Raw genomic sequence first — 230,686 nt, 5'->3', positions numbered from 1 at the left:
AGGGACGATTTTTCCAACCGGTCTACCCGGTGCAAGGAAGCGAGAACGCGTCGCAGAGCCATATCGATGGAGTAGACAATAAAATCGGTTTCGCGATCTCGAGCCGCTCTTACATGGTAGAAACGAATATGGGGGGCGCCACCTCCGACATTACCCTTGTTTATCGTGCTAGCGCCGCGGTCGCTCACTATTCTCGGGTCAAGGCGGCTGAATTATACGGTCCTCATCGTCCGTATGGTTACATTTACGGAGGCAGCGGCGGCGGATTTAAAACGATCAGTTTTATGGAAAATACCACGGGAGTTTGGGACGGAGCTGTACCTTTCGTTATCGGAACGCCGATGGCCATCCCTAACGTGTTCACGGCCAGAGTTCATGCGATGCGAATTCTGTGGGATAAATTTCCCGCCATTCTTGATGCGATAGAGGCAGGAGGAAGCGGGGACATGTACGCCGGCTTGAATGAAGAAGAGCATCAAACTCTCGAAGAAGTGACCAAGATGGGCTTTCCGCCAAAGGCGTGGTTTGCGTATAAAGAAATTGGAGATGGTGCGCTTACAGTTCTTACGCCAGCCGTAATGAACATGGATCCTTCGTACTTCGAAGAGTTCTGGACAGTTCCCGGCTACCTGGGTTCCGATCCCGCAAGTTCGGCCTCCAGCGCGCGACTTCAATTTTACACGGTCATCAAGGATGTCGTTTGGCCTCGAGAGCAAGCTTCATCGGAATCGGACGGTGGATCGGCGAACATGGGGGTCGACGAAGCTTGGAAAATGCTTATGGAAGCGGAGGGATCTATTCCTTCCTTCCGATTGGCCAATGCTCCGGTAGGGGATGCCTATTTGCAAGGGGCTTTCATTCGGATTACCAGCGGCGAAGCATCCGGGCTGAAGATTCCTCTAGGAAGCATCGACGGCGATGTCGTCACGATCGGCTCGGCACTCGGATTTTATACTTCCGTCCAAAGCTTGGCTAAAGTGAAGCCAGGAGACAAAATCGTGCTGGATAACTCGGATTACATCGCGCTGCAAACCTATCACAGGCACCAGGTTCCGACTCCCGATTACTACGTGTGGGATCAGTTCCGGAATGAGAGCGGCGAACCGATGTATCCTCAGCGTGCCATCCAGGTGGGGCCTATGGTCACTTACGGAGGAGCTGGCTCGCTTCAAAGCGGCCGTTATGAAGGGAAAATGATCGTCGTTCAGACACTTATGGACGAGAGCGCGTTCCCTTGGCAAGCCGATTGGTATCGGACCAAAGTCCAAGAACATCTCGGGGAGCAATTGGATGATCGGTTCCGACTGTGGTATGTGGATCATGCCCTGCACGCCGACACCAGCTCGAACGGCGTATTGGACGCTCTCCATATCGTCACCTATGTACCGGCGCTTCATCAGGCACTGCTTGACTTGAGCGACTGGGTGGAACGAGGAGTTATTCCGCCAGCCAATACCCAATATGAAGTGATCGACGGGCAAGTAGTCGTTCCGTCAACGGCTTCCGAACGTCAAGGGATTCAGCCGGTTATTCATCTAACGGTCAACGGCAGCGATCGCACGGATGTTGCGGCGGGAGAAACTGTTAGTTTTAGGGCCGTCATCGAAGTGCCGTCGAATACCGGCAAAATCGTGTCCGCAGAGTGGGACTTCGAGGGGGAGGCGACTTTCCCGACGGAGGGCTCAATCATCTATGGGAATGAGGAAGGATCGAAAGCCGTTGTCGAAGCGACATATTCGTTCTCTAAACCCGGCACGTATTTCCCGGTGCTGCGCGCGGGATCGAGCCGGAACGGCGACCGTAATGACTTATTTACGCGAGTCGTAAATCTGAGACGCGTGCGGGTCGTTGTCGGGTAAAGCGGGAACGACGACAGCTTCTCTGCTCTCGATCTGAATACCAACATAGGGCTCATCCCGGCTACGGAGGTTATTCGTTCGGTTGGATGGTCTACATGCCTGGGGATCGGGACAGCACGTTGCCAGGGAGACGGAGTCCTCACAATTTCATAACTGAGCTTTACATGAAGAAAGACGCCCGTTGAGGCGTCTTTCGCTTTTTTTGATGATAGGGAGAACCGCTGTGTATTCCGATAATCATTGGGCATAGAATCCGATAATTATTGGGCAATAACTCCGAAAATCATTGGGCACCGATTCTGATAATTATTGGGCGCCCGCCCCACCTTTCCGCTGCCAGCCGGGGAAAAGGATCGGGTTACCGTGAAATTCGCCGCCCATCCGAATCGCAGGGACGCCAAAATATTTGGCATCCGTACCGTCACGGAAGCTTGACGCGAAGCGATAGGGGCAATGCTGCATCCGAACCTCCGGGAAACCGGAGATTTTTACACATTTCGGGGAGACGGAGACGTTAAGATAGACGCAAAAATAATGCAATTTATATAAGCGGTTCCGCGAATTTATTATTCCAGGGGGAGAGTAAAAGGAGACGAACGCTCAAAATACACAACGGCAGCCGGCCATGAAGAGCGGTTGCCGTTTTTCATTCAACTAAGGGAAGTTTAATAACAATGACAAACAGCAGGCACTCCTCGAAGTAGAGTGCCGTGCCATACTAAAGTAGAATAATTAACTTAGTTTTAGCACACCTTTGAACCATACGGATTTAATGGATAGGGTATCCGAGATATGGGTTGTCGGATCGCCATTGACCAGTACCAGGTCAGCGCGCGCGCCTTCGGCAATACGTCCACGATCATGAAGACCGAACCGACGGGCCGGCTTCGAGGTAGCCGATTGAAGCGCATCTATCGGAGTGAACCCGGCCGTAACCAGCAATTGCAATTCATGATGGACGCTGGCTCCATGAGCAAGGCCGCCAAGATTCGGAACGGGAACGGGGGCGACATCCGTCCCGACCAGAATATCCACTCCGGCATTGTGAAGATCCATCACATTTTTGAAGCTATTTTCCATTTTGCCTTGCGGGAAAGTATTGAAGCTGGAGTTCAAAATATCGATCCATTCCGGACTTAATTTGGAATAAACACGATGGTCATTCGCCAATTCCGATGCTGGGTTTCCAAGAATGGATGAGTTCAGCACCAAGCACGGTGTAACAAACGCGCCAGAATCGACGATGGATTGCACTAACTCCGACGTGTACTCGGGCCTGTCGATAAACAGGTGGCCCAATCCGTCCACTCCAAGATCGATAGCGGTTTGCGAAGAATGAGCGGTCAAGACGTGGGCGATGACGACCTTATCGAACTTATGGGCTTCTTCCACGGCTGCTTGTAGAATCTCGTCGCTTAGAACAGGCAGGCCAGGGGCACCCATGACGGTTCCTTCTTCAATCATGATTTTGATATAGTCAGCGCCATTCTCCACCTGGGTATGCACATGTTTGATCGCTTCTTCCACCGTCGTTACTTGCGGCACTTCTTCGTGATCGTGGGCGTAAGCGGCCAGCATAGCTTCCCGGTCTTCCTTCGATAGCTTCTCCAATTCCTTTAATACGAATTCTGGAATCTCATCCCCATCTGGCAGCAATTCATCCGGATGACCACCAGGAGCGGTGATCGCCGTGCCTGCAGAACGGACATCGGCGACGTCATCCACATTTTTCAATTGGATCGCGCGTCCTCTTTCTGTAAAATCACCGTTCATTTCGAGTTCTGTCGTCACGCCGAATTGTAGTGCATCTCGCAATCCGCCGATGGAAGTGTGGACATGCGCATCGATCAAGCCGGGCAATAACGTTGCACCCTCAGCATTGATGATTGTTGCATTCGCCGGAATGTCGCCGCCCACCGCAATAATGGTTTCCCCTTTGATGACAATACTCCTTGACTCGATCACTTTTTCGCCATCGAAAATACGCGCATTCGTAATAGCCGTAACTTTTTCTACAGATGAGCTTTGGTTTGAATCGCTCATTTTGCTATTCCTCCTTGGTGATGTCCTTGAATCACTTCGAAGTATAACTGTTAGACAACTAACTGTCAATGAACTAATATTCGTTTGACAGGAGATCTGGAACCCCGTATAGTTTATTTGCTTACAGTTAGCTTTCTAATAATATGGGAGGTACAATCATGAAGCCTCGCAAGGATACGCCTTATCTGGATTTGTTTCAGATCATTGGCCTTAAGTTAAAGAAAAAAGCGGACGAGAGCATAAAAGAGTTAGGTTTAAACGCTCAACAAGGAAAAATAATTGGCTATATCTACGAGAACCAAGAAACGGAATTAATTCAGAGGGATCTTGCCGATCGGTTTCATCTGCGCGGGGCAAGTATTACAAGTATGCTTCAAGGTCTTGAGCAAAGAGGGTTCATCGAGCGGAAAATCCCAGCCAATAATGAACGACAAAAAAATATTTATGTTTTACCAAAGGCCGTTGAATTAATTGAAGACTTTAATGACTCCTTCCAAAAGGTGGAGGATGAAATCGTTCAAGTTCTTTCCGAAGAGGAGAAGCAAACCTTAAAAGAATTGTTGATTAAAATTAATGAACGCTTATAATTACGCATGGAATCTACCTCTAAGCGGAGATTAACAGCTCAATAGTGACTGCGTCGATTATTTTAAAGCTCCCTCGAAATGATCCAGTTTCCTCACTCAGACTCATGCATTCGCAGGATTTCACCCTGTGAGTCAGTGTGAGAGTTGAAGATATGGAGAAGCTTGTAGCTGGGGAGAAGAAAAGGGCATGCGCAAAAAGGTGAGATGTCTCACCATATTGTTCCATTTACGCACGTCTCCACTTCGCCCTAGTGATTCTCGCTCCCATATCTCAACGGGTCAAAGCCCTTTCATTCCTTCGTCACAACTAAACTAAGGGGTGGAGGTCGGTATTTTGGGCAGGAACGAGGTATTGGGCAACATTCCTATTTGCAGAAATATCAGCTTTGATAAAAAAGACTCCCTGACAAGATGTTCGGGGATCCCGGTTGCCGACCAGTGAACGGATCCCGGAACAAAACCAAGGCGCAATATTCGGTTTTTACCCTGAAGTCAAACTACCTCTTTTGCTGAACCATAGACGATTCTTTAATTCGAAAATTCCCCGACAGATATAATCCCAAAAGCACAATTACGGTGGCGATGACAGCATACCATGTAATGGGTTCACCCAGTACGATGGCAGCCAGAATATAACCTGTGACAGGATTTAAAAGCAGCCAGTTATTTGCTCTAACGGCATCTTGTTTCAGTAAATAAAACCAGAGACCCATACTAATAATCGAGAGACCGAAGACTGACCAAAGAAGGTATTCTAGAAGATGAACGTCCACATTTATCGGTTTTTCAGACTCAAAGAAAAGAGTCGGGATTATTAAAAGAATACCCCCGATGAATACCTGCCACGCGTTAATCACAAGATTGGGCAGCTGTAGATTGGCTTTTTTGTAAACGAGACTTCCAACAGCCATGGAGATCATCGCCAATATAAGAAGCAAAATGCCGCTAAAAGTGGCATGACTGGTTGCCAATGACGGATAGATCGCAATGAATAGACCTATGACTGAAACGGCCATCCCCACCCATTCTTTCAGCCGAATGCGTTTTCCTAAGAAAGCCAGAGAAAAAAGCGCGAAAACAAATGGATTTATAGGGAGAAAGAGATTAAATATCCCGGCGGAAATGGTCCGAAGCGCCAAATTGCCAAGCCCGACAAACAACGCGGTATTTAGTAAACCCAGCAAGAGTAAAATCTTCCATTCTCTTTTGTTAGGTAAAGCGTATTTTCCTTTTTTAAATATATAAATGTATAGCAAAAGCAGCAATCCGGCGGTAATAAAACGTAATGTCGCCAATGTCAATGGAGACGCTGAATGTAAACCAATTTTCATGATAATAGCTCCAGATGAATATAAAACAGTAAAAAGTATACCTATTAGCAAGCCTTTCAAGCCCATGACTTTCACCCTTCTCTCTTCCGTATTTTTTGATTAATGTGTCCTCTTACACCCCCTTCTCCTAAAGTGCCTCTGTCATCTGACGCATGATCTAACCATCCTTCCCAAATGAAAAGCGTTGTTGTTACTGCTTTATAATATGATGTATACTTGAAATATAAAAGTACGCATAATTTTATAATATAGTATTAAAAATCAAACTATTGGAGGTGTAGGGGCTTTGGGCGATCGAAGGAACAAGAACGGCATTACTCCGAGCGTGGAAGGGTGTCCTGTAGAAACAACTTTGGATGTCATCGGAGGAAAGTGGAAAGGGATCATTCTTTATCATCTGATCGATGGTCCGAAAAGATTTAACGAATTCCGCCGCCTCTATCCGGGAATAACGCAATTCATGCTTACACTGCAGCTTCGTGAGCTTGAGCGGGACGGCATTATCCACCGCGAAGTTTATAAACAGGTACCTCCTAAGGTGGAATATTCACTGACAGAATTCGGAAGAACGTTGGAGTCGATCATTTTGTCCATGAGGAATTGGGGAGATACTTATCGAGATAGACTTCATGATATTCGAGTAGTATCGCAGCAAAGGGAAGAGGTTTGAAGTGATCTTGTAGGGTTACAGACACGAGACTAGGAATGAAGGCCACTCCTGGCGGGGTGGCCTAAGTTTGCCGTAAACAACATGTCGTACGCGACAGTGAAAAAAGCATAGGAAAACAGAGCAAATCGGAGTTGCAGACCGGAAATAATTCGTAAGCCCATCCGAATCCGGCTCCCCGTAAGGCACCCATAGACTTATGTACAAAATACTATATAATATTAATTTACAAGTTTCGTTGATGATCTTATGAATCTACTGTATTTTCATATAGTGTTACACATCATATGTGGACATCCGTTTCGGAGGAACGGAAATGTCCTTTTTTTTGTAGAAAATTATGATGAGAGGAGGGGAGGAAATGGCTTCATTTTTTCATGTATACCGTCCGGAGGGAGTGAACAGCAAAAATCGCCTTATCGTATTTGACGAATCGAAGGAGGCGTTCATTCCTCTGACGGAGTTTTACCATGATCAGGTCAAGAGGATTAGTGAGAGCTCCGTTATCGCTTATTTAAATACCCTGGAACCGTTCTTTTACTGGTTGAAGCACAAAAGCCACTACAAAGCCAGAAAAGTCTTATGGAATGATGAACCTGAGGCCGTTAAGGAAGCCGTCCGACAGTATTTGTTAGAACAGATGCATTGTAAGATTCGTGGCAGAGACGGGCATGAAGGTGTCTATCTGACGAGTAAAAGCTCCAAAACGGTTCAACTTTCCCTGTCCGCTGTTAAAGGATTTTATAAGACCATGATTCGCTAAAAAAATATTCCCATGCCAATCCACTCATCGATTTGGAATTCAAAGATAGGTTTCACCTCAAGCAAATGAACGGGAATGGCTTGAATCATTATACGATAAAAAGAGAAGTCACTCTTATGAACTTGGAGTTAAAGCAATTACAGCTCTTATAAATGAAGGTAAAACAGTTTCCTACCGAACAGTCGCACTTAAGCCTGATCTGGTTGAACTGATTGTCAGAATGGAACAGTACATTTCTCACCAAAATCAGATCTGGTTAAAACAAGAGTTTGAAAAGTTCCAATAACTGAAAATACGGTACAAGGGGAGAAAAAGTGAGGTAGCCGTGCTTCTTCGACAGCTCGTTGAACTCCCTCGGTAAAATGTAGTTTTCTCACGAATGCTCGCTTATTCGCAGGATCTCACCATGGGATAAATCCTTATCTGGACAGAAAAGGCTTTGTATCGTCAGATTCGGCAACCGAACCGCATGCGGGAACAGGAGGGGCGAGGTTTCGCTCCTCTTTTTACTACTCTGTTGCACGCTGCTCCATGTGACCTCCGGAGGCTTTCACTCCCATTTCTCGACGGGTCGATGCCCTTTCATTCCTTCGTTACGCCTATCCGGTGGTTGGAGGCCGGTCATCCTAACGGTACGGGTCTGTGCCCTTTTGTTCAACGCAATCCGGTACTCCGTGCAATCTTGAAATCCTGCGAATAAGCCAGTTTTCGTGCTAATCGAGATTCGGCTAAGCAGCTTGTTTCATAGGAAGAGCTCGATCCGGTTCGTAAGCTTCGCCGCTTTGTGCCATGGCAACCAGAAGGCGAGCCAGCTTGCCGCAAAGCTTCATCACTGAGCGCATCGGCTTCATACTTCTCGTCTTTACATTCACTTCGTGCTGTCGTTTAAACGATTCATCGTTCATGATGAGGGCCATGGTTGCCATGAATAGGGCATGACGAAGCCTCGGTCGGCCACGTTTGCTGATGGACATTTGGCCTTTCCACTTGCCTGAGCTCGCTTCAGCTAGGTTGAGGCCGGCATGCCGCAACAATGCATTGCCATGTGCATAGCCGCTAAGGTCGCCAGCTTCACCCAGAATGCCAGCGACAGACAAGGTACTCATGCCCTTCATCGCCAGCAGCGGCTTAGCCAGCGGAATCCGGGCCAGTGCAACCGCCACTTCATCCTCGATTACTTGCAACTGCTCTAAAGCCAGATCATACTCAGCCAGCAGCTGTTGCAGATGAAGCTTGTAGGCTTTCTCAGCATGCTTAGCGCCGACCGAGCGAGCTGCCAGCATCAGCAGCTCACCAGCTCTTCGTTCACCGCTGTGTCGCTTCATGACTGTTTTCCAGCCATCGACTACCTGGCGAACGGTGAGTTTTTGAAGCTCAGCAGGCGTAGGAAAGAGACGCAGTGTAGCCAGCGACCCAGAGCCCAAGAGGTGTTTGTATACCTGTCCCAGCTCTGGAAACACAATGTCGACCCAGCGGTGGATCTGGTTCTTGACGCTGACGAGACGATGGACGATGGTCTCCCGGTTCGCCATGAGCACACGCAGCTCCATGAACACTTCACTGGTTTCTTTGATGAAGGTATAGTAGCCGTTTTTCACCATGTCGGCGATAACCAAGGCATCCTTGACGTCGCTTTTGGAGGGTGTATTGTCGCGGTTTTCCTTGTTCTTTTTGACGAGATGAGGATTTACCAACACGACCTCGAGACTGCGGTCTTTGAGCCAGGCAGCGAGGCTGAGCCAGTAGTGGCCGGTTGGCTCCATGCCGATGATGGCATCGTTTAATTGGTGCGTTTCCTGCAGATCTTTCATCCACTGCAGCAGTAGGCTGAAGCCGGCGTCGTCGTTGGAGAAGTGAAGGGAAGTGCCGAGCAGGATCCCACGGAAGTTGACGGCGCGAGCAACGTGGGACTGCTGGGCGATGTCGATGCCGACGACCAGATGCTGGGTTGAAATGTGTTCGAGCAGTTGATTTTGTTTGGCTTGAGCTTTAAACTTCAAGATAGAGCGACCTCCTTAAGATGGCTAAAGGGCTATGACCCGTGACTACCCCATCGTACCGGAGTCGCTCGTTTTTGTGCAAAGATCAAAATTAACGCTCTACAGGAATCCTAACGGGCAGAATTGTTTAATTTACCATCCTTCGTTAAACAAAAGTTGTATTCGGTCGGGCCAGGACTGTGCACATTAGCAATCCATGAGAAACCGGGCATGCTGTTGGATGATAAAATGTAGACGGAAGCATATGGGACGTGTAATCCTGATGATGAATGTGCGAGAAAACCAGGGAGGAGAGTGAGTCGCATGGCAAAGATCGTTTTCGCATTGAACCAGTCTCTGGACGGGTTCGTCGACCACGACCACACGGCATTTCAGCCCGACCCCGTGCTATTCCGTCATTTCATCGACGACGTGCGCGGCATGGCGGGCAGCCTGTACGGGCGCCGTATGTACGAGACCATGCGGTATTGGGACGGAGACCATTTTGAATGGGATGCACCGGAACGGGAATACGCAGCGGCGTGGCAAAGCAAACCGAAGTGGGTGGTGTCGAGGACGTTAAAGTCCGTCGGTCCGAACGCTTCTCTGATCGAGGGCGAACTCGCAGCGGCCGTACGTGGGCTGAAGGCTCAGCATGAAGGGGAGATTGAAGTTGCCGGGCCGGAGTTGGCGCACAGTCTAACGGAGCTCGGTCTCGTTGATGAGTATCGACTCTATCTCCATCCAGTCGTGCTGGGTCACGGCAAGCCGTTCTTCGCCGGTCCGCGGCCGCCGCTACGCCTCGTGGCAAGCGATCGAATTGGCGAGCAGGTGATCAGGTTAACCTACGTTCCAGCTTAGTTGTGCGGTTGACCCAGCGGCCTAAAGGGCACGAGGGATTCTCCGGCTGCAGCGGCAGTCAGAGGATCCCTTATTCTTTGAGATTTGTTCAGTTATGTCGGAGGACAAGAATCTGTACCTATTCAAACCCGCGTAAATCGTGGTTTTTTTAATTTATAGGAACACATTCTTGTCACAAACGAATGACAAGAATCTGTACCTATTGCCGATTGAGGACAAGAATGTGTTCCTATTGCCGATTTACCTATATAATCCCAAAAGGGGATCCTAGACTACGACGGCAAGCATTTATGAGAAGCAGCAAGACCGATAAATAAAACGAAACAGCTCCGGACATTTTTGCCCGGAGCTGCCTTCGACCGATGCTTTCGGATTATATGGATTTCACCACCAATTTTTATTGTGATGTTTCATCACTCGGTTAGTTTATGGGGGAGATAAATATACGGTTAGTGCATTCACACAGACTTGTGCTTTTTCCGCTAGGACATAGAAATGATCATAAGGGTCAAATAACCCACACCTTGGTCCGCAGCAAAACATGTTGAGGTTTAAGAAAGAATAAGTTTAGAAGAACCCTCTTCCAAAGAATGGTGGTTCAAAAAATTCCTCAAATCGCTCGAATCTCCGAGACTCAAATCGCGGTTCGAATCGTTCGAATGGCTCGAATCGCTCTTCGAATCGTTCGAATCTGGGTGATTCGAATGGTGAGAAGAATGGGGAAAAAGCACTTGTGCGAACTGGTTTTGTGTTTTTAAGCTGTTTTTTCGAGTGTGTACGAACAGATTTTGTTTTCAGTTGTTTTTTTGGAACTGCCATATGTTCACCTCCTTCTTATTTGATCTAATTCGAGATAAGTGAAGAAGGGAACTTAATATCTAGTTCCAGCTCGCAAGATTATGACCAATAAGATGAAGAGGACAAGTACGAATGCAGCTGCTTGTATACCGTAATCACCAACTGTCTTTTGTGATTATTACCACTCCTATAATATGAAAGGATAAGTATACCGCCAGTGCATTCACACAGGTCCATCATTAATCCGCATTTATACAATGAAAATTAGATAAGCCGTAAGCGTAAAATAGTCCCTACCTGGCAATCACCCCATGATCGGTGTTTCACCGGAGACAGCTACCCGGAAACAATAATCGGCAGGCCCTTTGGAAAGGAAACAGACCTATCGCTTTTCCTGATATTCCATAAATGAAATGTAAGGTGATGAAAGAAAAGATTATTTGGTGCCCGTTCGTCTCTGTTCCAATAGATTTGTCGGATGACAAGAATCTGTACCTATTGCCGCGTGTAATCGAAATTTGCCAAGGCTGTCACATTCGATAATGTACGCAATCCCGAGCATCCAGGTGCAGTCCGACGGCGTACATAAGATGCGGATCCGCAAGGATTGGTTCTCGCGCTCACAGCCGTGTCTGCAGCGCTCGTCGGATGGGCAATGGCTCGTTCACGAAGTGTCGTGGATGGCCAGGAAAATTCATCTGTCGACAATGCAACGGGTGAGAGGGGTGACTCCCCGCTGCAGGACGGGATCCTATCACCGATGGATCGGTGCTTATAGCTGGCAATTATAATGAGATAACGGGATACGATAGCTAATAAAGACAAAACGGCAGCCGGCTAGAAGACCGGCTGCCGTTTTCATTGAGCTAACGGGAGGATAGCGTGATTCAAGCGAAGAAAATCCCAATTTTAATGAATACCAGAATGCAGATGTTCAGCACCGGCTCACGCTAATTTAGTTTGATTACATAATTTCGACTTCAGAAGAAATTTCTTTTTTATGGTGTTTGACTCTGACTGTTCCTTAAAATACACTGCACGACACAATTCAATCGATGGTCGAGCAAAGAACCGTACGGGTACAACGCCGGCTGATTCAATGTCGCTAAAAAAGACGATGGTCGCTCGTAACTAATTATAGCCCCAGTGGGATTACCGTTATCATAAAGACAAACCCGGAACGGCACAAACAAACTGGCTCTAATATCGATCGTGAGGATCGGTTCGGCGACGACTCCATTGCCGACGATATATAAAACGCATTTTTTTATACCGTTATGAAGAGAGACCAGCCGGCCTTGGTCGATTTTGAAGAAGATCATTAACCCGTGGGGGCCAGCCATTTGAGCGAATGCTTGCTTTACCTTTTCCCAGGAAGCATGCTCTTTAACGAGCGCGGTTTCGGCGTTCCTATCCCAATGCCCCATTTCCCGCTCGAACGCAGTCACAAGCGCCTCATAGCTCAACCCCGAAGGTATATCTTCGCGGACGGTCGTCAGCCACGAAACCGTTTTGTAAGGAAAAACAAGGCCGTTTTCCATTGTATCGGAATCCTCCCCTGTTGATCATTTCTTACCAAGATTCTATTCCTTTGCATTATTTGTAAGAATGGTGATAGAGGCAACCGCCCGGTGTTGGAGAAGGATGAAGTTACCTTAAGTCATGGTTACGAGGTTTTATTAACAAAATAAGTACGCGCAAGAAAATATGATGTTAATGCTGAATTTTGTTTCAAACAATTAAACAAGTAATTCAGCAGCTCAGGATGCTACTGGATTGCGCGTAAACCATATCACGACAGCTGAACTGCCCGAAAAAAGTTTTTCCCGCAATGAACAATCGTCCACATTCCGAAGTCTTTTTCAATATAAGGAGAGGAGAGAACCTTTTATGAAACGAATCATTGAATCAGTTATGCAACGAGCGGCAATTCTGACGATCGTCGTTTTGCTACTGCTTGCCTGGGGTGCAGTCGCAGCCTTTCAGATGCAGCGCGATTATTTGCCAGGCATCAACAATACGACGCTGATGGTATCGCTGCGGGCATCGTCCTACCAAGCGGATCAGGTTAAACGCGATATTACGAAGCCGCTAGAGGAGGTTATTCGGAAAACGGATGGCATCGTCAATCTCGAGACGACATCTTATGACGGCGGTCTGCTGATGAATCTGTATTATCCGATGAATTACAGTATGACCATGGCCGAAAGGGACATCCGGGTGGCGCTGAATGATGCTGTTCTGCCGGACGGTGTTAACCAGCCGGCCGTCACCCGATTGACGACCAACAGCTTCCCCATTCTTAGTTACAGCCTGACTGCAAACAGCGCGAAGGTGGATGAATTTACGCTGCAGTCGACAATTCAGACCGACATTGTGAATCAGTTAAAGTCTACCCCAGGCGTCGCGGATGTGCAGACCGTCGGTGGCGCAAACAACGGCTATGTCGTCTTGGTCCGCACCAAGGACCTAACGGCTGCAGGTATGACACTTGACGATTTCAACAAGTCGATTGCGAGTCAGGTACCGACTCTGCAGGGCTATATGGCGAATGTCAAATCATCCTTCCCGGTACGGGTAGAAGGCTGGGACTTAACGGAACAGGAAATGAATACCCTTACCATCAAAAATAAAGACGGGGTCAGCGTACCGCTGTCGGCGGTCGCTTCGGTGTCCCGCTCGCTGACAGACATCAAGACTGTGTCACGTACGGATGGCAGAGCCAGCGTTCTGGTTAATGTCATCAAGACGCCCGGCGCCAACATTACGGACGTCGCGGCGGACGTCAAAGCGCGTGTTGCCGAACTGCCTGCCGTGAAGAGCGGCGATGTCGCCATGACGCTCACGGCGGACCGTGCACATGACCTAAACTCATCCTTGATGGGTTTGATCCGGGAAGGGCTTCTGGGCTGCGTATTCTCCATGTTGTGCGTGCTCATCTTCTTCAGGAATGTACGTTCAACGCTGCTGATCGCAGTATCGTTGCCGATCTCACTTCTTGCGACAACCGCGATCCTGAAGGCGATGGGCGTCACGCTTAACATTCTGACCGTCTCCGGTCTAATCGTCGCCATGGGCCGGATTGTCGACGACGCCATTGTCATCCTCGATAATATGCATCGCCGAATGCAGAAGAAGCGAGAGCAGTCTGCGCTTCACGTCCTGTCGTCGTCTGTCGTCGAAATGCTGCCGGCTATTTTCGGATCCACGGCGACAACAGTTGCCGTTTACGCACCGATTGCGTTGGTCGGCGGAATTATCGGCGCTTCGTATTCTGGCTTCGCGTGGTCGGTTGTCATTGCGCTGGCCGTCTCGTTCCTCGTTGCAATGTTCGTCATCCCGGCTTTCGCTTATTTGGGCTGGCACAAGCCCAGCGGTAAGGCAGTAACACTAGAGCCGGCAATGAAGCCATTCTTGACTGCGGCGCTGAAACATCGGAAAACCGTCCTAGGCATGTCGCTGATCATATTCGTCGCCGCGGCGATATTCGCTTTCCAGCTTCCGTTTAGCCTGCTGCCAAGCACGGCGAGCGGGCAGGTTGCCGTGCAAATGGAACTGCCGAAAGGAACTCCTCTGTCCGTGGTGGATAAGGCCGTCCAAGATGTGGAGAATGTGCTAAAGCATGATCCGCAGGTCGCTTCGTTCTCGGCTACGTTCGGTTCTTCGTTCACGCCGCAAGCCGACGATGTCTTCGACCAGGGAGGCGGCTATATTCAGCAGCCGAATATTACAAACCTGTCGGTGTCCCTGAAGAATAAAAAACAGGTTAATGACTATATCCCATCCCTGCAGGCTAATTTGATAAAAATGAAAGGTCCAGCTGCCGTAACGGTTACGAACCAGAATATTGCCGGCGATGATTCCACCATTAATATCATGCTGAGCGGTACGGATGCGCCTACGTTAGAAAAGGCTGCTTCCACGGTACGCTCCAAGCTGTCTGGCATTGCTGGCCTTAACGTCGCCGGTAAAACGGACCTTACTAACGGCATTCCGAAGTTTTCGATCGCTTTGGACCGGGAAAAAGTAATAAAAGCCGGCGTAAAGACGGATGATATTAACAAGCTGCTTGCTCGCTATATGGCAAAGGGAAAAGACTTTGATATTTCGGTCTCGACCGGTACGGGTCAGATCCCGGTCGACGTGTATCTCGATCCGGTGAAGTCCGGACAAACGATCGGGAACGGCACGCTTCCGGTCTACACGCCAGATCAAGTGATGGCCTCGCTGGCAGCCGAAACAGTGAAAGGGACGGGCGGAACGATCCACCGGCTTGATCAGTTGGGGACGATCCAGCGTAGCGAAGCCGTGTCCACCATTCAGGAACGCAATGGCGAGCCATATACGGTTGTATCGGTGCGCATCGTCTCGAGCGATGTCAGCGGCGTATCCAAAACCGTGAATCACACGCTTCAGAACACGGACCTTCCGAATGGCGTCACTTATTCGCTTGGCGGCATCACTCGGCAGGTCACCCAAATGATTATAGAGATGACGATCGCGGTTGCGGTTTCGATTCTGCTCGTGCTGCTCATTACGAGTTTCGTGTTCAGGGGCTGGCGCGCACCAATCGCCGTCCTCATTAGCATTCCGTTGGCGCTCTCCGGTGTTGTGCTCGCCTTGTATGCGGTGCAGGGCCAATGGAATCTCGCCGCGCTGATCGGGGTACTCATGCTGACCGGCATTGTCGTCACGAACGGTATTGTGCTAATTGATAAAATCGAGCGGAACCGCCGCGAAGGCCTTGGCCTGAGCGAAGCGGTTATGCAGGGCAGCCTATCCCGGGTACGTCCGATCTTCATGACGGCCGCAACAACCGTACTGACCCTAATCCCACTAGCGCTGTCTGGGGATGACGGAACGGTCATCTCCCGGGTACTCGGAGTTGTCGTCATCGGCGGCATGATCACCTCAACGCTCAACAGTTTTGTCGTCATTCCTATTCTTTACGAGGCCATGAATCGAAAGATCGGCCGGATATCTAGCGCCCCCGAACACGGTGCATCGATTTAATCGATCGAATGAACATGGCGGATCGCGATCTTGGCGGAGAACCTACTCGTCAGGTGGAGTTTTCATCAAGATAGTCATTTTATCGTGGAGATGAACGAGAAGCAGGAGTTATTTTATCATCAACAGCAGAGGAGGGGGAGATATGGGATATATCAGCCACTTTCTTACCCACCTATTGGAACAGTACGGATATGGCGTTCTCTTCTCATCTCTTTTTGTCGAAATGCTTGCCCTACCGCTCCCTGGAGAATTTATCATGACCTACGCGGGGCTAATCGTATATCAAGGGAATTTAAATTGGTTAATGAGTATCCTTGTCGGCTGGATCGGAACTTCACTCGGAATGACGCTCTCATATTGGATCGGGTATCGCCTGGGTAATCCATTCTTCGAGAAATACGGAGCTCGGTTTCACTTCGGACCCGATAAATTAAATGGCGTCTCAAAGTGGTTTGGCCGTTATGGGAATAAAATGTTGATCATCGCTTATTTTATTCCGGGCGTTCGCCATATTACCGGCTACTTCTCAGGCACGACCCGAATTTCTTTTCGCAAATACGCCGTGTATGCCTTCTCGGGAGCATTCCTCTGGGTCTCCATTTTCATTACGCTAGGCAAATTGCTCGGGCCTAAATGGAATCAATACCATCATACCATCAACTTATATATGATCATCATCGGTGTGATTTCTGCAGCTGCATATCTGCTTATTTCCTTCTACAAGAAGAACCGGCTTCGTATTCAAAATCGCATCTTAACCCTGTTGGATAAGAGTTTGCAACAATATCGTTCCGTCGGCAAAGTAAAATTTATCATCTTGGCGGCAGCTACGTTATTCGTGGTGTTTTTCTCGATAGCGATCGGGTTGATCCAAGACTTCTTAGCACATGAATTCAGCCAGTTCGATGAGATTTCGGCCTATATCGTCGGGCAAGTATTCGATTCCAGTTGGGCCGATGCCATGAATCTCTGGACATATCTAGGGTCCTATACGATGATGTGGCCATTAATTATCCTGACAGCTGTATGGATTGGGTACACGGGCAAGGATCGCCTACTCGAAATTGCTTTCTATGCGATGGTTCTGTTTGGAGGGGAAGGACTCGACGAAGGCTTGAGGCGGCTGTTCCATCGAAGCGGTCCAGTAGGCCATCCATTCACTTTTCCCAGCGAGCAAGCATTAATCACGCTGACGGTCTACGGCTTCACGGCTTATTTGCTCGTTCGCCATCATGGGAAGTACAAAAATCGTATAATAGCTGTATTAGCAGTTTCCATATTAAGCCTCTTAGCAGGAATCAGCGTGATTTACTTGGGCATTGAATATCCAAGCGATGTTATTGCCGGCTATGTGTTCGGGGGACTGTGGATCAGTTTGAACGTTGTTTTGTTAGAAATCTTCCGGGTAATGAAAAGCAATCGTGCAGGGCCGAGAACCAAATTTGCCTTTTGACCCCCATGGATTTCATCGATACTTTAGGGGTTGATCTCGTTTGGACGAAGAACTAAATCGGATCATAAGCGAAGCAAAGCAAGGCAGCAAAGATGCCTTTGCAACGCTCGTTCATCGATTCAAGAATCAGGTATATCGTTACGCTTACGGCATGTTAGGGGATCGGATGGAAGCCGAAGATGCTTCCCAAGAAGTATTCATCAAATGTTACTACTCCTTGTCCCGCCTGGAAAACGAATTTTCTTTTGTCTCATGGCTGACCCGAATTGTCTCCAATGTATGTCTAGACCGTTTGAAAAAAAGGCAAAGAGAAAATGAGGTCGCGCAAGAAACGGCCGGAGAGGGCGAAGCGCAAGAGCGCCATATGTCGAATGATTTAAAAATCACGATTGAGGAAGCCATGAGACAACTGACTCCCGAACACCGAGAGATAATGATTCTGCACGACGTACAGGGATACCGTTATGAAGAGATTGCTACTCAGCTTGGGATCCCATTAGGAACAGTTAAATCACGTTTGAATGCTGCTCGGCTTGCGTTCAGAATTGAAATGAAAAGAGGTGAGGCGTAAATGGAAAATCACCCCGTCGAATGGTTGTCCGCATATCTCGATAATGAATTAGACGTTGACGATCGCAGAAAAATGGATATTCATTTAGCTGAATGCGAGTCGTGTAGGGCGCTGGTTGAAGATTTTGCGGAGTTACAAAATCAAATACACAGTACCTATCTCTCCCTCGAGGCCCCTTATGATCTTGAAAAGTCAGTCATGGATGCAATCCTCAAGAAATCTTCTTCTCCAATCTACGTAGGTATTGGGCTTACGGCTGTTCCATTGGTTGGTCTGCTCATACTCCTTACCATCATCTTCCTTTACGGCTCCGTTTTATGGAAATTTATAACCGTAGCATACAAGTTCATGGTGACAGGTGCTTATGTGTTCTCCCATATTGCGTCATCGATTCCTGTTATGTGGGGGACTATTTTCATACTTGCCGTTGGTGTATTCCTGCTATCCGGTCTATCTCTGCGACGAATCTTCCGAAGCACCGCTCAATAAGGGGGGAGCATCATTGTTGAAAAAATATCAGCTTGTCGTAACCATTATAATATGTCTGCTCTTGTTCCCCTCTTCCGCTCTGGCCAGGAGCTTGTTTGAGCATCAAAATACGACGGTTCCTTCGAACCAAACCGTGGACGACATCGTCGTCATTGGAGGAGACGCCTTCATCGCGGGAAAAGTAAACAATTCCGTTGTTGTCGTGAACGGCGATGTTCACATCCAGTCCACTGCCGAAATAAAAGGGGCCGTAGTCATCATAGGCGGTCAACTGCAACAAGAAAAAGGGGCCGTAGTCACGAACGACGTCATCAATATTTCGTTCGATAATGCGACGGCGAATAGTTTGATTATTGGCGCAGGGCTCATTGTTGGGATTGGTGCCGTAAAGCTTGCTGCAAGTCTACTCATGCTTCTCTTGCCTGTTCTCATGGTTGTTATTGGGAAACGACACACGGTTAGGTTCGTGGATCGGTATAGAACGGCCCCTCAGGGAAAATTGCTCTCCATGGGCTTTTTTACGGGGCTACTGCTCGTTGCCATCAGTGTATTGCTCATTCTTACGATCGTTGGAATCCCCATTATTCTGCTGATCGTATTGTTAGTCCTGGCTGCCACCGTCTTCGGAGTAGCATTCGTTAGTCAGTTCCTAGGAGAACAAGTCCAAGCAACGGCTGGTAAGCCAGAATGGGTGAGAATGGGTGTGGGTGCATTTATCCTAACTTCTGCGGTTAATATTCCCTTCTTAGGTCTTCTTATATTACTGGCTCTAGTCCTGTACTCATTAGGAATTTCTACGTCCTGGGTCGTTTCTATATTTACTAAACGCAGAAGATTTGCCAAATAACTGGTTAGGGGAGATCGTGTTTGAGGCAAAGGGATCTTTAAGCTGAATCCGACTATTGTCATCATGGGATTGGTGAGTTTGTTTACGGACTTATCTGGACAGATGATCGTACCGATCCTTCCTCTGTATTTGACGACCGTGTTTATATGAGTGTAGGGTGAAAATTGGTCGAGCGTTGGTGCATACCACAGAAGTGAATAGGGAGTTTTGATGAGCGACCGATTTTGCGAAAAGCCTGTTGGTGCTGGTGCAGTAGTCCCTGCATATTCATGTCACCAACATCAAAAGAAGTGATTCCAGAAAACACATTTAGACAATCAGAACAAATTTTTGACACTCGATCCGTCGTCTTCTGATGAAGTACTAAAGAAAAGGCCAACGAATCAGTCGAACCCCTCTCTCTAAGGTGATCAATCGGGTTGGGCAATTGGGTCAAGGTCAGGCTCCGCAGCCATCGGCCGTAGGATCACTGCAGTCATCAGGAATCCGGCGCTGAGGTTACGGGTGATGTCATGAATTTCGCTTCTAATGAAGCTGCATGGAACAGTGTCCTTATTGGGGGCTGTCATGTATATGTTGGATGAGGACATCGGGAATCTTGCGATGTTCTTTTTTGATTTGTTACATCATGTTTAAAATCTTGATCTTGGAAATAATAGCAATCAACTTCCCACACAAGTTAAAAATGAAACATATGTTGCATTATTTTTGTTGGGGTGATAGTCTTAATCTAATCAGCGCTTCATGAACAAAACGTATCAAAGAAAAGGAGTCCACGTCATGAACGTTAAAATCGGGGCTAATCCTGTCCACTGGCATACGATTTCCCGTGAACAAACCATTCAAACGTTAAAATCCAATGTGGATATAGGTTTATCCGATGATGAAGTGAAGAGGAGAAGGGAGATCGCTGGCCCCAACCAATTAGCCACTCCTCCCGGGAAGCCATGGTGGAAGGAAATCAAGGAAGAGCTCACCGAACCGATGATCTTACTCCTGATTCTAGTTGCTGTGGTATATGGTTTTCTTGGAGAACTCCGGGATGCCATCACGATCATCGTCATTATTATCGCTGTACTTGCCATTGAAATGGGAAATGAAAGCAGAGCAAAAGGGGCGATCAAAGCTTTATCCAAGTTTACCGCAATTCGTACACCTGTTATCCGTGATGCAAGCTTTCAGGAATGTCTTCCGTCCGAATTGGTGCCGGGGGACATTGTGGTCTTACGACCTGGTGAGCGTATTCCGGCAGATTTGCGGTTGCTGGAATCGATCAGCCTTCAGGTGGATGAATCAAGCCTTACGGGCGAATCCGTTCCGGTGTTGAAAGACGCGAAGGCCGTACTAAGCGAAGAGTCAGACTTGGGGGGCCGACGTAATCTTGCCTATTCCGGTACATTGGTCACGGCGGGGAAAGGGATTGGGGTTGTCATTCATACTGGAATGACAACCGAACTGGGGAAAATTGTCGGTTTGGTCCAAGAAGCGCGCGAACCCAGGACCCCGTTGCAGCTTCACATGAAAGAGTTGACCCGCTGGATGGTTTGGATTGCACTCGGTTTTAGTGCTTTGGTGGCGATTGTCGGATGGATCCAGGGGGCAGGATGGAGGGAAACGATCCTCACCGGGCTAACACTTGCTTTTGCTACTATCCCCGAAGAACTTCCGATTTTGATTGCAATGGTTCTCGGATTGGGGGCTTACCGGCTTTCGAGGCAGAAGGCGATTGTACGTCGATTGCGTACCGCCGAATTATTGGGCAATATAACCGTCGTTGCGACAGATAAGACCGGAACGCTTACGGAGAACCGGATGCATATCAATCGATGGGTCCTTGATGGCCAGCCATACGAAAAAGAGGAGTGGAAGCGATCGGACTGGACGGATAGGGCCATCCAAGTCGGTTGCCTCGCGAACGACGGCTTTATTTCGGAAAAACAAAAAGGAAAGTCTGTCTTTGAAGGGGATCCGACAGATACCGCATTTTTACTTGCTGCGGAAGACTTGGGGTATGATGTTGAAACGATAAGAAAACAGTATCTGGTCAAAAACCAATTTCCATTTGACGATGTGACAAGACGTATAACGGTATCCGTTGTCCATGAACATAAGCAACTTACACTGACCAAAGGGGCGCACGAGCAACTGCTGGATATTTGCAAAACGATGGTCTGGAATAACGAGATGGTGCCATTATCTTCAGAACTCCATTATAAAATCATGGAGAATGCGGAAATACTCGCAGAAGAGGGATACCGCGTCATCGGACTTGCATTCAAAGAAACGTCTCCCGATGCTCTTATGAAAACACGTGAACAGGCTGAGTCCGATCTTGTCTTTTTAGGCTTGGCTGCGTTGTATGATCCTCCGCGTGCGGATGTTGCCGCGGCAGTGGAAACGTTGAAGCAAGCAGGCGTGAGAGTGATGATGGTGACAGGGGATCACGCGGTAACGGCTGCTGCGATCGCTGCTAAAGTCGGTTTGGAATCATCCCATGTATTGCTGGGCCGCGATATTGAAACGATGTCCGACGTAGAGCTTGGGGAGCGGTTGCGTAATGTTTCCATCTGCGCAAGAACTACGCCCGAGCATAAGCTTCGCATTGTTCGCGCTTTGCAGCAGCAGGGCGAGGTGGTGGCGGTAACCGGTGATGGTGTGAATGACGGCCCTGCTTTAAAGGAAGCCGCCGTTGGGATAGCCATGGGAAAATCGGGAACCGATGTAGCCAAAGAGTCGGCAGATATGGTGCTCGCCGACGATCATTTCGCAACGGTGTCTGCGGCCATAAAAGAAGGCAGAAAACTGTTTGCCAACTTACACAAGGCCGTCCGTTATTATTTAGCAGCCAAAGTCGCTTTGATATCCAGCACCTTAATTGCCGCTGCAGCCGGACTTTCCCTTCCTTTTGCGCCGATTCAGATCATTATTATGGAGTTGTTTATGGATTTGGGGGCAGCGACCAGTTTTACGGCTGAGCGGCAGGAAGCCGATGGGATGAGACGGAGTCCAAGAAGTCAGGCCAGTCGATTTATGGATCGTGCTATGGTATTAGGCATTTTCTCGGGAGGGTTTTCGCTTGGACTCGCTGTTTTAGCAGCTTATCTCTGGGCATTATCGATAGGAGCGGACACGGTATCGGCTCAATCGGTAGCCTTTGCCGCCTGGATGATAGGGCACTTGATTCTGGCCTTAATTATGCGATCGGAAAGAGAACCTCTATTCAAACTCGGTCTATTTTCCAATCGAATCATGCTGCTCTGGATCTCATCCGCTATTGTTTTTCTCGTTGCGGCTGTATATGTGCCTTACCTGAGTGAACTGCTTCATCTTACTTCCCTGCGTTATACCGATTGGGTTGTCGTGTTGATTTGTTCATTAATAGCTCCAGCATGGATTGAAATCGGCAAATGGATCCGTTGGTGAAACTAAACGAGTGAGTCGGCGTTTCTTTGGGCAGCGCAATTAAATCGGGGTCAGGATGGATAAGTTTACGATCTCCCAAACCATTTGTTATGATAGCTCTATAAGCTTGTTGCATTGGGGGATATGTTGTGAGTCAGCATGCGTGGATCGTTTTATCCTATAAGGTCCCTTCAGAGCCATCGACCGTACGAGTCCGCATTTGGAGAAATCTAAAAGGCTTGGGCGGTGTGTATATCCAGCAATCCGTGTGCGTCGCTCCGGATACAGCTGAAATCCGTAGAAAGATTCAGCAAATTAAGAAAATCATTGATTCGAGCGGAGGAGAGACCCTACTACTCGAAGCCACCGAACTTTCTCAACATTCGGAAGAGCAACTTGTTCAATTATTCAACCAACAGCGTACCAAAGAATACGAAGAATTTCTTGATGGCTGCGGTCTTTTCCTGAAAGAAATGGAAAGTGAAACCCGGAAAAGAAACTTTACCTTTCATGAAGTGGAGGAAAATGAGGCAGACTTAGGGAAGCTGAAAAGATGGTTTAGAAAAATCTTGAAAAGAGATTTTTTCCAAAGTTCATTGGAAAACCAGGCAAAAAGTCAATTAGATCTATGCGAAGCCAAATTAGCTGAATTTACCGATCAAGTGTATCGATCAGAAGGACAGAAGGAAGGAAAGGTGTTGGACGAAGAAAGCTGATAGAATTTAAATCGTTCATTCAGAGAATTCATTGGGAAAAACTATCAACTGTTTCAACCCCACGTAAATCGTGGGTTTTTTATTTTATCAGAATACGGTAGCCTTTTTGTTATGCCACGAAGAAAACGAAGACATTTGTTGTTCAAAACGGGGTTAGAAGACAATAGGAACACATTCTTGTCATCCGACGGCACTGGCTGGGTTTTTTGTAAAAGGACAAGAACATACATTGATTCTCGATTCAGGACAAGAACTTGCACTATTTACCGCCTGCTCATCTTCGTAATTGCATTGAACTAAAGTGATCACTACACCAGTTGCTGCATTCTTCCCCGCAGCATAAGTAGGCTGAAAGCGAAAGAGATCTCCGGTAAAAAACCAGATACATTTAAGAAAAAGCGAAGTAACGCCAGACTAAGAAAAAAACGAAATACCCAATAAAAAAGGCGACATTGCTCGGATATTCCGGACGGCAGGGGAGCAGGGGACGGGACTAGCCCCATTTGTCGGAAGAAAATCGGTAATCCAGACGAGCTTGGCACCGTTTTCGCCATGAGGGAAGACTTGAAATGATGCATGATGATGCAAAAAGGGCATATGTCCTTCACCACAGCGTACGCCCTTCGGCGTTCCTCATCATCGATGGAAACGATGTACTCGCGCGTCATGCCGCCATTTGGAAGGAGGAGGGTTCTTTCGTATCCGTCCACCAGCGTGATCTCGGTATAGCCGGGAACCAGACGATATTGGACGGCGCCAATGTCGCTGACGACATCCCATACCTGTTCGGGCGAGGCCTCAATCAGAATTTCCTTGCGAATCGTTGTCAAAATAATCACGCTCCTTGAACCAAAGTTGGTTGAAGTAGTCCTCGACCTGATTGAGGAGTGCCGCTGGAAGTGTTTCGGTGCGGTGCAGGACGTTATTGCTCATTGTATTTCACAGAAGGAGTATTTGAAGAGAAGGTTTAACGGGGAGTCCGAAGTTCGAAGTGAATTTACTAAGCACAAAAGAACACGACTATGGAACTAGTTGTGTTCTCTCTGCAGTTTATATGGATTATGAATTGTTGTAATGAGGATTTGAATCGTCCTCATAATTTAATCCAAGTTGGTAAGCTTGTGTCAGTAGTCCTTCTTGAACTACTGGCGTTGAATCTAATGTGTCATACAATATTTCAACCCTGCTACTGGATATTCCACAATAACTGGCAATTGCAATGTTCAGCTGTTGGTTCATCATCTCTTCATATTGTCTCTTTGCCATATGAGCCTTCGAGTCTGCTGCGAGACCAAGCCAAAGTACCTGACTGTGATGTAGTTTATTGGCGCCATACGCGAAACCATTGTTCCACACCCGATCGATATATCCTTTCAGCATAGCAGGTACGTTGTACCACCATACTGGGAAGATGTAGGCTAGAGCATCGTGTCTCTCCATTCGTTTGATTTCGACTTCAACTTCGGGTGAGTAAATCTTCCGACCCGATGACCAGTGAGGCTCATCTGCTTCCCTCAATACGGGATCAAATCCGTTACGATACAGATCCAGTATTTCGGTTTCATGTCCAGCCTCAAAAAGTCCTTGTGCAAACCTATCAGCGACAGAAAAGGTTAATGAATTTTTTCTTGGATGTGACACAACGGTTAAAATTTTCAAAATTGGCACCTTCCTTATCTACTTTTACTTTTTAAGGTACAATATGATTATGTAATGAGATTCTAAAAAAAAGAAGTACGCACCTTTTTGTACTATAGGCACTTACAGGTAACGACGGATTTATAATATTCCTGCAGAAGCGACGTTAGAGGTGATAGGAGGGAAATGGAAACTTTTGATATTATGTCACCTAAACTGTGGATCCGGGCCATTGAGAACCGGTGAATTAAGGAGGAACATTCCCGATATTACTCAAAAGGTGTTAACTCAGCAGCTTCGAGAGTTGGAGGAAGATGGTATCATCATAAAAACGATATATAATCAAGTACCTCCTAAAGTTGTCTACGAGCTAAGTGAATTGGGAATGTCGCTGAAATCGTTACTTGACCAACTTGGGGAATGGGGCGGGCATTATATGAAACAATTTGGACGGATTTCCTCCTGCTCTGAAGGTCAAATAAATTCATTCAACTCCCTCGGTAAAATGTAGTTTTCTCACGAATACTCGCTTATTCGCAGGATCTCACCATGGGATAAATTGTTGTCTGGACAGAAGAGGCTTGGTACCGTCAAATTCGGCAACCAAAGCGTATGCGAGAACAGAAGGGGCGACGTTTCGCTCCTTTTTTACTGCTCTGCTGCACGCTGCTCCACGTAACCTCCGGAGGCTTTCACTCCCATTTCTCGACGGGTCGATGCCATTTCATTCCTTCGTTACGCCTATCCGGTGGGTGGAGGCCAGTCATCCTAACGGTACGGGTCTGGGCCCTTTTGTTCAATGCAATCCGGTACTCCGTGCAATCTTGAAATCCTGCGTATAAGCCAGTTTTCGTGCCAATTGAGAAGCGATTAAGCTGCATGTTTCATAGGAAGAGCTCGATCTGGATCGTAAGCTTCGCCTCGCTTCGTGTTGTCGTATAAATGCTTCATCGTTCATGATGAGGGCCATGGTTGCCATGAACAATGCATGACGAAGTCTCGGTCGGCACCGTTTGCTGATTGGACATCTGACCTTTCCACTTGCCTGAGCTAGCTTCCGCTAGGTTGAGGCCGGCATGTCGCAGCAATGCATGGCCATGTGCGTAGCCGCTAAGGTCTCCAGCCTCACCCAGAATGCCGGCGACAGCCAGGGTACTCATGCCTTTAATCGCCAGTATCGGCTTAGCTAGCGGAATCCGGGCCAGTGCAGCGGCCACTTCATCCTCGTGAACGAAGTATTTTTAAGCGAGAAAGTGGAGACCACTCGAACGATTGTTGTGCGAGAACGATGAAATCGCCGGGCATATGCGCTCAGCGTCTTTGGATTTATATCAGAACGTTGATGCTCTTCGTTATCCCTGACCTTCCGACGCAGTATTGTTCATGAAGTTAATCGCCCACATATGGCCGTCCAAGTCCTCGAAGGCCCATGATAAATGAACCCATAATCCTGCCTATTTATTCGGATTGAGGCTGTCCGCTTCATTGCATATAATGAAGGTACCGCCCTTCGGGGAGATCGTTAAGGGAGGCCGCGATGAACGAGACCGCATTTGACGAACCATTATTTGCAAGCTTGAAGCCGGGCTTAACCTCGTTCTGTTACCGAATGCTAGGCTCCATGGACGATGCGGACGATGCCGTTCAGGAGACGAGTATTCGGGTCTGGCAGAGCTGGAGCACGTTCAGACAGGATTCCTCGTTCAAAACTTGGGTCTATCGGATTGCCTCCAACCTGTGCTTGGACAAGCTGAGACAATCCAAACGCCGCGCGCTTCCCGTTGACCTGTTCGACCCGGCCGTCGCCATCGTCGAGCCGCGCGACACGCTGCCGGACACTGCCTGGATCTGGCCGTCTCCCGACTTTGGGGGCAATCCGGAGGATCGGCTCGTCCGCAGAGATACCCTTCAACTGTGCTTCATCGCTCTCCTGCAGACCTTGCCTCCGCGGCAGCGCGCGGTACTCATTTTGAAGGATGTATTTGAATGGTCCTCCAAGCAGATCGCGGAAACGTTGGCGATGTCGCCGGTAGCGGTGAACAGCGCCTTGCAAAGAGCCCGAGAGACGATGGACCGGGCGCAGCTTCGCTCGGATGAGCTCAGCTGCATGGACGTTCAACCGGAGCAGCAGCTGCTGTCCCGGTATGTGGAGGCCTTCGAGCAATTCGATATTGCTGCGCTCGTCGCGTTGTTCCACGAGGAAGGCTGCATGTCGATGCCGCCCTTCGAGATGTGGATCCGCGGCAAGGAAGATTTGTCCGCCTTCTATTCGCTTACTCGCTGGCATTGCGAAGGTTCGCGATTTGTGCCCATTACGGTGAATGGCGGTTATCCGGCGTTGGCCCAGTATATGCCGGGCAAAGAGGGCTCTGGCCTGGTACCCTGGGGCATCCACGTCATCGAAACCAAAGAAAATCAAATCCTGCACGTTCAAAACTTCATTCATACGCCATTATTTTCGCGATTTGGGCTGCCTGAGCGAATTGAGCAATGAATTTCGTCATTGGCTTACGTCTATATCATTGAGAATAACCAAACGACGAATATCATGAAAGAGGTGTCTATTTAAAATGGAAACGAGTCAACCGACGAAAGTAACCGTGCAAGCCGTCATTTAAGCCCCTGTCGAGAAGGTATGGCGCTATTGGACCGAGCCGGATCACATCACGAAGTGGAATCAAGCGTCCGAGGACTGGCATGCGCCGAGAGCCGAAAACGTTCTGCGGGTCGGCGACAAGTTTCTGACACGAATGGAAGCGAAGGATGGCAGCATGGGCTTTGATTTTGGCGGCGTCTACGATGTCGTGAATCGGCATGAGGCGATCGGCTACACCATGGAAGACGGAAGAAGAGTGGATATTGCTTTCGTCGATCAAGGGAATGAGACGAAGGTCATTGAAACGTTCGACGCGGAAAGCTCCAATCCCGTTGAGTTCCAGTAAGCAGGCAGGCAAGCGATCATGGACAATTTCAAAGCCTAAACCGAACAAAACTAATCATCGCGAAGAAGACGCCGGGGAAGATTCCCGGCGTCTTTCTTTTTGAACCCTAGTACGAGCGTGCTCTCCGTTAGCCTTAACCTTGTGCCGCATCCATGTTCATGTAGTTAATGGCCCACAGATGGCCGTCCAAGTCCACGAAGCCCCAATGATACATGAACCCATGATCTTCAGGTTCAGCGTGCAATTTCCCGCCCAAGGAGACCGCGGTATTCACGATTTCATCGACCTTTTCCCGGCTCTCGAAGGCCAATGCGATCGTCATCTGCGCATACTTGCTCGTATCGACGGATTCCTTCTCCGTGAGCGTATTAAAGAATGCTTGATTGATCAGCATGACCTGCAGGTTGTCGCCGATCACGATGGCTACCGAATTCTCGTTCTCGGGGAATTGCGGGTTGAGCTCGAATCCGAGTCCGGTGAAGAACGCTTTCGATTGTTCTACGTTTTTTACAGGCAGGTTGAAGCTCGTGAATGCGGACGTTAATGCCATTTTCGAAACACCTCTTCGTCAAATTAGTTTGTGTTCATTTATGCCTTCGTTTATATAGACGACAGCCGATCCGGGAATTCATCGGTCTCATGGATTCGGAAGCGTAAATTTTGAAAAATAACTTGGTATTGAGTTCGGATACCCGCCATTCCCGTAAGGTTGCTTATTCTTATTGTGCAGGGATAAAGATTGAACCTCTCTAAAAAGGAATTCGTCTGAATGTATGACAATTAAAGACAGCAGATCGGATATTCGATCTCAACTCAGTCCCTATACTTTACTTTCAAAACAGACTTTAAGCAAGAAGCGGCGGAGGCGCTGGCTGCAAAACTCGTTCAGCTGTTTAACGAAAAAGGCGAAGCGAATTCCAAGCCGTTGACGACTGAGGAAGTTATCGAGGCTATGGACATCAGAGGCAGAACGCATCTGCCATTCCAACAACGACGGATCAAATCGGGACTATCAAAAGAAGAGATCGCCTATCTTAGCGAGCACCGCGACGAGTATCCGGACATGGAGATCGTGGAGAAGCGCATCCGCCAGTACAGTCCCGACCGGGTCGCCGTTCAATTGGTCGGCTATATGAACAAGATGAAGGGAGCCAAGGAGAATCTGGACTTTTACAAAGAAATCAACGCGGCCCAGTATTTGAATTCCGAGGAGGTCGGCTACGACATTCTTATTGAATGACATATGTATAAAATACGGGTTTTGTGAAAAAGAACGCTGAAGAAAAGTTGACTTATGGTTTTGTAGTCTTATTCCGCAGCCAGCTTCAAGATCTCTTCAGCCACCAGATCGGGCCGATACTGATGAATATAATGCTCAGCGTCTTCAATGACGACTTGCTTCGCTTCCGTAGACCACGACAACAATGCCTTCTGACTTTCAAGCCACGCGGTATCGGCTTTGCCGAAACTGCCTGCAGTCATGATTGTAAAGGGAATGTTCAGCGGCTTGGGACCGCTCAGCACCATAAACGCGTTTCTTTGGCTTTGGCGCATCTCGTCGGTAATATTCCGGTTGTTGCCTTTGAGCAAGCTAGCTCTACGATCGAGATCCTTCAGATCGTCCGGCAGCAGATTTAAAGCATTTCGTTCGCTGGAGACGGATTCTGCGAATCCTGGAATTTGGTACAAAGCTCTAGCCACCCCGAATCGAATTAGGAATTTTTGGAATTCCGACACGAACGTCATCGGCCGTTGATGAGCATAGTATTCCGGACTGCCGCCATCGATCAACAAGATCCCTTTGACCTCGTCCGGATATTGCTGAGCAAAGCGGATGCTTTCAAGCGCAGCCAGAGAATGACCGACCATAATGTACGGCGGCTTTTCCCTGGCTTGCTTCAACCCCTCATGCATCTCTTCGACGATCAGATCGATATCACGTTTCCGATCCGTTAATTCGCTATAGCCGTAGCCGAAGTTATCGATGACGGCGAATCGGACCTGCCCGGCAAGCTTCTCATACAGCGGGAAAAAGTCGACATAAGGACTAGGCGTCCCCCACCCGGCGCTCAGGACGACAGTCGATTCACCATTGCCGCCGCTGTAGATATGCATCCGATGCCCGTATACCTCCACGTGTTTCCCAACGGGCTTATATTGTAGGAGATCCTGACGCACACCTTCTCGTTGATAGAAGTATCCGACGATGAACAGAAGGAGTATAGATGCGCCCCCGTAAAGCATCATGTTTCGAATGAAGCGCCGCTTTGACTTGTTCCTCATATGCCATACCCTTCCTCTGATAACACTTTCTTCATTATAACAGAGGAGCTCAGGCGAGGTTCGCCCAAGCATATTAATTCTTATGCCCAGGCATGTAAATTTTCTATTTCCAGCCTTCCAACTAGTTAGCTCCCTCACGACTGTCGGTCGCTAGACCATGATCCTCGGAGATATTTAACCAGATAAAATATAGCGATGTGATGAATATGCGTCGTTGTTTCCCGATGAGGCAAAGGGTAGGGAACAACATACTCTGCCGTTCCTACTCTGCCGTTCCGATTTGGCGTAAAACCTCGACTTCGCTGCCCCTTCTACTCCTCCCCTCGCTCGTTCCCATTCACAAGCAGCCGCAATCCGTTCAGGATGACGAGAATTGTACTGCCTTCATGGCCCACGACCCCTAGCGGAAGCGCGATTCCACTCCACAGGTTGCCGAATATCAACAGCAGGATGACGGCGATCGCAAAGGCCATGTTTTGCTTAACGACGACGCCCATCTTGCGCCCGAGCATCACGGCCTCTTTGATCTTCAACAAGTCGTCGTTCATCAAGACCAGGTCCGCCGTCTCCAGCGCCGCGTCGCTGCCGGCCACGCCCATGGCGATCCCGACGGACGAGACGGCTAACGCAGGCGCGTCGTTGACACCGTCGCCTACCATGGCCACGTGGCCATAGGTTTGTTTAAGTTGTTTAACCATGTTAACTTTGTCTTCCGGCAGCAGCTCGGAGAACACCAGATCGATTCCCGCTTCCTTGGCGATCGCGTCGGCCGTGACCCGCTGATCGCCGGTGATCATCGCGGACGCGATCCCAACCTTCCGCAATTCTTCGATGGCCCGCTTGGTTTGTTCGCGAATCCGGTCCTGAAGTCCGATGATACCGACTATACCTGCGGAATTCTGCACCATTACGACGGTTTTCCCGGCCGCTTCCAGCTGCTGTGCGCGCAGGACAACCGCGTCAAGGAGGAAGCTTGGATCCATCAAGCCTGCCTTGCCGACCTTCCATCGCTCTCCGTTTAGGCTTGCTTGGACCCCCCAACTGGTTAATGCTTCAAAGTCGTCCGGACGATCCAGAGGCACCCCTCTTTTTCTGGCTTCATCCACGACGGCCCGCGCGAGCGGATGGGTCGACAAGCATTCCAAGCTGGCCGCCGCTTGTAGCACCTCCTCTTCCGTGAAGGCACGGTAAGGCACCAGATCGGTCACCACCGGCCGCCCCTCCGTCAAGGTCCCCGTCTTGTCGAAAGCGATAACCTTCACCCGGGAGAGATTCTCCAGATGGGCTCCGCCTTTAAACAGGAGACCCTTCCGGGCGCAATTCGAGATCGCCGACAGCATTGCGGGCATAATGGACGCCACCAACGCGCACGGCGATGCTACGACCAGAAACACCATGGCGCGGTATCCCGTCTCCTGCCAACTCCATCCGAACGCATAAGGGGGCAGAACCAACAGGAGCAATGTAACTCCGATAACGATGCGGGCATAGATACGCTCGAACCGCTCTACGAACCTTTGCGATTTCGGCATTTCTTGCTGCGCTTCCTGTACGAGTTTGATGATCTTGGCGAATAAAGTGGACTCGCTGCCGCGGGTGACTTCCACATAGAGCGCCCCTTGCCCGTTTATCGTGCCGCCATAGACCTCATCTCCCTTCTGTTTGTCCATGGGAATGGATTCGCCCGTGATGGAAGCTTGATTCACAGCCGAGGCGCCCGATTGCACGACGCCGTCCGTCGGGATACGCTCCCCCGGCTTTACGATCAACAGATCTCCCACGCGCAGCTGTTCGATCGGAACGACCGTCTCCTGCCCGTTCAGGTACAACACGCCCGTCTCCGGCTTTAACTCCTTCAGCTTGGAGATATCCCGCGCGCTCTTCTCCATCGCGTAGGTCTCCATGGCCCCGCTCGCCGCGAAGATAAGAATGAGCATGGCGCCTTCGGCTCCATATCCGATGCACGCAGCTCCGATGGCAGCCACGATCATGAGGAGGTTCACATCAATCTCCTTCTCCTTGATCAGCGTCTGCAGACCTTCCTTGGCTTTGGCGTATCCGCCGACCAGCATGGCGAGCCCGTATAGGATTGTTGCTGCGCCGTGCGCGACATAACCGATCCCCCAGCCAAGCGCTAGCAAGACGCCGCATGCGGCTGCCGCCATGGCTTCCCCCTTCAACGAGACCCACTTCGACAGCGCCGTCTTTGTACCGACTTCCTTTGTTTGCATTTTCAATTGACCGACAGGGTTGTTCACGGTTCACATCTCCTTATCGCTTGAGAATGAGTATCATTTTTGTTGCCCTAAAAAGCATTCATGCCGCTCCCTTTTCGGGGAGCAGCATGAGTTGAGAACGATTTTCAATTTTTGATCTTGGCCATATCTTTTGATATCGGGCAACATTTTTATAATTATTATAATCTAAGTGCCATTCTAAAGTAAACCCCGAATTATCCCGACAGCCACCCGAACTTTCGGCAATCGATATGCAAAAGAAAAAACGCAGCCTGATGTGGCTGCGTCGTTCCGGTCCTACTCTACTCCCCGGCGGATTCTCCGTGCCCCTCTTGCGAATTGCGGCGTCACGCCCGCCCCATGAGATGCTTTCGTTATCGACTCTTGACTAAGAGCTCGATGGCTTCCTGGACCATTTTCCCGGTATCCGTGTTCCCTGCGGCTTGCTCCGCCAAGATGCACAGCTGCAGGTTCTCCGCAACGATCTGCGCGATGGCTTTGTCGGATGCGTTCCGGACGGCGGACAGCTGCGACACGACTTCCTTGCACGACTTGCCTTCATCCATCAATCGCAGCACGCCGCGGATTTGCCCTTCGATGCGGCGCAGACGCGTCTTCATCTCATCCGTATAGTTGTAGTCCAATCGCCTTCCCCCTCTTCTAGTGCGATTAGATGAACAGATTCACCTTGCCGTTCGACGCGTCGCCCAGGTAAGCGGCGACGCCGGCGTATTCCAGACCGTCGATCAGCTCCTCCTGCTGGAGGCCTAGCAGATCCATCGTCATGGTGCAAGCCACCAACTTGACGCCCTGTTCTTGGGCCAGCTCGATCAGTTGCGGCAACGACAGCGCGTTATGCTTCTTCATCACATGCTTGATCATCTGCGGCCCGAGTCCGCCGAAGTTCATCTTGGACAGACCGAGCTTCTTGGCCCCACGAGGCATCATCCAACCGAACGCCTTCTCGAGCAGCCCCTTCTTCGTCTTCACCGCATCGTCCTTGCGGAGCGTATTGAGCCCCCAGAAAGTGAAGAAGATCGTCACCTCGTGATCGTAGGCCGCAGCCCCGTTCGCGATGATAAAGGCCGCGATCGCTTTGTCCAGCTCGCCGCTGAATAACACGATAGTCGTTTGATCCTTCATGATGAGTTTATCCCTTCTTTCCGTAAATTGTCCATGCCTGCGCGTCAAAGAATGGATGACCACACTTTGATCGCCGTCATGGCGATCAGGACGACCAATCCGTATCGCAGCACCTTAACGTTGATCCGCGCGCCGAGCCAGGAACCGATCGGCGCCCCGATGAGGCTCCCGACGACCGTGAAGATCGTGGGCCACAGCGGAATCGCGCCGCCGGTCATCTTCCCCGCCACGCCGCCGATAGCGGACAGGAACACGATAGCCAACGAAGACGCGATCGTCGTGCGCGTCGGAATCTTCATCACGGTGAGCATAATAGGAATGAGGATAAACGCGCCGCCCGCTCCGACGACCCCCGACACGATCCCGACCAGGAAGGCTGCGCCGACCGCCAGCCGCTTGTCGAAGCGAAGCACCGCCCCGGACGCTTCGCTGCCGCGATTCGGGACGAGCATCAGGATCACCGCAAGAACCGCCAGCATACCGTAGATCAGATTAATGACGTCTCCGTCCAGCGAGCCCGAGACATTCCCGCCGATCAAGCTGCCCGCCAGGATGCCGCTCCCCATATAGAGCACCAGACCTTTGTGGAGTACGCCGGCGCTGAGCTTGCCATTTCTGCGATAGGCGATCACCCCGGCCAACGAGGCGAAGAACACCTGAAACATGCTGATGGTCGACACTTCATGCGCCGTGAATGCAGCAACGCCTAACAAGGCCGGGATGTACAAGAGCAGAGGGAAATTAATGATCGCTCCGCCAATCCCGAGCAAACCGGAAAAGAAGGATCCGACGAGACCGATCGCCGCCATCACCAGGAATAGCATCATATCCATCGGCCTCCTCATTCCTGTGCAAAATCTGTAATTTCTTCAAAGGTGTACTTGAGACTTCAATTGTCGTATTATAATACCAAGTAAATTCATGCGAAATGGGTGATAAATGATGTTCGCGAAGCTGATGTCTCTATTCGACGACAAATGCCCCGTATGCAGCGGCCCGCTGCTCGCCGCCAGCGACGCGGCCAGTTCCACCAAGTCGTGTCCGCATGGCCACTACAAAGAAGAAAGCTACGGCCCCCTCGGTACGCGCTTCGTGTACAAGGACTTCCCGACGGATACCGGCAAGCATTGACGCAGGCGCCACGTTCGGTCAGCTCTTCTTGACCAGGAATTTATAAACCCCGTTCTCTTCCTCATGCTTCACGAGCTCGTGCTTGGTTTGCCGGACCCATGCTTGAAAATCATTCAAGGAGCCTTTGTCTGTCGACCAGACCTCCATCAGCTGCCCGGAGACCAATCCATCAAGCGCCTTCTTCGCTTTGACGATCGGCATCGGACAAGCCATTCCCCGCGTGTCTACCAGGATATCCGTCTTCATATCCTTCTTGCCTCCTATTATTGGTCGTGGACGGCGCAGCGGTTCGGACCGATCTCCATCTCGCGCTGCTCGTCTTCATCTGGCGTTTGCTTGCCCATATTCGCTTGGCGGATCGCTTGGTAAGCGTTAGGCTGGGGCGGCAGGTTCTCCGTGACCTCGCGCCGAAACGCCTCTTCATCTGCGATATTCAGCCCCGGATTGCTGCGGTACAGATCCGATAGTCGCGCCATCACTTTGCCGCCTTCTCCAAGCTCCGACACTTGACCGAAATGCGCGGGAAGGACGATCAGATCTTGCGGCAGCCCGCGATATCGTTCGTATAACGTCTCGCGCAGATCGCCGACCCAATCCTCGGCCAAGCCGGCCAGGTCGGGACGACCGATCGATTCGACGAACAAGATGTCGCCCGAGAGCAAGTATCGTTCGTCCACGAGGAGCGACGTACTGCCGATCGTATGGCCGGGGGAGTGGATCGGATGAATCCGGATCGCGGTGTCGCCTACGACGATCTCCCGGCCTTCTTCCAAGCTGTCATAATGGAATATCACTTCGGTTGCGTCCTTGAGCGGCAGCCAGTAGGCGGCGCCTGACCGATCCGCCAGCTTGCGTCCTCCCGAGAGATGATCCGCATGGAGATGGGTGTCGATCGTATGCTTGATCTTGACGCCCAATTCCGCCGCGAAGCGCTCATAGACGTCGGTCATCCGGGCCGTATCCACGATCGCCGCCTCCTCGCCGGAGACGATCATGTAAGACAGACAGCCTTTGCCGAGCCGGACGAACTGATACAGCGCACCGCCGTCCGCCAGCTCGCCGATCTTGACGGGCGCCAGATGCTCGCTCCAGGACTTCATGCCGCCTTCCAGATAGTACACCGGGCTTCGTCCGGCTTCGACGAGCCGCTCGGCCACGAACTTGGACGAGCCTTCTTTGGCGCAGACGACCAGTACGGGTCGATCTGCCGGGATACGCGCCAATGCCGGTTCGACCCCTTCCAACAGCGTAAAGTAAGGGAGATTGATCGACTTTATACGTTCGCCTTCAATCCGCCAGTTGCGATAGTCTTCCTCGTTGCGAACGTCGAGAATGAACAACTCTTGCTGGTCTAGTACGAATCGCGCGAGTTCCTCGGCCGTCATGGCATGAAGTCCGTTCGATACTTCCATAGATCGATCCCTCCTTAGATGTTGTCTTGCTCCGTCGGGCCGTTCCAATCGGATATGCCGGGCACCACATTTTTCACTTGCTTGAATCCTTTGTCGGCGAGCAGTTGGCACGCCAGATCGCTGCGGGTCCCCGTCCGGCAAATCACATGGATCTCGGCTTCGGGATCCAGCTCGTCGAGCCGGCTCTCTAGTGCGCCGAGCGGAATCGATATCGAACCCGGTAGACGACGGAACGCGAACTCAGCCGGTTCGCGAACGTCGAGAATCGTGACTTGCCGGCCGCCGCTCTCCATTTTCTTCGCGAGCTCCTCGTTGGAGACAGTGTACGGATGTTTCTTTAGCTCCTTGGTCTCGTCTGGGCTAGCTTTGCGTAAATAATGGCGCAACAAGTTTCCTTCTTCTATAGTCCCCAAGTATAGATGGCCGGTGTTTTTCGCCCATCCTTGCATATCGGCGAGCGAGCCTCGATCCGTCGCTTGCACTTCGATGACCTGACCGGCTTGGAGCTGGTCCATCGCCTTTTTGGTCTTCACGATCGGCATGGGGCACGCCAGGCCTCTACAATCCAACGTTTGGTCTGCTTGAATATCCGGCAACGTTCCGCACCTCCTAGGATGTTTGTGCCATGTTGATAAGCACTTCGGGACATAATCGTACGTTTGGCTTATTCGCCGTCTTTCATACATATACCCCTATGGGTATAATGATAAGCGCGACGAATGCCTCTGTCAACCGCTGTTCGGGACGGATCGCGATTCCTTTTCTTTACAGCCGCCCCTGCAGACAGGCATTGTGGCAGGAATTCCACACGTCCATCAAGCCGATACTAACGAACGATCGCTTCGGGCGCATTCGTCTCCAGATCTTAAATAAGGATTAAATCGGTCCGAAACGGGTTGCCGGAATGGAAGGTTTGTCCTATACTGAGGCCGCAACACGATCTCGCTACGAAGAGAGGATGCGACTCAAGTGAACAAGCGATATCGGATGGACAGCAAATCCAAGACGAACAACCGGCTTCGAATCGCCCCCCTCCTGCTTATCCCGTTGTTACTAGGGGGTTGTCTACTCAGCACGAACCGAGGACAGGCAGCGACCGGAGGACAAGCGACGGCGAAGGCTCATCCCTACCGCCCCGACCATATCGTCATCGTCGTCGAAGAGAACCATTCGTATCAGGAGATTGCCGGCAACGCTCATGCGCCTTATATGAACGAACTAATGGCGGCCGGAGCCAACTTGACCAATCATTACGCGATCGAGCACCCTAGCCAGCCCAATTACTTGGATCTGTTCTCCGGCTCCAATCAAGGCGTGAAGAACGACAATCCCAAGATCTCTTTCAAGACGGACAACCTGGCGAATGAACTGCTCAAGCACGGACTGAGCTTCGGCGGGTATTCGGAAGGGCTGCCGAAGAAGGGATATACCGGCCTCTACGACTTGAAGACGGGCTACGCCAGAAAGCATAATCCGTGGGTCGACTTCACCAACGTGCCGAGCGCAGCGAACCTGCCCTTCAGCAGCTTCCCCGGCGACTATGACCAGCTGCCGACCGTCTCGTTCGTCATTCCGAACTTACGGCACGATATCCACGACGGCACCATTCGGGAGGCGGACGACTGGCTGAAGAAGAACCTCTCCGGCTACGTGAAATGGGCCAAAACGCACAACAGCTTATTTATTCTGACCTGGGACGAAGACGATCTCAGCGCGAAAAACAAAATCCCGACGGTACTTGTCGGCCCCATGGTCAAACAAATGACCGTAAAAGCGAAGACGAACCACTTCACGATCTTGCGGACGATCGAAGACCTATACGGACTCCCCGCCTTGGGCAAGAGCAAACAAGCGAAACCGCTGGATGTTTGGCAAACGCAATCCGAGAAATAAAGCGACAATTATGTGAATATCGCTTTTTGTTAACGGAATGTTAAGATTCGAGGGGTATCGTAGAGGAAAACAGCAGGTGGTGCTCCTTAATGAATGTTCAGCTCTTTCAATGGCTAAACGAGGCGGCCGGCCGATACGCTTGGCTGGACGATCTCATGAAGGTTTGCGCGCAGGATATCGTCTGGATCATGCTCGCCATCCTGGCCTTGATGTGGTTCACGGGCAGGGAGTCGAATCAGAAGCTCGTCGTATACGCTTGCCTCACGGCAGCCGCGGCCTTGCTGCTCGCGAGTTTGATTTCGCCCGAAGTGAACCACCCGAGACCGTTTGTCGATCATCAGGTGAACCAATTGATCCCGCATGCGCCCGACCCGTCCTTCCCCAGCGACCATGCCACTTTGGCGTTTTCGCTCGCGTTTGCCGTTCTGTTCGGCAACAGGAGGTTCGGCGTCCTCTTGCTTGGGCTTGCGACCCTCACCGGCATCGCGAGGGTGTTCGTCGGCGTGCACTACCCCGCGGATATTGCGGGCGCGGTTGTGTTGTCATTTATCGTTGGCATCGTCGTCTGGGGGCTGCGCTGGCGTCTCGAAGCCGTTCCTCTCTTCTTTATCCGGCTCTACCGCAAGATCGTGCCGGGAAGCTCGTCTTCCTCTTGATCGCAAAAAAGCCGACGCATCCTCGAGAGGATGCGTCGGCTTTTCATCGTTCCCTCTCCATTTTCATCATTCCCTCTCCAACGAGCAGCGGGCGAAACTGTGCGTTCATCTGCAGACGTGCACATGTCGTACGAACGATCCTTTGGGAATGGCGCAGCTCTCCTGGATCGCGAATCCCGCGTGAACGATCAGCGGCTCGATCGGCTCCGTCGTGAGGATCACGGCGCGTTCCGCCAAGCGCCGCAGGCTCGCGATCATCTCCAGCTGCTCCTCCGGCGGAGCTACCGAACATCGATTGTACGGCATGTCCAGCACGGCGGCGTCGTACGACCCGCTCAATGCCCTCACGTCGCCCAGGGTCACAGTTGCCGGATACCCGAAGTGCGCCAGATTCATTCTCGCGCCGCGAACGGCCAACGGATTCACGTCGTTGCCCACTATATCGATCCCCATCGAGCGCGCCTCGATGAGGACCGTGCCGATCCCGCAGCAGGGGTCGATCGCCCGGACGCCTTCCGGCGCAGGTACGGCGATATTCGCAATCGCTCGGGCAACCCGCGTGCTCAGCGCGGTGGAGTACGACCTGGGCTTGCGGTTATGGCGGAGCCAAACCGCTTCGCTCTCGACGACCTCGCCGAATACCCACCGGTCCTCCAGCTGCGTGATCCCCAGGAGTCGCTCCGGTCGCCGCATGTCGACGCGGCCCCGCAGTCTGGCGCCTACCCTGCGCTCCAATGCCAAGCGATCCTCGTAGCGGAGCTTGACGGCTGTATCGACATAGATGAGTTTGAACGAACGCTCGTCCGGCGACATCGCGTCAGCCTCGCGCTCCAGTTCCTCCAGCGAGGAGCCTTCCCATCGAATCTCGAGACGCCGCTTCATGAACGGGCTTCGGCGAGGATCGATCGATATCGGACTACAGACATATTGATCCTTCGGCGCATCCCCCCGCAGGTCGAACAAAGTGCGCCACTCGAGTTCGCATAGCTCTCTCTCGTCCTCATGGCAAGCATACGTGTAGACATACAATACTTTCCTTCTCCAATCATACCGATCGATAGTTTACATAATATATGTTATGTTCGTTCATGTTGATCCTTCAGCTTCTCCGCGACGGAATCCATCTTCTGCGCCATCGTCCCGACCTTGTCCCTGCGATCGTCGATCGTGATGGATGTCGACACGCGCTTCGCCCCTTCGCGGAACGGCACCTCGTGCATTCTGCGAATGACGGCGAGAATGTCGTCCAATTCCCCTTCGATAATCGTGCTCATCGGCGTCAGTTGATGCTTGATCGATTCAGGCGCCTCTGACAGCACCCGTTCGACCGACGCGACATAGTCGCTCACGCTCGTCGACCCCGTCCCTAGCGGAACAATCGTCACTTGTACGATCGCCATAATCGTTCTTCCTCCTTCCGTATCGTTCGTTTATAGCTTTCCGTAAGACTTCAACGTGAGCAGCCGCTCTACGGTCAAGTAACCTCGCCATTCCAATTCGACCGCCGGCGACAGCGTAGCCCAACTGATCGGCCAGCCGCCGTCTTCCCGCTGCTCCGCTTGCATATAGGCCAGATGAAGCTGAACTTCCTCGGGCGTTACGAACTTCGCCGCGTAGCTGTCTCGCCTCGGCGCCCAATCGAGCACTTTGTGCACGTAGCCTTGCGCTTCGGGATTGCGCTCGATGCTGCCGGGCTTGGCCAGCCATTCGTCCAATTTGTTCAAGTACGGCCGCGACAACGCGCGATCCGGGAACACCCGTAAGAAGCTGATCCAGTGTACCGCTTCGTGATAGCCGTCCGGCTCCGCATTCTCCATATGTTCCCACATCTGACGGACGGATAACCGGAACCAGGGCTCGTGCTCGTACCCCATCCATGCTTTCTGCTTCATCAGCAGCCCCAACAGACTCCCCGTCGGATTCACGCTGAACGCGTCGTCGCTCGATGTCTCCCACCAAGGGGCATGCGGAAACGCATTGATCGACAGATGCGCCCTCGGGAATCCGCCGTCCGGCAGTGCGATCTGCTTCAAATAACGGCCGATATGCCCGACCATGCCGGCATCGTACCGGTCGAGGTCGTCCATGTACAGGAGTGCGAGCTCGGTTGGGACCGGCTGACTGTGCGGGCACCGGATATCCGGTTCGAGCGCGTGGCCGAAGCCGCCGTCGTCGTTCTGATAGCCCTTGAGCGCGGTCAAGACCGCTTTTTTCGTCCCTTTTTCCCAGTAGTAAGCGAACCTCAATCGATCCAAGAGACGCGCATTGCGGTAAATGAACGACCTAGCCTTGTCAAGCGTGTCATTCGGCAAGCCACTGCTCATCATGAATCCATCGCCTACGCTTTCTATTATTTAATATTATTAATATTTAATTGCATGAGTTGATAGCGATCGCTGTCGGAGAGCTTCCTGATTCTGCTATAATAGGAGCATGACATCGCACGGATGGGTGAATCGGAATGAATTTGCAGAAAAAGAAAGACCGCGAGGAGCTGGAACAGCGCATCCCCCGCATGCCGTGGTACGTCGAGAAATTCGTCAACTACAAACTGCCCGACCTCTCTCCCTCTTCCCTGCTCGAATACGTGCGGGATTACGAGGCGTTCTTCGCTTGGCTCATGGCCGAAGGCCTGACCGAAGCGGACAAGATGACGGACATTCCGCTCCTCGATCTGGAGCGTCTGCACATGGACAGCGTCGACAACTTCCGGATGTTCCTGGCGACGCGCAAGGAGCAAGCCAACAGTCGGACGACGATCTCCCGCAAGCTGTCGTCCCTGCGATCCTTGTTCCATTATCTCAGCCAGATCGCCGAAGACGAGAACTTCTACCCGCTGCTCAAGCGCAACGTGATGGCGAAGGTATCGATCAAGCGCACGCACAAGCCGAAGGACACGGCCGCGAAGCTCGAAGGCAAGCTGCTTCAGGAAGAGGAGATCCTGTCCTTCATCAACTACATCCGGCAAGATTATGCGCATGATGTCGCGACGAACAAGCAAGCGCTGTATGCCCATGAGCTCAACCATACCCGCGATGCGTGCATCGTCAGCTTGGTTCTGAACTCCGGGCTCCGCGTGTCGGAGCTGGTCCACTTGAACGTCGACGACCTCGATCTGAAGAAGAAGCTCCTCTACGTCTATCGCAAAGGCAAGAACGACGATACGTTTAAGACGCCGGTCTATTTCCGACATGACGCGATCGCCGATCTGGAGTCGTATCTGCAGCAGCGCGAAACCCGTTACCGCGCGCCCAAACGCGAGAAAGCGTTGTTCCTTGCGCTCGCGAACGGCAAGACCGAAGGTTCCCGGATGACGAAGCGGGCCGTGCAAGAGATGGTGATCAAGTATGCGAAACGGTTCGGCAAGCCTTATCTGTCCGTGCATAAGCTTCGGCATTCTTTCGCGACCGATTACTACCTGCGCAACGACCTCTACAAGACGCAGGAGCAATTGGGGCACGCCTCGCCGGAGACGACCCAGATCTACGCCCATCTGACCGACAAGACGATGGAGGAAGCGATCGACCGGCAGCGCGCGGCCGAGTAATCCGGCGTCCGTATCGCCGACGCGCCGTTAACGGCGCATTCGTTCAAGCACCAGATGCGCCAGCCGCTTGGGGGCCGCCCGGCAATACCCTTCCCGTACCAAGGAAGCGGCTTCCGCCCAGTTCGTCGTTTCCGCGGCGATCAGGGAGACCCAGCCATGCTGGCCGATATAGGGTGTCTTGAAGTACGGCGCATCCGGTTGCTGAAGCAAGATCTCCTGCGTGGCCGGCGAAGTCTTGAAAGCGATGGAACAGCCGCGTTGGCGTTCTCCCATCATCACGAACGATTTGTTGCGAACATGGAATACCGTGTGGCCGAAGCCGTCGATCTTCTCCTCCGCTTCCGGCAAACCCGCGCAGATCTCCCGGATTCTCGTCACTGCTTCGAGACCGACCGCAGACAAGATCTCGTGCTCCATCGAGCGGTGCCCCCTCTCTTCGTCATCGCCTCCGCAGCCAATCCTTGGAAGCGCTTGTTCACCCAGTATAGCACAAACAAACCCCCGGGCGCGCCCGGGGGTCGTTGCGTTAGCAGAGGGGGAACGGCCCGATCGACCGCCGACGATGCCGTTGTCAGACCAAGCAAGTCAAGCAGAGCGAGCGGATGCCTTCGGCTTCGCGCGACAGCTTGTCGAGACCCGCGACGGCCTCCGGAATCCGTTCGCGCAGGACATCGGGCCCGTCTACGCCGTCGAGATATCTCCCCAGGAAATGCACGAATACGTCCAGCTTCCGCAAGCGAATGAGCGGCACGATCGCTTCCGCCTCGGCCGTCGAGAGCTTCACGACCGATCCGTACCCTTTCAGAAAAGCGGACATCGCCTCTTGCGATCCCCCTTCGCCCAGCATGCCCGACAGAACCACCGCCGGCTCCATCGCCCGCACGTCGCAGGTGCAGAACTCGAAGTCGAGGATGGCCGCCAAGCGCGTCGGATCGGCGGGTTCGCGGAGCAGATTGGAATCGTTCACGTCCCCGTGAATCAGCTGATGCGGCAGCGTCTTGAACGTCGGCAAGAGACTGCGGAGATGCCGGAGCTGCGCGTTCAGCCCGGCCAGCTCATCGCGCCATTCGGCCAAAGCGTCCGGGGGATTCGCGCAGAAGGCGTCCACCCGCTCGGGCGGGCAGGACGGATGCGCCGCATCCAACTCGTAATAGGGGGCGTAGGCGGGAGCGATGTCCGGGCGGATCTCCCGCAAAGCGATGGACAGGCGGCCCGTCGCTTCCCCGATCGCTCGCGCCGTCTGCGGGTCCAAACCGTTCGGGCGGGCGCCGTCTACGAACGCGAATAGACAAGCGTAGCGCCCGCTGCCGTCCTCCAGCCGAACGAACGTCGAGCCTTCCGTCGTCCGGCTCGGCACGGGTACGCGGAACGGCAGCGCCTGACGCGACAGCGCCAGCAACGTCTCGTGTTCGAAGCGGATCTTGTCCGGATCGCGGTGCGTCTCATAGATGCGAAGCACCCACTTGCGGCCGTCCGCTTCGACGAATCGCGTCGTATTGTTCCAGCCGCTCTCGCCTTCCGCGACGACCCATTCGCCATCCGGCCAATACGCGCGAAGGACTTGATTGTACGGCATTCGATTACCCCTTCTTCACGACCGAAGCGTTCACGGCCGCTTTCTCCGCCTCCGTGAAGATGCCCAAACGCCAGACGGCCGCGCCGGCCAATCCGTATCGCTTGGCGAGGCCGAGCTTATCGCCGACCGTCGTTTCGTTCTCCGCATCCAGATTCAAGGCGAGGAGCAGCTTGTCCTTCCGGACGCCCGAATCGAGCGTCAGCTTGATCGCCTGATCGACGAGGCCGTTCGGCTGCGGTTTCTTCCGTTCCGCGTCGGTACCGTAATCGTAGGCCATCAGCACGAGCTCGTCCGCCATTTTGGCCAATGCGGCGTAGTCGTAACCTTTGTACGCGCTGTTCGGCGGCGGCACGGCGAGGGATACCTTGATCCCGTCGGGTGCGACCGTCTCCACCAGCTGCTTCACATAAGCGTTCAGTTGGGCCTTGGCCACCTTCGGATCGTCCTGCCAGCCCAACCCCTCGAAGTCGAGCAGAATTCCGCCGAACCCGTTGTCGACAGCCAGCTCGTGCAGCTGCGCGATGGAGGAATCCCGCAGCGTTTTGTCCGTCAGCACCTTCGTGAGCTGCCGCTTCCCGTCCATCGCCAGAATCGCCAGATAGGCGCGGGAGCCTTGGGCGTTCACGTCGCCGACGATCGACTCGGGCGTGACGTCCCCGGCGGCGTCCGGCCAACGCCACTTCGACCCGTTGGCGTCCTTCAGCGTAAAGACGCCGTTGTCGTCGATTTGGCTCCAGCCGAAAGCGACTTCGTTGAAGCCGGAGAGCAGATCCCGCTGATCGTAGGAAGAGATCGCGTAGAAGCCGAGCAGACGCATCGCGCGCTGCGGCGAGACGATCGTGACGGTCTTCGTCGCCCCGTTCCAGTCGACTTGGGCGCCGAATTGACGGCTGAAGAAAGCAAGCGGAATGAGGACCGAACCGTTCTTCATGACGGGCGCGGCGCTCAGCGTCTCCTTCGCGCCGTTCACGGCGGCGAAGCTCTGGCCGACCTTCAAGCGGACGTCTTTGACCGTTCCTTGCGCATCCTTGCCGGTCGCGCGCACCGTCTTCGCGGCGGCGTCATAGGCGACGCTGATCCCGAGCGCTTCGGCGATCGTCCGGAATGGAACCATCGTCGCGCCTTGCGTCACGATCGGCGGCACGCTCGCCGTCAACGGCACGCGATCCAAGACGATCGTAACGGCGCTCCCGGCCGCCGAAGCGCCGGGCGCGGCGGCGCCGACGAAGATCGAGGCGGCCAGCGCGGTGCCGGCGAGTTTTTTGGTCCAAGATAAGGTCATAGGGGTTCTCCTATCGGCTAATGATAGATTGATAGTACTGCAAATCTTCTCAAATTATATCAAACGGAGAATGAGAGATTCAATGAAGGCGAGCCGAGACGGTCAATACGCGCAAATAGTCCCCTTCCGGCAGCGCGCGGACGGAGGGGACTAGCGTGGTCCGTAGGAGAGAAAAACGCACGGCTTAGCATGACGAGTAGATCGACGAAGCGCTATTCATTCCAGCGATTCAAGAAGGCCGACTGCCGGTACAGATAAGCGCGCACGGCTGGGTCCGAGCACAAGCCGATAGCCAGACGGTAGGCGGCCCGGGCTTCTTCGCGCCTTCGCATCCGTACGAGCAGATGGGCGCGCAGCGCCCAATACGGCTGGTAGCCTTCGACCGCCGAAGAAGGGATCGCTTCCAGGAGCCGCAATCCCGTCTCCGCCCCTCTGGCCTCTGCCACGGCGGCGGCCCTGCCGACGAGCGACCCGATCGTCGGCGCCAGGCGGACCAACCCTTCATAGAGCAGCCCGATCGCCTCCCACTCGACCCTACCGGTCCGCGCCCGCTGGGCGTGCACCGACTGAATCGCCGCTTCCAGTTGGAAGCGCCCGATGCGTCCCGCCTGCGCGGCACGATTCAGACAGCGTTCGGCTTCCTCTATATGCAGCACCGACCAGCGGGACACCTCCTGTTCGAGGAGCGGCACGTAACTCCCCGTCTCTGAACGCCTCGCCTCGCGGCGGGCTTCGCCATGCAGCATGAACGCGAGCAAGCCTTGCGCCTCCGGCTCTTCGGGCATGAACCGGACGAGGAGCCGCCCCAGCGAGATCGCTTCCTCGGTCAATCCCTTGCGGCGCGGGTCGACGCCGGCGAGGTCGTCCCACCCGCTCCCGTAGGCGGCATAGATCGCTTCCAGCACGGCGTCGATGCGCTGCGGCAGCGCTTCGGCGTCAGGCAGTTCGAACTGGATCCGATCTTCGCGGATTTTGGCTTTGACGCGGGTGAGCCGCTGTCCCATCGTAGCAGGCTTCACGATGAATGCCGACGCGATGCGGGCGGCGTCGATGCCGAGCACGGCGTTCAGCATGAGCGGCGTACGCATCGCGGGATCGATGTCGGGATGCGCACAAAGGAACAACATTTGCAGACGTTCGTCGGGAAACGCGACGTCTGCCGCACCTCCTTCCCGTTCCATTCGATCCGTCATCGCGAGAAGCGCGGGCAGCGTCTGCTGCTGCAGGCTAGCCCGACGCGCGCCGTCGATCAGTCTTCGCCGAGCGGCGGTCAGCAGCCAAGCTTCGGGTTTATCCGGCACGCCGGCGCGCGGCCAACTCTCCAGCGCAGCGACAACGGCGTCGGCCAACGCATCTTCGGCCGCCGCCACATCGCGCCAACGCACGGCCAAATAGGCGATCAGACGGCCGTAAGATTCCCGGACCGCCCGATCGATCGTATCGCGCGCATTCCTGCCCGCGCTCACTTGAGCGGCGCGAGATTCTCACGCACTTCGACGGCGCTCACGGGGCTTCGCGCCGCCCATGTCAACGCCGCGTCCAGATCCGGCACGTCGATGACGAAGACGCCCCCCAGCTGCTCCTTCGTCTCCGTGACCGGCCCGTCTTGGACCAGCGTCTCGCCGCCCCGCCGTCGCAAGGCCGTCGCCGTCTCCGGCGGGTACAGACCGGAACCGCTCACCACGACGCCGGATTCCCGCAAAGCATGGACATAGTGCGTCCAGCCTGCCAGGTAAGCCTCCTGCTGCGACGGGTCTTTCCGCTGCGCGAATTCCTCCGGACTTTCAAAAAATAAAAGGGTGTAGTGCATCGTAGTTTCTCCTCTCGGACATGGGATGTGCGATGCAAGTTGCTCGCATGATAATGTCGAACGGAAACGGCGGATTTCTACAAAGGCTCAAAAATTAAATGTTGGAAGGGCGACCGTTCCATAAGTTTACATAATATATGTTATGTTTATTTAATCTCATCAAATAAAAATTCATGATCTAGGATCGAATGATGCCTGGCGATCTCGATACGAATAGATCCACTCCGTTAAAGGGAGTGGATCTAAAGATGTCTACCATCGAATGCGCAAGTTCAAGCAACTTGCAGCGGATTGCTCAAGCCAGGGGCAGATCTCCATTGCGCCCCTCTTCCCGTTCCTGCACTCGCTCTTGCTCTTGCCCCCGCTCCCACTCTTCCCTCAACAGCCCCATCTGCACGACGTCCGCATAGCGTCCATGCCGATACAGCTTCTGCCGCAGCCGGCCTTCTTCGCGGAATCCGCACTTCAAGTAGCTGCGGATCGCCCTGGCGTTGAAGTCGTAGACTTCGAGCTCCAGCCGGTTCAGGTTCAACTCACTAAAAGCGTACGCGGAGAGCAGCTTCATCGCTTCCGTGCCGTAACCCCGTCCGAAGTTGTCCGGCGAGCCGATGACGATGCCGATCCGGCCGACGCGATTCTTCCAGTCGATGGCATCAAGGCCGATCTGGCCCAGATACAGCTCGGTTGCGGCCTCGGCGATGACGAAGCTGCGGCAGTCCGGCTTCTGATCCATCATCGCGATCAGAAACTCTTGCGTCGATTCCAACGTATGGGGATAGAGAAAGATATCCGAGAGGTTGGAGACGATCTCGGCGTCATTCACCCAGCCGCGGATCGGCACGAGATCCTCCGGCCGGTATTCGCGCAGCCGAACCCGCTCCCCTACGATATGCGGCATCGCTTATTCCTCCTTTAAGTAGCCCCGCTCCACCGATTGGCGGAGCAGGTCCATCGCGAACGTCCACAGCGGCGGAATGGCGTGCTCCAGCACGCGGAGGCGGGCGACGGCTTGCGAATGGGTTACGCCGTGTTTTTTCCAGCTGTGTCCTTCGGTATGGAAGTTGTGCAGCATCGGCTGCAGCCGGTCGAGCGCGGCCGCATAGCGGGCTTCCGGCGTGTCGCCGTCTTCGAACTCCTGCCACAGCGCGCGCCATTCGAGCGCCTGATCTTCCGGCAGCAGGCCGAAGAGCCGCGAGGCCGCGGCGGATTCCCGCGCTTCCTTGTCCTGATAGCCCCGCGTATCGTAGGCGAACGTATCGCCCGCGTCGATCTCGACGAGGTCGTGAATGAGCAGCATCCGGACGATCCGCGCGATATCCGGCTTCGGATCGGGCGCATGCTCGTGCAGGATCGCCGCGAGCATCGCCACATGCCACGAATGCTCCGCGTCGTTCTCCTGCCTGCTGCCGTCCAAGATCAAGGTGCGGCGCAGCACTTGCTTGAGTTTGTCGATCTCCAGGAGAAAAGCAAGCTGCTGCGTCAAACGCGATTCGGTTGAGGTGGTCATCTTCTGCACTCCTAACATTCCATTCATGTGCGGGCGGCGGTCAAGGCGGACACCCAGTCATCGGGCAGTCGCACCGATTCGTGCGCGATCCTGGCGAAGTCAAAGCCGGCGACGAGCTCCCCCGGCGAAGCGGGTTCGGGACGGTCCGTCAGGCCGGTCAGCCAAGCCAGATAGCCGACCAGTCGGCGGGAGCCGACGCCGAGCTCCCTCAAGCCCGACAGGGTGACGGAGCCATGCCGCTTCGACAGCCGGCCGCCGTCCGGGCCGAGCAGCAGCGGCGCGTGCGCGAATCTCGGCGGCATCGCGCCGAACGCCTCGTACAGCGCCAATTGGCGCGGCGTCGAATCGAGCAGATCCCAGCCGCGAAGGACGTCCGTCACGCCCATGGCGATATCGTCGGCGACGACGGCCAGCTGATAGCCGACGATGCCGTCCGCCCGCTTCACGACGAAGTCGCCGCCGGCGCCAGGCGGATAACGGACCGGACCGGCGATCCCGTCCTCGAAGGGAAAGGACCGATCGGCCGGCAGCGCGAAGCGCAGCGAAGGCGTCTTGACCGCCGCCCGCGCCTCGCGCTCGGCAGCCGTCAGACGGCGGCAGGCGCCGGCATAGGCCGGGCCTTCGGAGGCGAGTCCGTGCGGCGCGCTGGGCGCGGACAGCAGATCCGCGCGGCTGCAGTAACAGGGATAAAGCAGCCCCTGGCGGCCGAGGTCATCGAGCGCTCGCGCATACCGATCGAGCCGCTCGCTCTGCGCGTACGGGCCGAAGGGTCCGCCGATATCCGGCCCCTCGTCCCAATCCAGGCCGAGCCAGCGCAGCTCTTCTGCGATCGCGGCCGCCGATTCCGGCCGGCAGCGCGGCTTGTCCAGATCTTCCATGCGCAGCGCCATCGTCCCGCCCCCCGCGCGGATCTGCAGCCAGGCGAGCAGCGCGGTGGCCGCGTTGCCCAGATGGAGCCGTCCGGACGGGGTCGGGGCGAACCGGCCGCGGACGGGCGTCGTTTCCGGCAGCATCGCTTCCGTCGCTCCTTTCTTTTTTATTGTTATTGTAGCATAATTCGGTTCATATTCAGTTCACATTGATCCTGCACGATAGGATCGTACATTTCATCCGCCGGTTCCGGACAAAATTCGATATAAATGAGGGATTCGCATGTCCAAAGCTTCCGCCCCATCCCGCTCCGCAGCCAACCCCGGCGCCAGATGGCGGCCGTTCCTGAAGCTGATTCGCCAGACCCAGCCTTCCATGCCCGTCATCGTCTTCGCGCTGGCGCTCAGTCTCGCCACGGCGGCTGCGGGATTGTTCATCCCGCTCATCACCCGCAACCTCGTCGACGGCTTCTCCTTCAGCGACGTCAAACCGCTGCAGATCGCGATGATCGTCGGCGCGTTCCTCCTGCAGGCCGCCGCGAGCGGAACCGCCATCTACCTGATGAACAAGGTCGGCCAGCGCGTCGTCTACCGGCTGCGGGACAGGTTGTGGCGCAAGCTGCTGCACCTGCCCGTGTCCCAGTTCGACCGGCAGCAGACCGGCGAACTGATCAGCCGGATGACCAACGACACCGGCATCGTCAAAGCGCTCATCAGCGAGCATCTCTCCACGCTTATCTCCAGCATCCTGTCCATCGTCGGCTCCATCGTGCTGCTGTTCGTGCTCGATTGGCGGATGACGCTCCTGCTGCTCGTCGCGATACCGCTCACCGTCGGCGCGCTCATCCCGCTGGGCCGCGCGATGATCAAGATCTCCCGCGCCATGCAGGACGAGAACGCGAGCTTCACGACCGTGCTCGCCCAGGTGCTGTCGGAAGTCCGGCTCGTGAAGTCGTCCGGCGCCGAGCCGATCGAGTACGAACGCGGCAGACGCGGCATCCAGAGCCTGTTCCGGTTGGGCGTGAAGGAAGGGCTCATCTCGTCGATCACCGCCCCGCTCATGTCCATCGTCATCATGGCCCTCCTCGTCGTCGTCGTCGGCTACGGCGGCATGAGCGTCTCCTCCGGCGGCATCTCGACCGGCGAGCTCGTGGCCTTCGTGCTCTACCTGCTCCAGATCGTCTTCCCGCTCAGTCAGTTGACGACCTTCTTCACCCAATTCCAGAAGGCGGTCGGCGCGACGGAGCGTCTCATCGACCTATTGGAGCAGCCCGAGGAAGAGCATCAAGCCGGCCGTTCCGTCCCTCGCGAGGAGCGGGATATCCGCATCGATCGCGTCAGCTTCGCCTATGGCGAGGGGGAGCCGATCCTGCGGAACGTCGACTTCGCGATTCCGCAGGGCAAGGTGACGGCGCTGGTCGGACCGAGCGGCAGCGGCAAGACGACGCTCTTCTCCCTCCTGGAGCGCTATTACGAGCCTACCGAAGGCGCGATCCGGTTCGGCGGCGACGCGATCGCGGGATACCGCCTGCCCGAATGGCGGAGCTTGATCGGCTACGTCTCCCAGGAGAGCCCGCTCGTCGCCGGCACCGTCCGGGACAATATCGCGTACGGCTTGGACCGCGAGGTCGGAGAAGCGGAGCTTCGCCGCGCGGCCGCCATGGCGAATGCCGAGTCGTTCATCTCCGAGCTGCCGGAAGGCTTCCTCACGGAAGTCGGCGAACGGGGACTGAAGCTGTCCGGCGGCCAGCGCCAACGGATCAGCATCGCCCGCGCGCTGCTGCGCGATCCGCGCATCCTCATGATGGACGAGGCGACTTCGAGCCTCGACAGCCAATCCGAAGCCGCCGTTCAGGACGCGTTGCGCAAGCTCATGCGGGGGCGGACGACGATCGTCATCGCTCACCGACTGTCGACTGTCGTCGACGCGGACCAGATCGTCTTTCTCGATCGAGGCGAGATTACCGGGATCGGGACGCACGAGGAGCTGTACCGAAGTCATGCGCTGTATCGCCAGTTCGCGGACCAGCAGCTCCGAATGCCGACGTCGCAGAACGAAGAGATCCCTACTTTCCAGTGAAGGAGAATGAACCGTGACCCGATTGCTTATCGTGGACGACGACCCCCATATCCGGGAGCTCGTCCGGCTCTTCCTCGTGAACGAAGGCTTCGACGTTCGCGAGGCCTCCGACGGCGTCGAGGCGCTGAAGCTGATGGAGTCCGTACAGATCGATCTGGCGATCCTCGACGTCATGATGCCGAACATGGACGGTTGGGAGCTGTGCAAGCAGCTACGCGAGCATTACGATATCCCCCTGCTCATGCTGACGGCCAAGGGAGAGACTTCGCAGAAGGTGAAGGGCTTCCAGCTCGGCACCGACGACTATCTCGTGAAGCCGTTCGAGCCGGCGGAACTCGTCGTGCGCGTCAAAGCGCTGCTGAAGCGCTACAAGATCACCGTCTCCCAGATCGTCCAATTCGGGCAAGTGCAGATGAACCGGCAGACCTACGAACTGACGGCGGGCGGCCAATCGCACACGCTGCCGCTGAAGGAATTCGAGCTGCTGTTCAAGCTTGCCAGCTATCCGGGCAAGACCTTCTCGCGCGAGCAGCTCATCGAACAGATCTGGGGCTACGACTATGAGGGCGACGAACGTACCGTGGACGTCCATATCCGCAGGCTGCGCGAAAGGTTCCCCGAACCCGAGTTCGGATTCCGGATCACGACAATTCGCGGACTCGGCTACCGATTGGAGGGACTCGCGTGAAAGACGGACGCGGAGAGCGGCCGCGCGGAGGCGGATGGCCGTTCGGCAGAGGCCATCCCCGAGAGGGAGGGCCGGGCCGCCATGGAGGACGGCCGAACGGCGGCGAAGCGTCGCGCGGCAGAGGACTGCCTCACGGGAGGGGGCCGGTGATCCCCCCTGCTCCTGAACGAGGAAGGCCTCCGAACGGGCGGCCGTACGGCCCAGGAATGCCTGCCGAACGATCCCCGCATGACTGGAACCTGATGCATGAGCGCCAGATGCGGCAACACGGTGACGAAACGCATGGCCCGGGTCGGAAGCCGACCTGGCGGCAGCGGCTCGCGCTCAGGCGGGAGCGTCAACTGCTCGAACGGCAGCAGAGTGGCGCGCATCCTTTCGGAAGGCAGCCGCCCTTATGGCAGATCTTGTTCGGCATGGCCGCTTTTCTGGCCGGCTTCTCCATCCTGTGGGCGATCGCCCACCTGATCATGCGGGGCGTCAACCACCTCTGGACGTTGCCCGTGGCGATTCGCGAGTACGTGACGCTGCTGCTGGCTTTTTTCCTATTCGGATGGACGATTACGATCGCACGCCTCTTCTTCAGGCCGGAGAGACGGGTAATCCAGGTCATGACGACGATCATCGACGCGATGCAGCGGATGGCCAAGGGCGACTTCAATATTAACGTCGAGGCGCACCCGCGGTTCGCGGGCGAATTCTATGCGATCGTGCAGAACCTGAACCGGATGGCGGCGGAGCTCGGCCAGGTGGAGCAGATGCGCCAAGAATTCATCTCCAACGTGTCCCATGAGTTCCAGTCGCCGCTCACGTCGATCAAAGGATTCGCCCAAGCGCTCCAGCAGGACGAGATCACGACAGAGACGCGCAGATATTATTTGAAGATCATCGAGACGGAGAGCGACCGACTCTCCCGGCTCAGCGACAATCTCCTGAAGCTGACCTCGCTCGAATCGAAGCATCATCCTTTCCAGCCGAAGCCGTTCCGTCTCGACCGGCAGATCCGCCGGGTCGTGCTCTCCTGCGAACCGCAATGGGTCGACAAGCAGATCGAGATGGATATCCATCTGCCCGACGCCTCGATCGAAGCCGACGAGGAGCTGCTGAACCAAGTCTGGATCAACCTGCTGAGCAACAGCATCAAGTTCACGCCGCAGGGCGGCACGATTACCATCTCTTTGACCTTGACCGAAGAAGAGGCGGAGATCGTCTTCTCCGATACGGGCATCGGCGTCTCGCCGGAGGATCTCCCCCATCTGTTCGAGCGGTTCTACAAAGCGGACAGATCGCGGAACCGGACATCCGGCGGCAGCGGCCTCGGACTGTCGATCGTCCACAAGATCGTGCAGATGCACCAAGGCCGCATCGACGTCCGCAGCGAGCCCGGCGCAGGCACGTCGTTCGTCGTCGTCCTCCCGCAGAAGCAGACGCCCGCCGATCCCCTCTCCTAAGCAACCTCGCCATCCCGCATCAAAAAACTCCCCTCCAAAACGGAGGGGAGCGGCATACCGCATAAAAAACTCCCCTTCTAAACGGAGGGGAGCAGCATATGCATCGCATGTTTGAAGAACAAGGAAATAAGTCCGCGCGCGGAACTGGTTCCGGTCTTGCGCATCATGAACGCCAAATGATTTTTGAGCGTCTTGGGCGAGATGAACAGCATGCTCGCGATATCGTCGTTGCGCTTGCCCTCCAGCACGAGAATCTTCATGACCTGCGACTCTCGGGTCGTCAGCTTGTACCGTTTGGCAAAAGAGACGAATATCGGGCTCATCATCGTCAGCGAAGCTTCCGAAGGCTCGAACGGCAGCGTCCGGATCGGCTTGTCGATTGAGATCACGATTCACTTCCCTCCTTCCATCCGTTTCGTTCCCGCAAAAATCACAACTTGAACGTCTTCACCATCTCCTGTAGTTCTTCCGCCACTTTGGACAGCATGAGGGAGGAAGCGGCAATCTCTTCGCTCGAGGCGAGCTGCTCTTCGGTCGAAGCGGCCACTTGCTGCGACATCGAGGCGGTGCGGGTCGCCATATGCCCCATGTTCGCGACGGACGCCGCCACTTCCTCCGAGCTTGCGGCCAGTTGTTCGGCGGCCGCGGCCGCTTCTTGGACACGGGAGGAGACGTCGGCAGATGCGCCTACGATCACTTCGAACGCACGTTCCGCCTCCGTCACGGCTTCCACCCCTTCTTGGACTTCCGCAAGCCCCGACTGCATCATCTCGGCCGCATGGCCCATATGCTGCCGGATCGTGGCGATCAGATCGCCGATGCCGCGGACGGATTCGTCCGTCTGGGTGGCGAGCTTGCGTACTTCGCCGGCCACGACGGCGAAGCCGGAGCCGTGCTCGCCCGCCCGCGCGGCTTCGATCGCCGCGTTCAGCGCGAGCAGGTGCGTCTGGGCGGCGATCTCGCCGATCAAGCCCGAGATCTCGCCGATCTGATGCGATTGCGATTCGAGCTGCCGGACTTTGGCGCCGGCCTCCTCGATAGCCTGGTATAGGGACGATATCTTGCCGGACGCTTCACGGATGCGAACCGCGCCTTCCCGGGCGGACGAGGCGGCATGCGCCGACAAATCCGCGACCTCCGACGTCGTCTCGGCGATCCGCTGAACCCCGTCGGCCATCTCTTCGATGACGCGGTCGCACTCGCCCGCCGTCGTAGCCTGCCGCTCCGAATTGGCCGCCACTTCGGAGATGGCATGCGCCACCTGCTGAGCGGCGCCGGCATTCTGGTCGGAGCTGGCGTTCAACTGTTCGGCCGACGAAGCGACCATGCCCGCGCTGTCCTGCATCTGCTGGACCGAATGGCGAAGATGCTGCACCGTTCCGTTCACGGAGACGAGAAGTTCGCCGAACTCGTCTTTTCGCTTGATTTGAATCCTTTCGATCGACAGATTGCCGGCGGCGATCTGATGGAGGGCGAACGTCGCGGCCTTCAGCGGGATCGTGATATTCCGTATGAGCACCCATGCGATCGCGATCAGGAGGAGGACGAATCCGACGCCGAGATAGAACACCGCCGACATGCTCTTCTTGTACAGCGATTCGCTGTCTTGGACGCTGCGCAAGGACCCGTTATGATTGAATGCGATCATCGTGTCGGTCATCTTCTGCATCGTCGCGAACGCGTTCGCGATATCTTGATTCGCCGCCTTCGCTTCCGCCGATTGCGGTTTGTTCGTCACGATGTCGAAATCCTTGGCGAAGCGATCCCATGCGCTGCGCAATTGATTGTAATTGTTCCGGTCTTCGCTATCCGATACGGTTCGCTCATAGTTCTGCACGTTTTTTTCGATCTCCGGGATCAAAGCTTCCTTTTGATCTTCGAACTTCTTCTTCGCGGCCGCGTCGGATTGCAGCAGCGATTGATAATGATTGTTCAGGAACTCGCTGGTTCCGATCTTGACCGAATTGATCGTCTCGACGCCAAGCAGCCAATCGTTCGCGACGTCCTTGCCGTTGTCTCTCAGGGTCTTAATATTCGCTAGGCCGAGGTAGCCTAACACGGTCATCGCCACAAGCACGACGACGAACGTTCCAAGCAATTTATGCTTGACCGTCCATTTCATCCACCTATTTCCTCCCCTAGTTTAGGCCCTGATCGCTGTTGCTATCGATGCTCTTCCGTTATGATATAGGACAACCGTTAAATCTTTTACCTATGATTTTATTATCGGATTGTTAGTTTCTCTCACAATTACCAGGGAGGATTTGCATGACGCGTTCACTTCGCATTACAATGATGGCGATTCTCGTGCCCGTCACCGCCCTGCTGATATTTATGATCGGCCTGGAGGTCGGACGGCGATGCATGGAGGGCGACCCGGTGGGGAGCCTGATCGTGGCGATCGCGTTCACGCTGCTCGCGGAGGTCGGGTTGTCCTTGCTGCTTTTCTATTGGCTGAAGCGCAATACGGCTCCGTTGGAGATGAAGCTGCGCGATTTAGAGCGGACGAACGCCCGCATCGACGAGATGGTGGAGTCGGCGCAGGATCTGATCGTCTCCTTCGACAAAGGGTGCCGCATCTGCTTCATGAACCGGGCGGGAATGCGCTTGCTGGAGATTCCGGCGCTCGCGGAGCCTTACCTGAATCTGATCCGGTACATCCCCGAAGAGGACCGCGGGATGCTGTCCGAAGGGTTGCGGATCGCCGCGGATCAGGGCCATTGGACCTGCGAGATGAACCTTGTTACGGGCGAGGGACAAGCGTTCGCGGCGTCGATCGTCGTGGTCGCGCATCGTTCGGCCGATGTGCCGGGTCTGTACTACTCCGCGATCGCGCGGGACGTGACCGAGCAGCGGATGACCCAGACGGATCTTCGGCTCGCCAAGGAGCATGCGGACAAGATGCACGCGGACAAGAGCGAATTCCTCGCCTGGGCCGGTCACGAGATCCGCACGCCGCTGCATGCCGTCATCGGCTTGGCGAGGCTGGTGGACCGCGCGGAGTTGTCCCCGCTGCATCGGGAATACATCGACCAGATCGAGCAGTCCTCGAGCGGTCTGCTGCAGACCTTGAACGACATGTTGGACTTGTCCAAGCTCGAAGCGGACCGCCCCGCCGTCGAGAGCTTCCCCTTTCCGTTCGACGCATGGATGTTGAAGCTCGAACGCACCATGCGGCTGCTGCTAGGGGCGAAGCCCCTGGACTTGCGGATTCACGTCGACCCGAATATTCCCGAGCTGCTGATCGGGGACGGTCGCCTGCTGGAACAAGCGCTCGCGAACCTCGTCGGCAACGCCGTAAAATTCACCGCCAAGGGCATGATCGAGCTCACCGTCGCGCTCGAAGACAATGCCGGAGACCGGTCTATCCTCTCCTTCGAGGTCCGCGATACCGGCATCGGGATGACGGAGCAGCAGCTCATGCATCTGTACGAGCCTTACAGGCAGGCGGATCCGGCGATCAGCCGGCAGTACGGCGGCACCGGGCTCGGACTCGTCATTACGAAGAAGATCGTCGAACGGATGGGGGGAAGCATAACGGAGCGTAGCGTGCCCGGCGTCGGTACGACTTTCCGAATCGTCGTGCCGCTGATGAAGGACGAGACGTCGAGCGAGCCGTTGGCTTTTCTGCCTTGCAAAGTATTGTTTATTCATGACGAGGAGAGCTTAAGGGCGCAGACGGTCGCCTCGCTCTCCTCCTTCTGCGAAGCGGCAGGCGCCGCCGTCTGGGAAGACGCTTTCGGCGGGTACGCCGGCGATCCGGCGTACGACTTGATCCTGGTGGATATGGAAGCGAACGAGATGGCCGGGTTCGCCGCCTGGTACAAGTGGAAGCGCGCCTGCGACGAGCGCGGCATCGCGCTTGTCGCCTATACGAACCTGTTCGGCCGCCGGACGCTGCATCGTCTTCCCGAATCGCTCCAGCCCGCCGCCGTCATCGTCAAGCCCGCCGGTAAGCTCAGCCTGTACCGCGCCTTGATGAAGCTGATGAAGCCGCATTGGATGCAGGAATGGCCGGAGCGCGAAGTCTTCGCGGAAGCGCCTGCGGACATGCATCCCCTGTCGGGAAGCGTGCTGCTCGTCGAAGATCACGAGATCAACCGGGCTGTCGCGATACGCATGCTGCTGAATCAAGGATGCCATGTCGAGACGGCCGACTCCGGCTTGGAAGCGCTGGAGCGGCTGACCGAGCGCCCGTACGACTTGATCCTCATGGACCTACATATGCCCGGCCTGGACGGCGTGGCGACCGCAAGGGAGATTCGCCGCCAGCCGTCGCTCGAGACGATCCCGATCGTCGTCCTGACGGCCGATACGACGCTTGAGCAGCAGAGGCGCTGCCATGAGGCGGGTATCCAGGAAGTTATCCTCAAGCCTTACGAGCCCGCCCGCTTGCGACGCGCCCTGCGTCGCTGGCTGCCGTCCGGGGGCTTGACGGGCAGCGCGAACGCATCCCCGGCGCTTTCGCGCGCCGATGAAGGGCTGCCCGGGCTGCATGCCGCCCAAGCGATCGCCCGGATGGAGGGGAACGTCCCTTTCTATGCCCGGATGCTAGGCAAGTTCCGGGATCGCTACGAATCCGCCTACGCGGATCTCGCGGACGAACTGGGACGCGGGGACCTGAAGGCGGTCAGAAGGAGGCTTCACGCGCTGCGAGGCGCGTCGAGCCACCTTTCTCTGTATGGGGTGTACGAGGCGGCGACGGCCCTGGAGTCGCTGCTGAGCGAGGAAGAGATGTCACCCCCTCCCGATGCGCCCCTGTCCCGCCTGGCAGAGCAGCTCGCAATTGCAATAATATCGATCGGAAAGTTTGAGGAAAGTGTTAGTTTTCATCATAAATCAGGTTTAGGTGGAGAATGTCCTTGACGAAGATCCTGATCATTGAGGATGACCCGATCGTCGGAGAGATGTTAACCTTGTATTTGGCCGAAGAGGGCTTCGAGGTGAAACGCGTCGAGACGGCGCGGGCGGGATTCGCCGAGCTGGCGGCATTTGATCCGGACGTCTTGATCCTGGATCTCGTGCTGCCGGATGCCGAGGGAACTTCGCTGTGCGCCGACATCCGGCAGAAATCAGACGTGCCGATGATCGTGACGTCCATGAAGACCGCGGTTGGCGATCGGATCCAAGCGATCAGTTCGGGAGCCGACGACTATCTCTGCAAGCCGTTCAGCATGCACGAGCTCAAAGTCCGAATTCAAGCGCTGCTGCGCCGAACGGCGTATCGCCCGCCGGCGGGCGACGCGTCGATCAAGGAAGGGACGGGGCGGCGCATCACCCTCGATACGGAGCGGCGCACGATTCTGTTGAACGGCGAACCGATCGATACGACTTTCTCCGAATACGAGATGATGAAGCTGTTCTGCCAGCACCCGGGCCGGGTGTTCAGCCGCGAAGAGCTGCTTAACGCGGTGCGCGGGATCGATTCGTACGTGAGCGTGCGCGCGATGGACGTCCATATCACCCATCTCCGCCGGAAGCTCGAAGCGAACCCCAAAGAGCCCCGACACATTAAGACCGTGTGGGGCATTGGCTATAAGTTTATGATTTAGGAAATGACCGCCGACCGCCATCCGATATCCGCCATCCGCTAAACGCGGTCTCCGGACGCTCCTAGCAGCTTCTTGTTCGGCAAGTAGTGCAGCGAGCGGATGAAGCGGATCGTGCGCGTCGAGCTGCGCATAACGATCGAGTGCGTCTCCGCGCGCTGGTCGGCCATATAGCGTACGCCGCCGAGGAATTCGCCCGGCGTCACGCCGGTCGCCGCGAAGATGACGTCCCCGGTCCCGACCATATCGGCCATCGAGAGCACGCGGTACGGATCCGTGATCCCCATCTCGATGCAGCGGTTGTACTCGTTCCCGTCCGCGGGCATCAGCCTTCCCTGCAGCTCTCCGCCCAGGCACTGCAGCGCGGCCGCGGCCAGCACCCCTTCGGGCGCGCCTCCAGAACCGACGTACAGATCGATGCCCGCTTCCGGGAACGCGGGCGCCATCGCGCCGGCCACGTCGCCGTCGGAGAGGAACTTGATGCGTACGCCCGCTTTGCGCAAGCTCCGGATGATGGATTCATGACGGACGCGATCCAGGATCATGACCGTGAGGTCGTGAATCTGCTTCCCGAGCGACTCCGCCGCCTTGCGCAGCGTCGCCTCGATCGGATCGCTCAAGCTGAGCTTGCCCGCGAGCGCGGGACCTACCGCCAGCTTCTCCATATACATATCCGGCGCGTGCAGCAGATTCCCCTTGCTCGCGACGGCGATGACGGACATCGCGTTGTTGAGCCCTTTGGCCACGATCTCCGTGCCCTCCAGCGGATCGACGGCGACGTCGACTTCCGGCCCGTTGGCGCTGCCGACCGCCTCGCCGATATACAGCATCGGCGCCTCGTCCATCTCCCCTTCGCCGATGACGACCGTTCCTTGAATCGAGACGGTATCGAACATGGCCCGCATCGCCGTCGTCGCCGCGCCGTCCGCGCCGATCTTGTCTCCCCGGCCCATCCACGGCGCCGAAGCCAAGGCGGCGAGCTCCGTGACGCGCACGATCTCAAGCGCCAACTCTCTTTCCATTCCCATTCCCCTCTCTCTTCAGAACCTATATGCCGAGGACGCGAGCTTGAACGGCTTACGCCATCGATTCGACGATGAGTCCCGCGGTCTCTTCGATCGCGCGTTCCGTCACGTCGATGACCGGACACCCGAGACGGTCCATCAGCGCTTCCGCGAACTGCAGCTCTCTCTCGATCCGCTCCAGCGAGGCGTAGTGCGCGTGCACCGGCAAGCCCAGCGCGCGCAGCCGTTCGGTGCGAATCTTAAGCAGCCGCTCGGGCTTCATCGTGAGTCCGATGATCAGACGCCGCGCGGACTTCGCGAACAACTCCTCCGGCGGCTTCACCTCCGGCGTGATCGGATAATTCGCCGTTTTGATGCCCTTGTGCGCCAGGTAGATGCTGAGCGGCGTCTTGGACGTCCGCGATACGCCGACCAGCACGACTTGGGCCTGCAGCAGGCCTCGGGCGTCCTTCCCGTCGTCGTAGCGTACGGCGAACTCGACCGCTTCGATCTTGCGGAAGTAATGATCGTCCATCTCGTGCAGCAGTCCCGGCTGATACTTCGGGGAATCGTTGAACGTGTCGATGAACGCCTGCATCATCGGGCCCATCACGTCCACCGCGCGGACGCCGTAACGGATCGCGTCCTCGCGCATCGTCTCCCGGAGCTCCGGCTGTACGAGCGTATAGGCGATGAAGCCGCCGGTCGCGGCCGCTTCCTGGATGATGGCCCGGACTTCATCTTCTTGCTTCACGTTCCCGTAACGCTTGATCTTCACTTGCGCGGTGGCGAACTGGCGCATCGCCGCCTTGGCGACCGCTTCGGCCGTCTCGCCGACCGCGTCCGAGCATACGAATATCGTCTTCAGACGATCCGCGGACATGAGCATTCCCCCTGCGACTTACAAGTCCGTGGCCAATTCGACCAGCGCTTGCGTAATGTTCGTCTTCGTGATCCGTCCGACCACTTCGAGACCGCTGCTGCGGTCATCCGCCGTGCCGTCCGGCCGAATGACGGGCAGGCTGTTCACTTGATGAACCATCATGCGCCGCGCGGCCTCCGCGATGGAGTCCTCCGGCGAGATAGTTACGAGCTGGGAATGCTTCGTCATGACCATCCGGATCGGGATGGCCCCGGCGCCCGTGTTCCCGATCGCGACCTTCAGCAGATCCTTGGGCGACACCATGCCGATCAGTCTGCCTTCCTCGTTCGTCACGATCAGACTCCCGACGTTGTCGACGAACAGGCTGATGACGGCGTCGTTCACCGTCGCGTTCTCCTGGATGACGACCGGACGGCTCATCCGGTCTTTGACCTTCCAATTGCGCAGTTGATGCTGCACGGCGCTCTCGGGCCGGAGCGCGTTGCCGATGAAGTATCCGACCTTCGGCTTGGCGTCGACGAACCCGAGCATGACCAGGACGGACAAGTCCGACCGGATGGTCGGTCGGCTGACGCCGAGCAGCTCGGCGATTTGTTCTCCCGTGATCGGAGCGTGCTGCTTGACGAGCTCGACGATCTCGAGCTGGCGCGGCGTGAGTTCGATGAACGCTCCCTCCTTTTATTCGGGCGGCTGTATTTACGTCTTCGGGACGGACTCCCAATCCTTCAGGAATCGGGCAATCCCGATATCCGTAAGCGGATGCTTCCAGAGCGTCGGCAGCAGAGAACCCGGGATCGTGGCGATATGCGCGCCCGCGAGTGCAGCCAGCTCTACATGCGCGATCGAACGGATGCTCGCCGCGATGATCTCGGTCCGCAGGCCGTACTGCTGCAGCACGAGGCCAAGGTTCTTCACGAGCGCCATGCCGTCGACGCCGATATCGTCCAACCGGCCGACGAACGGACTGATGTACGTCGCTCCCGCCTTGGCGGCCATCAGTCCCTGCGCGACGCTGAACACGAGGGTCACGTTCGTCTTGATGCCTTCCTGCGCCAGCTGATAGGTCGCCTCCAGACCCGCTTCGGTCATCGGCAGCTTGACGACGACGTTGGGCGCCCATTGCGCGATGTCATGCGCCTCGCGGATCATGCCTTCCGCCTCCAGGCCGATGACTTCGGCGCTGACCGGACCGGAGACGATGCCGCAGATCTCTTGGATGACTTGCTTGAAGTCCCTTCCTTCCTTCGCGATGAGCGAAGGGTTCGTCGTGACGCCGTCGACCAGGCCCAGCTTCACGATCCGTCTGATCTCTTCTACATTCCCCGTATCCAGAAAGAACTTCATCCACGATCTCTCCTCGTTTTTACGAATGGTTGGCGAGCTATTTATGGTATACCATAAATATAATTATGACACAATATTTAAATATATAGTGTGTTATATATGTCTTTAACGGCAGCCGAACAATAGTGGCATCCGCGGATCGGGCGACGATGAACGAAAGAAGCCGGCGCCCGGTATCGAACCGGGGCCAGCTTCTTTTGATATCGCCGTTTTCTTCCCAGCAAGACCGGGGCTATGGATTCGGAGAGGATGCCGCCTCAACTTCTCCATAAGAGATCGGAATCAGATAGCTCTTTCCCGAACTTGCGATTTGGATTCCGACCCCTTTGGTTAACATCGCTTGCGTCAAAGGACGATTCGTTTTAAAGCTGCGATGGAAGACCGTCTCGTTATGCGGCGCAAGGCGAAACGGCGTTTTTCCGTTTCTGTCGTCCGTCTCCAAGGGCGTTGACTCAACCCCCGCCGCCTCTCTTGTCTCCGTCTTTAGCATCACGACGGAAGCTTCAAAGGAAACCTCTCGCTCGGTCGTATTGGCTACCGCCGCATACACCTCTAATTCGTTTTCTTGTTCGTGCCATCTCACGAGGCTTTGTCGTTCGAGCCCAATCGGATGTTCGGGAGCGCATGCGGTACAGAAAAAGACAAATAGCATGCAAACGTAAAAGACGCGCTTCCTTCCGACACCCCTCTGCAATGGCCCTCATTTCCTTTCCTATCATTATAAAGCATTATCGCCGCTTGCAGGAATGTTCTTCAATCGTTACGAATGCCCGATGACGGATGAAGCCTCCGCTGATCAGGCGCTTCGGTCCGAACGCAGCTCGGTCGTCCGGTAAGCCTTCCAGTTCAAGCTGGCGAACGCAGTCGAGGCCAGGAACAGACGCGCGGAGACGAGATAGGCGGCCTGAATGCCCAGCAGGTCGCTCACCGCGCTCATGACGAAGACGGAGATGCCGAACGTGGCGTACAGCACCGTGCCGTGCGCGGAGAACACCTTGGGAAGAAGGGCCGCGTCCACGTTTTTCTGGAACAACGTCCGCTTGGCGATGTCCTTCATCTGATACGGCGGCCCGAGCAGCAGGCTGATCGCCAGCGCATACCCCGGGACTTGCGCGAAGGCATACGCGAGCGTCAGCGCGCCGAAGATGAACGCTCCGCCGATCGCGAAGGCGCCTAGCGCGCGGTCGATTCGCCGGGAGAGGGAGAGCGCGATCAAGCCGCCCGCGATGGCGCCGATCAGATAGCTGGCGTTGAGGAAGCCCCACCACTCCTCGCCCAGGTGCAACTGCTCCTGGACGAAGACGAGCATGAGCGCGCCGGCCCAGACGCCGCCGGCGACGCCTTCGACCACTTCGGTGAAGGTGACCGTCCGCAGGAGTCGAGAACGCCAGATGACGACCCAACCCTCGCGGATCGTCTGCCATTTGGAAGCCTCCGCCTCCGCCGCGCGGTCATGCGGAATCGATGAATCCTTTTCTCGAATCCCGAACACGGCAGCCAGCAACAGCGTGAACAAGCCCGCAGACAACCAGAGGACGTTCGCCGAGCCCATGGTTGCCGCAAGCGTGCCCCCTATGGCCCAGCCCACGAACTGGGCGCTCTGATCGGTCGCGGACAGGTAGCCGTTCGCCTTGACGAGCCGATCCTCGGGCACGAGCCGGGGCAAGAGCGAATTGCGCGCCGGCGCCACGCAGCCTTCCGCGAGCGAGGCCAGCGCGATGAACAGGAAGAGCATGCCCAGCGAGACTTTGCCGGACGAAAGCGCGCAATAGATCGTCATCAGGACAAGGAAAAGCGTCTGCGTCCCTTGGGCGAAGCGCAGGATGCGCACGAGCGGATAGCGCCGGATCGCGAGCGGCGCCAGGATGCCGCTGACGAGCAGCGCGCCCACCCGCGCGATGGGAACGAGCGCCGTCAAGGTTGCCGTGCCGGTCTCGCGGTACACGAGCGTTACGAGGGCGATCACATAGAAGGCGTCGCCGAACAAGGCCAGCGATTGCGCGGCCCATAAATAACCAAATCCGCGCTGGGATTTCATGATAGTTAATCTCCCCTTTGCAAAACAATCCTTAGTTTTGCGTGATGGACATGTCGCGACTGGCTGCGCAGGGGAGGAAACTCAAATCGGGAAGCCGTTCATGCGGACTTGCTCCTTTTTTCGATTCGGACTGATTTGAACAATGTAACACAGACTTTCCTTTTCTGGGAAGTTCGAATTCCGCGTCGGCTTTCGCGCCATGGCGGCGCAGGCACTTTTTAGTGCGTCATGCACTTCAAAGTACGTACTGTTCATCTCCGCCCGGACGGTTCATAATAGCCCATGTTCGACAACGAGATCGACGATCGATCCGTTAAATGACCTATGGGAGGAATAGCAATGACTACGTCCATTCATCATACGACTGTCTTGCGCAACGGCGTACGGATGCCCCGGCTCGGTCTTGGCGTGTTCCAAGTCGAAGAAGGCGCAGAACTCGTCGAAGCGGTCAAGTCGGCTTTGAGATACGGCTATCGGAGCATCGACACGGCCGCAATCTACGGCAATGAGGGCAGCGTCGGGCTAGGCATCCGAGAAGCGCTCGCCGCCGGCGGATTGTCCAGAGCGGACCTGTTCGTCACCTCGAAGGTCTGGAATGCCGATCTGGGCTACGAAGCGACCTTGGCCGCCTACGAGACCAGCTTGCGCAAGCTCGGACTGGACTACCTGGATCTGTATCTCATTCATTGGCCGGTCGCCGGCAAATACCAAGAAGCTTGGCGGGCGCTCGAAACCTTGTACAAGGAAGGAAGCGTCAAGGCGATCGGCGTCAGCAACTTCCAAATCCATCATCTCAAGGACTTGATGCGCGAAGCGGAGATCAAGCCCATGGTGAATCAGGTTGAATTTCACCCGCTGCTGACGCAGCAAGAGCTGCTGCGATTCGCCCGAGAGGAGCAGATTCAGCTCGAAGCCTGGTCTCCCCTGATGCAGGGCCAACTGCTGGAGCATCCCGTGCTCTCGGAGATCGCGGCCGGACACGGCAAATCCGTCGCCCAGACGATTCTTCGCTGGGACCTGTAGCACGGGGTCGTGACGATTCCGAAGTCGACCAAGGCGCATCGGATCGCCGAGAACGCCTCGGTCTTCGATTTTGAGCTGACGCCGGACGAGATGGACCGTATCGACGCCCTGAATGCGAACAAGCGCGTCGGTCCCGATCCGGACAACTTCGATTTCTGACGATGCGCTGCGGCGGTTCGAGCTACGGCAAACGTAGACGAACCGCCGTTTTGCGCTTCGATAGGCATGTTTTTCGTTTTTTTATGAAAATTTGCCGAGGTTGCATCCATTTTTCGCTCCGCTTTCGTATATGATGGAAGAGACGGCGCTCGTCTGCCGATCTTTTCGGTTGAACGCTGCCTCTAACAAACCCTTACTCACGGAGCGTATGAATGATGATGAACTTGCAATTTTGGAAGCAAGCAAGACCCTTGCTCTGGATGCTCGCCATTCCAGCCCTAGGCGTGATCTATACCCTCTCCAACCGCGCCGGCCTCAACGTATACTCGCTCGCGACGACGATGGACGACAAGACCCCGTTCGTTCCGGCCTTCGTCCTCCCGTATTCGCTTTGGTACCCTTTTCTCGCGGCGGTGCTGATCGGACTGTTCCGGAAGGACCCAAGGCTCTACTTCCGGACGTTGTCCGCGCTCTGCCTCGGACTCGTGACCTGCTATGTCATCTACTTCGTCTTCCAGACGACGGTCTCCCGTCCGGAGGTGCCGCCAGGTCCGGGCTGGAGCTCTGCCCTGCTGCGGTTCGTCTATGCCAATGATATGCCGTACAACTGCTTCCCGAGCATTCACGTGCTCACGAGCTATTTGATGATCAAATCTTTCCGCCCATTCGGCAGATGGGCGCGCTGTCTGATCCTGCTGGTCGGTACGGCGATCATCGTATCGACCGTCATGATCAAGCAGCACGTCATCGCGGACGTAGCCGCCGGCATCCTGCTGGCCGAGATCGTCTATCTGATCGCGGACTGGGCGCTTCGCCAGACGTTGTTCAGATCCCAAGGCGACGCTCGGGAAGGCTATGCGTTATCCGAAGACAGATGAACGAACGCGCGCGTTATTTCACGAGGCGAAGGATCGATCGGCTCGCCTCGGAATCGAGCTGGGCGTAGGTGCCGGTCGGCTCCGAGACGACCTCCACCCGGTCGTCCTTCGGCGCGCGCCACACCTCGTACACGACCTTGTCGTACGGCGACCCCGGAATCGTGTTCATGAACGTCAACTGATAATCCGCCTCGCGCGACATCGACACGACTGCCAACCCTTTAACGGTGTCTTGCAGCAGCTTTTCGGTTTGCGCGACTTTTTCCGGTTGCCGAATTTCCTTGTACACCTTGTAACGGTCGCCGTCGGGTTTGCTGATTTGGATGATGCGATCCGTCTCGCGCAGTTCCTCTCTCGCGGCGCAAGCCGACAGGACGGTGACCAGACACATCCAGGCGACCGCGTAAGGCACCCATTTTCTCTTTTTCAACCCCCGGCTCCCCTTCCTTTAATTACCTATCCATTAGGACGCGTCCCGATGGCGGAAGGTTGCCTCTCCCCGCAAAAAAATCCGCTCGATTAGGAGCGGATCATGTCGCAAAAACGCGTATACACGCGATTCCAAGCTTCGCCTTCGACGGGCGCATAGGTCAGAACCGGGAACGAGCCGGCAGCGAGGCGCCTCGCTTCCTCCAAGTCCGCGCATCGTCCCTGCGCGATGAATTGCACGAGCAGGTTGCCGATCGCGCTCGCTTCGACCGGACCCGCCCATACCGGGCGCCCGATCGCGTCTGCCGCGAATTGGCATAGCAGCTCGTTCTGAACCCCTCCGCCAACCATATGGAGCCCGGAGAACCGCTTGCCCGTCAGGCTTTCCGCCTGTTCCAGCGCCTGACGGTACCGCAGCGCCAAGCTCTCCAGGATGCAGCGCGCGAACTCGCCTTCGCCGTCCGGCTCCGGCTGGCCGGTCTCCCGGCAGTAGCTGCGGATCTTCTCCGTCATGCCGGACGGTCCGTAGAACCGCGCGTCGTCCGGGTCGATGAGGCTGCGGAAGGGCGCAGCGCGTCGCGCTTGTTCGACCAGCTCGCCGTAACCGAGCTGCCTTCCTCCCCGCTCATCCCACTCCCTTTTGCATTCCTGCAGAATCCACAAACCCATGATGTTCTTCAGCAGCTGATAAGTGCCGCCCACGCCGCCTTCGTTGGAGAAGTCCTGCGCGAGCGTATCCAAGCTGAGCAGCGGCTCGGCCAGCTCCGTGCCAAGTAGCGACCAGGTGCCGCATACGAGGTACGCGAACGCCCCGCCGTCCGCAGGCACGGCCGCGATCGCCGACTCCGTATCGTGCGTGCCGACCGACACGGCCTCGATCGCAGGCACTTCCAGTTCATTGGCAACCTCCGGAGACAGCGGACCGACGCGCGAACCGGGCTGCACGGGGTCGAGGAACAGACGGCTCGGGATGTCAAGCTGCGCCATGAGCGCCTTGTTCCACTGCCGCACGCGCGGATCGTAGAGCTGCGTCGTCGTCGCCATCGTGAATTCGCAGGACGGGACGCCGGTGAGCAGGTAGACGAGCAGATCCGGCGTGAGCAGCAGCGTCTGCGCCGCCTCCAGCTTCGGAGATGCGGCCTTGCGCATCGCGTACAGCTGATAGATCGTATTGAACGGCATGAACTGTACGCCGCTCTGTCGGAAGAGCGCTTCCCGTCCGACGAGCGCCCCGACTTCCTCGATCAGCCCGTCGGTCTGCGCGTCCCGGTAATGATAAGGATTGCCGAGCAGCTCGCCGTTGCCGTCGATCAGACCGAAGTCCACGCCCCACGTGTCGATCCCGAAAGTCGTCGGCGCGTAGCCGGCCTGGAACGCCTTGCGGATCCCCCGCTTGATCTCGTGGAGCAGCCGCAGAATATCCCAATGCAGATGCTTGCCGACTTGGACGGGTACGTTCTCGAAGCGGTGAATCTCCGTTACGGCGAGCTTGGAGGCGCCGTCCGGCGCGCGCTTCAGTTCGCCGACGAGCGCGCGGCCGGATCCCGCGCCCATGTCGAAGGCCAGCGCCGTCGCGATCGTCACGCCCCCGTCTTCCGTTGTAGCGGGCATGTCGTCCCCTCCGAATCCGAGATTATTTCATTTTCTGCAGCAGCTGAATGCGGTAGGCTTCGCTCTCGAGCGAAGCGATCTCCCGGTACTCTGCGTCGGTCAGCGCCTTCGGCGGCTTGACGGCGCTCGCGATCAGGAAGATCTTCGCGCTCTCTTCGACCACTTCCGTGCGGTAATACGCCTCGCGGAGATTGCGGCCGGTCGTGACGAGACCGTGATTGCCGAGGAGGATCGTGCTGTGGTCGTTCACCTTGGCGACGACGGCGTCCGCCAGCTTGTCGGTCGTCGGCAGCACGTACGGCACATAAGTGGTCGTGCCGACCAGCGCCGCCTGATCGGGGAACATGACGGGCAGATTCTCCTCCACCAAGGTGAACGCGATGCAGTAAGGCGGGTGCGTATGCACGATGGCGCCGATGTTCGGGTTCGCCCGGTAGGCGAACAGATGCATCAGCACCTCGGACGACGGCCGCAGGCCGATATCCGCGATGGCGCCGCTCTCGATGTCGACCTCCACCCATTGTTCCGGCGCGATCTCGTCCAGCGCGAAGCCGCTCGGGGACAGGTACATCTTCCCTTCATAGCGGGCGCTGATATTGCCGCCGGGCCCGACGACCAATTTGTTCGCGACCGTTTTTTGCGCGTATTTGCACAGCTCGTTGCGAATGTCCATGACGCTCATGCAGCCGGTCTCCTCCCGTCAACGGGCGTCCCGCCAGCCGCGGGACGCCCGCCTTCTCTTATTTGTACAGCGGTCCGAAGTTCGTGCAGGCGCGGAAGTCCGCGCTCTCGGCGTTGTCCGTGCCGAACAGCCCCCATGCGCGCGGACGGAAGACGCGCTCCTCCGCGACGTTGTGCATGCTGACCGGGATGCGCAGGATCGAAGCAAGCGTGATCAAGTCCGCCCCGATATGACCGAAGCTGATCGAACCGTGGTTCGCGCCCCAGTTGTCCATGACGCCGTAGACCGAGCGGAAGGCGCCTTTCCCGGTGACGGTCGGCGCGAACCAGGTGGTCGGCCACGTAGGGTCCGTCCGCCGGTCCAACGTGTCGTGCACCTCTGGCGGCAGGTCGACCGAATAGCCTTCGGCGATCTGGAGGACCGGACCGATGCCCTTGACCAGGTTGAGGCGGGACATCGTCATCGGCATGCCGCCGCGGGTCAGGTAGTCGGAGGAATAGCCGCCCCCGCGGAAGTACTCGACCGAGGCGGGACGCCAGGACGTTGCGTCCAGGCACCGCTGCGCTTCGTCGGCGGAGATCTCCCAGAACGGCTTCATCGCCGGCTTGCCGTCCTGCTGCTGCTCGCCCGTACCGTCCAGAGCGGCCGGCCCGGAGTTGATCAGGTGCAGAATGCCGCCTGCGGCCGCGCCGCTCAGCTTGTGACCGGTAACCCGCTCGACGGAGTCGGGGCTCCAGAACGTCCGGACGTCGGCGAAGATCTGCGCCGTGTTCGTCAGGAGATAGCCGAACAGCATGACGATCCCGTTCAAGCTGTCGTTCTCCGTCGCGACGATATACGGCGAGCGGATGCCGTTCCAGTCGAACGAGGAGTTCAGGATCGCTTCGTGGAAGTCGCCGTTCGGGAAGTGGTCCGTCCAGGCCCGCTGCCCTTGGAAGCCGGAAACGATCGCGTGGTGGCCGTTCGCCTCTTCCTCGAAGCCCAGCTCCGCGAGCCGCGGATTGCCGATCATCAGGTCGCGGGCGATCTGCGTCATCTGGACGACGGTCTCCCAATCCTTGTCCTTGCGCTCGCGGGACATCTGCAGGTGCGGCGGATTGTTGTCCGGACCTTCCGCGCAATTTTCCTTCACCCATGCAAGCGCTTTCTCGAACTCCGCGGGATCATAGATGCCCTCGTCCATGCGGCGCACGAATTCGGACATGTCGACGTACTCGGTGCGCATGCCGAGATATTCCTGGAACAGCTGATCGTTCACGATCGAACCCGCAATGCCCATGGACACGGAGCCCATCGAGAGGTACGACTTGCCGCGCATGATCGCGACGGCGAGACCCGCGCGGGCGAAGCCGATGATCTTCTCGCGCACGTCTTCCGGAACGGTAGTGTCCCCCGCGTCCTGGACCTGCTCCCCGTAAATGCCGAATGCAGGCAGCCCCTTCTGCGCGTAGCCCGACAGGACGGCGGCCAGATAGACGGCGCCCGGGCGTTCCGTTCCGTTGAAGCCCCAGACGGCCTTCGGGATCGAGGGATCCATGTCCATCGTCTCGGTGCCGTAGCACCAGCAAGGAGTGACGGTCAGCGAGACGCCGACGCCGGCTTTGGCGAATTTGTCAGCGGATGCGGCCGCCTCGGCGACGCCGCCGATGCAGGTGTCGGAGATGACGCACTCGACCGGCTCTCCGTTCGGATAGCGCAAGGTCTCGGACAGCAGCTTGGCGACCGATTGGGCCATGTTCATCGTTTGCGCTTCCAGCGATTCGCGGACCCCTTTGCGTCTGCCGTCAATCGTCGGACGAATGCCGATCTTCGGGAAGCCGCTCTGCCAGCGGTGGGCAAAATCAGTCACATTAATCCCTCCAAATGATAAGTTTGTGTTACCGATAACTCTAAAGTAACGCTGAAACCGCTTGCTGTCAATGCCGCGTTTTTGTAAGATTACAAGTAACCCCCGGCGCCGCCCTCCGATGACGAAGAGTCGGAGACGCATCTCAGGCGGGCCGGCAAACGAACGGGCAAGCGCTTCTCTTCTCTGATTCGCGAACCCCAAGTAACGACGCGAAGGAGTCCAGCAACGTATGGTGACGATCTACGACATCGCGGAGAAAGCGAACGTCTCGGCGATGACGGTATCCAGAGTTATCAATAACACCGGCAGAATCAGCGACAAGACGCGGGCAAAGGTGAAGCGCGTCATGGAGGAGCTGGGCTACGTGCCGAACCAGATGGCGCGCAGTCTCGTGCTGCAGCAGACGAACCTGCTGTTCCTGATGATCACCGATATCACGAACCCGTTCTACACGACGCTGGCGCGCGGGGCCGAGGATGCCGCCAAGAAGCACGGCTTCCGGCTGCTCTTCGGCAATACGGACGAGAATCTCGACAAAGAGAACGATTATATCGACGCGATCCTGAAGACGCGGGCGGACGGCGTCCTGTTCGCGCCCGCGGGCGACGCCTCCCTCCCCCATCTGGAGATGCTGCGTCGGCATGGGGTGCCCTTCGTGCTGCTCGACCGGGAAGTGCCCGGGATCGAGAGCGACGTCGTGCTCGGCGACAGCAAGGAAGGCGCGCGGCAGCTCGTGAGGCAGCTCGTGTCGAACGGGCACCGGGATATCGCGCTCATTAACGGCTCGCGGACGATCTCCAGCGCGAGGGATCGGCTGGAGGGCTACCGCGAAGCGCTGAAGCTGAACGACCTGCCTTACGACGAGGCGCGGGTGCTGGAGACGAGCTTCGGTCCGCGAAGCGACCTGTCGGAGGTCGAAGCCTGGCTGGACCGGATGCGGCCGCTGCCCACGGCCATCGTCGCCGGCAACAACGTCCTCGCGATCGAAGTGATCCGCTCTCTAAAGGCCAAGGGCCTGCGCGTGCCCGAGGACGTGTCGCTCGTCTGCTTCGACGAGCTGGCTTCGTATGCCGAGATCGACCCGTTCCTCACGGTCATCTCGCAGCAGGCGTATCAGTTCGGACATCTCGGCATGCAGATGCTGTTGGACCGCATTCAAACGCGCGAGGAGCCGGGTCCTTGGCGCAAAGTGGTGCTGCCGGCGGAGATGATCGTGCGGCGATCGGTTCAGCCGATCTAAGACAAAGGGGGGCTATTCCGCTCCGGTCTACGAAGACCCGATGGAATAGCCCCTGTGTTCATATCTTCTTCCGCACGGATACGTTAGAATTCAATGACATATGCCTGCCGTAATCATTACTCGTCTCTACCGCCGATCGGCGAGCGGCGGACGATGGGAGACCGGAATGATGCCGAATAGGTTATACAGCGTCGGCTCTCCGCACTTGGCGCAATAGGCCGCCTCTCTGTCATTTACGAAGTTGCAGCCCTTTTTGAGCGGTCCGTGTTCGTCGAAGCAGCGATTGACCAGGGGCGCTCCGCAGTCCGTACAGTATTTGTCCTTTTCTTTAGGCATTTTAGAGCATCGTATACAAGGCTCGAGTTCCTTTTGTTCAGCCATAACACCTCTCCTCGCACGAGCGCGCGCTCGAACGTCCCGCCGCGCGCCTACAAAGCTTGCCCTTGAATGGCGGTTGCCGGTTCAATCTCGTTCATCGGGTTATCGAACACATCGTTATCGAATACGGTCGTGACGAAGCCCGATTCCACATTAGCGCCGAATAATTGGCCGTTCCCAAAGTTCGTCTTTCCGTTTTGATTCCACCCCGGCTGCGCGACTTCTCCAATCGCGACGACAGAACCGCGGTTTAACGTATTAATATTGATGGCCCCTGCGGCCATGGAGATAATGACGGCCAACGCTTCACCCCCGAGAGAATCGCCTATTGATTTATGGTATTCCTAATGCGGTCGGGGGTTCCTGCGACTTGAGGGTGCAAGCCTTACGGTCCGTCGTTCTCGCCCTCGCTAGTGCTTTTTTGAACGATTTGAACATTTTTAGGCGTATTCCCGGATTGATCGACCACATTTTGCTTAATGTGGAAAGTGGCATCTGTGCGATCGTCATCGAACACCACGTTCACCATTTGGCTCATCCGGTTGGCGCCATAGCTTTTCCCTTGCCCGTAATTGTTTTTCCTGGCCGTTCTCCAGCCCAGTTGTTTGATGTCCCCTATGTCTACGGCGGACGCGTTCATCAACGTGTTCACGTTCACTGATTCGAACTCGATGGCGCATTGCTGCGCCGCATGGGCCGCCTCCGCCAAGGAGATATTGGGGGCGTCGTGGATCGTGGTGTCGAACAGATCGGGATCGCTCACGATGCCGATGGCGTTCGACAGCGTCGCGTCCTTGAGGTTGCCGAATCCGGAGTTGCTCTTGCTGTATGTCGTCCATCCGCCGGCTTGATTCGTTCCGATAAAGATGCCCGACGAGTTTTCGATGCTGTTGACGAAGAGCTTATGGAACACGACGCAAGCTTTAATGTCGTTAAGGACCAAGACCCGGTCTCCCCTCTTGTACGGCACCCTGCCATGAAGCGCCTTTCAAATCGTCTTTCACTTCTCTTTCTCCCGGATGAAAATCTCGCGGAACGCTTCCATCTCGTTCGTTTTGGGCATCCGGATTTCGAGTACGCCATTCTCAAAGCTCGCCATCGTACGCGATACGTTCACTTCGCTGGGCAAGGCGACGACTTCGACGTGATCGGCGGATTCGATTTTTAATTTGGTCCTGCCGGCGTATAGCCGGATATCGCCCGGCATGACGTTTGTATGAAGCCGGCACTGAACGAAGATGGATCGTTGGGTCTCAAACAGCTCGTAGTCCAAACTTTGGCCCATAAACGGATGGATGCCCGGCTGCTGCATCATTTTGGGCATCATATTCCGGATCGATTTTTGTACCATTAGCTCGATCTCTTTCCCGTTGATCTCTTTTCCGGCGACCGGAATTTGTTTAAGCAGGTTTTTTTGGAACCTTTGCCAGTCTGCCGAATGCTGCCAGCTGTCCATGATGTCACTGCCCCTTCGCTATCCGCTTTAACCTATTTTATGTTGTTGCGCTCGGCGATGATACCGCGAAGCCACTCCGGCACTTCCGAATCGGACACGTTCAGCATGTCGAGAAAGTCGGAATCGTTGAGCAGCGAGCGAATGCCTGCCACCAAGTTGCGATCGCCGCTGATCGATCCGAAGCCCTGCGTCAGTTTCTGATGGCTCTCGAAGGCGGTCGGCCAATTGTTCCCCATATTGATGCAAGAAGCGTTCTCCACCGATCCGATTCGGATGGAGCCGATGACGAATTGCGGAGACAAAAAAGAACCCATTGCCGTCACCTCCGGTTATCGAACCGAAAGCCGGTCGGCGTTCGGTGAAGACCTGTTTGCGCGGGTTTAGAAGATTCCGCCTGGTTGGCGGCGGGTTGGCGATCGGCGCTTTGATTCGTCTTTGGCTTGGGATCGTCGGCCTGGACGCTGGGATGCGCCCCGAAGTTATTGCCCAAATTCAAGGAACCGCTAAGATGCTCGATATCCAATCCGTCCAGCCGAAATTCGAGCTTCTCCAATACGGGCTGCTGAATGACGACATGTTCGATGATGACCTGGGGATATTTGCTCGCCAGGTTGGCTAGCGTTTCTTCGATTTGGCGAAGCCTGGCGTCCCATTCTTGCATGCGCTTCTGCCGATCCGCTTCCGCGACCCGTTCATGGTCCCGCTTCCGAAAAGGATTTCTCACTTGTCGTTCTTCTTCCCGTCCCAACCCGCGTCGACCTGATCCGCGTCCTTCACTTTCGACTTCACGTCGAAAAGCAAGCTTCGCTCCCCGCTCGCGGAACCGAAAGCTTGATTCTCCTTCGTGAAGCTCTTGAAGCCATGCTGCTTGTTGCTTCCGGCAAAAACGCCCGACGAGCGCGAGACGGATCCGATACGCAGTTCGCCAAATCGGATATGCCGCATATGGCCACCTCCTTTTGAAGATACAGGTCCTTCATTATATGATCAGTATTGGATCGGAATGTTTGTTTGCGGGGCGCTTTGTTCAATCGGAAGTTCGATCACGAGCAGACCCCGCGAATATTTGGCCACGATTCCGCTCTCGGAAACGGGCCTTGGCAAAGCCAAGGATCGCTGAAATGGACCAAAATAACGCTCCTTTAAAAGGATCCGGTTATCCGTAACCGGATAGGGACAAGGAATCTCCCCTTTTAACAGCAGGTATTGCCCTTCGAGCTGAATCTCGATTTGATCCCTGGTCTGAAGGCCCGGCAATTCGGCCAGAACCACCACCGCAGATGAAGTATGATACATATCGATTCTAGGACCTGTAACCGGAATTAACTGGCCGATATCCTGCCAGAAATCCTCCCCAAGCACCTCGCTGGCTTGTTCATAATAGTCCTTTGGCAGGTTGAGTTTCTCTTTCTCCAACGAAATCCCCCCATCCGCCTATTCTTTGTTCCATAAACGCACAAGAAGTTCAACTTGCCAATGAATAAAATAAATCAATAGTCGAAAGAGGTGATATCATGCCTGCTAAATCCAGAATGTCAATCGAAGAAGCAAAAAAGTGGATGGGACAGCCCGTCTGTGTCGTTTTAAAAGACGGGAGTTATTACGTAGGCTATATTACCAAGGCTGATCACGGAAGTATTTATTTGGCTGGACAAAAAGGAAGGACAAAAATGAAACGCTCTTCGTCTAGCCGATCTCATCGAGCGCGCATAGCCGGCCTCTTCTCAGGTCTAGGAGCAACCGGAACCTCAGCCGCCTTTCCTTTCAATCAAGGCTTAGGCGGTTTGCTGGGAGGCGGAACAGGCGGCGGCGGGCTTGGCAACGTCGGGGGCGGCGGGCTAATGGGCAAGTTTGGGAAGATGTGGCCGGGAATCCGCATGGGGTTCGGAATGCTTAAAACGATCATGCCTCTACTAGGCGGATTCGGTATTTAAGAGTTATTTAAAAGGTGCCTAATCGTTGCAAGCTGTCAGCTTGCAACTGCAGGCACTGGCAGTGGACAGGCTCGGTACGATTTATGGATCAAACCTTTCGCGTAACGTGCGTGCTTACATTTAGATTATTTGTATCCGGGAGCAGATAGTACAGGAATGGACCGACCAGCGCGAATCCAAGGTCCGCAAGATATCCATGAAGCCCTTATAGATCACGTCCGGACGGGAATCATAAATGTGATCTGCACGATTAGCAGCAGGAGGAAAAATGACGACAAAAAGCTCTTTCTTCGAGCAGAAACAGGTATGGATCGGAGCCGTTGCGGCGTTGTCCGTTGCAGCCGTCATCGGTTTAGCGATATTGGGAACCACCATGCGCGCCCAACTTCAATCGTTTCCGGTCGCGCTTGTCGTACTGGATGAACCGACTAGGGAATCGAACGAGGGTCAGTCCACCCTTGGGGAAATCATCAAGACGCAAATGATTCGTCAATCGGAGCTCCCGATTGCATGGAAAGCGCTCGGTTCTATGGCGGAAGTTCTGAAAGGGCTCGACCGGCAAGATTACTACGCCGCATTGATCATCCCGTACAATCCGACGCGGGAGTCGTCAGGCTCGAAGTCGGCTGCCATTCAGATTTTGATTAACGAGGGCAAGAATCCGCAAGTCGCCTCCACCGTCCAGTGGCTCATTTATAATGCTTTGCAATCGATGACAGCAGACTCTATGATTGCGCCTGTTCCGATAACCGTAAAGACGGTACATCCGATCGGTCATAACCAAGCAAACGGCAATGCCCCGACGTCGTTGACGGAGATCGCCTGGATTGACAGTTTGGCGACGAGCGTCGCTTTATTTCTAGCTTCCCAGCAGGCCTTAAAAAAGAACGGCCGTCGCGTATATGTCGTATTTGCCCAATTGGCCACCGGCATCGTTTTTGTCTTGGGCACCTCGGCGTTTCTGCTCTGGATGTTAACGGTTTGGTATGGCATGGAGGTGTCAAACTGGAATCACCTTTGGCTCTTTCTACTGTTTTCGAGCTTCGTTTTCTTTTTGCTCCAAACCGCTTTGCTGAATTGGATCGGATTGCCGGCCCTGCCGCTTATGGTGCTCCTGCTCTTTTTCTCGATGCCCATTCTGAGCATCGCGCCGGAGATGCTCCCGCGCGCAGCCCATGATTGGTTGTACAGTTGGACGCCGCTACGATATGTGCAATCCGGTCTGAGAACGGTGATGTACTTCGACGGTAATCAGATGAACGGCGTCTACAAAGTGCTAGCATGGTTAACGGGGATTTGTTTGGTTCTGGCGACTGCTTCGGTATACAAACCATTCAAAGCGTCAAAATCGCCGAAAAAAAGCAAATGAAGACGAATCTACCCGCATTATTTATTCGCGGCAATGAGGACGGAAGCGATTTTTGTTCTATATTTCTTCATAAGTCGCTTATTCGCCAAAAGCAGTCGGGTGATGTGCGATTCTTGGATCGATCGGAAATCCATCTCCCGATTCGGATCGAAGTCGTTGTTTTCCGGGACAAGGCGGTTTCCCATGGAGGATACTTTCACTTCGCGAAAGCGGCTTTTTCTGACTGCCGCTTCCCATTCCCTTGCGGTTTTTAAATGGCGTAATCCATAATAAGAAACCAGATCGCGACACTGATCGGGTAACGTTTTGCGAATAAAGGACATTTCCCGGTCCAATAATCTTCCTTTCGATTTAAGGACGCGATAGTATTCCTGAAGAGCGCTATCGCCTTTGGTGAAAATGGTAACGGACTCTACAAACACCAAATCGAAAGACATGTCAGGAAACGGTAAGGAGGCGGCGTCGGCGTGCGTGAAGCGCACGGAGCTGCCTGTTCTCCATGCTCGCCTCTTCGCCTTTTCCAACATCAAAGGATTTCGATCGACGGCAGTCACGTCGTATCCTAATTGCGCCATGTAACAGGCAGACCTTCCGGTTCCGCAGCCCACTTCCAGGATGCGGCCGTTAGACGGAACCTCCAACGAGCGAAGCAGCCTCTTCGACGCCTCAAATCCGCCCGGATGCGCGCTCCCCTCTCCGATCAAAGCCAATAGGTCATGATAATCCATGCCGGCTCCCCCTCTGTCCGCGTTTTGTCCAGCTGATGGCAGCCCTGCAAGCTTTGCCTATTTATATGTCATCTGAGAAACTTTGCACCCATAAATGCAAGAAAATAGGCAAACAAACAAGTCGGATGATTAAACTGTCATATGTTACTTTGTCAAGGAAAGAACCTCTGTAAGGGAGGAGAACCGATTTGAAAAAAGCAGGTAAACCTACGAACCCCATCCCTGCATACAAGCTCAACGGCAATCTTTTTGTTCCTTTATATCAGCGTGCACGCCGAAGCGTTGTTTCCATCAAAAACGAAAGTCAAGATACAAGCGAGCCGGATTATTCTCCCTGGGAACAAAAAAAGCCCGCTAGGGTAGGCATAGGGACCGGATTTGTTATTCATCGGAACGGAACGATATTAACGAATTCCCACGTCGTCAAGAATTCGGAAAAAGTGACCGTCACATTATATAATGGCATGCAAAAGACAGGTCGGGTGATTTGGCGCGATCAGGATGACGATATTGCGCTGATCAAAATTGGGGCGTCCAAGGCCCTCGTTCCGCTACCGCTTGGATCATCGCGAACCAGCAAAGTGGGTGAAATGGTGCTGTGCATCGGAAATCCGCTCGGGTTTGAAAACTCCATTACGACAGGGGTCATCAGCGGTAAAAACAGGCTCTTTAAGTTTGCCGACTCGGACCAAACATTTCAAGACAACATTCAAATCGACTGCTCGATCAATCCTGGCAGCAGCGGCGGTCCGCTCATGAACCTAAATGGCCAAGTGATCGGAATCACTACCTTTTCCGTAAAGGATCGTCAGGGACTCGGATTTGCGATTGGCATTGATGGGGTTAAGAAAAAAATACTTAAACACATTAAAAATACAAGCGCCACTTAGCGGAATGAGTAATAAAAATCCCCAATCACGGCCGGGGAACGAAACATTTCAATCTCCATTTTCGATTGCATCGAAGAGCCCGTCGCGTTGAATATCCGGCGCCAACGGGATATTCAACGCGTCCGCGATGCGGACGACATTTTCCTCCACCGTCATCCGGTCCGTGTCCAGGTGCTCCCGGAACAGCTCATCCGACAAGCCCGCCACGCACCGGCCGATCTGCTGCGCCGCCCACGAATCGGCGCCTTCCCCTCGGCTCCTTAGCCGTGCGCGCAGCACTTCCTCCGAAGCGCATAGCGTAAAGTGCCGGACATCCACCCCCTCTTCCCGCAGACGGCCGACGATCTCTTGGAAGTAATCCCGGTTCACGAGCGTCATCGGCGCGATGATCAGGCCGTCATGGTGCGCATCCAGATATTTCAGCATCGAGACGTTCATCGAACGCCACATCGGGAAATCTTGAAAATCGCCTTGCGTCAGCTTCGTCGGCAGACTGCGGCGGATTAGGTACCCCGGATACTCCGGATCGTACACGTGCGAACCCGGCAGTCGCCGGTGCAGCGCAAATGCCGTCTCCGTCTTGCCGGAGCCGAAAGCGCCGTTTATCCATACGATCACGTCGCGACCTCCTTTTCGTTGGGTCAAGCTTGAATGGCTATCGTCATCGCGGCGACTTCGTCGCGCTTAAGGTCCATCGCCCGAATCATGAATCATCCCGCAGCGTCAACCCGCATTCGGGACAGCTTATTCGTTCGACGGACACGAGCGTCCCGCAGCCCGGACAACCTTCGTCCTCGAATACTTCCTCAGTCGCGTCTCGGCCTCCGTCTTCGGATGAACGCCGCGACTGCCATTCTCTTACCTGCGACGGATGTGTCATGCCCGGCGGCTGCCGCTGTTCCAGCAACGTCTGGATCGATTTCAACGTCTTCGCGAGCTCCGAGTTGTCGATCGCAGACTGAATAACGCTATGCCAGATCACGAAAAACAGAATCACCGCAATTATGCCGACAAGTACCGTAAAAACGGCCACACCCGCACCTCCGACATCACGAACGATTCAATACATCCAGATTAACCTATTTCAGGGAAAAGGGGAATCGTTTTGACGTCGTTATCGGAGAAGGATGACGGAATCGTGATGTCATTGCCGGTGAAGAATGGACGAATCGGTTAGCCTTCGATCCGGAAAGTCACGGCCAATTCGAACTTCCTTTCCCCCGCTTCCAGCTTCTTCACTACCCGATACGAACCCGAACCATCCAAGCGATACTGCGCACCGGGCGAAATGCGGACAGCGTAGCTTTCTCCTGCCGGCAGCGTGTGCCGGTCTGCGGTGAAAGCCGCATTTTCCACGGGCTTCAGCGGCACCCAAGTGTCAAAGCGATACGCTTCGATCGCATAGTCCGAACCGAAAGTCACGGTCTTCGTTCCGGCGTTCTCTAGACGCAAGGTCAGGGATTGACCCGCGGCTTCGTACGTCTCGCGGTCGAGTGTCATCCTCAAGACCGTTTCCGATTCTTCGAACTCGGACGGCAGGCTTCGTTTCGGCACATAGGCCAGCGAGATCTGCGACTCCCCTTCCGCGCATCCGGTCAACGCGTAGGAGGTGGAAGCTTCTGCGAGCTTCTCTCCGGTAAAATCATTAACGTCAGTTATCGTACGCGCCGCGGACTGACAGGTACGTCTGACTAGCTTCGAATCGCCATAGGCATCCCTGCTGTTATCCCTCGCGTATCGGATGGTCTTGCCGTCCGCATGAATCTCCTCGATCAGCGGATCTCCTTCGATCGTGTAGCGTACGAGCCGAACGTCAGCCGGTCGGCCATTCCAAACCGCGTCTATGAACACGTTCAGCCGGTCCAAGTTCAAGACGCGCTCGTTGAAGAAGACCACATCCCCCCGCTTCTCCGCTTGATCTGGCTTATAAGACGCCTCGTCGGCTTTTCCATGGGCACATCCCGCAACGAGTCCCATCCCGATGGCGAACAAGAGCGCGAGACTCCTTTTGGACATCGTTCCCAGCCCCCTTTGTCATGAATAGACGTCGAAGTCCCTCGTCAGGTTGCGCGCTTGGAGATGGAGGAGTAAGGGTCGCCGAACAGTCGGAGCTGTTATACAGTCCATGTGTCGCACCCAGTACGTCACTTTGCGCTTCTTCGCGGCAGCAATGCCAAAGAGGCTGTCTCTACGGTCCACATGATGACCATTGGTGACAGCCTCTTCGGCGTGCGGCAAACATATATGGCTAAAGAGCTCGGGCTCCCTCTTCGGTGCGCGACAGCCTCACACGAACGCCTGGACACCGTTGCCCTGAAATCGGCGCAGCGAGAAAGGCGAGATGTCCAGCTTCGCCTCACCGGCCGTGACCAAGTCGGCGAGCATCTCGCCAACCGCGCTCGAGAACTTGAAGCCGTGGCCGGAGAACCCCCCGGCCAACAACACGTTCCCGTACGCCGGATGACGATCGATGATGAAGTCTTCGTCCGGCGTTACCTCGTACTTGCAGACGGCGCTGTGAAGCAGTCGTCCGGCAGCCTTCGGCAGAAACGCCTCCAAGGCGCTCCGGAGATCCGCCTCGTCCTCGGCGAGACGGCCGAACGGCGCGATCTCCTCGCCCGGCCGCCAGACGACGCCCGTATCGTGGCGCCCGATCTTCACTCCGGCTCCCGCGATGCTGGGGAAGCCGTAGAAGTAGCCGCCCGGCGCGTCGATCGTGAAGCCCGGGAATACTCCGTCGCCATACAGCTCCTCGTCCGCTTCGAACCAGCCGACGACCTTGCGGACCGGCCGGATCGGCAAGGCGATGAACGGCTCCAGCGTCTTGAACCAGGCGCCGGCGCTCAAGATCACCTGCTCCGCATGGAAGTTGCCGTTGTTCGTCCGCACCGATACGTGGCCGTCCGTCACCTGCAGGCTCTCCACGCGGGTATAGGGCAGGATAGCCGCGCCGTGCGCCACGGCCTGTTGCCGGAAGGCGCTGACGGCGCGCTCGCTCGAGAGATAGCCGGCCTCCGGCTCGAACAAGCCGGCATAGCCTTCCGGCAGCCGCAGCCCCGGCCACCTGGCATCGATCTCGTGGGCATCCAGCCGCGGCACGTCCAAGCCGAACGCGGCGGCACTCGCCTCCTTCTCGCGCAGGTGGCGCGCATCGGCCGGCCCCATGTTGAGCACGCCCGTCCGATGCAGCAGCTGCGTCTCCGAAGTCTGCTCCAGCTCCCGCCACAGCGCGTCCGCGCGAAGCGCCATCGGCACGTATGCGGGCGCGCCGGCATAAGCGTGCCGGATCAGACGGGAGTCGCCGTGGTGGCTGCCTTGGTCGTGCGGCGGATCGAACGCGTCGATCAGCAGCGGCTTGAGGCCACGCCGCGCCAAGAAATAGCCGGCGCTCATGCCCATCGAGCCCGCGCCGACGATCATCACGTCAAACGTCGTCCGAATGGGAATCGCCCCCTTCGTTCCAGGATCGCAGCGCCGTCTCCGCCAGATTCGCGAACAGGCTGGCGGCGGGCCCGAGGGCGCGCTCGTCGAGGTCGAAGGCGGGATGATGCCATTCGTGCGGGCCGGACGTGCCGACAAAGACGAAGGAGCCGGGGACCAACTGCTGATAGTGGGCGAAGTCCTCCCCGGCGGGCGAAGGATCTGGCGTCGCGACGTTCCAGCCGAGCGCCGCAGCGGCCCTTTTCGTTAATGTCGTTAATTGTTCGTCGTTGCGTACGGACGGCGGCCCTGCATACCAGTCCATGCGGGCGGTCGCGCCCATCGCGCCGGCTACGCCTTCGATCAACCGCCGGATTCGGCCGGGGAGGTCGTCGCGAATGGCGTTGTTGAAGGTGCGCACCGTCCCCTCCAAGACCGCATGATCCGGGATGACGTTCCAAGTCGTGCCCGCCTGGAGCTTCGTCACGCTGACGACCGCGCTGTCTAAGGGGCTGACATTGCGGCTCACGATCGTCTGCAGCGCCGTGACGATGTGGGCGGAGACGACGATCGGATCGATGCCGGCATTCGGCACGGCGGCATGCGATCCGACGCCCGTCACTTCGATGCGGAAGCCGTCGACGCTGGCCATGAGCGCGCCGGCGCGGATCCCGACGGTGCCGACCGGAAGGTCCGGCTTGTTGTGCAGGCCGAAGATCGCCTGCACGCCGTCCAGCGCGCCGCTGGCGATCACCTGTCCCGCGCCCTTCCCTTTCTCCTCCGCCGGCTGAAAGATCAAGCGGACCGTTCCGGGCATCTCCTGCTCCCGCTCCCGGAGCATCAGCGCCGCCCCGAAGATTACCGCCGTATGGAAGTCATGGCCGCAAGCGTGCATCTTGCCGGGAATCTCGGAGGCAAAGGGCAGCCCCGTCTCCTCTTGAATCGGCAGCGCATCGATATCCGCCCGGAGCGCCACGACAGGTCCGTCGCCCCTGCATCCGATCTCCGCAACGACGCCCGTGCGCAGCGGATAATCCGCGATGCGGATGCCCGCTTCGCCGAGCCAATCGCGGATTGCCTTGGTCGTCTCGACTTCCTCGTAGGCGACCTCGGGATGCCTATGCAGGTGGCGGCGAACTTCAACCAGCCGCGCCTGCAGCCCTTCCTCCGTCCATCGTTGCTCCAATTGACCGCTCACGGCCATCCCTCCTCTCCGTCCATCGTTGCTCCAATTGACCGCTCTCGGCCGTTCCTCCTCTCCGTCCATGCAAGTAAAAACGGCTTTGCCGTCTTTCCAAGCGGCGACACGTTTTTATCGGAGGTCATACAGAGATGGATAAGTGTAAAACGAATACATCCTGTAAGACGCGAAAGTCCGCCATTATGCGCTGTGGGACTGAGAGCCGATCCGCCCGAGCTCCCGCAGCGTTTTCGCGAACGCGCCGTTCTCGCCGACGAGCGAGATCAGATGCGTCTGAAGCGCGATGCCGGCCAGCTCGGCCAGCGGCACCGCGAAGATCCGGCCCGCTTCGCTCTCGTGCCGGACCGACAGCTCGGGCAAGAATCCGATCCCCGCCCCCTGGACGATGAGCCGCTTCGCGGCCTCCACATGATCGACCTGATAGGCGAAGTCCGGCGGCGACGCGAGACGGTCGAACAGACGATGGACGCGCAGCCAGTCCAGTGAATCGCATTCGAAGTTGACCAGCGGCTCCGACGCGACATCCTCTAAGGAGAGGCTCGCGGCATCGAGGAACCGGTGGCCGGCCGGCACGTACAGGCGGATCGGATCCTCGTAGATGCGCTCCGATTGAATGCCGGGGTGGGCGAGGTTGCGCACGAATCCGAAGTCGAGCTCCTTGTTCAGCACCTTGGCCAAGATCTCGTCGCTCGGCCCCGTCGTCAGCTTCACCCTGACCTCCGGATGCTGCTCGGCGAACGCCCTCAAGAGGTTCGGCATCAGATAGCCGGACGCCAGCGAGGTGCTCCCGACCCGGAGCTCCGGCGGGAGCGCGGTTGGATGCTGCAGGAGCTGCTTGCTCACGCGGAACGATTGAAGGATCTGCTGCGCGTACGGGAGGAACAGCTCGCCCTTCTCCGTCAGGAAGATCTTCTTCCCCGACCGGTCGAACAGCTCGCAGTCGAGCTCGCGCTCCAGCGACTGAATCCGCGCGCTGACCGAAGGCTGAGACAGGAACAAGGCCTCGGCCGCCTTGTTGAAGCTGCCGTAATGAATGACGAAAACGAACGCTTCGATATGGTCGAGATTCATGGACGCCACACCCTCCGCGATGCGATTATGATAATTCCGATGCATTTACAATGATTTAGGGAATATTTATCAACTTAGCACGCGTTAACGTTCGTGTCAATTCTTTTGCCTCTGATAGACGCCGATGATCGCGCATAACCAGCAGCCGGTCGCCAGGTAGCCGCCGAGAATATCGCTCGGATAGTGGACGCCCAGGTAGATGCGGCTGACGCCGATCGCCAGGATGAGGAACGCGCTCGCCGCGATCAGCAAGACGCGTCCCCATACGACGGGAATATGCCGCCACAGCAGATAGGCCAAGATGCCGTACAGGCTGAACGCCCCCATCGCATGCCCGCTTGGAAAGCTGAAGCCGTGTTCTTCGACGAGCCGATGCAGCGTCGGCCGTTCACGGTGAAATGTCGCCTTGAGGATCGTATTCAGAAGACCGGAACCGGCCACCGCGAATACGAACAGCAGCAGCTCCCGGCGATGCCGCAAGACGAAGTAGAGAAAGAGCATGCTGACGATGCTGATGACCGTCACCGGCACGCCGTAGCCGATGGCGGAGAAAGCCTTCATCGCGGCGGTAAGCCCCGGGGACTCCATGCCTTGCCAGAACCGGATGACCGCGTCGTCGAAGCCGCGGATGCGCCGCAGTCCGATCATCAGCGCGATGCCGGCGAAGCCCGCGGCGCACAGCGCGCAGAGCGCGAACATGCCCGTGAACCGCGCGGCCAGTCGTTTTAACATAAGAACGCCTCCATGAGATCTAATTTTGCAACGGAGGCGCCCCCGAAGTCGGGAGCGCCTCGCATGGCCGGTCTAGTCGAATCGTAGAACGAGATGGATGATTTCGCTGCGGCTCGCGAGCCGCACCGGCGGTCCCCAGGTCCCGAATCCGGAAGAGACGAGCGCGTGCATCTTCCCTTTGCGCAGGTATCCCCAATCGAGCTCGAACAGCCGGCGTGTCAGCAGATGGTTCGGGGCGAATTGGCCGCGATGCGTATGGCCGGAGACGAGAACGTCGACGCCGGCCTCTGCCGCTGCCGCATACTGATGCGGCTGGTGATCCATTACGATCGTCGGCAGTTTCGGATTGAACGCCGACAGCAGCTCGCCGATCGGCCGCCTCCCCTGCGGGTCGGCCGATTCGGCGGTGCGGTCTTTCCGCCCGACGACGTGGAACGCGTCCGCGATCGTGACGCCTTCGTCCTGCAGGACGGGGATGCCGATCTCCTTCATCCGCGCGACGTATTCTTCCACATGCCCCCCGTAGTATTCATGATTGCCGAGGACGGCGTACGTGCCGTACTTCGCCCGGAGACGCTGCAGCCGCTCGCTCATCCGGTTGCGGACGAACGGCTCGATCGCGTCGTCGATGACGTCGCCCGCGAGCAGGATCAGGTCCGGCTTGCGAACTTCGGCCAACGCGAGGAGCCGATCGAGATGCCGATTGCCGACGATGTTGCCCAGGTGCAGATCCGAAGCGATCAGCACGTCCAGCCGCCGCAGTCCGCCGGCATGCTTGGCCACATGGAGATCGTATTCGCGCACGACGGGTCGCCAGGCATTCCGGGAGCCGACGAAGAACAGCGCGAGGAGCAGCGCCGCCGCGGCGACGGCGACTCCGCTGACGACCGCCCCGCGGTCGATGCCGGCGCGGATCAGGAGCCAACCGGCCAAATCCGCGAAAGGCAGCGTCAGGATCAAGTATTCGAACAAGCCGATATAATGCGCGCCGAGCACTTTAAGCGCGCGGCCTAGCGCGCGGGGGCGTATCGGCGCGCGGCCGATGATATAAGCGAAGGCGACCAGATAGAACAGCGGCCAGTACAGCCCCGGCGGGAAGCCCGGCCACCATTCCCGTAGCGGCAGCGACAAGTTCCAGCCGGCGTACAGGTTCAATCCGGCGAATGCGATCAGGAACAAGGAAAAGGTCGCGATCATGCGCGGCGTCAACGTTCTCATCGGTCGCTCACCCCGCCGTTCGCAGGCTCGGCCGAAGGTTCCCGCACGAGTCCCGTCAATTCGCGGCGGTACATCAGCTTGAGCAGGTGCAGCGCTCTGGTGCAGCCGACATACAGCAGCTTCGCGTCGCCGGAACCGTACTGCTCGGCGTCCGCGTCGGGGATGAGGACCGCGTCGAACTCCAGCCCTTTGGACAGATAGACGGGGACGACCGTCACGCCGCCCTCGTATTGCTGGTTCTTAGCCTGCAGCAGCGAAGCTTCGATCCCATGACGGCGCAGACCTTCATGGATGCGTTCGCAGGCGGCTGCCGTCCTCGCGAGCACCGCGACCGACTGAATCTCCGGCCGTTCGCGCCACGCCTTCACGGTCGCGGCGATCGCGCCCGCCGTCTCCGCCTCGTCCGTGCGAACCGTCTCCACCGCGTCGCCGCTGCGGAACACCGGCCTGGCCGGCTTCACGCCGCCGGACATTCCGGCGAGAACCCGGTTCGCGAACTCGATGATCTCCATCGTCGAGCGGTAGCTGCGGTCCAGCTCGAAGTAAGCGGTCTCTCCTTCCGGGAATACGTCGGTCAACTCCGACCAACGGCTCACGCCCGCGTAGTCGTGGATGCCTTGCTGAAGGTCGCCTAGGACTGTCATGGAGGCGATGCGTTGGCGCTCCTTCAGCACGGCTAGCTGCACCGGCGAATAATCCTGCGCTTCGTCGATGACGATATGGTCGTATGCCGGCGTGTTCGTCCCGTACAGACGCGCGTGAATATAGACGAGCGGAGCCAGATCCTCGCGATCGAACGGCGCGAGCTTCCGCTTGGCGCCTTTCGCCGAGATCGCGCCTACGGCTTCGGGGAACGACTTCGCGTAGAACGACGCGGCCGTATAGGACGGCACCTTGTTCGCGTAGGCTTTCCACTTCGCCGCCGCCTGCGTCTTCACGGCGCGGTCGCTCCAACGCTCCCGGCCGATCTCGATCTCCATCCACCGCTTCAGACGATTGAGGAGCCGCTCGCGCTTCTTCATGATCGGATCGTCGGCCAGCTCTTCGGAGAACCATCCGCGAATCGTGGCGGCCGGCAGCGAGAGACGATCGTCGGGACTGAACGGCTCGTCGGGAATGAGGTTGGCCGCCAGCTCCGCCAGCGCATCGTCGATCTCCTTCAAGAACCCGAGGTCGCCCTTCGCGCGCCCGTGCGCGCCGCGCTTGTCCGCCTCCGTCACGGGCCGCTCGAACCACCGTTCCAGCGCCTCTGCCGGATCGCGCAGCGCGACGTCTCCGCCGAGCTGGTCGAGCGCCCAGTCTTCGAAGGTCGTCTGGTTGATATCCCCGACCCCCAGCTCGGGCAGTACGCCGGAGATGTAGTTCAGGAACATCGTGCTCGGCGCCAGGATCATCATGCGGTCCGCGCGGACGCGATCCTGGTAACGATAAAGCAGATAGGCGAGCCTATGCAGCGCCACGGTCGTCTTTCCGCTGCCCGCAACCCCTTGAATGAAGACGGCTTTATTCTTCTCCGTACGGATAATCGCGTCTTGTTCCTGCTGGATCGTCGAGACGATGTCCCGGAGCTTGTTGTCCTTGCTCTCGCCCAGCTTGTGAAGCAGGAACTCGTCGGTCACCGCCCCGTGGTCGGATCCCTCCGTATAGCTGTCGACGACGCGCTGCAGATCGCCTTGCCGGATCAGCAGATTGCGCTTCAGATAGATCGTCCCCTCGACCTCGCCGTCGGGCGACGCGTAGGAAACGTCCGGATCTCCGCCCGCGAAGGCGTAGAACAAGCTGGATACCGGCGCGCGCCAATCGACCACGAGCAGCTCCGTCCCGTCTTCTTCCCCGATGCCCGTCTTGCCGATATAGAGCGGCGTAGGCGCCCGCTTGCCCCGCTCCCTGAAGTCGAGGCGACCGAAGTAGGGTTCGCGCTGCGCGATCTCGAGCCGCGCCTTGCGGTCCTGGCGGTGCGCGTCGAGCAGCTGCTCCGTGTAGTCCTTGCCGGTATAGCGGGGTCCGATCCCGGCGATCTGGCTGCGGATCTCCGCCAGCGTCTCGCTTAGCTTCGTTCTCTCTTCCTGGAACTTCTCGTCTTCCGACAAGCCGATCCCTCCTCCCGTCCGTTTAACGGATGATATTTGTGGTTAAACATACAATAAAACCGATGCTTCAGTCGGATGAGACGAGGGGTGTTTTCAATGAAATACGTGAAAATCATGGTGGCTTACGACGGCTCGAACCTGTCCCGCAAAGCGCTCAGACATGCGGCGCAGCTGGCCGACAGCTACGGATCCCGCATGCTCGTCCTTCATGTGTACCAAGTGCCGATCGTCAATAACGGAGACTTCATGCTTACGCTGCCGCCGGACTGGAGCCAGCAGTATATGCAGCATTCGTTCGGCGTATTGGAGCAAGCCAAAGGGCTGGTACCTCCTAGCGTGGAAGCCGAGTTCAAGCTCGTGGACGGCGAACCGGCAGAGACGATCCTCGAATTCGCGGAGGAAGAAGGCTGCGACCTCATCGTCATGGGCAGCCGCGGACTCGGCGGCATTCGCGAGTTCGTGTTGGGCAGCGTCAGCCACAATGTGATGCAGCATTCCAAGGTTCCGGTATTGGTCGTGAAATGAAGAATCGGCCTCTCTCCGTTCCGGGAGAGACCGACTGCCGCGGCGTTCGGCCGCAAGAGCTTCCGCCGTCCTGGCGAAGCCCATTCGAATCCGACGGCCCCTCCCCCGCACAGGGGAGGGGCCGTCTCGCCATGCGCGCCGGATGACTCTCCGGCTACTTTGGCCGCAGCCGGGCGGGTACCCGCAAGCTCATTCGTCCAGGCTGATCTTCGCGGCCTGGACGAGGCGGCCGAACAATTCGTCGTCCTCGTCGAGCTCGTCGTCGACGGCTTCGATCTCTTCGTCATCCCCGGACTGGGACGCGAACAGCAAGGAGTAGCTCCACTCCTTGCCTTTTTTGCTTTGGAGAATAATCTCGTAAGGGGCTTGGTGCCCTTCGACTTCGAATAGCACCCGCCCGACGAATCCCTCCGTCTCGTCGCGGCTCATCGCGGCTTGCGTGATCTTCAATTGCACCCCGAATCCCCCATCTCTTCCCATGTATTTCTCCATCTTAGCAGATTTCCACGGCGCCTTTCAAAGCGAACCGAGCGTTTGCGCATTGTCTACCCCGCAAAAATGAAGATTTTCTTATTTGTTTTTCATTTTAAGATGATTTTCCCGGTCTGACAATGAACCGCTTTCTTAGTGGGAAACGGAGGAAAGATTCCGTCTGCTATAGTGGATTTATCAAGTAGGCGCGCCATGATTCATTTAAAATATACAATCGTTTGGAGGAACATCATGATGAACAACAAGAAACCCTTCAAGATAATCGCGGCATCCGCTATCGCATTCACCGTATTATTCGGAGGCGCGGCCGCGATCGCGCCGGCGCAGCAAGCCAGCGCGGCGACCGTCTCCGCCAGTTCCAAAGCGTCCGGCATCATCGCGACCGGCAAGAAGTATTTAGGCGTCAAATACAAGTTCGGCGCCAAGACGGGCGTAACTAGCTCGTTCGATTGCTCTTCCTTCACGCAATACTTGTACGGCAAATACGGCGTCAAGCTGCCGCGTACTTCGCAAGCGCAGTCCAAATCGGGCAAGTACGTGTCCCGCAACAACCTGAAACCGGGGGATCTCGTCTTCTTCTACTCCCCGATCCATCACGTCGCGATCTATATCGGCAACGGGAAGATCATGCACACTTACGGCAAACCGGGGGTAGTGATCTCGAGCCTGAAATCCGGCTGGTGGAGCGATCACTACAAGACGGCACGACGCGTCCTGTAGTTGACGCCGTTCTCAGGCAACCACTTTATTGCATCGGCAGAGCCGCTTCCCATGGAGCGGCTTTTCTGCGCTTTGCCGCAGCGCCCCGCATATCCCGCTCTGCCGCCCGCTCCATCTCTTCTCAGCCTCCGCGTACCCGTTTGCGTTCTATTGGCCGTTTGAACCGGACGGCATCGTGTTTCCGGACCGCCACTTGGACCTGTTCTTCAGCAGCTTCAGCTTGCCCGTGTTAGTCAGATTCAGCTTGACCTCCACCTGGATCGGCAGCCGTTCGAACTTCGTTTGCTGCGCCCGCAGCTTCTTCCAATCCTTCAGATGCCAGCGATAGACGGCCTCCTCGACGTTGAACAAGTCCATCTCCCGTTCCCGGCCAAGCGCAATCGCCTCCTCCAGATCCTCCTTCAGATTCTGCTCCGCGAGCCGGATCAAGTCCCGGTCTTGGGCCTCCTGCAGCATCTCGTGCACAAAGGCATCCACGGTGACGCGCAGCGTGAAAGCCGGTCGTCCGCCCTTTGCGGCATACGTCAGCTTATGTTTGTTGCTCGCGACCAACAAAACCGCGACCACGTCTGAGCCCCGCCGCACCTCCATGAACGTTCGGGACGCATCCGCACGCACCCATCGTATGTCCCTCAGCTCTTTTTCCGTCAGATATCCTTTGTCTTTCTCCTTCTCGACGACGAATGCGCCGTCGTACATCAGGAAGTTCGGGTGTTTGTCTCCTTGAATCCAGTTCCGGTCGTTGATCCTCAGATTGGGCAGCAGCGTCGTGTTGGTTTCCGAGTGATATTCTCTAACGAAAGCCTGCAGGGTCATCGGCGCGACGAGCGGCTTGCCCGGTCCTTTGGGCACGGGCTGATACAGAAAGCTGTACAACGGCGACTCGAACAAACGCGCGGAAGTCAAGATCTTCTCCGGCGACTCGTTCGTCCCGATCAGGTTGATATTGTACCGGACGGCCCGGCTCCGATTGATGCCGTCGAGCACTTCGTCCATGTGGGACAGCGTCGGTTCGGTGACGACGACGGTCATCAGGTGATCCAGCGTCGGGGCCAGCTGCGAGCTGCGGTACATCTCGTTCAAAGCCAGATGAACGGTTCGTCCTTGCCCGTGGCCGACGAAGGTCGGCATCTTCGATCCGGAGCCTTCTGTCTTAGCCACATCCGCCATATTGATAAGCGCGGCGTATACGGTATAGATCTTAGTCTTCTCTTCATAGTCGACGCCCATGGACGTGAAATAGTTGATTTCCTGGATCGCGGACGCGTCCCAGCAGGAAGCCAGCGTCGCGCTGGCGGCGAGCGCCCCGATCGCCTTCATCAGTTTGGCCGGCATGGTCTGCATCGGCTTCCCTCCGCGCTTCACTTGGATTTGGGGCGCGGCCCAAGCGGATTGTGCAAGTACTTCGCCGGGAACCGGAGGAAGGCGAACCAGAAATCCCTCCACTTGATCGGGGCAATCGGCGACAGATAGGGGACGCCGAAGGAGCTAAGCGACGCCAGATAGAACAGGATGGCGAACATGCTGACGAAAAAGCCGAACATCCCGAGGAAGGAACTCGCGAGCACGACCCCGATGCGCATCAGGCTGACGGAGCCGAGCAGCGTCTGATTCACCAGCGTAAAGGAAGAGATATTCGTGATCGCCGACACGACCAGCATGGTAGGAGACGTCAAGCCCGCGCGAATCGCGGCATCCCCGACGATGATCCCCCCGACGACGGCGACCGTCTGCCCGACGGCCTGGGGCAGCCGCAAGCCCGCTTCCCGGAACAGTTCGAACATGCCGAGCATGAAGAACATCTCCATCGTAGTCGACATCGGCAATCCCGACCGGGACATGACGATCGTCGAGAGGAGCGGAAACGGAAACTGGTCGACGTTGAAAGCGGACAGCGCCACCCAGAACCCGGGGAGCGCCAAAGTCGTCACGAAGCCGAACAGACGGAGGATACGCTCCAAAGTGACGTAATAGAAGGAGTTGTGGTTGTCTTCCGCCGACTTCAGTAGATTGTACAGGTTGATCGGGGCCAAATAGCCGAGCGGCACGCCTTCCATTAGGAAGGCGACGCGGCCGGCGATCAACGAGCGCACGACATAGTCCGGCCTGCCGGTGTAGTCGATGAGAGGGAAGAGCGAGTTGGAGCGGTCCGCGATCATCTCCTCCCATTGGCCGGAACCGGAGATCACTTTGGCGGTGATCTTCTTGAGGCGATGCCGGGCTTCCTTCACCAGACCGGGCGGCGCGATCGACGCCATGTAGAGCAAGGCGATCTTCGTCTGGCTCTCGCTGCCGATCTTGTGCTGTTCGACTTTCAGATCCGGCGTTCGCAGCCGCCTGCGGACCAGCGTTAGATTCACCGGCAGCTCCTCGATGAACCCGTCCCGCGGACCTTTGACCGAGATCTCGGCGCTGGATTCCTCCGGCGTCCGCTGCGGCAGATCGGCGATCGGATAGCCGTAGATCCGTCCGTCCGCGAACAGGATGACGCTGCCGGAGAACAGTTGCGCGAACACGTTCATCCGATGCCGTTCATCAACGACGTGGAGCGGAACGGCGGCCAGCGGAGGAATGAAGCCCCGGGAATCGGCGAGACCCGCCCGCACCTCCGGCAGCAGCTTCTCCGCGAACAGCGCGCCGTCGATCATCCGGTCGGTGTAGGCGAGCACCGCGCTGCGCTCGCCGACGCTAATCCGCTCCATGCTGACATCCGTGCAGTTCGGGATCGCCTCATCGAACCACTCATATCCGGTCTGCACCACGGTCTTCCCCTCCTTTCCGGCGAACGCCGGCCAACACGAACAGATAGACCGACAAGAGCAGCATCACGACCAGAGAGATCGGCATCCATCGGCCGAAGAACCTGTACTGAAGCGCATCCCCGAAGGGATAAGCGTTGATCGCCACGAGGACAATGCCGAGGACGACCAGCCCTCCGATCCTTCGACCGGGCGTACGAAAGTTCAAGAGATCGAGGAGCAGGCAGAGCGTGGCGGCCGTTCGGATGAAGGCGCCGCTGAGCCACTGGAAGATGGCGAAGAAATCGACGTGCTCGATATACTTGCCGATGCGGACGAGCCGCCATTGGGCATAGGCGGGAAACCGGAGCGAGGTCGCCTCGTACACCCCGAACTCCGTCGTCGCGCCGACGACGGGTCCGAAGCAGAGAATGGCGACGATCGCGCCGGTAATATACAAGTGAAGGGGGTTGAACGGCTTGGCGGTATAGGACTGAAGAAGCGCGAAGATCAGGAGCTCGGCAAACCCGCTCCCGACGACGACCATTCCGTCCCAGATCGGCGCATAGCCGTGTTCGAGAACCGGGAACAGCTGATCATAGTCCTTGCGGGACGAGTTGGCGCCTGCAACGAAGAAGCCGAGCACGATGACGACCGGCAGCAAGATGCAGGAGATGTAGACGATGATATGGAGACCTTGGTATGCGGCGAACGCGCAGAGCAGGACGAAGACGACGGACGTCACCAAGCTCGGCGTGGAGGGCAGATAGGAGCTCGTCCCCCAGGTCATCGTATCGACGGTCGTCACGATCGACGAGCCTAAGAGGAACGCGCAGACGAAGCCGACGATGATGAACTTGGTGATCGATCCACCCTTCTCCTGCAGCCAATCGAGCACATGCTGCGTTCCGATATCGCGGACGATCCGGTAGACGGCGAGGAGCCATATCATCATCACGACCGTCGTGGCGAGAATCGCGACCCAGGCGTCGCGTCCGGATGCGTCGAACAACAAAGGCAGAATGATCACATGATTCAGCAGTCCGACGGACAACAAGACGGTCGTGATAATGGATATGCGGCCTACGCGGACAAACGGCATCATGCGGGCATCCCCTCCGGTACTTTACCATTTCCGGGGATTGGTGGTATTATGCAGGGACATCTCGCCGAGAGGCGCAGCCGGACGCTTAATTCTCCTGTCTGGTCAGCTTCAGCAGACGGGCGAGCACATCCGAACTCGAGAAGTCTTCGCCCAGAAAGACAGCCACGTCGGGGACGGGCTTCTGCGGCGCGATGCGCAGGAAGTCCGTTTCCTTGTAAGCATACTGAAACAAGAAACGGCTGGCCGTATCCGTGAAGGTGACGATCCCCTTCGCGCGATAGACGCCGTCCGGCAGTTCGCGCAGCATCCGTTCGAAGTCCGCGCTATCCACGGGCCCGCTCAAATAATGCGTGAGTACGTTCACGTGATCGTGGGCGCGCTCGCGATCCGGATGCGAATGCCCTTGCGCGCGGGAACCGCTGTGATCTTGGTTTCGATCGCGGTCTTGGTGAAGGTTGCGTTCATGGCGATGGTCGTGATTATCGCTGTGAGCATGGTTATGGTCATGGGCATGGTCATGGGCATGGTCGTGATTACGGCTATGGCCTTGATCATGGCTTTGGTCTCGTTCATGCATCTGCTCGTGGTTTTGTTCGCGGTGATGGCCATGTTCTCGCGCTTGCGGTTGGCCGCCGTCGCGACGGCGCTCGTCCGTCCCGTCCGGCCGGCTGCGGAAGCGACCCGGCAGCGCACGTTCGATCGCCTCCGGATTCACTTCGCACCGGACCGACGGCAAGATCGGCGCGGACGCGTTCCATTCCCGCAGCTGCGCAGCCAGCTCCGCAATCTCGGCTTCCCCGACGAGGTCCGTCTTGTTCAGCACGAGCAGCGAAGCGCCGCGGATCTGATCGCGCATCAACCGCAAGGTCTTGCCCGCGCCGACGCGCATGCGGTCCAGCAGGTGCCGGGCGTCCACGACCGTGACGAGCCCGCACAGCTCCAGATGGGCGTACAGCGAAGCCTCCGTCACGGCATCCATCATCGCGAGCGGCTGCGCCACGCCGGTCGACTCGATCCAGACGACGTCCGGACGATGCTCTTCGACCAGGCGCAGCAGCTCCATCCCGAGATCCGCCTTGATCGTGCAGCAGATGCAGCCGCCCAGCATCTCGGCCATCGGCACGGCGCTGTCCACCAGCAAGCCGTCCAGGTTCACCTCGCCCGACTCGTTCATCAGCACGGCGGCCTTCTCTCCCCGCGCGCGCGCATCCGCCAGCATGCGCTGCAGCATCGTCGTCTTGCCGCTCCCGAGAAAACCGGACAGCGCATACACTTTTACCGCGTTTGTTTCTCCCATCCCGCATCCCCCTCCTGTACGACGCTCTCCCCATCTCGATCCGAATCTCTAATCGCCGGCCCTCTCGGCATTCGTTCCATCGAAGCTCGAACGGATAAACCAAGCGAGGACACGGCGATGCGACCCGTCAAAAAAACACCCCGGAAGCGCAGCGCTTCCGGGGAAGATCACTTCTCTGCTTATCGTCTCAGCGACGCGTAGGCGGCGCGGATCGGCTCCACGCACTCCGGCGCTTCGTTCGACCGGTCGTTCACGTACGCCCCCACCGGATAGCTGGCCAATTCGGCATCGTCGAGACGCCGAATGTGCGGATAGACGCCACGGTACTCGACGTTGCCCTCGCTGAGCCATGCGTCGATTCCCGCATCGTCGAGGATCGCCGGCATCCTCTCCGCATAGTCGGCTACCGCTTCGTTCGGCGCGGTCGTCAGCATCGTATACGCGCGAATGTCGCCGCCTTCGACCCGCGGCCAGATCTCGTAGAATCCCGGGACGGCGAACGTTCTGCGGTCTCGCATGACGAAGTGGATCGGCTGATGAACCTTGCCCTTCGTCTGCCAGCCGTAGAAGCCGCTGATCGGAATGACGCAGCGCTGCTTGTTCAAGATGCGCTTGAAGATCGGCCGGTCGCCGATGCCTTGCCCGTCCGCGTTCACCGCGTCCTTGGACCAATAGGGCATCAGTCCCCAGCGCAGCGTATCCAGAATCCGTTCCCGGCCTTCCTCGAAGATCACCGCCGCGGATTGCGTAGGCGCGATGTTGTAACGGGGCTTGTAACTGCCGACGACTTGGCCGATCCGGAAACGCTCGACGAGATCCGGCAAATCCGCGACAAGCGAGAATCTCTGACACATGGGAGGCACCGCCTTTTTCGTTTCCTCCCAGTATTTGCTTGTCCCGAGAAAATATGCGCGGCTCCCTTAAGCGTCCTGCGGGTGCCCGGTCGCGACCAGCGCCACGGCAGCCGCGTTCGCCTCTACTTGGGCGACGTCCTTGCAGCCCGGAATGACCGCCGTCACCGCCGGATGCTTCAGGCACCAAGCCAGCGCCCAGGCGGCCATATCGACGCCTGCCGGCACCTCCGTTCGTCCGATCTCTTCGACTTCGCGCAGCAGCCGATCCTGCTCGGCCGCATCGCGGCGGGAACGGACGTCATCGCTGCCGAAATGGGTCCCCGGCTTGTATTTGCCGCTGAGGAAGCCGCTAGCCAGCGGCACCCGCGCCAGCACGCCGAGATTCTGCTCCAGGCAGGACGGAAACACTTCCTCCTCCGGCGCGCGGTCGAGCCGGTTGTAGACGACCTGTATGGCTTGGGCGCCGACGGCGGTCGCCTTCGAAGTCTGATGAATGTTCCGGTTCGAGCCGATGGAGATGCCGAGATGACGAATCTTGCCCGCTTCGACCTGTCGGTTCAGCGTATCCCATAGCGCATCCGAATCGAATGCGGCGTCCGGCCCCGAGTGGAACTGGTACAGATCCACATAATCGGTCTGAAGCGCCTTCAGCGACAGCTCCAGCTGCCGGACGACGTCGGCCGGATCGTAGACGTCCGTCCGCTCGAACGGACGATGGAAATGATGTCCGAACTTCGTGGCCAGCACCCATTCGGAACGGTTGTGCCGGATGGCGGGCCCGATGAGCGATTCGGACAGATGGTCGCCGTAGCATTCCGCCGTATCGATGAGGTTGATGCCGAGCTCGCGCGCGCGACCGAGAATCGCGTCCGCTTCCCCTTGCTCGTATGTACGGCCCCATTCGCCGCCGAATTGCCAGGTCCCTACGCCGACGACGGATACCTTCAGTCCGGTTGCGCCTAATTGGCGATATTTCATGAATGGATGCCCCCTAATCTTAAGCTTCGACCGTTACCGCCGTGCCGCTCACCGCCACCATGAGCATGCCTTCGCGCACGACTTCATAGTCCACGTCCACGCCGACGACCGCATTGGCGCCCAGACGCTGCGCTTGCGACACCATCTCGCTGACGGCGATATCGCGCGCTTCCTTGAGCTTGCTCTCGTACGAGCCTGCGCGTCCGCCGACCACATCCGTGATCGAGGCCAAAAAGTCGCGGAAAATGTTCGCGCCCATGATGGTCTCGCCGTTCACCAATCCAAAGTATCTCGTGATGCGGTACCCTTCGACGTTCGGTGTTGTCGTGACTAGCATGCCGATGACCTCCATGGCTCCCAAGAATAGAATTCGCCCTCATTTTACCATACCGCCCGACGGCAGCCAAACGAGCGCCCCTAGTTCAGGTAACGGGGCGCTCCAACGCCGTACTGGTTCAGATAATGCGTCTTGGCCAGCTCCCGCAGCTCGTCGTCAAAGCCGTCGAGCTCGTGCAGCAAGGCCAGGCGGTCGGACTCGCTCCGCTCGCCCCCCGCATACAGGAGCCATTGCGCCAGATCGTCGGCCGCGCGCGTCCGGTCGAACAGACGATGGTAGAACAAGGAAGCCCGCTCCAGATAGGTCTGCGCCTCGAACGGACTGAGCGCGAGCGAACGCGAATACGCCTCGATCGCTTCGTCGTTGCGGTCCAGGCGCGCCAATACCGCGCCCAGATTGAACTCCCCCTCCGCGTCGCCGGGCTGCGCGGCCGCATAAGACCGGCAGTCCGAGAGCGCCGCCTCGTAATCGCCCATCCGGTAATGGACGATGCCGCGCAGCCGCAGCATCCGAGGCTGCCTGGCATCCAGCGCGAGACCGGCATCGCAATCGTCGCGCGCCTCCTCGAGCTTCTCCATCGCGAGCCGGCAGCGGGCGCGCCGTTCGTAGAGCAGCGCGTTGTCCGGCTCCAGCCGGATCGCGCGGCCGAACTCCTCTTCGGCGAGCGCCTTGTTGTCCATCCCCAAGTAGATCTCGCCCATGGCGAACGCCGTCCGGCTCTCCTCCGCGAGGCTCGCGTCCGCCTCGACCGCCGCCTGAATGTCCAGCATCGCTTCCTCGTAGCGGTCCGCCATATAGCGGGAGAAGCTTCTGCGCATGTAAAAGTCCGAGTTTCTGTCCAGTTCGAGCGCTTTGGTATAGGCTTCTTCGGCCTGGTCGAACCGCGAGGTGTCGATGGCCAGCTCCGCCTGCTGCTTCCAGTTAAGCGGATCTTCCGGTTCCAGCTCCGTCAGGCGGCGGCTTCCCCGCCACGCTTCCTCCGGATGGCCGGCGTCCCGGAGCACGTCGATATGCCAGAAGCGGACGACCGTGTTGTCGGGGAATCGCTCGCCGGCCTGCTCCAGGATGGCCAGCGCTTGCGGCCAGCTCTCTTGCTTGCGATAGATCGCGCACTTCTCCATATACGCCGGAAGACGATTCGGATAGCGCGCGATGACGAGGTCGAATTGCGCGAGCGCTTCGTCCGTATGGCCGGCGTCGCGCAGCAGCCCGCCCTTCCGGTTCAACAATTCCTCGGCGTCGGGATATTGCGCGAGTCCCTGCTCGACGGCGGCCATTGCCGCATCCTTCTCGCCCAACCGCTCGTGCAGCCGGGACTGCTTCTGTCTGAATCCGTATTCCCCGTCGACTTGGGACAGCGCGTTGCGGACGCCTTCGAGGGAGTAGCCGGTCCTCCGGCGATAGTAGATCAGCCCCTGGTCCGGCTGCGCGTGCAGCCGGGTCTGCTGCTCGGCGGCCAAACGCACCTCCGCCAGCGACTCGCGGATCCGACCCGCGGCTTCCAGCGCCTCGCCTAGGCGGAAGCGCTGAAGCGGCACGACCCGGTCTTGATCGGCGACCGCGACCCGATACGACGCGATCGCTTGCTCGTAACGCTGCATGCGGAAGTAGATATTCCCTAGCTCGTAATGCACCGTCCCGGCCGCGTTGCGGTCGGCGCGCCGGAGCGCCTGGTTCAGGTCGCGGGCGGCCGCCTCCTCTTGCCCCATATCGGCCAATACGACCGCGCGAATGTACCAATACGCATAGGGCGCGGGATCCAGGCGGATCGCTTCGTTCAGATCCGCGAGCGCTTCCTCGGGCCGGTCGATCTCGTGGTAGATGCGGGCTCTCCGTTCGTATGCGGCCGCGATCGGCTGCTCGGAAAGGAGCCGTCCGAGCGCCTGCAAGCCCCGTACCGTATGGCCGAGCCCATGCAGGAGCGCCGCATATTGGACGACGGCGAGCGGCTCCATTCGCCGCTCGCCCAGTTTCTCGTACCAGTACAGGGCGCGCTTCGCGTTGCCTTTCTTCTGGTTGCGCGCCGCCAATCGAAGCAGGATGCGGTCATGGATGCGCATGGCGTCCCTCCTGGCAAGTGGAAACGGCTTCGCTCCGGCGGAGCGGGCGAATGCCTTTTTAGCGTAGGCGAGTCAGACCGGATCGACGAAAATAAGGATCCTGCGATCCGGCAAGGATTAACGGCTTCGCTGTCTTCCCGGACGAGGGCGACGCGGTCTTACCGGCGGTCATACGGCCCTGGCTAGACGCGACTTATCCATGCCGTATGGCCAAGAAAGCTGCCGGTACAAGCCCGGCAGCTCTCTCATTGCGAATGTTCGTCCGATGCCGGCACGTCTTCCTCGACCGCGAATTCATAGTCGTCGATGTCGAATACCTGAACGGGGATGCTGTTCTGCACGACTTTGTCCTGGAATTCGATATGGTCCGTCAGCACCGGGCACTGCAAGCGGAGCGAAGCGAGGACGAGCTCCGTCTCGATCGGATCGAGCATCTCTCCGTATTGCATGTTCTCGACGGCGTTGACGACGATCATCGTCACGCGGTCGTTGATGGGCAGCGGCGGACTTTCCTTCCACGGCGCCATCAGCGCGCGTTCGAGCTTCTTCTTGTTGAACGGATCTTCGAAGTAGGCGATCATCTCGCCGATCTTGCCTTTGACATGACGATCGTCGTCCGGATCCGGCATGACCGGCTCCGGGCTGTCCTTCATATCGTAGAGCTCCATGATGGTGGAGTAAGGAATCCTGTATTCGACAGGACGTTTCGGCAGAAGCAGTTGGCCATATATGGCGATCATGACCGCCTCGATGACAAAACGTCGATTCATCTTCGGTGCTCCCTCCTACAGCGGCGTATGACCGATTGCACATTGTTTCTCATTATATCATAAATTCGCGTCCGCCATGCCAACGTATAAGATATAATATGCACAGATCGAGCCGCAAGACAACCATTCTGCCGCGAAGGAGTCGGTGCCGGATGCCGGATTTGAGCTTGGTCAGGTTCGCCGGATTGCGTTACGAGCACGAAGAGAACGCTTTTCGGGACGAGATGCTGCAAGCCGGATATTATGCGTTCTTCGCGTTCCTCGAAGAGTTTAGAGCCTTCCTCAGAGCCTACGGCGACGACGGGATCGCGGAAGCGTCGTCGCGTATCGCCCTCGCCCGCAGGCTGTTCCCGGAGGCGGAGCGGATCAGCCCGTCATGGGCGCGGATCTGGACCGAATTCGAACGCATCGCCGCCGGCAAGAACGAAGCCATGGCCGCGGTGTCCCCGCTTGAACGGCCGGGCGAATGGCAGGTGCTGATCGACAACCCGCACCTGCCGCAGCAGGTCGTCTGCTACCCGGATCTCGCCTTCCTGGACGCAGCATATGCATACGGCTATTTCAGCCTCGAGCTGAAGCCCAACGAGAATTTGAAGCTGCAGAAGACAATGACGGCGCTCCTCGCGCAAGGCGACCGCTCCGCTTCCTTGCCCGCCTTCGATTAATCCGCCGCTTCTCCCGGGCAAGATAGAGAAGGATATACGCTGAAGGAGCGGTTGGCGCGTCCCGGCCGGTAGTAGGGATAGTCCATCATATGCTGCGCCTGGCGCGCGGTATCGACGTTTGTCAGCATCTCGACGACGAATAGGCCGATATCGACGGAAGTCGCCACGCCCGCCCCGGTGACGACGTTCCCGTCCCGCACGATGCGCGCCTGCAGGACCTCCGCGCAATCGGGGGCCAGCAGCTCGTATGCGGACGGATTGGTGGTCGCCCTGCGCCCCGCCAGCAGTCCCGCGGCGCCCAGCAGGAGCGCGCCGGTGCAGACCGATACGATCCACGGCGCGCGGGCGGCCGTGCGCAGCCAGCCGACGAACGATTCGTCGAAGCGCAGCTCGCGCGTGCGGAACCCGCCGGGCACGAACACCAGATCGAAGACGGACAGATCGGGATCGACCCTGCAATCGCCCAGCCTCATCCCCCGGTCGTCCGTCACGGTTGCCGCCGGGCCGCACAGTTCGTATTCGACCTCGTGACCGAGGCGGTTCAGCGACGTCAAGCCGTCGAAGAATCCCGCGAAGTCCAGCGTCGTCATTCCGTCGAACAGGACGAATGCCGCTTTGATCTTCATGCCCGTTCTCCCCTTCCGTTCCCTACCGCTTCCGTTCCTTCAGCCGATCGGATATGCTCCGATTATAGATCCGAACCCTCACTTTGACCAGACAAGGCGGTGTTCCCCATGTCTACCGACAGCCACGGTTCGCCGGCAGTCGATCTGAACGGCTTCCGATCGCGGATCGAACGCGCCAAGATCGAGACTTGCCACGTGCGCCTCGGCGGACGCGACCTGGTCGCTTACGCGCGGAGCGGCAAGTCCGCCAATGCCCTGCACCGGATCAACTCGATCACGAAGAGCGTGCTCTCCCTCCTGATCGGCATCGCGCTGGACCGCGGCGACTTGGACGCGCTGCAGACGCCGGTCGGCGCCTACCTGGAGGGCGTGCCCGAAGACAAGCGGCAGCTCACGCTCGCCCATCTGATCACGATGACGGACGGCCTCGACTGGCCGGAATGGGGCGACTGGAACGGACAGCCGACCCCGATGTACGACAGCCCCGACTGGGTCGCCTTCGTGTTGGGACGGCCGGTGAAGGCTCCGCCGGGCACGGCCATGGCCTACAATTCGGGAAGCTCCCAGCTGCTAAGCGCCGTTCTGCAGCAAGCGACGGGCATGACGACGGAAGCCTACGCCGCCCGCCATCTGTTCGGGCCGCTCGGCATCGAGGATTGGCTCTGGCACGCCGACGCGCAGGGCGTCGTCATCGGCGGATTCGGCCTGTCTCTGAGAGGACGCGATTTGTTCAAGCTGGGCTTGCTCATGTTGAACGAGGGGCGCTGGGAAGGACGACAGATCGTTCCGGCGGCATGGGCGAGACAGGCTACGCGCCCGCAGCACCACACGTACGACCATGTCGGCTCTTACGGCTACCATTGGTGGATCTATACCGGAGGCACGCCTTCTCCCGTCTCGCCTGCGACTTTTTTCGCTATGGGGTACGGCGGACAGTACGTCTTCGTCATGCCGGAGCGGAAGCTCGTCGTGTCTTTCACAAGCAATTTATATCGTCAAACATTTATGCCATTAAATTTATTCGCGGAAACATTTCTGCCCGGCTCGAATCGCCAGCCCGTCTCGCGCTAAGACAGAGAGGCCGGACTAGCGCGGTCCCTAACGGCATAGCAGCTTCGCGCCATCCAGCACGAAGAGGGCGAAGCCGCTCTCTTCGCCCCTGCCCTGCCCTGACCTAACCTGACCAACCCAACCTTTCGCTTTGTCCGCTTCGGTCAGCTTCGCCCTGCCCGACCTTTCGCTTCGTCCGCCCCGCCGCTTCGAATCAGGCATGCTCCCTCTCCTCCGCGTGAAGCTCGCCGTTCGTCAAGATCACCCGGAGGCGCGGATCGTTGCGCAGCTTCACGTTCGCCATTTTCGCCTCGTGCTCGCCGAGGGCGCAGGGCTTCCAACGCCCGAGCTCCTGCACCTGCTCCCATTCCGATTTCAGCCGATCCGGCTTTCTCGCCGCGCCTTCCTCGCCCGGCTGCGCATAGACGCCTGCGCGGGCTAACGCCGCGAGCCGCTCTTCCTCGTCCGGCACATCCTCCCAGAGAAGGATCCCGAAGTACCGGAGCTGATAGCCGTTCGTCTGCACGGCCGCGAGCAGCTCGCCCGTCACGACATGTTTGAGCGCGTAAGCCATCTTAGAGGTACGGGCTGTCGTGCTTCGCCTTCAGCATGTTCCAGCGCCGCTCGATCTCCCCTTCAAAGTCGCGGAGCGTCTCTGCGTATTCGGGCTTCGAGAGATGCTTCGTCTTGCCCATCATCTTCAGCCAATCCGAGACCGGCACGCGTTTGCCCTTTTCCTCCGGATTGTACGTAATGTTGGTCACGCCCCGTTCGACCTCGTACAGCGGGAAGAAGCACGAGTTCACCGCTTGCTCGATGATCGTCGATCCGTCCTTGTCGTCCGACAGCCAGTTCAACGGACAGGTGATCAGGATCTTGCCGTAGACCATGCCGACGTTTTGCGCGTACCACTGGGCCTTGGCGGCCTTGCGCAGCAGATCCTGCGGACTGGCTTCGCTGCCCGTGAACACGTAAGGGATGTTCGTCGAAGCCATGATCTGCGCCGTATCCTTGTGGTGGAACACCTTGCCGCCTTGTTTCTTGCCGACGTTGGACGTGGAGGTGCGGTGCCCGATCGGCGTCGAATAGCTGAGCTGCGCGCCTGTATTCATATAGCCTTCATTGTCGTATTCGAGAATGATCATCCGGTGGTTGCGCAGCGCGGCGCCGATCGCCGGCCCCATGCCGATATCCATGCCGCCGTCGCCCGTGATCATGACGAACGTGAAGTCGTCCTTCAGGCCGAGGTGGTCGAGCTCGCCGCGCCGCTTGCGCTCGTGGAACATCTCCACGACGCCGGAGAGCGTCGCCGCGCCGTTCTGGAATAGATTGTGGATGTAAGTCGCCTTGTGCGCGGAATACGGATACCCGGTCGTTACGACCATCGCGCAGCCCGTCTGGAACAGCGCGACAATATCGCCTTCGATGCCCTTGAAGAACAATTCGAGCCCGGAGAAGATGCCGCATCCCGGACAGGCCCCGTGCCCCGGCGCGATGCGCTTCGGCTTCTTCGTGAGCGAGCGGAGCGGCGGGACCCGCACGTTCAGCTTGCCCGACGCTTCGTCGGGGGTGACCGTGATGAGGCCGGTCTTCAACTCCTCGTACTTCATCGGCTCCAGCACCCGCTTCGGCGCCTTCGCCGGATCGCCGGCCGTATGGCCGTGATAGTCGAACGGTTTCTCGACGACCCCTTTCTCCGCGGCGTCGATCGCGAATTCGAACAGCTTCAGGCCGTCCTCCGCATAGAAGTCTTTGCCCCCGAGCCCGTAAATCCGGCTGATGACGAGCGTGTCGCGGTTGCCGTGCGCGTGCAGCGCCGCCCGGACCTCGTTGACCATGTTGCCGCCGTGTCCGCCGTACGAATCCGCCCGGTCGCCGACCGTGACCGCCTTCACGCCGCGCAGCGCCTCCGCGATCGCCTTCGCCGGGAACGGACGGATGAGATTCGGCGAGATCGCGCCGGCCTTGACGCCGGACGCCCGCAGCTGGTCGACGACGTCCTTGATGATCTCCGCGGACGAGTTCAACAGGAAGACGGCCACCTCAGCATCTTCCATCCGGTACAGATCGAGGACGGGATAATCCCGTCCCGTCAACGCAGCGTACTCCTGGCGAATCCGGTCGTAGACTTCCTCCGCCTTGTACATGGCCATCGACTGCTGGTAGCAGTTGTTGATGTAGTCCGGTTCGTTCATATACGGCCCGACGGTGATCGGATGATCGCGGTCGAGCGCATGCGCGAACCCCTCCGGCGGCCGCTCGCCGACGAACTTCAGCACGTCGTCGCGATGGGCGAACGTGTGCACGCGCCGCTTCTGGTGGCTCGTGAAGTAGCCGTCCGAGGCGACGAGCACGGGCAGCCGGACCTCCGGATCCTCCGCCAGCTTCAGCGCGAGGATGTTCATGTCGTAGACGGCCTGCGGGTCGCGGCAGAGTACGATCGGCCAGCCCGTGTTCAGCGCGAAGTACAAGTCCGAATGGTCGCCATGGATGTCGAGCGGACCCGAGACCGAGCGGCAGACCAGGTTCATGACCATCGGGAACCGGGTGCCGGACTGCACCGGCATCTGCTCCAGCATATAGAGGTAGCCGTTCGCGCTCGTCGCGTTGAACACGCGGCCGCCGCCCGCCGAGGCGCCGTAGCAGACGCCTGCGGAGCCGTGCTCGCCGTCGGCGGGAATCAAGACGATATCGTGCTGCCCGTTCGCCTTCATCAGATCGAGAAATTGCGCCACCTCGGTCGACGGCGAGATCGGAAAGTATCCCATGATGTGATAGTTGATCTGATGCGCGGCATAAGCGGCCATCTCGTTGCCCGATTCGTAGACGATCCTCTGTTCGACGCTGCCGGCCTGCCCCATTTCCTTGCGAATGTCGAGTGCCATAATCCGTGCTCACCCTTCCTCATCTTCAGAGTTCGCGATCAGATGACCAAGTTGAAGCGGTGCGGAACCCGGTGCCCGTCCGCGTAGCCCTCCTCTTCCAGCTCGCTCGACAAAGCGTCCGTCGGGCAAGCCTGCACGCACTTCAGACAGCCTTTGCAGTATTGATAGTCGATGCCCTGCAGGAACATCTGCGGCCGCCCTTTCTTGTCGGCCTGCTCCTCCCAGACGAAGCAGAAGTCCGGGCATACGTTGTCGCAGGCCGCGCAATGGATGCACTTGTCGTCCGCGAAGTGCGGCATCCGCCCGGCGCGGGAGATGCTGAGATCCTTCAGGATGCTGTTGCCGGGATTAGTGATCATGCCGCCGATCGGCTGCGTCGCGTAGCCGAGGACGGGGGTGTCCATGCGGACGTAATCCGGCATGGCGTCGCCTTCCGCCAGCGCGAAAGTCTGGAACCGAACCTCGTCGTAGCCCCGCTCGAACGTATTCAAGGCCGGTTGCACCGCGCCCGGATACTTCTTCTCCAGCGACCGCCGGATGACGCCTTTCATGAAGGCCGGGTCGAGGAAGCCGCACAAGCGGAACAACCCGCCCAGCATCGCCATATTGACGCGGTTGTCTTCCTCCAGCGATATGCCGGTCGCATCGACCACCGCGATGGTCCCGCCCTTGAGCTTTAACTGCTCCCGGAGGACCTCGGGCGTCTTCTTCGAGTTGACGAGCACGATACTGTCTTCGTACATGCCGGAGACGACGTTGTTCGTTCGGGACAGATTTTCGTGGAAAATGCCGATGACATGGGGACGCTCGACGGGAGAGGTGTCGCGGATGCGCGCGTCGGCGTCGCAGAAACGAATGTGCGCTTTGACGGGGGAGCCTTTCTTCTCGGAGCCGTAGGAGCTGAAGCTGACGCCGTTCAGGCCGGCGCCCATTACGCCGGCTTCCGCCAGCATCTTGCCCGCCAGATTGGCGCCGAGTCCGCCGATGGATTCCAGTCGGATCTCGAAGAAGCCCAGGCCGTTCGTCTTGGGTAGTTTCGCCATGATGTCGCTTGATTCCCCTTTCGCGTAAGTGGTAGACGCTAATGCGGAGAGAGCAGAGATCATTGTGCGGAAGACGTAAATATTTATTATTTCGCGACAATTCGCACAATTCCTGCCAAGCCGGTCGAAAAATGAGAAAACGCTTACGCCTCGGCCGTTTAAGACGGTTGCCGCGCCATCAGCCGCTGCAGTTCGCGCCAGCCGATCCGCACGATCCCCTCCGCCGAGAGGGCGCGACGCACGTCCGGATCGCGCCAGAAGGCCGACTCCATCGCGCGCTTCTCCCACGTCGGATTGAACGCGCGCAGCTCGTCGGTGCCGTGCGCGGGATGCGTGATCCACTCCGTGACGCCGGGCCGGAGCGCCCGAATCATCGCGATGCCCTTGGCCTTGACCGATTGGTAGGTCTCGCCGAACGCCAGCCCGTACTCGAGCCCGACGAGATAATCGGGAAGCGCGATCCCCCGCTCTTCGGCTTGGCGGACCCGCCGGCGCGCCCTCGCTTCGACTTCCGGCGTAATCGCCCCTTCGCCGGCGGGCAGCAGCATGCGCGGCAGCCGGAACGGCAATCCGTAACGCGCGCACAGGTCGAAGGCGATCTCGAGGAGGTCCTTGCCGGACGCGAGGCCGTACAGGCTGCCCATATGATTGTCGGCGTGCGTGAGCCGCAACCCCGCTCGCAGCGCCGCTTCCGTCTGGGCGACCAGCTCCTCCCGCACTTCCTCGGGATCCGCCCGGCGCTCCGTCTCCCGGACCGTCCGGCAGAACCAGCCGTTCCGGTCGGTCAGCGAGGCCGATCGCCCGATCCGGTTGACGGGCCCCCACCGGTACGGCTCCCATTCGCTATTCAGCGTCCAGTGGACGCCGATATCGGCGTCCGCGATCTCGCGTACGGCCGCGACCGCATCCGGTGACCACGGACACGGCATCATGATCGTCGCCGAGTCGACGGCCCCCTCCTCCAGCAGCGCCGCCGCTGCGTCGTTGACGGCGCGGCAGAGGCCGAGATCGTCGGCGTTGACGATGAGCAGACGATCTTGCTTGCCGAATCCCAACCGTTCGGACGTGTTCACGGGCATCGCCTCCTCTTTTATCGTATGACGGGTTCCCCTTTCAATTGCAGGTTGATATAATGGACCTCGCTTGGCAATCACGTCATCCTTACCGAAGGAGAACCCGTAACGATGTCTACCGCAGCCGCACAGCCGCTCGCGCTGAGCCGGGCGAGCAGATTGGCCGCCATGGCCAGCATCATCATCGCCATGCTCATCGCTTCCATGGACGCGACCATCACGAACACCACGATGCCCCGCATCGCCGAAGAATTGCGCGGAGGCATGAGCTTCTACGCCTGGACGTTCACCGCTTATATGATCTGCTGTACCGTCATGACGCCGATCGCCGGACGCATCTCCGATCTGTTCGGCCGCCGGGTCGTCTTCTCCGCCGGCCTTATCCTGTTCCTCATCGGCTCGCTGTTGTGCGGCGTGTCGGACAGCATGCTTCAGCTGGTCCTGTTCCGCGCCGTGCAGGGACTGGGCGCAGGGCTGATCACGCCGTTCCCGATCATCATCGCGGGCGATCTGTTCTCGATCGAGCAGCGCGGCAAGATCCAGGCCCTCTTCACCGCCATGTGGGGACTATCCGCCGTCCTGGCGCCGCTGCTCGGCAGCTTCTTCATGGCGACCGTCGGCTGGCGCTGGATCTTCTGGGTGAACATTCCCCTGTGCGTGATCTCGTTCGTGCTGCTGCTCGCCTACAAGGAGCCTTATCAGCCGAAAAGAGCGACCGTAGACGTCTGGGGGGCGCTTCTCTTCACGGTCGGCGTCAGTCTCCTGCTGTCCGTCACGATCGCGGATCGCCTGCAATACGTATACGCAGCCGCCGGATTGGCCGTGCTCGCGCTTTTCCTGCTGTACGAGCGCCGTCACCCCTCGCCGATCCTGCCGCTCTCGCTGTTCCGCATCCGCCAGCTCCGCTGGATGACGTTGAACGCCTTCGTCGGCTGGTCGGCCTTGTTCGGGACTTCGGCTTATGTACCGCTGTTCCTGCAGGAGGAAGGCCACTCCATCTTCATCAGCGGTCTCGCCCTCATCGGCATGTCGATCGGCTGGATGATCACGGCCGTGCCGGCCGGACGCTGGATTCTCAAGTACGGCTACACCCGTCTGATCGTCATCGGGAACGTCCTGCTGGTAGGTTCGGGCATCATGCTGCTGTTCTTCCGGGAAGGCACCACCTTTGTCTACGTGACCGTTACGATGATCGTCCAAGGCCTCGCCTTCGGCCTGCTGTCCGCCGTTAGCACGATCGGCTCGCAGCAGTTCGTCGGACCGCACGAGAAAGGCATCTCCACTTCGCTCCTCCTTTTCTCTAGAAACATCGGCAACGTGATCAGCATCACGATCATGGGCGGCTTGCTCAGCGCGGCCGGCGCGAACGCGATCGCCGGCATCCAGCACCTGTTCCGGTTCGGCGCCGCGGCGAGCATCCTGGCATTGGCCAGCGCTTTCCTGCTGCTGGGCAAGCGAACGCGGTAAGATTCGGCACGGCGCCTCCGATGCCTGGAAGCCCACCAAAAAAGCCTGCGAGCCTCGCGCGAATGCGAGGCTTGCAGGCTTTTTGGTTGATGATCGGCGGCGCGGGGCCGTCCACGTACGTCCCCGGCCCGTCGGACTCCGGTTCGTCACCGCAAGATCGCCGGCCTGGGACCGATAGGCGGATCGGATCGGTTCGGATCGGTTCGGATCGGTTCGGAGCGCTGCGGCGGCTCAGGACTCGTCGTAGATCATCTTGCGCGTCATGCCGCCGTCGACGATGAGATTGGCGCCGGTCACGAAGCCGTTCTCCGGGTCGGTCAGATAGAAGCACGCCCGAACGACGTCCTCCGGCGTGCCGACGCGGCCGGCCGGGTGCTGCGCGTGATCGGCTTCGCGCAGCGCCGAGTAGTCCCCCGTCTCGATCCAGCCGGGGCTGATCGCGTTCACGCGGATCCGGTCCGGCCCGAGCGAGAGGGCAAGGGCATGGGTGAGCGAGACGATGCCGCCCTTCGTCGCCGCATAGGCTTCGGAGTTCGGCTCGGACTGCAGCGCGCGGGTGGACGCGATATTCACGATCGACCCGCCCCCGCCTTGCTTCATCGCCTTGGCCGCCTCTCGCGCGCATAGAAAAGCGCCGCGCAAATTCACGTTGACGACGCGCTCCCACTCGTCGATCTCGAGCTCGTAGGGCGACTTCCATTGTCCGATCCCGGCGTTGTGGATCAAGACGTCGAGGCGGCCGGTAGCCTTCAGGGCCGCTGCGATCAGCTCCGAGGCCGCATCCCGGTCGTTCAGATCGCCCGCGACGAATATGGCGCTCCCGCCTTCGCCCCGGACGGCATCCGCCATCGTGCCCCCCTGGCTGTCTTCGAGATCGCCGAGCACGACCGTCGCCCCTTCCCGGGCGTAAGCGCGGGTCAAGGCGCGGCCGATACCGCCCGCCGCGCCGGTGATCACGACCGTCAGTCTTTCGAAGCTCCGCTTCATGCCTCCGTCTCCAGCTTCGCGAGTCGGCGCGCCAACGAATCCCGCCAGCTGTCCGCCAGCGCGTCGACGGCCAGCAGCCGCCGGATGCCGTCCGCGTCCCGCTTGTCCTTGTGCATGATCCGATTCGCTTCGGCGACCGTGAGACCGGCCGGGTGCTGCGCGATCAGCGTCAACGGCCCCGGCGATACGAGGCCCGGCTCCAGCACGCGCAGATAGAAGCCCGTCGCGCCCGTATCGAGGACAAGCGCCGGCAGTTCGTCGAGCCCCCACTTCATCGCGAGCTTCCAGCACGGCACGCGAGGCTGGCTGACCTGCACCTTGGCCGTACCGATCGCGAAGACGTCCCCGATCCGTACGTCCGGCTCGGCGACTTCATCGACGGTGAAGTTCTCGCCGAACGCCCCGAAGGACAGCGATTGGCCGAGCACGTCCTCCCAATACGCATAATGCCGATAGGGATAGACGCAGACGGCTTTGTCGGGTCCGCCGTGATTCACCGTATCGGCCTGCTCGTCATTCGCGAGACCCGTGCCGCCGAGGGCGACTTCTTGCATAACCCGGCGCTTGCCGATGCCGGACCGGGCCGGCTTGCCTTTATATTCCCGCTCCTCCGCACGGCCGACGTTCACGGACAGCAGCGGATAGGATAACGGCATTTCGCTTGCGCTCATGCTGCGATAGACCTCCTCTAATCTGGTGAAGTAGCGGGTTGACCCTGCCCGGGGCGAATAAGCGGAGGCTCCGCGCGCCACGCTAACGCATGCGTCGCCATTTCCCGGAAAGGAGCATCCGCCGTGACGACCTCCAAACGAAGACGGGAGAGCGCCTGGAAGAGCCGCAAGCAGCAGGCGCAGCACCCGCACGACAAAGGACCCTCCCTGCACGAGCTTGCCCGAAACGCCGGGCAAGCGGAAGACGGGGAGTCCGGGAACCCGACGCTTTGAGCCCAGGCAGCGCGCGAAAACCGTCCGCGCCGGCGATTTCGCCGGCACGGGCGGTCTTCCTCGCTTGGCGCCCGCCGCGGTTCGGGCGGCGAATCGAACGCCTCTCTTCGGCATGCCGCCGACCGCACGCGCTAAGCTTCCCGACCGGCGAACCCGCCGCTAATGAGGGACGGCTACGTGATGCGGTTCTTCTCCGCCAGCGTCAGTCTCCGGCCGCGGACGTCCAGCACCAGACGGCCCTCTTCTAAGCCCCAGATCTGATCCGCGAACTTCTCCGCGAGCTCCAGCCGATGCAGCGCGACGACGATCGTCGTGCCCTGCTCGCGGGTGAGCTTCTTCAGCATCGCCATGATATCCTCTTGGGAATGCGGATCCAGACCCGATACGGGCTCGTCCGCCAGCAGCAGCTCAGCGCCGTGCGCGATCGCCCGCGCGACGGCCACGCGCTGACGTTCTCCGCCGCTCAGCTTCTCCGCCTGCCGATGCGCCCGGTCGATCAAGCCGACGTTCTCCAGCGTCTCCATCGCGCCCATATAGTCGTCGTTGCGGACCATGCCGGTCATGCGGCGGAACCAGGATACCTGCCCGATCGCCCCGATCAGCACGTTCTTGAGCGCCGTCTTCTTCTCGTAGAGAAGCGCTTTCTGTTCGAGGTACGCGATCTTCCGCTTCAGCCGCAGCTTGCCGAAGAAGCCCAGCTTGTTCGCATCTTGCCCGTCGAAGCGGTACTCGCCCGCGGACCAGCGCTCGCGCAGCGCGAGGCAGCGCAGCAGCGTGGACTTTCCGCTCCCGCTCGATCCGACGACCGCCACGAAGGCGCCCGGCTCCAGCTGTCCATGTATGTTTTCCAATACCATTTTTCCCTGCGGAAGCTTACGCGACAAACCCGTTATCTTTATCATTGCTGCACGTACTCCTCCTGACCTGGTTCGCCGCGGCGCCTTAACGGCGCTTATCCGAACGTAGCGCGGCCTATGACGACGAATGAAGACCATTTTCTTTAACGCATCAGAAAGTCTAAGTTTCACTCGCACTTTGCTGATTCGTCTCCGATAAAAACGTCTCGCCCTCTTCCGAGGACGGCAAATCCGTTTTTACTTGCACTTTCTAGTTTATTTCATTCCGGAACTCCTTTCCATACGAACAAATGTTTGGTATAATCAAAACAAGAACATACGTTCCAATTCTATGAGTCAAAGGTGGAATGATGGATGGAGAACTGCGAACACCTCCGCTACTTGGAACCTTCAAGGGGAACCCGGCCGTCACGAGATCTGACTTTCAAATTTTACCCGAACGGCAAGCTGATCATCGTGGACAACGATACCGGTACTACAATGAACCCCCGCGAGCTCAGCGGGGGCAGCTACGACTTCTATGTGCGCCAGCGCATCGCCTACATCAAGCGCGACTTGACTGCCAAGATCTCCAAGTACGCTTAAGCGCGCTTAGGGCAGGTTCTTGTTAATCTTGTTCATGCTTGGCGGCAGGCGCGACATTTTATCGAGCCTCAAGGCTTTCGCCTCCGCTTTGAACCGTGCCATGTTTTGTTGATCATCGGCTTTGGAGCTTGCGTTTCTAGGCATTGGATCCTCACCTCCCGCCCTTCATCGCTTATCGCCGCGGCCTGGCCGCGCGCGCTTCGCCGATGGGGGGCTTTTGTCTTAGTTTTCCTCATGTCGCTCATTTACAAACATCGGCCGGACGGCCATAATGAGGACATGCCTTGCGCCGCCGTCCCGTCGGACCCTGGGCCATGGCTGCTTGACCGTAACCTTTCGCGCGCCCCGCGGATATGCTAACGGCAGCGAAGATCGCGAGGATGGATGAAGGAGCAGGTTGACATGAAACAGCATATTTTGTTCGACTTGGACGATACGTTGATTTATTGCAACAAGTACTTCCACTTGATTCAGGATCAATTCGCCGACCTGATGACGACCTGGTTCGCCTCCGCGGGATTGACCCGCGAAGCCGTATTGGAGAAGCATGCCGAGATCGACATTGCGGGCGTCCAGGTGGTCGGCTTCCAGAGCGAGCACTTCCCCCAATCGTTCGTCGATACGTACCGGCATTACAGCGCCCTGCACGGACGCCCGCGCAGCCGGGAGGAAGAGCAGCATCTCTGGCAGCTCGGACTCAGCGTATACGAACAGGAGATCGAGGCCTACCCGCATATGGAGGAGACACTCGACAGCTTGGCGCAGAGCGGGCACCGCCTGCATCTGTACACCGGCGGCGACCCGGTGATCCAGCGCCGCAAGATCGAACAGATGAAGCTGGAGCGCTACTTTAAGGATCGCATCTATATTCGCATGCACAAAAATACGGACGCGCTGAAGGAGATACTGCGGGACGGCCGGTTCGAGACCGAACGGACGTGGATGATCGGCAATTCGGTTCGCACGGACGTCCTCCCCGCGCTCGCATGCGGCATCCACGCCATCTATTTGAAGCAAGAGCTGGAGTGGACCTACAACGTGGTGCCTCTCGACGCCTCGCCCCGCGGCGCCTTGTTGACGCTGACCGCGTTGCCGCAGGTGCCTCCGGCCATCGACGACTATCTGATGCTGAACCGATCGTAGACGGCGTTATCGATTGCCGGATTTACGGCATTCGCCGTACCGCGCCGTCAACTTCGGAGGACGAGGAAAACGAAACAGGCCGCCCCGAACGTCCGGATGGACGCGTCGAGACGGCCTGTTCGCATGCGGAAATTTCAAGACGCGGGAAGCGATGAGAGCTTGTCGAACAGCTTGCGCACCCCTACCGCCCACGCCGGGTCTTCGGCGTAGGTCCGATTGAACCAGGCGAACGGATCGCGCCCCTCCGGGCGCGAGCGCCCCAGCTTCGCGAGCAGCTTGGCCGCGATATCCGAAGCGTCGAGGATGTCCGTATTGTACGTCTCCCAGCTGTGGAAGACGTTGAACGGGTTGTTCGCGATCTGCTTCGCCTGCTTGTTCGACTTCGGGACGAAGCCTTGCTCCTGGCCGACGATCGCGAACAGCAGCAGCGGATTGACGTCGTGCTTGCGGGCGCTCTTCACGATGGCCCCGAAGTACGGCTCGTCCGCCAGCATCGAGTCCCGCGTGCGCAGATAGCGCTTCACCGCAGTCGCATCGATATCCGCGTAACGCAGCGCCTCGGGCATGCCGGCATCCGGCTTCGGCACGGGCGTCGCGACGGCGGTCGGCTGCGGCACCGCTCGGGGCTCCGTTTCGCGCGCCGGCTGCCGCGAGACGGCTACCGTCAGCCCCACGGCGAGCGAGACGGCAAGGAGCGGCCACGCGAGGCGTCTCCCCCACGCTATGAGCCGGCGGGACCGCCACTCGCCGCTCTCCCCCGCGCCGGAGTCGGCCGCCGGGACCGAACCCGCCGCGACCGCGGTCGCAGCCCCCTCCGGGCCGTTCGCGCCCATTGCCGGTTCGGTCGCGCGGCTTCGCAGATGAGCGGACAACCGCTCGGCGGACCAAGGATTCGAGGTCCGTTCGTTCAGCCAACGCAGCAGCGTCCCGGCGTCGACCGAATCGGCGCCCCCGGTCTCGCCGCACGCGTCCAATACGTCTTCGGGCAGCACCTCGCGCTGCTCCGCCACGACGCAGCGATGGATCAGCTTGTCCGTCACGGCGCGCCGGAGCGCGTCCGGCCAGTCCGGAAGCCGTCGTTCGATCGTGCGGCGGATCGCGTCCGCGACAATCTCCGCCTGTCTGCCGTCCGCCAGCGGCGCGTACTTGGTCTGCACGTAGCGGCGGATGACGCTTACGTCTTGCGGCGACAACAAGGCAATGCGCTCCATCCTCTTCCGTGCACCTCCCGCCCGTATCCGTTCCTATCGATCTAGGCATCAGTTTATCATAGGCTTTCAGCAGGCGGAAGAGGGTTCTCGCTCGGGATGGATGGGTTGCACGGCTGAATTGCTTGGTGGCTGGTTGGTTGCTTGGTTGCTTGGTTTGTTGGTTGGTTGCGCGGTTTGTTGGTTGCTTGCTTGGTTTGTTGGTTGGTTGCGCAGTTGGATTGACCAAGCCCGCCGGCTCTACGTTCGGTCTCGACGCCGCTCGATCCGCGAGCGCCGACCGATGTCGGCATTATCCGGCCGCCATCGCTTCCCTTTTAAGCGCAGTCTGCACGGCTTCGCTGCGGATATAGGCTTCGATCTGTTCCTTCTCGCCTACGGTGAATTGGTATTCGCAGTCGCACCCCTCATCGAGCGGGATCATCTGGATCGGATGACCTTCGTGCGTGCAGACGATCAACCCCGTGAGATCGATCAGATCGCTCGGAATCGGCGTCTCTTCGGCCGTCGCGAACCGGAGCACGACGTCGACCCACTGCCCGTCGCGCCGTTCGATCCGGGCATCGATCCCCACGAATGTTAATTCCTTGGCGAATTCATCTCCATACCGGATCACGTTTTGCACTCCCCCTTTCCTCTCGTCCTTCTCCTTGCGCATCGCATCCGTCCGACTGCGCTCAAAAGGGCTGCTCTGCGGCGGCGTCATCGCGACTGCCGCCGGAGCAACCCTCCAGCCTACTCTATTCGGCGCTTCCCCGCCGGTTAAGGCAGCATCGTCGATCCCATCAAGTATCTGTCGACTTCGCGAGCCGCTTCGCGGCCTTCGTTGATCGCCCAGACGATAAGGCTCTGGCCGCGGCGCATATCGCCGGCGGCGAATACTTTGTCGATATTGGTCTTGTACTTGCCGTATGCGGCCTTGACGTTCGTGCGGCGGTCGGTCTCCAGGCCCAACTGGTCGATCAGCGTCGACTCCGGCCCTTCGAATCCGACGGCGACGAGGACGATGTCGGCCGGCCATACCTTCTCGGAGCCGGGGATCTCTTCGTAGATCTTGCGGCCTTGGTCGTCGATGTAGCGGCGGATCTGCACCGTGTGCAGTTCCTTCACGTTGCCGTTCTCGTCGCCGACGAACTTCTTCGTCAGGACGGAGAAGGCGCGCGGATCTTCGCCGTACAGCGCTTTGGCTTCCTCGTGGGCATAGTCGAGCGTGTAGACGTTCGGGAACTCCGGCCACGGGTTGTTGATCTGATCGCGCGTCAGCGGCGCCTTGGCGTGCGTGCCGAATTGCGAGACGCTCGTGCAGCCGTGTCTCAGCGCGGTCGCGACGCAGTCGGTTCCGGTATCGCCGCCGCCGATGACGATCACGTGCTTGTCCTTAGCGGAGATATAATTGCCGTCTTCCAGGTTCGAATCGAGATAGCTCTTGATCGTGCCGTTCAGATATTCCATCGCCGGGTAGATGCCCTTGAGGTTCGCGCCTTCGACCGGTCCGATTCCGCGCGCCTTGGTCGCGCCGCCGCAGAGGATGATCGAATCGTACTCCTCGGCGAGCTGCTTGGCGGAGATGTCCTTGCCGATCTCGGTGTTCGTGACGAATTCGATGCCCTCTTCGGCCATGAGATCGACGCGGCGCTGAACGATATGCTTCTCCAGCTTCATCGTCGGGATACCGTACGTGAGCAGTCCGCCCGGACGATCCGCGCGCTCGAATACGGTTACCGTGTGGCCGGCTTTATTCAGCTGAGCGGCTGCGGCCAGTCCTGCGGGGCCGGAGCCGATGACGGCTACGCGCTTGCCGGTACGCGACTTCGGCGGCTGCGGCACGACCCAGCCTTCTTCGAAAGCGCGGTCGATGATCGCCTGCTCGATCGTCTTGATCGTGACCGCGTCGCCGATAAGGCCGACGGTGCAGGAGCCTTCGCAGGGCGCCGGACAGACGCGTCCGGTGAATTCTGGGAAGTTGTTCGTCTTCGCGAGTCGCTCGTAGGCTTCCTTCCACAATCCGCGGTAGACGAGGTTGTTCCACTCCGGGATCAGGTTGTTGATCGGGCAGCCGGAGGCGCCCCCCGACAGTTCCATGCCCGTATGGCAATAGGGCGTGCCGCAATCCATGCAGCGGGCGCCCTGGGTGCGCAATTGCTCTTCGGAGAACATCCGGTGGAATTCATTCCAATCCTTGATGCGCTCCAACGGATCGCGATCGCTCGGGAGCTCGCGCTGATATTCCATAAATCCCGTAGGTGTCGACATCCCATTTCCTCCATCTGTCGGTAATTCGCACGAACACTTGCGATTTCTGCTTCATTCAATATAGCCATTGAAGGTTGAAGATGCAAGCCTATCTGCGTCAAGGATTTTGCACAGCATGATCAATCATCTTACCTGATAGGAGTCGTGCCCAGAATGGATTATCCGCTCAATTCTTTGCACTTTCCGCAGGGCCGCGAACGTAAGTGCAGAACGCAAAAGAGATCGGATTGTCCGCGTCAGGCCGATGCGGCACGCGCGATTCCAGCCGCCATTCCGCGCGGTCGAATTCCGGGAACTTCGCGTCTCCGGCGACCGCCTCATCCAACTCCGTGAGCAGCAGGCGATCGGCATGCGGCAGCAATTGGCCGTATACCTCCGCTCCCCCGATCACCATCAGCCGATCGCCGCCATACAGCCGCAGCGCATCTTCTACCGATCGGACCAGCACGCAGCCTTCCGGCGCTTCGGCCATCGTTCGCGAAAGGACGACGTTCGTTCGGCCCGCGAGCGGCTTGCGCAAGGAGCGAAAGGTGTTGCTCCCCATCAAGACCGGCTTCCCCATCGTCTGAGCTTTAAAAAAGGCCATATCGGCCTTGAGCCGCCAAGGCAAATCGTTGTCCGCGCCGATCACGCCGTTCTTGGCGACGGCTGCGATCATTGTAATCGACATGCGGGCCTCTCCCCCTCTTCGTCTCTCTTTTCTACATCATAACATAGCCTGTCGAAAGATGACTATCGGAAGAAAGGTGACAATTCGCGAAAATGCGTACATAACAAGTAAAATCCCTGTTAATCGTTCGGATTCACAATCGCAAAGTGAAGATGATCCTGCCATTGCCCGTTCAAGAATACGTTCTTCTTGTTCAACCCTTCGCGTTCGAAGCCGGCCTTCTCCACGACTTGGATCGACTTGGCGTTATGCGGCATGACGCCTGCTTCGACCCTGTGCAACTTTAGATCGTTAAAGGCAAAGTCGACGACAAGACGCAGCGCTTCCGATACATACCCCCGCCCGTTGTGCCGTTGGTCCAGATAGTAGCCGACCCAGCAAGATTGGAGCGGTCCGCGCGTGACTTGGCTAAGCGAGATCATACCGATCAGATCGTTCGTCTCGCGCAGGAAGATGCCGTACGCATACTTTTCGTCGTTCTCGGCCATCGCTTTGCTTTTGCGGAACTGCTCGACTTGATAAGCGGCCGTATAGAACTCCTCACCGCGCTCGTACAGGAAAGGCTGAAAGAAATCGCGATTGCGCCGATGCATATCAACGAACGCTTCGGCGTCCCGTTCTTCCAGGTAGCGCAGCGCGACGCGGGCTCCCTTGATCGTCTTGTTCATCTCCATCTCCCCGAACCTCCCCGGATGATAAAGATCACCACGGCGGTCAAGCCGTCCGTGGTGATCCAGAAATGGACCTCTTGGTCCGTCAGACCGCGATCGGCGCCTTGATCGTCGGATGATACTGATAGCCCTCGAACGCGAAGTCCTCGTATTTGTAGTCGAAGATCGATTCCGGCTTGCGCCGGATGACGAGCTTCGGCAGCGGGAACGGCTCGCGCGTCAGCTGGAGCTTCACTTGCTCGAAATGATTGCTGTAAATATGCACGTCTCCCCCGGACCAGATGAATTCGCCGGCTTCGAGCCCGCACTGCTGGGCGACCATGTGGGTGAGGAGCGCGTAGGAGGCGATGTTGAACGGCAATCCGAGGAACGTATCGACGGAACGCATCGTCAGCATGCAGGAGAGCTTGCCGTCCGCCACGTAGAACTGAAAGACGAAATGGCACGGCGGCAGCTTCATGTTGTCGATCTCCGCGACGTTCCAGGCGCTGACGATATGCCGGCGGGATTCCGGGTTGCGCTTGATCGATTCGATCACCTGCGCGATCTGATCGAACTTGCGGCCGTCCGGGCCTTCCCAGGCCCGCCACTGGGAACCGTAGACCGGACCCAGATCGCCGTTCTCGTCGGCCCATTCGTCCCAGATGGTGACGCCGTTCTCTTTGAGGTAACGGATGTTGGTCTCGCCGCTCAAGAACCACAGCAGCTCGTGGACGATCGACTTCAGATGCATCCGCTTCGTCGTGACGAGCGGGAAGCCTTCCTGCAGATCGAACCGGAGCTGGCGGCCGAATACGCTGATCGTCCCCGTCCCCGTCCGGTCTCCGCGCGCCACGCCGTGGTCCATAATATCTTGAAGCAGGTCCAAATAATTGCGCACAACGAGCACCACTTTCATGTCGGGATAGATACTCTATTGTATCACTTGTCCGGACCTTCTGTCGACGAATACCGCTGCTTTCTCCGCTTCTGCCGCAGCGCGAATCTCTCGGCCGCGCTGTCGTGCAGCGCCCGTTCCGCGTCGTTCTCCGGATAGACGGCCGGCACCGCGGCCGGCCGGCCCTGCTCGTTCAACGCCACGAACGTGCTGAAGGCCGTCACGGTAAGACGCTTCTCGCCCGTGAACAAATTCTCCGCGCGGACGACGCAGTAGACCTCCATGGAGCTGCGGTGCGTCCAGGTCACGAACGCTTCCAGCTCGATGGCTTCGCCCACCTTGATCGGCGACAGGAAGTCGAGGCTGTCCGTCGACGCCGTCACGACCGGCATGTTGCAGTGGCGCATCGCGGCGATCGCCGCGATCTTGTCGATATACTGCATCAGCGTCCCGCCGAACATCGTGCCGTGGTGATTCGTATCTCCCGGGAATACCATCTCCGTCATGACGGAGCGGGAATTCGCGATCGGTCTGGCTTGGACTTCCGGTTCCGCGCCCATGGCGTCGCCCTCTCTTTCCTCGCAACGAGTCTCACGGACTAGGGTGGCCTTGCTAGCGGCAAGGCATGCACAGCGGTCCGCATTCTCCCTTATCATACCATGCGAGGCGCAGCGGCGCCCGGGTCATCGCATGCGAACCGCTTACCGGCCGCGGCGGAACCCGATGCCCAGCATGACGATCCCGACGAGCCAGCCGCCCCTTTTGGGCGGCGGCGGGAGGCGCTTCCCGCTTTTCTCCGCGCGCAGCTCCGCTTCCGTCCACGGATTGCGGCCCCTGAATTCCGCTTCCCGGTATTCCGCCAGCTTCTCGATCATATATTGATGTTCCAACATGCCCTCTCCTCCGTTTCATCCTCTCTCTCTAAGGACATTATGCGCTGTTCAAAAGGGGCTAAAAAGCGTATAATCGTCTCGAACGATTTCCCCTTTTCCATAGGCACGTGCCGAGAGGAGGCCGAAAAGGTGATAACGGCAGAGCGATACTTGACGCTTTATGAGCGTTTCGGCGGAGAGACGAGCGAAGGTTTGCCGGTCGAAGCGACGTTGGAGGAGCTGTCGGAAACGCTGTACTGCACCCCGCGGAACGCCAAACTGATCCTGCACAGGCTCGAGGATGAAGGCTTGATCGAATGGATCCCCGGCCGCGGCCGCGGCAACCGCTCGCGCATCGCTTTCAAAGTGCAGAAAGAGAGCTTTCTTCTCGATCTGTCCCAATGCCACGCGGAACAAGGCGACTACAAGCAATCCTTCGAGCTGCTCCAATCCTATGGCGAAGGGACGCAGGCGAAGCCCAAATTTCTCGAGTGGCTGAACGGCCAATTCGGCTACCGCAAAGAAGAAGCCCGCGATGGCATTCCCGCCTGCGATACGCTGCGATTCCCCGTGTACAAGCCCGTCACGACGTTGGATCCCGCCCAAGTGAACTACGCCTTCGACGCGCATCTCGTGCGGCAGTTGTTCGATCGGCTGCTTCGGTTTGACGCGGAGCTCGGCAAGATCGTCCCTCTGCTCGCGCACTATTGGACCTCCAATCCCGAAGCGACGGAGTGGACCTTCTATCTGCGCAAAGGCGTGCGCTTCCACGACGGACGCGAGCTGACTGCGAAAGACGTGGTGTATACGCTGGAGCGCTTGCGCGGGGATACGCAGAACCGTTGGCTGCTCCGCGGTGTCGAGCGCGTCGAACCGCTCGGCTCTCGCGTCGTCTGCATCCAGTTGAGTCGCCCGAACCGGATCTTCGACCGGTTCATGTGCTCTTGCGCGGCCTCCATACTGCCCGCCGAACTCGGCGGTATAGACGAAGCGGAGTTCTGGCGGCTGCCGATCGGTTCCGGCCCCTTCCGGCTCGTCTCGCATTCCTCGCACTGCATCGAATTGGCCGCCCACGCCGCTTATCATGAAGGCAGACCTTATCTCGACGGGGTCGATATGATCATCATGCCGGAAGATTGCGCGTCGTCGCCGGTAGGCATGCCGGAAGTACTGGTACTGCATCACGAAGTAGACGGGAGACATCCGCTGGGCAAGCACAGAGAGAACTGGCAGACGCTGACGCAATTGTGCCAAGGCTGCACGATGCTCACTTGGAACCTTCGCCGTCCGGGGTCACAGCAATCGGAGGCGTTTCGCCGGGCCGTGCGCATGATCCTGAATACGCGCGAGCTCGTCTCGGAGCTCGGAGGCGATCGCGTGCTGCCGGCGTTCGGCTTCCGGCCGGAGACGAGCCAATCCCGGTCCGTCGAGCCGTTCCGTCCGGAACGCGTCAAGACCGCGCTGCGCGAGTCCCACTACGACGGTTCCGCCATCCGATTCGCCGCGCACGAGAAGTTCGAGGCGGATGCCCGCTGGATCGTCGCGCGGCTCGCGCAATGGGACATCGCTGTCGAGCTCAAGCTCTTTACTTGGGAAGATACGCCGTGCTATGCCAACCCTTTCATGGATGCGGATCTGACGATCTCCGGGATCGTGTTCTCCGAAGACGAGGTGTGCGAGATCGAGACTTATGAGCACGGAGATTGCGTCTTCCGTTCTTATCTGGACGACGAGCGCCTGGATTGGATCTGCGGGCGGATCGACGACGCCTTAAGATCCGATACCGAGCCCTGCAGACGGCAGCATCTGAAGGTGATCGAGGAGCACCTGCGCGACGAAGCCTCCGTCATCTTCCTTCATCACAAAGAGCTTCGGACCTACCTTCATCCCTCCGTTCGCGGCGTCACCCTGAACACGCTCGGCTGGATCGACTTTAAGGATATCTGGCTGGAACAGATGGCTTAAACGGGTTTTTGGGATTCCTCGTTAGATAAGGAAGTACATTCGCGGAAGGCAAACTGCTTGCAACCTAAGCATTGGTTCAAATCCAGTTGGTATAGCGCAAATTGAATCGCCTCGCCTGTATGTCCAAAAAAATGTTCAGCCCCAATCCGTGTAAATAGCCCTGTTCTCTTCATTACTTCTAACGGTTGGGGCTGAATTCCAGATATCAGAACCTTCCCGCCAAATTTCTCGCAGCTTTTCACCAAACTGGCCAGGCTCGATTCGCCCGTTGTATCCATAAAGGGCACTTTCCCCATGCGCAGAAGCAACGCTTTAGGCCTTTGTCGAATCGCATCCAGGATCGACTCCTCGAATCGATTCGCGGCACCGAAAAAGAGAGCGCCTTCGATGGTGCAAATGCCGATTTGAGGACAATCATGGCCTTCCGTCACCCTTTTCGGCCTCACTTTTTCATGTTTAGCCGTTGGATCGGGAAGTACTTTGGCTACCGTCAAAACGTCACTCATCCGTTTCGCAAACAGAATAACGGCCAGGATGAATCCGACTTCGACAGCAGTAGTTAAATTCGTGAATACGGTTAGCAAAAAGGTAAGGATAAGAACGACAGAATCGCTCGTTCCGGTCTTCAAGATGCGGGCGAATTCTTTTCGTTCGCTCATGTTCCAAGCAACCAACATCAAGATGGGCGCCATGCTTGCAAGGGGGATCTCCGATGCATAAGGCGCAAGCAAGAGGAGCACCAGCAATACAACAAGTCCATGTATGATACCGGACAAAGGCGAGACGGCACCGCTTTTAATATTCGTTGCCGTCCGCGCAATGGCTCCGGTCGCCGGAATACCTCCAAAGAGGGGGATAACCATATTGGCGGCGCCTTGTCCGATCAGTTCGCGATTGCTGTTATGACGACTGCCTGTCATGCCGTCGGCCACAACCGCCGATAGCAAAGATTCGATACCGCCCAACATCGCAATAACAAAAGCGGGGCGAATGAGGGTTTCAATGCGATCCCAGGTGATTTCCGGAAAATGAAAATGGGGCAATGTACTCGGGATGGCTCCGAAGGACGTTCCGATCGTTGCTACGTTCCCTTTGAAAAACACATCTGCAACAATGCTTGATACGACAAGTCCCACTAACGAAGCTGGAACTTTCGGCAAAAATCTTGGCGCTAGGAGGATTACCGACAAACAAACCCCCGCCGTTATGACGCTGTAGATGTTCGTGCTTGTGAGGCGAACCCCGATTTCCTTCATGCTTGGCAGAAAATTCTCATGTTTTTCGATTTCGCTTAGACCTAGAAAGTTGGCGATTTGTCCGCTGAAAATAATCACGGCGATTCCAGCGGTAAATCCGGCGGTTACGGGACGAGGGATAAACTTGATGAATACGCCAAGTTTAAATACCCCCATAAGAACAAGAATCGCTCCGGCCAGAAATCCGGCAATCAATAAATTTTCGTATCCGTATTGAATGACGATGGCGAAGAGTACCGGAATAAATGCGCCAGTTGGGCCGCCAATTTGGAATTTAGAGCCCCCGAACAAGGAAATGCATATACCGGCAATGATGGTTGTATATAGGCCAAATTCGGGTTTGACCCCAGCTGCAATAGCAAACGCCATTCCTAACGGAATGGCGATAATGCCAACAATTACACCTGATAGGAGATCCTTGCGAAATGCGGCAGCGCGGTATCCCTCAAATCTTCCTTTCCACTTCATTGAAATTTACCTTCTTTTTATCATATATTTGATTATTTGAATATATAGAAGACATTACTCCCCTTATCGAACAAAGTCAACGCGAAAACACAACTTCCTGCTAGTTTAGACAAAAAAAACAAGGTGCTCCTTGATGTTCTCGCGGATGCCCTTGCATGTTCGGTTATGACTCATTGCGAATGACTTCAAGTAATGAAATGGCGTCAACGAGATGATTGTCGAAAATCCGCTTCGCGACAACAAGCAAATCTTTGATCAGCGGGTCGCGCAGCGAATAAATGACCGAGGTTCCGTCTTTTACGCCTGTAACCACGTTCTTGTTTCGCAATACCGACAGTTGCTGAGAAACGGCGGATCCTTCCGAACCCAATATACTTTGCAATTCGTTTACGTTCTTTTCCCCTTCGCTCAGAACTTCCAGAATTCGAATTCTCATCGGATGCGCCAGCGCTTTAAAAAAGTCGGCTTTAAATTGTTGGATCGTTGGATTCATGGCGTAAGCCCCCTAATGGCAGAACTTCTGAACATATGAATATCATAACATAACTTAAACGAGGAATTTACGACAGAGGTATTTTACGTAAACGCCAATCGAGTAGGACCATGCGCAATTGCATGTGCCTCTCACAAGAACCAGGACGTGCGGGTCGTTGCATCCGGTTCCTCCACGATTATCCCCACTGAGATACTGATCAAGCCGTGCTTTAACCGTTGCGGTCTTGTACACAGGTTACCGCTTCGCGGGAAATGATGGGGACTTTCACGCCTTAGTCGGCGCGCTGCAAAGCGCACAAAGGGCCACCCCTTGCAGCGCGTGCTGCGGGAGTGGCCCTTTCTCGATCGTTCAGGAGCGAATCTTGCGTAGCTTATTTCTTCGGCGCGATCGTATGGATCGGATGGCCCAGCGCGAGCTCGGCCGCGTCCATCGTGATCTCGCCCAGCGTCGGATGCGCATGGATCGTCAAGGAGATATCCTCGACCGTCGCGCCCATCTCGATCGCGAGACCCAGCTCGGCGATCATGTTGGACGCTTCGACGCCGGCGATCTGAGCGCCGAGCACGAGGCCCGTATCGGCTTCGGAGATGATCTTCATGAAGCCGTCTGCGCCGCCCAGCGTGACCGCGCGGCCGTTGCCGCCGAACGGGAACTTGCTGGACTTGACGTTGTAGCCCTTCTCCTTGGCTTCCTTCTCGGTGTAGCCGACGCTCGCGCACTCCGGATCGGTGAACGCGACGGCCGGAATGCACTTGTAGTCGACCTTGGAAGGCAGGCCCGCGATCGCTTCAGCCGCCACCTTGGCTTCGTACGAAGCTTTGTGCGCCAGCGCCGCGCCCGGCACGATGTCGCCGATCGCGAAGATGTGCGGGATGCTCGTGCGGCATTGGTCGTCGACTTCGACGAGGCCGCGGTCGGTCAGCTTGATGCCGATCAGGTCGAGGCCCAGCTCTCCGTCCGTGTTCGGACGGCGGCCGACGGTGACGAGCAGGTACTCCGCCGTGACGGTCTTCGTCTCGCCGTTTACTTCGTATGTGACCGTTACGTCTTTGTCCGTCTGCTCGGCGCTCTTCGCAAGCGCGCCGTTGACGATCTCGACTTTGTTCTTCTTGAGTTTCTTCACGACGAGCTGGCTCATGTCCTTGTCGAAGCCGGGCAGGATCGTGTCGGCGCCTTCGAGGATCGTGATCTCGGTGCCGAACTTCGCGTACATCTGGCCGAGCTCGGCGCCGATGTAGCCGCCGCCGATGACGACGATGCTCTTCGGCACTTCGGGCAAGGACAGCGCTTCGGTCGAAGACAGGATACGGCCGCCGAACGGGAACGGCTTCAGCTCGATCGGGCGGGAGCCCGTCGCGATGATGCAGTTCTTGAAGCGGTAGCGCGGCGCTTCCTGGTCGTTGAACAGACGGGCTTCATGCTCGTTGATGAACATGACTTCGCCTTGGAACAGTTGAACTTTGTTCGCTTTGAGCAGCATCTCGACGCCGCTCGTCATTTTGTTCACGACGGAGCCTTTGTATTCCTGCACTTTGCCGAAGTCGACGCCGACGTTGTCCGCGGACAGGCCGTAATCGGCCGCGTGAAGCATCGATTCATAGTGATGCGCCGCGTTGATGAGGGCTTTGGACGGGATGCAGCCAACGTTCAAGCAGACGCCGCCGAATTTGCCTTTGTCCGCGATGATGACCTTCTGTCCGAGCTGCGCGGCGCGGATCGCCGCGACGTAACCGCCGGGCCCTGCTCCGATTACTAATGTGTCGATGTCCAGAGAAGCGTCTCCTACTACCATCGATTACACCTCCATGACGAGCAGCTCGGGATCGGCGAGCAGCTGTTTAATGTAGTTAAGGAAATTCTGAGCCGTAGCGCCGTCAATGATCCGGTGGTCGAAGCTGAGGCTAAGCGCCATGACGGACGCCGCGACGACTTCGCCGTTCTTAATGACCGGCTTCTCGGAGATGCGGCCGGTGCCGAGGATCGCGACTTCCGGGAAGTTGATGACCGGCGTGAAGAACATGCCGCCCGCGGAACCGATGTTCGTGATCGAGATGGTGCTGCCCCGCATCTCGTTCGGGGAGAGCTTGCCGTCGCGGCCGCGGGTCGCCAGATCGCGAATCTCATTGGCGACGGTCCAGACATTCTTGCGGTCCGCATCGAAGATGACCGGCACGAGCAAGCCGTTGTCCGTATCGGTCGCGATGCCGACGTTGTAGTACTTCTTGTAGACGATCTCGTTGGCTGCTTCGTCGATCATCGCGTTCAAGGCAGGGAACTCGCGGCAAGCCGCGACGAGCGCCTTGACGATAAACGGCAGATACGTCAGCTTGACGCCTTTCTTCTCGGCGACCGGCTTCGCGCGCGTACGGAGCGCGACGAGCGCGGAAACGTCCACTTCGTCCATGAGCGTGACGTGCGGAGCGGTGTACACCGATTTGACCATCGCGTTGGCGATCGCCTTGCGGACGCCCTTGAACGGCACGCGCTCTTCGACGCCGGGGCCGGCCTGTACGGCGCGGGCCGCCGGGGCCGCTGCGGACGCTTGTCCGGCTGAGGCTGGCGCTTCGGATGCCGCCGCAGGAGCAGCCGCTCCGCCGCCGGAGAATCCGAGCACGTCTTCGCGGGTGATGCGGCCGTTCTTGCCGGTGCCGCCCACTTCGGCGATGTTGACGCCCTTCTCGCGCGCTAGCTTGCGAACGCTAGGCGTTGCCAGGACAGGCCCATTGTTGGAAGGCGCAGCCGGCTTCGCTTCGGCCGCAGGCGCAGCCGTTGCCGCAGGCGCTTCCGCCGCAGGCGCTTGCGCGGGCTGACCCTTCGTATCGGCGCCGCCTGTAGCCGCGCTGCCGCCGCCGTTGCTATCGCCATGGCTGTCCGCATGCGCTTGCTCCGGCAGTTCGCCTTCGGCCTCGATGACGGCGACGACTTCGCCAACGCGCATCGTCTGGCCGTCTTTGGCGAGCACTTCGAGCACCTTGCCGTTGACCGGGCAAGGCACTTCCATGATCGCTTTGTCGTTCTGTACTTCCATGAGAATATCTTCGTCTGTTACCGCTTGGCCTGGCGCGATGTGCAGCTTGACGATCTCGCCTTCGTGCAACCCTTCGCCAAGTTCGGGGAACCGGTATTCGAATCTAGCCACGTGGCCTACCTCCTGTCCTCTTAGAACTGCAGCACTTGGTTAACGGTCTTCACGATGCGCGCCGGCGTCGGCAGCCATGCATCCTCGATGAGGGCGAACGGATAGACCGTGTCCGGTCCCGCGCACCGAAGCACGGGCGCTTCCAGGTGCAGGATGGCTTTCTCGTTGATCTGCGCGATGACCTCCGCGGCCGCGCCGGAAGTCTTCTGCGCTTCCTGCACGACGATCGCGCGGTTCGTCTTTTGGATGGAAGCGACGATCGTATCGATGTCGAGCGGGAGCAGCGTACGAAGGTCGATGACTTCGGCGGATACGCCGTTCTTCTCCAGCTCCTCCGCCGCCTTCACTGCGGTATGAACCATAAGTCCGTAAGCGATGATCGTAACGTCCTTGCCTTCGCGGACGACCTTGGCTTTGCCGATCGGCACGGTATATTCGCCTTCCGGCACCTCGTCGCGGAACGCGCGGTACAAGTTCAAGTGCTCCATGAAGAAGACCGGATCGTTGTCGCGGATCGCGGAGATGAGAAGGCCCTTCGCGTCGTACGGGTTCGAAGGGACGATGACCTTCATGCCCGGCGTCTGGATGGCGAGGCCTTCCAGCGAGTCGGTGTGCAGCTCGGCCGCTTTGACGCCGCCGCCGAACGGCGTGCGGAAGACGATCGGCGCGTTGTAGCGTCCGCCGGAACGGTAGCGCATCCGGGCGGCTTGTACGAACATTTGGTCCAATGCTTCATAGATGAATCCGACGAACTGGATCTCCGCGATCGGGCGGAATCCTTGGATGCCGAGACCGACGGCCAGGCCGCCGATGGCGGATTCGGCCAGCGGCGTATCGAATACCCGCTGTTCCCCGAACTCCGCTTGCAGTCCTTCCGTGGCACGGAAGACGCCGCCGACCTTGCCGACGTCTTCGCCGAAAATCAGCACGTTCGAGTCGCGCTTCAGTTCGACCCGCATCGCGTCCTTAATCGCCTCAATCATATTCATTTGCGCCATGCTGTGAACTCTCTCCCATCTATGGATTGTCAGCCGTGTCGACGGTTTAACTTAGAAATCGGCCTTCTGCTCTTCGAGATGCGCCGGCGTTTGCTCGAACATGGAGTCGATCAGGCCCGCGACGGTCATCTTCTCCGTCTGCTCGGCTTTCTTGATGTGCTCAGCTACAGCCGCCTTGGCTTCTTCCTTCACGCGGGCGGTCTCTTCCTCGGACCAGAGTCCCTTCGCTTCCAGGTACTTGCCGAAGCGCACCAGCGGATCCTTCAGGCTCCACTCCTGCTCTTCTTCCTTCGTGCGGTACTTGGTGGCGTCGTCGGACATCGAGTGCGGGCGGAACCGGTACGTGATCGCTTCGATCAGCGTCGCTCCCCCGCCGTTGCGAGCGACCTCGGCCGCTTCTTGCACGGCGGAGATGACGGCCAGCACGTCCATGCCGTCGATCTGAACGCCGCGAACGCCGGCTGCGAGCGCCTTGTGGGCGATCGATTGGGCGCCGGTCTGCTTGGCGAACGGCGTCGTGATGGCGTAGCCGTTGTTCTGTACGAAGTAGATGACCGGCAGCTTAAAGGAGCCTGCGAAGTTCAAGCCTTCGTAGAAGTCGCCTTCGGAGGAACCGCCGTCGCCCGTGTACGTGATGGCGACGCGCTTCTCGCCCTTCAGCTTGAAGCCCATCGCGACCCCCGTCGCGTGCAGGATCTGCGCGCCGATGATGATCTGCGGCATGAGCACGTTGACGCCTTCGGGGATCTGGCCGCCGTGCTGATGGCCGCGGGAATACAGGAACGCCTGATACAGCGGCAGGCCGTGCCAGACCAGCTGCGGCATATCGCGGTAGCCCGGGCAGACGAAGTCGTCCTTCGTGAGGGCGTACTCGCTGCCGACCATCGTGCCTTCTTGGCCGGAGACCGGCGCGTAGAAGCCCAGACGGCCTTGGCGGCCCAGGTTGATGGCGCGGTCGTCCCAAGTGCGGGTAAATACCATACGGTACATGATTTCTTTCAGTTGCTCGTCGGACAGCTTCGGCATCGCGTCGGGATTGACCACTTCGCCTTCCGGAGACAATACCTGGAGCGGCGTTACGTCTTCCGAGTGTACTACGTGCGGGAATTGTTGAACCGGCTTAGCCGGGGCGTCCAATGAACCTTTACTCATCTCGATCACCTCGTCAAGAATTGTGGAAGAGGGGTTTCTGTTATAGAATTATTATAGCTCTGTTTGATTGGTTTGGTCAAAGTAAAAAAGGCTTAATTATTGATTTTTTCGCGCTCGATCGACCATTTTGTTTGTAGTACAGGGTGATGTTTTTAGTATAACACAGTAATACAAAATGCATGGCCGAACATACTCCGCCAGGCAGGCGGAGCCGTCCATTTCTATGGTTTGCCCATGCCGAAGGATTGCCATACCCGATTCCCAAGGAGAGAGGATGTCCCCGCGTGAACCAAGACCAGCCGGTGCGGCGCACCGTCGTCAAGCGCCAGATTCCCAGCCGTTACCTGTCAACCGGAGAAAGAACCGTTCGAGTGTACTTACCCCCGTCGTACCGGGATGACCTCCAATATCCCGTCGTATATTGTCAGGACGGTGAAGATTTCTTCAACTTCGGCCGCATCGCCACCCTCTCCCACGAACGCATCGTCGGCGAAGCGTGGGAGCCGTTCGTAATCGTGGGGGTCGACGTGGACAAGAAGGTGCGCACCGAAGAGTATCAGCCGGGCAGCGACCGGCACGAAGCGTATTTGGCCTTCTGGATGGAGGAACTCGTCCCTTATATAGAAGCGAACTTCGCCGTCCGCGGCGACCTCCGCAGCCGGCTGCTCGCCGGCGATTCGCTAGGCGGCGCCGCGAGCCTGTCGATCGCGTTGCGCTGGCCGGATGCGTTCAACCGGATCCTGTCTCTCTCCGGCGCTTATTACGACACGTCGATCCGCCAGATTCAGCAGGCGTCCGATCTGTCCAACCTGTCCGTATGGATGACGGTCGGCTTGCAGGAGACGGCCTACCAGACGGATCACGGCACGTTCAACTTCGTGGAACTGAACCGGATGGCCCGCCGGCTGCTCGAACGCAAAGGCGCGTACATCGATTATCGGGAAAAAGCCGGCGAGCATAAATGGGGCTTCTGGCAGACCGAGCTTCCCGAGGCGCTGGGCGCGTTCCTGGGTCCCGAGGCGCATATGTAACCGTCGATGCCTGATCGGCGGGGGAGAACTGCAACGATAGAAAGTATCGTTACAGGAGCCTTGGAGCCGCGTACGAGGGCTGTAACGATAAAAAGTATCGTTACAGGAGCCTTGGAGCCGCATACGAGGGCTGCAACGATAAAAAGTATCGTTACAGGAGCCTTTGAGACGCATACGAGGGCTGTAACGATAAAAAGTATCGTTACAGGAGCCTTGGAGCCGCATACGAGGGCTGTAACGATAGAAAGTATCGTTACAGGAGCCATGGAGCTGCGTACGAGGGCTGCAACGATAAAAAGTATCGTTACAGGAGCCCTGGAGCCGCGTACGAGGGCTGTAACGATAGAAAGTATCGTTACAGGAGCCTTGGAGCCGCATACGAGGGCTGCAACGATAAAAAGTATCGTTACAGGAGCCTGGAAGGCGTGATGGGGCGCTGTAAAGCAACTGATATGCGGCCAGTAGTTGCGCGGGTGACGATCGCTCCCAAGCCGCCTTCGACACGGAGATTTCGGCTCACGGCATTCGGACGCAGATCATCGCCGGAACGAACTGATCGTCCCCTTATTCGGCAGCCATGGAAAAGGGCTATTCCCCGTTCGGCTCGCGCCGGGGAAATAGCCCTTCCGTCTCATCGAGCAGCCGCTGCAGATCCGCCTCGCTCCTGCCGCCTTCCCGGCGGAATGCCAGCAGCTTCTCGCGAAGCGCGAGGGCGGCCGCTTCATATCCTGCCGCATCGTCCGAACCCCCTGCCGCGCCGTCCGGATCGTACCAGACATAGCCGCCGTTCGGTCCGTTCCGCAGATAGGCGGAGCGCCACTCGTCCGGATAGACGGGCCACGGCTCTCCCAGGGCGATCGCGATCACGTCGTCGCTGCCGAGCGGGAGCAGATGATGGTAATGCTCCTCCGCTCCGCCGCCGGCGATGTTCAGGTGCCTCGCCGCATAATGAAGGTAGTGCTCTCCGCTCGCCGCGTCTTTCACGAGCCGGTAGAGCGAATGCTCCGTTTCGCCGAGCGGCTTCACCTCCTGCAGCCGCTCGGCGAGCGTATCTCCGGAGACGAACTTCAGCAGCGGGAAAGGCGTCTCCTCTTCCCCATTCGCGCGACCGATCCGATTCGTCGTCATTTGTCGTTCACCCTCCTGACCGTCGCTTCGATGAGCGCGCGCAGATCTTGATGTCTGTTCGGAAGTTCCGCCTCCCCGCCGAGCATCTGCAGCAGGTTGGACAAATCCCGCAGACGGGCGAGCCGTTCCCATTGATGAGGCAGCTTCGAACCCGAAGCGTCCTCATACCCGGCGACGAACGCCGCCTGCAGCGGTCCCTCGAACAGCCGCCCGTAGCGGAACCACTGTCCGAGATCCGCGATCGCGTGTCCCGCCATGGCGAACTCCCAGTCCAGCACGGCGCTGACGCGTCCCCCCGATACGGCGATATTCGCGGGGCGGAAGTCGCCATGGACCAAGCAGGCGTGCCGATCGAGTTCGGCCCACGTCGTCCGCCGGTCTTCGATCAAGCGCGACAAGTCGGCGGCCAATGGCTCTCCGAGCCGCTCCCGCACCCTGTCGTCCAGGAAGAACCCGAACCAGTCCGCGAGCGGGGCGAGCCCCGGTTGCGGCTGCAACCGCTCATCCAGAAAGCCCGGCGCGCCGTAGCGGACCGAATGGATGCGCGCGGCGAAGGCGCCCAACGCATGAAGCAGATCCGGTTCGGGCCTCGCGCCGGACAGCATCTCCGCCTGGAGCGAGCGGCCTTCCGCGAAGCTGTAGATGCCGAACGCGCGCCCTTCCGCCTCGCCCTGATAGCATAGCCGTTGAACGGGCACATCCAGCTGCCGCATCCGGCGGAACAGCGCGGATTCCCTGCGCCAGCCGTCATCGCCTGAGGCGTAGACGCGAAGCACCAGGGAGGAATCGCCGTCATCCGTCCAGACGCGGTAGTTCGTGTTCCGCTTGCCCTCATCGGACAGCGGAAGGACGCGAGTAAGCCGCAGTTTGGCGTCGTATTGCCTGAGCAGGCTGGCGATCTCCGCCTCCCCGATCGGCTCGAAGGGAAGCGACCGCTCCCAGTCTCGATCCATTGGTCACCTCCTAGGCCAGACTCTGCCGGATGCGCTCGAGCAGCCGGTCGCAGCCCTCGCACACGAGCGCGTACGTCTCCTCGAAGTCGCCCGTGTAGTAGGGATCGGGCACGTCCTGCAGCTTGCTGTCCGGCACGACAGAGAGGAAGCGGATGACCTCCGCCTCGGCGTCGGCGCCGATCGCGGCGCGGATGTCGCGCTCGTTGTTCCCGTCCATCGCCACGATCAGATCGAAGCGGCGGCCGTCCTCCGGCTTCAGCTGGCGGGCGCACATCCCCGCATAGGAGATCTTCTTGTCGTCCAGCAGCCTCCGAGTCCCTTCGTGCGGCGGCTTCCCGATATGCCAGTCGCCCGTTCCCGCCGAATCGATCTCGATCGCTTCCTGCAGTCCGGCCGCGTTCACCCGCTCCCGGAACACCGCTTCCGCCATCGGAGACCGGCAGATATTGCCCAAACATACGAATAAGACGCGATACGCCATTAAGATTCGACCCCGTTTTCCCCGCTGCGCGCCTGAACGTACTTGCGGCGCGGCAGCTTCCATTTATAGTGGACGGATAGCATGCGGAACAGCACGGTCAACAGGAACAGGACGATCAAATGCCACGTCGCTTTCATTTCGCCGATGCCGACTGCAAGACCCGCGGCAAGCGCCCATACGGCGTAGATCTCGTCCTTGAGCACGAGCGGCTTGCGTCCCGCCATGATATCCCGGATCATCCCGCCGCCGATGCCGGTCAGCATCGCGGCTACCATGACCGCGCTGAGCGGGAGCTTGGCGTCGACCGCGTACATCGCGCCCTGGATGGCGAAGGCGGCCAGACCGATCGCGTCGAAGAACGCCTCGCTTCGCTTCCAATGATGGATCCAAGCCATCGGCAGCACGAACACGATCAGGATCGCGACGCCCGCCGTTTTCAAGAACAAGCCCTGGTTCCAGAGCGAGGTGACGGGTACGCCGATCAGCAGGTTGCGGACGACGCCGCCCCCGAAAGCCGTAATCAGACCGAGCACGAAGACGCCCAGTATATCGTACTCTTCCTCCATCGCGACGATCGCGCCGCTGACGGCGAAGGCGATCGTGCCGATCAGGCTGAACAGCTGAAAGACGTCCAGGTGATAAAGCGTCCAATGCAATGATGACAACCCCCGGCATTCCGTTAATAAGACCTAGTCCATTGTAGCGGTTGACCGCGCCCGTCCGCAACGGTCATTTTTGGAGTCGTACAGCATGGATAAGCAACGCAACTCGCCTATCCATTGCTGTAGGACCGACGATAAAAACGCGTCGCCGTCTAGAAAGACGGCAAAGCCGTTTATACTTCGTTCGCTCCGGGACGCAATACCCGTTATACTGAACGTATTCCCAGCTTCTACGCTGCCTGACGCATTGGAGGACAACCGTCATGATCCAACCTTCCTATCGGCGCGCCGTGATCGTGACCGGCGGGACCACCGGTCCGTGGAGCCTTGCGCGCATTCGGCCGGACGATTACTTGATCGGCGCCGACCGGGGCGCCTCCTTCCTCGTCGAGCAAGGCTATGCGCCCCATCTGGCGCTCGGCGACTTCGACTCGGTCGACGACGCCCAGTTGCGCACCGTCCGAAGCCGCGCCGGAGAATTCCAAAGCTTCGACGCCGTCGACAAAGACTGGACCGATACCGAGCTCGCGCTGCGGGAGGCGCTGAAGCGCGGCTTCCGCGACATCGTCATCTTCGGCGGACTCGGCACGCGGTTCGACCATAGCCTGGCGAACGTCCATCTGCTTGCCGTCGCCCTGGACGCGGGCGCGTCGGCGTGTCTGGCGGACGCGCACAACGAGATCCGCCTCCTGGCCGATCGGTGCCGGCTGGAGGCGGATGAACGATACCCTTATGTCTCGTTGCTGCCCCTCTCCCCGCAGGTGACGGGCGTCACCTTGCAAGGGTTCGCCTATCCGCTGAACGACGCCACGCTCAAGCTCGGCATGTCGCTCGGCATCAGCAATTACCTTGTTGCGCCGGAAGGCGATATCGCCGTCCGGGACGGTTTGCTCCTCGTCATCCGAAGCCGCGACTGAGCTAGACGGTCAAGACGAGACCCGCGTGCGCGAGCCGCACGTGGGCCGGCAGACCGTAATCCCGGCGGACGTCGATGTCGTGGGACAGATGCGTGAAGACGGCGGACGGGACGGCAAGCTCTTCCACGAGCGCCAGCCCTTCGACGACGTCGTACAGCGAGCGCGTCTCCATCGGATACGGTTCATGATAATAACTCGTTCCGAGGACGAGCAGCGACACGCCCCGCAAGGGCGCTTTTTGCGCTTCCGTCAGGTTGATGGAGTCCGGACAATACGCCCAAGCGACGCCTCTGCCGGCATCGTCGAACCGGTAAGCGTAAGAGAAACCGTTCTTGCCGTGATTCACCTTCCACGTCCGAATCCGCCAATCCCCGTAAGCCATGCCGTCGTCGTTGGTCGTCGCCAGCAGCCGGCTGCCCAGCCAGGGGAACCGTTCGTCCACTTCGGCGAGCACCTCGGCCGGTCCGTAGAGACGCGCGGTCTCCTCCCGCCAGCGGCAGGCGTCCGCCCACTCGGCCAAGCCGCCGATATGATCGAAGTGCGCGTGCGTCAGCAGGCCGTGCCGGACCTGCCGAACGCCGAGCGACTCCATCTGCGTCCGCCAATCCGGCCCGCAATCGACGAGCAGCGGCGCCTCCCCCTCCGTCTCCAGCCAGACCGACGAGCGCAGCCTGACATTCGCGCCCGACGTCCGGGCTTCCGCGCAAACCGGACATTCGCAATAGACGCGGGGCGTTCCCATCGAATCCCCGTTGCCCAAGATCGTGATGTTCATGTTCATTCGCCTTTCTTCTCCCGTTCCGCCTGACGTTAGATCGGCAGCAGCCGCACCGATTCGCGGGCTTCCAGCCGCGCCATCATCTCATGCCATTCCTGCGGCTTGTTCGGCAGCGCGGCGTAATACCAGCGCAGGAAGCCGACGGGCAGCGAGGCGGGCAGCGCATCGCGCGTTTCGTCCGCGGGACGGAAGCAGAAGTCCAGTCCTTTCACCGCTTTGCCTTCGTGGTCCCAGGACGGATGGACGTAGTCAAGGTCCAGCTTCTTGAAGCCGAGGTGGGACAGCACTTCCCGGCGGACGGCCGGATGCATCGGACTCACGCGACCGGCAGCTACGCCCGTCTCCGGTTCGGCAAGCGACGGATCGTAGATCTCCGCGAACATGCCGAGCGACGCCGTCCCGCTCTCCGCCTCCAGCTGCCGCAGGTGCGCTTCGCGCTGTACGAGCAGGAACCGGCCGATGCCGAGCCCGGGTCGGCCCACGATCGTGAAGTCGGTCATCGCGACCGCGAATTCCGGCCGATAACGGTACTCCGTCGCGCCAACGACTTCGCCGTCGAGCACGGCCACGTAGACTTGAATGGTCAGGTCCAGGAGCGGCTCCTTCCAGAGATCGAACGCCAGCACTTCCTCCGGCGGGAACGCTTCCCCCATCAGCCGGTGCATTTTGGCGAAATAGGGATCGTCCACCGATCCGATTTTACGGTATTCCAAAGCCATGAACAGCTCCTCCTCCATCTTCTAAGGCTTGAACGGGTTGCGCCATTCCATCAGCGCCGCGTTCCCGCAGGAATCTTCGTCATCCAGATAATCGCGCACGACGCCGGCCGGCGAACGTCCGCAGCGAAGCAGGAACGTCAGGACCGGATCCTTGCGGCGTCCTTCGGCGACTTCGGCCACGTATCGTTCGGGCGTCAGCTCGCCCGATACGCCCCGGTAACCCGGCATCCGGCCCGCGCCGAGCAGCCGCCGGCAGCCGAGCTGCACGACGGTCTCGTACATCGACTGCATCAGCCACTTGCCGAGGCCGAACGATCGGTACGCAGGCCGAACGCAGATGTCCGCGACGTAGAGCGTCTCGCCGTCCGGCTCGTGCGTCCCGATGTATCCGTCGTCCGTCACCGACGCCCAATCGTGCCGGTCGCCTTCGCGGAACGTCCGGCGCAGCGCCGTCATGGAGCCGACGATCCGTCCGTCCACCTCCGCGCAGAGCGCGCCTTCCGGGAACCGCGTCACATGCGCGCGCAATTGCTCTTCATTCCACCACAGCTCGGACGGATAGGGCGGCGGGAAGCTCTCCGCCTGCACCTCGACGAGGCCAGGGAAGTCGCGCTCCGCGTAGTTGCGGATCACCGCAGGCGCCATCCGGCTTCCGTCCGATACGTACAGCCGCTTCAGCATCGCGTCAGCCCCCGTTTCAAGACCAATCCGGGTACAGATCCGTGCGCCGGTCCCGCCAAGTCGTGACGGACCCGGCCCGGCGTACGTCCTCGAGCAAGGCGAGATCGAGATCCGCCGTGATGAGCATATCTCCGTTGATCTCCCCTTCGCATTGAATGCCGCGCGGCGGGAACGGAATGTCGTTCGGCGTGATGACCGCCGCTTGTCCGTAGTTCGCCCGCATGAAGTCGACGCGTTCGAGCGACCCCACGGTACCGGTCGTAACGATATAGATTTGGTTCTCGACGGCCCGGGCATGGCAGCAGTAGCGCACGCGATAGAACCCGTGACGGTCGTCCGTGCAGGACGGACAGAAGATGACGTCGGCCCCCTTCGCCCGCACCATCCGCACGATCTCCGGGAACTCGATGTCGTAGCAAGTCAGCAGGCCGATCCGGCCGTACGGCGTATCGAAGACGGAGACGCCTTCGCCGTCCGAGACGTTCCAGGCTTCCTTCTCCGTCGGCGTGATATGCAGCTTGTCCTGGGTCTGATAGCTGCCGTCCGGCGCGAACAGGAATGCCGTGTTGCGCAGCGAGTCGCCTTTCTTCGTCAGATGCGTGCCCCCGACGATATAGACGCCGAACTCCCGAGCCAAGCCCGAGAAGAGTCCGAGGTAATCTTCCGCGTAATCGAGCAGACGCTCGATCGGCTGTCCCGCCCCGCCCGCTTCGACGCCGATGGAGAGCAACGGCGTCGTGACGAATTCCGGGAACAGGATGAACTGGGCCCCGTATTCCGCCGCGTTGCGCACGTAATGCGTGACCTGCCCGCGGTACGCCGCGAAGTCGCTCACGTCCCGAAGTTGGAACTGCACGGCCGATACGCGCATTTTCATAACCGGTTTCCCCCTCTCTTTTCCTCCCCTTAATTATAGGGATAGATCGCCGGGGAGCAAGCGCGGATCGACATGAGAGAATTCTCATTGATTTCTAAGAAAGGCGATTCAACCCGCACAATAGCAATCTTTCCATTCTTTTTGGGAAATTGTAGGAGGTTTCGAGTCTGCTATACTCGATCTCAACGTCATCGGATGAATACATACAACTTGGATGGAGGATATCTTACAGCATGAGCATCAAGAGCACGATCGTCCGAAAAGTCGCAAGCATCAGCCTATGCGCCGTCATCGCATTCACGGGCGCAGCCATGGCTTCGTCTCCTTCCGCGTCCGCGGCTACGACCAAAGCGGACAAAATCATCACGTTGGGCAAAAAATATTTAGGCGTCAAATATCGTTTCGGCGCCCCTTCCGGCAAGACTTCGGTCTTCGACTGCTCCAGCTTCACCCAATATATCTTCGGCAAATACGGCGTCAAGCTGCCCCGGGTGTCCAGCTCGCAAGCGACGAAGGGCAAGAAAATCGCCAAAGCCAGCTTGAAAAAAGGCGATCTCGTCTTCTTCAAAACCTCGCGCACCGGCTCCAAGATCGGACACGTCGCCGTCTACATCGGCAGCAACAAGATCCTGCACACCTACGGCAAACCCGGCGTCACGGTCACGAGTCTCAGCTCGACCTACTGGAAGCAGCATTACGTAACGGCGCGCCGCGTCCTCTAAGCTCCTCGAATAGACTGACATAGTTTTGCCTACAGCTCGACCTATCGCACCGCTATCACACAAATCCCAACACCAAGAACGGCAACGCCCGGATCTCGCATCCGGCGTTGCCGTTCTTTTGTCGCAGTTTATTTGGGAAATTGGATCGCGATCGTCGTGCCGCTGCCGGGTTTGCTGAACACCTCAACGCTGCCGCCGTGCAGTTCGATGATCCGCTTGGCGATGGACAGGCCGAGCCCGCTGCCGCCGGTCGTCCGATGACGGGCTTCGTCGACCCGGTAGAACCGCTCGAACAGATAAGGAATCTCGGCCTCCGAGATCCCGATGCCGTAGTCCGTCACTTCGAGCTGCACCGAGTTCTTGTCGGAACGGATCCGCACGTCGATCGGTTCCTTGCTGTACTTGATCGCATTGTCCAGCAAGATGAGCAGCATCTGGCGGAACTTGTCCTTGTCTCCGGTCAACTGAACGGCGGAACCGGGCGCATGCACCCGAATTTCGCGCCGGAACGTCGTACCCAGCACGCCGGACAGCTCCTTGACGACGCCGACCGCGTCGAACCGGGTCTTGTTGACCCAATCGTCCTGTTCGGCCTCCGCGAGCGTCAGCATGGAACGCGTCAACTTCTTGAGCCGCTCGGTCTCCTTGGCGATCGCCTCGATCGCCTCGTCGCGCACTTCGACGTTATCGCGGCCCCAACGCTTCAGCATGTCGGCGTAGCTCCCGATGACCGTGAGCGGCGTCTTCAGCTCGTGCGAGGCGTCGGCGACGAATTGCTTCTGCCGTTCGATCGTGCGGTCGAGCCGCTCGATCATCTGGTTGAAGGCGCGAATCAGCTGCTGCAGCTCGATCGACTCTTCCTGCCCCATCTTGACGCGCTGCAGCTTGCCGCTGCGGTCGATCTCGCGCATCGTCTGCACCATCTGGCCGATCGGCCCCGTCAGCCGGGAGGTGAACCAGTACGTCCCCAGGATGGCGAACAGGATCGCCCCGACGCTCGTCACGCTGAGCGCGCCGAGCAGGATCTGCAGATAGCCGTCCAACACCGTTAGACGCCTGGCGCTCTCCACTTCGCCGATCAGCCGATGTTCTTCGTAGATGGGGACCGACCAGAGGAGGACCCGCTGGCCGTTCAGCCGCAGCGTCTCCGAATGGGAGACGGTGCGGACGTCGATCGGAATGCTTAGCAGCTCCTTGTCGATCCCGACCGTGTTGACGACGTGGGAATCCGCGGTGACGATCCGCATCATCTCGTTCACGTTGTACATGTCGCTCAGCAGCTTCGGATCGTCGATGCCGACCATCTTCTGCTTGCGCAGCGTCTCGACGACGAGATCCGCCTTGTTCGCGAGGAGCTGAAGCTCCCCGCGCGTCGTGACGCGGATGACGAAGAAATAGACGAAGACGTTGTACAGAATCAGGATGAAGATCAGCCAAAAAACGGTGAACAGCGTAAAGCGCAGCCTAAGCGTCATGCTTCAGGCTCCCGCAGCATGTAGCCGACGCCGCGGACGGTATGAAGCAGTTTGTGCCGGTAGCCCTTGTCCATCTTCTGGCGCAGGTACCGGATGTAGACGTCGACGACGTTGGTGTCGCCGATATATTCGTATCCCCAGACGTCGGACAGAATCTCGTCGCGGGTCTTCTCCTCGTTCCGGTGACGGGCCAGATAGAGCAGCAGCTCGAACTCCCGCGGCGTCAGGTCGATCGCGTGGTCCTTGCGGAACACCTTCCGCGTGATCAGCTCGATCGTCAGATCCCCGATCCGCAGCACGTCCTCGCTCTCGCCGTCGCGCGACGCCTTGAAGATGCGCAGCAGGTTCCGCACCCGCGCGAGCAGCTCCTCCATCGCGAACGGCTTCGTCACGTAGTCGTTCGCGCCGTGCTCGAAGCCGCTGACCTTGTCGGGCACGGTATCCCGCGCCGTGAGCAGGATGACGGGCACGGCGTGGTCGTTCTGCCGCAGCCGCCGCAGCACCTCGATCCCGTTCAGCTCGGGCAGCATAACGTCGAGCAGCACGAGATCCCACTCGCCTCCGATCGCCATCTCGAGGCCGGTCCGCCCGTCGATCGCGCGGCCGACTTCGTAGCCTTCATGTTCCAATTCCAGCGTGAGGACGCGCGCGATGCCGTCCTCGTCTTCGATAATCAATATTCGTTCACCCATTGCGTATCACCTCGGTTATCAGCAAGCCCGCGTTTAACGCCGAACTTCTTTCTATTGTACCATGACTGTCTACCTAGAATCGACTGGCAGACCTTGTGGCGAAACCCCGCCTTCCGGCGGTTCAACGCGCCTCGCCCAGCGGTCCGCGCCGCCAGAACGCATCGACGGCGGCCGCTTCGCGGGCGCGCAGCCGCACGGTCTCCCCCCGCCACAAGGCGGCGGCCACCTCCTCTGCCGGCCATTGCGGCAGGCAAAGCATCGGCTCCTCGGGGAAAAGCGTCAGCCATTCGTCGCGTTCGCGAAACGCATGGTCCCGGTTCGCGATCCAGCCGGCCGCGGCTCCGTTCGCTCGCGCCATGCGCAGCAGCTCCGCGCAGCCGCGCTGCCGGCGTTCGCTCCATTTGGACGGCATGCTGTCGGCGACCAGGTAGATCGCGTCGGCTTGCTCGGCGAGCCAAGCCGACGCGCCTTGCGACTGCCACCTGCTGGACACGTCCAGCAGGACGACAGGAGCGCCCAGCTTGCGCAGCCAACCGCCGAACTCGGCCGGCGGCGGCGCCCATGCGGCGGCCGTATCGGAGAGCGGGTAGTACATGGCGCTCCCCTGCCGCCAGGCGGGCTGTACCGGCCCCGCGCCCGCAGGATCGGCGAAGGCGGCGCGCCGAGGCATGCGCCGGTCTCCGTCCAGCCGGCGGTAGAGCTCCGGCTCCCCGCCCGGGCACTCGACGAGCGCGTGCGGCACGTCGCGATCCGCGAGCCGCCGGGAGAGCATCTGGGCGGCGAACGTCGCTCCGGCGCCGGGATAGGCCGAAGCCAGCGCCACCACCGTGACGCCCGTCTCCGCGGGCTGGCGAAGCTCGGCTCCTTCGCCCGGCACGCCGCCGTATCGGCGCCACTCGCGCAGCACCTCGCCGGCGCTGCCGGGACGGTCCGCCGGCCGCTCGGAGAGCAGCCGGCCTACCGACTCCCGGAACATCGGCGGCGCGTCGTCCTGCCACGGCTCGCTCCCTTCCCGGCCGCGGCCGGCGGCATAAGCGCCGGCCGTCAGCAAGTAGTACGCGAGCGCGCCGAGACCGTACAGGTCGGTCCTGGCGTCCGTCTGGCCGCCCCGGAGCTGTTCCGGCGCGGCGAAGGCGGGCGTCCCGAGACGCATCGTATCCGCAGCCGCGCCGGGGCGGAACTGCCGGGCGATGCCGAAGTCCACGAGCACCGCGCGGTCCGCGCCGTCGATGATGACGTTCGCGGGCTTCAGATCGCGGAATACGATGGCGGGCGTCTGGGCGTGCAAATACGCGAGAACGCCGGCCAGGTGCGTCAAATAACGGATCGCCTTGGCGAACGGAAGTCGGCGTCCGTGGCGTTCGAAGCGGTCCGCCAGCGTCTCGCCGGCTACGTAGTCCATGACGATGCAGGCGAGTCCTTCGCCGTCCGGCGGCAGGTAATCGACGATCCTCGGCAGATGCGGGTGATCGAGACGGCTCAATACGCGCGCTTCCGCGATGAACGCGTCCCGCTCCTCGGGGTAAGGCCGCGTAATCTTGAGCGCTTGCCATTTGCCTCCGAGACGCAGGTCTTCGGCGAGATAGACGCTGCCCATGCCGCCCTTGCCGATGCGGCGGGCAATCCGGTAGCGTTCGGCGATGACCGCCTCTGCGGCGCCGAACGCGGAGGCATCCCCCATATGATTCGAAGCATGACCTTCCATTTCAGTCCCTCCGATTCGCGAAACGCAAAAAAATCCCGCGGAAGCCGCGGGAACGTCACGTTCCGCAGGCCGCCGCGGGATGCTTTCCCGTCGTTCGCCGTTCTATTCCGTTTAAAAAGATCGATTGACCGCATTGTAGCACAGTCCGCTTCGAATGAGAAGACAGATCGTCAGCGGCGGACCCACAGCGTCACTTCGTCGCGATTGTGGAACAGCTGCTTCACCCGGCGAACGTCGAAAGCTTCCCGGTAGTCCTCCAGCAAATCCGCGATCGTCTGGAGCGGCTTGCGGTACATCAGCTTCAGCGTGATGAGACCGGAGGCGCCGGCGGACAGCGCCGGCGCCAGCTGGCTCACGATCCGGCACGTATGATGCGGATCCCAGCTCATATCGCATACGAGCAGGTCGAACGAGCCGGGCGCGAAAGAGAGCTCCGCGGCGTTCTGCCGGAGGTGGCGCAGCATCGGATGGCCGACGAGGGAGGGGTGCATCACGGCCGGATCGACGGCCGTCACCCGCACGCCGCGCTCGAGCAGGACCGAGGACCAACCGCCCGGCGCGGCGCCGAGATCCAGCGCGTTCGAAAAGCGGTTCAGCGGCAGGCCGAACGTCTTCTCCGCCTCGAGCAGCTTGAACGCCGCGCGCGAGATGAGGCCTTCCTCCCGGCGGAACCGGACCGCCCCGCCCGGCCAGTCGGACAGGTTGTCGCGGGGCGCGGACCAGCCGAAGTAGATCGACTTCTTGGTCGCGTAGACGGACAGGATCCAACGGGCGTCCCGCGCCACGGTCTCGGCTCCCGCCGCTTGCAGCGCGGGCGTCATGAGGTCCCGGCCTTCCGCCGAGGAGAACGGGAACGGGCTGTCCTGCGATTTGCGCACTTGCACCGCGACCGCGGCGCCCTTGGCTTCGGCCGATCGCGAAGCGGCGAAGCGCGCGAGCGCGGACGCCGTCTCTTCGGGCGAGTTCGGCATCGCGACTTCCTCCTTCACGGGAAAGACGTGCCGAAGGAAGATCGGCTCGTCCGCCCGAAGCCGCCGGACCAGTTCCTCTTGGCTGTATTCGTCATGCTGAACGCGGAACGTCTCTCCCGGCGCCAGCCCGGACAACGCAATGCCGGGGAACCGTCTGCGCAGCTCCTCCATGGCGTAGGGCGCAAACCCGGGGTTGGCGGTCGCGATGAATGCGGACATGGTCATCTTCCCTTTCCTACTCGAATCCACGGCCGTTCATCCTGCCATTCGACCTGGATGGGCAGATCGTAGGCCGACATGAGCAGTTCCGGCGTCAGCACGTCCCGCTTCGGTCCGGCGGCCACGATGCGGCCGTCCGCCATCAACGCGACGTGCGTGAAGAGCGGAATGATCTCTTCGATATGATGCGTGACGTACAGCATCGCCATGCTGCGGTCGTCCAGAATGCGCTGAAGCGAATCCAGGAAGCGTTCGCGCTCGAACAGGTCGAGTCCCGCGCAAGGCTCGTCCATGATGAGCAGGTCAGGATTCGCCATCATCGTGCGCGCGAGCAGCACCTTTTTGCGTTCGCCTTGGGACAGCGTCCCGAACGGCTGTTCGGACAAGGCCGCGAGGCCAACCCGCGCAAGTTCCGCTTGCGCTTGTTCCCGCACTTCGGGCGAAACTTGCTCATAGATGCGCAGATAAGCGTTGATGCCGCCGACGACGATCTCCCAGACGGGATCGCGCAGCACCAGCTTGTCGATCAGAGCCGGGCCGATGTTGCCGATCTTCTTCCGGATCTCGCGTACGTCCACCTGACCGAAGCGATGCCCAAGCACGTCTACCGTTCCGCTTGTCGGGAACATATAGCCGGTGATCATCTCCAGCACCGTCGATTTGCCGCAGCCGTTGCGTCCGAGCAGCACCCAGCGCTCGCCGTCCCGCACCTGCAGGTCGACGCCCTTCAGAATATCGCGTTCTCCCCGCCGCAGCGTTAAATGTTGCAAGTGAATCATTGCCTTGTCTCCTCTCCCCATTGCCAAACCTCATGCCGAGCGCTATGGCTTCTCCATCCTCAATGGCGCCAGGTTGCCGGCGACCTCCATGACGGAGCCGAACCGATAGACCTTGCGCCAAGTGCCGTCCGGCAGCCGCGTCAGCAGGCACGGCACGCTCTCGATCCGGAACCGCTCGGCTAGCCCCGGCATCAAATTCAGATTGGCCGAACGGACTTCGACGCCGGGCGTCGCCGCTTCGGCGACTTCGAGCATGCGCCGCGCGACCGCGCACGTGCCGCAGAGCGGCGTATGGACGTACAGCGCGAGCGGTCCCTCATGGGCATCGAGCTCCGCCGTCCAACGTCCCGCTTCCCATTCCCGCATGCCGTCTCAGTTCCCCCAGCCGGACGCGTCCGCTCTCGCGGCTGCTTCGAGCACGTCGGCGGGCATCGGGCCGTCGTGAATATCGACGCCCGGCGGCTGCGCCTGGCGCAGCGCATGCACCATCTGCGCACGGCCCATCATGCTGGAGGAATGCACGTAGACGCTGGCGGGATACGTGGCGGCCGCGATCATGCCGTGAACGACCGCCAGGCCGTTCGGCAAGCCGATGCCGAGCTCGAAGTCGAGCGAGAGCACGTTCACCTCGTATTCGGCCAGCAGGAGCAAGCATTCCTCGGCGGACCGTGCGGCGACGAAGCCCTTCGGACAAGGCCGCACATCGTCCAGATATACGTTGATCACAAGGTCGCATCCCCTTCCCTTAATCGGCGCACCCGCGCGATCTGCGCCCGATGCGTGCCGTCCGGCCCGGCGGGCGTCTCCAGGATGAGCGGCACTTCGCGAAGCCGCGGCAGGGCCAGCAGATCGCGGAAGCCCGCGTCGCCGATGCAGCCTTGACCGATCGCGGCGTGGCGATCCCGCTTGGCCCCGGCGGGATAGCGGGAGTCGTTCAAGTGGACGGCGACGAGCGCGTCCCAGAAGCCGAGCCGGTCGCACCGTTCGCGGAACGAATCGCCGTTCGTCCCGTCCCATTCGCCGCTGGCGAACAGATGGCAAGTGTCCAGGCAGAACCCGACGGCTTCGGGCCGTTCGCACAAGCTGCGGATCTGCGTCAGCTCCTCCGGCGTCGTTCCGGCCGGACCGTGATCGCCGGCCTGGTTCTCCAGCAGAATCATCGCTTTGCCGTCCCAGCGCGCCAGCACGAGGTCGATCCATTCGATGATCCGGCGATAGCCCTTCAAGGGGTCGTCCCCTTTGAAGACGCCGAAATGAACGACCGTGCCGAGGGAGCCGCAGGCTTCCGCGATCGCCAGGTCGTTCCATACGCTCGCCGCCATCTGCAAGGCGGCGTCGCCTTCGGCAGCCGGATTGATGAGATAGGCCGAATGTCCGATCGAGACGACGCCTTCTTCCCTGCACCAAGCCGCGCAGCGTTCGGCATCGCCCCGGTCGAACTGCTTCAACTGAAGCGTCCGCGGGTTGGAGGGGAAGTATTGGAACGCGTCGCCCCCCATCGCTTTCGCCGAGCGGGCCGCCTCCCGGTACCCCTTCCGCGTGCTGACGTGACTGCCGACGATCGTCATCTAGCCGTCTCGCTGGCAGTCCGGGCAGTAGAACATCTTCCGCCCCGCAAGGGTCTCCAGCCGGATCGTGCCGCCGCAGCGCGGACAAGCTTCCCCTTCGCGGTCGTACACTTTGCAGCGCGCGTCATGCCCGCCGGTCAGCGTATCATCCTGCGTGAGCGGACGGTCCATATAGCCGCCGTTCGCGGCGGCTTCCGTCAGCACTTCGCGCATGGCGAGGTATAGCCGATCCTTCGTCTCTTCGGCGAGCTGCGGGATCGCGGCGTCCGGCTTGACGCCGGCTTCGAAGCAGATCTCGTCCCCGTAGCAGTTGCCGATGCCGGAGACGAACTTCTGATCGACCAGCACGGGCTTCAGCTTGCCGCGCCGCTTGGCCAGCCGAGTCTTGAAGGCGGCCTGGGTGAGCCGGGCGTCGAACGGATCGGGCCCGAGAGCCCGCAGCTGCTCCTGCGCGATCTTCGCGCTCAGACGATGCAGGAAGCCGAGGCGAAGGCCGCCGAAGAACAGCCGGTTGCCGTCGCCGAACGTCAGAATGACTTGATAGTGCTCGTCTTCTTTGGGCGCGTTCGCCCCGTAGTGCAGATAACCGCCGAGCATCAAGTGAAGCAGCAGCCGGTATCCGTCGTCCAGGTGGAACAGCAAATGCTTGCCGCGCCGCTCCACGTACAGAATGCGTCTGCCGCTGAGCGCGGACGCGAACGTCTCGGGCGGTTCGTTGATCGTTTTGTCGCGGTGGACGACCGCATTCGCGATGATCTGACCGCTCACGAGCGGCGAGAGCAATCGGCGATAAGTTTCCATCTCGGGCCATTCCGGCATTCAAGTTCAATCCCTTCGGTCATCCTTGCGGATCGTCGTATGTAATGAAGGCATAGAGCCGCTCCGGGTCGGCGCAGACGGCGTCGGGCATCGCCCCCGCCGCCGCGCACCGTTCCCGCCAATCCGCGGCGGTGCACAATCCGGTCAGGACGAGCACGGTCGGACAGCCCGCCGCGAGACCCGCGGCGAGGTCGGTATGGGGGTTGTCTCCGACAACCCAGGCTTCTTCGGCGCTCACGCCGGCCAGCGCGAGCGCGTAATCCATGATGATCCCGGACGGCTTGCCGATGACGACGGGACTTGCGCCCGTCGCCGTCTCCAGCAGCGCGGCGATGCTCCCGGCGCCGGGCAGGAAGCCGCCCCCGACCGGCAGGAGCCGGTCGGGGTTCGTCACAAGGTACGTCGCGCCGTTCAGCAGGTGGTCGACCGCCTCCGTCAGCTTGTCGTAAGTGAGATTGCGGTCGATGCCTTGAACGACGATCTGCGCTTGCTCCGCGCTGTCCGGGTCGTCCAACAGGCGCAGGCCCGCTTCCCGGAGCGCTTCCCGCAAGCCGTGCTCGCCGACGACGTAGGCCGCGGCCCCCGGATGGCGCTCGCGCGCGTAGGCTGCGGCGGCCATCGCCGACGTGATCACCCGGTCGGCGCGTGCGGGAATACCTAGTTTATGCATATGCTCCGCTACTTGCGCGGGCGTGCGCGTAGAATTATTCGTCAAGAACCAGCACGGCCAGCCGCGCGCCTCCAGATCCGCGATCAGCCGATCCGCGCCGGGGATGAGCTCGTCCCCCCGGTACAGCGTGCCGTCGAGATCGAACAGCAGCGCCTTGGGCGGACGCGACAGGGCATCCGGCCGCAGCGCGAGCGTCGCGTTCTCCACGGTATACGTTCCCCCTTGTTGCGTATAATTTATGTCCCAACAATACCCTTTTGCCGCGTGTTCCGCAAGCTTTAACGCGCGAGCGGCGCATTCGTCTTGCGCCGCAGCCGCTCGATCCGGTGCGCCAGCCCTTCCCGCTCCGCGCGTCCGCGCGCGGGATCGCGCGCCGATAGCGGCTTGCGATGGGCGAGCTCGAGCGCCCGCTCGGCGTAGCGCAGCGCGAGCGCCGCGTCCTTGACGCGGTGCTCGTACAGCATCGCCAGCTCCACGTGCGCCTCGAACGACGGCAGCACGCTCCGTTCGGCCGCTTCGGCGGCGCGCAGCCAGAGCGCCGCGGCTTCGTCCAGGCGGCCCAGCCTCTTGTAGCGCCCGGCCGTCGGCAGCAGCCAGCGCTCGGCGGACGTCTCCCGCCGCGCGATCAGCGCCGCGAACAGGCGCTCGGCATGATCGGGACCGCCGTTGGCATCGAGCCACGACGCCGTCCGGTACAGCTCTTCCGGCTCCTCGGGGAGCGCCCATTCGGCGCCGAGACGCCCGTCCAGCAGGCCGCCGAAGTGTATGGCGAGCGTGACGAGCGTCAGCACGTCCCGTTCGTTATGGATAAAGACGCCGCGCAGGTGCTCCGCGTCGCCTTCGTTCAGGTACCTCAGGTACAGCTCCGGCGCCAGCGCGCCCGGCACGTCGTGCGCGCGGCTGATGCCGAGCCGGTCTTCCTCGATGCGGCTCAGCTTGCATGACGGCAGCGTGTTGCGCCACAGCGCCCGCGACGGATGCAGGAAGTCCAGATGGCCCGGCTCCGCCCCGCTGCGGCGCCAGCCGTTCAGCACGAAGCGGTTCACCAGCACCGGCCAGTCGAACGTCCGGCCGTTGTAGGTGACCAGATGGGTGCGCCCGGCGAAACGGGTCAATAGATAGGCCAGCATCGCGCGTTCCTCGCCGGGATGGCGAATGAGCAGCTGCTCGACGACGAATTGCCGCGCCTTCAGGTCGGCATAGCCGATGCCGACCATGAACGGCACGTTGCCCGCGCCGACGCCGAGGCCCGTCGTCTCCGTATCGAGGAATAGCAGCCGCTCGGTCTCGATCGCATCCGGCTCCGCTTCCTCCCGATCCGTTCGCCCCTTGTTCTGACGCGCCGCTACCGGCTTCAGCTTGGCCGCATACGACGGCAGCTGTTCCAGCAAATAGTGCCCGTGCCGGTGCTCGAGCGGATAGACCGCCGTGCGCAGCAGGAAGACGCCGTGATCGTTGCGCACCTCTTCCGCGCCGAGGTCGGCGAACGCGTCCTCGCCTCGACCGCAGGCGGACGCGGGTCGTCCCGTGCCCTCTTCGCCGGCAGGGGTCATGCCGTTCCGCACCTCGGAGCCTGCCGCGTCCGCGCCGATCGACCGCGATTCATCGGCGGAACCCGCGGCCCGCACACCCCCGTCCGCCTCAGCCCGGGCCGCGGTATCCGCTTCGCGCGCGGCCGCCTCGGCTTGCTTCACGGACGCCGCATGGGCGCGCAGCCGCTCCAGCTTGTCGCGCAATCCGCCGCTCATGCTTCGTGCTCCGCGCAACGCAGCAGCGCAAGCGCCGGAGCCTTGTCCGGCAGGCCGACTCCTTGAAACAGGTCGACGCACGCCGGAAGTCCGCTTATGCAGTCGCGTCCCCGAACGAGCCGGCCCGCTCGGGAACGCGCTTCCCTTTCATTCCTGTGATTTTCATTCCGATACATGACGGGCATCCATCCTTGCTTGGGCATTTTCGTAGCTTAGCTTTACATCCCGATAAACATATTTCTGCTATAGGGACCCCAATTTTCTCCGTCAAACCCTGTCATTCCTTCTAAATTAACGAAACAAGGAAGTACCACGTGCATGATTCCCGATATCGCATTAAACCTAAAGGTCATGACAAATCTCATATTCGAATGGTCAATAGGCGTAATCCTCGCAAAATCCGGACGCACCGCATTTAATTCCGTAAGTCCCCAATCCATTCCTTCCGTTGCCATACCAGGGGGAATAGGTTGCTCTACATTGCTCCTGATCCAATAATTAGAAACGTTCGTAGCAGATGCCAGATCGGTCCGCTTATCATAAGTCATTATAATTTGATTCGGGGCAATTTGTCTTGCCTCCGCAAGAATCGGATGAGATGGCTTAAGTCGGTTGTCGTATGAAGAAATCATGTTTTCATCCTCCACAAAACGAATAGTCAATGGACTATTAGTTGTATGGCACTTGCCCGGCATTTGTCACAATATCCCGTTCGGCGTCGGCTTTTTCAACCGCTTCCTCAACGAACCTGCCATGAGAATCATCTATAATAAGTTCAATAGCTGAATGCTCTTGCGCTTCCCGTTCATCCCTGCGATCTCCATTCCGATACATGACGGGCATCCATCCTTGCATGGGCATTTTCGTATCAGATGGATGGCGGCGTCTCTGACTTCGTCGAACCTCTTGAACACGTCTTCGGCCAATCCGATACCGCCGGGATAATGGTCGTATATAAAAATCGTGGGCAGCCCGGTCTGGGCCGCCTTGATCTGCGGGGTGACATGCACGTCTCCCCTGTCGCACATCACCAGGACGGGCACGATATGCTGCAAAACGTTCGCGATTCCCAGCAGCAGCTGTTCCAGCGATTTCGTTCCGATTTCCGGGTCGACCTCTTTCAATTCCAGCCAGGCAGCGCTCGTGTGCAGTTCTTCTTCCGGCAGGTGAATCGGCCCCGATCCGATATTTTCGAACGTGGTCAATTTGATTTTCTTGAAAATCGTAGGAATCATATTCACCGAAACGTCGCCAAAATGGATAGCGGCTTGCCGGCTGTCTTTCGTCCGGTCCATCTCCAGCACTTTCAGGTTCACGGCCAAGTTCGCGTCGGTGTAGTACTCCACGTCGACTTCGCGAACGTACGCTTTTTTGTGATCCCAGTCCAATTTCTCGACCTGGTACTGGACGCCCTCATGCAAATAGATCGCTTCGTCGTGCAACAGGGTCATCGCGCTAAACCGGTCCATCTCCCCGATGATCTTCACGGCAGCGACGTCCGACTGGTCTACGATCACGACGTTCTCCTGCGAAGCCGATCTTAGGCTGATCTCGCTCGCCGGGAACGACTGCGCGGCCCAGTAGAACGTCTCGCCGTGGCGGTGCAGCACGCGTTCCTCCTGGAGGTATTCCAGAATGTCCGTGACGTCCAGCGGACCGAACGCCTCGGTCGTCTTGAACGGCAGTTCGTAAGCCGCGCAACGCATATGGTCAACCAGGATGATTAGATTCTCCGGATTGATTCTCGCATGTTCCGGCGTCCGGTCAAAGAAGTATTCCGGATTTTGAACGATGTATTGATCAATGGGAGTCGAACTAGCGACCATGATGATGAGGGCTTCCCCGTGACGCCGTCCGGCGCGGCCCGCCTGCTGCCAGGTGCTGGCGATGCTGCCGGGATATCCGGTCATGACGCACACTTGCAGCTGCCCGATATCTACCCCGAGCTCCAGCGCGTTCGTGCTGACGACGCCCAGTATTTCGCCTTCGCGCAATCCCCGTTCGATCTCCCGCCGCTGCTTCGGAAGGTAGCCGCCCCGATAGCCCCGGATCGACTTCGAACCGATCTCGTTCTTAACGAGTTCCTGAATATGGCTGAGGATGATTTCGACCCGTACGCGACTTCGGGCAAAGACGATCGTCTGAATTTTGTTTTTCAGGAATTCTTTGGCCAAGTTGTTGACCTCAATCGTCGAGCTCTTCCTTATGTTCAACGGGACGTTGACGATCGGCGGGTTGTAGAAAACGAAGTGCTTGCGCCCTCGCGGCGCGCCGTTGTCGTCGATCAGCCGCATGGGACTGCCCGTCAGCTGCTCGGCCAGCTCCTTCGGGTTAGCGATAGTGGCCGACGTGCAGATGAAAACCGGGTCGCTGCCGTAGAATTTGCATATCCGTCTCAGCCTTCGAATGACGTTCGCGACGTGGCTGCCGAATACCCCCCGGTAGGTGTGCAGCTCGTCGATGACGATGAACTTCAAATTTTCGAAAAGGCTCACCCATTTCGTATGATGGGGCAGAATCGCGGAATGCAGCATGTCGGGATTGGTGATGACAATGTGTCCGGCCAGTCTGACGATTTGCCGGATCGCCGGCGACGTATCCCCGTCGTACGTGTAGCTTTTGATGTCGATGCCCAATTCGTCGATGATTTCGTTCAGTTCGCTCTTTTGGTCTTGCGCCAGCGCTTTGGTCGGAAACAGGTACAGCGCCCGGCTGGTATCGTCCCGCGCGATGGCCTGGAGTACGGGCAGATTGTAGCACAGCGTCTTTCCGGAAGCCGTCGGCGTCACCGCTACGATATTTTCTTTGGCCGTTACCGTACGAAAAGCCGTTTCTTGGTGCGTATACAGTTCAGAGATTCCGCGCTTATGTAGAGCCTGCCGAATTCGCGGATCGACGCTTTCGGGCATAGGCCGTGTCTTCGCTTCTTGAGGCGGCATTTCGTACCAGTTCACGATATTTTCATTCGTTCGCAAATCGTCGATCATTTCAAGTAAAGACTTCTTCTTCCGCACGCGGTTCCCCCCTTGCCAATACGATTAGCGATGATCCGTTCGCTTTCCGGGCAGCGGTCGAAGGTATCGAGATCCTGGCACGCCCGAAAAAACCCGGCGGGTCACTTCGTATCGCTCCCGTCGCCTTTTTCTCCATTGTACAGAATACATGTTCGCCCAGCAACGGCAGAGCGGCGGGAAATCGCGCGAATCGGTTGCGAAATCCCGTATTTATAATTTTCTGAATATTTATGTCGAAAGGTTGCCCATCCCGCCGCAACGGGTCGAAAGCGACCCTCGTCGGCGGGCGAAACGGCGCCCCGGCTGTCGCTTCCTGCGCTTTCCCGGGAAAAGATGCAAATATTTCCCCGAAGGGTATGCTGGAGATAGATTCGCGAGAGGGAGGATACGGGATGACGCATTTCGCTTTGTTCCCGGAGGTAGCGGAGCTCCGCCATCCGGAATGCGAGTCCCCGAGGAGCGCAAGCCGCAGAAAAGCCGAATTCCCGCAGGCCGCTCGCGGAATCGATCGTCGACTTCTCCTCTTAGTTCGCCCCCTTGCGGAGGTGGTATAGAAGCCGGGCGAATCTGCCAAGCTATTGGACGGAAGCCAGCCGCTTCCCACCCCCGCGGAAGGAGGTAAGACAAGATGGCCAAACCCGACGATCGTTCGGACAATGTGGAGAAGCTGCAGGAGTCGGTCCAGAACACGATCGGCAATCTGGAAGAATCCCAGGAATATCTGGACGAGCACGCAGACGAAATAAGCCCGGAGGAATCGAGCACGCTGCGCGAGAAAAACGAACGCAGACGCGAGAGCATCTCCGCCCAACGCAGCGAGATCGAGGACGAGGCGAACGCTTAATCCGAGCCGTTCGTGTCGGGCTTCGCCGTCCTTGGACGGTGCAGCCTCACGGCTTCGAGATCGGAGCGAACCGCCCGCAAGCGCAAATACCCCTGCCACGCGATAGTCGGCCCGGAAGCCGCCCAACGCGAGGCAGGGGTTTTTTAAACCATTTAGAATTTATAAGTTTCATGCTTATCCATTTCTAAATGGTCTCCGATAAAAACGTCTCGCCCTCTTCTGAGGACGGCAAAGCCGTTTTTACTTGGTCATACAGAATTCATAAGTTTCACGCCAATCCATTTCTGTATGACCGCCGATAAAAACGTGTCGCCCTCTTCCGAGAAGACGGCAAAGCCGTTTTTACTTGCGTCCTTAACTTTTCTCGACGTTGAAGTATTGCGCCTCCGGATGCGCGAATACCATCGCCGAGACGGATGCTTCCGGTTCCATCATGAAGCCCTCGGTCAGATGCACGCCGATGTCCTCCGGCTTCATGAGCTCGAACAGCGGGCCTTGGTCCTCGAGATCCGGACAAGCCGGATAGCCGAACGACACGCGAATGCCCTGATAGCGGGCGCCGAAGCGCTGCTTCATCGTCAAGTCCGCCGGATCGGGGAAGCCCCAGTTGTCCCGCATGATCTGGTGGATGCGCTCCGCCATCCCTTCCGCGACTTCGAGCGCGGTCGCCAGCAGCGCATGGGAGCGCAGATAGTCGCCGCTCTCCTTCCACTTCTCCGCCTGCTCGCGGGTGCCGTTGCCGGCCGTCACGACGAGGAAGCCTACCGTATCCATAATTCCGCTCTGAACGGACTTCAGGAAGTCGGCCAGGCAGAGGAACGGCTCGACCGCTTGGCGCGGGAACGAGAACCGCTTGATCACCGTCGTCTTGTCGTCCGGATCGTAGATCAGGATGTCGTTGCCGTCCGACTGCGCCGGGAAGAACCGGTACATCGCCTGCGGCTTGATCCAACCGTTCCGCTGCGACTCCGCCATGATGTCGTCGATCGTCGCCTTCAACTGCACCGTGCGTTCGTCGCCGGATTTGAGCAGCTCCTCCACATTGCCCTTGAGACCCAAGTGGTGCCCCATCAGCATCTGCAAGTTTACGTAAGGAAGCACGTGCGGGAGCGGATAGTCGCGAAGGACGTGGCGCTCGTAATCCGGCGGCGCGAAGACGGGCGCGTCCGGCGAGACGTTCGACCGGCGGGCGCGCGACGGCGCCGGCAGATCGGGCTTTCGTTCGCCTTCGGCGACGAGCGTCGCGAGCGCGGCGCGATGCTCGCGCTCGATCTCGGTGCGCTGCGCGGGATCGCTCAAGCGGTTGGCGATGTCCAGACCGTCCATGGCATCCTTGGCGTACAGAACGACCCCTTCGTATTCGGGCGCGATCCGCGTCTTCGTGAACTTCCGCGTCAGCGCCGCGCCGCCGACGAGGATCGGGGCGTCGATGCCGGCATTGCGCAAGTCCTGCGCGGTCAGCACCATCTGCTGCGCCGATTTGACGAGCAGCCCCGACAATCCGATCGCATCCGGCTTCTCCGCCCGGTAGGCTTCGATCAGCTGTTCCGGAGGCACCTTGATGCCCAGATTGACGATGTGGTAGCCGTTGTTCGACAAGATGATCTCGACCAGGTTTTTGCCGATGTCATGGACGTCCCCTTTGACGGTGGCGAGCATGATCTTGCCTTTGACGGCGGAATCCGCCCGCTCCATATGCGGCTCCAGATGCGCGACGGACGCCTTCATGACCTCTGCGCTCTGCAGCACCTCCGCGACGATCAGCTCGTTGTTGTTGAACAGCCGCCCGACCTCCGACATGCCTGCCATGAGCGGCCCGTTGATAATATCGAGCGGCGCGTACTTCGCGAGCGCCTCGTCGAGATCGGCGAACAAACCTTCCTTGCTGCCCTCGACGACATAGCTGGCCAGGCGTTCTTCGAGCGATAAATTTTGGGCTTTGACCTTCTTCTCGACTTTCTTGTCCCGGAACGCGGCCACGAACGCGGCGAGCGTCGCGTCGTCCGTCCGGTAGAGCAGATCTTCGGCGAGCTTGCGTTCGTGTTCGGGGATCGAGGCGTAGCGCTCCAGCTTTTCCGTGTTGACGATCGCGTAATCGAGGCCGGCCTTCGTACATTCGTACAGGAATACCGAGTTCAGCACCTCGCGGCCCGCTTCGGGCAAGCCGAAGGAAATGTTGCTTACCCCGAGTATCGTCTGGCATTGCGGAAGCGCCTCTTTAATGAGGCGAATGCCTTCGATGGTTTCTTTCGCCGATCCGATATACTGCTCGTCGCCGGTGCCGACGGGGAATACGAGCGCGTCGAAAATGAGATCTTCGGACTGCAAGCCGTACTTGTTCACCAGCAAGTCATGCGAGCGGATCGCGACCGCCAGCTTGTCTTCGCGGGCGATCGCCTGCCCCCGCTCGTCGATCGTGCCGACGACGACGGCCGCGCCGTATCGGTGCAGGATCGGCACGACCTTCTCGAACTTCTCTTCGCCGTCCTCCAGATTGATGGAGTTGATGAGCGACTTGCCCTGGATATACTTCAGCGACATGTCGATTACCGCGGGATCGGTCGTATCGATCATGAGCGGAGCCTTGACCTTCTTCGTCACGAAGTCGAGGAACCGCTTCATGTCCTCGGTCTCGTCGCGGTCCGGATCCTGCAAGCAGACGTCGATCACGTGCGCGCCGCTCTTCACCTGCGCGCGGGCGATCTCCGAAGCTTCCTCGTATTTGCCTTCCGCGATCAGGCGCTTGAACTTGCGCGAGCCGAGCACATTCGTCCGCTCCCCCACCATGTAGGGACGGTTCTCGCTCTCGATGTACACCGTCTCGATGCCGGAGACGGCGGGCGGATGCTCCCCCGCCTGCTTGCGGGGAGCGATATCCTTGAGCGCCTCGGCCATCGCGGCGATATGCGCGGGCGTCGTTCCGCAGCAGCCGCCGGCCACGTTGAGCCAACCTTGCTCGCCGAAGGCGCGAAGTTTCTTCGCTAGCGATTCCGGCGATTCGTGATAGTTGCCGTTCTCGTCCGGAAGGCCCGCGTTCGGGTAGCAGCTGACCGCCGTCTTCGCGATCGCGGACAGCGAGCGGATGTGGTCGCGCATGAATTCCGGACCGGTCGCGCAGTTCAAGCCCACCGACACCGGATTCAGATGCTCAAGCGAGACGTAGAACGATTCGATATTCTGCCCCGCGAGCGTCGTGCCCATCGGCTCGATCGTGCCGCTGATCATGATCGGCAGCGTGACGCCGGACCGTTCGAACGCTTGACGCACGCCGATGCTCGCGGCTTTGACGTTCAGCGTATCCTGGCAGGTCTCGATCAGGATGAGATCGACGCCGCCTTCGATGAGCGCGAGCACCTGCTCCCGGTAATCGGTCACGAGCTGATCGAATGTCACGCCCCCCGTGACGGACAGCGTCTTGGTCGTCGGACCGAGCGCTCCGGCCGCGAAGCGCGGCTTCTCCGGCGTCGAATAGCGGTCGCATGCTTCGCGCGCCAGGCGGGCCGCCGCCAGATTGATCTCGCGCGCTTTCTCGGGGATGTCGTACTCCGCCAGCACGACGGCGGTGGAGCCGAACGTGTTCGTCTCGATAATGTCGGACCCCGCTTCGAGATACGCGGCATGTATGCCATATATAACGTCCGGCCGCGTCAGGACGAGCATCTCGTTGCAGCCCTCCAGCTCTTCCCCGCCAAAATCGTCGGCTGTCAAATCGGCCGCCTGAATCATCGTGCCCATCGCGCCGTCCAGGATGAGAATGCGTTTCTGGAGCGCCTCTTGCAATGACGGTTTCGAATCGGTTACAGTCATGTGTAGGTGCCTCTTCCCTCGTCTGAAAAATCATTAAACTCTATACTACCAGAATCGGTCAGACACGAAAAGATGCACTTGAAGCGCGATGTCGACATCGCGCGGAAATGGGTTTATAATTAAGTCATTAATTCTCATTGGGAAAGAAGGAATAATGCCATGGCTAAAGTGCGCGTGCGCAATACTGGCGAATTGATCGAAGGCGAAGAGAACGTCCGTTCCTTCCTCGAGAAACAAGAAGTGCTCTACGAACATTGGGAGCCGAGCAAGCTGCCGGAACGTCTGCAAGAGAACTTCGACCTGACCGCCGAAGACAAGGAAGAGATCCTGAACACCTTCGATACGGAGATCCGCGATCTGGCGGGCCGCCGCGGCTACAAGACTTGGGACATCGTCGTCCTCTCCGAGTCTACGCCGAACATCGAGGAGCTGCTGAAGAAGTTCGAGCAGATCCATACGCACACCGAAGACGAAGTCCGCGCCATCACGGCCGGCGAAGGCATCTTCATCATCCGCGGCGACGAGAGCGTCGGCTACTTCGACGTCATCCTCTCCGCCGGCGACGTCATCTCCGTCCCGGAAGGCAGCGTGCACTTCTTCACGCTGACCGAAGCCAAGAAAGTCGTAGCCGTTCGCCTGTTCATCGAGACGGAAGGCTGGATCGCGCATCCTTACGAAGATCCGACGTTCGTGAAGTAAGCGACCGCGGCCGCTATCCGGCGCGACGATCGAATCCAACAAAAAGCCAATCCCCCGCTGCGAGGGATTGGCTTTTTTGTGCAATGCGGATGCGTTATCCCGTCCGCCGGCTTAGAGCTTCGCGACCAGCTCCGGCAGCTCGGAGAGACTGGCGATCTCGTGGCGGGGCACGATGTCGTCGTTGCGGGACGCGCCGTGACGGTTGATCCAGATCGAGATCATGCCGACGCCGTTCGCGCCCTGGATATCGGTCGTCAGCTTGTCGCCGACCATGACGGCCTCATCGACGTGAACGCCGAGGCGCTCGACCGCGTGGGCGAACAGTCTCGGCGAGGGCTTGCCTTCTCCGAACTGGCCGGAGATGACGATCTCGTCGAAGTAAGGGATCAATTCGGGCGTCATCGCCAGCTTCTCTTCTTGGAGGTCCGGGGAGCCGTTCGTCAGGAGCAGCAGCTTGTACTTGCCGCGGAGCGCGTCAAGCGCGGCGAACGTCTCCTCGTACGCCAGAGGCAACTTCCGGCGGTGCGCCGGAAACAACTCCGCCAGCTCGGCGCCCAGCGCCGGATCGTCGACGCCCAGCGCGGCGAGCCCGCGGGTCCACGCCTCTCTCCGGTAGGCCGGCACGATCCGCTCCATCTTGCGGAACATCTCATGCTCGCCGGCCGTGAAGTTCCCCCACAAGCCTTCGAACGGATTAATGCCGATCATCTGCGTGAACGGAAACGTCTCGTAGGTCTGATACAGCTTCCGCGCTTCGGCGCGGACCGCTTCCTCCAACGCTGCCGGGTCTACGCCCGCCGCATCGGACGCGGCCTGGCAGGTCGCTTCGAAGGCTTGCTTCACGCTGCGGTCGTCCCACAGCAGCGTGTCGTCCAGATCGAACAATACCGCGCGAATCGTCATCTTCTTCTCTCTCCCCATATGGCTTCTCTATTGGTACGAAACGCGATTACTTGGTTTTCAGCTCCCAGTCGATCTTGTTCGCCGTCGCGAATTCATGCAGCCGCTCCCCCATCTTCTCGATCGGGAACCGGTTCATGAGCTTCGAGAACACCCAGTTGCCGCCTTTGACCGTCTCGATGATGATGTAGCCGGGCTGCTGGATGATCTTGCGGACCTCGAGCGGCTTCAGCGTCTTGTAGCCCGCGAAGCGGCGCGTCTCCAGCCGATCCTTCGATACGGCCAGGAAAGGACGGCGCAGCGCGTAGAAGACCGCCAGCAGCACGTAGCATCCGACCGTCAACCAGAACATGGTCGGATCTTGATTGAACTTCGTCGACCAAGGCTGGAACAGAATAATGTAGAATGCGATGAGCAGCAGCAGCAAAAACGGCATCAGGATGCTGCGCCCTTTAAAACGGTCGATCTGCGCGGCTGGCGCGGAGAGCGACTGCTTGCCGTCTTTTTTGCGGCGTTTGTTCACTTGCTTGGAATTGCGTTCGACCATCCGTTCCCATGAGCGTGACAAGGTATGTCCTCCTATCGTGTAACGGCGCGGGCTTCATGCCCGGCCGGCAAACCCCCATTGGTCCCCGCTTGAATCAGTGCTTCAGATCGTTCTTCGGCGGCTCGTCCGTAAACTCGATCCGATCCAGCTCCTGACGGAAGTTGCGTTTGAAAATCTCCAGATATTGCTTGCGCAAGGCTTGACGCTCCAACGTTTCTTCCTCGTTCAGCCCGACCGTCTTATGCTTCTTCGCAAGCTCGTTGATTCTAGCGATCAATCGATCCATTTCCACGTATGACACCTCCCGAAATACCTCTTCTACTTTGACATTTTCGCAGGGAGCTTGTCAAGGAATCTAACGGCAAAAAGAGACCGACGGAATCGGTCTCCAAACTGATCTATAGGGGGCCCCAAACGGAGCGATATCGCTCTCTAAGCGAAGCGTCGAATGGATTAAGACGGCAGGCGCGGCGTGATCGAGACGGGAATAATCAGCTCCTGCCCGCTGTCCAGCGAGGAAGACGTCAAGCCGTTGCGCTTCATGATCCGGTGGACCGCTTCGCGCGTATCCAGGCCGTCGCGCTTGACCGATTCGGCGATCGACCACAGCGTGTCGCCGGCGTCTACGGAGACGACGGCCTCCGTTGCGGCGGCAGGCTCCGGCGCGGACGCTCCCGCGAAGGACCTCACGACGGCGAATCCGCTGAATAGCAGCAGGAATGCCGCCAAGAAAAAGAAGCTGCGCGCGCTGCGGAATCCGAACGCGGCGGCGCGGGCGCGCCCCTTTACCTTCTCCGTCTTCTTATATGTAAAGCCATTCGATTCCGCTCCCGAGACCACAGTCGAATTGGAACCGAGTACCCATGCTTGAACCATGACGCTCACCCCAAACGTTTGTTCTTGTTTGGATCGTAACACGAACACATGTTTGAGTCAATCGTTTTTTCGAACATTTGTTCCCTGAGAACGAATGTTTGTGCGAACTCCGGTTCTGTGCTATAATTTGTCATCATGAACTTTCGTTCCGAGGAGGGCTTCGGCCGTGTCGAAGATGTCCAACCGCCAGACCGCTATATTGGATTTTATAAAGAATGAAGTCCGCGAGAAGGGCTACCCGCCTTCCGTCCGGGAGATCGGCGAAGCCGTCGGACTCGCCTCCAGTTCGACCGTGCACGGTCACCTGGACCGCCTGGAGAAGAAGGGCCTGATCCGCCGCGACCCGACGAAGCCTCGCGCGATCGAGATTACCGACGGCGAGGACGATCCAATCGTCCAATTCGCGCATTCGGTACGTCAAGTGCCGCTCGTCGGCAAGGTGACCGCCGGCATGCCGATCACGGCTACGGAGAATATCGAAGACTACTTCCCCCTGCCGGCCCAGATGGTCGGCGATCAGACCGTATTCATGCTCTCCGTCAGCGGTGAGAGCATGATCGAAGCCGGCATTCACGACGGCGATTACGTCATCGTCCGCCAGCAGCCTACGGCCAACAACGGCGAGATCGTCGTCGCCATGACCGAAGAGGACGAGGCGACGGTCAAGACGTTCTACAAGGAGCGCGACCACTTCCGCCTCCAGCCGGAGAACAGCGCGATGGAGCCGATCCGCCTCGACAAGGTCAGCATCCTCGGCAAGGTCATCGGCCTGATCCGCAGCATCCGCTAGTCCCAAGCGCATCAAGGTGATAGGGACAGAGATGGGGCAGCGATGAGCATCGAGGCACTGCAAGGTTGTCCAAGCTCCAGCCCGTACCCCAGGACCTCCCCCGACTTCGCTCGGCGGGAGGTTTTTTCTTGTTGCGCTCCGCCTTCCTTTTCCCAACGGCTTTCTACGCTGGTGCCGGCCGGGATAGCCGGTTTCGGCGGGTATCTCCCAGCTACATGTGCTGGTTGCACATGAGATAACCGGATTGAGCGGCTATCTCCCGCCATCATGAGGCGAACAGACACGAGATAACCGGTTTGAGCGGTTAACGCGCAGCAGATTAGGCTATTTTGGGCGGTGATAACCGGTTTGAGCGGTTAACAAGTGACCGATTGGGCTATATGCGGTGGAGATAGCCGGTTTGAGCGGCTAACGAGCGGCAGATTGGGCTATATGCGGTGGAGATAGCCGGTTTGAGCGGTTATCCCCGCCATTACTCGGCGATCGGGCACGGGTTAACCTGTTCCGGCGGCGATCTCCCGCCCCGCGGCCCCGCACCGGCTGACATAACGCAAAAAAAAGCGGGAGTCCGAGACTCCCGCTTTTGCCAAGATAGACGACCGATTAGTACATCGTCAAATATTGATCCCGCTCCCACTGGTGAACCTGGGTGCGGTACATGTCATACTCAATTTCCTTCATCTCGAAGAAGTGGCTGAGCGCATGATCGCCGAGCGCCTCGCAGACGACTTCGTCGCGCAACATCTCGGAGAGCGCTTCGCGCAGGTTGAGCGGCAGGCTCGGGATGCCGGCGTCGATCCGCTCTTCCTCGCTCATGACGTAGATGTTGCGGTCGACCGGCGCCGGGAGCGATGTCTTGTTGCGGATGCCGTCCAAACCGGCCTTCAGCATGACGGCAAGCGCCAGGTAAGGGTTCGCGGCCGGGTCCGGATTGCGCACTTCGACGCGCGTGCTGAGGCCGCGGGAAGCCGGGATCCGGATCATCGGGCTGCGGTTGCTGGCCGACCAGGCGACGTAGCAAGGCGCTTCATAGCCGGGCACGAGACGCTTGTAAGAGTTCACCGTCGGATTCGTGATCGCGGCCATCCCGCGCGCATGCTGCAGGATACCTGCCATGTAATGGCGGGCTACCGAGCTCAGCCCCAACCGGTCGTTCGCCTCGAAGAAGGCGTTCTCGCCGCCGCGGAACAGCGATTGGTGGCAGTGCATGCCCGAGCCGTTCATGCCGAAGAGCGGCTTCGGCATGAACGTCGCGTGCAGACCGTGTTGGCGCGCGATCGTCTTGACGACGAGCTTGAACGTCTGGATCTGGTCGGCGGCGCGGATCGCGTCGGCATACTTAAAGTCGATCTCGTGCTGGCCGGGCGCCACCTCGTGGTGGGAAGCCTCGATCTCGAAGCCCATCTCCTCGAGCATCAGCACGATATCGCGGCGGCAATTCTCGCCCAGATCGGTCGGCGCCAGGTCGAAGTATCCGCCCTGGTCGTTCAGCTCGGTCGTCGGATTGCCCTTCTCGTCCGTCTGGAACAGGAAGAACTCCGGCTCCGGCCCGACGTTCATGGCGGTGAAGCCCATCTCTTCGGCCTCTTGGAGCGCGCGCTTCAGAATGCCGCGAGGATCGCCGGCGAACGGCGTGCCGTCCGGCATATAGATGTCGCAGATCAGGCGAGCCACGCGGTCTTGCGTGACCCACGGGAACACGACCCAAGTGTCGAGATCCGGGTAGAGGTACATGTCAGATTCTTCGATCCGAACGTACCCTTCGATGGAAGAACCGTCGAACATCATCTTATTGTCCAGCGCCTTGGTCAATTGGCTGACGGGAATCTCCACGTTTTTGATGATGCCCATCAAGTCGGTGAATTGGAGCCGAATGAAGCGGACGTTCTCTTCCTTGGCGATTCGTATGATATCCTCGCGCGTATAGCTCATGGGAACCTCCTAATAAGTTTGGCCGTTTGGCGTTTAAAGTGCTACTTGTTCTTGAAGAAGCGCGACAGTTCCCCTTGAATCAGCGAAACCTGTCCCGGACGCTTGTTGCCGGACATGAGCTGCTGCTTCAGCATCCGGTGAAGCTGCGAATCCGACATCTCGCGGCGCTTGACCTCGGATTGCTCGTTGATGATCGTCCCGTCGTCGGCGCCTTCGCCGACCGGATTCATCACTTGCTTGATGCCGGCGATATTCACGCCCTTCTCGATGAGCGATTTGATCTCCAGCAGCCGTTCGACGTCATTGAATGAGAACAGCCTTTGATTGCCTGCGGTTCTTGCCGGTTGGATCAGTTCGTGTTGTTCGTAATAGCGAATTTGCCGGGCGGTCAGGTCGGTCAGCTTCATTACGATGCCGATCGGGAACAGCGCCATGTTTCTGCGTATTTCATCGCCAGCCATCTCGTATCAACCTTCCATCTTGACGCGTTTAATTGAAACCACTCTCATTGTAGCTCTGTTCCAAAAACGTGTCAAGGCATGTGAGGTTTAATTACGGTTACCCGCACAAAAGATACGCAATATTGCCGTCGCCCGCATCAATCTATCATGTTCCTCCGCCGAAGATCTTCCCAGGCTTGACGAACGGCCAACTTCACATGCGCATACGTAAGCCCGCCTTGCATATAGGCGATATAAGGTTCCCGGATCGGCGCGTCGGCCGACAGCTCCAGGCTGCCGCCTTGGATGAAGGTACCGGCCGCCATGATGACCGGATTGCCGTAACCGGGCATGTCCCATGGTTCGGGCACGACATGCGCGTCGACGGCCGCGGCCCGCTGGACCGCTTGAACGAAGGCGATGAGCGGCTCCGGCGAGCGGAAGCGGATCGCCTGGATCAGATCGGTACGGGGATCGTTCCATTTCGGATGCGTATCGAAGCCGAGCGTCCCGAAGACGGCCGCCGCGAAGATGCTTCCCTTGACCGCCTGGCTGACGAGCAGCGGAGCCAGGAACAGCCCCTGATAGATCGAGCGCGTCGTCCCCAGCATCGCCCCGACTTCGCCGCCGATGCCGGGCGCGGTAAGCCGGTAGGCGGCCAACTCGACCAGATCCGCCCTGCCCGCGATATAGCCGCCGCTAGCGGCGAGCCCTCCGCCCGGATTCTTGATCAGCGATCCCGCGATCAGGTCGACGCCGACCTGCGGCGGCTCGAGCGCTTCCGTGAATTCCCCGTAGCAGTTGTCCACGAAAATAATCGCGTCCGGCCGGAGCCGCCGCAACCGCTCCGCCATCTCCCCGATCTGCGCGATCGTGAACGAAGGCCGCCAATCGTAGCCGCGGGAGCGCTGAATCGCGAACACCCGCGTCCGGTCGGTCAAGGCCCGCTCGACCCCGGCCCAGTCGACCTGCCCCTCGGTATCGAGCGGAACCGCGGACGATCCGATCCCCCAATCGGCCAGCGACCCCTTCCCGTCCCCCGGCTTGCCCATCACGTTGTGCAGCGTATCGTAAGGCTGCCCCGTGACGAAGAGAAGCTCGTCTCCGGGCCGCAGCACGCCGAACAGCGCCGTGCCGATCGTATGCGTGCCGGATACGAAATGCGGCCGTACGAGCGCCGCTTCGGCTCCGAAGACGTCCGCATATACGAGATCCAGCACTTCGCGTCCGCGGTCGTTATAGCCGTAGCCCGTCGACCCTGCAAAATGATAATCGCTCACCTTATGTTTCTGAAAAGCTTGGATGACCTTCCATTGGTTGCGCTCCGCCATTTTGTCCGTCATCCGAAGCCGCTCCGCGGCCAGACTTTCGGCGGACTCGGCCATCTCTTCCCACATTTCCTCTATGTTCGCCATGCCTCGATCGTTCCTCGTTTCCCCCATTTGATATCGCCGACGGAGCCGCTCCATCCGCAACGGAAAGGCTTCGCCCTCCGGATGACGGCGAAGCCCCGAACGTTCCGTTTACCTGTCCGCCTCGGACGCCGCCGTCTCCGGCATTTCGGCCGTCCGGTACGCCTCGAGCGGCCGCCCCCACTTCTCCATATCGGCCGGATTGATCCGCAGCGTGAGGATCAGGTCGTCCTCCTCGGTCTCTCGGGAGAGCACGTCCCCGACCCGGTAGGCCAGCGCGGACAGATCGCCCCGCGAAGCCGGCAGCCTCAGCGTGCAAATGCCGCCGAGGAGCTTGTCCTCGATCCGATGCAGGAGATGATCCAGATCGCGCGCGTTGAAGGCGCTGAGGCGGATCGTATCCGCGCCGCCCGCGAGCAGTCCGATGGCGTTCGACGGCACCTCGTCGATCTTGTTGTAGACGAGCAGCGTCGGCTTGCCGGCCGCCCCCAACTCGCCGAGCACCTCTTCGACGACGGTCCGCTGACGATCCCGCATCGGCGATGACGCGTCGACGACGTGGAGCAGCAGATCGGCTTCGTTCGCCTCCTCCAGCGTGGCGCGGAATGCGGCGACCAAGTCGTGCGGCAGGTTCTGGATGAACCCGACCGTATCGGTCAGCAGCACTTCCTTGCCGCTCGGCAGCGCCAGCGTCCGCGTGGTCGGATCGAGCGTCGCGAACAGCTTGTTCTCCGCGAGCACGTCGGCGGACGTGAGCTGGCGCAGCAGCGTCGACTTGCCTGCGTTCGTGTAGCCGACGAGCGCGATCTGCACAACGCCGGTCTTCTTGCGGCGTTCGCGGTGCAGGTTGCGATGGGCGATCACTTCCTTCAACTGCCGTTTCAGCTCGTTGATCCGGTTGCGGATATGCCGGCGGTCCGTCTCGAGCTTCGTCTCGCCCGGCCCCCGGGTACCGATTCCGCCGCCCTGGCGGGACAGATTCACCCCTTGGCCCGCTAGACGCGGAAGCAGGTAGGTGAGCTGCGCCAGCTCGACCTGCAGGATCCCTTCCCGCGTCTTGGCGCGGCCCGCGAAGATGTCCAGGATGAGCTGCGTGCGGTCGATGATCTTCGCGTCGAGCTCGGCTTCCAAGTTGCGGACCTGCGCGCCGGACAGCTCCTGGTCGAAGATCGCGGTCGTCACGCCCTCGGCGGCGATCGCCGCCTTCAGTTCCTGCGCCTTCCCTTTGCCCACGAACCACTTCGTGTCCGGCACGTCGCGATTCTGCATAATCCGGCCCGCGACCTCGACGCCTGCCGTCTCCGCCAGGTGGACAAGCTCTTGCAGCGAATGCTTCGGGTCGGAGCCGGAGCGCTTGACTTCGTCGGTCACCAGGCTGACCAGGAGCGCGCGTTCGCGAACGTCCGCGCCGGTATCGTATGTGCTTTGCTTCATCTTGGTTAGAGCGCCTCCGTTGGCTGAGACATGACATTAGAAATGTACCCAATTCCGTTAGGTTCGTTGCTTGGGATTCGTTCATCCACGCAAAAAAAAACGAGACCGCCGCCTCCCGCGCAGCCATCTGCGCGGAAGCGATGGTCTCGCCGGCCGGTCGGCGTCAGGAAGGCGCGCCCGCGCCGGTCGCCCCCTGCGGCGTCCCGGCCGCGACCGACGCTTGCCGCAAATCTTCGGGCCGCAGCCCGACGAGCTCCTGCCGTCCCGGCGACTCGGCCGGGTATTGCTGGAGCAGCCGCACGGCCTGGTTGCGGATCGCACGTTCGAGTACGTTGCGGACGTACCGGGCGTTGCTGAAATGGAAGATCGCCTCGTTCTTCTCTTGCAGCACGAGCTGGCGAAGCTTAAAGACGGATTGGGGCAGCAGGACGTAGTCCCGCTCGCGGGCCATGCCTTCCGCGATCTGCACGAGCTGGTCGACGCTGTAGTCGGGAAACTCCATCTGGATCGGGAAGCGCGAAGGCAATCCCGGGTTCGTCAGCATGAACATGTCGATCTCCATCGTATATCCCGCCAAGATGAGGACGAACTGATTCTTGTAATCCTCCATCGCCTTGACGAGCGTATCGATCGCTTCCTTGCCGAAGTCCTTCTCGCCGCCTCTCGCGAGGCTGTACGCCTCGTCGACGAAGAGCACGCCGCCCAGCGCCTTCTTGACCAGATCGCGCGTCTTCTGCGCCGTATGGCCGATATACTCGCCGACGAGGTCGGCGCGCTCCACCTCGACCAGATGGCCTTTGGCCAGGAGCCCCATGCCTTGGAACAGCTTCGCGAGCAGCCGCGCGACCGTCGTCTTCCCCGTCCCGGGATTGCCCTTGAAAATCATGTGGTACACATGCGCCTGACTGTGGAGACCCGCGTCTCCGCGATAATGCGCAATTTGAAGCAGCGCGTATATCTCGTATACGAGTTCCTTGACGTTATCGAGCCCGACCATGCGGTCGAGTTCCTTCTGCCACTCCGACCAGGGCCCGTTCGCAGGGAGACTCCGTGCCGCCCCGGACTCGGGCGGGGAGCCGGCTGCGGGCGTCGGCTCATGACTCCGCAGTACGACGTTGATTTGCCGGGAAGGCCGGCTAGCCGCGGCATCCCGCGTCCCCGTAGCTCTCGTGTTCATCGCGTTCCACCCCGCAGACGAATGTCGACGAATTTGCCGCATTATCAATCTATTCGGGGCGGTCAGGCGGCATGCAACAACCACTTCTGTCCCAGCCATTTCGTATAGGCAAGCACTTCCCGGGTGTTGTGGTAAGCCATGTTCATCACGCGGGACGGCGTCACCTGCACCTGCACGTCCCGGTAGCGCAGCGTCTGCGCGATATCGAGCGCGCGGGCGCCGTGGAACTGATGGGTCACGATCACGGCGGTCCGCCAGCCGCGCTCCGCCATGATCGCTTGGGCGAAGCTCAGATTCTCATAGGTGCTCCGCGAGTCGGGATCGAGCGCGATCGCTTCGGCGGGAACGCCTTGACCGACGAGGTATCGCTTCATGCCTTCGGCTTCGGTGATCGTGGCGCCGTTGTCGTCCAATCCGCCGGTCAGGATGAAGCGGTCGAACGTGCCTGCCCTGTACAGGGAAAGCCCCAGATCGAGGCGCTCCCGCAACCCCGGACTGGGCTTGTCTTGCCACAGCGAGGCGCCGAGCACGATGCCGACGTCTGCGTGCCGCGGAGCCGAATCGGCGGGCAGGCCTTCGAATCGGGCGATGTGTACATAGATCGCCGCGCACCAAGCCGCCAAGGCGATGACGCCAACGAGCGCAATTGCGGCAATCGCGCGAATGGCGCGCTTGCGCTTCGGATGCTTCATGACGGCCAGCGGCTCCGCCGAATGATCCGGACGCCCGGCGTTCATCGGCTTCCGTTCTCCCATCCCAGACGCTCCAGGAACATCTTCCGGTGCTGAAGGCTAAGATCGAAGTAAGGGAATTTCTTCTGCCGGATCGCGGAAAGCAGGCGATTAGCCGTGCGCTGCGCCATGGCGGAGTCGCGGGCGGTGATGTGCCCGTCGTCCAGCGCTTCCTCCAGTTCGTCCTCGTCCAGCAGCAGCGTCTCTCCGGTCGGGAGCACGACGATGTCCAGATACAGGTCGTCGAACCACGGCACTTGCTGATCGGTCAGCCCCTGCGTCTTGCAGATGTCGATGTACCACTGCACGACGTTCCCTTTGTCGTCGAACATCGTCGTGACGACGAAGTGTTCGCCTCGCGGGAAGTGCTGCGTCCACAGGTAGCCCTTGTCGGCCAGGCACATGCGCTTGCCGTTGTACTCCTTCCAGAGCGGATCGCGCAGCTCGTGAATGCGATACAGCGTCACGAACCCGCGGAAGTACGGTTCGTCCATCGGGATGCAAGCGTAGCTCTTCTTCAATATGCGGCGCCAATTGGCCCGGTCCGAAAATTTACGTTTCATAGTCCTCTCTCGTTCCTACATGCAGATTTACACAAAGCTTACCACAACTTACCGTCCGTCACCAGTTGACGGTGCCCGTAAGGGCGAGTCGCCTCGCTCAAACCAACGAATGCCGCATGCGGACGTGAAGAATGCCGGCGTCGTAGAAGGTCTCGTCGGACACTTTCTCGTAGCCGAGCTTCACGTAGAAGGCTTCTGCGCTGCATTGCGCATCCAGGATCGCTTCCGAATAGCCTTGCGCGGCCGCGTCGGCCTCCATCGCCCGAACGAGCAGGCGCCCGACGGAGCGGCCCCGGTAGGCGGCCAGCACGGCGATACGCTGCAGTTTAGCCACGCCATGCTTGTAGGCGCGCCATCTCGAGGCGCCTACGGGCGCGCCCTCGTCGAGCGCCAGAAAGTGCCGGCAAGCGGTCGGCGACGCGTCGTACTCATCCACTTCGAGGTCGATCGATACGCCTTGCTCCTTCACGAATACTTCGGTTCGAATCCGAAGGCACTCGGCCAATTGCGCGGAATCGGTAACGGCGATGCATTTCATCGTATATGCTCCTTGTCCATTCAGATAGCAAAGGGGAACAAGCGTCGCTTGCTCCCCTTCTGTCGGTGCGTTCGGTTTAGGGCTGCATCGTCGGCGTCGATTCGCCCGGCGATACCGGCGGGGTCGGGGTCGGCGTCGGCGTCGACTCGACTGGCGGCGGCGTGGACTCCACCGGCGGCGGGGTCTGCTCCTCCGGCGGCGGCGTCTGCTCTTCCGGCGGCGGCGTCTGCTCCTCCGGCGGCGGCGTCTGCTCATCCAGTCCAGTCGTCACCGTGACCGACACTTGGTTCGAATCCGAACCTTCCGTCTTGGTCGACGCCTGATATGACCTGACGTAGTAAGTGTACGTCATATCCGGCAAAATTGCCAAATCCTCGAACGACGGCGTGACGGATTCGCCCCGCAGGCTGAATTGCGACTCGCCGTCGGCTTTCCGGTAGATCTTGTAAGTGATCTCTTCTCCCTCGACGGCCGACCAGTTCAGATTGATCGACACTTGCTGCGAATCGTACATGCCGCTCAGATCCTTGATGCCCTCCGGCGGCTTGGCTTGTTCTACGGCCTTCGGTTCCGGGAAGCTCAGCTTCTCGTGACCGGCCAGCGCCTTCGACATGACCTGGGAGAACAGCGCTGCGGCTTGCCCGCTGCTCTTCTGCACGTAATGATCCTTGTCCGTCTTGTCGTAGCCCATCCAGACGGCGGCCGTCCACTCCGGCGTGTAGCCGACGAACCAGACGTCGCGGTTGCCGCTGGACTTCACGCCCGGAATGCCCAGCTGGGTCGTGCCCGTCTTGCCGGCGACCGTACGGCCCTTGATCTGCGCCTTGGTGCCGGTACCGGAAGCGACGACGCCCTTCAGAATGTCCGTGACGTAATACGCGGTCGTATCTTTGATCACCTGCTTCGCCTTCGTGTCCTTGAACGTGTAGACCGGCTCCTTGGACACGTTCTCGATCTTCAGGATGCTGTGCGAATCCTGGAGCTGTCCGCCGTTCGCGAACGTCCCGTACGCGCGCGCCATCTGAATCGGAGTGACCCCCTTCGTCAAGCCGCCGAGCGCGATCGCGAGGTTGCGGTCCCCCTTGTCGAGCGTGATGCCGAGTTTGTCCGCGAACTTGATGCCGGTCGATACGCCGATCTGGTTCAGCAGCCAGACGGCCGGCTGGTTGCGGGATTCGCGGATCGCTTCCTTCATGCTCACGGCGCCGATATACTTCTTGCCGTTCGAGTCGGTCGGACAGTATTTGCCGTTGTCGTAACAAATCTTGTCGTCCCGCAGCGTCGACCACGGGAAGTAGTCGCCCGATTCGATCGCCGGCCCGTACGAGACGATCGGTTTGAACGACGAGCCCGGCTGTCTGCCCTTGGTGGCGCGGTTCCAGCCGTTGCGCTCGTAGTCCCGTCCGCCGACCATCGCCTTGAGCGAGCCGTCATGCTGGTCCATGATGACCATGGCGCCCTGGATCGGCGTCTCGTCCTTGCTCTTCTCGAAGTTGGAATCCTTCGCGAACGCCGACTCCATCGCTTCCTGCGCCGGAATGTCGATCGTCGTGTAGATCGTGTAGCCGCCGCTCAGCAGCTCCTCTTCCGTCAGCCCCATGACGTCTTGGGCTTCGTCCACGACATAGTCGGTGAAGGCGGCGAACCGGCCGCTCTGCTGCTTCGGCACGACGCTCGGATCGTAGTCGACGGCGGCGGCTTGCTGCCGCTCCGCCTCGGTGATCAGCCCTTGGTCCTCCATCAGCTTCAGGATGACGCCCCGGCGTTCCTTCGACTTCTCCGGATCCTTGACCGGGTTGTAGATGTTCGGCCCCTTCGGGATGGCGGCCAGCGTGGCGATCTGCCACAGCTCCAACTTGTTCAGGTCGTCGACGTTGAAGTAGTACTTCGCGGCCGTCTTGATGCCGTACTGGCGCTTGCCGAAGTAGATCCGGTTCAGGTAGAGCTCCAGAATCTCTTCCTTCGACTTGTGATTCTCCAGCGCGAGCGCGATCGAAGCTTCGGTGCCTTTGCGGAACCACGTCTTGTCCGAGCTCAGGAACAGATTGCGCGCGAGCTGCTGCGTGATCGTGCTGGCGCCTTCGACCATGCTGCGGGCGACGACGTCCTTGGCGAGCGCCCGGCCGATGCCCCAGAAGTCGACGCCGCCGTGCTCGTAGAACCGTTTATCCTCCGTCGCGATGAACGCGTCCTGGACTTTTTTCGGAATATCCTTAAAGTGAATGTACTCGCGGTTTCCCTCCGCCACGAACAGCTTGGTGATCTCCTTGCCGGAGGCGTCCGCGATGACGGTCGCCCGGTCCATATTGTTCAATTTGTTCTCATTGGCGGCTAGAATGCGTTCGCCGTTCAAGATGACAAGCAAGTAGCCGACGACCGCGCAAACGATGGCGAAGAGGACGACGAAGAACAGCCAGATCAAGGCGACGCGCTTGCGGTTTTTGCGCTTCGGCGCCTTGGAGCGCTTGTCCTTTCCCTTGCTAGCGTTAGCTGTCGATGCCATTCGGATCTCCCCTTTTACACAGTTGGTTTTCTCTATTTAGGTCCTCCCCGTTCAAAAGAAGAACAACCCGACGGGCGGGTTGCTCGGTGGCCGGACTATTCCGTTAGACGCGAAATGGGGGCGAAAGGTTTCATTCTCTTCCGCGAGGAACGCCAGACTTAAGCGTCCGCTCCCGTGTCCTGCTGCTGAAGGGATACGTTGCGCTGCGGCGTGAACGTGCTGATGGCATGCTTGTATACCATCTGCTGGCGGCCTTCGCTGTCGATGACGATCGTGAAGTTGTCAAAGGCGCGAACGACGCCGCGAATTTGAAATCCGTTGGTCAGATAAACCGTGACTGGAATGCTGTCTTTGCGCAGCTGATTAAGAAACGTATCCTGAATGTTAATGGACTTGTTCATTGCCGGTATCCCCCATCGCCAAAAGATTATGAACAAATATATTCAATATCGTATGGAAACTTTCCTGCTATTATAGCACAGATCTCCTTGAAAAGTTCGGAGTTTTTTGGGTGGGCGCCTACGTCTATCCATTGCAGATCCTGCATGTGGCGGAACCAGGACAACTGGCGTTTGGCGAAATGCCGCGTATCCCGCTTGAGCAGCTCTACCGCGCGCTCGTAATCGAAGCGGCCCGTCAAGTAGCCCGCGACCTCCTTGTACCCCAAGGCCTGCATCGCGACGGCGCCGCTCGGCACCCCGGCCGCCAGCAGCCCGGAGACCTCTTCCACCAGACCCTCCGCGAGCATCTGATCGACCCGTTCCTCGATCCGTTCGTAAAGCCGGGCGCGGTCCATCGTCAAACCTATCAAGACCAATTCGTAAGGGGACGTCTTCTCGTCTCCCCGGGCCTGGACTTGCAATTCGGAGAAGGGCCGCCCCGTCGTTTCATAAATTTCGAGGGCGCGAATGACCCGCCTCGTGTCGTTCGGATGCAGCTTGGCCGCGCTGGCGGCGTCTACGGCGGCGAGCCGCTCGTGCAGCGCCTGCGGTCCGCGCTCGGCCGCGATGACCTGCATCCGTTCGCGGAACGCCTCGTCGCTCCCGTGGTCCTGGAAGCGATAGTCGTAGCAGACGGACTCGACGTATAGTCCGGTGCCGCCGACGATGAACGGCGTGCGGCCGCGGCCGTGGATCTCGCGGATCGCCTTCGCGCATTCGGCCTGGAAATCGGCGGCCGAGAACGGCTCCTCAGGATCGCGAATGTCGATCAGATGATGCGGGATGCCTTCGCGCTCCTCCGGCGGCAGCTTCGCCGTCCCGATATCCATGCCTCGGTACACCTGCATGGAGTCGCCGCTGATAATCTCGCAGCCGAACGCCTTGGCGACCTGCAGGCTGAGCGCCGTCTTCCCGACCGCCGTCGGACCGACGAGCACGAGCAAGGGCGGCTTGGCGGCTTCCGGCGAATCTGGGCCGCCCCGGTAATCCGAGTCATGATTTAACGTCATTAATTAATATCACTCCATAATCCACCGCCGAATACGAGCTGCGCACCCGATCGAAGCCGAAGCGTTCGAAGAGCTCGCTATCGCGATGTTCTTTGAGCACGATCCGCTTGCGCGCGACCCTCCGCGCTTCCGTAACCGCCTCCGCGGTCAACGGCTCGTCCTGCGCGATCGCGCGCAAAGGCCGGATCGAAGCGGAGGTCAGCACGGGCTGGGAGAACATCGGATCGAACGTGACGATATCGACGCTTCGGTCGGGCATGCCCCGAAGCACCGACAGATGGTCGCCGCGCACCATGCGGATGCGCCGCATCGCTTCGTCGACCGCGTCGACCTCGGTGCGGTAGTGCCGCAGGCCTTCGCGGACGATGAGATGCAGCACGCGGGACGCCTCCACGGCGGTTATCCGGCCTTCCGCGCCGACGGCGTAAGCCAGCACGAGCGCGTCCGAGGCCAGACCCGCCGTGCAGTCGAGGACGGCGTCCCCGGGCGCGGCTCCCGTCGCGGCGACGAGCGCGTCCGCCCCGCCGTCCAGCAGCCGCTTCGCGCGAACGAGCGCCATGCTGGGATGATAGAAGAGCGGCGGGCCGTCGTCCGATACGAAGCGCAGCGCGTCCCGGCCTACGACGAGCATCCCGTCGGCCGCGTCCGCGCGCTTGCGCATCAGGCCGGCGAGCGTCTCCCGCTTGCGCGGCACGAGCGGGCAGGCGAGCTCGTCCGCGAGCCGCTGCGCGTAAGCGAGGACCCGCGCGTCCGGCTTCTCCATCGTCGTGACGATCATGACATCACCCGCTTGAACATTTTCTCCAACTCGTACGTGGTGAAGCTTACGACGATCGGACGGCCGTGGGGGCAGGTGTAGGGCTGCCGGCAGTTCGCCAGCCGCCGCAGTAGCGCCTCGCTGGCTTCGCGCGTCTGGTATTGATTCGCCTTGATCGACGCCTTGCAGGAGCACAGGATCGCCGCCTTTTCGCGGATCTTGTGCAGATCGACGGTCCGCTCCTTGAGGATCCACTCCGCCATCTCCCGCACGATGTCCGCCTCTTCGCCCTTGGGCAGCCAATGCGGCACCGCGCGTACGATAAAGGTATTGCCTCCGAACTCCTCCAAATATACGCCCGACTGCTCGAAGTACTGCAGCCGGTTCCGCAGCGCGGCGCATTCGTCCGGCGCGAAGGAGAGCGTGACCGGCAGGAGCAGCTCCTGGCTGGCCGCCCCCGGCTCCCCGAACTTGTCGTAGTACAGCTCGTAATGGATGCGTTCGTGCGCGGCATGCTGGTCGATCAGGTACAGGCCGGTATCGTTCTGCGCGACCAGGTAAGTGCCGTGAAGCTGTCCGATCCAATACAGTTCCGGAAACGCGGGCTTCGGCGCGGAGACGGGCGGCGAAGCGAACGCCGTCTCCCAGACGTCGCCCGGCACCCGCGCGCCCGGCGGCAGCGGACGATCGTAGGCGCCGGCGGACGAACGCCGATCGGACATGGCGGACGGCTGCGACTGCGAACTGCCCCGATTGCCGGACGGTTGGGATGGCGCATAGGGCTGCGACATGCCGGATGGTTGCGATTGGCCGGACGGCTGAGTCCGCGCATCCGGCTGCGGCAGGTCGGGCGTTGCATAGCGCGTATGACCGGACGGTTGGACGTCTTCCATCGGTTGCGAAGGAGGCTCGGCCCGGCTGGCCGACGCATCGCCGTCGACGTCGCCGGGTGCAGGTCCGCGGTCCGCATCGGGGCGGAAGTCGGGAGACGGGAGCACGTTCGGCTCCCGTCTCGGGGGCGCTAGCGGCTCGACTTCGGCGGCCAGCGCCGCATAGGCAGACGCGTCGTCCGACTCGCGGAGAACGGCGCCCGGCTCGGCGCCGGCAGCCGCCTCCGACCGCACGTTCGCGAACGCGCTGCCCCCGGCGCCCGATCCGCCAGCCGGGCGCGATCCGGCGGGCACGTTCGCATAGGCGGAACCCGCCGGACGGGCGGCATTCCCCGGCGTCGGGGCCGACGGATTGCCAGACGGCCCCTCAGACGGCCGTATATCCGGCGCATCCGCGCCGGACGGCAGAGCCGACGCCGAATCCGGCGCCACCTGGAAGCGGATCTGCTCCTGCGTCCAGACCTGCTGCTTCGGCGCCCGAACGGCGGTGCCGGAAGGGATATAGGCCCGCTCGCCGAGCGTTCGGCGGACGGCGTCCTCGACGAAGGCGCGCAGCTCGGTCTCCTTGCTGAATCTCACCTCCAGCTTGGCGGGATGCACGTTGACGTCAAGGAGCGACGGATGCATGCGGAGAGAAAGCACGGACAGCGGATAACGATTGATCGGCAGCAGCGTATGGTACGCTTGGAGCAGCGGCTGCACGACCGCGGCGCTGCGGACGTAGCGGCCGTTTACCAAGATGGTGATTCCGTTGCGGTTCGCGCGCGTCTCGACCGGCATGGCGGTCAATCCCGACAGCGTATAGTCGGGATGCTCCGCCTGGATCGGCAGCATCGCTTTGGCCGCAGCCGTCCCGTAGATGGCCGCTACGACTTGGCGCAGATCGCCGTTGCCCGGCGTCCGGAGCAGCGTCGTGCCGTTGTGCGCGAAGGCGAAGGCGATATCCGGCCTGGCCAGCGCTTGACGGTACACGACGTCGGACAGATGGCTTAGCTCCGTCTGAATCGTTCGCATATATTTGAGGCGGGCCGGGGTATTGTAGAACAGCTCTCGCACGGACATATCCGTTCCTTGCGGCGAAGCGGCGTCTTCGTGCTTTTTGACGGCGCCGCCTTCCATCTCCAGCACCCGCCCCAACCCGTCCCCGTCCGCCGCGCTTACGCAGCGGACTTTGGCGACCGCCGCGATACTGGGCAGCGCCTCCCCGCGGAAGCCGAGCGTCGCGATCTGGAACAGATCCTTGCCCGTGACGATCTTGCTCGTCGCATGGCGTTGGAACGCCGTCAGCAGATCGTCGGGCTGGATGCCGGCCCCGTCGTCCGCGATCCGGATCAATCCGAGCCCGCCTTCCTCCGCGGTAACGTCGATCGTCTTCGCTCCCGCGTCCACGGCGTTCTCGATGAGTTCCTTCAAGACGGAAGCCGGACGTTCCACGACCTCGCCCGCCGCGATCTGGTTCGCCAGATGCTCGTCTAACAAACGGATGATCCCCATGTTCGCACTCCTTTCCCGATCCCTTAGCTTGCTTGAATGCCGCCTATTTCCTTGAATCGAGGCAGCGCGCCGTTTCGGTCAAGCCGCTTGCGTATCGATCAACGTGACGGTTCCGTCGCCGACGGCGGTCCATTGCACGTCCGAGTACCATTTCGCCAGCAGCCGGACATCCAGATAACTCGTGCCGTCCACCATGAGCACTTGGCCGTCCTTGACGGAGGCCCGGTTCGACGCGCCGTCGCGCTTGAGCTCGATTTGCTTAGTCTGGGCGTCGTAGCGTACCGAGGCTTCCGCAACATTCGCGCCCAGCTTCGTTCGAATGTACCAGACGCCGTTCTTCTGCACGGTCAGCGCCGGCTGCGCGACGCGCACGCCGTTGACGACGGCCGCCCCCTTCCCCGCCGTAAGCGTCAGCGTATGGCCGCCTGCCGCGCGGAACGCCGCCATGAGCTGCTCCAGCGAGCCTTCGACGGACAAGTCCGGCTGCAGCCCGACTTTGTCGACGTGGTTGCCGTTCGGCGTGAGGTACTCCTGCACCGTCACCTTCAGCGTCCCGCCCGAGGAGACGGGGACCAGCCGCTGCACGACGCCTTTGCCGTACGTCTTCGTGCCGATCAGCCTGGCAATCCCGTAATCCTGCAGCGCGCCGGAGAGCAGCTCGGAGGCGCTGGCGCTGCCGCCGTTCACCAGAATCCAGACGGGATAAGGCTTCGTCTGCCCTTTGACCGTCAGCGGCGTATCGTTGCCGTCCCGGTCCTTCAGATGCGCGAGCACGCCGTCGGCGATGAACTGCGAGGCGATCAGCTGCGCCTGGTCGACGTATCCGCCCCCGTTGTTGCGCAGGTCGATGACCAGCGAGCGAATGTCCTGCCGCTCGAGCTGCGCCAGCTCGTTCGCGAATTTGGCTCCCGCATCCGAGGAGAATCCGTTCAGGTCGAGATAGGCCACCCCGTCTCCCATCATCTTGCTGGAAGCGGTAGGCATATGTACCGTTTTGCGCGTGACCGGGAACTGAAACTTCTTGTCTCCCCGCTTGACGCCGATCTTGACGGTCGTGCCTTCCACGCCTTGGGAGGCGCGCTGCACGTCGGCGATCGTCTTGCCCGTCATCGATACGCCGTCCACGGAGAGGATCGCGTCGCCCGGCAGCAAGCCGGCCTGTTCGGCGGGACTTCCCGAGATAACGTCTTCGATATAGACGGTCTTGTAATCCTCGGTCATGACGATGCCGATGCCCACAAACGTCTGCTCGAGCAGGTTCGTGAACCCCTTCATCTCTTCTTCGCTGAAGTATTCGGTGTAGGGATCGCCAAGCGAATCGATCATGCCGTCGATCGCCGCGTCGTCCAACGTCTCGTCCGTCGGCTTGCTGATGTGATACTGCTCCAACAACTGGCGAATCTCGTCCGCTTTCGCGCTCGAGGCGGTCGCCGGCGCGGTCGGAACGATGCCGAAGGCCAGGGCGGATGCCAAGACCGTTGTTGCGATACGTCGGACAATACGGAAATGAGTCATGAAAGTTCCCCGCTTTCCATCAATTGGTTGCGCGCGTCGTTCAGCCATTCGAGAGCTTGAAGCGGCGTCATGCGCATAATATCGAGCTTGCGAAGCTTGCCGACGATCTTCTCGTCGGCAGCCGGCAGCGTTTTGCGCGGCTTGTCGGCAGGCAGAGCGACTTCGCCGAACAGCGACAGCTGGGCGATGCCGGGACGCACGGTCGCTTCCGAAGCGAGCGGGAGGCTCTCTTCGGCGCGCGCCAACGCCGGCCGCGATGCCGTCTCCGGCGCGTCCGCCGCGGCAGCGGACTCGCGAAGGACGGGAAGCGCCGGCGCCGACGGACGATCGCCACCCGACGCCAGCAATCCGTAGGCGCGCTGGACGATTGAATCCGGCAAGCCGGCCAACTGCGCGCAGTAGATGCCGTAGCTCGAGTCGGCGGCGCCCGCGACCAGCTTGCGCAGGAACGTCACGCCGTCCGCGCTCTCTTTGACCGCCATGCAGCCGTTCCGAAGCCGGGGCAGCGTCTCCTCGAGATGGGCCAGCTCATGGAAGTGCGTCGAGACGAGCGCTTTGCAGCCGACCGAATCGTGCACGTATTCGATGACGGCCTGCGCGATCGCCATTCCTTCCTCGGTGGACGTGCCGCGCCCCAGCTCGTCGATGATGACAAGGCTCCGCTCGGTCGCCTGCTCGGTCATCACCTGAATGTCCTTCATCTCGACCATGAACGTGCTCTGCCCGCCGACCAGATCGTCGGCCGCGCCGATGCGCGTGAAGATGCGGTCGATCATCGGGAGCGCCGCTTCCTTCGCCGGCACGAAGCAGCCGATCTGCGCCATGATGCTGATCATGGCGACCTGGCGCATGTAGGTGCTCTTCCCGGCCATGTTGGGTCCGGTGATGAGCAGAATGGCGCCGTCGTCGGCCGTCAGCGACGCATGGTTCGCGATGAAGGCGGATCCTTCCGCGACCGCCTCGACGACCGGATGACGGCCGTCCGAGATCTTCAGGTCGAAGCCGTCGCTCCACTTCGGCCGCACGTAGCGGCGTTCCGCGCTCACTTCTGCCAGCGACTGCAGGGCGTCGAGGGCTGACAGCTGCTCCGCCAGACGCTGCAGCCGCGGGATATGAACCGCGATCTCGTCGCGGAGCGCGGCGAACAGTTCGTACTCGAGATCGACCATCCGATCCTCCGCTTCGAGGATCAGTGCTTCCTTCTCCTTCAGCTCCGGCGTCACGAACCGCTCGGCGTTCGCCAGCGTCTGCTTGCGCTCGTAGCGGCCCTCCGGCAGCGCGCCCAGGTTGGCGCGCGTCACTTCCAGGTAATAGCCGAACACCTTGTTGAAGCCGATCTTGAGCGACTTGATGCCGGTCGCATCCCGTTCCTGCCGCTCCAGCTCGGCGATCCACGTCTTGCCGTTCCTGCTGGCTTCCTTCAGCTCGTCCAGCCGTTCATGGAAGCCCGCGCGGATGATGCCGCCTTCCCGCACGGAGACGGGCGGTTCGTCCGCGATCGCGGAACGGATGGCGTCGGCGAGATCGCCGCAGGCGTCCATGCCCTCCGCGAGCCGCCCCAGCGGCGCGGAGCCGAGCTGGGCGCAGAGCTGCTGGAGCGCCGGGATGCGGGCGAGCGAGCGGCCGAGCGCGTTCAGGTCGCGCGCATTGGCCGTCCCGTAGGCGATGCGGCCGACCAGCCGCTCCAGGTCGTAGATCTCGGAGAGCTCGCCGCGCAGCTCCTCGCGCAGCATCCAGTTCCCGTGCAGCGCCTCGACCGCATCCAGACGGTCGTCGGCGGCGACGCGATCGAGCAGCGGCTGATCGATCCAGCGCTTGAGCTGCCGCGCGCCCATCGCCGTGCGCGTCCGGTCGAGCAGCCAGAGCAGCGAACCTTTGCGCGACCGGTCCCGGACGGTCTCGGTCAGTTCGAGGTTGCGGCGGGTGAAGGCGTCCAGCGCCATATACTGCTGCGGATCGTAGCTCTTGACCGCCCGCACGTGGTCGAGCGAACGCTTCTGGGTCTCGCCCAGATAGCCGACGAGCCGCGAGACGGCCAGGAGCCGGACGCGCTCGTGCCGTTCCCAGCGTTCGTCCGGGAACTGCTCCGACAGCGCCGATTCGTCCGGGCCGCCGTCGCGGACCGTAGCGAGCAAGGTTCTGCCGCCGGCCCGCGCCGCCTCGTGCAGGCGGGCGAGCGCGGCATCGTCGCCGACCGCCTCGGCGGGCCGGTAGACGTTCAATTCGTTCTTGACCGTCTCGCGTCCGGCGGCGAACGAGGTGACGTAGAGCTCGCCGGTCGTCAGGTCGCAGGCGGCGAGCCCGAAACGTCCGGCCTCCTCGGCCGCGCCTACGATGAAGTTGTTGACTGCATCGCCCAGCGACTTCGTCTCCATGACGGTACCGGGCGTGACGATCCGCACGATCTCGCGCCGGACGACGCCTTTGGCCGTAGCCGGGTCCTCGACCTGCTCGCAGATCGCCACTTTATATCCTTTGTCTACCAATTTGCTTATGTAGCCTTCGGCGGAATGATAGGGAACGCCGCACATCGGGATCCGCTCTTCCTGCCCGGCGCCGCGCCCAGTTAAAGTTATTTCGAGCTCGCGCGCCGCTAAGAGGGCGTCATCGAAAAACATTTCGTAAAAGTCGCCGAGCCGGAAAAACAGCAGCGCGTCGCGCGCCTCTTCCTTTACGGCCAAATATTGCTGCATCATCGGGGTGTAGCCAGCCATGGTTATCCTCCCGGAAAGGTTCTATGAATGCGGTATTGGCGAACGGATCGAAATCCGTGTCAGCTCTTCATTATAGCAAAAAAGCGCCGGCGGCGCTTCCGATCCTTGCTATTCGTTCCCCCGTTGTTCTCCTGCGGCTCCGAACGGGGATTTTCTTATCCGATTCAGCCGGTCCGTACCCCCATTTCCGGCTGCCGCGCCCGGGAAGTTTACGCTGCGGCTACAGCCGCACCAAACGGTTCGTCCGCCGCAGCGCGCGCAAGTCGGCCGCGCCGATCCCGAACATCGCCGCGCGCAGCTCGTATTCGATGCGCGCGAATTCCGCTTCGGCCCGCGCCTCGGATTCGGCCGCCGCGGTCAGCAGCATGCGGCCGAACGCGGCCAGATCGGCGCCGAGCGCGATCGCTTTGGCCGCGTCCACCCCGTCGCGGAGGCCTCCGCTGCCGACGATCGTCCCCTCCGGGGCGGCGGCCCGCGCCTCGCGGATGCAGTCCGCGGTCGGAATGCCCCACTCCCGGAACGCGTCCGCCGCCGAGCGGCGCGTCTCGTCCCGGGAGCGCCGCTTCTCGACCTCGCTCCAAGACGTGCCGCCCGCGCCCGCGACGTCCACGAAGGCGACGCCGGCCTCGAAGAGCTTGCGGGCCGTCTCCCCGTCGATTCCCCAGCCGACTTCCTTGACGCCTACCGGACGCTCCAATCGTGCGCAGAGCGCAGCGATCCGGTCCAGCAGGCCGGAGAAGTCGGTATCGCCCTCCGGCTGGAACACTTCCTGCAGCCCGTTCAAATGCAGCACCAGACCGTCGGCTTCCGTCAGCTCCATCATCCTGCGGCATTCGTCCGGCCCGTAACCGAGATTCAACTGAACCGCGCCCAGGTTCGCGAGCAGCGGAATGTCCGGCGCCGCGTCCCGCACGCGGAAGGAATCCGCCGAAGACGGGTCCTCGAGCGCCGCCCGCGCCGAACCGAGCCCCATCGCCCAGCCTCTGCGCTGCGCCGCCGCGGCCAGCCTGCGGTTAATCCGTCCCGCCTCCGGCGTCCCGCCGGTCATCGAACTGACGAGCAGCGGCGCCTTCAGCGGCCGCCCGAGGAAGGAGGCGCCGGTATCGATCGCGGCGAAAGCCGTCTCCGGCAGCGCGTTGTGGCGGAAGCGGAACCTGTCGAAGCCTGCGCCGGCTGCAAGGCCGCTCACGTCCTCCCGCAGGCAAATCTCAATGTGCTCGTCCTTGCGCCGCTGCGTATCCGAATGTCGATCCAACTGTCTACCCCATTCCAAAAGATGCGATGATATGTTCGGCCACCAGCTGCCCGGAGAGGGCAGCCATGGGCGACCCGCCAGGCTGGGTCGTCCCGCCCGCAAACCAAAGCCCCCGCAGTCCGCCCCAGCTCGACGGACGGAAGAACGCTTGGCGCGCCGAGTCGGCGGAGATGCCGTAGATCCCGCCCCGGTAAGCCGACGTGTCTTGACGAACCCGAATCCATCCCGCCAGCTGCCTCAGATCCGCCCGGTCTCGCCGGGACGGCGGGGGCCGCCCGAAGAGCAGCCTTCGGACCGACCGGAACAGCGCGGCGGATTCGGCCATGAAAGCCCGGTATAGCCTGGCGCCCTCCCGGCTGTTATGCCGCGATCTGGCCCTCCGCGGGAGTCGCCGCGTCCTGCCGGCGAACGACGCTTCAAAATCCAAGCATACCTATAATCGCCCTTCGATTGCAAGCGCGCTGCCCCCTCTTATCGAGTCTGGTAAGCGCGATTCTCCGATCTGCGATGAACGCCACTCGCCCAACCTCCCTCCTACCGCAACGGCACCGGTCATGCCGTTATCGCGACGCCGCCGGCGGACGGAGGAGCCGTCAGACAGGCTTACCGATTCGGCGGGGGTGATGTCCACGCCCGCCATCGCTACGTAATGCATGCCCGAGAGCGCAAGGCCGAGCAAGGCGGCGCCGATCAGCTTTATCCTTTGAACGGAATGATCGTTCGGCTGCGAACGAAGCAGAAGCGCGAGATGAAGCGAGACATAAGAGATGCCGAGCGCGAGCGCGACGGAGGCGATCGCGAATTGCGGCTTGAAACGCAAGCCGGCCGGCATCTGCATCGCGGCCAAGCTGATATAGTGCATGGAGATGACGGCCAGACCGGTGAATAGTCCGCCGAATATGTACGAGGCTCTGCCGTCGTGCGACTTCGCGACGAGGCGCAAGGCGACGAAGGTGGCCGAGATCGGCAGCAGGACGGAGACGAACAGGAGCGGAATGTCGTAAGAGACGGGAGCGGGAATCGCGCGAGAGAACATGCCGATGAAGTGCATCGACCAGACGCCCAGTCCGAAGAGGAACGAAGTGAGCAGCAGCAAGGCGTGGCGCTTGACCTTGGACGACGTCTCCAGCATCCGGTCCGCCAGATCGAAGGCCGTATAGGAGGCGGAGACGGAGACGAATACCGATAACAGAACCAATACGGTATCGTATTGCGCCGTTCCATGATCCATAGGTTCCGATCTCCCCCGGCTCGTTTCAATTGCTAGCGATGCCTAAATTTTAGAGCCTTGACGGCCGGAAATCAACGGTTCGCAGCGACTTCCGCTATTTTCCCGCTTCCGAACCACCGATTCGACAGCGGTCGCCAAGGCAAAGGGCACGCCCCTCACCGGTCGAAGACGGGAATTTTCCACTTGGCGCGGATATCCGCGCCCTCGTCCCAAGTTCTGCCGGCCCGGATCGCCTCAAAGAGATCGTCGACGGCAGCCCCGTACTTCGCGTAACCCGCCGTCCCGCGCAGCGCGGCGTAAACCCGCTCGGCGCCGGCCAGCAGCCGGTCCCGGCCGCCCTGATAGAACGCGTCGCGCATCGCGTCGTCGTCCAGCGGCCGATGAGGCGCGAGCGCGCCGGCATGCTCGGCCGCGAGCTTCGTCAGGACGAGCGTGCCGCGCGCCAGCCGCGGCGAGACGAGCCAACTCGGCGGCGTGCGATACTCGAAGCCGCCGTGCGGCTTCGGACGGTAGTCGCCGAGCGAGCCGTACCGCGGGCGGCGGCCCCCGGCGTCCGGCGGCTCCAGCAGCCGAAGCGGCAGCGCGACCGCGTTGTCGAGCGCCCGCAGCCGTTCGCCGGTCAAGGCGACGCCGCTCAGATGCAGGTGGCCCCCGAGCGGCAGTCCCGGCACCGGCGCGGCTCCGGCGCGCCACTGGAGCCGCGCGCCGCCGGTGCGGCGTGCCGCCGACGCCAGGAGACGGCGCAGCTGCGAGGCGACCGCGAGCGGGTCGTCCGAGGGGTCCGGACGCAGCTCCGCGAGCGCCCACCGCTGAACGCCCCCGACGACGACGGCGTCGCAGCCCGCTTGGCCGTCCGGCGCCAAGTAGCGCGCGGCCGGCACGACTTTGCCTTCGTCCGAGAGGAGCACGAACTCGGGGTCGGCGCCGAGCGTCGCCGACACGGTTCGCGCGCTCTCCGCCGACCAGGCCGAGGCAAATTCGGATGCCGCCTGCGCGAAGCGGGCTTCCGCCTCCGCCGTCTTCGGCCGCAGGAACGGCGAGATGCCGGTGATAACGCCTGTCCGTCCGGAGCCGTTCACCTCCCATGCCACGCTGCCGAAGTCCAGCCCGAGCACGTACAGCGCGCGAGCCGACGCCCTGGCCAGCCTGCGCCGCAATTCCTCGTCCCTCGTCCGCGACCCGGGGTCCGGGTGTATATCCGCCGCCTGCAGCCCGAACACCGACACCCGGAACTGCCTCTGCCCATAGCGCTGGCCGACCATCCGGCCTCGTCCCTGCCGGATGTGCGCGGAAGACGCCGTCACGAATCCTTCGCGGCGCAGACGCCGCTCCTTCTCGCGCCATGGGAGCGCCTCGACTTCCGCCGCGTTCGCGTTCCAATGCCAAGCGCCGCCGAGAGACGCATCCGGGCGCCGTCCGCCCAAATGCAGCACCGCGTCGCGATTGCCCGCGCGCGCGCCTCCGGTCAACTCCGGCAATCCGGCGCCCGCCGCCCAACCGGCCGAATCGTCGCCGCCGCGCACGAACCACACCTTTCCCCGCTCGCCGCTCATCGCGATCCTCCCCCAAGCAAGCGGGAAGGGCCGTCCCGTCGGCGATGATACGCCGAAACCGGATGACCCTTCCCTGTCTGCCAACCGCCGCCGGTGGCCGCAGTACGGCGGAAACCCGCGCTGTCCGCGCCAAGCTCCGATCGTCCTGCATGAAATAGGCTGCTTTTTTCGCCAAGATCAGGCATCCGCCCTCGACTTTTCGATCGCATCCGCATACGCATAAGTATCGGCCTTGGAGGGCCGCTTACAGATCGTCTTCAAGCAAATCCGAGTCGAGATCTTCGTAGTCGCCGTCATCCAGACCGAAATCGGCATCCTTGCCGTCGTCGAAGCCATTGGGGTCCACCACGACGGTTACTTTGGTCTCTGCTACCATCTCTACGGCGAATTCGCGCTCCACGCGAATAAGCACCGACGACCCGTTCGAGCTGATCGTCGCCTCCACGCAATTCGGTTCCTGCGTTGCGTCCGCAGAAACCTCTTCGGTGGCGGAGCGATGGCGCGGGTCTACATACGACAGAGGCACGAGCTCCACGTAGGAGATCGTCTCCTTTGCCACATCCGTCTGCGAGTTCTTGCTGTAGGAATACCAGATGTTAATATCGTAAGACCCGACTACCTCGATGCCGTCTCCCGAACGTACCGCTTCGTATTGATGGTTAATGATCCACGCTCCCAGAATGCTGGAAGGGTGGTGCGGCGGCGTAACGGTATGGGTAATCGTCGAGAACTTCCGGCCTTTGCCGCAAACTGCTTTCGTGATGATCTCCCTGCGTTGCAGCCGTTTATCCGCAATAGCCATTCAATGACCTCCTCCATACAATCAATTCAATAAAAGTCTATGCAGGACATTCGTCTAGAGTGACAAAAATGTATCCGTGCACGGAGAGCTTCCATCTCATTGTATGTGGGCGGTCGCCTGCGGAGACCTGCGTTTTTTCTCCCGTCTCGCGATCGTCAGATAGCGGCGCAATTCGCGGCAGAGCTGCAGCAGCGCCGCACGCGTCTCGAATTCGTCCCGCGTCGCGGGCAGCGGCATCGCGCGGAATTGCGTCTCCAGCGCATCGAGCGCCTGCTCGGTCTTGCCCTCGTAGTAATCGGAGCGGACGTCGTCCGTCAGCGTATCGAAGAGCCGCGCGATCGATTCCGCCTGAGGGACCCGATGCGAGACGAACGCGACGAGCTCCATCATGAGCTGGATCGATTCCAGCTGGCTGCGGCGCATATGAAAGTACAGCAGCCACGGCTCGTCCTGCAGGACGAGCCGGTTGTTCTTCGAACGCCAGATGAGCCGGTTCTCCCGCGATCGCTGCGCCACCTCGATCCCCTCGTCGATCGCCGCTTCGGCCTGGAGCATCTCGTCCCCGCTCCACAGCGCGCCGGGATCGCGCAGGAACCGCGCAAGTTCCACGAAGACGGCGGCGAACAGACGCTCCGTCTTGTCCCTCAGCACGGCCAGCGTCCGCTTCTCCCTCGGCATGTAGACCAGATTGAAGAACGTCGCCCAGCCGAGCCCGATCGACAGCAGCTTCAGCTCGGTCAAGATCGCGTCCACGGACACCTCGCCCCGTGCGAACAGGTGGAACACGATCACGGATCCGGTGACGATCCCTTCCTTCAGGCCGAACCGCGTGAGCAGCGGGAACGCGATCAGGATGAACAATCCCAATACCCATATATGAAAGCCGATCGCGTCGAACAGCGCCGAAGCGATGACGAGACCGACGAGGGATGCCGCGAAGCGCGCGAAGACGGTCTTGAGCCCCCGCCACCGGGTCGTATCGACGCCCAGTATCGCCAGAATTCCTGCCGCCTGCGGATTATCGACGTTCAACAGCATCGCCGCGTAGATGGCCGTCAACGTGGCGATCGCCGTTTTCATAACGCGCAGTCCGATCAGTCCGAATAGCTTGTCCGTCCAAGTCCGTATGCCTTTTTGCTCCATGACTGCGTTCCGCCTTCCGCTCGTTCCCGTCTTCTCCCAGCCTTGCTCCTCCATCGTATCAGCACGTCCGCGGTTCCGTCAAAGACGCCGTTAAGGTACGGACTACGGACGCCATAACGCCAGGAACGGCAAAAACCGCCCCTGCGCGATGCCTGCGCAAGGGGCGGTCTGCGTGCGGGACGGATTACAGCCGGTAGATCTCCCGGTACTTGCCTTCCAGATAGTCGCACAGGTACGAAGACCGAAGCGACTCTCCGCTGATGCGCTGGATGATCTCCGCCGGCTTCAGCAGCTTGCCGAATTGATACACTTCGCCGGTGAGCCATTCCTTCAGAGGCAGCAGCCGCCCCTCCGCGATCTGAGCGTTCAGATCCGGGAGCTTGCGCTGCGCGGTGTTCATCATCTGAGCCGCGTACATATTGCCTAGCGAGTAGGACGGGAAGTAGCCGAACGAGCCGCCCGACCAATGCACGTCCTGCAGGACGCCCTCGCCCGCGTTGCTCGGCGCGACGCCGAGCGCCCCCTTGTATTTCTCGTTCCACACCTCTTGCAGGTCGCGCGGGTTTAATCCTTCATTAAAGAGCATCTTCTCGATCTCGTAGCGGATCATAATATGAAGGTTGTACGTCAGCTCGTCGGCTTCGATCCGGATGAGCGAAGGCTCCACGACGTTGATGCCGCGGTAGAACGCTTCGGCCGTCACCGTGTCCAGCTGCCCCGGGAAATGCCGCTGCAGCTCGGGGAAGTACCGTTCCCAGAAAGCGCGGCTGCGACCGATCATATTCTCCCACAGCCGGGATTGGGATTCGTGGATGCCCATCGAGGTGCCGCCGCTGAGCGGCGTGCCGGCCAACTCCGCCTTGATGTTCTGTTCGTACAGCGCATGGCCGCCTTCGTGAATCGTGCCGAACAAAGCGCTCGTAATGTCGTCAAGCAGGTAACGCGTCGTGATCCGCACGTCTCCGGGGTTCAACCCGGTCGCGAACGGGTGCACGCTCTCGTCGAGACGCCCCGCTTCGAAGTCGTAGCCCATCTGCTTCAGGATGAACAGGCTGAACCGCTTCTGCGCCGCCACGTCGAACGTGCCTTCGAGGAACGTCGTATCCGGACGGTCTCCTTGCGCGGCGATCGCTTCGGCGAGCGGAACGAGGCGCCCGCGCAGCTCCCCGAAGAGACGGTCCAACTCGGCGGTCGTCGTCCCCGGTTCATACATATCGAGCAGCGTATCGTACGGCGTCGTCTTCACGCCCCACAGATCGATGAACTGCCGGTTATAATCGATGATTCGCTCCAAATAGGGCAGGAACCCGGGGAAATCGCTATTCGCCTTGGCTTCCTCCCAGGCGGACTCGGACTGCGACGTCAGCACGACGTATTCCCGATACAGCTCGGGCGGCAGCTTGCGGTTGCGGTCGTAGTCCTTGCGCGTCTCTTCGACCAGCTTGCGGTCGATCTCGCCGAGCGAGGCGAACGCATCCGGTTGGGACAGTCGGTCGAGGAGCTCTCCCATCTCGGTCGACGTGGCGATGCGGAACGTCTCCGCGGATAGCGTGCCGACCGCTTCGGACCGAAGCTCGACCCCTTTGCGCGGGGCGCCGGTCCGCATGTCCCAATACACGACGCCTAGCAACTCTTCGTATTGCTTCAATTGCCGGGTCATTTCCTGAAATCTCTTCAGCCCTTCGGGCTGCGGGTTGGCGCTGGTCGCCATCGCATTCATCCTTCCTCTCGTCGACTGGTAGTCGTCCCCTTGATCATACCTGCCCCGATCTCTATAATCAACATTACACGTGGTACGCGGGGACGCAGGCTAGGCGTCCCGCGACAAGGAGGGCGATCGGCTTGGAAATCAAGTGGAGCGCGGAAGCGGTCGAGGCGCTGCGGACTCGATTCGGACCGGATGCCCGGATTTGGAAGCTGGTCTCGGACTCCGAAGGCTGCGGCTGCGCCGTGAGCGGCGTGCCGACGCTGTGGGCGTTGGACGCTCCCCTGCCGGACGATATTCGCGCGGACAGCGAACCGGTGGCGCTCTGGTACGAGAAACGGCATGAAGTGTACTTCGACGACGTAATGCGGATCACCTATGACGCTGCCAAGCGTAGCTTCACGCTGGCTAGCGACGGCCAGATCTACACCAATCGGCTGGCGACGGTGGATCGCCGGACCGAAGTCGGCAACCGATAGTTGAAGGAGAGAAAAAGCGTGCGGAAACTGGATGAAGTATTGTCTTACAATCAAGCGTTCGTGGAGCAGAAAGAGTACGAAAAATATTTGACCACCAAAATCCCGGAAAAACGGCTCGTCATCGTCACCTGCATGGATACCAGGCTGACGGAGCTCCTCCCGAAGGCGTTGAACCTACGCAACGGGGACGCCAAGATCATCAAGAACGCAGGCGCCATCATCACCGCGCCGTTCGGCAATATTATGCGGAGCGTACTCGTCGCTCTGTACGAACTCAAAGGCGACGAAGTGATGATCATCGGCCACCACGACTGCGGGATGACGGGGATCGATCCGAAAGTGGTCGTGAGCCACATGGTCGAACGCGGCGTCGAGCCGCAGACGATTCGTACGCTTCACCACTCGGGATTGGACTTCAACCGCTGGCTGACCGGCTTCGAGAACGTAACCAAGAGCGTCGAGAACAGCGTGGACATCGTGCGCAAGCACCCGCTGCTTCCGCCCGGCACGCCGGTGCACGGCCTGACGATTCATCCGGAGACGGGCGCGCTGGAGCTCGTCACGGACGGATACGCCTATCTGGAGAAAATCTCGCACGAGAGCGAGTATTAATCCCGACAACGCGCGTCGATTCCGTTCGTTTACCTCATTAAATATCTTCCCCCACCCGCTGGCGGCCGAGCGCTTTGCGCTTCGCCGATGCCATGCGGGCTTCTTCTACGTCGCTCCGGTCCCGAAGCTTGTGGCGGTTGACGATTGCGGCTCCTGCCGCCAAGCCGTCCGAAGACCACTGCGCGCCCAATTCGGAAGTGCGCCGCTTCGCCGCCTCCAGCAGGCCCGGCTCGCGGATCGGCAGATCGAAGTCGTCGTACCGCACGCCTTCCGGGCCGCCCCAAGCCGCCAACCGGGCGCGAATCATCTCCGCGAGCCGCTCGCCGTCCAGTCCGATCTCATCCATGAGGCCCGAATCGATCTCGGCGGCACATTTAGCTAGCAGCTTGAACGCGCCCTTGCCGTTGCTGCGGCGGGCATGGTACTGCATGACCGAGAGGCGGATCAGCACCAGCCAGCAGCCGATATATCGGGCATCCACTGGCCCCTGTTGCTTCCAATATTCCTCCATGATCTCATGGCATTCAAAATAATCGCGGGTGCCGTGGTATTGCGCCAAATAATCGACGAACGGCGGCGGAAACGGGAATAATAGCTTCATGCTTCGATCGGCTCCTTGCCTGCGGATTCCGTTGCTATCAGCATAACGCATGGCGTCCGGCGACTCAACCGCGTCGTTCGTGTCAAAAAATGAAACCGCATGCGATATACGCCGTATTACCTTACTGAACCTAAACCAATCAGGGGGAATCGCTCAAGATGTTGAAAAAACTGCTGCTAGTGTTCAGCCTCTTCGCCTTCACGGTGACGATCGCGATGCCGGCCGACGTATCGGACGCAGCGCGCAAATCGTTCAGTTCGGGCAAGAAATCCTTTACCAAGACGCCATCCAAAGCGCAAGACAATGTGTCCAAGAGCACGACGGGCACGAATAAATCGACTAACGGCGCGACTACGACGCCGAACCGGGGCTTCATGAGCGGCGGCAGCTTCATGAAAGGCATGATGATCGGCGGCCTCGCCGGCATGCTGTTCGGCGGCATGTTCGGCGGCATGGGCTTCTTCGGCGACATTCTCGGCTTGCTCGTTAACTTGGCAGCGATCTTCCTGCTCGTGACCGTGATCATGGCGATCGTGAATTCCTTCAAGCGCCGCAGGCAGCATCAGCCGCAAGGACCGAACGACAACCAACGCCGCTGGTAACCGACGATGCGGATCACGATGGACGAGATCGTCAACGCGGTGTGCGCGCACATGGCCGAGCGCCAGGAAGTGCCCGTCACCGCCGTTGAAGTCGAGCTGAACTGGGACGAGGATCAAGGATACACCGCTGAGGTCTGGGTGCAAGGTCGCAGCCGCTATCTGGTGGAGGCGAACCTCAAGGAGTCGATCATGCGATACATGCTGGCGGAGTACGACCAACGCGTCTACCCGTCGCAGATCACTTTGATGCTCGACGACGAGATCTATGCGGAGATTGAACAATAAGGCGCGATTTGCGCTGAGCGCACTAGCATAAGGCCGCCCCTGACGGAGCGGTCTTTTTGCTGCTGCCGCAAGTGACGATCCGCCGCCCTCTTATCTACCGGAGGCCGGCGCTCGAGGCGGGGCTGGTCGTAAGACCGAAGCTGGAGTCGAGGGCGAATCCCGCACCCACTCCCATGTCCACGCCATCGCCCACGCCCACACCCACACCACACCTTTGCCCTCGCCCACACCCTCGCCCTCGTCCTCGTCAACGTCCGCCTGCACCTCTCGCTTCCCGGCATTTGCACGATATCCCTTTCGCTCAGGAATAACTTCAGATCCTCTTGTGAATTCAGGCACAATCTTTGCGCCAACAGGCAACACCTGACTGTATAGAATCCCCGGAGCCCCAAACGCCTGCTTCCTGATCGAACGGGATACTGTCGTAACACCGCTCCCTTGCTTCCTGACTGAAGGGGATACTGTCGTAACGTCACCCTCACTTTTCCTGACTGAGAGGGATACCGTCGTAACCTCACCTCCACGCAGCCTGACCGAAGGGGATATCGTCGTAACGCCAATTGCAGCAAGTATCACAAACACTCCAACGCCCACCCTTCCCTTCTCTTCTCTTCTCTTCTCTTCTCTTCTCTTCTCTTCTCTTCTCTTCTCTTCTCTTCTCTTCCCATCCCTCCCCCAAACGAAAAACCCGCAGACCTGAGGTCTGCGGGTTGCATTAATAACGTGACGGGCTTTACCAAGCGTAGGCGTTCGGAGCGTGCCCGCCCGGTCCCGGGAAGATCTCGTCCAAACGGCGCAGCGTCTCGTCGCTGAGCGCGATGTCGACGACGCGCAGCGCGCCTTCGAGCTGCTCAAGCGTACGCGGACCGATGATCGGAGCGGTCATCGCCGGCTGGACGAGCGTCCAGGTCAGGGCGACGTTCGCTTCGCTCTCGCCGAGCTCCTTGCACAGCCCCTCGAATGCTTCGAGCTGCGACCGATGCTTCTCGACGCGCTCGGGGTTGTTCGCGCGCTTCGAGCCGGCTACCGGCTTCAGCGCGTGTCCGCTCAGCAGGCCGCCGTCGAGCGGGCTCCAGGCGATGACGCCGATTCCGTGCTCCTCGGCTGCCGGCAGCACTTCGAGCTCGGGCAGACGACAGAGGAGACTGTATTTGTGCTGCTCGGACACGAGGCCCAGCATCCGTTGATTTTTCGCTTCGTATTGCGCTTTGACCAAGTCGCGCCCGGCAAAGTTGCTGGAGCCGACATAACCGATCTTGCCTTGGCCTATGGCTACTCGGAAGCCTTCCCACAGTTCGTCCCAGGAAACGTTGCGGTCGACGTGATGCATCTGGTAGAGCTCGATATGATCGGTCTGCAAACGGCGCAGGGAGCCTTCCAGATGGCGGCGCAGCTTGTAGCCGGACAGACCCGCTTCGCTGTTCGGACCGTCCAGCGGATCGCTCATGTCGCCATAGAACTTGGTGGCGAGCACGACTTTCTCGCGGCGGCCGCCGCCTTGGGCGAACCAACGGCCGATGATCTCTTCCGTCCTGCCCGCATTCTCGCCCCAGCCGTAGATATTAGCCGTGTCGAAGAAGTTGATGCCCGCGTCCAAAGCCGCGTCCATGATTCGGAACGCGTCTTTCTCCTCGGTATCCACGCCGAAGTTCATCGTACCCAGGCAAAGCTTGCTGACTTTTAAACCCGAACGTCCTAAGTAACTATAGCGCATACTCATCATCCTCCCTCAATTGACGAATCTATTCTATTTTAACGGATCGATTCGAGAGATGCCAACTTCTGGGCGGCGGTGCGCATCGCAAGGATGTCAGGTAGATTCGGGTTCGTTCGCCGCTCATGCGTCTTGCATCCTCGTGACAGCTCGCCTCGTTTAGGAGAGATCGTAGCGCAAGATCGCTTTCCACGGGCCGCAAAGATGCATCGTTCAACGCCTCGCTCATTCGTCTCGTTCCGCCCCTTTCGTCTTCCGCTCGCGATGGCGCCGGACGTTCATCAGGTTGCCGCAGATGCCGTGGTCGCACCACTTCCTACTTTTATTTTTGCTGGCATCGTAGAAGATCCATTTACAGCGATCGTTTTCGCATATTTTCAGTCGCTTCGGCTCCCCGTCGGTCAAAAGCCGCGCGAAGGACAGGACGATCTCCGATTCGAGCCACGCGAGGTTGCGGTCGGTCGGCTGGCGATCGATGCGATAGGCGTTGTCGTCGTTGACGGAGAATCGCCAAGTTCCCGAAGACTGGCCCAAGTATCCGTTCATGCGTTCGATGTCATTCGGCGGCAGCGGGAGCGACGCGTTCGCCCGCTGCACGATTCCCCGCAGCCAAGCGCGCAGCTGCCTGAGCTCCGCGAGATCTCCCTCGCTTAGCGGCGCATCGGGTTTCATGTCCCATTCGCCCAGCACATGATCCTGCCATTCCGGCTGTCCCAAGCGGTCGACATACGAATCCTCATGCAGGCCGTCCCAATATTCGCTGTTCAGAAAATCAATAAAGAAATAACGCATTGCCGTTCTCCTTGTCATGGGGCTCTAGTGCCGATTCGGTTAGAATTGTAATCATTATAGGCACATATATGGATTACAAACAAGCAAAGGCGTTAGCAAGAATAGCAAAGAAGCCGCAGACCCTTGATCTGCGGCTTCTTTCTCGATAGGGACGGTTACAACACTCCCTCCACGATGTTCCCCCTGAACATCGTGGCGACTCGCTTCGGCCTTCTCGCTACGGCTTCAGCTGAGCAAGACGCCTCCACCAAGACGAGATTTGCTTCGTCACCGACTTGCGGCCACATTCGCTCTCCCTCCGGATGCAGCGGGGTTCGTCCTCCGGTGATGAAGCCCAGCGTTTGAGCCAACGACCGTTCATCCGACCATCCCGACGCTTCCGCCAAGCGGCCGGCGCGTTCGAGCAAATCAGCGTTGCCGAAAGGCGACCAGACGTCGAAGATGTTGTCGCATCCGACGGCGACCGATACGCCCTTCCGGCGCAACAAGCCGACCGGCGGAAACTTGCGGTTGATCGGCACGCTCGTAATGATGGCGATCCCCGCCTCGGCCAATTGCTCGGCCATGGCTTCGGCTTGCGCCGGCGTCGCATCTCCGAGCCCGAAGGCATGGCTGATCGCCACCTTGCCTTGCAGACCCGCTTCGATCGTCAACTGGGCCAATCTTCGCATCGTGAAGAGGCCGAGATGATCCGCGTCATGCAAATGCAAATCGATTCCGGCATGGCCTTCCACGGCAATATCCACCATCTCGTGCAGAGATGCTTCAATATCCCCGTCTACGGTAGCCGGATCGACGCCGCCTACCAAGCTTGCGCCTTGACGCAGCGCTTCTCTGACGAGACCCTTTGCCTGCGTGCGCAACAGTCCGTGCTGCGGAAACGCCACGATCTCCGAAGACAGCTTTCCTTCGAACGTCCGCAGCGCTTTTTGGACTTCGTCCAAATTCCCCAATCCCGCCTCCGGATAAATATCCACGTGCGTGCGCACATGCGTAACCCCGGTTTTCGAATAGAGATCAAGCAGCTTCTCCGCGCGTGTTTGCGTCGAAGTCTTTAACGAAGGGAGAACTTCTTTCTCCGCCTCCAGCCGATCGAAGATCGTCTTCGCGGGGGTTACCGCGCGCCAACGGTCGCCGAGCAGCGTCTTATCCAAGTGGCAATGCTTCTCGATCAAGGAGGGCAGCGCCAAATGCCGCCGGGCATCGAACTGGGGGAGGCCGTCCGTAATAGCTTCGCTGGCAGGCAGAATCTTCGCGATCCTCCCATCCTTCAGAAGTAGGTGCGCGCACTCCGTCTTGGTACCCGAGACGACGTCATTTTCAATGCGGTATCCACGCTCCAGCAGAACATGGGTCAGCCAAAAGGTCGCGTTCATCGGCGATCTTCCTTTCTTTCTACGCATCGTAGGGCTCCGGCAACGAGATTTCCTTTGTATATCACAGCCATTCTTCCGGCCCTGCGCGCAATGGCTTCCGCCGAACAGCTTGCTTCTACGAACACGAGATCGGCATCGTCTCCCGCGTTCGGCCAGATGCGTCTTCCCTCCGGATTTAAAGGCGTGACGCCTCCCGTTATCAATCCCAGGGCCTGTCCGAGCGAACGTTCATCGCTCCAACCGAACCGCTCCGCCGCCGTCCCTGCTTTTTCCAAGGCATCTCCTTTTCCGAACGGAGACCAATGATCCGTGATACTGTCGTCTCCGAGGGAGATTTCCACGCCCTTGCCACGAAGAAGGGGAATCGGAATCGTCCGGCCGATCGGCACCGACGACGCGATCGAGATCCCTTGCCGGGCCAGCAGCTCGGCGACTTCGTCGGCTTCGGCAGGCGGGATATCCGCCAAAGCGAACGCATGACTGATCGTGACCCTGCCTTGCCATCCCGCTTCCTCCGTTAGAGCAGCCAGGCGCTTAAACGTGAATATACCTAGATGGCCCGGGTCATGGATATGAAGGTCGATCGCGGCATTCGCTTCTACGGCAAGCTCCATCGTCGTCTGCAGCGATCTCTCGATATCTTCATCCAGCGTGGCTGGATCGACGCCGCCGACCAGCGAGGCGCCGCTGCGCAACGCTTGTCTCACCAAGGCGACGGACTTGCTGCGCAGCAAGCCGTGCTGCGGAAACGCGACAATCTCGACGGAAGCTTTCCCTTGATAGGCTTCCACGGCTTGCAAGACGGCTTCCAGATTTTTCAACCCGATCACCGGATCGACATTGCAATGCGCGCGAACCCGCGTCGAGCCCGAACGCAACAGCAGGTCCATCAACTTCCTCGCCCGATTCTCCGCCACAGGCAGCAATCGCGGCAGCAGCTCCCGCTCCTCCTCCAACCGCGTCAGGATGCCCTTGGTCGGAATTGTCGGCGCTTGCCAGGGGCCGCCATAATACGTTTTATCCAAATGGATGTGCATATCTCTGAAGGAGGGGAGCATTAAATGATGCTGCGCATCCCGCACCGGGAGAACGGTCTCTAAAGGTCGGACGGCCGAGACGACGTCCATTATTTTCCCTTCTTCGATCAGGACATGGAAACTCTCCGTTTCCGTTCCTGCGACGGCGCCGTCCGAAAAACGGTAACCCGTCTCCAGTCGGACATTCGTGATCCAGTAAGCTTGATTCGTCATCGCTCTCCCGCTCCCGCACGGATCAATATCGCTTCGATGGCTTGGAATCCGCGATTTTGCGCATGCTGCAGAGGCGTGATTCCCTCTTTGTCCCCGATATGGACGTCGGCCCCATGATCGACCAACAGCTGCACGATTCGCTGATGCTTTGCTCCGCCGTCGCCCAGAATGACCGCCTCGAGCAAGGCCGTCCAATGCAGACGATTGATGTGATTGACATCGATGCCCGAACGCGCCAGCAGTTCTTCCACGACCTCCACATGCCCGCGTTCCGAAGCCGGGATCAGCGCCGTGCCTCCGAACCGGTTCGTAAGCTTCGGATCCGCCCCCGCGTCGATGGCGAGTTTGACGATATCGAGCATGCCTTCGGCTCCTGCGTACAGCAGCACATTATTCAGGTTGCGGTCGCGAATATTAGGATCGGCCCCCTTCCGGATCAGCGCCTTCACCGTCTCGGTATGATGGTTGTACGTCGCCGCCATGACCGCCGTTCTCCCGCGTTCATCCGTGGCATCGAGGCGCGCGCCGTCCTGAAGCAGCCTCAGCACGTTCTCCGTGTCGCCCTTCTCCGCCATCTCGATCATTTGCTCGTCCATCGTCTTCATCGTCCTTTCTTCCAATTGCGTCCCGCTTGGCAGTCGTTGCGGGGAATGAGAGGCTGCGCCGCACGCGGCAAGCCATACAATCAGCAGCAACGCGAGCATCCGAGACATTTCCGCCACTCCTTTTTCCCCGCTATGCAAATATGCTAACATGGAGGTGACTATATGAAAAATATATTTAAAATAAGATTTACTAATGTTTATCATATGGAAATTAGGAGGGTCCCGAAAATGGATATCCGGCAACTGCGCTATTTTATCGCGATCGTAGAGGAAGGGAAAATCTCCGCCGCTGCCGAGAGACTTCACCTCTCCCAGCCGCCGTTGAGCCAACAGTTGAAAACGATGGAAGAGGAACTCGGCTCCAAGCTGATCGAGCGGAGCGGGAAATCGTTTGAAGTCACGGAAGCCGGGAAAGCCTTGTACAAATATGCCTTGCAGATGACGCAATTAATGGAAGAAGCCAAGATCGAAGTGAAGGAAGTCGGGGCCGGGGTGAACGGTAAACTGACGATCGGCATCAATACGTTCTCGGTCGTGGGATTGCCGGAGATTCTGCAGCAATTCCAACAAAGCTATCCTAAGGTGACCTATAAGATCCAGCAAAACGAATCCGCTCTGCTGTGCGATCTCGTGAGAAACCGCGCGGTCGAGCTTGCGATCATTCGATTGCCGCTGGAGCTCAGTTCTTTTTCCGTGGTTCACCTGCATACCGAACCGTTTTATTTCATTGCCTCGAAGCGGCAGAAAGGAATGGATCGGGAAGTCGCCCTGGCGGACATCCGGCAAGCTCCCCTTCTGTTGCCTAGTACGGAAGGATTAGGCGTGCATTATTCGATCGTAGAAGCCTTCTCCCGATACCGAATCCAGCCCAACATCGTCGGGGAGTGTTCCGATATTGCGCTGTTGATGGATCTCGTCTCCGCGGGCTTCGGCGCGTCCATCGTACCGGAGACGGTCCTTCAGCGGCATCAAGGCTATCCGATACAAGCATGCAAAATCACGAATCCGGAATTGTCCGCGTCGGTCGGACTGATCTGGAACAAAAATCATCGGTTGTCCAAGTCCGCTCAAAACTTCGTAGAGTTGTTCAGAAACAGAATGGAGCAAGAATACGGCAAACGCGCCTAAAGAGGGTCAACGGTCGGTTACACCGAGAGCTTGTCCGCGTCCATGGAAACGTGACGCTTCGTCTTGCCCAACCGTCTAACCGACACGAAGCTGCTAGCCAGCAGCACGACTGCACCGAACAAATAAGGCAAGTCCATATGGATATCGAAAAGAATGCCCGCAAGCGCAGGTCCGAATATATTGCCGAGGCTCATGTAGGCATTGCTCATTCCCGCTACGAACCCCTGCTCCTCCCCGGCTTCCTTGGACAGCAGCGTATTGATCGTGGGACGCAGGATATTGTTGAACGTGAAGAAAAGCATCGTCATGAGCATGACGTAGTAGAAGTTGCCCGAGAGCAGCAAGCACGCCAGGGATACTGCCGATAACAGCAGCATGATGCCGACGATCCGCTTTTCCCCGAAGCGATGGTTGATCCGATTGGTCAGCACCACTTGGTTAAACGTGCCGATCAGCGAACATACCGTAATCAGAATGGCGATATCGCGCGTGGTGAATCCGTAGCCTTGAACGACGAACAGCGGAAAAATCGCTTCAAAATGCGTGAGGCCGAACGTGGTGGCGAAAACGATAAGCAGGAGGATGAAGTAGCTTGAACGAACCGAAAGCGCAAGTTGGCGAAACACATTTTCCCGCCGCTCCTTCGCCTGCAGGCGGGTCAGACGAATGGACGGCGATAGCGATTCCGGCAGCAGCTTCAAGCTGCATGCCATCGCTAACAGGCCAATCATCGCGGATGCGTAGAAAGGTCCCTTGATGCCCAGTTCGGCCAGCAATCCCCCGGCGCCCGGTCCGATGATGAATCCCGATGACATCGACGCCCCCAACCACGACATGGCCTTGCTGCGCTCTTCATCCGTCGTAATATCCGCGACGTAAGCCATGATGGCGGGAACCAATGCGGCAGAGCCCATCCCTCCGATCAACCGCGATACGAATAAGAAGGACAGGTCGCCTGCAATCGCGGCCAAGAAGTTGGAGATCGCGAACAGGAGCAGCCCCGTAAGGATCATCGGTTTGCGGCCGTATCGATCGGACAGCTTGCCTGCGATCGGCGAGAATAGAAACTGCGTCAGACCGAAGCAGGATACCAAATACCCCGCCGCTTGACCGCCCGCCCCGAACAGCTGAAGCAGATCCGGCAAGATCGGGATGACAAGCCCCATGCCTAGCATGGCGAGAAACATGTTCAATAACAATAATGGAAACGCGGATTTGGATCGCATTGCGTAATCTCCTCTGTCGACCGAGCCATGCAGATATACTTGAAGAGCAGTCCCCCTTCTCTCGGCATCATCTCGTATGCTAACATGCATTTGTCTATATGGAAAATATATAAATCCTATTGAAAATAAATTTATTTCGTATAGCGTTTTTGGGGAAGGTATATAAAAATCCTTGAAGAATTTGCTGCGGCCTTTGTCTGCCCCTCCCCTTTTCCAGATACAAGAAACGTATTATAGTACACCCAAAGGGAATAATGCGCAGTTAAGCGAAACAAGGAGGCTTCTCCATGATCAAAGTCGTGCTGATCCGTCACGGACAAAGCGAGTGGAATCTCGAGAATCGATTCACGGGCTGGTCGGATGTGGACTTGTCGGTCAACGGGCTCGAAGAGGCCAGACAAGCGGGGAGGGTGTTGAAAAAGCATGGTTACGTCTTCGACGCCGCGCATACTTCCTATCTGAAGCGCGCGATTCGGACGCTGTGGATCATCCTCGGCGAGATGGATCTGATGTGGATTCCCGAGTACAAAAGCTGGATGCTGAACGAACGGCATTACGGCGCGCTGCAGGGGCTGAACAAAGCCGAGACGGCCGCGAAATACGGGGAGGAACAAGTTCACTTGTGGCGCAGATCCGTCAACGTTCGTCCTCCGGCGCTGGAACGGAATGACGTCCGGTACGAGGCGTCCGCTCCGCGCTACCAGAGCTTGCAGGACGGGGAGTATCCGTTGACGGAAAATCTGGAGGATACGGAGCGCCGCGTACTGCGGTACTGGCGGGAATCGATCTCGCCCGCCTTGACGTCCGGCCAGCACATCCTCATCGCGGCTCACGGCAATACGTTGCGAGCGCTCGTAAAGCACCTGGATCGGATCCCGGCCGACGGCATCGCCGACCTGAACATTCCTACGGGCATCCCGCTCGTATACGAATTGGACGAACGATTGGCGCCGATCCGGCATTATTACTTGGGCATCGACGGCGAGCTCCCGGGCGAAGCCATTCCTTCCCGCCTATGACGGCATAAAGTTCCGTTGCGCGAGCGGTAAAACCCTACTATTTTCATGGGCGCGTCTCCATTCCATGAGGGCCGGAATTGGGTTGGAAATGGCGTTTAGCAATCGCTTCCTTATTATTGCAGCGCCTCCATGCTCTGGATTGGAAGCGGAAAATAGGCCGACAATCGTGAAAAGTTGTCGGCCCCGCGCTGCCTGGATGACGGATACATCGAAGGACACCGCTGCAAGTTCGATGCTCTTCCTCCGTCTAGATCTGCTAGCGCCTCAATTGCGCCTTCACCCTGGCGACCAATGCAGCCGGGTTGAAAGGCTTGGCTGCGCCTTCGGCCGCTCCGGCTGTCCGTCCAGCGGCGGAGTCCCCTTCTCCCTTCGCCGACAGCAAGATGATCGGAATGCGCGTCCCACGCTTCAGACGAGCCTGGATGCCGTCCGGATTCGCCATAGCCCTATTCAAAATGACCAGATGGATGTGCTCCTGCCGCAAGAGGCGCAGCGCTTCCCGCCCGTCCTCGGCTTCCCTCACCTGAAATCCTTCATGGCGCAAAGACGCGCGCACCATATCCCGCGTGAGCGCATCGTCATCCACGATCAATATTTTCTCGCCCTTCCATCGGCTCCTCATCCGTTTGGCATGCCAACGGATGATCCATATGACGCTGGCTGCGACAAACGCAAGCCAGGACAGCTTGGGCAGCATTTCGGAATCCAAACGCAACATCCCCATCGCAACATTCTCCCTCGGTTTAAGCGTCTATCTATACAGGCATGCGGCATTGGGCCGCAGGCAGATGGAAATCTCGGCCGGAGGCCGTGACGCCGCAGAGGGGGACTTCATACCCAACAAGCATAATTCATAAAAATGAGAAAAATCCGGGGAGATTTCTGAATTTATTCTGAATGTGCAAACCGACCGGAAGCGAATCGAAAAAAGAGGATCAGGCATCCCCGTTCAGGGCTCCTAATCCTCTCTTGCGCATCCTTGTTATTCGCACATCCGCCGGTGAATGCTCGCGCCCAGGTGATGAACGTCCAGCTTGGCGACTTCGTCCAGATGCCGGGCTGCCTCGGCTTGCCGACCGAGTCCGATCAAGCCTAACGACATCATATAGAGGCAATGAATCCGGTTGCGCTTGTTCATATCGTCTTCGAAGACGAGGAAGTCAGGCAGCGAGACGGCAAAGTAGTCGATCTTCACGTCGTCCCCGATATGCTTCTCCGCGTAATCGATGAGCTTGTTGAATCTCCGCTTGGCTTCTCTGGCGTTGCCCAGTCTCAGCCACGCCATCCCTTGATAGAAGATCATATCCGGGGGTTGATCGTTGTAGTACATCGCGCTCGTCGGCTCCTCCAGTCCCCGGGAGGCGACCCGCAGATTCGCCTCGGCTTGCACCCGTTGGTTCAAGCCTTCGTAAGCGCACCCGAGATAATAATAGATATGGTTCTCCTGCGCTCCGGTCAGTTTGCCTTCCCCGAGATTGTCCGGGTAGACGAGCGCCTCCTCTAAGCGGGCGATCGCTTCCTCGTATTCGCGAGCGGCGAGCTTCCGCTTGGCCAGCTCCACCAGCGCAAGCACGTGCTGTCCGGTCGCTTTGCCTTCTCCGCCTTCCCACGGGTGGAACTGCCGCGCCGCCAGCGCTTGGAGCGCTTCCTCGTGGCGGCCCTGGGCGTTCAGGAGCGTGACGAATTCCAGATAGAGGTCGTCGCGCTTGTCGACTAGCGCCTTGTTCCGCTCCAGCTTGGCGAAGCGTTCCTCGGCCGAACGGCCTAACTTCTTGTACAGCTGATCGAGCTCATAGAAGACGCGAGCATCGTCCGCCCCAAGCGCGAACGCCCGCTCCAGGGAGTCGCGCGCTTGTTCGGCGAGCCCCAGCTTATTGTAGTAAGCGAGCGCCAGATTGCGGTGCACCGTAGGGAAGGCGTCGTTGCGCGCTCGAGACGCCTCCCAATGGGCGACGGCGTCGGCATGACGTTTCTTGTCGTACATCCAATTGCCCAGCAGGTAATGGGCTCTGTCGTCGTTCCCGTTCGCGGCAATCGCGCTCTCCAGCACGTGCAGATCGAACAAGCTGTTCGGGAAGCAGTAATCCGACGCGGCCTGCCGGCCCGCTTCGCGATGGGCCGCCGCCAGGTCGCTTCGGCCTGCGAGATCGTGAAGGTAGCCAAGCGTATAGTGAAGCATCGGATACGCGTTGGCGGCCGCATCCGGAACGACGCGCTCCAGCACGCCGACCGCTTCCTTGAACAAGCCGCATCCGGCATAATCGGATGCCAGATTCAAATAATTGTGCGGGTCGTCCCGCATAAGCCGCCGCAGTTCGCCCAGAGCGGCGTTGGCACCCGCTTGATCGCCAAGGGCGGCCAGCGCCAGCGCACGCTCGTTGGCCGAGCCGAAGTCGGCGACGTCCAGCCGCAGCGTCTCTTCCGCATAGGCGACCGCCTCTGCCGGGAGTCCAAGCTTGCGCAGCAGCGCCGCCTTCAGATGGCGCGCCTTGTAGTTCCGCGCATTGCGGATGAGCGAGCGTTCGGCCAGCTCCAGCGCTTCTGCGTACGCGCCCCGCTCGGCCGCGATCTGGGCCAGCGAGAAGTAGCCCGGGTCCTGCCAGGCGGCGGACCAGACGGACTTGTAGAACGCGGCGAAAGCTTCCGTCAAGCGGCCTTGCAGCTTCAGTGCCACGCCGAGCTGGTAAAGCGCCTCGCTGTCGTAGGGATTCGGATTGCGCCAGGTCATGGACTTGATGGCCGCCCGGAAGCAGCTCTCGGCCTCGGCAAACAACCCCCGGCGCAGCAGAAGCGTCCCGTAAGCGGTGTTGATGCGGATATCGCCTGGATCACGCTTCAAGCCTTCAAGATAGTACGCTTCCGGTTCGAACGTAGCATGGCGGTACTGCTCCAGATGGAGACCGGACAAGTACAATTGCTCGTTCGTGCGGAGCTCCTGCGGCTCCGGCAGCGGCGTCGCGGCGTCCGGCACTTCCTCGAGCGATGGCTCCGCCGGCCGATAAGCAATCAGCAGGCGGCCCTCCGCGTCCCGGACGGAGACGGTCAGGTCGTGCGGGCGGTCTCCCGCGTCCAGAGGGATAACCGACTTGAAGCTCGCGCGCGGCGACAGCGCGGCCCGCTCGGACAGATAGACGCGATTACGGCCCTTCAGCTCGACCGCCGCGCCTTCGTAGACCGATGTCGCATAGACCAGCACGGTCGCTTGGCGTGCGTCCTCGTCGACCTCCAGATTGACCGCGGCGTGGATCGACGCGTTCTTCACCACCCCGATGTCCTTGTACGGCATGAAGTATTGCTTGAACGATTTTTCCTCGTAGGGCTGCAGCCAGGTGAAGTCGGGCTGGTTGTCGGTATAGACGCCGGTCATGAGCTCGATGTAGGGGCCATCCTCGTCGGTCAGATTACGGTCCCAGGCCTGGCCGAACGCTTCGTTGCCCCACGTCCATTGCTTTTTGCCCGGGGAGATATGGTGGTTGGCCACGTGCAGCAGACCGGCCTGGACGCCGTGGTCGTAGCCGCCGACGAAGTTGTAGTCGGACTTGTACGCCATGTAGGACGTCGGCACCGGAATGTTGCGGTAGCGAGAGATGTCCACGCCCTCGGAGTAATCCATCTTATAGTACGTGCCGGTCGCGATCGGGAACCGGGAGACGTCCCGTTTGCCATGGTCGAAAACGGCCGTGACGTCGGGCGGGAACACGGACTGCGTATGATCGTTCACGGCCACGGCCGGATTCGCCCACCACAGAAACGTCTGGGGCTCCGGCGTGCGGTTGTACAACTGCGCGGAGATTTCGAGATAGGCTTTGCCCGGGTGCAGCGTGAAGCCGGCGGTCACCTTCGTCCCGTACATCCGGTCGATCTCGCTCACCCAGACCGTCGCGCTGCCGTCTTCGTTCTCGGACAGGCGGTATTCGACCGGTCCGTACGTGTTCGGACGGTGATGCTGAGGCCAGTTGAACTCGATGCCGCCGGAGATCCAGGGTCCGGCCAATCCGACGAGCGCGGGCTTGATAACCCGGTTGTAGTAAACAAAGTCGTAATCGTTCGTCTTGTCCAGCGCCCGGTAGATGCGTCCGCCCAGCTCGGGCATGATCTCGATGCGGACGTATTCGTTCTCCAGGATCGCCATCTTATAGATTTGCGGCTTTTTCTCGTCCGCGATCTTGTCGACGACGGGATGCGGGTAAACGCGGCCGGAGCTGCCTTGATAGACGCGTTTCTCCAGGAACATCGGATTTCGGTCGGGCGCCCCGATCGCGTAAGTCGGGATCGACGCTTCCTCTTCCCAGACGCGCGCCGGTGCCGGCGCGTTCGGTTGCGATGGTGTCATGGTGTATTCCCCCTTGGCTTCTTGATAGGTCTACTGTACCGCGCGGACGGCGACGCACCAATTGACGAAATGCGGTTTGTGATGGATGATATTCTTAATATCCAAATAATCATGTCTAATCATAATGCGCCTGGAGGGTATAAAGATGGAACATGAACGGAAAATGGAAGGATTCGACGAGGAGCGATTGTTCGTCCTTCCCGACTATATGGCCGGCGAGCTCTCCCAGTCGCATCTGACGCGCGGCCTCTATGTGAGCGATATCGGCTACTTCCCGCGCGCGCGCCATCATTACCGGGAGCGGCCGGAAGGCTCCAATGCGCATATCTTGATCTATTGCGTGGAGGGCGAAGGCTGGGTGGAGACGAACGGCAAGCCGGCCGCCGTAACCGAACGCCAACTCGTCGCGATCCCGGCGAACGTCCCCCACCGCTACGGCGCTTCCTCCGACTCGCCTTGGAGCATCTACTGGGTGCATCTCCAGGGCGAGTACGTGGCCGACTACATGAAGCTGTTCGGCTTGGACGGCGGCGCGGTGCGCCTGCCTGCCGGCGCCTTCTCCGCCTGGACCGACGGCTTCGAGAAGTGCTACCGGCTGCTCTCCGGCAAGCCCTATTCGATGCCCGCGCAGGTGCTCGTCTCGCTGACGATGGGCGAGCTGCTCGGGAACGTCGGGATGAGCGCCGAAGGCTCGGCCCGGGACCGCAAGCGGGAGACGGACCTGGCCGGCGCCATTCGCTTCCTGAACGACAGGCTGGCCGAATCGGTCTCGCTCGCCGAGCTGGCGGCGCATACCGGCATCTCGAAGCAGCATCTCGTGTATCTGTTCAACCAAGAGACCGGCTTCCCGCCGATCGAATACTTCCTCCGCTTGAAAATGCAAAAAGCCGGTCAGCTGCTCTGCCTGACCGGCTTGACGGTAAAAGAGATCGCCGCGGCCGTAGGGATAGGAGATCCCTACTACTTCTCGCGATTGTTCAAGAAGCTGATGGGCGCGTCCCCCGCCCACTATCGCAGCGTGCCGAAGGGATAGCCGCCGGGGATGGCGCTGCCGTCCCTTCCCTTAACGCAGGCTCAGCTCGAGATGCCAGGCGTAGCGGCCGCCGGGTTCGACGGTCGCCGACTCGCCCCTGCTCATCGCGTGCGCCAGATCGTCCATTCGCCCCGTCGCGGGTTCGAGCGCGACATGTTCGTACCCGCCGTATCCGCCGGCATTGGCCCAGACCGCCAGATACGGCACCCGATCCGCCGGGAAGCGCAGGACGACCGCCTCTCCCGTCGCGGGATCCTCCAGCGACGCCCAGCCTTCCTTGACGCGCTCCGTGAAGTAGTACTTCTCCGCATGGCGCCCCGCCGACGACTCGATGAGGCGCAGATCGATCTCGCCCGCCGAGGTGCGCGCAACCGGCCACGGCTGCTTGTCGCCGAAGATGCCGAGGCGGCGTCCGGCGGAATACGAAACCTCGATCTCCGTCAGATGATCGGGAACGCGGATTCGCATTCCTTCGCGCGCGCGGAACAGCGGATGCGCCGCCCAGAGGAACGAGAACGGCGCGTCCGATCGGTTCGTAGCCGCATACTGGATGCGCAGCGTGTCGGACGCCGGCATGGTGATCGTCTTCTCCAGCGTATAGGGGAAGTTGACGCCATCCGCTTTGCCGCGCAGCGCATCCCCGTCCAGACGGAATCGCCATGGCAGCGACCAGACCTCTCCGTGATCAGGCACGGCCCGCCCTTGCCAGGGCGAATCCGGATATGCGCAGGCGTCGATGCCCGGAAACATCTCGTCCCAGCCGCTCTCATCCCCGCTGGCGAACGGAGAACCGTACCCTGCGTTGCCCAGCGGCTTGCCGCTGCGCCACAGCCATTCGCGGCCGGTGGCCAAGCTCGACAGCGAGACGGCTTTGCCGCCGAGCGCGGGGATGACGGTGAGCGACAGCCGCTCCGTCCGGCCGACCCAGGCGTCGTATCCTTCGTAGACCGCTCTCGTCCAGCGCGGCTCCGTCATCCATCATCGCCCTGCCTTTCATCGTTGCCCGCACGTTCTTCTTCGCGCATCCCTTCGCCCGCGCCCGTCTCGATCCGCACGATGGCGTGCAGGTCCAGACGGGGCAGCTCCACGTGGACGCGCTCGCCGTCCCACGTCCAATTCAGGAGCGTCCTCTCCGGCTCCAACGTCACGCGGCTCGGCCGGACCTTCGTTCGGACCCGCAGCCGAATGCCGAAGATCGGCGGCACCTCTTCATTGTGAATGATATAGCCCGGACGTTTCTGGGCGAAGTAGTTCGTCGCGTGCACGAGCAGCTCCGCGCCTTCCATCGTGCGTCGCTCCTGCAGCGCGAGCTCGACATGCAGCGGCTTGTCCGCGTCCAGCCTCCGGCTCGCAGCCGGATACAGCTCTTCCAGGCCACGCACGAGCCATTCGCGCGTCAGCCGGTGCCCTTCGAGGTAGTAGAGCGCGAACGGCTCGCCGTTCACGTACATCGCACGTCCCCGTCCGTAGCGATGAACGGTCACCGCGGGACCGGCGTCCGTCTTCCCCGCCGGGGCAGCCCCAACCGTCGTGTAGTGCCGCCAATGCGAACGGTCCTTGACGCCTTCCGCCCAGACGCTCTCGACCGGTTCCAGCACGTGCGCCAGCGCCTCCGCGCCCGCCAGCGTCACCTGCATTGCCGCCCCCCACACCTGCAGCTTCAAGTCTCCGTTCGCCATACTTGCGGCGAGCTCGGGACCGGCTTGCCAATAATGCAGCGGAGCGGGTAGCTCCCCGCCGCGCGAGAGGCCGAGCAACTTAGCGAACGGATCTGCCGCCCGGCGTTCTCCCCGCTCGCTGTACAGACCGGAGCGCCCCGATACGAGGAGCGTCCCGCCCGTTTCAACATACCGCTCCAACGCCTCGATCGTCTCGTCTTCCATTAACATCTGGTCGGGCACGATCACGAGCGCTTGACGATCGAGCGATCGGCGCATCGTCTCTTCGTCATAGATCAAGTGCTGGATGCCCGCTTCGGAGAGCAGCATCGACGCGCCGTCGACCCGGTCCGTACGCGAGCGGGGAACCGCGACGCCCCACGCCTGATCCCGCCCCCACTCCGGTCCGGCCATCGGCCCGATCAGTTGGGAAGGCAGACTGGCGAGCACCGCGACATCCGGTACCGGCTCGGCCCCATGGCCGAACGGCTCGCGCGGCTTGACGTAGTCGTGCACTTCCCGGAGATGCCGGTAGACGGTCGGCTCCACCGTCCCGTCCGGATGCGGCTGGTCGGCGAAGAAGAAGCGTCCGCCGACCGAGAGCACGGTCGCCAGCTCCAGCTTCCAGTCCGTAGGCGGCCGCATCTGCCACTCGCCCCAGCCGTGGAATCGCTCGTTCATGTAATCGAACGGCAGCCCCGTCGTGGACTGGTAGCGTCCCTCCCGGCTGAACGTCATCTCGTGATTGGCGCCGAAGTGCACCGGGTCGCACGACAGCCAGTCGAGGCCGAGCTCCAGCGGCGCAAGCCACTTCACCAGCTCGCCTCTCTCTACGTGCGGGATGCCGTACAGGTACTTGCCCGCATTGTTCTCCGCGAGCAGCGTGTCCGGGGAGACGGCCTTCACCGTCTCCGCCAATCTGCGCAGATAAGGCGCGATCAGGCCCCGGCGCCAGATCCGCCAGCGGATCCACGCCTCGTCGTCCAGCTCCTCCGAGGGCGCCGGCATCGGTCCCGCGGGCAAGCTGCGCCCGGTATCCTCCAGGTAGCGCCGGCTGCAATTGTCGCAGTAGCACGGGTGCTCGACCATCCAGCTGCCCGCATCGATCCACACGCCGTCGGGCGCATGACGGGCGATCGCCTCCCGCAGCAGCGGGAAGAAGAACGCCTCCAGATAGTCCGAAGCGATGCAGATATGGGAGGCCTCGTGCTGGAGCCAGGCGCCGCGCGGCATCGTCCCGTCCTCGGCCACGCGCATCCATTCCGGATGAAGCTTGCGCATCTCGACGGAGGTGAACGCGTTTAGGTACAGGATCGTCCGGATGCCCTGCGCCTTCAGCGCCTTGGACATGAGCCCCGTATAGTCGTTCTTCAGACCGGGATGGACAGGCGCGATCCCGGACGGATAGAAGGCATAGCCGTAGTGATCGTACGCGAAAAACTCGACCGCTTCGATGCCGGATCGCTTGAACGTCTTCGCCTGCCGCTGCGCCTCTGCTTCGGTGAACGCCTCGGCCACGCCCTCCATCCAAGGCGGCTGATGATAATCCAGGTGAAGCTTGCGATAAACTTCGCTGATCCAAGATGCCATCGTTACGCCTCCTTCGCCGAAGCGTCGACCCGCCGCAGACGCAGCAGCCAGCTGTCGTAGTCGCCCCGGAGCGCGAGCGGGAGGCCGAGATGCATCAGCGTCGAGCCGTGCCCGATTGTCGATTCGGCGGTGTCGTCGTCCTTCACTTCATAGACGGCGTTCGGGTCCAATCCGCGGAGGCGGAGCCGGCGCACGGTCCCGCCGAAGTGCTGGGACTGCAGGAACGCGAACACGACCGCTTCGCCGCCGTCCCGGCTCACGTATTCGTACGCCGCGACGTTGGAATGACGCAGCGATTCGAGCCGGTAGAGTTCGCCCTCGGACACCACGTGCCGAATCTCCTTGTAGAGCGCCACGTACCGCGCCGCCTCCGCCATCTCTTGATCCGTCCACTTGCCGATATTCGCCCCGATCCCAAGTCCCCCCATCATCGCGCTGCGGAACCGGTACGAGAGCGGCAAGCTTCGGCCGTTGAAGCCGTTCGGCGCCTCCGTCACCCAGCACATCATGACCGAAGGGCTGTAAGCGTAGGTGAAGCCTTCTTGGATCGTCAACCGATCCCGGGCGTCGGTGTTGTCGCTGATCCAGGCTTGATCGGCATAGCGCAGGATGCCGAGGTCGATGCGGGCGCCCCCGCCCGCGCACGTCTCGAACGCGACGTGCGGGAACCGCCGCCTGAGCTCCGCCCAGATCGCGTACAGATTCTCCGCGTGCCGAGTCCATATCGAATGCTCCGCCACCGCGTCCCCCGATTCGCCCGGCTCGGTGACGGTGCGGTTCATGTCCCACTTGATGAACGAGATGTCGTGCTTGGACAGCAACTCCGTCATGAAGTCCAATACGAACGCCTTCACCTCGGGCTTGCCGAGGTTCAGCAGATACTGGTTGCGCAGCGGGGTGCTCTGCCGCGTCGGATACCGGTAGATCCAATCCGGGTGCGCGCGGAACAGGTCGCTGTCCGGGTTGACGGACTCGGGCTCGACCCAGAGTCCGAACGCCATTCCCTTGTCCTTCACCGCCGAGATCAGCTCATCCAGGCCGTTCGGGAACTTCTCGGCGTTGACCCGCCAGTCGCCGAGGCCGGCCCGGTCGCTATTCCGCTCGCCGAACCAGCCGTCGTCGACGACGAACAGCTCGACGCCGAGCCGCGCGGCTCGCTCCGCCAGTGCCAGCTGATCCCGGACGTTGACCGCGAATTCGGTCGCCTCCCACGAATTGTACAGCACCTTGCGCGGCCCGCTCGATGGCAGGATCTCCTCTCGCTCGTAGCGGTGCAGCACGCGGCTCATCTCGCCGAAGCCGCCGGAGACATAGCCGCCGACGAAGACGGGCGAATCGTAAGTCCCGCCGGGCGCGAGCGCGAACGCGCCGTCGAAGTCGTTCACCCCGCCGGCGATCCGCACGCCACCGAACGTCGTCCGCTCGAATACGAGCTTCCAGTTGCCGCTCCAGGCGAGCGCGCCGAACCATACCCGGCCGTTCGTCTCGCTCGCGCCGCCGTCGTCGATCGCGAACCAAGGATTGGCGTGCGGACCCGTGAATCCCCGGCGGGATTCGAGCACCTTCTTGCCCTCCGACAGCAGGTTGGACCTTAGCTGGTACTCGCCGGCCCAACGGCCGGTGACGTGCGTCAAACGATAGTCGGGCAGACCGCCGACCGACCACAAGGCGGCCATCGCCTGCTCGATGCGGACCGGCGACGCTTCCCCGTTGCGAATCGAGACGCTACGTTCGATGAGATCGTGCCGGTCGACGATCTTGTAGCGGACATCGACATGCAATTCGTAATGGCTGTCCTTCAGATGAAGGACGAGCGTCTCCTCGCCTTCGATCGCATGCCCGACGGCTTGCAGTTGCAGGTCGCGGACGCCGTCCGCGAATGTCGCCCTAAGTCCGGGCTCCGCATAGCTCGCGCCGCCCCAGCCGCCGTACTCCTCGGCTTCGCGGTCGACCGCCGCGTCGAACGAGCTGTGCGACCGCGCCTGCAGCAGTTCCGCGGCCTCGGCCGCCGCGATCGGCTCCCCCCAGTACAGATGCTGCAACGCGCCGTTTCCGTTCAAGCCGAACAGGTAGGTCGTTCGCGCGGTGCGGAGCTCGAACAGCTTCTTTTCCTCGTGATAGATGATTGCCATGAAGACTCTCCTTTGCGGTTACCCTTTGATCGCGCCAGCCGCGATGCCCTTGATGATGAATCTCTGCATGAACAGGAAAAAGGCGACGATCGGAACCATGCCCATGACCGCATAGGCGAAGGCGAGATTCAGATCGCTGCTGTACTGGCCGAAAAAGAAATATTGCTGCAGCGGGATCGTGCGGAATTGCTTGTCCTGAAGATACAGCAGCGGCAGCAGAAAGTCGTTCCAAATGTACAGCACGTTGAGCACGAGCACGGTCGCCGTGACCGGCTTGAGCAGCGGCAGGACGATGCGGAAGAAGATGCCCGGCGTCGAGCAGCCGTCGATCCGCGCCGCCTCTTCGATCTCGCGGGAGATGCCGCGAACGAAGCCGGAGAAGAACAGCACGCCCATCTGCACGCCGAAGCCGCCGTAGATGAGCGCGATTCCCCAATGGCTGTTGACGAGGTGCAGCGACTTGCCCAGCTTGTAGAGCGGGAGCATCGTCACTTGGAACGGCACCATCATCCCCGACAGGAACAGTAGGAAAACGACGTTGTAGAACGGCTTGTTGCGCCTCGCGATCGAATAGCCGGCGAGGGCGGACGCGATCACGATCAGCGCGACGGAGAGGACCGTGACGATGAGGCTGTTCATGATCGCCTTCGGATACTCCGAAGTCTCCCAGGCGTGAACGAAGTTGGCGAAGTCGAGGCTGGACGGCCACGCATAGAAGGAATCGAACGTTTGCTTCGCCGACTTGAACGCCATCAGCACCGCGACGTACAGCGGGAAGACGAACGCGATCGCCAGCAACGAGACGATAACGAAGATCAGGATTCGGACCGGTCTCATCCCATGTCGACCTCCCTTCTTCTGAATATTCCGACTTGAACGACGGTGACGACCACGAGCACGAGGAAGAAGATAACCGACAAGGTCATGCCGTAACCCGCCTTGAAGTTGTCGAACGAAGTGCGGTAGATATAGGTCGACATGACGTCCGTAGCGAAGGCGGGCCCGCCTTTCGTCGTCACGTACACCAGATCGAACACCTTAAGCGCGCCCGTCAGCACGAGCAGCAGGTTGATCGTCACGGCGGGCGCGAGCAGCGGGAACGTAATGTGGCGGAACGCCTTCCAAGTGCCCGCCCCGTCGATCTTCGCGCTCTCGACGAGCTCGCCCGGGATGCCCTGGAGACCCGCGATGTAGATGATCATCGGCGATCCGACGCCTTGCCAGAGCGCCACGATGATCAAGCCCATCATGGCGTAGTCGGGATTGCCGAGCGGGCTGGTCATATCGATCCCGAAGCGGCTGAACAGCTGCGGGAAGCCTTGGCTGTAGTTGTAGCCCCAGACGAACCCCGAGAGCACGATCGAGATGACGCTGGGCAGGAAGAAGATGGTGCGGAATACGTTTCTGAACTTCAAATAGTTGTCGAGCAGCAAGGCCAACGCCATCGACAGGACGTTGACGAGCAACGTCAGGATCAGGGCATATTTGAACGTGTTCCACAACGCTCTCCATAGATCTGAATCCCGGAAAGCCTTCACGTAGTTATCCCATCCGATGTAGTGTATCTTGGGGGACACGCCGTCCCAATTGGAGAATGAATATCGCAGTCCCGTCGCCAGCGGGATGACGACCGCCAGGAGGAACAAGAGGACGGCCGGCAGCAGGAACAAGAGATACCAGGACTCGCCGCGGAGCGATCGTCTCAAGCTGTTCATCGCGCACTTCCTTTCGGAAGAGGAACGGCACAGGACAGATGCCCGCGCCGCTCCTCTCTTTCTATTAGCTTAGTTATGATTCTTCGCGACCCATGCGTCCATCTCTTGGATGGCCTGGTCGATCGTCGACTTCTTGAAGAACATCTTCTGCATCGCTTGCGTGAACGGCGTTCCCCAGTCGATGGTCGTCTTCGCGAGGTACAGCTGCGAATCGTACATCTCGCCCTTGTCGAAGTACGGCTTCAGATCGTTGACCGCCGGTGCGATGTTCGTGTCCGTCCCCTTGACGTAGCTAAGCGTATTAATGTTCTTCACGACCAGGTCTCCGCCTTCCTTGCTCGCCAGGAAGGTCAGGAACTTCTCGGCGGCTTCCTTGTGCGAGGACTTGCTGCTGATGGCGAGCGAGGCGTCCGGATTGAACTCCAGCTTGTTCAGGCTCTCGTCGTTGCTGAACGGATACGGGAAGTAGCCCATGTTGTCGTACAGCTCCGGGTTTTTCTTCTGAATGTCCGCGAGCGGCCACGTTCCCATGTACATCATGCCGACGTCGCCCTTGGCGAACAGATCGACGGCGCCGTTGTAGTCCACGCCCAGCTGGTCCTTGTTGCCCAAGTCGAACAGCTGCTGCGCGTGCTCGAGCATCACTTTGGTCGCGGGATTGTCCGCGAACTTGGCGGAACCGGTCTCCAGCTTCTCGAAGAAGTCGGGCTGGTTGAAGACGAGGGCGGAATTGCTCGGCATATCGCGTGTGAGCCACATGCTGAGCGTCCAAGGATCCTTCCAGCCGAGGGCGAACGGCGTCTTGCCGGCTTCCTTGATCTTCTGCGCGGCGGCGATCATCGCGTCGTACGTGCGCGGAATCTGGATGCCGAGGTCGCCGAACATCTTCTTGTTGTAGAACACCGCGATCGGATTCGCGTTCAACGGCAAGATGAAGTTTTTGCCGTCCGTCGATTGGGCCTTCAGCACGCTCTCGTCGAAGTCGGCCAGGAAGGGCTTGCCCGTCAGCTCCTCCAGATAACCGCCGTCCGAGAACAGCTTCGTCTGGGCGCCGGCGTTCAGCGTGAACACGTCCACGACGTCGCCTCCCGCCAGCTTGGTCTTGAGCAGCGTGTAGTAATCGTCGTACTTGACGGGTTGAACGTCGACCTTGATGTTCGGATTCTCGCTCTCGAACTGTTCGACGATCTTGGCCACTCCGTCGGTGAAGTCGCTCTTGAAGTGCATGAAGGTGATCGTGACCGGCTTGCCGTTGTCAGCGGAAGCGGAAGGCGATGCGGAAGCGCTGCCGCTGGCCGACGGCGTATTCTGGGCTTCATCGTTGCCGTTCCCGCTGCCGCAAGCGGCCAAGGACAGCGTGAGCAGCGCCGCGCCGACGCCAAGGCTTACTGTCTTTTTCATTTTGTATCCCCTCTTCTTCGATAGAGTCGGAGCGAAGTGCTTGCTCTGTCCCTCATCTTACCTAGCGAGGGAACGATGCGTAATCCAATAATTTGGGGGACGTTTGTTCATATTTTTGTTCGAAACCCGCCGATGCGGGCCGTTCAGGACCGGTCCAGCGACTCGCGGTACTCGGAGGGGGTATGACCGGTGAACTTCTTGAACACTTGGCTGAAATACCGCTGGTTCTCGTAGCCGACCAGCTCGGCGACGTCGCCGATTTTCCGTTCCGGGGAACGGAGCAGCTCGCAGGCCTTCTCCATTCGTTTGCGCGTGACGTATTCGATGAAGTTCTCGTCCGTGACGGACTTGAACAGCTTGCTGAGGTAACTCGGATCCATGTAGTAACGGGTGGCGATATCGATCAGGCTGACGTCTTCGAAGTAATGCCCGTCCAAATACTGCACGATGTCCCGGATCGTACGCTCTGACTCCGGTTCGTCCCGGCGGTTCGACGCGAATTCTTCTGCGGCCGAGGCCAGCCGGTCCAGATAGCTGCCCAGCGCGCGCGCCTCCATGACGGTGCCGATCGATCTGGGTTCGAACAACGATTCGTGCCGGGGATCGACGCCCGGCATCTCGGACGCGGCCAGCTCCGCCATTCGAGACAGCTCCCGGTGTACATCGCGTATCGTCGCTTCCGGGCGGTCTCCGAGCTTGCGGACGAATTCATCGAGCATCCAGCGAACGTCCTTGGCGTTGCCGGCGCCGAACGCCTGGGACAGCCGCTTCAGATCGAACGACGCCATCAGCTCGATCGGGGCGGCGCGGTCGGGCTCGGCCGCACAGACGGACAACCCCGTATAGGCGAACTTGCAGCCGCCCAGCGCCGAGATTGCCGCTTGGTATGCGTCCGGCAGCTCCTCTAATCCGGCGAAAGCGGGGCTCAGTCCGACCGCGACGTCTCCGCCCAGCGTCTGATGGACGGCTTGGTGGAAGGCGCCGAGCGCTTCCCCCGCGCGCAGGTCCGGATAAGCCGAACCCGGCAGAATCAGGCACAGCCTTGAACGATCGTCCGTCTTGTACAGGAGCGCTCCTCCGTCCTGCAGCACCTCGCCCAAGACGTTCTCCAGCCCGAACATGTACAAGTCCGCATTGCCGTGGAACTTCAATCGCGCGATCTCCTGGAACTGGCGAATCTGGCAGACGGCCACCCGGTACCCGTCTGCTTCCAGCGGAATCCCGAGCTCTCTCGCCTGCCGCCGAATATCCGCGGCGTTCGCGATTCGCCGTCCCGCGACGTGCTGCAGGAACACCTCGGTCCTCAGCTTCAGGATGTCCCGGGAGGACTGCTTCTCGAGCTGCCGGTTCGAATGGTCTCGCACGGCCTGGATCGCCTTGCCGAGCGCTTCGCGAAGCTCCGGCATCGAGACCGGCTTCAGCGCGTACTCGCAGGCTTGGTACGTCAAAGCCGCCTTCAAATATTCGAATTGCGAGTACCCGCTGATGACGACGACCTTGATCTCTTCGAAGTCCCGGTGCAGCCGTTCCAGGAACTGCTGGCCGTTCATGATCGGCATGTTCATGTCGGTGACGACGATGTGGGGCTTGTTCATCCGGATGAGGCCGATCGCCTCTTCCCCGTTTTTCGCCTCCGCGACGACTTCGGCGTCCAGATCCAATTCCTCGATCATCTTGACGATGGCTTTGCGTCCCGGCGCCTCGTCGTCGACGACCATAATTCTATACATGATCTTCTCCTCGTTTCTCGTAGGGAATTCGGATTCGGATCGTGGTCCCCTGACCCGGCTCGCTCTCGATCGCCAGTCCGTACGGTTCGCCGTAGACGAGGCGAATCCGCTCGTGCACGTTCTTGAGACCGATCGAGACCCCCGAGAAGATCTCGAGCGAGCGCTGGTTCAGCCCTTGCCGAATGGCGGCCAGCTTGTCCGCAGCGATGCCCGGTCCGTTGTCGCTCAATACGATGACCGCCGACTGGTCTTCCCGGTAGGCCGTCGCCCGGATGACCAGCGCTTCTCCGCCGTTCCGCTCCAGAGCGTGCACGATGACGTTCTCCACGATCGGCTGAAGAACGAAGCGGATGATCGCCGCGTCCCTGAATTCGGCGGGGACGTCGAACTCCGTGGTGAGCGATTCCTCGAACCGCAACTGCTGTATATATAGGTAGTTATTGACATGGACGAGCTCCATGCCGATGGTCGACGCCGTATTGCCTTCATAGAAACTGTAGCGGAACATGTCGGCGAGCGCCCGGCACATCTCGTGAATCTCGTAATCGCCGATCAGGACGGCCTTGCCCCCGATCGTCTGGAGCGTATTGTAGAGAAAGTGCGGATTGATCTGCATCTGGAGCGCGAGGATCTGCGCTTCCTTGTTCCGCAGCTGCGTCTGGTATTCGAGCTCGATCAGCTCCCGGATCTTGTCGGTCATGAAGTTGAAGTTCCTCATCAGCTCGGAGAGATCGTCGCGGTAGCGCTTGGGCTTCAGCGTCGCGTGGAAGTTGCCCGCGCGCACGGCCTTCATCGCGTGGCCGAGCAATTGGATCGGCTTCGTGATGTATCGCTGCACCAGGTAAGAGCACAGGATCACGACGAGCATGACGAACAAGATCGCGCCGACGATCAGGTTGAGCGTGTTCTGACGGTTCTGCGCCAGCTCGGAAGCGGGATACAGAATCGTAAGGCCGACATTGGCATTGTCCAGCGCGGCGGTACTGACGAGCAGGTCCTTGGCTCCCGTGAACTTCATCTGGCGCGCGGGCTCCGCCGGCGGCGTCTCCGGCCGGCGATACGGCGACTCCGCCTCCTTGTACGTGCCGTTCGTCCGATAGAACGTCTCTCCGTACGCGTTCTGCAGTACGATGACGTTCGGCGCCCGGTTCACGGCTTCGATCTTCTTGGCCAGCTCTTTCTGCCGGACGAAGAAGACCATCGTGCCGAACTTTTTCCGATAGAAAGGGTCGTAGATCGTAATGGCGTAGGCGAACAGGTCTTCGTTGATGACCGGTTCGCGGTACGAGAACATGAGCGAATGCTGGAACGGCAGATCGAGCAGCTCCGGGAAGTGCGGGGTGTCCGGCCCGAGACGGATGGCGCCGTAGCTGGACGCCCGCGACCAGGAATCCTTCAGCTCATTGTTCTCGCCGTAGATCATGATCTTGATGATGTCTTTGTTCTTGTTGACGACGAGCGAGTAATAATTCACCAGCGCGTCTCTGAGGTTGAGAACTTCGGCGTTGTTGTAGTCCGCGCCGTGCTCCATCAGACTGATAATCCGGGAGAAGCCGGAACCGTAGATCTGCAGCGCGGAAGCCGAGAAATTGCGGAAATAATCGTCCATGTCGCTGTACAAATAATCGGCGTTCTGCTCGGAGCTGCGAACCAGCGTCTGCTCCAGCGAACGCGTGCTGGACCGATAGAACAGAAACGACAGGATCAGCATCGGGATGAGCGAGATGACGGCGCTGCTCCAGACGATCTTGGTGCGGATACTCCGATTCACGAACAACCACTTGAACATGTTGGTCTCGCTCCCGTCGTCGGTTGCTGGAATGCCTGGCCATATCGGATCGCCGTTAGGCTAATGTACTGGCAGCCGTTGCGCGACCAATATATTAGCAGTTCGCTAGGGCAAACACAATTCAACGAATGGTGTTGCGGATGTTCAATTTTTTGCGCGAAACGCGCTTTCGATTCGGGTTGGCTTGCCTTCGGCGGGGATTTAGCGGGCAGGCGAGGCAGACGGGAGTACCTTCGTCGACCCCAAAACCGAAAAAACGACTTTTCCGAATGCGGAAAAGTCGTTTCTGCCGGCGGTCGATGCCCGCTCCGATATTCGGTTATTCGCGGTCGGCCAAGTACCCCGCCGTGAACTGATCGGTGATCAGCACGTTCGCGTATTTGCCGCGCAGCGCGCCGTAGATGCCGTCTACCTTCTTGGCGCCGCCGGCCACCAGGATGGACCATTCCTTGCGCTTCAGTTCGTCCAAGTCGATCCCGATCGTCCTTTGGTTGAGCGCCTCTGCGACGATATTCCCTTCGACGTCGATAAACCGCGAGCAGATATCGCCGGCGCCCCGATTGTGGATGATCTCGAGATCCGCCTCGGTAAAGTAATTCGCTTTGATCAGGACGGAGTCTTCCGTGGGGGCGCCGACCGTCACGATCGCGACGTTCGAGCGTTTGCCCAGCTCCAGAATGTTGCGAATATGCCGGTCCGATTCGACCGCTTGTTTCACGACCGGGTGGTCGACGATCGCCGGCAGCGGTATGAAGTACGGCGTCGTATGGAAGGCTTTGCCGAACAAATGAACGATCTCGTGCGCGTAGGTGCTCGTCTCCGAATGGCTGATGCCGCCGTTCAACTGAACAACCTTTACATCCTTCAGCAGCTTGCCCGGCAGGTTGACGGCGACTTCGTACAACGTCGTCCCCCAGGTCATGGCGAGGATGTCGCCTTCCTTGACCGTCTGACTCAGATAGTCGGCGGCAGCGATGCCCAAATATTTTTTGACGATGACGTCTTCGTACTGGGGGACGGAGGCGACGATCGCCTTCTTCAGGCCGAACTTCCGTTCGAGCTGCGCCGCCAGCGCCCCGTTGTTCTCGTTCGGATCCAGAATCTTGATCTGCACGTAGCCTTCGTCCTTGGCTTGCTGGAGGAAGCGGGACACCGTCGGGCGGGAGATGCCGAACTTGTCCGCGATCTCCTGCTGGCTATGGTCCAGATGATAGTACAGCTTGGCAATGTCGATCATTCGGCTCAGTTTGTCGTCGGTTCGCTCTTCGGACATGGTTCCTTCACTCTTCCCTTGGCACATTCGTCATCCGGATCAACGAAGCGGCGTGATGCTCTGATATCCGCTTCATTATACCTAGGATTTGGAAATGGGGCAATTGCCTTAGGCCAGCCAATTATTTGACCGTGAAGGTCCCCCGGTAACCGCCGCCGTCCAATTCGAACGCGTAGATGCCCGGTTGAGGGTGGTTAAGGAGAAAGCTGTTATCGCCTTGCTTCAGCGGCGCTTCGATATCCAAACTCTTGCAGATCAGCTTCCGGCCGGCATCCGAGGCCCGATCGACGCGGATCACGACTTTCGCCATGGCGCCGGTCGCGAATTCGCTGTTCTTCGGGCTGAAGCCCGTCGCGCCCAGTTCGATCGTGGCGGACTGAAGGTTGTTGTCTTCGTCGAGGACGGCTTGCTGCAGCTGCGGCTGGCCAAACTGTCCGACGGCGATGCGGTCTTGCCCAAGCAACAGAGCGGCCGCCGCGGCGATCACGACCGCCGCGTACAGCATCGTCGGCGCGGTCGACGGCTTCGCCGCCGGTCCGGACGCTTTTTTGCCTTTCGCGCCGGCCGCGCCCTTCCCCGCGCGCCAATCGATTGCCTTCTGCAGCAGGAACAAGAGGAGGATCGCAACGATATCCGCCGCGAAGGTCACCTGGCCATTGGCGAAGATCGTCATCCCTCCGGCGACCGCCGCGATCGCCCCTAAGCATCCGTTGAGTGCCGCCCGGACCGCAGCCGGCCGGCCGAACGCCCGGCCTCCGGCGGCGCCGACCAGGCACGCAAAAATCAAAGCGGCCGCCAACGCCGGATAGAGACGGTATTCGAAAGCTTGCACGGCGACCACGCCGAAGGCCGCGGCGGATACGAACGCCAGCGCATGGAGCGCCGTCAGGCCGAACGCCTCGCTCAATTGCATCCTGCGTTTGTTCAGGTTCAACAGAAGGTATGCCGTCGCCAACGCGAGAATAGCCAAGCTGCTTAGATTAAGAATCATGATTGACCCTCCGTCTTGGTTTCGGATTTGTGCGCTTTAGATTTTCGATGCGAAGTTCCAATCGGGATACACGTACGGCACGCCCGGCGCCTTGGCCGGTTGGACGGAATCGACATCGATCCGGATCACTTTGCGTTCCTGGAAAGACGTCTCGTCGATGGTGCCGCTCACGGTAATCCAAGCGTCGTTGGCATACCGGGCGGCGTCGGCGGATTCCGCGATGATGCCGTAAGGAGAGACGTCCGCGATGCAATGGGTCATCGCCATCCGGCCGACGATGAATTGCGTCGCGGCCAGACCGGATTCGCGGTAGACGAATCCGGTGATGCGGATTCGCTTGCCATGGAAATTGTCGACGAACATGTTCATCGCCTGCAGCTTCTCGATGAACCATTCGTCCTTCATCTCGATCTCGTCCTGACGGTAGAGGAGAACGCCCAGCTTCGCGTAATCTTTGTTGTACACGCTCGTCTTGAACAGCCGCTTGACGTCGGGATCGGCCTCGCCCTCCAGCTCCACCAGATCCCCGGGAGCGCCGCCGCCTTTCCAGCCCGCGCCGCCTAGATTCATTCCTTTGTTCTGGGCCAGCGTTCCGGCCAGCGCCGAATTCGGCACGATCGCGCCGAGCAGCAGCGGCAGCAAGAATAGACCGTAAATGAACGCCAGCTTGCCGATGGATCGCGGCAGCTCGTGGCTGTGTCCGTCAAGTCCGTGTCCATGGTCGTGTTCATGGCTGTGATCATGGTCGTGTTCATGGCTGTGATCATGACCGTGTTCGAGGACGCGATCATGATCGTGCTCGTGATCGTGGTCATGACCGCAATCGCACAGCACCGCGGGACGGCGGAGCGAGACGACCGCGATATAGGCTTGGAATGCTGCGAGCAGCGACAAGCCGGCCGCGGCGAATTCGACGTAGATCAACAGATGCGGCGCGATGTACAGCAGCATGTCGCCCGTAGCAAGCAGTCGCAGGATCAAGATGAGGAAGCCGAGCAGAATGCCCGCCCTCAGCCCGTGATGCGCCGATTCCGCGTTCCAATGGATCTTCATGCCCTCAGCCCCCTCCCCGCATCCAAACGCCCAGCAACCAGGCGCCCGCATAGACGAGGACGAACGCCAGGGAAGCGAGCACCAGGACGAATCTTGTCTTGAACACGGCCAGCATCATGAGCAGGCTCTTCAGGTTCAGCATCGGCCCGAACACCATAAACGCCACGAGCGAACCGGCGGAGAACGTCGTCAGGAAAGATTGGGCGACAAACGCGTCCGAGGTCGAGCAGAGCGACAAGATGAAGCCAAGCCCCATCATGAGCAGCATGGAGCCGCCCTCTCCGTGCCCCAGCGCGACGAGCTGGCCCTGAGGCACATAAGCTTGCAGCAAGCCGACGACGATCGCTCCGAAGATCAGATATTTGCCCATCTCGAAAAATTCCGCGACCGCGTGGCCCATCATATCCGAGAGCTTGGCGAGTTTTGAAGGCGCCTTTCGCCGGGCGCCGCGGTCGTTCGCGCCGGCCGGGTCCGAGCCGCGCTTCCGCTCCGAAATGGCGTTGCGGCCGTGCCCCGTCTCTCTTAGGGCGTCCTTGCCGGCGAAGCGATAGATGACGAGGCCGGCGACCAGCGCCACCGCCAACGCCAGCCCCATCCGCGCGTAGGCGATCTCCGGCCGGGCGCGGAACGCCGTGAGCGTCGACCAGAATACGATCGGGTTCAGGATAGGCCCCGCCAGGATGAAGGTCGACGCCGCATGCAGCGGCATCCCCTTCCGGATCAGCCCCCGGATCGCCGGGACCATTCCGCATTCGCAGATCGGGAAGAGAATCCCCAGCGCGCCGGCGGCGAGAATGCCTAATACCGGATGCCTCGGAATCATGCCGCGGATGAGCCTTTCGGAGACGAATACCTGCAGGGCGGCCGAGATCAGGACGCCGATCAGGATGAACGGCATGGCCTCGAGAATGACGCTGATGAACATCGTTTTGAAGATTTGCAGCTTGGGGTCGTTCAGCGCGTCGCCTGGCGCATGGCTGGACAAAAAGTACAGTACGCAAACGACGGCGAGCCCCAGCGCGACGAACAGATTGGCATGAGACCGGCGCGGCCCGGTCCGAACGGCAGCTTGCCGCATGTGAAGCTCCTCCTCGGTGTCGGATGCCATTAGGCTAGAAATAGACGTTCGAACAGCCAAGCGCCGCCGAGAAGGAGCGCCGCGCCGGACCCTGCGACGACGAACCGGCGGGCATGCCTGTAGCGATGCAGCCAGTAGAGCAGCGGGATGAGGACGCCGACGATGGCGAGCTGAACCGTCTCGATCCCGAGATTGAAGCTGGTCAAGTCGACCACGAGCTGACTGCGCGGGATCTCCATCCCCTTGAGGATGTCGGCGAAGCCCATCCCGTGAATCAAGCCGAAGGCGAAGGTCAACACCCATCGGTAGGAGACGTTAGGACGCAAAATATTGTCCAGCGCCACGTAGCAGATGCTGAGCGCGATCGCGGGCTCTACGAATCGCGGCGATACGTCGATGACGCCCAGCACGGTCAGCGTCAGCGTCAAGCTGTGCGCCAGCGTGAATGCCGTGATCATCGCCGCGTATTGCTTGAAAGTCTGACGGGCGATGAGCAGCGAGAACAGGAACAGCAGATGATCGTAACCGCCCAGAATATGATGAATCCCGAGCTTGAAGAAGGATAGCCACCCAGACAGGGCGTCCGAGGACGTCGAGGAGCCGTCGGCCGAAGGCTCGTCCAAACCGGCCGAAGCAACCGGGCCGGCTGCCGGGTTCGCATCCTCCGGCAGGCTCGCATAGTCGGCATCCGTCAGCTGCATCACCCACAAGCGTTCCTTGCCGGACAATGCGGAAGTGCTGGTCTGCGCCCCGTATTGGATCGTGAGCAGGTCGACGTAATTCGTCTGCGGATCGTTCCGGTAGAGGTCGTCGCGCAGCGAGACGGATTGGAACGCCGCCGCCTGCGGATAGATGGCCTTCAGAACGACTTTGGACGCATCCCCCTCTCTCACCAAGTCGAAGCGCTCGAGCGAGATCCAAGGTCGCGTCTCCCCGCCTACTTGGAAGACAATATGCTGTTGAATGAGATCGGCCAGCTTGTCCTTAATGGCATTAAATTCATCGGCATCCAACATGTGATCGCCGTTCGCGTCTCCGCCCGCCAACTCGATCGCGGACAATTCGTCCAGAGCGTACGTCATGACCGACTGCGTCTTGGTCAGCGTAAGCGTATTGTAAGCGGCGCTATAGGCGTGGGCGCTGGCCGAACGGTTGAAGGGAAGCAAGACGAACGCCAAGACGGCCGCGAGAAGGAAACAACTGCGGAACGAAAGCCGAAAGGGCTGGGCCATAACGAACCTCCATGTCTTCGAATCGGATGGATAAAAGCCAAGAGGGATGCCATTCGCCGAATGGCATCCTCTTCGCATTAGGTGAAGCTAGTGATGTGCGATTAGCGGAGCAGGTTGTAGATCACTTGCGCAGCCTCCGCCCGGTTCGTCACGCCCTTCGGCGCGAACAAGTCTCCGGAACGTCCTTTGACCAGTTGGAGCGAAGACGCGGCCCGGACGTAATCAACCGCCCAAGGCGCTACTTGATTCATGTCTTTGAACGGCGTTCCGGCTGCGGCCGGGAGCTTCTGGCCCGTCAGCTTCTCGTACGCCTTGGCTGTCATGACGACCATCTCCTCGCGGGTGATCGAGCCGTTCGGATCGAACGCCGATGCGCTCTTGCCGGTCGCGATGCCCGCCTCGTAGACGGCCGCGACCGCTTTGGCGTACCAAGCGTTCGGGGAGACGTCCGCGAACGGCGCCGGCGAAGACGCGTTCAGCTTGAGCGCGCCGGCCAGCAGCGAAGCGAATTCCGCACGGGTGACCAGCTTGCCGGGTTCGAACTTCGATCCCCCCGTGCCGTTCACGATCAGCTTGGCGGCCAGCTGCTGAATGATGCCGGCAGCCCAGTGAGTCGCCGGAACGTCAGTGAACGTCTTGCTCAGTTGAAGAACCGCGTACTTGCTGAAATGATGGATCTGCGCGACGAATTCGCCATTCTCGTATTTCCCTCCGATGAACTCGAGCGCGCCGTCGTCGGCGATGTAGTAGATCCCCGCCAGCTTCGGATCGATCCCCTTCTCCGCCTTCAACCGGATCGTGATCGGCTGATCGAATCGGGTCAGCTTCTCCGTCTTGCCGTTCGCCGAAGCGAGCGACAAGCCGAGATCGTAGATCTTCCCGAAGGATCGAACATCCGCATGCGTCGCTTTGCCGCTCATGGCCACCAGACGAAGCGTCTCTTCTTGGCCCAACGGAACCATCTTGAGCGAGATCGTGCCCGTCTTCAGCTCCTCGGCCGTAAAGGACCGGGCCAGTTGCTTCAATAAGGAGGAAGACATTTGCACGGCCACGCCGACAGCGTTCACGTCAAGCTTGCCGTTCGCCAGCAGCTCTCCGGCGTTGGCCGGCAACTTCACTTCGGTCGTGCCTGCCGGCACGTTCACGGTCGCCGTTCCGCCGAGGGCGGCCTTCAATTGATCGGCCGTTACGACATAGGTCCCCTGTGCCGGAGGCGTCGGTGTTGGCGTCGGCACCGGTGTCGGCGTCGGTGTCGGCGTCGGTGTCGGTGTCGGTGTCGGCGTCGGTGTCGGCGTCGGCGTCGGTGTCGGTGTCGGTGTTGGTGTCGGTGTCGGCGACGGATCCGGACTCGGTTCCGTCGTCATCGCCGGCACGATCACCGGAATCTCCGCCGTGTCCGCATGCGAACCGTCCGACAGTCGGGTCACGACGAGCACCAGCCCTACGGAGATCGTCGCGCTCGGCGGCACGATCGATCCATCCAAGCCGATGACCGAAGGATCGCCGGACGTCTTGATCGCAACCGCGAAGCCTTCAGGTACGCCCGGCAGCTCGAGTTTGACCGCGTCTTTCGCAGGCGACGGAATGCTTGTGATGCCGGCCGCCACGATCGCCGGAGTAAGCACGATCAGCTTCGCCGGCACGGTCACTTCCAGCTCCCGCGTGTCCGCCGTCGTCTCGTCCGAGAGCTTCGTAACGGTCAGCACGAGCTTCACGGCCGTCTCTGCTGCGGGAGGCACGATTGTGCCGTCCGCGGCGATGACCGTCGGTTCGCTGGTCGAATGAATCTTCACCGCGAACCCGGCAGGCACGCTCGGCAGTTCCAGCTGCGTCGCGTTGACGGCTGGCTGCGCGATGTTGGCGATCGAAGCTGCCACTTCCGCCGCGGTCGAGTCGGCAACGACGGTCAATTCCTTCGTATCTCTCACCCGGATGCGGTCGCCCTCGGCGTACTTCCCGGACAATCCGACCGCTTCGAGCCGATCTCCGACTTTCAGGGTCGGGATCGGACCGCTCTGCTTCGCGATGAAGCCGTCCACGAACACCAGCACGTCCCCGGATCCGTCGTTCAGGATGATCGAGTCCGCATCCGGCAAGGCGGTAACCGTACCCGTCACCTTTACCAAACGTCCTTGATAGACATCGGATACCGAGTCCTTCGTGCTGACGCGCGACGGATCGACAGGATCGCCTGCGCCGATCCAGACGACGCTGTTCGCGAATTTATCGAACTCGAGCTCCGTGTTGTTCTCGAACACTTTGATGTGTCCGTACACACGGACGGTATCCCCGAGCTTCAGAGTGCCTTCCGGAACATCGTTGAACGCCATGATGCCGCCCGTCTCGTCCTGCACGTAGGCGGCGTCGAAGAATACGCCGGCCGCCGTCGTCACCTTGCCTTGAATGACGACTTCGGTTCCTTCCTGCAGCTTGCGCGCCTCTCCGATCGGCGTGACGGGCTTCTCCATGCGGGAGAGCCACGTCATCGCGTTCAGGGCCAATTCGTTGTTGCCCTTCTCGTTGAAGCTCTCGTCCATCTGCCTGTCGTTGAAGACGTTCATGCCGGAGACGATGATCCGTCCGCCTCCGCTCAGCGTCTCGGAAGCGATCGCCGGGATAGCCGAGCCCCCGGTCAGACCGGCCGGCGCAGGCGACGTGACGACGTTATACTTCATCGTATCCGCCTTGATCTGGCCGCCCGCGATCTGGAACGTCGATTCGTTGCCGCGCGCCAGGATCGTGACGCTGCCGCTGTCCGTCAAGGCGACTTTGCCGCTCGAGCCGTCGTTCTTCGCCAAGCTCGATCCGCTGTAATATTCGAGCGTCGACGCGAAGTCCGTCAGCTTGTTGCCGACCGGCGTCGGGTGGAGCCGTACCGAATAGTTGGAGGTGAGCGGCGTGCTCCAGAAGTTCCCTTCCTTCGTCTCGTCCGCGATCCCGTCATTGTTGACGAGAATGGTAGAGCCGATCGCCGACAGGATCGGATTCAGATTCTGGTTGGAGCTACTGCCGAAGTTGCTCTTCTCCGAGAACCAGACCGCTCCGCCTCCGTCGACGAACTTCTTGATCGCCGCAATCTCGTCCGTGCCGTAAGCCGATGCCGGGTGCGAGATATAGAGAACGCTGACGTTCTGGAGCGCGGCATCCGTGAGAGCCGGAGCGTTCTCCAGGACGGTATAGCCCTGCTGCCTCATCAAGGTCGTAAACGCCTTTAGGTTGTCTTTGTACGTGCCCGCGTCCTTGGTCGTGTTCTCGTTGTTCTTCGAAGCGTCGATCAGGATCGTCTTGCCCAAGGGAGCTTTGACGGAGACGCTCTGCCGATACTTGTAGTCGCCCAGATCCTGATCGGCGGTCAACGCGACGATGATCGTGCGGTTGCCCACGGCCGGAGCGGACCAGACCACGCTCGACGTCGCCGATTGGCCGACCTTGAGAGAGGCGATATCCGCCTCGCCGATCGGGTGGCTCAAGTCGTCGTAGTAGAATTTGGCCTTGATATTCGTCACGTCGACGGTTCCCATGTTCGAGAGTCCCGCTTGGAGCGTCGCCGGAACGCCGCCGATGACCGCGCCTTCCGCGATTGTGACATTGCTGACTTTGACCGATACCGGCACTTCCGGCGACCAGAACGGCGCCGAGTAGATGCGGTCCCCGTCGGCTTGCGTGATCCGGACGACGAACCATTGCTGTCCGCCCATCACCGTAGCGGAAGGCGTCCAGTGGAGAGACGTCGTCTTGCCGGACGGCACGTACGAATCGACGACCGTGCCGCCGTTGGTGATCAGCTCCGCCTTCAGGATGTTGTCGTCGGTGGCCGTCTTCAGATAGCTGTAGTGCGGATCGCTCTTCTCTTCCCAGACGTCGTCGCTCAAGTGGATGTCGAAGTTCAGCGTCTTGGAATCGACCGTCGAGCCCATATACCAGCCGTTGGCCGTCGCGTCCAACTTGGCGTTCGGGTCCTCGGTGAAGTATACGCGCATCTTCCGCATCGCATCGAGCAGCGATTCCTGGCTGAGATCCTTGGCGACGATGACCGTGCGGTCCTTCGTCTGTCCCCAAGTGGCGTCATGGTTGTCCTCGCCGTAAGTCGGCGCGATATGCCATCCCAGATCCAGCGCGTTGAAAAACTTGTCTTGAACGTTGACGTAAGAGTACTTGCCCGAACCGTTGCCGACCTCGAGCATCGTGAACAGCTTGTCCACGTTTTTGTCGTACGGAATAAAGTTGTCGAACGCGTTGGCCGACATTCCCGGGTGGTTGAATTGCGCGACGATATTGTCGTAAGTCAGCACCCAGGCATAGTAGCTCTTGAGATCCTGATACTTGCCGCCATCCTGCTTGCGGTCGATGAAGTTGTCCGTTCCGAATACGTTGGAGTGACCCCACGTCGTGGACGTCATCTCGAACGCCGGGAACACGACGAAGTCGCCGTTCTTCGTGTACTGCTTGGCCAATTCCTTGGTCAGCTGCCAGTCGGAACCGCCCGTCCGCTCCGGCATTCCCTTGTGCTGCACGGTGTCCGTGCCGACCAGCGAAGCGTCGATGTCATGGGAGTGGTCGGAGAAAGCGAACCAGTCGTATCCGTAATATTTGGCCGCCTTCAGCGCGTCTTCCGGAGCGCCGGCGGCGTCGTGCGAGATGTTCGTATGGTTGTGCGTCGTCCCGTAATAATGGGTGCCGCCCGTGAATCGCTCGGCCACCTTGAAACTCCATGTCTTGGTCGACGCGTTCCCGAGCAGGTCCCGGGTCGTGATCGTAACCGTATGCGATCCGACGCTAAGATCGTTTGCCGTCGTCAGCGTCAGCTTGACGGACGTGTCCGTAATCGTCGCCAGGGACGTATAATCCGCGGCGTCGATCCGGATGCTCATAGCGGCCGTGTCGATGCCGTTCGGATCCTCGTAATCGGCGGAGATGACCGGATGCTGCGTCTCGACCTCGTCGTTCTCGGCCGGAAGGACGTTCGAGATGACCGGACCGTCCGTGTCCTCCACGACGTCGATCGCGATCGGCGCCGCGTCGGATCCTACGCGCAGCGTATCGCCGCTCCCGACCGCTTCCATGTAGTATTGCAGTTTGCCGGACGGTAAGCTCGACTTCGGAATGATGCCGTTATAGTTCAGCTTATCGGCGGAAAGCATAGAGACAGGCGTATAGGTCGCATCGCCGGTTCCCTTGTAATACAGCGTGACGGTGTCCGCGTACTTCGCGGTCGCCTTGAAGACGACATCCGTGCCGATGTAGGCTTTCGTTAACGGCGTATGGTTCAGCTGCAGTTGCCCGCGAATATCGTTGGCGTTTCGGGGCAGCAGGTAATAGCCGCTCGTATAAGGCGCCGCCCCTTTGGACTGGCCGACGATGCCCGTGAAGGTGTACGTCTCGCCCAGGACGATCGCGCCGCCTGCTACGTCGATACCGGAGGAGCCGAGCACCCGAACGATCGCCGTTTGGTTCGATTCGTCCGTGACCGTGAGGCTGTAATCCGGCCCGCTCGCGGGAATATTGGACACCTTCGCCTTGAAGACAACCAGCTTGCCTTCGAGCGGCTCGGCCGTCGCATAGCTGCCCAGCTTGTCCAGCGTGACCGCGGTCGCAGCCGGCAGCGCAGCGGCGTCCGTCTCCGCGATGGCCGTAGGCACGAATTGGGTCGTGCCCGCCGTGAAGACGACGCGTCCCGTGATCCGATACGCGTGGTCCTTCACGATCGGCACTGCGGGACTTTGCCCGCCCAGCACGTTCAGGCCGCCCGTCGCGTCCTGGAGGTAGAAGTTCGTCTTCTCCGTGCCAAGCGCCTGGTTGCCGCTCGTAGCCACGCCCTGGATCGTCGCCTGATAGCCGGCGTTCAGCGGTACGCCTCTGGCGTCCTGCTTGCGCAGATCGGCGATCGCGACGACCGCGTTCGGATTAGCCGGCGCGTCGAGGCGCGTATAGAAGCTCTCGTTGTAGACATCCGTATGCGTCAAGTACACGGAGGCGTGCGTGCTCCCTGCGTCCGCGAAGGAGATCGAGAATGAGCCGTCAGCCGCGGCGGTCGTCTGCCCCGCTACCGTCGGTGCGCCTCCGTCTTCGACATAGGCCTTCACGACGGACGAAGCCGGGACTGCGCCCGCCGCCCCCGTCACCGAAGCAACACCGGAGACGTTCGCGTAGGCGATCTTCGACGCGTTCGGCGCCGCCATGTACTTGGAATTGCGAACCAGCACCTCGTTCGGGCTGGCGGTGAGCGCCGGAATGTTCATGACGAAGTCCTTGGACGGATCCTTGGAGAAGAAGCCGTTGCCCAGGCCGAAGGCCGCTCTCGGATCGGACCCGATGCCGGTCTTGCGCAGTACCGTGCCGCTGCCGACGTTCGTGACGAAGTACGGAGCGCCCCAATGGGACGTATCCAGCTTGAACGCGGCCGTGCCGTTGCCGAACGCCACGAGGTCGATCAGATCCGGATCCGCATCGTCGCTGACGGCGCCCGTCTTGTGGGCGATGAAGAGGTGTCCGCCCGCGCTGCCGCTCGGATTCAGCGACGCCGTCTGATCGGCGGATACGGGCAGCTCGGCCCCGACGGTCCCGGTGCTGCTGCTGCTCGCGATCAGGTAATAGCCGTGCGCCTTAATCGTGCCGGACAGCGCCGTGCCGGCCGAGAAGGACGTCACGGTGGCGGAAGCGTAACCGATCGTCCATAGGTTGTTGAAGCTGATATCGCGATCGGTCGTATTGTACAGTTCGAAAAATTTCGTTTTGTAGAAAGCCCCGCTGTTGCCGCCGTTCGGATAGAACTGGCTGATCACCACGTCTCCGGCGCGATAGGAGGACGTATCGGGCAGGCTGACGGTGACTTTGTCGCTCTCCAGCTTCCCGGCTTCCTTCGCGGCTACGTCGACTTGCGGCTTGTCGTTCGGATTGAGCAGATCGAGACCGAACGAGCCGTCCGCCGCCGCCGTCGCGGTTCCGGCAACGGCGCCGTCCACGTACGCGATCACGCTAGCATTTGCCGTCACGGCGCCGGCCGACCCGCTGATTTTCTTCGTGTCGGCGAACGTGATTTTGCCGGCTGCCGGCTTGGCCGATTTGGGAATCGCCACCGTTGCCTTTTCGCTTTCCGCTTTGGTCCCTTCTACGGCCGAGACATACACGGTCGTCAGCTTCGCGGGATTGTCGAGATCATAGCTGAACGAGCCGTAGGTCGCATCGGCGACCGTCGAGCCGGCGGGCGTCTTGCCGTCCAAGGAGAATAGGACGGTTGCCCCCGGCGCGACCGCACCGGCCGCTCCCGTCACGGTCTTGTAATTGTCGCTGAAGGCGATCTTGCCCGCGACCGGCATATCGGTCTTGTCCGGCGCCGGATTGCCCGGCTCCGCGATCGAGGTGCCCATGACGAACACTTCCGCGATGCGGCTCGTCCCGCCCGCAGCCAGAGTACTCCCGCTGGCGGAGACAGTCGAATTGACGAGCCAACGAACATAGACCGTCTGCTTGTCGTTCGCGTCGGCGGACAATTCCGCATTGCTCAGCACGCCGCCGGTCGACCATGAAGCGTTGCCGACCGTGATCGCGCCGTTCGTCGCGTCGGTCCAAGCGGTTCCGTCCAGACTGTATTGGAGCAACAGATCCTTCGGCCCGGTGCCGCTGCTGTAGTGCCTGGAGGACACGCGAATGTTCTGGTAGCCGGTCGTGTCGATCATAGCCGTCCAGTAGGCCGGAGCCGTCGTCCAAGTATTGCCTCCCGCTACCTTGTCTGTCTTAGGCCCGGCTGCGGCTGCG

212 protein-coding genes and 3 pseudogenes (2 of these 215 only partly in view) are annotated in these 230,686 nt (G+C 59.4%); 53 read left to right on the top strand and 162 right to left on the bottom strand.

Translation table 11 applies throughout. The annotated features are described in order from the left end of the window. A protein-coding gene (locus H7C19_RS01315) for a PKD domain-containing protein (protein ID WP_185140737.1) crosses the window boundary here: on the top strand, positions 1-1,859 show its 3' portion. Its footprint begins 196 nt before the window's first position; the window shows 1,859 of its 2,055 coding nt (coding positions 197-2,055); its start codon lies beyond the left edge, outside the window; the stop codon is at positions 1,857-1,859. A gap of 732 nt (positions 1,860-2,591) precedes the next feature. On the opposite strand, the gene H7C19_RS01310 is transcribed toward H7C19_RS01315, so the two are convergent. Further along, positions 2,592-3,902, bottom strand: coding sequence for an amidohydrolase family protein (locus H7C19_RS01310; protein ID WP_185140736.1), 1,311 nt, complete (start codon positions 3,900-3,902; stop codon positions 2,592-2,594). 158 nt (positions 3,903-4,060) lie between these two features. On the opposite strand from H7C19_RS01310, the gene H7C19_RS01305 reads away from it, so the two are divergent. After that, a complete protein-coding gene (locus H7C19_RS01305; RefSeq protein WP_006207256.1) occupies positions 4,061-4,489 on the top strand; it encodes a MarR family winged helix-turn-helix transcriptional regulator in 429 nt (142 codons plus the stop codon). 497 nt (positions 4,490-4,986) lie between these two features. Here the strand turns inward: H7C19_RS01305 and H7C19_RS01300 are convergent, their stop codons facing one another. Beyond that, entirely contained in the window at positions 4,987-5,886 is a 900-nt protein-coding gene (locus H7C19_RS01300; RefSeq protein ID WP_185140735.1) for a DMT family transporter, read from the bottom strand. Between the two features lie 220 nt (positions 5,887-6,106). On the opposite strand from H7C19_RS01300, the gene H7C19_RS01295 reads away from it, so the two are divergent. Together H7C19_RS01295 and H7C19_RS01290 are read left to right on the top strand one after the other, a co-directional pair. Next, positions 6,107-6,490, top strand: a complete 384-nt coding sequence (locus tag H7C19_RS01295; RefSeq protein WP_185140734.1) for a winged helix-turn-helix transcriptional regulator — start codon at positions 6,107-6,109, stop codon at positions 6,488-6,490. A gap of 358 nt (positions 6,491-6,848) precedes the next feature. Further along, on the top strand, positions 6,849-7,250 hold the full coding sequence (locus tag H7C19_RS01290) for a hypothetical protein (protein WP_185140733.1): 402 nt from the start codon (positions 6,849-6,851) through the stop codon (positions 7,248-7,250). Between the two features lie 728 nt (positions 7,251-7,978). On the opposite strand, the gene H7C19_RS01285 is transcribed toward H7C19_RS01290, so the two are convergent. Continuing rightward, on the bottom strand, positions 7,979-9,250 hold the full coding sequence (locus H7C19_RS01285; RefSeq protein ID WP_185140732.1) for an IS110 family RNA-guided transposase: 1,272 nt from the start codon (positions 9,248-9,250) through the stop codon (positions 7,979-7,981). A gap of 303 nt (positions 9,251-9,553) precedes the next feature. On the opposite strand from H7C19_RS01285, the gene H7C19_RS01280 reads away from it, so the two are divergent. Then, positions 9,554-10,090, top strand: coding sequence for a dihydrofolate reductase family protein (locus H7C19_RS01280; RefSeq protein WP_185140731.1), 537 nt, complete (start codon positions 9,554-9,556; stop codon positions 10,088-10,090). A 1,796-nt stretch (positions 10,091-11,886) separates the two neighbouring features. Here H7C19_RS01280 and H7C19_RS01275 read toward each other — a convergent pair. Continuing rightward, positions 11,887-12,429: a DUF302 domain-containing protein gene (locus tag H7C19_RS01275; RefSeq protein WP_185140730.1), complete on the bottom strand. Its 543-nt coding sequence runs from the start codon at positions 12,427-12,429 to the stop codon at positions 11,887-11,889. Positions 12,430-12,778: 349 nt separating this feature from the next. On the opposite strand from H7C19_RS01275, the gene H7C19_RS01270 reads away from it, so the two are divergent. The 7 genes from H7C19_RS01270 to H7C19_RS01240 all read left to right on the top strand — a co-directional run bounded on the left by H7C19_RS01270 (position 12,779) and on the right by H7C19_RS01240 (position 23,379). Further along, positions 12,779-15,901, top strand: coding sequence for an efflux RND transporter permease subunit (locus H7C19_RS01270; RefSeq protein WP_185140729.1), 3,123 nt, complete (start codon positions 12,779-12,781; stop codon positions 15,899-15,901). Between the two features lie 142 nt (positions 15,902-16,043). Further along, positions 16,044-17,354, top strand: coding sequence for a bifunctional DedA family/phosphatase PAP2 family protein (locus H7C19_RS01265; RefSeq protein ID WP_185140728.1), 1,311 nt, complete (start codon positions 16,044-16,046; stop codon positions 17,352-17,354). A gap of 40 nt (positions 17,355-17,394) precedes the next feature. Then, positions 17,395-17,925, top strand: coding sequence for an RNA polymerase sigma factor (locus H7C19_RS01260; RefSeq protein ID WP_185140727.1), 531 nt, complete (start codon positions 17,395-17,397; stop codon positions 17,923-17,925). Then, on the top strand, positions 17,926-18,414 hold the full coding sequence (locus H7C19_RS01255) for an anti-sigma factor family protein (RefSeq protein WP_185140726.1): 489 nt from the start codon (positions 17,926-17,928) through the stop codon (positions 18,412-18,414). A gap of 16 nt (positions 18,415-18,430) precedes the next feature. Continuing rightward, the gene (locus tag H7C19_RS01250) at positions 18,431-19,261 is read left to right on the top strand and encodes a hypothetical protein (protein ID WP_185140725.1); all 831 of its coding nucleotides are present in this window, start codon (positions 18,431-18,433) and stop codon (positions 19,259-19,261) included. 780 nt (positions 19,262-20,041) lie between these two features. Then, positions 20,042-22,684 carry a cation-translocating P-type ATPase gene (locus H7C19_RS01245; protein WP_185140724.1) on the top strand — a complete coding sequence of 881 codons (2,643 nt, stop codon included), beginning with the start codon at positions 20,042-20,044 and terminating at the stop codon, positions 22,682-22,684. Positions 22,685-22,812: 128 nt separating this feature from the next. Further along, positions 22,813-23,379: a Chromate resistance protein ChrB gene (locus H7C19_RS01240; RefSeq protein WP_185140723.1), complete on the top strand. Its 567-nt coding sequence runs from the start codon at positions 22,813-22,815 to the stop codon at positions 23,377-23,379. Between the two features lie 308 nt (positions 23,380-23,687). Here the strand turns inward: H7C19_RS01240 and H7C19_RS01235 are convergent, their stop codons facing one another. Further along, on the bottom strand, positions 23,688-24,209 hold the full coding sequence (locus H7C19_RS01235) for an SRPBCC family protein (protein WP_246469235.1): 522 nt from the start codon (positions 24,207-24,209) through the stop codon (positions 23,688-23,690). A gap of 229 nt (positions 24,210-24,438) precedes the next feature. After that, the gene (locus H7C19_RS01230; RefSeq protein WP_185140722.1) at positions 24,439-25,038 is read right to left on the bottom strand and encodes an NAD(P)H oxidoreductase; all 600 of its coding nucleotides are present in this window, start codon (positions 25,036-25,038) and stop codon (positions 24,439-24,441) included. Between the two features lie 118 nt (positions 25,039-25,156). On the opposite strand from H7C19_RS01230, the gene H7C19_RS01225 reads away from it, so the two are divergent. Beyond that, positions 25,157-25,528 (top strand): winged helix-turn-helix transcriptional regulator, encoded by a 372-nt coding sequence (locus tag H7C19_RS01225; protein WP_185140991.1) that lies wholly within the window; start codon positions 25,157-25,159, stop codon positions 25,526-25,528. A gap of 417 nt (positions 25,529-25,945) precedes the next feature. Here the strand turns inward: H7C19_RS01225 and H7C19_RS01220 are convergent. Next, a pseudogene (locus H7C19_RS01220) lies at positions 25,946-26,243 on the bottom strand (IS110 family transposase); the annotation flags it as partial. Between the two features lie 311 nt (positions 26,244-26,554). Here H7C19_RS01220 and H7C19_RS01215 point away from each other — a divergent pair. Together H7C19_RS01215 and H7C19_RS01210 are read left to right on the top strand one after the other, a co-directional pair. After that, positions 26,555-27,511 carry a sigma-70 family RNA polymerase sigma factor gene (locus H7C19_RS01215; protein WP_185140720.1) on the top strand — a complete coding sequence of 319 codons (957 nt, stop codon included), beginning with the start codon at positions 26,555-26,557 and terminating at the stop codon, positions 27,509-27,511. A gap of 76 nt (positions 27,512-27,587) precedes the next feature. Further along, a pseudogene (locus H7C19_RS01210) lies at positions 27,588-27,959 on the top strand (SRPBCC domain-containing protein). Positions 27,960-28,092: 133 nt separating this feature from the next. Here the strand turns inward: H7C19_RS01210 and H7C19_RS01205 are convergent. Continuing rightward, positions 28,093-28,509 carry a VOC family protein gene (locus H7C19_RS01205; RefSeq protein ID WP_007729208.1) on the bottom strand — a complete coding sequence of 139 codons (417 nt, stop codon included), beginning with the start codon at positions 28,507-28,509 and terminating at the stop codon, positions 28,093-28,095. 243 nt (positions 28,510-28,752) lie between these two features. Between H7C19_RS01205 and H7C19_RS01200 the strand changes: the two genes are divergently transcribed. Continuing rightward, the gene (locus H7C19_RS01200) at positions 28,753-29,199 is read left to right on the top strand and encodes a hypothetical protein (RefSeq protein WP_185140990.1); all 447 of its coding nucleotides are present in this window, start codon (positions 28,753-28,755) and stop codon (positions 29,197-29,199) included. A 68-nt stretch (positions 29,200-29,267) separates the two neighbouring features. On the opposite strand, the gene H7C19_RS01195 is transcribed toward H7C19_RS01200, so the two are convergent. From H7C19_RS01195 to H7C19_RS01175, 5 genes are all read right to left on the bottom strand, one after another. Then, positions 29,268-30,242, bottom strand: a complete 975-nt coding sequence (locus H7C19_RS01195) for an alpha/beta fold hydrolase (protein WP_185140719.1) — start codon at positions 30,240-30,242, stop codon at positions 29,268-29,270. 311 nt (positions 30,243-30,553) lie between these two features. Continuing rightward, positions 30,554-32,473, bottom strand: a complete 1,920-nt coding sequence (locus H7C19_RS01190; RefSeq protein ID WP_185140989.1) for a heavy metal translocating P-type ATPase — start codon at positions 32,471-32,473, stop codon at positions 30,554-30,556. 380 nt (positions 32,474-32,853) lie between these two features. Further along, the gene (locus tag H7C19_RS01185; RefSeq protein WP_185140718.1) at positions 32,854-33,123 is read right to left on the bottom strand and encodes a metal-sensitive transcriptional regulator; all 270 of its coding nucleotides are present in this window, start codon (positions 33,121-33,123) and stop codon (positions 32,854-32,856) included. Positions 33,124-33,148: 25 nt separating this feature from the next. Then, the gene (locus H7C19_RS01180; RefSeq protein WP_185140717.1) at positions 33,149-33,622 is read right to left on the bottom strand and encodes a DsrE/DsrF/DrsH-like family protein; all 474 of its coding nucleotides are present in this window, start codon (positions 33,620-33,622) and stop codon (positions 33,149-33,151) included. Positions 33,623-33,666: 44 nt separating this feature from the next. Continuing rightward, positions 33,667-34,455: a sulfite exporter TauE/SafE family protein gene (locus H7C19_RS01175; RefSeq protein ID WP_185140716.1), complete on the bottom strand. Its 789-nt coding sequence runs from the start codon at positions 34,453-34,455 to the stop codon at positions 33,667-33,669. Between the two features lie 106 nt (positions 34,456-34,561). Here H7C19_RS01175 and H7C19_RS01170 point away from each other — a divergent pair, with 106 nt between their 5' ends. After that, positions 34,562-34,753, top strand: coding sequence for a hypothetical protein (locus H7C19_RS01170; protein ID WP_246469234.1), 192 nt, complete (start codon positions 34,562-34,564; stop codon positions 34,751-34,753). A gap of 18 nt (positions 34,754-34,771) precedes the next feature. On the opposite strand, the gene H7C19_RS01165 is transcribed toward H7C19_RS01170, so the two are convergent. From H7C19_RS01165 to H7C19_RS01155, 3 genes are read right to left on the bottom strand one after another with little or no spacing between them, the layout of a single operon-like run. Beyond that, complete coding sequence (locus tag H7C19_RS01165) at positions 34,772-34,999, bottom strand: sulfurtransferase TusA family protein (RefSeq protein ID WP_185140715.1); 228 nt, start codon at positions 34,997-34,999, stop codon at positions 34,772-34,774. Positions 35,000-35,016: 17 nt separating this feature from the next. Then, positions 35,017-36,165 carry an MBL fold metallo-hydrolase gene (locus H7C19_RS01160; RefSeq protein ID WP_185140714.1) on the bottom strand — a complete coding sequence of 383 codons (1,149 nt, stop codon included), beginning with the start codon at positions 36,163-36,165 and terminating at the stop codon, positions 35,017-35,019. A 14-nt stretch (positions 36,166-36,179) separates the two neighbouring features. Next, positions 36,180-36,761, bottom strand: coding sequence for a sulfurtransferase TusA family protein (locus H7C19_RS01155; RefSeq protein WP_281384773.1), 582 nt, complete (start codon positions 36,759-36,761; stop codon positions 36,180-36,182). Between the two features lie 373 nt (positions 36,762-37,134). Between H7C19_RS01155 and H7C19_RS01150 the strand changes: the two genes are divergently transcribed. Together H7C19_RS01150 and H7C19_RS01145 are read left to right on the top strand one after the other, a co-directional pair. Continuing rightward, positions 37,135-38,058, top strand: a complete 924-nt coding sequence (locus H7C19_RS01150; RefSeq protein ID WP_313731255.1) for an alkaline phosphatase family protein — start codon at positions 37,135-37,137, stop codon at positions 38,056-38,058. Between the two features lie 89 nt (positions 38,059-38,147). Next, positions 38,148-38,714, top strand: coding sequence for an undecaprenyl-diphosphatase (locus H7C19_RS01145; RefSeq protein ID WP_185140712.1), 567 nt, complete (start codon positions 38,148-38,150; stop codon positions 38,712-38,714). A gap of 105 nt (positions 38,715-38,819) precedes the next feature. On the opposite strand, the gene H7C19_RS01140 is transcribed toward H7C19_RS01145, so the two are convergent. From H7C19_RS01140 to H7C19_RS01130, 3 genes are read right to left on the bottom strand one after another with little or no spacing between them, the layout of a single operon-like run. Continuing rightward, a complete protein-coding gene (locus H7C19_RS01140) occupies positions 38,820-39,743 on the bottom strand; it encodes a TRM11 family SAM-dependent methyltransferase (protein ID WP_221468975.1) in 924 nt (307 codons plus the stop codon). Between the two features lie 47 nt (positions 39,744-39,790). Beyond that, positions 39,791-40,114, bottom strand: a complete 324-nt coding sequence (locus H7C19_RS01135) for an MTH1187 family thiamine-binding protein (RefSeq protein WP_185140711.1) — start codon at positions 40,112-40,114, stop codon at positions 39,791-39,793. A 30-nt stretch (positions 40,115-40,144) separates the two neighbouring features. After that, positions 40,145-41,038 (bottom strand): hypothetical protein, encoded by an 894-nt coding sequence (locus H7C19_RS01130; RefSeq protein ID WP_185140985.1) that lies wholly within the window; start codon positions 41,036-41,038, stop codon positions 40,145-40,147. A 137-nt stretch (positions 41,039-41,175) separates the two neighbouring features. On the opposite strand from H7C19_RS01130, the gene xerS reads away from it, so the two are divergent. Next, positions 41,176-42,261 (top strand): tyrosine recombinase XerS, encoded by a 1,086-nt coding sequence (gene xerS / locus H7C19_RS01125; protein ID WP_185140710.1) that lies wholly within the window; start codon positions 41,176-41,178, stop codon positions 42,259-42,261. 27 nt (positions 42,262-42,288) lie between these two features. On the opposite strand, the gene H7C19_RS01120 is transcribed toward xerS, so the two are convergent. The 8 genes from H7C19_RS01120 to gluQRS all read right to left on the bottom strand — a co-directional run bounded on the left by H7C19_RS01120 (position 42,289) and on the right by gluQRS (position 49,449). Continuing rightward, entirely contained in the window at positions 42,289-42,678 is a 390-nt protein-coding gene (locus tag H7C19_RS01120; protein ID WP_185140709.1) for an MmcQ/YjbR family DNA-binding protein, read from the bottom strand. Positions 42,679-42,832: 154 nt separating this feature from the next. After that, positions 42,833-43,837, bottom strand: a complete 1,005-nt coding sequence (locus H7C19_RS01115; protein WP_185140708.1) for a phosphotransferase — start codon at positions 43,835-43,837, stop codon at positions 42,833-42,835. Between the two features lie 4 nt (positions 43,838-43,841). Continuing rightward, entirely contained in the window at positions 43,842-45,119 is a 1,278-nt protein-coding gene (locus tag H7C19_RS01110) for a stalk domain-containing protein (RefSeq protein ID WP_185140707.1), read from the bottom strand. 212 nt (positions 45,120-45,331) lie between these two features. Next, positions 45,332-46,585 carry an RNA polymerase sigma factor gene (locus tag H7C19_RS01105; protein WP_185140706.1) on the bottom strand — a complete coding sequence of 418 codons (1,254 nt, stop codon included), beginning with the start codon at positions 46,583-46,585 and terminating at the stop codon, positions 45,332-45,334. Then, on the bottom strand, positions 46,582-46,929 hold the full coding sequence (locus H7C19_RS01100; RefSeq protein WP_185140705.1) for a YciI family protein: 348 nt from the start codon (positions 46,927-46,929) through the stop codon (positions 46,582-46,584). Before H7C19_RS01100 ends, H7C19_RS01105 begins: the two co-directional genes overlap by 4 nt. Before the next feature lie 295 nt (positions 46,930-47,224). After that, a complete protein-coding gene (locus tag H7C19_RS01095; protein ID WP_185140704.1) occupies positions 47,225-47,827 on the bottom strand; it encodes a GNAT family N-acetyltransferase in 603 nt (200 codons plus the stop codon). A 3-nt stretch (positions 47,828-47,830) separates the two neighbouring features. After that, positions 47,831-48,436 (bottom strand): HD domain-containing protein, encoded by a 606-nt coding sequence (locus H7C19_RS01090; protein ID WP_185140703.1) that lies wholly within the window; start codon positions 48,434-48,436, stop codon positions 47,831-47,833. Positions 48,437-48,459: 23 nt separating this feature from the next. Beyond that, positions 48,460-49,449: a tRNA glutamyl-Q(34) synthetase GluQRS gene (gene gluQRS / locus H7C19_RS01085; RefSeq protein ID WP_185140702.1), complete on the bottom strand. Its 990-nt coding sequence runs from the start codon at positions 49,447-49,449 to the stop codon at positions 48,460-48,462. Positions 49,450-49,588: 139 nt separating this feature from the next. Here gluQRS and H7C19_RS01080 point away from each other — a divergent pair, with 139 nt between their 5' ends. The 3 genes from H7C19_RS01080 (at position 49,589) to H7C19_RS01070 (ending at position 53,521) form a co-directional block, all read left to right on the top strand. Continuing rightward, a complete protein-coding gene (locus H7C19_RS01080) occupies positions 49,589-51,385 on the top strand; it encodes an ABC transporter ATP-binding protein (protein WP_185140701.1) in 1,797 nt (598 codons plus the stop codon). 13 nt (positions 51,386-51,398) lie between these two features. Further along, positions 51,399-52,073, top strand: a complete 675-nt coding sequence (locus H7C19_RS01075) for a response regulator transcription factor (protein ID WP_185140700.1) — start codon at positions 51,399-51,401, stop codon at positions 52,071-52,073. Positions 52,074-52,279: 206 nt separating this feature from the next. After that, positions 52,280-53,521: a sensor histidine kinase gene (locus tag H7C19_RS01070; RefSeq protein ID WP_246469232.1), complete on the top strand. Its 1,242-nt coding sequence runs from the start codon at positions 52,280-52,282 to the stop codon at positions 53,519-53,521. A 77-nt stretch (positions 53,522-53,598) separates the two neighbouring features. On the opposite strand, the gene H7C19_RS34560 is transcribed toward H7C19_RS01070, so the two are convergent. Both H7C19_RS34560 and H7C19_RS01060 read right to left on the bottom strand, forming a co-directional pair. Then, the gene (locus H7C19_RS34560; RefSeq protein WP_185140699.1) at positions 53,599-53,910 is read right to left on the bottom strand and encodes a response regulator transcription factor; all 312 of its coding nucleotides are present in this window, start codon (positions 53,908-53,910) and stop codon (positions 53,599-53,601) included. Positions 53,911-53,951: 41 nt separating this feature from the next. After that, a complete protein-coding gene (locus tag H7C19_RS01060; protein WP_185140698.1) occupies positions 53,952-55,643 on the bottom strand; it encodes a methyl-accepting chemotaxis protein in 1,692 nt (563 codons plus the stop codon). A 146-nt stretch (positions 55,644-55,789) separates the two neighbouring features. On the opposite strand from H7C19_RS01060, the gene H7C19_RS01055 reads away from it, so the two are divergent. Both H7C19_RS01055 and H7C19_RS01050 read left to right on the top strand, forming a co-directional pair. Further along, on the top strand, positions 55,790-58,387 hold the full coding sequence (locus H7C19_RS01055; protein WP_185140697.1) for a response regulator: 2,598 nt from the start codon (positions 55,790-55,792) through the stop codon (positions 58,385-58,387). Further along, on the top strand, positions 58,378-59,073 hold the full coding sequence (locus tag H7C19_RS01050) for a response regulator transcription factor (protein ID WP_313731252.1): 696 nt from the start codon (positions 58,378-58,380) through the stop codon (positions 59,071-59,073). Before H7C19_RS01055 ends, H7C19_RS01050 begins: the two co-directional genes overlap by 10 nt. Positions 59,074-59,111: 38 nt before the next feature. On the opposite strand, the gene glpX is transcribed toward H7C19_RS01050, so the two are convergent. The 6 genes from glpX to H7C19_RS01020 all read right to left on the bottom strand — a co-directional run bounded on the left by glpX (position 59,112) and on the right by H7C19_RS01020 (position 64,339). Further along, on the bottom strand, positions 59,112-60,092 hold the full coding sequence (gene glpX, locus H7C19_RS01045) for a class II fructose-bisphosphatase (protein WP_185140695.1): 981 nt from the start codon (positions 60,090-60,092) through the stop codon (positions 59,112-59,114). 55 nt (positions 60,093-60,147) lie between these two features. Then, a complete protein-coding gene (locus H7C19_RS01040) occupies positions 60,148-60,957 on the bottom strand; it encodes a pyruvate, water dikinase regulatory protein (protein ID WP_185140694.1) in 810 nt (269 codons plus the stop codon). Positions 60,958-60,975: 18 nt separating this feature from the next. After that, positions 60,976-61,620, bottom strand: coding sequence for a helix-turn-helix transcriptional regulator (locus tag H7C19_RS01035; protein WP_185140983.1), 645 nt, complete (start codon positions 61,618-61,620; stop codon positions 60,976-60,978). A gap of 33 nt (positions 61,621-61,653) precedes the next feature. Continuing rightward, the gene (fsa, locus tag H7C19_RS01030) at positions 61,654-62,301 is read right to left on the bottom strand and encodes a fructose-6-phosphate aldolase (RefSeq protein WP_185140693.1); all 648 of its coding nucleotides are present in this window, start codon (positions 62,299-62,301) and stop codon (positions 61,654-61,656) included. A gap of 232 nt (positions 62,302-62,533) precedes the next feature. Then, positions 62,534-62,884, bottom strand: a complete 351-nt coding sequence (locus H7C19_RS01025; RefSeq protein ID WP_185140692.1) for a hypothetical protein — start codon at positions 62,882-62,884, stop codon at positions 62,534-62,536. A gap of 213 nt (positions 62,885-63,097) precedes the next feature. After that, on the bottom strand, positions 63,098-64,339 hold the full coding sequence (locus H7C19_RS01020) for an MFS transporter (protein WP_185140691.1): 1,242 nt from the start codon (positions 64,337-64,339) through the stop codon (positions 63,098-63,100). Positions 64,340-64,678: 339 nt separating this feature from the next. On the opposite strand from H7C19_RS01020, the pseudogene H7C19_RS01015 reads away from it, so the two are divergent. Both H7C19_RS01015 and H7C19_RS01010 read left to right on the top strand, forming a co-directional pair. Continuing rightward, positions 64,679-65,521, top strand: a pseudogene (locus tag H7C19_RS01015) (aldo/keto reductase). A 218-nt stretch (positions 65,522-65,739) separates the two neighbouring features. Beyond that, positions 65,740-66,399 (top strand): phosphatase PAP2 family protein, encoded by a 660-nt coding sequence (locus H7C19_RS01010; RefSeq protein ID WP_185140690.1) that lies wholly within the window; start codon positions 65,740-65,742, stop codon positions 66,397-66,399. A gap of 13 nt (positions 66,400-66,412) precedes the next feature. Here the strand turns inward: H7C19_RS01010 and H7C19_RS01005 are convergent, their stop codons facing one another. From H7C19_RS01005 to H7C19_RS00990, 4 genes are all read right to left on the bottom strand, one after another. After that, positions 66,413-66,829 (bottom strand): hypothetical protein, encoded by a 417-nt coding sequence (locus H7C19_RS01005; protein WP_185140689.1) that lies wholly within the window; start codon positions 66,827-66,829, stop codon positions 66,413-66,415. Positions 66,830-66,918: 89 nt separating this feature from the next. After that, positions 66,919-68,439, bottom strand: a complete 1,521-nt coding sequence (locus H7C19_RS01000) for a rhamnulokinase (RefSeq protein WP_185140688.1) — start codon at positions 68,437-68,439, stop codon at positions 66,919-66,921. A gap of 22 nt (positions 68,440-68,461) precedes the next feature. Further along, positions 68,462-69,121 carry a class II aldolase/adducin family protein gene (locus H7C19_RS00995; RefSeq protein WP_185140687.1) on the bottom strand — a complete coding sequence of 220 codons (660 nt, stop codon included), beginning with the start codon at positions 69,119-69,121 and terminating at the stop codon, positions 68,462-68,464. Between the two features lie 58 nt (positions 69,122-69,179). Next, on the bottom strand, positions 69,180-70,970 hold the full coding sequence (locus H7C19_RS00990) for an L-fucose isomerase (RefSeq protein ID WP_313731251.1): 1,791 nt from the start codon (positions 70,968-70,970) through the stop codon (positions 69,180-69,182). Between the two features lie 229 nt (positions 70,971-71,199). Between H7C19_RS00990 and H7C19_RS00985 the strand changes: the two genes are divergently transcribed. Continuing rightward, positions 71,200-72,210, top strand: coding sequence for a LacI family DNA-binding transcriptional regulator (locus H7C19_RS00985; protein ID WP_185140685.1), 1,011 nt, complete (start codon positions 71,200-71,202; stop codon positions 72,208-72,210). Between the two features lie 126 nt (positions 72,211-72,336). On the opposite strand, the gene H7C19_RS00980 is transcribed toward H7C19_RS00985, so the two are convergent. The 8 genes from H7C19_RS00980 to H7C19_RS00945 all read right to left on the bottom strand — a co-directional run bounded on the left by H7C19_RS00980 (position 72,337) and on the right by H7C19_RS00945 (position 75,460). Continuing rightward, complete coding sequence (locus H7C19_RS00980; protein WP_185140684.1) at positions 72,337-72,546, bottom strand: hypothetical protein; 210 nt, start codon at positions 72,544-72,546, stop codon at positions 72,337-72,339. Between the two features lie 92 nt (positions 72,547-72,638). After that, positions 72,639-72,890, bottom strand: coding sequence for a hypothetical protein (locus H7C19_RS00975; protein WP_246469231.1), 252 nt, complete (start codon positions 72,888-72,890; stop codon positions 72,639-72,641). An 83-nt stretch (positions 72,891-72,973) separates the two neighbouring features. After that, complete coding sequence (locus tag H7C19_RS00970) at positions 72,974-73,531, bottom strand: hypothetical protein (RefSeq protein WP_185140683.1); 558 nt, start codon at positions 73,529-73,531, stop codon at positions 72,974-72,976. 57 nt (positions 73,532-73,588) lie between these two features. Further along, positions 73,589-74,044 (bottom strand): Hsp20/alpha crystallin family protein, encoded by a 456-nt coding sequence (locus H7C19_RS00965; RefSeq protein WP_185140682.1) that lies wholly within the window; start codon positions 74,042-74,044, stop codon positions 73,589-73,591. A gap of 32 nt (positions 74,045-74,076) precedes the next feature. Then, the gene (locus H7C19_RS00960) at positions 74,077-74,358 is read right to left on the bottom strand and encodes a hypothetical protein (RefSeq protein WP_185140681.1); all 282 of its coding nucleotides are present in this window, start codon (positions 74,356-74,358) and stop codon (positions 74,077-74,079) included. A gap of 5 nt (positions 74,359-74,363) precedes the next feature. After that, positions 74,364-74,768, bottom strand: coding sequence for a hypothetical protein (locus tag H7C19_RS00955; protein ID WP_185140680.1), 405 nt, complete (start codon positions 74,766-74,768; stop codon positions 74,364-74,366). Further along, a complete protein-coding gene (locus H7C19_RS00950; RefSeq protein WP_185140679.1) occupies positions 74,765-74,989 on the bottom strand; it encodes a hypothetical protein in 225 nt (74 codons plus the stop codon). The genes H7C19_RS00955 and H7C19_RS00950 overlap by 4 nt, the downstream gene beginning before the upstream one ends. Before the next feature lie 42 nt (positions 74,990-75,031). Beyond that, positions 75,032-75,460: an Hsp20/alpha crystallin family protein gene (locus H7C19_RS00945; protein ID WP_185140678.1), complete on the bottom strand. Its 429-nt coding sequence runs from the start codon at positions 75,458-75,460 to the stop codon at positions 75,032-75,034. Positions 75,461-75,558: 98 nt separating this feature from the next. Between H7C19_RS00945 and H7C19_RS00940 the strand changes: the two genes are divergently transcribed. Together H7C19_RS00940 and H7C19_RS00935 are read left to right on the top strand one after the other, a co-directional pair. Then, on the top strand, positions 75,559-75,978 hold the full coding sequence (locus H7C19_RS00940; RefSeq protein WP_185140677.1) for a hypothetical protein: 420 nt from the start codon (positions 75,559-75,561) through the stop codon (positions 75,976-75,978). A gap of 268 nt (positions 75,979-76,246) precedes the next feature. Beyond that, positions 76,247-77,347: a YhgE/Pip domain-containing protein gene (locus H7C19_RS00935; protein WP_185140676.1), complete on the top strand. Its 1,101-nt coding sequence runs from the start codon at positions 76,247-76,249 to the stop codon at positions 77,345-77,347. A gap of 17 nt (positions 77,348-77,364) precedes the next feature. Here the strand turns inward: H7C19_RS00935 and H7C19_RS00930 are convergent, their stop codons facing one another. Next, positions 77,365-78,075: a class I SAM-dependent methyltransferase gene (locus H7C19_RS00930; protein ID WP_185140675.1), complete on the bottom strand. Its 711-nt coding sequence runs from the start codon at positions 78,073-78,075 to the stop codon at positions 77,365-77,367. Between the two features lie 188 nt (positions 78,076-78,263). On the opposite strand from H7C19_RS00930, the gene H7C19_RS00925 reads away from it, so the two are divergent. Further along, positions 78,264-78,965 (top strand): S1C family serine protease, encoded by a 702-nt coding sequence (locus H7C19_RS00925; RefSeq protein WP_185140674.1) that lies wholly within the window; start codon positions 78,264-78,266, stop codon positions 78,963-78,965. A gap of 48 nt (positions 78,966-79,013) precedes the next feature. Here the strand turns inward: H7C19_RS00925 and H7C19_RS00920 are convergent, their stop codons facing one another. From H7C19_RS00920 to H7C19_RS00880, 9 genes are all read right to left on the bottom strand, one after another. Beyond that, positions 79,014-79,583, bottom strand: a complete 570-nt coding sequence (locus H7C19_RS00920) for an ATP-binding protein (RefSeq protein ID WP_185140673.1) — start codon at positions 79,581-79,583, stop codon at positions 79,014-79,016. A gap of 85 nt (positions 79,584-79,668) precedes the next feature. Continuing rightward, a complete protein-coding gene (locus tag H7C19_RS00915) occupies positions 79,669-79,998 on the bottom strand; it encodes a hypothetical protein (protein WP_185140672.1) in 330 nt (109 codons plus the stop codon). Positions 79,999-80,138: 140 nt separating this feature from the next. Next, on the bottom strand, positions 80,139-80,981 hold the full coding sequence (locus H7C19_RS00910) for an immunoglobulin-like domain-containing protein (RefSeq protein WP_185140671.1): 843 nt from the start codon (positions 80,979-80,981) through the stop codon (positions 80,139-80,141). Between the two features lie 270 nt (positions 80,982-81,251). Then, positions 81,252-82,385 carry an N-methyl-L-tryptophan oxidase gene (solA, locus tag H7C19_RS00905; protein WP_185140981.1) on the bottom strand — a complete coding sequence of 378 codons (1,134 nt, stop codon included), beginning with the start codon at positions 82,383-82,385 and terminating at the stop codon, positions 81,252-81,254. 4 nt (positions 82,386-82,389) lie between these two features. Continuing rightward, positions 82,390-83,589, bottom strand: coding sequence for a M20 peptidase aminoacylase family protein (locus H7C19_RS00900; RefSeq protein ID WP_185140670.1), 1,200 nt, complete (start codon positions 83,587-83,589; stop codon positions 82,390-82,392). A 177-nt stretch (positions 83,590-83,766) separates the two neighbouring features. Continuing rightward, the gene (locus tag H7C19_RS00895; protein ID WP_185140669.1) at positions 83,767-84,657 is read right to left on the bottom strand and encodes a LysR family transcriptional regulator; all 891 of its coding nucleotides are present in this window, start codon (positions 84,655-84,657) and stop codon (positions 83,767-83,769) included. A gap of 96 nt (positions 84,658-84,753) precedes the next feature. After that, complete coding sequence (locus H7C19_RS00890; protein WP_246469230.1) at positions 84,754-85,389, bottom strand: phosphatase PAP2 family protein; 636 nt, start codon at positions 85,387-85,389, stop codon at positions 84,754-84,756. Between the two features lie 72 nt (positions 85,390-85,461). Next, positions 85,462-86,607: a metallophosphoesterase gene (locus tag H7C19_RS00885; protein ID WP_185140668.1), complete on the bottom strand. Its 1,146-nt coding sequence runs from the start codon at positions 86,605-86,607 to the stop codon at positions 85,462-85,464. Further along, positions 86,604-88,697: a HelD family protein gene (locus H7C19_RS00880; protein WP_185140667.1), complete on the bottom strand. Its 2,094-nt coding sequence runs from the start codon at positions 88,695-88,697 to the stop codon at positions 86,604-86,606. Before H7C19_RS00880 ends, H7C19_RS00885 begins: the two co-directional genes overlap by 4 nt. Before the next feature lie 96 nt (positions 88,698-88,793). Between H7C19_RS00880 and H7C19_RS00875 the strand changes: the two genes are divergently transcribed. After that, positions 88,794-89,222: a universal stress protein gene (locus H7C19_RS00875; RefSeq protein WP_185140666.1), complete on the top strand. Its 429-nt coding sequence runs from the start codon at positions 88,794-88,796 to the stop codon at positions 89,220-89,222. A gap of 189 nt (positions 89,223-89,411) precedes the next feature. On the opposite strand, the gene H7C19_RS00870 is transcribed toward H7C19_RS00875, so the two are convergent. Further along, on the bottom strand, positions 89,412-89,702 hold the full coding sequence (locus H7C19_RS00870; RefSeq protein ID WP_246469229.1) for a hypothetical protein: 291 nt from the start codon (positions 89,700-89,702) through the stop codon (positions 89,412-89,414). 246 nt (positions 89,703-89,948) lie between these two features. Here H7C19_RS00870 and H7C19_RS00865 point away from each other — a divergent pair, with 246 nt between their 5' ends. Beyond that, positions 89,949-90,434, top strand: a complete 486-nt coding sequence (locus H7C19_RS00865) for a C40 family peptidase (protein ID WP_376775290.1) — start codon at positions 89,949-89,951, stop codon at positions 90,432-90,434. 147 nt (positions 90,435-90,581) lie between these two features. Here the strand turns inward: H7C19_RS00865 and H7C19_RS00860 are convergent, their stop codons facing one another. From H7C19_RS00860 to H7C19_RS00820, 9 genes are all read right to left on the bottom strand, one after another. Then, positions 90,582-91,778, bottom strand: coding sequence for a Ger(x)C family spore germination protein (locus H7C19_RS00860; protein ID WP_185140664.1), 1,197 nt, complete (start codon positions 91,776-91,778; stop codon positions 90,582-90,584). 17 nt (positions 91,779-91,795) lie between these two features. After that, the gene (locus H7C19_RS00855; RefSeq protein WP_313731247.1) at positions 91,796-93,196 is read right to left on the bottom strand and encodes a spore germination protein; all 1,401 of its coding nucleotides are present in this window, start codon (positions 93,194-93,196) and stop codon (positions 91,796-91,798) included. Further along, the gene (locus H7C19_RS00850; protein WP_185140663.1) at positions 93,177-94,277 is read right to left on the bottom strand and encodes a GerAB/ArcD/ProY family transporter; all 1,101 of its coding nucleotides are present in this window, start codon (positions 94,275-94,277) and stop codon (positions 93,177-93,179) included. The genes H7C19_RS00855 and H7C19_RS00850 overlap by 20 nt, the downstream gene beginning before the upstream one ends. 85 nt (positions 94,278-94,362) lie before the next feature. Beyond that, complete coding sequence (locus H7C19_RS00845) at positions 94,363-95,574, bottom strand: CobW family GTP-binding protein (RefSeq protein WP_185140662.1); 1,212 nt, start codon at positions 95,572-95,574, stop codon at positions 94,363-94,365. A gap of 179 nt (positions 95,575-95,753) precedes the next feature. Continuing rightward, the gene (locus tag H7C19_RS00840; protein WP_185140661.1) at positions 95,754-96,428 is read right to left on the bottom strand and encodes an SOS response-associated peptidase; all 675 of its coding nucleotides are present in this window, start codon (positions 96,426-96,428) and stop codon (positions 95,754-95,756) included. A gap of 66 nt (positions 96,429-96,494) precedes the next feature. Continuing rightward, positions 96,495-97,406: an aldo/keto reductase gene (locus H7C19_RS00835; protein ID WP_185140660.1), complete on the bottom strand. Its 912-nt coding sequence runs from the start codon at positions 97,404-97,406 to the stop codon at positions 96,495-96,497. A gap of 19 nt (positions 97,407-97,425) precedes the next feature. Then, complete coding sequence (locus tag H7C19_RS00830; RefSeq protein ID WP_185140977.1) at positions 97,426-97,743, bottom strand: YbjQ family protein; 318 nt, start codon at positions 97,741-97,743, stop codon at positions 97,426-97,428. 80 nt (positions 97,744-97,823) lie between these two features. Next, positions 97,824-99,803, bottom strand: coding sequence for a tetratricopeptide repeat protein (locus H7C19_RS00825; protein WP_185140659.1), 1,980 nt, complete (start codon positions 99,801-99,803; stop codon positions 97,824-97,826). 245 nt (positions 99,804-100,048) lie between these two features. Continuing rightward, positions 100,049-100,573 (bottom strand): ADP-heptose synthase, encoded by a 525-nt coding sequence (locus tag H7C19_RS00820; protein WP_185140658.1) that lies wholly within the window; start codon positions 100,571-100,573, stop codon positions 100,049-100,051. 152 nt (positions 100,574-100,725) lie between these two features. On the opposite strand from H7C19_RS00820, the gene H7C19_RS00815 reads away from it, so the two are divergent. Next, positions 100,726-101,238 carry a hypothetical protein gene (locus H7C19_RS00815; RefSeq protein WP_185140657.1) on the top strand — a complete coding sequence of 171 codons (513 nt, stop codon included), beginning with the start codon at positions 100,726-100,728 and terminating at the stop codon, positions 101,236-101,238. On the opposite strand, the gene H7C19_RS00810 is transcribed toward H7C19_RS00815, so the two are convergent. Further along, entirely contained in the window at positions 101,235-101,864 is a 630-nt protein-coding gene (locus H7C19_RS00810; protein WP_221468973.1) for a DJ-1/PfpI family protein, read from the bottom strand. The genes H7C19_RS00815 and H7C19_RS00810 overlap by 4 nt on opposite strands. A gap of 108 nt (positions 101,865-101,972) precedes the next feature. Between H7C19_RS00810 and H7C19_RS00805 the strand changes: the two genes are divergently transcribed. Further along, positions 101,973-102,935, top strand: coding sequence for a serine hydrolase domain-containing protein (locus tag H7C19_RS00805; RefSeq protein ID WP_185140656.1), 963 nt, complete (start codon positions 101,973-101,975; stop codon positions 102,933-102,935). Positions 102,936-102,962: 27 nt separating this feature from the next. Here H7C19_RS00805 and H7C19_RS00800 read toward each other — a convergent pair whose 3' ends face one another. The 5 genes from H7C19_RS00800 to H7C19_RS00780 all read right to left on the bottom strand — a co-directional run bounded on the left by H7C19_RS00800 (position 102,963) and on the right by H7C19_RS00780 (position 107,915). Beyond that, positions 102,963-103,136 (bottom strand): hypothetical protein, encoded by a 174-nt coding sequence (locus H7C19_RS00800; protein ID WP_185140655.1) that lies wholly within the window; start codon positions 103,134-103,136, stop codon positions 102,963-102,965. Next, positions 103,129-103,488 carry a hypothetical protein gene (locus H7C19_RS00795; protein ID WP_185140654.1) on the bottom strand — a complete coding sequence of 120 codons (360 nt, stop codon included), beginning with the start codon at positions 103,486-103,488 and terminating at the stop codon, positions 103,129-103,131. The genes H7C19_RS00800 and H7C19_RS00795 overlap by 8 nt, the downstream gene beginning before the upstream one ends. Before the next feature lies 1 nt (position 103,489). Then, complete coding sequence (locus H7C19_RS00790; RefSeq protein ID WP_185140653.1) at positions 103,490-105,799, bottom strand: thiamine pyrophosphate-dependent enzyme; 2,310 nt, start codon at positions 105,797-105,799, stop codon at positions 103,490-103,492. Between the two features lie 38 nt (positions 105,800-105,837). Continuing rightward, on the bottom strand, positions 105,838-106,842 hold the full coding sequence (locus H7C19_RS00785) for a 2-oxoacid:acceptor oxidoreductase family protein (RefSeq protein ID WP_185140652.1): 1,005 nt from the start codon (positions 106,840-106,842) through the stop codon (positions 105,838-105,840). A 158-nt stretch (positions 106,843-107,000) separates the two neighbouring features. Next, on the bottom strand, positions 107,001-107,915 hold the full coding sequence (locus tag H7C19_RS00780; RefSeq protein ID WP_185140651.1) for a polysaccharide deacetylase family protein: 915 nt from the start codon (positions 107,913-107,915) through the stop codon (positions 107,001-107,003). 111 nt (positions 107,916-108,026) lie between these two features. Here H7C19_RS00780 and H7C19_RS00775 point away from each other — a divergent pair, with 111 nt between their 5' ends. After that, complete coding sequence (locus H7C19_RS00775; protein ID WP_185140650.1) at positions 108,027-109,382, top strand: MFS transporter; 1,356 nt, start codon at positions 108,027-108,029, stop codon at positions 109,380-109,382. Positions 109,383-109,613: 231 nt separating this feature from the next. Here the strand turns inward: H7C19_RS00775 and H7C19_RS00770 are convergent, their stop codons facing one another. Together H7C19_RS00770 and H7C19_RS00765 are read right to left on the bottom strand one after the other, a co-directional pair. Next, positions 109,614-110,369 carry an SDR family NAD(P)-dependent oxidoreductase gene (locus tag H7C19_RS00770; RefSeq protein ID WP_185140649.1) on the bottom strand — a complete coding sequence of 252 codons (756 nt, stop codon included), beginning with the start codon at positions 110,367-110,369 and terminating at the stop codon, positions 109,614-109,616. Continuing rightward, on the bottom strand, positions 110,366-111,040 hold the full coding sequence (locus H7C19_RS00765) for an MOSC domain-containing protein (RefSeq protein WP_246469228.1): 675 nt from the start codon (positions 111,038-111,040) through the stop codon (positions 110,366-110,368). The genes H7C19_RS00770 and H7C19_RS00765 overlap by 4 nt, the downstream gene beginning before the upstream one ends. Positions 111,041-111,163: 123 nt before the next feature. Here H7C19_RS00765 and H7C19_RS00760 point away from each other — a divergent pair, with 123 nt between their 5' ends. Beyond that, complete coding sequence (locus H7C19_RS00760) at positions 111,164-111,313, top strand: DUF6254 family protein (RefSeq protein ID WP_185140648.1); 150 nt, start codon at positions 111,164-111,166, stop codon at positions 111,311-111,313. Positions 111,314-111,486: 173 nt separating this feature from the next. Here H7C19_RS00760 and H7C19_RS00755 read toward each other — a convergent pair whose 3' ends face one another. After that, on the bottom strand, positions 111,487-112,215 hold the full coding sequence (locus tag H7C19_RS00755; protein WP_185140647.1) for a phosphonate ABC transporter ATP-binding protein: 729 nt from the start codon (positions 112,213-112,215) through the stop codon (positions 111,487-111,489). A gap of 309 nt (positions 112,216-112,524) precedes the next feature. On the opposite strand from H7C19_RS00755, the gene H7C19_RS00750 reads away from it, so the two are divergent. After that, positions 112,525-112,755 (top strand): hypothetical protein, encoded by a 231-nt coding sequence (locus H7C19_RS00750; protein ID WP_185140646.1) that lies wholly within the window; start codon positions 112,525-112,527, stop codon positions 112,753-112,755. Positions 112,756-112,761: 6 nt separating this feature from the next. On the opposite strand, the gene H7C19_RS00745 is transcribed toward H7C19_RS00750, so the two are convergent. Beyond that, positions 112,762-112,899, bottom strand: a complete 138-nt coding sequence (locus H7C19_RS00745) for a hypothetical protein (protein ID WP_185140645.1) — start codon at positions 112,897-112,899, stop codon at positions 112,762-112,764. Positions 112,900-113,157: 258 nt separating this feature from the next. On the opposite strand from H7C19_RS00745, the gene H7C19_RS00740 reads away from it, so the two are divergent. Next, on the top strand, positions 113,158-113,898 hold the full coding sequence (locus H7C19_RS00740) for an HAD family hydrolase (protein ID WP_185140644.1): 741 nt from the start codon (positions 113,158-113,160) through the stop codon (positions 113,896-113,898). Positions 113,899-114,032: 134 nt separating this feature from the next. On the opposite strand, the gene H7C19_RS00735 is transcribed toward H7C19_RS00740, so the two are convergent. From H7C19_RS00735 to H7C19_RS00700, 8 genes are all read right to left on the bottom strand, one after another. Then, positions 114,033-115,109: a glucosaminidase domain-containing protein gene (locus tag H7C19_RS00735; protein ID WP_185140643.1), complete on the bottom strand. Its 1,077-nt coding sequence runs from the start codon at positions 115,107-115,109 to the stop codon at positions 114,033-114,035. Positions 115,110-115,398: 289 nt separating this feature from the next. Then, positions 115,399-115,722, bottom strand: a complete 324-nt coding sequence (locus H7C19_RS00730; protein ID WP_185140642.1) for a hypothetical protein — start codon at positions 115,720-115,722, stop codon at positions 115,399-115,401. 146 nt (positions 115,723-115,868) lie between these two features. Further along, the gene (locus tag H7C19_RS00725; RefSeq protein WP_185140641.1) at positions 115,869-117,359 is read right to left on the bottom strand and encodes a glutamate synthase subunit beta; all 1,491 of its coding nucleotides are present in this window, start codon (positions 117,357-117,359) and stop codon (positions 115,869-115,871) included. A gap of 166 nt (positions 117,360-117,525) precedes the next feature. Then, positions 117,526-118,029: a dihydrofolate reductase gene (locus H7C19_RS00720; RefSeq protein ID WP_185140640.1), complete on the bottom strand. Its 504-nt coding sequence runs from the start codon at positions 118,027-118,029 to the stop codon at positions 117,526-117,528. Positions 118,030-118,148: 119 nt separating this feature from the next. Next, positions 118,149-118,703 (bottom strand): GNAT family N-acetyltransferase, encoded by a 555-nt coding sequence (locus H7C19_RS00715; RefSeq protein ID WP_246469227.1) that lies wholly within the window; start codon positions 118,701-118,703, stop codon positions 118,149-118,151. 82 nt (positions 118,704-118,785) lie between these two features. Beyond that, on the bottom strand, positions 118,786-119,580 hold the full coding sequence (gene thyA / locus H7C19_RS00710) for a thymidylate synthase (protein ID WP_313731282.1): 795 nt from the start codon (positions 119,578-119,580) through the stop codon (positions 118,786-118,788). Between the two features lie 41 nt (positions 119,581-119,621). Continuing rightward, the gene (locus tag H7C19_RS00705) at positions 119,622-120,137 is read right to left on the bottom strand and encodes an acyl-CoA thioesterase (RefSeq protein ID WP_185140638.1); all 516 of its coding nucleotides are present in this window, start codon (positions 120,135-120,137) and stop codon (positions 119,622-119,624) included. A 141-nt stretch (positions 120,138-120,278) separates the two neighbouring features. After that, a complete protein-coding gene (locus tag H7C19_RS00700) occupies positions 120,279-120,470 on the bottom strand; it encodes a hypothetical protein (protein ID WP_185140637.1) in 192 nt (63 codons plus the stop codon). 129 nt (positions 120,471-120,599) lie between these two features. Here H7C19_RS00700 and H7C19_RS00695 point away from each other — a divergent pair, with 129 nt between their 5' ends. Next, the gene (locus H7C19_RS00695; protein ID WP_185140636.1) at positions 120,600-122,414 is read left to right on the top strand and encodes an SgrR family transcriptional regulator; all 1,815 of its coding nucleotides are present in this window, start codon (positions 120,600-120,602) and stop codon (positions 122,412-122,414) included. Here H7C19_RS00695 and H7C19_RS00690 read toward each other — a convergent pair. From H7C19_RS00690 to pdhA, 6 genes are all read right to left on the bottom strand, one after another. Further along, positions 122,411-124,138, bottom strand: a complete 1,728-nt coding sequence (locus tag H7C19_RS00690; protein WP_185140635.1) for a SulP family inorganic anion transporter — start codon at positions 124,136-124,138, stop codon at positions 122,411-122,413. The genes H7C19_RS00695 and H7C19_RS00690 overlap by 4 nt on opposite strands. A 163-nt stretch (positions 124,139-124,301) precedes the next feature. Further along, the gene (locus H7C19_RS00685) at positions 124,302-124,631 is read right to left on the bottom strand and encodes an ArsR/SmtB family transcription factor (protein WP_185140634.1); all 330 of its coding nucleotides are present in this window, start codon (positions 124,629-124,631) and stop codon (positions 124,302-124,304) included. Between the two features lie 373 nt (positions 124,632-125,004). Beyond that, positions 125,005-126,426 (bottom strand): dihydrolipoyl dehydrogenase, encoded by a 1,422-nt coding sequence (gene lpdA / locus H7C19_RS00680; RefSeq protein ID WP_185140633.1) that lies wholly within the window; start codon positions 126,424-126,426, stop codon positions 125,005-125,007. 3 nt (positions 126,427-126,429) lie between these two features. Further along, positions 126,430-127,773 carry a dihydrolipoamide acetyltransferase family protein gene (locus H7C19_RS00675; RefSeq protein ID WP_185140632.1) on the bottom strand — a complete coding sequence of 448 codons (1,344 nt, stop codon included), beginning with the start codon at positions 127,771-127,773 and terminating at the stop codon, positions 126,430-126,432. 20 nt (positions 127,774-127,793) lie between these two features. Then, positions 127,794-128,771 carry an alpha-ketoacid dehydrogenase subunit beta gene (locus H7C19_RS00670; protein ID WP_185140631.1) on the bottom strand — a complete coding sequence of 326 codons (978 nt, stop codon included), beginning with the start codon at positions 128,769-128,771 and terminating at the stop codon, positions 127,794-127,796. A gap of 51 nt (positions 128,772-128,822) precedes the next feature. After that, on the bottom strand, positions 128,823-129,923 hold the full coding sequence (gene pdhA / locus H7C19_RS00665; RefSeq protein WP_185140630.1) for a pyruvate dehydrogenase (acetyl-transferring) E1 component subunit alpha: 1,101 nt from the start codon (positions 129,921-129,923) through the stop codon (positions 128,823-128,825). 284 nt (positions 129,924-130,207) lie between these two features. Here pdhA and H7C19_RS00660 point away from each other — a divergent pair, with 284 nt between their 5' ends. After that, positions 130,208-130,954: an alpha/beta hydrolase gene (locus H7C19_RS00660; RefSeq protein ID WP_185140629.1), complete on the top strand. Its 747-nt coding sequence runs from the start codon at positions 130,208-130,210 to the stop codon at positions 130,952-130,954. 588 nt (positions 130,955-131,542) lie between these two features. Here the strand turns inward: H7C19_RS00660 and H7C19_RS00655 are convergent. The 4 genes from H7C19_RS00655 to H7C19_RS00640 are packed head-to-tail and all read right to left on the bottom strand — an operon-like array spanning position 131,543 to position 134,172. After that, on the bottom strand, positions 131,543-132,082 hold the full coding sequence (locus H7C19_RS00655) for a hypothetical protein (RefSeq protein WP_185140628.1): 540 nt from the start codon (positions 132,080-132,082) through the stop codon (positions 131,543-131,545). Beyond that, positions 132,079-133,035, bottom strand: coding sequence for a phosphotransferase family protein (locus H7C19_RS00650; RefSeq protein WP_185140627.1), 957 nt, complete (start codon positions 133,033-133,035; stop codon positions 132,079-132,081). Before H7C19_RS00650 ends, H7C19_RS00655 begins: the two co-directional genes overlap by 4 nt. Positions 133,036-133,045: 10 nt before the next feature. After that, positions 133,046-133,516 (bottom strand): low molecular weight protein-tyrosine-phosphatase, encoded by a 471-nt coding sequence (locus H7C19_RS00645; protein ID WP_185140626.1) that lies wholly within the window; start codon positions 133,514-133,516, stop codon positions 133,046-133,048. Further along, on the bottom strand, positions 133,516-134,172 hold the full coding sequence (locus H7C19_RS00640; protein ID WP_376775289.1) for a trimeric intracellular cation channel family protein: 657 nt from the start codon (positions 134,170-134,172) through the stop codon (positions 133,516-133,518). The genes H7C19_RS00645 and H7C19_RS00640 overlap by 1 nt, the downstream gene beginning before the upstream one ends. Positions 134,173-134,441: 269 nt before the next feature. Between H7C19_RS00640 and H7C19_RS00635 the strand changes: the two genes are divergently transcribed. Further along, the gene (locus H7C19_RS00635; protein WP_185140625.1) at positions 134,442-135,095 is read left to right on the top strand and encodes a thiamine diphosphokinase; all 654 of its coding nucleotides are present in this window, start codon (positions 134,442-134,444) and stop codon (positions 135,093-135,095) included. Between the two features lies 1 nt (position 135,096). Here H7C19_RS00635 and H7C19_RS00630 read toward each other — a convergent pair whose 3' ends face one another. The 4 genes from H7C19_RS00630 to H7C19_RS00615 are packed head-to-tail and all read right to left on the bottom strand — an operon-like array spanning position 135,097 to position 138,150. Next, positions 135,097-135,870, bottom strand: a complete 774-nt coding sequence (locus H7C19_RS00630) for an MBL fold metallo-hydrolase (RefSeq protein WP_376775305.1) — start codon at positions 135,868-135,870, stop codon at positions 135,097-135,099. Between the two features lie 35 nt (positions 135,871-135,905). Further along, positions 135,906-136,586: a GNAT family N-acetyltransferase gene (locus tag H7C19_RS00625; protein ID WP_185140972.1), complete on the bottom strand. Its 681-nt coding sequence runs from the start codon at positions 136,584-136,586 to the stop codon at positions 135,906-135,908. 27 nt (positions 136,587-136,613) lie between these two features. After that, the gene (locus H7C19_RS00620; RefSeq protein WP_185140623.1) at positions 136,614-137,273 is read right to left on the bottom strand and encodes a GNAT family N-acetyltransferase; all 660 of its coding nucleotides are present in this window, start codon (positions 137,271-137,273) and stop codon (positions 136,614-136,616) included. 16 nt (positions 137,274-137,289) lie between these two features. Further along, positions 137,290-138,150, bottom strand: a complete 861-nt coding sequence (locus H7C19_RS00615; protein ID WP_185140622.1) for a carbon-nitrogen hydrolase family protein — start codon at positions 138,148-138,150, stop codon at positions 137,290-137,292. A 233-nt stretch (positions 138,151-138,383) separates the two neighbouring features. Here H7C19_RS00615 and H7C19_RS00610 point away from each other — a divergent pair, with 233 nt between their 5' ends. After that, positions 138,384-138,872 carry a C40 family peptidase gene (locus tag H7C19_RS00610; protein ID WP_185140621.1) on the top strand — a complete coding sequence of 163 codons (489 nt, stop codon included), beginning with the start codon at positions 138,384-138,386 and terminating at the stop codon, positions 138,870-138,872. 128 nt (positions 138,873-139,000) lie between these two features. Here H7C19_RS00610 and H7C19_RS00605 read toward each other — a convergent pair whose 3' ends face one another. The 13 genes from H7C19_RS00605 to H7C19_RS00550 all read right to left on the bottom strand — a co-directional run bounded on the left by H7C19_RS00605 (position 139,001) and on the right by H7C19_RS00550 (position 152,505). Next, a complete protein-coding gene (locus H7C19_RS00605; RefSeq protein WP_185140620.1) occupies positions 139,001-140,347 on the bottom strand; it encodes a sensor histidine kinase in 1,347 nt (448 codons plus the stop codon). Continuing rightward, the gene (locus H7C19_RS00600) at positions 140,344-141,039 is read right to left on the bottom strand and encodes a response regulator transcription factor (protein ID WP_185140619.1); all 696 of its coding nucleotides are present in this window, start codon (positions 141,037-141,039) and stop codon (positions 140,344-140,346) included. Before H7C19_RS00600 ends, H7C19_RS00605 begins: the two co-directional genes overlap by 4 nt. Positions 141,040-141,160: 121 nt before the next feature. Further along, the gene (locus tag H7C19_RS00595; protein ID WP_185140618.1) at positions 141,161-142,744 is read right to left on the bottom strand and encodes a serine/threonine-protein kinase; all 1,584 of its coding nucleotides are present in this window, start codon (positions 142,742-142,744) and stop codon (positions 141,161-141,163) included. 170 nt (positions 142,745-142,914) lie between these two features. Further along, positions 142,915-143,934, bottom strand: coding sequence for a 23S rRNA (cytidine(2498)-2'-O)-methyltransferase RlmM (locus H7C19_RS00590; protein WP_185140971.1), 1,020 nt, complete (start codon positions 143,932-143,934; stop codon positions 142,915-142,917). 2 nt (positions 143,935-143,936) lie between these two features. Next, complete coding sequence (locus H7C19_RS00585) at positions 143,937-144,713, bottom strand: ABC transporter ATP-binding protein (protein WP_185140617.1); 777 nt, start codon at positions 144,711-144,713, stop codon at positions 143,937-143,939. A 42-nt stretch (positions 144,714-144,755) separates the two neighbouring features. Beyond that, positions 144,756-145,079 (bottom strand): thioredoxin family protein, encoded by a 324-nt coding sequence (locus tag H7C19_RS00580; RefSeq protein ID WP_185140616.1) that lies wholly within the window; start codon positions 145,077-145,079, stop codon positions 144,756-144,758. Positions 145,080-145,085: 6 nt separating this feature from the next. Next, the gene (locus H7C19_RS00575; RefSeq protein ID WP_185140615.1) at positions 145,086-145,439 is read right to left on the bottom strand and encodes a cyclic-phosphate processing receiver domain-containing protein; all 354 of its coding nucleotides are present in this window, start codon (positions 145,437-145,439) and stop codon (positions 145,086-145,088) included. Further along, positions 145,436-146,281 (bottom strand): deoxyribonuclease IV, encoded by an 846-nt coding sequence (locus H7C19_RS00570; RefSeq protein WP_185140614.1) that lies wholly within the window; start codon positions 146,279-146,281, stop codon positions 145,436-145,438. The genes H7C19_RS00575 and H7C19_RS00570 overlap by 4 nt, the downstream gene beginning before the upstream one ends. Then, complete coding sequence (mutM, locus tag H7C19_RS00565; RefSeq protein ID WP_185140613.1) at positions 146,282-147,100, bottom strand: bifunctional DNA-formamidopyrimidine glycosylase/DNA-(apurinic or apyrimidinic site) lyase; 819 nt, start codon at positions 147,098-147,100, stop codon at positions 146,282-146,284. A gap of 19 nt (positions 147,101-147,119) precedes the next feature. Beyond that, on the bottom strand, positions 147,120-147,977 hold the full coding sequence (locus H7C19_RS34555; protein ID WP_313731242.1) for an HAD-IIA family hydrolase: 858 nt from the start codon (positions 147,975-147,977) through the stop codon (positions 147,120-147,122). Positions 147,978-148,048: 71 nt separating this feature from the next. Continuing rightward, positions 148,049-149,518: a ribonuclease H-like domain-containing protein gene (locus H7C19_RS34550; protein WP_246469225.1), complete on the bottom strand. Its 1,470-nt coding sequence runs from the start codon at positions 149,516-149,518 to the stop codon at positions 148,049-148,051. Positions 149,519-149,736: 218 nt separating this feature from the next. Beyond that, positions 149,737-150,150 carry a hypothetical protein gene (locus H7C19_RS00555; RefSeq protein ID WP_185140611.1) on the bottom strand — a complete coding sequence of 138 codons (414 nt, stop codon included), beginning with the start codon at positions 150,148-150,150 and terminating at the stop codon, positions 149,737-149,739. 132 nt (positions 150,151-150,282) lie between these two features. Continuing rightward, positions 150,283-152,505: a DEAD/DEAH box helicase gene (locus tag H7C19_RS00550; RefSeq protein ID WP_185140970.1), complete on the bottom strand. Its 2,223-nt coding sequence runs from the start codon at positions 152,503-152,505 to the stop codon at positions 150,283-150,285. Between the two features lie 655 nt (positions 152,506-153,160). On the opposite strand from H7C19_RS00550, the gene tlp reads away from it, so the two are divergent. Continuing rightward, entirely contained in the window at positions 153,161-153,376 is a 216-nt protein-coding gene (gene tlp / locus H7C19_RS00545) for a small acid-soluble spore protein Tlp (RefSeq protein ID WP_185140610.1), read from the top strand. Positions 153,377-153,730: 354 nt separating this feature from the next. Here the strand turns inward: tlp and metH are convergent, their stop codons facing one another. Next, positions 153,731-157,183 (bottom strand): methionine synthase, encoded by a 3,453-nt coding sequence (metH, locus tag H7C19_RS00540; protein ID WP_185140609.1) that lies wholly within the window; start codon positions 157,181-157,183, stop codon positions 153,731-153,733. Between the two features lie 159 nt (positions 157,184-157,342). Between metH and mtnD the strand changes: the two genes are divergently transcribed. Continuing rightward, complete coding sequence (mtnD, locus tag H7C19_RS00535) at positions 157,343-157,882, top strand: acireductone dioxygenase (RefSeq protein WP_185140608.1); 540 nt, start codon at positions 157,343-157,345, stop codon at positions 157,880-157,882. Positions 157,883-157,993: 111 nt separating this feature from the next. Here the strand turns inward: mtnD and H7C19_RS00530 are convergent, their stop codons facing one another. The 4 genes from H7C19_RS00530 to H7C19_RS00515 form a co-directional block, all read right to left on the bottom strand. After that, on the bottom strand, positions 157,994-158,785 hold the full coding sequence (locus H7C19_RS00530; RefSeq protein WP_185140607.1) for an HAD family hydrolase: 792 nt from the start codon (positions 158,783-158,785) through the stop codon (positions 157,994-157,996). Between the two features lie 46 nt (positions 158,786-158,831). Further along, complete coding sequence (locus tag H7C19_RS00525; protein ID WP_185140606.1) at positions 158,832-159,350, bottom strand: hypothetical protein; 519 nt, start codon at positions 159,348-159,350, stop codon at positions 158,832-158,834. 73 nt (positions 159,351-159,423) lie between these two features. Next, a complete protein-coding gene (locus H7C19_RS00520) occupies positions 159,424-159,615 on the bottom strand; it encodes a DUF896 domain-containing protein (RefSeq protein ID WP_185140969.1) in 192 nt (63 codons plus the stop codon). A 167-nt stretch (positions 159,616-159,782) separates the two neighbouring features. Continuing rightward, positions 159,783-160,205, bottom strand: coding sequence for a LysM peptidoglycan-binding domain-containing protein (locus H7C19_RS00515; protein ID WP_185140605.1), 423 nt, complete (start codon positions 160,203-160,205; stop codon positions 159,783-159,785). A gap of 166 nt (positions 160,206-160,371) precedes the next feature. Between H7C19_RS00515 and lexA the strand changes: the two genes are divergently transcribed. Beyond that, positions 160,372-160,995, top strand: coding sequence for a transcriptional repressor LexA (gene lexA / locus H7C19_RS00510; protein WP_185140604.1), 624 nt, complete (start codon positions 160,372-160,374; stop codon positions 160,993-160,995). 603 nt (positions 160,996-161,598) lie between these two features. On the opposite strand, the gene glnA is transcribed toward lexA, so the two are convergent. The 22 genes from glnA to H7C19_RS00400 all read right to left on the bottom strand — a co-directional run bounded on the left by glnA (position 161,599) and on the right by H7C19_RS00400 (position 188,249). Next, entirely contained in the window at positions 161,599-162,927 is a 1,329-nt protein-coding gene (gene glnA, locus H7C19_RS00505) for a type I glutamate--ammonia ligase (protein ID WP_185140603.1), read from the bottom strand. A 41-nt stretch (positions 162,928-162,968) separates the two neighbouring features. Next, positions 162,969-163,388, bottom strand: coding sequence for a MerR family transcriptional regulator (locus tag H7C19_RS00500; RefSeq protein WP_185140602.1), 420 nt, complete (start codon positions 163,386-163,388; stop codon positions 162,969-162,971). Positions 163,389-163,525: 137 nt separating this feature from the next. Continuing rightward, positions 163,526-164,782, bottom strand: coding sequence for a methionine gamma-lyase family protein (locus H7C19_RS00495; RefSeq protein ID WP_376775288.1), 1,257 nt, complete (start codon positions 164,780-164,782; stop codon positions 163,526-163,528). A gap of 108 nt (positions 164,783-164,890) precedes the next feature. Further along, positions 164,891-166,213: a GTPase HflX gene (hflX, locus tag H7C19_RS00490; RefSeq protein WP_185140601.1), complete on the bottom strand. Its 1,323-nt coding sequence runs from the start codon at positions 166,211-166,213 to the stop codon at positions 164,891-164,893. A gap of 163 nt (positions 166,214-166,376) precedes the next feature. After that, the gene (locus H7C19_RS00485; RefSeq protein ID WP_185140600.1) at positions 166,377-167,390 is read right to left on the bottom strand and encodes an AAA family ATPase; all 1,014 of its coding nucleotides are present in this window, start codon (positions 167,388-167,390) and stop codon (positions 166,377-166,379) included. Positions 167,391-167,452: 62 nt separating this feature from the next. Further along, on the bottom strand, positions 167,453-168,145 hold the full coding sequence (locus H7C19_RS00480; RefSeq protein ID WP_185140599.1) for a YdcF family protein: 693 nt from the start codon (positions 168,143-168,145) through the stop codon (positions 167,453-167,455). Next, a complete protein-coding gene (locus H7C19_RS00475) occupies positions 168,124-168,684 on the bottom strand; it encodes a ribonuclease FAU-1 family protein (RefSeq protein WP_185140598.1) in 561 nt (186 codons plus the stop codon). The genes H7C19_RS00480 and H7C19_RS00475 overlap by 22 nt, the downstream gene beginning before the upstream one ends. Positions 168,685-168,781: 97 nt before the next feature. Further along, on the bottom strand, positions 168,782-169,222 hold the full coding sequence (locus H7C19_RS00470) for a GNAT family N-acetyltransferase (RefSeq protein ID WP_185140597.1): 441 nt from the start codon (positions 169,220-169,222) through the stop codon (positions 168,782-168,784). 76 nt (positions 169,223-169,298) lie between these two features. Beyond that, a complete protein-coding gene (locus H7C19_RS00465) occupies positions 169,299-171,725 on the bottom strand; it encodes a transglycosylase domain-containing protein (protein WP_185140596.1) in 2,427 nt (808 codons plus the stop codon). A gap of 158 nt (positions 171,726-171,883) precedes the next feature. Next, complete coding sequence (gene hfq, locus H7C19_RS00460) at positions 171,884-172,126, bottom strand: RNA chaperone Hfq (protein ID WP_185140595.1); 243 nt, start codon at positions 172,124-172,126, stop codon at positions 171,884-171,886. Positions 172,127-172,152: 26 nt separating this feature from the next. Continuing rightward, positions 172,153-173,175, bottom strand: a complete 1,023-nt coding sequence (miaA, locus tag H7C19_RS00455; RefSeq protein ID WP_185140594.1) for a tRNA (adenosine(37)-N6)-dimethylallyltransferase MiaA — start codon at positions 173,173-173,175, stop codon at positions 172,153-172,155. Beyond that, the gene (locus H7C19_RS00450) at positions 173,159-173,953 is read right to left on the bottom strand and encodes a class I SAM-dependent methyltransferase (RefSeq protein ID WP_185140593.1); all 795 of its coding nucleotides are present in this window, start codon (positions 173,951-173,953) and stop codon (positions 173,159-173,161) included. Before H7C19_RS00450 ends, miaA begins: the two co-directional genes overlap by 17 nt. Continuing rightward, the gene (gene mutL / locus H7C19_RS00445) at positions 173,950-176,316 is read right to left on the bottom strand and encodes a DNA mismatch repair endonuclease MutL (RefSeq protein WP_185140592.1); all 2,367 of its coding nucleotides are present in this window, start codon (positions 176,314-176,316) and stop codon (positions 173,950-173,952) included. Before mutL ends, H7C19_RS00450 begins: the two co-directional genes overlap by 4 nt. A gap of 78 nt (positions 176,317-176,394) precedes the next feature. Then, positions 176,395-177,789 carry a S41 family peptidase gene (locus H7C19_RS00440; RefSeq protein ID WP_221468970.1) on the bottom strand — a complete coding sequence of 465 codons (1,395 nt, stop codon included), beginning with the start codon at positions 177,787-177,789 and terminating at the stop codon, positions 176,395-176,397. Positions 177,790-177,827: 38 nt separating this feature from the next. After that, positions 177,828-180,545 carry a DNA mismatch repair protein MutS gene (gene mutS / locus H7C19_RS00435; RefSeq protein ID WP_185140590.1) on the bottom strand — a complete coding sequence of 906 codons (2,718 nt, stop codon included), beginning with the start codon at positions 180,543-180,545 and terminating at the stop codon, positions 177,828-177,830. Between the two features lie 220 nt (positions 180,546-180,765). Next, complete coding sequence (gene fni, locus H7C19_RS00430) at positions 180,766-181,800, bottom strand: type 2 isopentenyl-diphosphate Delta-isomerase (RefSeq protein WP_246469224.1); 1,035 nt, start codon at positions 181,798-181,800, stop codon at positions 180,766-180,768. A gap of 4 nt (positions 181,801-181,804) precedes the next feature. Beyond that, entirely contained in the window at positions 181,805-182,125 is a 321-nt protein-coding gene (locus tag H7C19_RS00425; protein WP_185140588.1) for a hypothetical protein, read from the bottom strand. Positions 182,126-182,233: 108 nt separating this feature from the next. After that, positions 182,234-183,031, bottom strand: coding sequence for an MHYT domain-containing protein (locus H7C19_RS00420; RefSeq protein WP_185140587.1), 798 nt, complete (start codon positions 183,029-183,031; stop codon positions 182,234-182,236). Between the two features lie 155 nt (positions 183,032-183,186). Further along, positions 183,187-184,584, bottom strand: coding sequence for a putative amidoligase domain-containing protein (locus H7C19_RS00415; RefSeq protein ID WP_185140586.1), 1,398 nt, complete (start codon positions 184,582-184,584; stop codon positions 183,187-183,189). A 244-nt stretch (positions 184,585-184,828) separates the two neighbouring features. Then, on the bottom strand, positions 184,829-185,386 hold the full coding sequence (locus H7C19_RS00410) for an outer spore coat protein CotE (protein WP_185140585.1): 558 nt from the start codon (positions 185,384-185,386) through the stop codon (positions 184,829-184,831). 96 nt (positions 185,387-185,482) lie between these two features. Beyond that, entirely contained in the window at positions 185,483-186,583 is a 1,101-nt protein-coding gene (locus H7C19_RS00405) for an aromatic acid exporter family protein (RefSeq protein ID WP_246469223.1), read from the bottom strand. 130 nt (positions 186,584-186,713) lie between these two features. Then, positions 186,714-188,249, bottom strand: coding sequence for a carboxypeptidase M32 (locus H7C19_RS00400; protein WP_376775287.1), 1,536 nt, complete (start codon positions 188,247-188,249; stop codon positions 186,714-186,716). Between the two features lie 122 nt (positions 188,250-188,371). On the opposite strand from H7C19_RS00400, the gene H7C19_RS00395 reads away from it, so the two are divergent. Then, positions 188,372-188,713 (top strand): iron-sulfur cluster biosynthesis family protein, encoded by a 342-nt coding sequence (locus tag H7C19_RS00395; RefSeq protein WP_185140583.1) that lies wholly within the window; start codon positions 188,372-188,374, stop codon positions 188,711-188,713. Between the two features lie 18 nt (positions 188,714-188,731). After that, positions 188,732-189,325: a beta-class carbonic anhydrase gene (locus tag H7C19_RS00390; RefSeq protein ID WP_185140582.1), complete on the top strand. Its 594-nt coding sequence runs from the start codon at positions 188,732-188,734 to the stop codon at positions 189,323-189,325. 37 nt (positions 189,326-189,362) lie between these two features. Here the strand turns inward: H7C19_RS00390 and H7C19_RS00385 are convergent, their stop codons facing one another. Further along, complete coding sequence (locus tag H7C19_RS00385) at positions 189,363-189,926, bottom strand: DUF309 domain-containing protein (protein ID WP_185140581.1); 564 nt, start codon at positions 189,924-189,926, stop codon at positions 189,363-189,365. Positions 189,927-190,084: 158 nt separating this feature from the next. Between H7C19_RS00385 and H7C19_RS00380 the strand changes: the two genes are divergently transcribed. After that, on the top strand, positions 190,085-190,528 hold the full coding sequence (locus tag H7C19_RS00380) for a hypothetical protein (RefSeq protein WP_185140580.1): 444 nt from the start codon (positions 190,085-190,087) through the stop codon (positions 190,526-190,528). Positions 190,529-190,534: 6 nt separating this feature from the next. Beyond that, positions 190,535-190,813: a DUF2653 family protein gene (locus H7C19_RS00375; RefSeq protein WP_185140579.1), complete on the top strand. Its 279-nt coding sequence runs from the start codon at positions 190,535-190,537 to the stop codon at positions 190,811-190,813. Positions 190,814-191,546: 733 nt separating this feature from the next. Here H7C19_RS00375 and H7C19_RS00370 read toward each other — a convergent pair. From H7C19_RS00370 to H7C19_RS00350, 5 genes are all read right to left on the bottom strand, one after another. Then, complete coding sequence (locus H7C19_RS00370; RefSeq protein ID WP_185140578.1) at positions 191,547-192,527, bottom strand: aldo/keto reductase; 981 nt, start codon at positions 192,525-192,527, stop codon at positions 191,547-191,549. Positions 192,528-192,752: 225 nt separating this feature from the next. Next, positions 192,753-193,319 (bottom strand): CGNR zinc finger domain-containing protein, encoded by a 567-nt coding sequence (locus tag H7C19_RS00365; RefSeq protein WP_185140577.1) that lies wholly within the window; start codon positions 193,317-193,319, stop codon positions 192,753-192,755. 155 nt (positions 193,320-193,474) lie between these two features. Next, positions 193,475-194,695: an amidohydrolase gene (locus H7C19_RS00360; protein WP_185140576.1), complete on the bottom strand. Its 1,221-nt coding sequence runs from the start codon at positions 194,693-194,695 to the stop codon at positions 193,475-193,477. After that, the gene (locus H7C19_RS00355; protein WP_185140575.1) at positions 194,692-195,945 is read right to left on the bottom strand and encodes an amidohydrolase family protein; all 1,254 of its coding nucleotides are present in this window, start codon (positions 195,943-195,945) and stop codon (positions 194,692-194,694) included. Before H7C19_RS00355 ends, H7C19_RS00360 begins: the two co-directional genes overlap by 4 nt. Further along, positions 195,942-196,541 carry an ankyrin repeat domain-containing protein gene (locus tag H7C19_RS00350; protein ID WP_246469253.1) on the bottom strand — a complete coding sequence of 200 codons (600 nt, stop codon included), beginning with the start codon at positions 196,539-196,541 and terminating at the stop codon, positions 195,942-195,944. The genes H7C19_RS00355 and H7C19_RS00350 overlap by 4 nt, the downstream gene beginning before the upstream one ends. Before the next feature lie 237 nt (positions 196,542-196,778). Here H7C19_RS00350 and H7C19_RS00345 point away from each other — a divergent pair, with 237 nt between their 5' ends. After that, positions 196,779-197,678 (top strand): LysR family transcriptional regulator, encoded by a 900-nt coding sequence (locus H7C19_RS00345; RefSeq protein WP_185140573.1) that lies wholly within the window; start codon positions 196,779-196,781, stop codon positions 197,676-197,678. Positions 197,679-197,695: 17 nt separating this feature from the next. Here the strand turns inward: H7C19_RS00345 and H7C19_RS00340 are convergent, their stop codons facing one another. Beyond that, positions 197,696-198,904 carry an MFS transporter gene (locus H7C19_RS00340; RefSeq protein WP_185140572.1) on the bottom strand — a complete coding sequence of 403 codons (1,209 nt, stop codon included), beginning with the start codon at positions 198,902-198,904 and terminating at the stop codon, positions 197,696-197,698. 287 nt (positions 198,905-199,191) lie between these two features. Here H7C19_RS00340 and gpmA point away from each other — a divergent pair, with 287 nt between their 5' ends. Then, positions 199,192-199,923, top strand: coding sequence for a 2,3-diphosphoglycerate-dependent phosphoglycerate mutase (gene gpmA, locus H7C19_RS00335; RefSeq protein WP_185140571.1), 732 nt, complete (start codon positions 199,192-199,194; stop codon positions 199,921-199,923). 256 nt (positions 199,924-200,179) lie between these two features. Here the strand turns inward: gpmA and H7C19_RS00330 are convergent, their stop codons facing one another. Both H7C19_RS00330 and H7C19_RS00325 read right to left on the bottom strand, forming a co-directional pair. After that, positions 200,180-200,647: a response regulator transcription factor gene (locus tag H7C19_RS00330; protein ID WP_185140570.1), complete on the bottom strand. Its 468-nt coding sequence runs from the start codon at positions 200,645-200,647 to the stop codon at positions 200,180-200,182. A 258-nt stretch (positions 200,648-200,905) separates the two neighbouring features. After that, entirely contained in the window at positions 200,906-204,256 is a 3,351-nt protein-coding gene (locus H7C19_RS00325; RefSeq protein ID WP_185140569.1) for a DUF5107 domain-containing protein, read from the bottom strand. 145 nt (positions 204,257-204,401) lie between these two features. On the opposite strand from H7C19_RS00325, the gene H7C19_RS00320 reads away from it, so the two are divergent. Continuing rightward, positions 204,402-205,289, top strand: a complete 888-nt coding sequence (locus H7C19_RS00320; protein ID WP_185140568.1) for an AraC family transcriptional regulator — start codon at positions 204,402-204,404, stop codon at positions 205,287-205,289. A gap of 30 nt (positions 205,290-205,319) precedes the next feature. Here H7C19_RS00320 and H7C19_RS00315 read toward each other — a convergent pair whose 3' ends face one another. The 14 genes from H7C19_RS00315 to H7C19_RS00250 all read right to left on the bottom strand — a co-directional run. Then, positions 205,320-206,264: an aldose epimerase family protein gene (locus H7C19_RS00315; protein ID WP_185140567.1), complete on the bottom strand. Its 945-nt coding sequence runs from the start codon at positions 206,262-206,264 to the stop codon at positions 205,320-205,322. After that, on the bottom strand, positions 206,261-208,537 hold the full coding sequence (locus tag H7C19_RS00310; protein WP_185140566.1) for a beta-galactosidase trimerization domain-containing protein: 2,277 nt from the start codon (positions 208,535-208,537) through the stop codon (positions 206,261-206,263). Before H7C19_RS00310 ends, H7C19_RS00315 begins: the two co-directional genes overlap by 4 nt. Before the next feature lie 2 nt (positions 208,538-208,539). Beyond that, a complete protein-coding gene (locus tag H7C19_RS00305) occupies positions 208,540-210,669 on the bottom strand; it encodes an alpha-galactosidase (RefSeq protein ID WP_185140565.1) in 2,130 nt (709 codons plus the stop codon). Positions 210,670-210,687: 18 nt separating this feature from the next. Then, positions 210,688-211,506, bottom strand: coding sequence for a carbohydrate ABC transporter permease (locus H7C19_RS00300; protein WP_185140564.1), 819 nt, complete (start codon positions 211,504-211,506; stop codon positions 210,688-210,690). Continuing rightward, positions 211,503-212,384 (bottom strand): carbohydrate ABC transporter permease, encoded by an 882-nt coding sequence (locus H7C19_RS00295; protein ID WP_185140563.1) that lies wholly within the window; start codon positions 212,382-212,384, stop codon positions 211,503-211,505. The genes H7C19_RS00300 and H7C19_RS00295 overlap by 4 nt, the downstream gene beginning before the upstream one ends. A gap of 69 nt (positions 212,385-212,453) precedes the next feature. After that, positions 212,454-213,785 (bottom strand): ABC transporter substrate-binding protein, encoded by a 1,332-nt coding sequence (locus H7C19_RS00290; RefSeq protein WP_185140562.1) that lies wholly within the window; start codon positions 213,783-213,785, stop codon positions 212,454-212,456. A 143-nt stretch (positions 213,786-213,928) separates the two neighbouring features. Next, entirely contained in the window at positions 213,929-215,515 is a 1,587-nt protein-coding gene (locus H7C19_RS00285; protein ID WP_185140561.1) for a response regulator, read from the bottom strand. Then, positions 215,508-217,304, bottom strand: a complete 1,797-nt coding sequence (locus H7C19_RS00280) for a sensor histidine kinase (RefSeq protein WP_185140560.1) — start codon at positions 217,302-217,304, stop codon at positions 215,508-215,510. Before H7C19_RS00280 ends, H7C19_RS00285 begins: the two co-directional genes overlap by 8 nt. Before the next feature lie 319 nt (positions 217,305-217,623). Continuing rightward, positions 217,624-218,577, bottom strand: a complete 954-nt coding sequence (gene deoR, locus H7C19_RS00275; RefSeq protein WP_185140559.1) for a DNA-binding transcriptional repressor DeoR — start codon at positions 218,575-218,577, stop codon at positions 217,624-217,626. A gap of 121 nt (positions 218,578-218,698) precedes the next feature. Then, positions 218,699-219,568, bottom strand: coding sequence for a hypothetical protein (locus H7C19_RS00270; protein ID WP_185140558.1), 870 nt, complete (start codon positions 219,566-219,568; stop codon positions 218,699-218,701). Between the two features lie 36 nt (positions 219,569-219,604). Continuing rightward, the gene (locus H7C19_RS00265) at positions 219,605-220,621 is read right to left on the bottom strand and encodes a TIGR03943 family putative permease subunit (RefSeq protein ID WP_185140557.1); all 1,017 of its coding nucleotides are present in this window, start codon (positions 220,619-220,621) and stop codon (positions 219,605-219,607) included. A gap of 4 nt (positions 220,622-220,625) precedes the next feature. Next, entirely contained in the window at positions 220,626-221,699 is a 1,074-nt protein-coding gene (locus tag H7C19_RS00260) for a permease (protein WP_246469222.1), read from the bottom strand. A 29-nt stretch (positions 221,700-221,728) separates the two neighbouring features. Beyond that, a complete protein-coding gene (locus H7C19_RS00255) occupies positions 221,729-222,931 on the bottom strand; it encodes a HupE/UreJ family protein (protein WP_185140556.1) in 1,203 nt (400 codons plus the stop codon). Positions 222,932-223,032: 101 nt separating this feature from the next. Beyond that, positions 223,033-230,686: the 3' portion of an S-layer homology domain-containing protein gene (locus H7C19_RS00250; protein WP_185140555.1), read on the bottom strand. It continues 239 nt past the right edge of the window; the window shows 7,654 of its 7,893 coding nt (coding positions 240-7,893); its start codon lies off the right edge, out of view; its stop codon occupies positions 223,033-223,035.

The sequence above is a fragment of the Cohnella nanjingensis genome (assembly GCF_014212125.1).
Taxonomy (GTDB): domain Bacteria; phylum Bacillota; class Bacilli; order Paenibacillales; family Paenibacillaceae; genus Cohnella; species Cohnella nanjingensis.
This window is presented reverse-complemented; position numbering and strand designations above follow the sequence as displayed.

Bases quoted from the DNA above. Each gene is read 5' to 3' on its own strand.
- H7C19_RS01310 (WP_185140736.1), bottom strand. From the start codon at position 3,902: ATGAGCGATTCAAACCAAAGCTCATCTGTAGAAAAAGTTACGGCTATT.
- H7C19_RS01305 (WP_006207256.1), top strand. From the start codon at position 4,061: ATGAAGCCTCGCAAGGATACGCCTTATCTGGATTTGTTTCAGATCATT.
- H7C19_RS01300 (WP_185140735.1), bottom strand. From the start codon at position 5,886: ATGGGCTTGAAAGGCTTGCTAATAGGTATACTTTTTACTGTTTTATAT.
- H7C19_RS01290 (WP_185140733.1), top strand. From the start codon at position 6,849: ATGGCTTCATTTTTTCATGTATACCGTCCGGAGGGAGTGAACAGCAAA.
- H7C19_RS01280 (WP_185140731.1), top strand. From the start codon at position 9,554: ATGGCAAAGATCGTTTTCGCATTGAACCAGTCTCTGGACGGGTTCGTC.
- H7C19_RS01275 (WP_185140730.1), bottom strand. From the start codon at position 12,429: ATGGAAAACGGCCTTGTTTTTCCTTACAAAACGGTTTCGTGGCTGACG.
- H7C19_RS01270 (WP_185140729.1), top strand. From the start codon at position 12,779: ATGAAACGAATCATTGAATCAGTTATGCAACGAGCGGCAATTCTGACG.
- H7C19_RS01265 (WP_185140728.1), top strand. From the start codon at position 16,044: ATGGGATATATCAGCCACTTTCTTACCCACCTATTGGAACAGTACGGA.
- H7C19_RS01255 (WP_185140726.1), top strand. From the start codon at position 17,926: ATGGAAAATCACCCCGTCGAATGGTTGTCCGCATATCTCGATAATGAA.
- H7C19_RS01245 (WP_185140724.1), top strand. From the start codon at position 20,042: ATGAACGTTAAAATCGGGGCTAATCCTGTCCACTGGCATACGATTTCC.
- H7C19_RS01215 (WP_185140720.1), top strand. From the start codon at position 26,555: ATGAACGAGACCGCATTTGACGAACCATTATTTGCAAGCTTGAAGCCG.
- H7C19_RS01205 (WP_007729208.1), bottom strand. From the start codon at position 28,509: ATGGCATTAACGTCCGCATTCACGAGCTTCAACCTGCCTGTAAAAAAC.
- H7C19_RS01195 (WP_185140719.1), bottom strand. From the start codon at position 30,242: ATGAGGAACAAGTCAAAGCGGCGCTTCATTCGAAACATGATGCTTTAC.
- H7C19_RS01190 (WP_185140989.1), bottom strand. From the start codon at position 32,473: ATGCAAACAAAGGAAGTCGGTACAAAGACGGCGCTGTCGAAGTGGGTC.
- H7C19_RS01180 (WP_185140717.1), bottom strand. From the start codon at position 33,622: ATGAAGGATCAAACGACTATCGTGTTATTCAGCGGCGAGCTGGACAAA.
- H7C19_RS01175 (WP_185140716.1), bottom strand. From the start codon at position 34,455: ATGGATATGATGCTATTCCTGGTGATGGCGGCGATCGGTCTCGTCGGA.
- H7C19_RS01170 (WP_246469234.1), top strand. From the start codon at position 34,562: ATGATGTTCGCGAAGCTGATGTCTCTATTCGACGACAAATGCCCCGTA.
- H7C19_RS01165 (WP_185140715.1), bottom strand. From the start codon at position 34,999: ATGAAGACGGATATCCTGGTAGACACGCGGGGAATGGCTTGTCCGATG.
- H7C19_RS01160 (WP_185140714.1), bottom strand. From the start codon at position 36,165: ATGGAAGTATCGAACGGACTTCATGCCATGACGGCCGAGGAACTCGCG.
- H7C19_RS01145 (WP_185140712.1), top strand. From the start codon at position 38,148: ATGAATGTTCAGCTCTTTCAATGGCTAAACGAGGCGGCCGGCCGATAC.
- H7C19_RS01135 (WP_185140711.1), bottom strand. From the start codon at position 40,114: ATGGCGATCGTACAAGTGACGATTGTTCCGCTAGGGACGGGGTCGACG.
- H7C19_RS01130 (WP_185140985.1), bottom strand. From the start codon at position 41,038: ATGAGCAGTGGCTTGCCGAATGACACGCTTGACAAGGCTAGGTCGTTC.
- xerS (WP_185140710.1), top strand. From the start codon at position 41,176: ATGAATTTGCAGAAAAAGAAAGACCGCGAGGAGCTGGAACAGCGCATC.
- H7C19_RS01120 (WP_185140709.1), bottom strand. From the start codon at position 42,678: ATGGAGCACGAGATCTTGTCTGCGGTCGGTCTCGAAGCAGTGACGAGA.
- H7C19_RS01115 (WP_185140708.1), bottom strand. From the start codon at position 43,837: ATGCCGTACAATCAAGTCCTTCGCGCGTATTGGCCGGATGGCGAATGG.
- H7C19_RS01110 (WP_185140707.1), bottom strand. From the start codon at position 45,119: ATGACCTTATCTTGGACCAAAAAACTCGCCGGCACCGCGCTGGCCGCC.
- H7C19_RS01100 (WP_185140705.1), bottom strand. From the start codon at position 46,929: ATGCACTACACCCTTTTATTTTTTGAAAGTCCGGAGGAATTCGCGCAG.
- H7C19_RS01095 (WP_185140704.1), bottom strand. From the start codon at position 47,827: ATGCCGCATATCGTAGGGGAGCGGGTTCGGCTGCGCGAATACCGGCCG.
- H7C19_RS01090 (WP_185140703.1), bottom strand. From the start codon at position 48,436: ATGACCACCTCAACCGAATCGCGTTTGACGCAGCAGCTTGCTTTTCTC.
- gluQRS (WP_185140702.1), bottom strand. From the start codon at position 49,449: ATGCTGCCGGAAACGACGCCCGTCCGCGGCCGGTTCGCCCCGACCCCG.
- H7C19_RS01080 (WP_185140701.1), top strand. From the start codon at position 49,589: ATGTCCAAAGCTTCCGCCCCATCCCGCTCCGCAGCCAACCCCGGCGCC.
- H7C19_RS01070 (WP_246469232.1), top strand. From the start codon at position 52,280: ATGCCTGCCGAACGATCCCCGCATGACTGGAACCTGATGCATGAGCGC.
- H7C19_RS01060 (WP_185140698.1), bottom strand. From the start codon at position 55,643: ATGAAATGGACGGTCAAGCATAAATTGCTTGGAACGTTCGTCGTCGTG.
- H7C19_RS01055 (WP_185140697.1), top strand. From the start codon at position 55,790: ATGACGCGTTCACTTCGCATTACAATGATGGCGATTCTCGTGCCCGTC.
- H7C19_RS01050 (WP_313731252.1), top strand. From the start codon at position 58,378: ATGTCCTTGACGAAGATCCTGATCATTGAGGATGACCCGATCGTCGGA.
- glpX (WP_185140695.1), bottom strand. From the start codon at position 60,092: ATGGAAAGAGAGTTGGCGCTTGAGATCGTGCGCGTCACGGAGCTCGCC.
- H7C19_RS01040 (WP_185140694.1), bottom strand. From the start codon at position 60,957: ATGTCCGCGGATCGTCTGAAGACGATATTCGTATGCTCGGACGCGGTC.
- fsa (WP_185140693.1), bottom strand. From the start codon at position 62,301: ATGAAGTTCTTTCTGGATACGGGGAATGTAGAAGAGATCAGACGGATC.
- H7C19_RS01020 (WP_185140691.1), bottom strand. From the start codon at position 64,339: ATGAAATCCCAGCGCGGATTTGGTTATTTATGGGCCGCGCAATCGCTG.
- H7C19_RS01010 (WP_185140690.1), top strand. From the start codon at position 65,740: ATGAACTTGCAATTTTGGAAGCAAGCAAGACCCTTGCTCTGGATGCTC.
- H7C19_RS01000 (WP_185140688.1), bottom strand. From the start codon at position 68,439: ATGCCCGCTACAACGGAAGACGGGGGCGTGACGATCGCGACGGCGCTG.
- H7C19_RS00995 (WP_185140687.1), bottom strand. From the start codon at position 69,121: ATGAGCGTCATGGACATTCGCAACGAGCTGTGCAAATACGCGCAAAAA.
- H7C19_RS00985 (WP_185140685.1), top strand. From the start codon at position 71,200: ATGGTGACGATCTACGACATCGCGGAGAAAGCGAACGTCTCGGCGATG.
- H7C19_RS00980 (WP_185140684.1), bottom strand. From the start codon at position 72,546: ATGCCTAAAGAAAAGGACAAATACTGTACGGACTGCGGAGCGCCCCTG.
- H7C19_RS00965 (WP_185140682.1), bottom strand. From the start codon at position 74,044: ATGGACAGCTGGCAGCATTCGGCAGACTGGCAAAGGTTCCAAAAAAAC.
- H7C19_RS00960 (WP_185140681.1), bottom strand. From the start codon at position 74,358: ATGGGTTCTTTTTTGTCTCCGCAATTCGTCATCGGCTCCATCCGAATC.
- H7C19_RS00950 (WP_185140679.1), bottom strand. From the start codon at position 74,989: ATGCGGCATATCCGATTTGGCGAACTGCGTATCGGATCCGTCTCGCGC.
- H7C19_RS00940 (WP_185140677.1), top strand. From the start codon at position 75,559: ATGCCTGCTAAATCCAGAATGTCAATCGAAGAAGCAAAAAAGTGGATG.
- H7C19_RS00935 (WP_185140676.1), top strand. From the start codon at position 76,247: ATGACGACAAAAAGCTCTTTCTTCGAGCAGAAACAGGTATGGATCGGA.
- H7C19_RS00930 (WP_185140675.1), bottom strand. From the start codon at position 78,075: ATGGATTATCATGACCTATTGGCTTTGATCGGAGAGGGGAGCGCGCAT.
- H7C19_RS00910 (WP_185140671.1), bottom strand. From the start codon at position 80,981: ATGTCCAAAAGGAGTCTCGCGCTCTTGTTCGCCATCGGGATGGGACTC.
- solA (WP_185140981.1), bottom strand. From the start codon at position 82,385: ATGATCGTCGGCGCGGGCTCGATGGGCATGAGCGCCGGCTATTTCTTG.
- H7C19_RS00900 (WP_185140670.1), bottom strand. From the start codon at position 83,589: ATGGCCGTGAGCGGTCAATTGGAGCAACGATGGACGGAGGAAGGGCTG.
- H7C19_RS00895 (WP_185140669.1), bottom strand. From the start codon at position 84,657: ATGAATCTCGACCATATCGAAGCGTTCGTTTTCGTCATTCATTACGGC.
- H7C19_RS00890 (WP_246469230.1), bottom strand. From the start codon at position 85,389: ATGTTAAAACGACTGGCCGCGCGGTTCACGGGCATGTTCGCGCTCTGC.
- H7C19_RS00885 (WP_185140668.1), bottom strand. From the start codon at position 86,607: ATGAGAACGTTGACGCCGCGCATGATCGCGACCTTTTCCTTGTTCCTG.
- H7C19_RS00875 (WP_185140666.1), top strand. From the start codon at position 88,794: ATGAAATACGTGAAAATCATGGTGGCTTACGACGGCTCGAACCTGTCC.
- H7C19_RS00870 (WP_246469229.1), bottom strand. From the start codon at position 89,702: ATGGGAAGAGATGGGGGATTCGGGGTGCAATTGAAGATCACGCAAGCC.
- H7C19_RS00865 (WP_376775290.1), top strand. From the start codon at position 89,949: ATGAACAACAAGAAACCCTTCAAGATAATCGCGGCATCCGCTATCGCA.
- H7C19_RS00860 (WP_185140664.1), bottom strand. From the start codon at position 91,778: ATGCAGACCATGCCGGCCAAACTGATGAAGGCGATCGGGGCGCTCGCC.
- H7C19_RS00850 (WP_185140663.1), bottom strand. From the start codon at position 94,277: ATGATGCCGTTTGTCCGCGTAGGCCGCATATCCATTATCACGACCGTC.
- H7C19_RS00845 (WP_185140662.1), bottom strand. From the start codon at position 95,574: ATGGGAGAAACAAACGCGGTAAAAGTGTATGCGCTGTCCGGTTTTCTC.
- H7C19_RS00840 (WP_185140661.1), bottom strand. From the start codon at position 96,428: ATGTGTCAGAGATTCTCGCTTGTCGCGGATTTGCCGGATCTCGTCGAG.
- H7C19_RS00835 (WP_185140660.1), bottom strand. From the start codon at position 97,406: ATGAAATATCGCCAATTAGGCGCAACCGGACTGAAGGTATCCGTCGTC.
- H7C19_RS00830 (WP_185140977.1), bottom strand. From the start codon at position 97,743: ATGCTAGTCACGACAACACCGAACGTCGAAGGGTACCGCATCACGAGA.
- H7C19_RS00825 (WP_185140659.1), bottom strand. From the start codon at position 99,803: ATGCGCATCCATGACCGCATCCTGCTTCGATTGGCGGCGCGCAACCAG.
- H7C19_RS00820 (WP_185140658.1), bottom strand. From the start codon at position 100,573: ATGAATCGACGTTTTGTCATCGAGGCGGTCATGATCGCCATATATGGC.
- H7C19_RS00815 (WP_185140657.1), top strand. From the start codon at position 100,726: ATGCCGGATTTGAGCTTGGTCAGGTTCGCCGGATTGCGTTACGAGCAC.
- H7C19_RS00810 (WP_221468973.1), bottom strand. From the start codon at position 101,864: ATGAAGATCAAAGCGGCATTCGTCCTGTTCGACGGAATGACGACGCTG.
- H7C19_RS00805 (WP_185140656.1), top strand. From the start codon at position 101,973: ATGTCTACCGACAGCCACGGTTCGCCGGCAGTCGATCTGAACGGCTTC.
- H7C19_RS00800 (WP_185140655.1), bottom strand. From the start codon at position 103,136: ATGCCTGATTCGAAGCGGCGGGGCGGACGAAGCGAAAGGTCGGGCAGG.
- H7C19_RS00795 (WP_185140654.1), bottom strand. From the start codon at position 103,488: ATGGCTTACGCGCTCAAACATGTCGTGACGGGCGAGCTGCTCGCGGCC.
- H7C19_RS00790 (WP_185140653.1), bottom strand. From the start codon at position 105,799: ATGGCACTCGACATTCGCAAGGAAATGGGGCAGGCCGGCAGCGTCGAA.
- H7C19_RS00785 (WP_185140652.1), bottom strand. From the start codon at position 106,842: ATGGCGAAACTACCCAAGACGAACGGCCTGGGCTTCTTCGAGATCCGA.
- H7C19_RS00775 (WP_185140650.1), top strand. From the start codon at position 108,027: ATGTCTACCGCAGCCGCACAGCCGCTCGCGCTGAGCCGGGCGAGCAGA.
- H7C19_RS00770 (WP_185140649.1), bottom strand. From the start codon at position 110,369: ATGAAGCGGAGCTTCGAAAGACTGACGGTCGTGATCACCGGCGCGGCG.
- H7C19_RS00765 (WP_246469228.1), bottom strand. From the start codon at position 111,040: ATGAGCGCAAGCGAAATGCCGTTATCCTATCCGCTGCTGTCCGTGAAC.
- H7C19_RS00755 (WP_185140647.1), bottom strand. From the start codon at position 112,215: ATGATAAAGATAACGGGTTTGTCGCGTAAGCTTCCGCAGGGAAAAATG.
- H7C19_RS00750 (WP_185140646.1), top strand. From the start codon at position 112,525: ATGGAGAACTGCGAACACCTCCGCTACTTGGAACCTTCAAGGGGAACC.
- H7C19_RS00745 (WP_185140645.1), bottom strand. From the start codon at position 112,899: ATGCCTAGAAACGCAAGCTCCAAAGCCGATGATCAACAAAACATGGCA.
- H7C19_RS00740 (WP_185140644.1), top strand. From the start codon at position 113,158: ATGAAACAGCATATTTTGTTCGACTTGGACGATACGTTGATTTATTGC.
- H7C19_RS00735 (WP_185140643.1), bottom strand. From the start codon at position 115,109: ATGGAGCGCATTGCCTTGTTGTCGCCGCAAGACGTAAGCGTCATCCGC.
- H7C19_RS00725 (WP_185140641.1), bottom strand. From the start codon at position 117,359: ATGTCGACACCTACGGGATTTATGGAATATCAGCGCGAGCTCCCGAGC.
- H7C19_RS00720 (WP_185140640.1), bottom strand. From the start codon at position 118,029: ATGTCGATTACAATGATCGCAGCCGTCGCCAAGAACGGCGTGATCGGC.
- H7C19_RS00715 (WP_246469227.1), bottom strand. From the start codon at position 118,703: ATGGAGATGAACAAGACGATCAAGGGAGCCCGCGTCGCGCTGCGCTAC.
- H7C19_RS00705 (WP_185140638.1), bottom strand. From the start codon at position 120,137: ATGGGCGCGGAACCGGAAGTCCAAGCCAGACCGATCGCGAATTCCCGC.
- H7C19_RS00700 (WP_185140637.1), bottom strand. From the start codon at position 120,470: ATGTTGGAACATCAATATATGATCGAGAAGCTGGCGGAATACCGGGAA.
- H7C19_RS00690 (WP_185140635.1), bottom strand. From the start codon at position 124,138: ATGAAGTGGAAAGGAAGATTTGAGGGATACCGCGCTGCCGCATTTCGC.
- H7C19_RS00685 (WP_185140634.1), bottom strand. From the start codon at position 124,631: ATGAATCCAACGATCCAACAATTTAAAGCCGACTTTTTTAAAGCGCTG.
- lpdA (WP_185140633.1), bottom strand. From the start codon at position 126,426: ATGGTAGTAGGAGACGCTTCTCTGGACATCGACACATTAGTAATCGGA.
- H7C19_RS00670 (WP_185140631.1), bottom strand. From the start codon at position 128,771: ATGGCGCAAATGAATATGATTGAGGCGATTAAGGACGCGATGCGGGTC.
- pdhA (WP_185140630.1), bottom strand. From the start codon at position 129,923: ATGAGTAAAGGTTCATTGGACGCCCCGGCTAAGCCGGTTCAACAATTC.
- H7C19_RS00655 (WP_185140628.1), bottom strand. From the start codon at position 132,082: ATGACGACGAATCGGATCGGTCGCGCGAATGGGGAAGAGGAGACGCCT.
- H7C19_RS00650 (WP_185140627.1), bottom strand. From the start codon at position 133,035: ATGGATCGAGACTGGGAGCGGTCGCTTCCCTTCGAGCCGATCGGGGAG.
- H7C19_RS00645 (WP_185140626.1), bottom strand. From the start codon at position 133,516: ATGGCGTATCGCGTCTTATTCGTATGTTTGGGCAATATCTGCCGGTCT.
- H7C19_RS00635 (WP_185140625.1), top strand. From the start codon at position 134,442: ATGATCCAACCTTCCTATCGGCGCGCCGTGATCGTGACCGGCGGGACC.
- H7C19_RS00630 (WP_376775305.1), bottom strand. From the start codon at position 135,870: ATGAACATCACGATCTTGGGCAACGGGGATTCGATGGGAACGCCCCGC.
- H7C19_RS00620 (WP_185140623.1), bottom strand. From the start codon at position 137,273: ATGCTGAAGCGGCTGTACGTATCGGACGGAAGCCGGATGGCGCCTGCG.
- H7C19_RS00615 (WP_185140622.1), bottom strand. From the start codon at position 138,150: ATGAAAATGCGCGTATCGGCCGTGCAGTTCCAACTTCGGGACGTGAGC.
- H7C19_RS00610 (WP_185140621.1), top strand. From the start codon at position 138,384: ATGAGCATCAAGAGCACGATCGTCCGAAAAGTCGCAAGCATCAGCCTA.
- H7C19_RS00605 (WP_185140620.1), bottom strand. From the start codon at position 140,347: ATGACGCTTAGGCTGCGCTTTACGCTGTTCACCGTTTTTTGGCTGATC.
- H7C19_RS00600 (WP_185140619.1), bottom strand. From the start codon at position 141,039: ATGGGTGAACGAATATTGATTATCGAAGACGAGGACGGCATCGCGCGC.
- H7C19_RS00595 (WP_185140618.1), bottom strand. From the start codon at position 142,744: ATGGAAGGTCATGCTTCGAATCATATGGGGGATGCCTCCGCGTTCGGC.
- H7C19_RS00590 (WP_185140971.1), bottom strand. From the start codon at position 143,934: ATGTCCGCATTCATCGCGACCGCCAACCCCGGGTTTGCGCCCTACGCC.
- H7C19_RS00585 (WP_185140617.1), bottom strand. From the start codon at position 144,713: ATGATTCACTTGCAACATTTAACGCTGCGGCGGGGAGAACGCGATATT.
- H7C19_RS00580 (WP_185140616.1), bottom strand. From the start codon at position 145,079: ATGCGGGAATGGGAAGCGGGACGTTGGACGGCGGAGCTCGATGCCCAT.
- H7C19_RS00570 (WP_185140614.1), bottom strand. From the start codon at position 146,281: ATGACGATCGTCGGCAGTCACGTCAGCACGCGGAAGGGGTACCGGGAG.
- mutM (WP_185140613.1), bottom strand. From the start codon at position 147,100: ATGCCGGAATGGCCCGAGATGGAAACTTATCGCCGATTGCTCTCGCCG.
- H7C19_RS34550 (WP_246469225.1), bottom strand. From the start codon at position 149,518: ATGAGCGGCGGATTGCGCGACAAGCTGGAGCGGCTGCGCGCCCATGCG.
- H7C19_RS00555 (WP_185140611.1), bottom strand. From the start codon at position 150,150: ATGATTTCTTCATACGACAACCGACTTAAGCCATCTCATCCGATTCTT.
- H7C19_RS00550 (WP_185140970.1), bottom strand. From the start codon at position 152,505: ATGATCGACGATTTGCGAACGAATGAAAATATCGTGAACTGGTACGAA.
- tlp (WP_185140610.1), top strand. From the start codon at position 153,161: ATGGCCAAACCCGACGATCGTTCGGACAATGTGGAGAAGCTGCAGGAG.
- metH (WP_185140609.1), bottom strand. From the start codon at position 157,183: ATGACTGTAACCGATTCGAAACCGTCATTGCAAGAGGCGCTCCAGAAA.
- mtnD (WP_185140608.1), top strand. From the start codon at position 157,343: ATGGCTAAAGTGCGCGTGCGCAATACTGGCGAATTGATCGAAGGCGAA.
- H7C19_RS00530 (WP_185140607.1), bottom strand. From the start codon at position 158,785: ATGACGATTCGCGCGGTATTGTTCGATCTGGACGACACGCTGCTGTGG.
- H7C19_RS00520 (WP_185140969.1), bottom strand. From the start codon at position 159,615: ATGGATCGATTGATCGCTAGAATCAACGAGCTTGCGAAGAAGCATAAG.
- H7C19_RS00515 (WP_185140605.1), bottom strand. From the start codon at position 160,205: ATGGTTCAAGCATGGGTACTCGGTTCCAATTCGACTGTGGTCTCGGGA.
- glnA (WP_185140603.1), bottom strand. From the start codon at position 162,927: ATGAGCTATACGCGCGAGGATATCATACGAATCGCCAAGGAAGAGAAC.
- H7C19_RS00500 (WP_185140602.1), bottom strand. From the start codon at position 163,388: ATGGCTGGCGATGAAATACGCAGAAACATGGCGCTGTTCCCGATCGGC.
- H7C19_RS00495 (WP_376775288.1), bottom strand. From the start codon at position 164,782: ATGGCGAACATAGAGGAAATGTGGGAAGAGATGGCCGAGTCCGCCGAA.
- hflX (WP_185140601.1), bottom strand. From the start codon at position 166,213: ATGAAGCAAAGCACATACGATACCGGCGCGGACGTTCGCGAACGCGCG.
- H7C19_RS00485 (WP_185140600.1), bottom strand. From the start codon at position 167,390: ATGAACACGAGAGCTACGGGGACGCGGGATGCCGCGGCTAGCCGGCCT.
- H7C19_RS00480 (WP_185140599.1), bottom strand. From the start codon at position 168,145: ATGGGAGAACGGAAGCCGATGAACGCCGGGCGTCCGGATCATTCGGCG.
- H7C19_RS00475 (WP_185140598.1), bottom strand. From the start codon at position 168,684: ATGAAACGTAAATTTTCGGACCGGGCCAATTGGCGCCGCATATTGAAG.
- H7C19_RS00470 (WP_185140597.1), bottom strand. From the start codon at position 169,222: ATGAAATGCATCGCCGTTACCGATTCCGCGCAATTGGCCGAGTGCCTT.
- H7C19_RS00465 (WP_185140596.1), bottom strand. From the start codon at position 171,725: ATGGCATCGACAGCTAACGCTAGCAAGGGAAAGGACAAGCGCTCCAAG.
- hfq (WP_185140595.1), bottom strand. From the start codon at position 172,126: ATGAACAAGTCCATTAACATTCAGGATACGTTTCTTAATCAGCTGCGC.
- miaA (WP_185140594.1), bottom strand. From the start codon at position 173,175: ATGACGTTAAATCATGACTCGGATTACCGGGGCGGCCCAGATTCGCCG.
- H7C19_RS00450 (WP_185140593.1), bottom strand. From the start codon at position 173,953: ATGATCGTCACGACGATGGAGAAGCCGGACGCGCGGGTCCTCGCTTAC.
- mutL (WP_185140592.1), bottom strand. From the start codon at position 176,316: ATGGGGATCATCCGTTTGTTAGACGAGCATCTGGCGAACCAGATCGCG.
- mutS (WP_185140590.1), bottom strand. From the start codon at position 180,545: ATGGCTGGCTACACCCCGATGATGCAGCAATATTTGGCCGTAAAGGAA.
- H7C19_RS00425 (WP_185140588.1), bottom strand. From the start codon at position 182,125: ATGGCCGAATCCGCCGCGCTGTTCCGGTCGGTCCGAAGGCTGCTCTTC.
- H7C19_RS00420 (WP_185140587.1), bottom strand. From the start codon at position 183,031: ATGGATCATGGAACGGCGCAATACGATACCGTATTGGTTCTGTTATCG.
- H7C19_RS00415 (WP_185140586.1), bottom strand. From the start codon at position 184,584: ATGAGCGGCGAGCGGGGAAAGGTGTGGTTCGTGCGCGGCGGCGACGAT.
- H7C19_RS00410 (WP_185140585.1), bottom strand. From the start codon at position 185,386: ATGGCTATTGCGGATAAACGGCTGCAACGCAGGGAGATCATCACGAAA.
- H7C19_RS00405 (WP_246469223.1), bottom strand. From the start codon at position 186,583: ATGGAGGAGCAAGGCTGGGAGAAGACGGGAACGAGCGGAAGGCGGAAC.
- H7C19_RS00400 (WP_376775287.1), bottom strand. From the start codon at position 188,249: ATGAATGCGATGGCGACCAGCGCCAACCCGCAGCCCGAAGGGCTGAAG.
- H7C19_RS00385 (WP_185140581.1), bottom strand. From the start codon at position 189,926: ATGAAGCTATTATTCCCGTTTCCGCCGCCGTTCGTCGATTATTTGGCG.
- H7C19_RS00380 (WP_185140580.1), top strand. From the start codon at position 190,085: ATGTTGAAAAAACTGCTGCTAGTGTTCAGCCTCTTCGCCTTCACGGTG.
- H7C19_RS00375 (WP_185140579.1), top strand. From the start codon at position 190,535: ATGCGGATCACGATGGACGAGATCGTCAACGCGGTGTGCGCGCACATG.
- H7C19_RS00370 (WP_185140578.1), bottom strand. From the start codon at position 192,527: ATGCGCTATAGTTACTTAGGACGTTCGGGTTTAAAAGTCAGCAAGCTT.
- H7C19_RS00365 (WP_185140577.1), bottom strand. From the start codon at position 193,319: ATGCGTTATTTCTTTATTGATTTTCTGAACAGCGAATATTGGGACGGC.
- H7C19_RS00360 (WP_185140576.1), bottom strand. From the start codon at position 194,695: ATGAACGCGACCTTTTGGCTGACCCATGTTCTGCTGGAGCGTGGATAC.
- H7C19_RS00355 (WP_185140575.1), bottom strand. From the start codon at position 195,945: ATGACGAATCAAGCTTACTGGATCACGAATGTCCGACTGGAGACGGGT.
- H7C19_RS00350 (WP_246469253.1), bottom strand. From the start codon at position 196,541: ATGGACGAGCAAATGATCGAGATGGCGGAGAAGGGCGACACGGAGAAC.
- H7C19_RS00345 (WP_185140573.1), top strand. From the start codon at position 196,779: ATGGATATCCGGCAACTGCGCTATTTTATCGCGATCGTAGAGGAAGGG.
- H7C19_RS00340 (WP_185140572.1), bottom strand. From the start codon at position 198,904: ATGCGATCCAAATCCGCGTTTCCATTATTGTTATTGAACATGTTTCTC.
- gpmA (WP_185140571.1), top strand. From the start codon at position 199,192: ATGATCAAAGTCGTGCTGATCCGTCACGGACAAAGCGAGTGGAATCTC.
- H7C19_RS00330 (WP_185140570.1), bottom strand. From the start codon at position 200,647: ATGGGGATGTTGCGTTTGGATTCCGAAATGCTGCCCAAGCTGTCCTGG.
- H7C19_RS00325 (WP_185140569.1), bottom strand. From the start codon at position 204,256: ATGACACCATCGCAACCGAACGCGCCGGCACCGGCGCGCGTCTGGGAA.
- H7C19_RS00320 (WP_185140568.1), top strand. From the start codon at position 204,402: ATGGAACATGAACGGAAAATGGAAGGATTCGACGAGGAGCGATTGTTC.
- H7C19_RS00315 (WP_185140567.1), bottom strand. From the start codon at position 206,264: ATGACGGAGCCGCGCTGGACGAGAGCGGTCTACGAAGGATACGACGCC.
- H7C19_RS00310 (WP_185140566.1), bottom strand. From the start codon at position 208,537: ATGGCATCTTGGATCAGCGAAGTTTATCGCAAGCTTCACCTGGATTAT.
- H7C19_RS00305 (WP_185140565.1), bottom strand. From the start codon at position 210,669: ATGGCAATCATCTATCACGAGGAAAAGAAGCTGTTCGAGCTCCGCACC.
- H7C19_RS00300 (WP_185140564.1), bottom strand. From the start codon at position 211,506: ATGAGACCGGTCCGAATCCTGATCTTCGTTATCGTCTCGTTGCTGGCG.
- H7C19_RS00295 (WP_185140563.1), bottom strand. From the start codon at position 212,384: ATGAACAGCTTGAGACGATCGCTCCGCGGCGAGTCCTGGTATCTCTTG.
- H7C19_RS00290 (WP_185140562.1), bottom strand. From the start codon at position 213,785: ATGAAAAAGACAGTAAGCCTTGGCGTCGGCGCGGCGCTGCTCACGCTG.
- H7C19_RS00285 (WP_185140561.1), bottom strand. From the start codon at position 215,515: ATGTATAGAATTATGGTCGTCGACGACGAGGCGCCGGGACGCAAAGCC.
- H7C19_RS00280 (WP_185140560.1), bottom strand. From the start codon at position 217,304: ATGTTCAAGTGGTTGTTCGTGAATCGGAGTATCCGCACCAAGATCGTC.
- deoR (WP_185140559.1), bottom strand. From the start codon at position 218,577: ATGTCCGAAGAGCGAACCGACGACAAACTGAGCCGAATGATCGACATT.
- H7C19_RS00270 (WP_185140558.1), bottom strand. From the start codon at position 219,568: ATGATTCTTAATCTAAGCAGCTTGGCTATTCTCGCGTTGGCGACGGCA.
- H7C19_RS00265 (WP_185140557.1), bottom strand. From the start codon at position 220,621: ATGAAGATCCATTGGAACGCGGAATCGGCGCATCACGGGCTGAGGGCG.
- H7C19_RS00260 (WP_246469222.1), bottom strand. From the start codon at position 221,699: ATGCGGCAAGCTGCCGTTCGGACCGGGCCGCGCCGGTCTCATGCCAAT.
- H7C19_RS00255 (WP_185140556.1), bottom strand. From the start codon at position 222,931: ATGGCCCAGCCCTTTCGGCTTTCGTTCCGCAGTTGTTTCCTTCTCGCG.